Origin of the sequence: Brevibacterium album DSM 18261, assembly GCF_000426445.1 — a bacterium.
GTDB classification, from domain to species: Bacteria; Actinomycetota; Actinomycetes; order Actinomycetales; family Brevibacteriaceae; genus Brevibacterium; species Brevibacterium album.
The window spans coordinates 481,213-709,181 of sequence record NZ_KE384526.1 but is presented as its reverse complement, the minus strand read 5'-3'; the positions used below and the strand labels follow the sequence as shown (position 1 = coordinate 709,181).

Below are 227,969 nucleotides of genomic sequence, written 5' to 3'. Positions count from 1 at the left end.
CCGCCGACTACGGTGCGCTCGCGGACCGGCTCGTGCAGATCATCGCGGGCGAGCCCTTCGACCTCATCGAGGCCCTCGCCGGTGCGCTCGCGGATGCCTGCCTGGAGTTCGCCCCGGAGGCGGAGGTGACCGTCCACAAGCCCCAGGCGCCCATCGCGCACGAGTTCGCCGATGTGGCGGTGACGGTGCGCCGCAGGGCCGCGGAGGCGGGGTCTTCGGCAGAGGAGTATGAGGCGGTCATCGCCCTCGGCGCCAACCTCGGCGACGCCCGCGCAGCCCTGCAGGACGCCGCGCACGCGCTGTCCCTGCACCCGCGGATCGCGCTCGTTGCCGGCTCGTCGATCTTCGTGACCGCCCCGGTGGGCGGAGTGGAGCAGCCGGACTTCCACAATGCGGCGGTGCTGGTCCGGACCGCACTGCCGCCGCGCGAGCTGCTGTCCGTGTGCCAGGGCATCGAGGTCGCCGCCGGGCGCACGCGCGAGGTCCGCTGGGGTCCGCGCACCCTCGACCTCGACCTCATCAGCGCACGGCGCGCCGGCGGCGGTGGCGCGGAGGCGAGCGCGGGCGCGGTGACCGGTGCGGGTGAGGACGGCGTCGCCGGGACAGGCGCGGGTCGGGCCGGTGCGACAGGAGCCGTCGTGTGGGAGGACGAGGTGCTGAGCCTGCCGCATCCGCGCGCCGGCGAGCGCGCCTTCGTCCTGGCGCCGTGGGCACAGCTCCAGGCGGACGCTATCGTGGACACACCGGCAGGTCCGCGCACCGTCAGTCAGGCGTGCGAGGCCGCCGCCGACGCCAGCGGGATCCGCGACACCGCGGAGCCCGTGATCGCCCCCGAGACCGCATGACCGGCATCTGAGGAGCCCCGGAGCCCATGAACCGCACGCGCGTGAGCCAGCTGGCCCTGTGGGGTGCAGTGGGCCTCGTCGTCGGCATCGGCCTCCACACGCTCCTGGAGCGCACGGGAGCGGCGCTGCCGCAGGTGCCCTGGCCGGCGATCGTGGGCATGCTCGGACTGTCCGTGGTCCTGTTCCTGCTGGGCTGGCCCGTCCGGCAGTGGCGCGACGGGGACCGGGAGACGGAGATCGATCCGGTCCGGGCCGCACGCGTGGCGATGCTCGCGAAGGCCGCGGCGCTGGCCGGTTCCGTGCTGACCGGCTGGTACGCGGGCGCCGCCGTCTATCTCTTCGTCTCGGCCTCCGGCCTGCGGGCGGCCGAGGGCCTCGGCATGCTCGCGGCGGTGGGCGCGGCCGCCGTCCTCATGGCCACGGGCCTCCTCGTGGAGTCCTTCTGCTCCCTTCCGCCAGGCGGCCCGCGCTCGGGAGGCTCCCGCGATTCCCCGGGGCGCCGCGGCCCTCGCACCGATCCCCCGGAGGTTCCCGCATGAACAGTCCGCACCCCGATTCCCTACCCGAGGCCCAGCACTCGGCCGGACCTGCTGCCGCCGGAAGCGCACCGCGTGAGCACGGCAGCTCACCGGGTGGGCACAGCACGGGGCTCAACCCCGTGAGCCCGGCCTACGCCCGCGTGAAGCTGCTGGGCTCGGGGATCGGCTCCGGGCTCGTCGTGCTCGCGGCGGCCGGCGCCGGAGTGGCCGGCCTCGTCTTCGACCTCACCTGGCTCGTGTGGCTGGGGTTCGCCCTGGCAGTCCTGTTCCTGCTGTCGTTCGCCGTCGAGGCCGTCATCACGGTGCGGCAGGTGAGGGCCATCGGCTACCGGGAGCGGGAGAGTGATCTGCTCATCCAGCGCGGGATCCTGTTCCGCTCCACCACGGTGGTGCCCTACGGCCGTCTGCAGTTCGTCGAGGTCAGCGCCGGACCGCTCCTGCGCATGGCGGGACTGGCGAGCCTCGAGCTGCACACCGCCTCGGCGTCCACGGACGCGAGCCTGCCGGGGCTGCCCCGGGCGGAGGCGGAAGCGCTCCGCGACTCCCTCGCCGCCCGGGGCGGCTCGAAGCTGGCGGGGCTGTGAGCCCCGAGGACCCCGCTTCCGGGGGCGAGCCCGAGCGCCACAGCGGGCCCGAACAGCACGGCAGGCCCGAGTCGGAGTGGCGGCACGTCCATCCGCTGACGCCCGTGCTCAAGGGAGGCGCGGGGATCCTCGCGGCCTTCGGCGTGCTCTTCTACATCGCTCTGCAGAACATGCAGAACCTCCTCGAATCCTTCGTGCGGGGCGCGGTGGGAGCCGAGACCCGCAGTGAGGAGGACGGCGGCGACGGCGGCATCGTCGAGGGTCTCGAGATGCTGCGGGCGGCGATCCGGGAGCACCCCCTGCTCGTCCTCGCGGGGGTGGGCCTGCTGCTCCTCGCCCTCGCGCTGGTGGGTCTGGGCCTGTGGCTGAGCTGGCGTGCGACGCGCTACCGCATCGATGCCGAGGGCGTGCGCCTGCGCACGGGAGTGCTCGCGAAGAAGGAGCGCTCGGCCGCGCATGAGAGGGTGCAGTCGGTGGACATCTCCCTGCCGTTCCTGCCGCGTCTCCTGGGCCTCTCCTCCCTCGTGTTCGACGTGGCGGGGGGCAGCGGGTCGGACATCACCCTGGCCTATCTCAAGCGCGCCCGCGCGGAGGAACTGCGCGAGGAGATCCTCTCCCACCTGCGCGCCCTCCGCAGCGGTGCGGGCCGGGCGGAGCAGGAGACCCAGCACGGTCAGGCCGGTCAGCACAGTCCGGCGGGTCAGCCCGGCCCGGCGGGTCAGGCCGGCCGGTTCGCCGGGGAGGAGACTCCAGGCACCGCCGAGGAGCACCCCGGTGCTGCGGGGGGTCTCGGCCCGAGCGCAGCGCCGGGCACACCGGGCACACCGGGCACACCGGGCACACCGGGCATGCCGGGTATGTCCGGCGGTGCGGGCGCGCAGGATGTGCGGGCGGCCTCCGCCGCGGCGGCTCCGCTGGGCCAGCGCCTCGTGAGCAGGCAGCGGCTCCAGGGGCTGCAGCATCACGCCCAGGACGTCGCCGGCGACCTCTCCGCCTCGCTCACCGAGCTGCTCGCGCCCTACCGCCTGCACCCGCAGGCGGAATCGGAAGGGCGGCTCCTGCGGGTGCCCCTCCACCGGCTGGCGATGGGCGCGCTGCTCTCGACGGCGATGCTCATCAGCGCGCTCGCCCTCGTGGCCTTCGTCGTGCTGATCGTGGTGCTCTTCGTGTTCGCGCCTCCGGAGGCCGGGTTCTCCACGCTCTTCGGCCTGATCCCCGCCGTCTTCGCGATCGTGGGCGTGCTGCGCAGCGAGCTCTCGCTGGCGAACTTCACGGTCGCGATCACGCAGGACGGGCTGCGCGTGAGCCACGGCCTCACCTCGACGACGAACCGCATCATCCCCCTCGATCGGATCCAGGCGGTGAAGCTCACGCAGCCGCTCCTGTGGCGGATTCCAGGCTGGTGGCGGGCCACTTTCACGATGGCGTCCGAGGCCGGCAGCGACGACCACGCCCAGAGCGTCCTCCTGCCGGTGGGCTCGGCGGACGACGTCATGCTCATGCTCGGCCTCGCCATGCCGGATCCGCGCCCGGCGCCGGGAGTGAGCGCCCGCGCGCTCGTGCTCGCCGGCATGCTGGGGCCCGCACCGGCAGGCTCGGCGCAGGCAGGACCGGCGTCCGCGGAGCCGCAGCGGACGGGGCCCGCACACGCCGGCCCACAGCCCGCCGCGGACCAGCTCGCCGCGGACCAGCCCGCAGACTCACAGACCGCCGAGGCGCAGCTCGCCGAGGAGCAGTTCCTCGGCCGTCCGCGCTCCTCCCGGTGGCTCGACCCGCTCACGTGGAGGCGCAACGCCCACGCGCTCACCGGCTCCTTCGCGCTCATCCGCTCGGGCCGGCTGACCCGGGTGCTCGAGTTCGTCCCGCACGCGCGGGTGCAGTCGATGCGCCTGCACCAGGGCCCGCTGCAGCGGAGGCTGGCGCTGTCCAGCATCCAGCTGCACATCTCGCCGGGCCCCATCACGCCCTCCTTCTTCCACCTGCCCGCAGCCTCGGCGGCACGGCTCTTCGACGAGCATGCGCAGCGGACGCGGTCGGCCCGGGAGGAGCTCGACACGGAACTGCAGGGAGCACGCACATGAATCATGAGGACAGCACACGGCTGGGCGTCGGCGTCATCGGCGTGGGCAAGGTCGGTGCGGTCATGGGGGCCGCGCTGCGCGAGGCCGGACACCAGATCGTCGGCGTGACGGCGGGCTCCCAGGCCAGCCGGGACCGCGCCGACGCCATGCTGCCCGGCACCCCGGTCCTCGACGCCGACACTCTCGTCCAGCGGGCCGAGCTCGTGCTGCTCACGGTGCCCGACGACGAGATCGCGCCGCTGGTCTCCGGCCTCGCGGCACTGGGCCGGTTCAGTGCCGGGCAGATCGTCGTGCACTGCGCGGGCCGCCACGGCCTCGACGTGCTCGCCCCCGCCTCCGCGGCCGGGGCGATCCCCATCGCCCTCCACCCCTCCCTCGCCTTCACGGGTACGAGCATGGACCTGCCGCGGCTGCGCGAGACGACGATCGGGGTGACCGCGCCCAAGCCGGTGCTGCCGATCGGTCAGGCACTCGTCGTGGAGATCGGCGCGGAGCCGGTGGTGCTCCGCGAGGCGGACCGTGCGCTCTACCACGCGGCCATCGCGCATGCGGCCAATCACACCGCCGCGATCCTGTCGCAGGCGATGGACGTGCTGCGCGAGGTCGGGGTCGAGGACCCGGCGCGCGTGCTGAGCTCGCTCGTGCACGCGAGCGCCTCGAACATCCTGCAGTCCGGGCCGCGAGCGCTGACGGGGCCCGTGAGCCGCGGGGACGTCGGCACTGTGCGGGCCCATGTCGAGGCGCTCGCGGAGTACGCACTCACCGCCGGGGGCACCGAGGTGCGGGACTCCTACACCGCGCTCGGCCGGGCGACGACGGCACGGGCGCTGGCCAACGGGACAGTGGACCAGCAGCGCGCCGCCGCGCTCATGGACGTGCTCGGCGAGAGCGGTTGCGACTGAGGCCGGACAGCCGGGCCGCCGGAGTGCGGGAGCCGAGGCGCACCGGCGGGTGCGGCCACCGTCTCCGGCTGCCCCGCCTCGGCGGTTACCTCCCGGGCATCCCCGCGCGGTAGCCTTGGACCCATGCCGGAGAACGACCCCACACCTGTCGCCCACGACGATCCAGAACAGCTGCGGATCCGCAAGGAGAAGCGCTCCGCACTTCTCGAGGAGGGCAGGGAGCCCTATCCCGTGGGGGTCGGACGCACCCATACGCTCGCGCAGGTGCGCGCGGAGCACGCGGACCTCGAGCCGGGGGAGGAGACCGAGGACGTCGTGGGCGTCGCCGGTCGCGTCGTGTTCCAGCGCAACACGGGCAAGCTCTGCTTCGTCACGCTGCAGGCCGGCGACGGCACTCGCCTCCAGGGCATGCTCTCGCTCGCCGAGGTCGGCCGGGAGAGCCTCGAGGCCTACAAGCACGATGTCGACCTGGGCGATCACCTGTTCCTCCACGGCCGGGTGATCATGTCCAAGCGCGGCGAGCTGTCCGTCATGGCCGACGACTGGAAGATGGCGGCCAAGGCGCTGCGGCCGCTGCCCACCCTGCACACCGAGCTCACCGACGAGACGCGCATGCGCCAGCGCTACATCGACCTCATCACTCGGGAGCAGGCCCGTGAGAACGTCCGGGTGCGCGCGGAGGTCATGAAGTCCCTCCGCCGCACCTTCGACGGGCGTGGATACACGGAGATCGAGACGCCCATGCTGCAGACGATGCACGGCGGCGCCTCGGCCCGCCCCTTCACGACGCACATCAATGCCTATGACATGGATCTGTATCTCCGCATCGCGCCGGAGCTGTTCCTCAAACGCGCTCTTGTGGGCGGTCTGGACAATGTCTTCGAGATCAACCGGAACTTCCGCAACGAAGGTGCGGATTCCACGCACTCCCCGGAATTCGCGATGCTCGAGGCGTATGAGGCCTATGGCGACTGCCACAGCATCGCCGCACTCACCAAGGCGCTCGTGCAGAATGCGGCAATGGACGCATGCGGTTCGCATGTCGTGACGCTCGCCGATGGTACCGAATACGACTTCGGCGGCGAATGGCGCGTCATTCCCATGTACTCCTCCCTCTCCGAGCGCATCGGCGCGGTGATCACGCCGGAGACATCGGTGGAGGAGCTCGCCGCCCTCGCCGACCGGCACGGGATCGACCTCGAGGGAGTATTCGCGGGCCACGGCAAGTATGTCGAGGAGATGTGGGAGCACTTCTTCGCGGACGATCTGCACGAGCCCACGTTCGTCACGGATTTCCCGGTGGACACCTCGCCGCTCACCAAGGCCCACCGCTCCCGGCCGGGGGTCGTGGAGAAATGGGACCTGTACGTCCGCGGCTTCGAGCTCGCGACGGGGTATTCGGAGCTCAACGATCCCGTCGTGCAGCGAGAGCGCTTCGAAGCGCAGGCCCGCGACGCCGCGCGCGGTGACGCTGAGGCGATGCGGGTGGACGAGGAGTTCCTCATGGCGATGGAATACGGCATGCCGCCCGCCGGAGGAATGGGAATGGGGATCGACCGGCTGCTCATGGCCCTCACGGGTCTGGGCATCCGGGAGACGATCCTTTTCCCGCTCGTGAAGCCCGTCGGAACATGAAAAGGCCATTTCGGCTGTGAAATCGACTGACGACAAGGTAGTGTGATCGTGGAGTACATAAAGGTTCTGCTTCCCTCCATCTGCGTCGGCCTGCTGTTCTGGTACGTAATGCGGGGCATCCTCCGTTCGGATTCCACCGAACGGGATGAGATGGAGAAGTACTACCGGCAGCTCGACAGGCAGAAGGCTGAGGAAGAAGCCGAGGCGCATGGGAATGCGCCGGAAGAGCCTGTCCACCACGACGAACAGGAGAGTGCGCGCAATGGCACGCGAGATGAAGGTCGTCCTGACTGACGATATCGACGGCTCGGAAGCGGCGGAGACGGTCCGGTTCGGAATCGATCAGGGCACATACGAGATCGAGCTGTCCTCGGAGAATGCGGAGAAGCTGCGCGCGGCGCTGGCTCCCTACATCTCGAAGGGCCGCAGGGTCGCCGCGAGCAGCCGGCCCGCGCGCGCCCGTCGCAGCACTCCCTCGGCGGGCTCGAACAATGTGAATGCGAAGATCCGCGAATGGGCCAAGGAGAACGGCATCGAGGTCTCCGAGCGCGGCCGCATCGCGCAGAGCGTCATCGACGCCTACCACCAGGCGCACGCCTGAGAGCACCCGGTCGTCACGGCTGCGATGCCCCGGAGGGAGAGGATCCCTCCGGGGCATCGCCGTGTCCGGTCTCGGCCTCGGCGGCTGCGTGAATCCGCTCCTGGCGAACACGTTTCGGCTCACGGCGAACACTGCAATACACGCGCGGACCACGTGGTTACAGTGCTAGGAATCAGACCACGAGGAGGGCCACATGTTCGAAAGGTTCACCGACCGAGCCCGACGCGTCGTCGTGCTCGCACAGGAGGAGGCCAAGCTCCTCAAGCACAACTACATCGGCACGGAGCACATCCTGCTGGGACTCATCCACGAGGGTGAGGGCGTCGCCGCGAAGGCCCTCGAGGGCATGGGCGTGTCGCTGGACCAGGTGCGCGCGCAGGTCACGGAGATCATCGGCGAGGGCCAGCAGGCTCCGTCCGGGCACATCCCCTTCACCCCGCGCGCCAAGAAGGTCCTCGAGCTCAGCCTGCGCGAGGCGCTGCAGCTGGGCCACAGCTACATCGGCACCGAGCACATCCTGCTCGGCCTCATCCGCGAGGGCGAGGGCGTGGCCGCGCAGGTGCTCGTCAAGCTCGGTGCCGACCTGGCGCGCGTGCGGCAGGAGGTCATCAAGCTGCTCTCCGGCTACCAGGGCAAGGAGCCGGCATCGACGGGCGCCCGTGAGGAGGGCACGCCCTCGGGCTCGCTCGTCCTCGACCAGTTCGGGCGCAACCTCACCGCCGCCGCGCGCGAGGGCAAGCTCGATCCCGTCGTGGGCCGCGAGCTGCAGATGCAGCGCGTCATGCAGATCCTCTCGCGCCGGACCAAGAACAACCCCGTCCTCATCGGCGAGCCCGGTGTGGGCAAGACCAGCGTGGTCGAGGGGCTGGCACAGGCCATCGTCAACGGCGATGTGCCGGAGCCGCTGCAGGACAAGCAGCTCTACACCCTGGACCTCGGCTCGCTCGTGGCCGGTTCGCGCTACCGCGGCGATTTCGAGGAGCGCCTGAAGAAGGTGCTCAAGGAGATCCGCACGCGCGGCGACATCATCCTCTTCATCGACGAGATCCACACCCTCGTGGGCGCCGGTGCGGCGGAGGGCGCGATCGATGCGGCGAGCATCCTCAAGCCCATGCTGGCCCGCGGCGAGCTCCAGACGATCGGCGCCACGACGCTGGACGAGTACCGCAAGAACATCGAGAAGGACGCCGCACTCGAGCGCCGGTTCCAGCCCATCCAGGTGCCGGAGCCCACGCTCGCGGACGCGATCCTCATCATGAAGGGACTGCGCGACAAGTACGAATCGCACCACAGGGTGACGATCACGGACGGTGCGCTGGCCGCGGCGGTCAACCTCTCCGACCGCTACGTCAACGACCGCTTCCTCCCGGACAAGGCGATCGACCTGATCGACGAGGCCGGTGCGAAGCTGCGCATCACGCGGATGTCCGCCCCGCCGGAGCTCAAGGAGCTCGAGGACGAGATCCTCGCCGCGCGCCGCCGCAAGGAGGCCGCGATCGACGCGCAGGACTTCAGCCTCGCGCAGTCGGAGCGCGATGCGGAGATGGCTCTGAACAAGCAGAAGGAGGAGAAGGAGAAGCGCTGGAAGTCCGGCGACCGCGGTGCGGCCGTCGTGGACGAGGAGCTCATCGCCGAGGTGCTCGGCGATGCCACCGGCATCCCCGTCTTCAAGCTCACGGAGGAGGAGTCGGCCCGTCTGCTCCGCATGGAGGACGAGCTGCACAAGCGGATCATCGGCCAGGACGATGCGATCAAGTCCGTCTCCCGGGCGATCCGCCGTACGCGCGCCGGCCTCAAGGATCCCAAGCGGCCCTCGGGCTCGTTCATCTTCGCCGGCCCCACCGGCGTGGGCAAGACCGAGCTCGCGAAGGCTCTGGCGGAGTTCCTGTTCGGCGACGAGAACTCGCTCATCAGCCTGGACATGTCCGAGTACGCGGAGAAGCACACCGTCTCCCGCCTGTTCGGCTCGCCCCCGGGCTATGTGGGCTACGAGGAGGGCGGCCAGCTCACGGAGAAGGTCCGCCGCAAGCCGTTCTCCGTGGTCCTGTTCGACGAGGTGGAGAAGGCCCACCAGGACATCTTCAACTCGCTGCTGCAGATCCTCGAGGACGGGCGCCTCACGGATTCGCAGGGTCGTGAGGTGGACTTCAAGAACACCATCATCATCATGACCACGAACCTGGGCACCAAGGACATCGCCAAGGGGCAGCAGATCGGCTTCCAGGTCGAGGGCGATCCCACGACGGACTATTCGCGGATGAAGGCGCGCGTGAACGAGGAGCTCAAGCAGCACTTCCGCCCCGAGTTCCTCAACCGCGTGGACGACACCATCGTGTTCCCGCAGCTGGACAAGAACGAGATCCTCCAGATCGTCGATCTCTTCATCGCCCGTCTCGACAAGCGCCTGGCGGACCAGGGCATGAGCGTCGAGCTCACCCAGGCGGCCAAGGATCTGCTCGCGGAGCGCGGCTACGACCCGGTGCTGGGTGCGCGTCCGCTGCGCCGGACCATCCAGCATGAGATCGAGGACCAGCTCTCCGAGCGGATCCTGTTCGACGAGCTGCACTCCGGCCAGAGGGTCTACGTGGACGTCGAGGGCGAGGGGCTGGACCAGACCTTCACCTTCCGCGGCGAGGAGGACCCGCGCGGGCTGGCGCGCATGAGCGAAGGCGACGGCGAGGACTCCGAGGGCGGCACGGGCGCGTTCCCGGAAGCCAGCGGTGCCAACGCCGTGGCGAGCGCACCCGTGGGCGGACCCGGTGGAGCTGAGGCTCACGCCGTCGCGGAGGCCACCGAGTCGGAGTGAGGCTGAGGGCCCGGGTGCGGCGTGAGGCCGGCTCGGCCCCGCAGTCCAGACTGGCGCGGCCGGGAGTCGGCGCGCTCCCCGCATGAGCGGGGATCACCCCAGCGACACGTCAGCCCTGCCGAGGGGCGGAGCCCGGGTGGGCGAGGAGCATTCCTCGCCCACCCGGGCTCTCGTCGTCTGCGCGCGCTCATGTGCCTGCCCCTCAGCGCCGCACGCGCACCTGCGCTCCGTTCCTCTGCGCTGTGGTCTGCCGTGCGAACGCGTAAGCGGCGATTTCGCGTTCGCACGGCAGACCACAGCGGGGGCGGCAGACGACGATGCGCGCACGGCAGGCCACAGCGGCCGGTTCGCACTCGCTTTCGCGCAGGAGAACGTGCGGGTGTTGAATGGGGGAATGCCCTTCGCAGACGAACTGATCAGCGCCCAGTACCGTTCCCACGAGCTTCCCGGCGGTCTCGTGCTGCGCCGCGCGCGTGCGACCGACGTCCCCGCGCTCGTCGAGCTTCTGGCGCCGATGGTCGAGCAGCGCATCCTGGTCGCGAAGGAGCGGGTGGACTACTACGAGGCGATCCACGAGTTCTGGCTCGTCGTCGAACCGCAGTCCGACGGCACCGAGGTGCTGGCCGGCTGTGCTGCCTGCCACGTCATCTGGGCCGACACCGCCGAGGCCCGCACCATCGCGACGAATCAGGCCTACCGGGGCCGGGGGATCGGACGGATCCTCGTCGAGCAGGTGCTCGCGGACGCACGTGCGCAGGGCGTGCAGCAGGTCTTCTGCCTCACCTTCGAGACGGACTTCTTCACCGCTCTGGGCTTCGAGGTCATCGACGGCACCCCCGTCTCGCAGGAGGCCTACTCCGAGATCCTGCGCTCACGCGACGAGGGCACGGCGGAGTTCCTGGACCTCTCCAGGGTCAAGCCCAACACCCTGGGCAACACCCGCATGCTCCGGCGGCTGTGACCGGGCGCCGTGACCAGGAGGCGGTAGCCCTGCGGCACCGACGCCGAGGTTGTGACCTGAGCAGCTCTGACCTGCGGTTTCATGCCCTGCGGTCTTGACAGGAAGTGAGAGGCATCACAGGATGGGGGTAGTCGGCAGCGACTGATCAGGCGTTCGACCAGGAGCGTGCGCTGCCCGGTACCCCGAAGGAGAGCCGACGATGACGTCGAGAGCCGTGCACTTCCTTGCCGCCGCAGCACCCCTCATGCTGCTGCTGTCCGCCTGCGGAGGCAGCGTGGGCGGAGCCGGAGGGGGCGGGAGCGAGGACGCCGGGTTCGCGTTCGGCGCCGCGCAGGAGGAGGTCGATGCCGCTGTCGCAGACCTCGATCCGGTCACCCTGACCATCCAGCCGTACGCGGCCTCGCCGGATGCGGCCGCCGCAGTGGCGGAGAAGTCCTTCATGGAGGCTGTCGAGGAGCGGTCGGGCGGGAAGATCAGCTTCGACGTGGCATGGGGCCAGTCGATCGCGGGGTACCCGGAAGTCGACGATGCGCTCGCCGACGGACGCCTCGACATCGCCTACACCGTTCCTGTGTACTTCGTCGCCGAGTATCCGCGGCTGGACGCCTACAACAAGCTGAGCCAGTACGTTCCCGCCGGCCCGCTGACCGGTGAGGCTGCGATCCAGGCGCAGATGAGCGAGGCCGGCTGGAACGACCCGGCGCTGCTCGAGGAGTACTCCTCGAAGGGCCTGGTCCCGCTCAACCCCCTCGTCACCTCGGGCAACTACTGGACGGCATGCGGCAGTGAGGGCACGGCGCTGTCGGACTGGAGCGGGCGGCAGATCAGGATCGGCGGTTCGGTGCAGACGCCCATCTCGCAGAGCCTGGGTGCGAGCCCGGTCTCGATGGAATACGGCGAGGCGTTCGAGGCGCTGCAGCGCAGCACGGTCGACTGCATCTTCGTGCAGGGCATGGTGGCCGGATCGACGGGGCTGCTGGAGGCCGCGCCACAGGTGTCGACGCTGGGCGAGGAGCGCTTCACGGGGGCCGTCACGGCCGGGCACGTGGCCGGCTCGAGCTTCGCCTCGCTGCCCCTGGCCTATCAGCAGATCATCTTCGATGCGGCGGGCATCGACTGGATGCACGGGGTGACCTCCGCGATCCTCGGCTCGAGCGCCGATGCGGTGGCCGATGTGCGAGCTGCCGGGGGTGAGTTCACGGAGATGGATCCCGAGGCCGCCGAGGCGATCCTCACCACCCAGCAGGAGATCGCGGACCAGCTCGTCGCGGACGGCACGGTCGAGGAGGATGTGCGGGAGGGCCTGGTGGAGAGCGGCGTGCGCTGGAGCGAGCGTGTGCTGGAACTCGGGTACGAGGACGGAGGAGACCTCGCCGCGCTCGACGAGTGGTACGAGGCCGACGGAGTCGATTTCCGCCCGCTCACGGAGGAGGCCTTCAGAGCGGGAGCGCTTGCGCACCGCCCGGAGTGAGCGGAGGCCCCGGGGCGCGGCTGAGTTGGCCGCTTTCGGCGTGAGCTCGCCGCTCAGGCTCCTTCCTCCGCGCTGACGCGGCCGTTCTCGAGGGTGATCCGGCGGTCGCACTGTGCGGCCTCCTGCATGTAGTGCGTCGTGACGAGCACGCCCGCACCGGCGGCTGCATGGCCGTGGATCCGCTCCCACAGGCGCGCCCGGGCGAGCGGGTCCATGCCCGAGGTCGGCTCGTCGAGGATCAGCAGTTCGGGTGCGTGGACAGTTGCGGTGAGGTAGGCGAGTGTCCGCTGCGCGCCCAGGGGAAGATCGCGCACGGGACGCGTGCCCCACGCGCGTGCCTGTTCCAGGGCCTCGGCGGTCGGTCTGCATCGGTGGACCGAGGCGACGAAGTCGATGTTCTCCGCGGCCGAGAGCGAGGGATAGAGGCCGAGCCCTTGGGCGACGTAGCCGATCCGCCTCCGGGTCTCGGTCGAGGGCGTCTCCCCGAAGGTCTCGCAGGATCCCGCGCTGGGCTGCTCCACTCCGAGGATCTGACGGATCAGTGTGGTCTTGCCTGCACCGTTCCCGCCCAGCAGCCCCACGATCTCGCCGGCACCCAACTCGAGTGAGACGCCGTCGAGGGCAGTCACACCCCCGTAGTGCTTCACGACGTCACGTGCGCGTACGAGGGGGCGCGCGCTGACGCGCATTCCGAGTCCCGCCGACGCGGTGTCACCGTGGCTGCCTGCGCTGGCCGCGCCGGTATGGCTGTCGGCGCCGGTGCGGCTGTCTGCTCCGGTGTCCCCACCCGTTTCGCCGAGGTGACGCTCCTCCGCGAGCAGCAGCACGATGCTCGCGTTCTCGAGATCGGGACGACTGGGCGCGAACCCTGGAGGCGGAGCCGCGTCTGCCTCGGACGACCAGGCATAGCGGGTGTGTGCGCGCCGCCAGCTGATCATGTCCACTGTGCCGCGCCCGGCCTGCTCCGTGCCCTGTGTCCGGTCTGCTCCGCGGGTTCGCCTTCCGCGGCCCGCTGGGCCGGGGGCGTGATCCCGGCCTGCGCCATCTGTTGGGCCTGCGCCATCTGTTGGGCCTGCGGGATCGGCAAGGCCCGCTTCCCCGCTGCAGGGTGCCTCCCAGAGGACTCCGGGGATATCGGCGGCGACCCGCTCCGGCGGCCCGGAGGCCAGCAGTCTGCCTCCGCCCAGCAGGAACACCTGGTGCGCGCGAGCGGCCTCATCCAGATAGGTGGTCGCGAGCACGACCGTCGCACCCTCCTCCGCCGCGTCCGCGATCATGGCCCAGAGCTCTTCGCGGCTGTGGGGGTCGACGCCGGTGGTCGGCTCGTCGAGGAGCACGAGGGAGGGCCGGTGGAGAGTCGCGAGCACGAAGCCGAGCTTCCTGCGCATCCCGCCGGACAGGCGCGAGGCGATACGGCCTCGGGCGCGGTCCAGACCGGCCCGGGCCAGCAGCTCCTCTCTGCGAGAACGTGCGCTGCGATGGTCGAGGCCGTAGACCCGGGCGATGAACGCGAGATTCTCGTCCACGGAGAGGTTTCCCCAGACGCCGCCCGAGGCGGGCTGCCAGCCGATCTCGCGCGGAGCGGGCAGGGCGGTGCCGAGGGAGCCGGGCAGGGGAGTGCGCTGTCCGGGCGCGGTCGCCTCCGTGGCCCGGGTTCCCTCGCCGGTCCGCTTTCCGGCCCCCTCGACGGTGATTCGTCCGTGCCGCAGACCCACACGGCCGGCGAGCGCGCGCAGCAGCGTCGACTTCCCGGCGCCGTCGCCTCCTGCGAGGGCGGAGATCTGACCGGGGGCGAAGCTCCCGGTGAAGCCGTCGAGGGCGGTGTGCGAGCCGAAGCGCACGCTCGCGCTCTGCACGATGAGCATCAGCGCGCACCTCCCCGGGTGAGCGAGAGCCGCATGCGGAGGGTCGCGAGGCCGAAGATGAGCACGGCCATGACGGCGAGGACGCCGAACGGCAGCCACAGCGCCTCGAGGGGCGCATCGCGGAGCATGATGCCGCGGGCGATGTCGGTGAACCAGGTGAGCGGCAGGATGTAGCCGATCCAGCGCACCCCCGCGGCCATCGACTCCAACGGGAAGATCAGTCCGCTCAGCAGCACCTGGGGCAGCAGGAGCATGATCGCCATCTGGATCGCCTGACCGGTGTTCTGCGAGACGGAGGAGACGAGGACTCCCATGCCCAGCACCACGAAGAGGAACACGAACGCGGCGAGGGCGAAGACCCAGACGCTCCCGGCGAACGGCACGCCGAACAGCCAGACGCCCAGCAGCGTCACGATCACCATGTCGAGCAGCGCCAGGAGGAAATACGGCGCGATCTTGCCCAGGATGATCGAGCTGGGGGCCAGGGGCATGACCGCGAGCTGTTCGAGGGTGCCGGTCTCGCGCTCGCGGACGAGGCCGATGCTCGTGATGATCATCCCGATGAAGGTGAGGATCAGGCCGATGAGGCCGGGCACCATCACCCAGGAGGTCTCGAGGTCGGGGTTGAAGAGGACTGTGACGAACTCCTCGGGATCGAGGTCGGTCTCCGGGGCCAGCTCGGCGAGATCGGGGAGAGCGGCGGGGCCGGGCGCGTTCCCCGTGTCCGAGGCGCGCTCACCCTCCGGCCCCGGAGCCGCCTCGGCGTGGGCCTGCAGGGCGTCGATCACGGAGGCGCGGACCTGTTCGGCGCGCTGCCGCCCCTCTTCGCCTGCCAGCTGGGCGAAGGTCCGCTGTGCGGCCTGCGCGGTGAACAGGCTGCTGCCGTCCAGATAGACGTGCATCCGGTCGGTGAGGGGTGCAGGAGCGTCCGGCTCTGTGCCCGCACCGGCGCCGCTGTCTGAGCTGCCGCTGCTGCCGCCCGCCCCATCGCCGCCCGACCCATCGGCTCCCGCGGCGGGCCCGGTGCTCACCACGAGGGCCTGCACCTCGCCCTCGCGCAGCAGCCGCTCGCCGTCGGACCGGTCGAGGCCGGCATCGACCATGGCGAGGTCGAGCCCGTCCTCGGCGGCCTCGTGATCTGAGAGCTCCGCGGCCAGCGCCTCGGCCTCGGGCCCGACCACCGCCGTCTGCACGCGGTCCACGGAGAAGTTCGCGGCGTAGCCGAAGATCGTGAGCAGCAGGACGGGGAGCAGGATCAGCATCGCGAGGGTCCGCTTGTCGCGGGCGAGCTCGCGGAACTCCTTGGTGATGAGGGCTCGCATGTCTCCTCCGGGTGCGCGGAAGTGCGGAACAGGAATTCACTGTGTGATGAAATCCAGGCTAGCACGGCTTTTCATCGAGCGGTGAAATTTTCTGGGATTGCTACTCTGGGAGTCGGAGGAAAGGGGTCCCGGTGACGGAACGAGGTGCTGAGCGCACTGCTGCGGAGGCGGCGCCTCCTCCCCGGCAGGGGCGCCGGCCGGGGGAGAGCACGGCGCGGGAGGAGATCCTGCGGGCGGCCCGCGGCGAGTTCGCGGAGAAGGGCTACCCTCATGCGACGATTCGGGGGATCGCCAGGGCCGCGGGGGTCAACACCAAGCTCGTCCACTACTACTTCGGCACCAAGCAGGACCTGTTCGCGGTCTCGGTCGCGGAGGCGTTCCGGACCGAGGGCTTCCTCGAGGCCTTCGGGCGGCTCGGGTCGCCTGACCCGGGCGCCTCCCCGGGCACGGAACTCGTCCGGCGAGTGCTCACGACACTGGAGAAGACGGATCTGGGAGCTTCGTTCCTGGGGCTCGTGCGCAACATCGGCACCCACGAGGAATCGCGGCAGCTGTTCCGCCGGGTGGTCGCGGGCGAGGTCATCGGCAAGCTCGCCCCGCAGCTGTCCGGAGCCCGGCCCGAGGCGCGGGTGGCGCTGTGCGGATCGCAGGTGCTGGGGCTCGTGATGGCCCGGTACGTGCTGCAGCTTCCGCCCCTGGCCGAGCTCGCGATCGAGGACGTCGCAGAGACCGTGGGCCCCTCGCTCGACCGCTACCTCTTCGCCGATTTCTCCTGGACGGCGGGATGACGGGCGGAACCCGTGCATCGCCGGCGACGGAAGTCTCCCGGGAATCGGCACCGTTGTCACCGCCCTGCGATCGGCATAGCCTGAGGCCGCGGGAGCTGTCAGCGGTCGAAGGGGGCCAACCATGGGAGAACTCGTCGTCTGGAACGTCATGACGCTCGACGGGCGGTTCGAGGGGCCAGAGAAGTGGGACCTGGCCTTCCACGAGCACATCTGGGGAGAGGACCTGCGCCAGCTGAGCCTGGGCTTCGGTGAGAGCCTGGGCCTGCTGGTCTTCGGCCGCGTCACGTATGAGGGCATGGCCGCGCACTGGTCTTCGGACGAGGACGACCCGGAGATCGCCGCCTACATGAACGGCGCCCCCAAGCTCGTTGCCTCACGCACGCTCACCTCCGCCGCGTGGGAGAACACCGAGGTGACCGCGGACATCGTCGGCGAGCTGCGCCGGCGCAAGCGGGAGCTGGACCGGCCGATCTACGTCTTCGGCAGCGCCGCGCTCACGGAATCCCTGCTCGCCGCGGGGCTCGTGGATGAGCTGCTCGTGGGCATCGCCCCGGCGCTCATGGGGGAGGGGACACCGCTGTTCAGTTCCGCCGGAGGCCTCAGACCGCTCACGCTGCGGGAGTGCCGTGCGCTCGACAGCGGCGGGGTGCTGCTGCGCTACGGCGTGCCGTGGGCAGAGAGGGAATGAGGTGCTGACCGCTCCGCTCAGAACTCGCGGCGGATGCGGTGGACGATCATGTCGAGGGCCACGGTGTTGTGCCCGCCCTCCGGGACGATGAGGTCCGCGCGGCGCTTGGACGGCTCCACGTAGAGCTCGTGCATCGGCTTGACGGTCTCGAGGTACTGGGCCTCGACCGATTCCAGGGAGCGGCCGCGCTCCACGACGTCGCGGCGGATGCGGCGGAGGATGCGCACATCGGCGTCCGTATCGACGAAGAGGCGGATGTCGAGCAGCTCGCACAGCCTCGGCTCCGCGAAGAGCAGGATCCCCTCGACGACGATCACCGGCGCGGGAGACACGGTGAGCGTCTCCTCGGCCCGGTTGTGCTGGGTGAAGTCGTAGACGGGGCAGTCGATGGGCACCCCGGCCTTGAGCTGCCGGACCTGCTCGACCATGAGGTCGATGTCGAAGGCCTCAGGTGCGTCGTAGTTGAGCCGCTCGCGCTCGGAGAAGGCCAGATGGTCATTGCGCCTGTAGTAGTTGTCCTGGAACAGGACGGTGGCCCCGTTCCCGAACTCCTCCAGCAGCGCCCGCGTCAGCGTCGTCTTCCCGCTGCCGGAACCGCCGGCCACCCCTACCGCAAGAGCTCCCACATCGTCCTCCGTGCACCTCGCCTGCTCCGCCGTCGCCCCATCCTAGTGGGCCGCGCCCCGAGTCCTCAGCGCTCGGACCGCAGGCGGGATCGGGCGCGGAGTGCCGGCTCACACCGGCAGGTGCAGTGCGCCGTCCGTCCGCTGTGCGAGGCCGTCGGCGACCAGGTCCGCGATGAGGCGCGAGGTGCGCTCGCCCCCGGCATCGAGCTCGCGGACCGCAAGCACCGCCGCGCGCACCGGTGCGGGGAGAGCGTCGAGGAATTCGGCCTCGGCGGCGGAGAGGGCCGAGGCGGGGGATTCGAGCAGGCGGACGGGCACCGCCGCGGCTCCGCTGCCGCCCGCGTGCTCGGAGGACGCCTCCGCTGCCACGGCCGAGGCTGCAACCGCGCCCGAGGCGGCGCTCGCCTCCCGCAGGCTGCGCATGATCGCGCCCCGCAGCTGCCGATCCGTGCCCGCCCAGGCCTGCGTCCGCTTCACCGAGGTGGGATGGGCCGGCTTCCCCGCACTCCGCCACGCGCACATCTGGGCGAGCGGGCATTCCTCGCACGAGGGATTCCGGGCTGTGCACACGAGCGCGCCCAGCTCCATGAGCCCGGCGTTCCACTCGACGTGCTCGCGGGCGGGGACGAGGGTCTCGGCCCATGCGCGCTCCCGCTTGGAGACGGACGAAGGACGGTGCTCGAGTCCCGCAACGGCACGACCCAGCACTCTGCGGACGTTCACGTCCAGCACCGTCGTGCGCTGCCGGTGCGCGAAGCTCGTGACGGCGGCCGCGGTGTAGTCGCCCACGCCGGGCAGCGCCCTGAGCTCCTCCTCGGTCTCCGGCACGCGATCGCCGTGGCGCTCCGCGATGGCCCGGGCCGTCTCCTGGAGGCGCAGTGCGCGCCGCGGGTAGCCGAGCGTGTCCCAGGCGATGAGCACGTCCGCGGAGGGCGCCTCGGCGAGATCGGAGGGGCGGGGCCAGCGGCCCATCCATTCCCGCCAGCGCGGCAGCACCCGCACGACGGGCGTCTGCTGGCTCATCACCTCGCACACGAGGATCGACCAGGGAGAGGCCTCGGGCTCCCGCCACGGCAGAGCGCGGGCGCTGTCCCGGTACCAGCCGATGACTGCCGCGTGCATGTGCGCCAGCTGTCCGGGGCGGACGGGCGGGAACGGCTCGGAGGCTTCGGTGCGGTGTGTCATCCGGTCCTTCTCGTACGGTGCCGCGTAGGCTCGTGTGCGATGAGCAGCGACAGACGTGGTAACCCCCGACAGGTGGCGAAAGGGCGAGGGCCCGCGCCGTCTCCGCATGCCCGGGGACCGCAGTATTCTACCGCTGCCTCCCGCGATGCGGCCCGCCGGGCGATGTACCGCAGACGCCGGATCACGGTGCTCGTCCTCGCGCTGGTGGTGATCGTCCTGCTGGTGGTCGGCATCACGCTGATGGTGAAGGCGGTCGGCAAGGTCCGGGCGGAAGCCGCCCAGCCCGATCCCGTCGAGGAGGTCGCCGAGCCCCAGGCACCGGGACCCGAGGGCGATGCGGCCTCCGGCAGCTGCCCCGCGGGCGGTGTGGCGCTCAAGGGCGATGTGAACGCCGAGGAGTATCCCAAGGGCGAGCAGCCCGAATTCACCATCGAGGTGCAGAACACGCACTCGGCCGACTGCCTCATCGACGTGGGCACCGAGCAGCAGGAGTTCCTGGTCCGCCACGAGGGGGACACTGTGTGGTCCTCCCGCTACTGCCGGAACGAGGAGGGCGACAGGGAGACGGCGGAGAACCGCATCGTCTTCCCCGCCCAGGAGTCCAAGAAGACCACCCTCGTCTGGAACCGCATCCCCGTGGACGACTCCTGCCACCAGGCGGGGGAGGACTTCGCGGCAGGGGAGTACGAGCTGGTCGTGAAGCTCGGCGACATCGAGAGCGATCCGGTGCCGTTCACCCTCAGGGCCGGCGAGGACGAGGCCGAGGAGACGGGGGAGCCCACCGAGGATCCCAGCGAACAGGCCCAGTCGCCCACCGAGGAGCCGACCGGCTCAGGCGAGTGAGCGGCTCGCATCATGCGCTCGGCACGGTGTCGTCTGACACGGCACCGCCTGGCACGGTGCCTTAGGCCGGCATCACGTCCCGGGGGCTGAGCGTTTCGGGGGCTCAGCGTCCCGGACCGTCAGGGGCCTGCTCGCTCGGGGGAGCCGAACGCACCTCCCACGGCTCGATCCCTCCGGGGACCACGGTGAACAGGGGGTGCGGACGCAGGGCGGGCTCACAGGTGTCCGTGCTGTTGCCCGCCGTCCCGCCCGCGTCCTCGACGGGTATGGGCAGCCGGGGGAGCCAGTCGGGGGCTCGCCGTTCGACCTTGGCGCGCAGGTGCGCGAGTTCGTGCTCCAGCTGCCCCTGCTTCACGGTCATCCCCTCCGCATCCTCCGGCTCGCAGGGATGCAGGACGAGGGTGGTGTCGAACCTGTAGCCGCGCGAGGTCGCCTCCCGTCGCAGGCCCGTGAGATAGGCGCCGACGGCACTGAGCGGCACGGGGTGCGCACGGAAGCGCACGAGCTGCGGGTGCCGGGTGTAGCCGCGAGTGCCCCCGTTCAGGACCTTCTGGGCCAGCAGCGTCTCCCGCCAGCAGGCCACGAGGGCGGCGCGGTCGAGGATCGCTGGGTCAAGGCTCCACAGGCGCATGAGCCGATGATCGCACAGCGGCGACCCGGCCGATCACTCCCCGCTCTCCTCCTCCTTCTTCACCGCGATCGGCAGGCCGGCCGTCTCCACGGCCTCGAGCAGGGTCTCCACCTCCCTCACGCGCATCCCGGGTGGGGCGGGCACGGTGTCGAGCGAACCGCGGGCGACGATGGCGTTCGTGATGCCCTGCCGTGCGGCCTCCGCCAGCCGCTGGCTCACCCCCGGCACCTGCCTGATCTCACCGGAGAGGCTGATCTCGCCCACCGCGACGAGGCGGGAGTACAGGGGCTTGTGCACGACCGCCGAGGCCGTCGCGAGTGCGATCGCGAGATCGGAGGCAGGTTCGGAGATGCGCATGCCGCCCACCGTCGCGGCGAACACGTCCACCTCGCCCGTCCGATACAGGGGAGAGAGCACCGCCAAGAGCATCGCGACGCGGTTGGAGTCGAGATCGCTCACGGTGCGGCGCGGATTGCCGTTGGCCTTGTCCACGAGCGCCTGCACCTCGATGAGCATGGGCCGCCTGCCCTCCAGGGCGACGGTGAGGCAGGAGCCCGGCGCCTTGGTGGTCGAGCGGGAGAGGAACAGGCCGGAGGGGTCCGGCAGGGACTCGATGCCCTGCTCCGTCATGTCGAAGCAGCCCACCTCATCCGTGGGGCCGTAGCGGTTCTTCACGGCGCGCAGCATGCGCAGGCGGGAATGGCGCTCGCCCTCGAACGAGCACACCACGTCCACGAGGTGCTCGAGCAGCCGGGGGCCGGCCACCGAACCGTCCTTCGTCACATGGCCCACCAGCACGGTGGGGATGGCATGGTCCTTGGCGGCGCGGATGACGGCGGCGGCGACCTCGCGCACCTGGGCCACCCCGCCCGGGGCACCGTCCACGTCGGCAGAGGCCAAGGTCTGGACCGAGTCGATGATGAGCAGGTCCGGCTTCACCTGGTCGATGGTGCCGAGCACGATCCCCAGGTCCGTCTCCGCGGTGAGGTAGAGGGTGTCGCAGAGGGCGTCGACGCGCTCCGCCCGCAGCCGCACCTGCGCGGCCGATTCCTCGCCCGTGACGTAGAGGACGGTCGCCCCCTGTCGCGCGGTCCAGGAGCCCACTTCGATGAGGAGGGTCGACTTGCCCACGCCCGGCTCACCGGCCAGGAGCACGACCGCACCCGGCACCAGACCGCCGCCGAGCACCCGGTCGAACTCCGGGATGTGAGTGGAGCGGGCCTCGGCCAGCGTCCTGTCGACCTCGGTGATGGGGGTGGCCCCCGTGCCCTGGGCCGCGGGCTTGGCCTGCGTGCGCACGGTCCGGTGCGCGGGCACGGACTCCTCGATGGTGCCCCACTCCCGGCACTGCGGGCAGCGGCCCAGCCATTTGGCCGTCCTGTAGCCGCATGACGTGCACTCGTACTGCATGGTCGACATGGGCTCAGTCTGGCACGGGGCACGGACACAGCGGTTCCGGACGCTGTGCCCCTTGTTCCTGCAGCGAGATCCGCCGCGCCGCTACGCTGGGGACATGGCAGAGAACACGAACGGGTCCGCGGGCGTGCCGGAGCGGGCGCGGGCCATCGAGACGGCCACCGGGCTGCCGTGGCGGACCCTCGTCGAGGCGTTCGAGGCCGCGGGCGGCGAAGCGCTCACGCACGGCGAGCTCGCGGAGGCGATCCACCCGGTCATCGCAGGGCACATCGACAACGCCGGCTGGTGGGCGCAGGGAGCGACGGTCGCCTACGAGCAGCAGATCGGCCGCCGCGTCGTGGGCCAGTCCAGCCGCGGGGACTTCCAGGTGAGCGTCTCCCGGACGCTGCCCGTGGGCGCCTCGGGCAGGCCTGGCCTGCGCGAAGCCGCGGGCGAGGCGGTGACGGCGGCGGGGAGCTTCGGCGGAATCGCGCTGGAGGGCGAGCCGCGGACCTCGGACACCCCCAAGCGCCTGTACTGGCGCTGCGGCCTGGCGGACGGAGCGAAGCTGCAGGTCTCCGCCGAGGCGAAGACGGGCCCCGGGGAGGAACGCACACTCGTGACGCTGACGGTGACCGGCCTGATCTCGGAAGAGCAGCGGGAGGCCGTGCGCGCGGACCTCAAGGCGGTGCTGACCGGGCTCTGAGCGGCAGCGCCACGCCGTGAAAGCGTGGCGCTGCCGTCCTGGAAGCTCGACGCGCCGCCGCAGTCGCGCCGCCGCGCCGAGCTTTCACGACCGGTGGAGGCCGACCCCCAGCCCCACCTCACACAGTGCCCGCCTTCAGCTGTTCGACGAGGTGATCGGCCTGCCGCATCGCGAGCGCCACGATGGTGAGCGTGGGGTTCGCCGCGGCGCCCGTGGTGAACTGCGAGCCGTCGGAGACGAACAGATTGGGCACATCGTGCGCGCGGCCGAACCTGTCGACCACCCCGTCCTCGGGCCTCTCGCTCATACGGCACGTGCCGAGGTTGTGCGTCGAGGGATAGGGCCGCGTGCGGTGCGTGGACAGTGCGCCCACCGCGTTGTACACAGCCTCGCCCCGGGAATACGCGTAGTCGCGCATCGTCATGTCATTGGCGTGGTCGTCGAAGTGGACGTTGGGCACCGGCAGCCCGTTGACATCCTGCGCGGAGGAGTTGAGCGTCACCCGGTTGGACGACTGCGGCATGTCCTCGCCCACGATCCACATGCCCGCCGTCCGAGCGTAGGCATCGAGTCTGTCCGTGAATGACTTCCCCCATTCGCCCGGCTCCACGAAGCTTGCGAGGAACGCCGGTCCCAGCGAGATCGTCTCCATGTAGAAGCCGCCGGAGAAGCCGCGCGAGGGATCGTGGACGGATTCGTCGGCGATGAGCCCGGCCATCGTCTCGCCGCGGTACATGCGCACGGGCTGCTCGAACTGCGCGTACACGGAGCCGGTGAGGTGGCGCATGTAGTTGCGACCCACCTGGCCCGAGGAGTTCGCGAGCCCGTTGGGGAACTGCGAGGTCGCGCTCAGCAGCAGGAGGCGCGGAGTCTCGATCGAGTTGCCCGCCACGCACACCACCGCTGCCGCCTGCCGGTGCATGCTCCCCTCCGCGTCGAGGTAGATGACCCCGTCGGCCCGGCCGGCGCTGTCGTGGGTGATCTGCACGGCAGTGGACTCCGGGCGCAGGTCCAGCAGCCCGGTCTCCAGCGCCCGCGGGATCTCCCGGACCATGGTGGACCACTTGGAGCCGTGCTTGTCCCCCTGGAAGTTGAAGCCGTCCTGGATGGAGGCGGGCCTGCCGTCGTAGGGCTCCGCGTTCGTGGCGTAGGGGCCCGTGGCGTAGTGCCGGTAGCCCACCCGTTCAGCGCCGCCCGCGAACACCTTGTAGTTGTTGTTCGCCGGCAGCGGCGGCCTGCCGTGGCGGTGGGTGGAGCCCATCGCCCTCTCCGCCCGGTCGTAGTAGGGTTCGAGCTCCTCCAGGGTGAGCGGCCAGTCCAGCAGGCTCGCCCCGTCGATGTGGCCGTAGGCGGACCGCGCCTTGAATTCGTGGGCCTTGAAGCGCGGCGTGGCCCCGGACCAGTGGGTGGTGGTGCCGCCCACGGCCTTGACGATCCAGGCGGGCAGATTGGGGAAGTCCCGGGCGATCTCCCAGGAGCCCGAGGTGGTCCGCGGGTCCAGCCAGGCCATCTGGTTGAACGCCTCCCACTCGAGGTTCATGTAGTCCTCGTTGCGGAGATAGGGACCCGCCTCGAGGACGACGACGGGGATGCCCTTCTTCGTGAGCTCGTGGGCGAGCGTGCCTCCGCCGGCTCCCGAACCGATGATGACGACGCTGGGCTCATTGCGGTCGATGCTCTTCATGGCGTGCTCCTCAGCGTCCGCTCTCGGAATCGGCGGGCGGGGTCGTACCCGCCTGCGATGTCGTGTCCGTGGGGTCCGGGACCGGTGCCGAACGGGCCGTGCCCGCGGCCTCGCTCGCCGCCTCGGACTCGGCCGCCGTGCTCGGGGCCGCGCCCCTGGGCCCTGCCGCGACCGGCCCGGCGCTTCCCACGATGTCCGGCAGGGGGTCCCCGTCGTACTCCTCGATGCGCGGCTCCGGCAGCCAGTCGAGGTCGTCGAAGCCCCGTTCGATGTAGCCGCCCCTGTCATAGGAGGGCCCCTCATAGCCCAGTGCCTCCCAGACCTCCTCGTCCTCGTACATCTCGAGCACGGTGGTGCGGCGGATGTAGTCGAAGAAGTCGGTGTGCTGGACCTGTTTGAGCGCGGCGAGGGCGGCGCTCCCCTCCAGCGCGGTGAAGTCTCCGCCGGCGGAGGTGTTGAGCGTCTCGACGCCCTGCAGCAGCCGGATGCGGAACCAGGTGGCGTCATCGGCCATCGTGATGAGCTTGTCCGCCATCCGCTCGTAGGGGCCGTCCGGCACCGTCTCGTGGGGGAAGGCGACCTTGATGATCCGGACGAGCACCCTCCGCGCGTGCTCGGTGAACTCCATCTGGTTGAGCTGGGGGTACTTGGACGGGAGCGGCCTGAAGTCCGACATCGTCCCTCCTTCGCGTCGTCATCGACAGCGGTCGTCGCTGACCGTGTGGGGCCAGGCTAAGGAGGGGAGCGTCAGCAGGGTAAGGGGCGCGTATCGGCCAGTGAGAACGGCGCCTCAGTCGCGGCCGAGGCGGTAGATGCGCCCGGCCCTGCTCGCCGCCGAGCGGACGAGGTGCTCGATGTGCCGCTCCTGTCCGCGGTACGCCGTCATCGGTGCCGAGACGGCCACGGAGCCCAGCAGCGTCCCGGAGGCGGAGCTGAAGGGGGCGGCCACGCAGGCCGTCCCCGCCTGGAACTCCTCCCGCTCCCAGGCGAGCCCGGCCTCGGCGACGGTCTGCAGTTCCGCCGCCAGTGCGCGTGGGTCGGTGACCGTGTGCGGGGTGAGCGCGCGGAGGGTCATCGCCTCCAGCGTGTCCTCCCGGCCGGCTGCGCAGGCCGCGGCGAGACCGAGCTTGCCGAACGCCGTCGCGTGCGGATTCTCCCGGAAGCCGAACCGCATGGGCCGCAGCCGTGGAGCCTGCGGGGAGTCGACCACGTGGACGAGGACGAAGTCCGCGCCGCGGTGCAGAGCGAGGTAGGAGGCCATGCCCGTCTGGGTGTGGAGGTTGGCGATCTCGCGGCGCACCTGCGGGTCCAGGCCCAGGTCCTCGTGGAGGCGCACGGCCAGCCGGTGGAGCTGATAGCCGAGGGCGAAGCGGCTCTCCTCGCGCAGGTGCACGAGGTACTCCACCTCGCACAGCTCACGGGTGATCCGGTAGACGGTGGGCAGTGGGAGGCCGGTTGCGGCCGCGATCCCCCGCGCGGTGGAGCTGCCCTCTGCGACGGCGTCGATGACGGCCACGGCTCGCTGGAGGGTTCCGGGGGTGCTCGCGCTCATGGGTGGATTGTGGCACAGCCCCGGCCTCTCACTGATCGAGAGACCGGGCATGACAGGGTGAGCGGGGTGTGGTGGAGTGGAGACGTCCAGGTCCTGGACGGGAGCGGAGAATTCCGGCCGGGGCGCAGATCGTGTCACAAGCGTGTCGTTGCCGGGTGTCTGCACTCGTGATCCGCGCGAATACAGGGAAGGAACCCCCATGTACTTCATCGTCGTCAAGTACCAGGTCAAGCCGGAGTCCGTGGACGCCTGGCCGGAGATCGTCCGCGAGTTCACCGAGGCCACGCGCGCGGAGCCGGGCAACCTCTTCTTCGAGTGGTCGAAGAGCCTCGAGGCGGAGGACGAGTACGTGCTCGTCGAGGCCTTCACGGACGAGGGCGCGGAGCCGCACGTCACGAGCGATCACTTCGCCAAGGGCCTCGAGGCGATGCGTCCGCACCTCGTGCGCACCCCGCAGATCGTCTCCCGCCAGGTGGACGGCGAGGGCTGGGACGCGATGGGCGAGCTGCAGATCGACTGAGCGCAGGGGCGCACAGAACGCCGCTTTGAAGACATGACGCCCACTTCTTCCGCAGACACCCGGGTATCGGTCGAAATGCTTGGGTGTTCATGGGAGAAGTGGGCGTCCTGTCGAGCGAACTGGGCGTCTGCGTGAGAAGTGGGTGTCTTCGCGCATCCGCTCCCGTCTCATGTGAGGATGAGCCGCCAGGCCCCCGCGACCACCGCTGCTCCGATGGAGAGCGCGCTGAAGACGCACGCACCGGCCACCAGCCAGGCATCGCGGGCGTGGAACCGGGAGATCCGCGACCACGTCCGTGCCCGCGTGCCGAACCCGCGGCCCTCCATCGCCATCGCCAGCCGTGTGCCCCGGCGGATCGCCTGCACGAGCAGCGCGAACGCGAGCGGCACCAGCGCCCGGACCCGGCCGAGCGGCGAATCCGCGCCGATGCCCCGCGTGCGGCGGGCCAGCACGAGCGTCTTCCACTCCTCGACGAACAGGGTCACGAGGCGTGCGGCGGCGAGCGCGGAGAGGACGAAGCGCTCGGGGAGGCGCAGGTGCTGGACGAGGGCATCGGCGAGGTCCGTGGGGTCCGTCGTCGCCGCGACGCACACGCCTGGAAGTGCGAGCGCGAGGGCACGCAGGGTGATCGCCGCCCCCGCGGACAGTGAGTCCGTGGTGACCAGATACGGTCCCAGGTCGAGGAGCACCGCACCGGTCTTCTCCGCCATGATCGCCGTCGCCCAGCCCGCGAGGAGGGCGGCCACCGGCAGGAACCACAGCCTGCGGATCAGCGCGCCCACGTCCAGTCCGCTCGCCGGCACCGCGATGACCGCGAGCAGCGCGAACATGACCCCGGCGGAGACCAGGTCGATGCTCAGCAGCACGCCCAGCATGAGGACGACGACGGCGGCGAGCTTCGCGACCGGATTCGCCCGCGAGACCGGGGTCTGCCGCCGCAGCGGCACGAGCAGGTCCTGGACGGGTGCGGCGGCCTCCCCGGAGAAGCTGCGCGCGCGTCCCGCCGATCCCGCCGAGTGCGTGAGCGCCTCAGACATGCGGTGTCCCCTCGTTCCGTGCGGCGGTCCCGCCGCGGGCGGAGCCGTCCTGTGCCGAGCCGTCCTGTGCCGAGCGGTCCCCCGCGCAGCCCCGGCCGCATGCGCTGAACTCGAGCCGGTCAGCCCCCAGCGCGGTCGCGAACGCCTCATCGTGCGTGACCGCGACGACCGCCCGGCCCCCGTCCAGCTCCTCCGCGAACATCGCTGCGAGCTCCCGCCACGTGAGGGCGTCCTGTCCGAAGGTCGGCTCGTCCACCACCAGCACCTGCGGGGCCGCCGCGAGCATGCACGCGACGGACAGCCTGCGCTTCTCCCCGCCGGAGAGCGTCTGCGGATGGGCCTGCGCCAGCTCCGTGAGCCGCAGCCGCGTGAGCAGCTCCTCCACCCGCTCGGCGATGCGGCTCTTCGCCCATCCCGCCCGGTGCGGCCCGAACCCCAGTTCGTCCGCGACGGTGTGCCGCAGGAACTGGTGCTCGGCCTCCTGGAAGACCATCCCGATCCGGGTGACGAGCGCCCGCGACCTCCACCGGGAGGGCTGGGCCGAACGCGGACGGCGGGGACCGGCCAGCAGGGACTCGGAAGCGCGCGCCGCGCCCGAGGCCTCGGGCAGCAGCCCGGCCAGCGTCAGGGCGGCCGTGGACTTCCCCGCTCCGTTGGGCCCGGTGAGCGCGAGTGCGCGTCCCGAGCGCACCTCGGCGGAGACGACGGCGACGGGCGGGCCGCCGGTGCGGGCGACGGCGACCTCCTCGGCGGTCAGCAGCACCTCGCCGGGGGAGGGGAGCCCGCCCGCACCGGAGCCGGGCACAGCCCTACCGGACACGGCGGGAGCACCGCCGGACCCCGAGGCGCGTCCCGCCCCTGTGCGCAGGCACGGGACCGCAGTGCCCGGCAGCCAGAGCCCCGCGCCTTCGAGGAGCGAGCGCAGCGCGGCATCCCCGAGCACCGTCTCCGGCGCGCCGTCGGCGACCACTCCGTCCGTGCCCAGCACGATCATCCGGTCCACATGGTCGGCCCAGATCTCGAGCCGGTGCTCGACGACCACCATCGTGGCACCCGAGCGCGCCTGTGCCGCCAGCACTGCGTCCCGGACCGCGGGCACGGCGGCGGGGTCGAGGTTCGCGGTGGGCTCGTCGAGGACGATGACGCCGGGATCCATCGCGAGCACGCCCGCGATCGCCAGCCGCTGCTTCTGCCCGCCCGAGAGCGCACGGGTGGGATGTGCCGCGTCCACCGGCAGTCCCACGGTCTCGAGCGCCTCGCGCACCCGGCCCGGGATCCTGTCCGCGGGCACGCCCAGGTTCTCCATGCCGAAGGCGACGTCATCGCCCACCCGGGCGAGGATCACCTGCGAATCGGGGTCCTGCAGCACGAGCCCCGCGACCCCGCGCGCGGCCGCGGGCGGCGCATCGCCCACGAGGAGCGAGCCGCGGCTGTCGCCGGATTCCTCCGGCAGCACCCCGGCGATCGCGTGGAGGAGTGTGGACTTCCCCGCGCCCGAGGCCCCGGCCAGGAGCACGCGCTCGCCGGCCTCGATGCGCAGGTCCAGTCCGGACAGCGCCGGGCGCGCCCGGCCCGAATGCGTCCACCCGAAACCGCGGGCGGTGATGGGCAGCGCCGTCATGCGGTCGCGCTTCCGGGTGCGTACCTGCCCGAGGCGAAGGCGGACAGCGCGCCGGTGGGCAGGAGCGCGCGGTAGATGAGCCAGGAGAGGCCGCCGGCCAGCACGATGCCGCTGATCCAGCCGAGGACGGCGTAGACGAGCATCTGGTCGAGCGACCACGCCGCGTTGAAGATGATGTTGTCCCCGATCGACATCGCGACCCCGGCACCCAGACCGGCCGCGAGCGTCGTCCACAGCGTGTGTCCGGAGGCCGCGGGCTTGCCCTGACGGAGCCGGCGACGGCGCAGCCACCAGAAGACCACCTCGGCGCCGAGGCCCTGGAGGGCGCCGGTGAGGAGGATGACCATGCCGAACCGCGAACCGGCCGCGGCCTCCGTGGCCGCGGCGATCATCTCGCAGAACAGCGCGGCGCCCGGCTTGCGGATGAGCAGACCGCCGAGGGGCGCGGCGAGCACCCACATGCCCGCGATGAGCCCGCGCAGCGGCGGGTAGGCGGCGAACCACGCGTCGAACACCGGTGAGAGCACGGACCAGCCCAGGAACACCACGCCCACCGCGACGCCGAGAATCGCGGTGACGACGATGTCGACGACCCGCCAGCGGGTGCCCGCGCTCCCGGGGGAGGGGGCACGGCCGGAGGGGCTGTCGGCGGCGGGGTGCGGAGTCATGTCTGCGACACCTGGTCCTTCTTGTCTGGGGGCGGTGTGCCCGGTGGGCGGAGGCGGATCGGACAGGGTGAGGGTGCATCGGGCGGGGCGGCGGGTCGGGCGGTGCTGTGAGCGGTGCGGCGGACCTGCCCCTCATTGACGCTCCGACACAGCGAACTGTGCTGGTACAAGTGTGGGGCAGGCGGCACTGCTGCCGGAGGCAGGGGCACGGGACGATGCATGAGCGACGCCGCTCCGAGGCCGTGTCCCCGCGCCTCGGCGTGAGTACCGGGAGACCGCTGGGGCGCTAGATTCTGCGCGCCGTGCGACCGGAGGAGAGCGAGGCCAGCGCGCCGGTGCGGGCCAGGGCGCGCATGAGCAGCCAGGAGCCGAGTCCTGCGATCACGACGGAGCTCGCGATCCCGAGCACGGCGTAGACGGCCTGGAATGCGGGCGCCCACGCCGCGTAGTACATGACGATCTCGCCCGCTGTGAGCCCCACGCCCGCGAGCGCTCCGGACAGCAGCGCGGTGGGCAGGCCGAACCGGCGGTAGCGCAGGAGGGCGAAGGCGAGTTCGGCGCCCAGGCCCTGCAGCAGGCCCGAGATGATGACCGTCGCCCCGAAGTGCGAGCCCAGGACGGCCTCGGTGACGGCGGCGAGCAGCTCGCAGACGAGCGCCGCGCCCGGCCTGCGGACGATGAGGGCGGCGAGCGGCCCCGCGAGCACCCACACGCCTCCGAACAGCCCCATGAGCGGCGGGAACGCCATCGTCCAGAGCTCGAAGACGGACCATGCCGCGGCCCAGGCCCAGAACACGAGGCCGACCGCGAAGCCCAGGACGGCGGTGACGACGATGTCGACGATCCGCCAGCGGCTCGCCGGGGTGCGCGGTGCGCTCGCCTCGGCTGCGCTCGCCTCGGCTGCGGCCGGAACGGTGCGGGCTGCGGCCGAGGGCGCTGGCGATGCGGTCTCCGCCGCGCTTGCCGAGGCCGCCTGGGCGGATGCGCCGGTGGGTGCACCCGTGGGGGTGCGGGAAGGATCGGACGCGGTGTTCCGCATGTGTGTGCCTCCTGAAACGTGACAGGAGGGGATGAAGAGTCTCGACTTCCTTCGGCGGTACTAGCCGCATCAGGTTCGAGGGTCTGCGATGCTCGCACTCTCAGCGCCCCTGTACGGCGCTCCCCTGTCGTGTGCTCACGAGTATAGCCGCATCGCACTTGCGCGCCGCGGTGCCCCCGCGGGCGAGGTCGTCAGGGGAGGAGGCCGAGATGCGCGAGCGCGGCGCGGACGATGTGCTCCTGCCCGTGCATCATCTCGGCGACGACGTCGTGGCGCACGGCCTCGGCGGGTGTGAGCCAGTCGAGGCTGAGCGCGTCCCGGCGGGGTTCGCACACCCCCATCACCGGCAGGACGTAGCACAGCGCGACGGCGTGCTGGCGGGGATCGACGTAGCGCGATTCGCCCTCCGTGGGGAAGTACTCCGCGACGTGGAAGGGGGTGAGCGCGACCGGCAGCGTGGGCAGTGCCAGTGTGCCGAGATCCTTCTCCGCGTGCCGCAGCAGCGCCGAGCGCAGGGGCTCGTGGTAGCGCACGCGCCCGCCGACGATCTCGCGCCCGATCGTCCCGTCCGGCAGCGTCCGCAGCAGCAGTCCGATCCGCGCCGCCGCACCGTCGTCGTCCAGCTGCACCGGCACGCCGTGCACATAGGGCAGCGGCATGCGCCTGCGGATCAGGGCGATCTCGTCCGGTTCGAGCCAGTTCTCGTCGAAGTCGAGGGCAGTGCGGGTCATGGCATCAATCGTGCCACAACGAGACGGTCTGCCGTGACGTGCGGCACATCGACACGGGCCCCGAGGCGGCCGCGGGAAGACGAGGCCCGTGTCTGCAGTGGGGCTGCCGGTCCCGCAGCGACCTCCGGGCGACTGGGTCTCAAGCGGCTCAGCCCGGATCGGCGATCCCGCGCCGACCCTCAGCGGCCCGCGCCGACCTCTGCGCCGAGGCCCGCGACGGCACGCACCGCTCCCGAGACGGCCTCGGCGACGGCGGGCAGATCCGCATCCGTGAGATCGGGGCCGAAGCTCATGCGCACGGCGCTGCGGGCCGCGTCCGGGCTCAGACCCATCGCGAGGAGGACGTGGCTGGGCTCCGTGGAGCCGGCATGGCAGGCCGAACCGGAGGAGCACAGCACTCCCCGCTCCTCGAGCTCCATGAGCAGGGTCTCGCCGCCGAGGCCGGGGAAGGCGAACGAGGCGATGTGCGGCGAGCGCCGGGCGGGATCGCTCGGCCCGGTGGCTCGGGCGCGTCCGCCGGCGGCAGCGAGCACCGTCGCCTCGAGCCGCTCCCGCAGCCGGTGCTGTTCGCACAGCGGGCCGTGCTCGCTCTGCGCACGCGGAGAGCGCCGCTCGTCTGGTTCGGCGTGCGCGGTGCCTCCGCGCGATTCCTGCAGCTCTGCTGCCTGAGTGCGCACAGCCTGCCCGAGCGCGTCCTGCAGCGCTGCTGCCGTGCCCAGTGCGTTCGCGACCCCGGGTGTGCCCGCGCGCCTTCCGCTCTCCTGCGCCCCGGGCATGAGCGGGACGAAGGGCGTGCCGGGGGCGAGGCGGAGCACCCCCGCCCCCTGCGGGCCGCCGAACTTGTGCGCCGAGAGCGTGAGCGCATCCGCCAGCCGGGCGAGCTCCTCGAGGTCCGTCGCGCCCACGGCGGCGACGGCGTCCGTGAGCAGCCGCGCTCCCGCGGCATGGGCGAGGGCCGCGACCTCCGCGAGAGGCTGGATCGTCCCCACCTCGTTGTTCACGGCCTGCACCGCGACGAGGGCGCACGTGCGGGCGGGGGAGGAGGAGCCCGTTGGCGGCAACGCCGGGCCGGGCGAGGGCAGAGCTGTGGTTTCGTCCCCTTCTCCTCCGTGGTCGTTCCCGGTGCCGCCCGGCCCAGGTCCGGGCGGCAGTGATCCGCCCGCTCCAGGCAGTCCCAGCTCCCGGGCGAGCACCGCGAGGTCCACGGCCCCCTCGCGGTCCACCGGCAGCGTCACCAGCTCGAAGCCCTCGCGCTCGGCCAGTTGCGCGGCAGGGGCGAGCACCGAGGAGTGTTCCACGGCGCTCACGAGCAGGCGCGTGCGGCGGGGATCGCGGTCACGGGCGGCGCGGGCCATGCCCATCACGGCCGCGGCATTGGCCTCCGAGCCGCCCGAGGTGAACATGATCTCCTCGGCGCGCACCCGGAAGGTGCTTGTCGCAGTGCCGGTGGTGCCGCCTCCGAAGTCACCGGCGTCGTGCTCCCCGGCGCGCCCCTGGGTCTCAGCGCTCCCGTCCGTGCTCAGAACCTCCGCCACGAGCGCACGCGCAGCCTCCAGCGCGTCCGCCATCTGCCTTCCGGCCGCGTGGACGCTTGCGGGATTGCCCAGGCCGCCGGTCAGCCACGGGTGCATGGCATCGAGTGCGGCCTGGGACAGCGGCGCCGAGGCCGCGTGATCGAGGTAGAGCATCAGCCGCCTCCGTGGTCCGCCGGGACCGTGTCGAGACCCAGGTCGAGGTTCCGCACCGAATGCGTGAGGGCCCCCACGGAGATGACGTCCACACCCGCCTCCGCGAGGGCCCGCACCGTCTCCAGGCTGACGCCGCCGCTGGCCTCGACGAGCGCGCGCCCGGCGATCACCCCGATGCCGGTGACCAGCTCGGCGGGAGTGAAATTGTCCAGCATGATGGTGTCCACGCCCGCCGCGGCGACCGCCTCGATCTGCTCGAGCCGGTCCACTTCGACCTCCACATGCGTCGTGTGGCCCAGCCTCGCCCGGCCGGCCCGCAGCGCCGCCGTGAGCTGCGCGCCCTCGCCCAGCAGCGCCACGTGGTTGTCCTTGAGCATGACCGCATCGGAGAGGCCGTCACGGTGGTTGGCACCCCCGCCGCAGCGCACGGCGTACCGTTCCAGCGCGCGCAGGCCGGGTGTGGTCTTGCGGGTGTCCGTGATCCGCACGGGCGCGCCCGTGGCCGCCGAGGCGCATCCGGCCACCGCTTCCATGTACCGGCGTGTGAGAGCGGCGATGGCGCACATGCGCTGCAGCAGGTTGAGCGCGGTGCGCTCGGCCAGCAGCACGGTGTGCGCCGGACCTTCCACGGTGAGGAGCGTGTCCCCTGCGGAGAAGGGGGCGGCCTCGGGGACGGTCTGCTCGACGCGGCACTCACCGGTGCCGCCGTGCTCCGCGGCGGCCGCCGCGACTGCGGCGAACATCACTCCTCCGGCCATGATCCCCGCCTCGCGGGCGATGACCGCCGTGCAGGTCCACAGGTCTGCGGGCACGAAGGCCTGCGCCGTCACATCACCGCGCGGTGCATCCTCGGCCAGCGCCTCGCGTGCCACTCGCTGAACCACCTCGGCCGGAGGCGGGGGCACAGGCCACGTGCCCGCCGAGTGAGCGCTTTCTGTGGCTTTCAGCCCCGGATTCCGACAGGAAGTGCTCACTTGCGAGGGCGAGGGCGAGGGAGGGAGAGGGGCGGTGCTCATCTCGGCACCGCTTCCAGCATGCGGTCGAGGGCGAGGCGGGCTTCGGCGGCCTCGGCCTCGGGCACCGTGATCCGGTTGACCACCTCGCCGCGCACCAGGGATTCGAGCACCCAGGCGAGATAGGCGGGGTGGATGCGGTACATCGTGGAGCAGGGGCAGACCACGGGATCGAGGCAGAAGATCGTGTGCTCGGGGTGCTCCGCGGCGAGTCTGCCCACCATCGTGATCTCCGTGCCGATGGCGAAGGTCGAACCGGGCGGCGCGGATTCCACGGCGCGGCGGATGTGGTCGGTGGAGCCGGACTCGTCGGCGGCGTCGACCACCTCCATGGGGCACTCGGGGTGGACGATCACCCGCACATCGGGGTGCTGGGCGCGGGCGGCTGAGATCTGGTCCACCGTGAAGCGCTTGTGCACGGAGCAGAAGCCGTGCCAGAGGATCACCTGCGAGTCCTCCAGCGAGGCGACGGTGTTCCCGTTCCCTCCGTACGGCCGGCCCGGCGACCACAGGGGCATCCGCTCCAGCCCGATCCCCATCGCCCGGGCGGTGTTCCTGCCCAGGTGCTGATCGGGGAAGAACAGGACGCGGTGGGCCTTCTCGAATGCCCTCTCCAGCACGACCGCGGCATTGGAGGACGTGCACACGATCCCGCCGTGCCGGCCCACGAAGGCCTTGAGCGCGGCCGAGCAGTTCATGTACGTGATGGGCATGACCGGCACCTTCCCGGTCTCGTCCGGGGCATCGAGATCGCCCAGGACCTCCGTGAGCTGCGCCCAGCAGTCCTCCACCCCGGCGACATCGGCCATGTCCGCCATCGAGCAGCCGGCGGCGAGATTGGGCAGGATGACGGCCTGGTCGTCGCGGGAGAGGACATCGGCGGTCTCGGCCATGAAGTGGACGCCGCAGAAGACGATGTACTCGGCCTCCTCGCGGCTGAGCGCCGCCCGCGCCAGCTGGAAGGAATCTCCCAGGAAGTCCGCGTGGGCCACGATCTCATCGCGCTGGTAGAAGTGGCCCAGCACCACCACGCGCTCGCCCAGCTCCTCACGCGCGGCGGTGATGCGCGCGTGCAGCGTGGCGTCGTCGAGCTCCCGGTACTCCTCGGGGATGGGTCCCTGGACCGGCGCCGAGGCCGGGGCCCGGTCCGCCTGTGAGGCGCCGGGGCCATAGGCAGGGCCCCGGCGGTCCACCGTCCACGGGTCCGCGGCGAGGTCCGGACTGCACGAGGAAGAGGCAGCTGCGGTGCCGCGGGCCGCGGCAGTGGGGCGGGCGTGCAGTGTCGGCATGGGCAGAGAGGTCGTCATCGGCGCTCCTGGGGGCTGGATATGCGGTGAGGGTGCGGAGGATCGGGCCGGGCATCCGGCTGGGCATCGGTGCGGGCACTGGAGAGGGGGCGGAGTGCGCGGGGCAGGCGCGGATCAGAGGGGGCGGACAGGAGCTGCCGGAGCGGCGACGTCGGGCCGCCTTCCGCGCCCGCCGGAGCGGGCTCGCAGCGGCGGCACTGTACGGTCATCTCGGCGGCGATCCGGCCTCGGGCACGGCCGAGCGGTAGAGGCGGGGCGGTCTGTGCCGGCCGCCGGTGAGGAACTCCTCGGTCGCGACGATGTGCGGGTCTGCCTTCGCCTGCCGCTGGAAGTTCCCCGGATCGAGCTGGTGGCCCGCGATGCACTCGCCCACTTCGCGCAGCTGCGCGAGGGTGAAGCGCTCACCGAGGACGTCGTGGGCCAGTCGCCCCCAGGTCGTGCCGGTGCGCAGACGCTCGCGGGCGAAGCCGATGATCTCGGCATGGTCGAATGCGAGTGCCGGCAGGTCGTCCGCTGAGAACCAGGCCACGTTCTCGAGCTCCTGCGTGCGAGCCAGTGCTGCGGGGGCGGCCGCCAGCGGGAGCGCCGCCCAGTACACGATGGAGACCACGCGGAGACCGGGGGAGCGGTCGAGCCCGCCGAAGGCCTGCAGCTGCTCGATGGACGACGGCTCCAGACCGGTGAGCGTGCGCAGGTGGTGCCCGGCTGCCTCCTCGAGGGATTCGCGCATGCGCAGGGGCCCGCCGGGCAGCGCCCACAGGCCCAGGAAGGGGTCGCGGATGCGGCGGACCAGGGGGAGCATAAGCCGCAGCCGAGGCGCCGGCCCGTCGCCCGCGCTCGAGACGGCCCCGGGCGCCTCGCCGGGAGGAGGAGCCTCCCCGGGAGAGGGGGCTTCGTCGCGAGAGGGGTCCTTTCCGGGAGGGGTGCACTCGCCGGCGGAAGAGGCCCCCTCGGCGCGAGGGGCGGCTGTGCCGCCCGCGCCTTCCGCGAGCGCGAAGACGACGGTGGAGACGGCGAGCTCCGGGGAGGCGAGCGCGCGCTCGCTCACGTTCGCATGACCCAGGAGTGCATGTGGACGCGCGACTGGGCGGGCTGCGGGCTGCGTGAGCGACCGCGTGCTGTCCATGGATGCCCCTCTCCTCTGCGAGATGTCCCGGTGCGCTGATATTGTGCACACGACAATAACAGACGGCCAGGGCACTGGACAGGCCGCATCGGTGTGACCGAGGGTGAGGCTGTTGCTCACGCCGGGGCGGCATCGGGGACCGGCGAGTGCGCTGACTGCTGCTGATCGGAGACGCGTGCGCCGGTCTCGGGCTCGTCCGAGACCGGCGCAGGGGCCTTCCGCGTGGGACGGTGCCGCTGCGCGGTTCAGCCCGGCGCTGCCGCACAGAGGCTCAGCCCGCCGCTCGGCTCAGCCCTCCGCCGCACCGCTCAATCCGGTGCCGCCCAGGGGACCAGCCCGGCTTCCATGCCGTGTTCGTCGATGAGGTGGCCCATCCGCTTGTGCGTGTGGAGGATGAGGCTGCGGTGCAGCACCCGGACGTCGTGGGCTCCCGTGATCCTGGCCTCCACCTCGACGGCCTCGTCGATGTGGTGCATCCACACCATGGCATACAGGTTGTGCTGGCCGCCTGCCACTGCGGCGCACACCCGTGTGCCGGGCTGCGCGGAGATCGCCGCGGCGATCTCCGTGAGCCGGGTGGCGGGTGCCGCCATGCGCAGTGCGAGGATGTGGGGCCATTCGGAAGCGCCCGGGGCCATGTCCACCCGCTGGGTGAGGAACTTCTGGCGCAGCAGCGCCTTCACGTATCTGCGTGCATGCGTCTCGCTCACGTCCAGGGCCTTGGCCAGGCGTGCGGGCGAGGCTCTGCCGTCCCGTTCGAGCTCCCGCAGGGCCGTGAGCATGCGCGCGGTGCGGAGCGGATCCCCGGGTGCGGCGTCCTCGGGTCCGTGCGCCGGGCGGCGCGGGAGCGCCCCGGTCCGCCAGCGGGAGGCCTCGCGGAACACCTTGGTCCCGGTGCTCGAGCGCACACGGGCCACGCCGGGCACCTGTGCCACCGCGTGGAGGACGGCGCGCAGCTGGGCGACATCGAGTGCGACCACCTCGAGCAGGACGTCGACGTCCCCGTTCGTCTCGTAGACGTTCATGGCGGCCGGCTGCTGCCGCACCTCCGCGCAGACATCGGGGACGGCGCCCACCGCGCACTCGATCTCGATGAGGGAGAGCGTCGCGCCGGACGCCTTGCTCAGATGCGTGGCGATCCAGGCCGCACCGCGCTCGTTCAGCTGCCGCCAGCGGCGGCGCGCGGTCGTCGGGGACACCCCCATGCGCGTGCCGATCTCCGTCCAGGCCCCGCGGGGGTTCTCCTGCATCGCATCGAACAGCTCGAGGTCCGATTCGGTGAATCCGAGGGCGTGCGGGCCTGCGCCGGTGTCTGTTCTCGGCATATGCGACTCCGTTGATGGATGAATCGTGCATCTGCGGGCGCGCCGCGAATGGGTGAATAGGCTCACAACTGTAGAGGAAGCAGGGATGACGATCCGCCGATGCGCACTGCCGCAGGCGGGACGCATCATGGGACCTGCGTCACATATAATCTGAACGACTGATCGATCAGGACACCGCGGCCTGGCCTGCCGATTCAGCTCCCCCGCACTGCCGCGGGGGCCGCATCGGCTTGGCGCAGACCGCTCACCAGGAGGAATCATGACCACCACTCCCACCGCGGCACCGCCGCGCAGAAGCTTGCCGGGCAGACGCCGGGCCGCCGGGATCGCGGCTGCCCCCGTGGCCCTCGCCCTCCTGGCCTCCGGCTGCACGACGGGCGGCGGAGGCTCCGGCGCGGGCGGGGACGGCGAGTACTCGACCGACACCATCCGGACGGCGATGATCGCGGACCCCAACAGCTTCAGCCCGCTCAACGCCTCGGGTGTGAGCGCCTACAACGTCTCCTCCATGCTGTACGGGACGCTCCTCTACCAGGACGAGGACAACACCACGACCGGCGGCCTCGCGAGCGAGTACGAGCTCGACCCGAACGGCGGCACCCTCACCATCCGGGAGGGCGCGACCTGTGCCGACGGCACGGAGATCACGCCCACGGTCGTCGCGGACTCCCTGCAGGCCTTCGTCGAGAACTCGCGGCAGAAGGAGATCGTCTTCGGCCCCGGAGCTCCGAGCTTCACCCCCGATGACGCCGCGGGCACGCTGAGCATCGAGCTCGAGCAGCCGTGGGCGGACATGGAGCGGGGCCTCACGCTGTCGGAGACCGGGATCGTCTGCCCGGCGGGCCTCGAGGACCTCGAGGCGACCGCGGCCGGCGAGGTCGAGGGCGCCTTCTCCGGCGCCTACACGCTGGCGAACAACCAGCCCGGCGTCTCGATCGACTTCGAGCTCCGCGAGGAGGGCTTCACCTTCCCCGAGTACAGCACGCCGGCCGAGGGCGCGCCGGCCAAGAACGTGAACTTCGCGATCATCGCCGACTACAACGCGATGGCCAACGGCCTGCTCACGGACACTCTGGACTACGCCACGCTCGTGGGCGAGTCGATGCACCGCGTGGCCGGCGAGGAGGGCTTCGAGACCTCGATCTACCCCGCGACGGCGATGTTCGTGATGTTCAACGAGCGCGAGGGCATGCCGCTGGCCGATCCGGAGAAGCGCCGGGCCGTGGCCCAGGCGATCAGCCGTGAGGCCTTCAACGACGCCGCCACGGACGGCGACGGCGAGGTGCTGTCCAGCTACGTGCCCACCGAGGTCGCGTGCGCCTACACCGGCGATCTCCCCATCCAGCAGGACGCCGAGGCCGCGGCCGAGGTCCTCGAGGGCGAGTCGCTGAAGATGATCGGCACGCAGGCGACCGGCCCGAACGGCGCGGGCAACTCCTACATCTCGCAGGCGCTCGGCGAGGCGGGCGCGGAGGTCGACCTCCGCAACGTGGACAACACCACGTGGGCCACCGAGCTCGATTCCAAGCCCGAGGGCTGGGACCTCACGATCATGAACCTGCTCAACCTGTCGCGGACGCAGTACGGAGGGCTGAGCCAGTTCACGGGCTCCGCTCCCGAGGACGGCGGTCGCAACTCGACCGGTGCGCAGCGCGCCGAGGTCATCGAGAAGGTGAACGAGGCGATGGCGGAGCCGGACGAGGCCGCCCGGTGCGCGATCTACGAGGAGATCCAGACCGGGCTCCTCGAGGACGCCGCGATCGTCCCGCTGTCCACGCTGCCGGCCCAGCCCACCACCGCGGAGGGCTTCAGCATCCGTCAGTTCAACGGCACGGTGTCCCTCATGTCCATGCGGATCACCGCCTGATGCCCTGTGAGCGCGGAGGCGGGCGGCGCGCCCGCCTCCGCGCTCGTCCGTCCTCGACGCCGAAGGGAAGCGAGGCCCCATGACCCTGGTGAATTCTGCGGCGACGCAGGTGCCGCACCGCGTGTCGTTCAAAGCCCCCAACAGACTCGTGCACCACCCCTGGGCGCGCTTCGCCCTGCGCCGCGGAGGCGGCTTCCTCCTGTCGTTCGCGATCCTCGTGGTCGTGACGTTCCTCATCGTCCCGCTCCTGCCCGGCGACCCCGCCGTCGTGGCGGCGGGCGAGGGCGCGACCCAGGAGCAGATCGCCCAGACCCGCGAGGCGCTGGGCCTCGAGCAGCCCCTGCTCGTCCAGTTCTGGCAGTACCTCGTCGGCATCTTCACGCTGGACATGGGCTACTCCTTCGCCTCGGGCACCACCGTCACCGCGGCGGTGTTCTCCCGGCTGCCGTTCACGGCGGAGATCGCACTCCTCGCGGTCGCGGCGATGCTCGTGGTGAGCATCCCGCTGGGCATGGGGGTCGCGATCGTCACCCGCGGCGGCCGCAACGCCTGGGTCGACCATGTGTTCAATGCGCTCACGAGCCTCGTCTACGCGGTTCCCAACTATGTGCTCGCGACGCTCATGATCTACGTCCTCGCGATCAGGCTGGGCTGGTTCCCCGCGGGCGGAGCGGCGACGCTCGACGCCCTCGTGCTGCCCACGGTCGCGATCATGCTCGGCCCCGCCTGCGTGATCGCGCGGGTGGTGCGGCGCGAGGCGGTGACCATCCTCGAGCAGGACTACGTGCGGACCGCCCGCGGCTGGCGGCTGAGCCCCTGGCGCGTGAACCTGCGCTACGTGTTCCCCAACCTGCTCACCACCACGCTCACGCTCTCCGGCCTCATCCTCGCGGGCATGCTGGGCGGTGCCGTCGTCATCGAGACCGTGTTCGGCTGGCCGGGCCTGGGCAAGGGCGTCGTGGATGCGATCATCATGCGCGACTATCCGGTCATCAGGGGCATCGTGCTCCTGCTGGGCGTGCTCGCGACCCTGCTCATCATCGTCGTCGACGTCATCCTCGCGATCGTCGATCCCCGGAATCTCGGAGGGAGCGCCCATGACTGAGGCACGCCGACCGCTGCTGCGCCCGGGTCTGCTGATCGGGCTCATCCTCTTCGCCGTCGCCGTCGCGACCGCGATCATCGCCCCGCCCCTCGTGGCGGACGCCGCGAACACCCTCACCGACAACCGGCACCAGCCGCCCTCGGGCGGGTCCTGGCTCGGGACGAACGCCTTCGGCCAGGACAATGTGGCCCGCGTCCTCGTCGCGACCAGGCTCACGCTCATCATGACGGTCATCGCCTCCGCGATCTCCGTGGTGCTGGGCGTCGTCGTCGGCGTGTCCATCTGGCTCGCACCCGGCCGGGTGCGCGAGTGGTGCCTGCGCATCCTCGAGTCGGCCGTCGCCTATCCCACGCTCATCACGGCGCTCATCATCGCCGCGGTGCTCCTGCCCGGTGCCACGACCGCCGTCATCGCGATGGGCGTGGCGGGCATCCCGGGATTCGCCCGGGTGACGGCGAACCTCGCCCAGCAGGTGTCCAACAGCGACTACTTCATCACCGCACGGTTCCTCGGCGTGCCCGCGCGGAGGCTCGCCACCCGCCACATGATCCCGGCGATGGCCGAGCCGCTGCTCATCCTCTCGACCACGGTCTTCGCCACGACGCTCGTCGAGATCTCGGCGCTGTCCTTCGTCGGCCTCGGCGTCCAGGTGCCTCAGTACGACCTGGGCTCGCTGCTCAACGACAGCCTCGATGCGCTCTACACCCAGCCCATCGAGGCCGTGGGACCGGCGATCATGATCGTCCTCATGTCCGTGGCCGCGATGTTCGTCGGCGACGGACTGGCGGCGAATGCGAATCCGCGCGCGGCGCGCGCCTGGGTGCCGCGCAGGCCCCAGGCGCAGGCTGCTGCGGCCCTCGCGACCGGTGACGAGGCTCTCGTCCGGGTGCGCGATCTCCGCGTGGCCGGCTCCAAGGACGGTGAGCGGCTCGAACTGGTCCACGGCATCGACCTGCACATCGACCGCGCCGAGATCCTGGGCATCGTCGGCGAATCGGGCTCCGGCAAATCGCTCACCGCCATGTCGATCGCCGGGCTCGCCGCCGATGACCTCGATGTGCAGGGGGCAGAGCTGCGTGTCGGCACGATGAACATGCTCGGCACCCCGGCGCCGGCGGAGCTCGCGCAGACGATCAGCATCATCTACCAGGACCCCGGCACCACCTTCAGCCCCTCGCTGAAGATGGGCGCACAGCTCACGGAGGTGCTCCGCACCCATATGGGCAGGGGCAGGGCCGAGGCGCGCAGGATCATGGTCGGGGCGCTCGCGAGCGTGGGCGTGACGCTGCCGGAGAAGCGCATGCGGCAGTACCCCTACGAGCTCTCCGGCGGCATGCGCCAGCGCGCCATGATCGCCAGCGCGGTCGTGACCGAACCCGCGCTCATGATCGCGGACGAGCCCACGACCGCCCTCGACGTCACCGTCCAGGTCGATGTGCTCCGGCAGTTCCGCCGGCTGCGCGATGAGAACGGAACGGCGATCCTGTTCATCTCCCACGACATCGGCGTGGTGCAGGAGCTCTGCGACCGCGTCCTGGTCATGCGCAGGGGCGAGGTGGTCGAGGAGCTGCGACCGGAGCAGATCCGCAGCCGCGAGGTGAGCCATCCCTACACCCGCAGCCTGCTGGACGCGGTTCCGGTGCTCAGCGCGGCTGGAGCCGCGCACGTGAGAGAGGAGGACTGAGATGACAGCAGGGACAGCCGCCGCCGAGGCGGTGGGCACAGCCGTCGTCAGCTGCCGGGACGTCGTGGTGGAGTTCGGGGCGGCCCGGGTGCTCCACGGAGTGTCTGCGGAGGTTCGGCAGGGACGGGTGGTGGGCCTCGTCGGCGAGTCCGGCTCCGGGAAGTCGACGCTCGCGAAGGCCATCGTGGGCATGAACAGAATCGCCTCCGGCGAGCTCTGGATCGACGGGGAGGAGGTGTCCCGGGCCTCGCGCTCGCAGCGTCACCGGCTCTACCGGAAGGTCCAGTATGTGCCGCAGGACCCCTACTCCTCGCTCAACCCCCGGCGCACCATCGGACAGACGCTGGCGGAGGCGATCGACCCCGTGGGCGGGACGCCGCGCCGGCACACCGAACGGATCGCCGAGGCGCTCGAGGCGATGTGGCTCGACCCCTCGGACGCGCGGAAGTACCCGCACGAGTTCTCCGGCGGTCAGCGCCAGCGGATCGCGATCGCGAGGGCGCTCCTCGTGGACCCCTCGCTCATCGTCGCGGACGAGATCACCTCCGCCCTGGACGTCTCCGTGCAGGCCGAGGTCATCCGCGTGCTGCAGGAGCTCAAGCAGGACGGAGAGCGCTCGATGCTCTTCATCACCCACAACCTGGCGGTGGCGCAGGAGGTGTGCGATGACGTGGTCGTCATGCTCCACGGGGAGATCGTGGAGAACGGGCCCACCGAGCGGGTGTTCCGCAGTCCTGAGAGCGAATACACGCAGAAGCTCCTCGACTCCGTTCCCGGCGGCCCGGGATTCTCCCTGTGAGATGAGTGCGCATCCATGACGCGAATGTTCGCCGGGGCATGAATGTGCCGACGAATTCTCCTGTGGGGATCGCTTATGTCCGGAATGCGGGAGGTGTCGTGTCGATTCTGAATGCACGCTGTGATTCGCAGGCGTGCTGTGAATGCGAGAGACCCTGACGCGAATGTGAGGGGCACAGACAGATTCTCTCTGCCTGTGCCCCTCGCACACGTCTCCGCGCCGATGCGGCTGCTTCAGTGTGCGCGGCCCTCGCCGTTCAGCGCTGGGCCGTGAGCGAGTTCCACGCGAGTGCGGCCAGGGCGGCCGCCTGTTCGCCCAGGAGGCCGTCGTCGAACTGCACCTTGGGGGAGTGGTTGCTCGCCGCGCCGGGCTCGATGCCTTCGGGCACCGCACCCAGGAAGACGAAGGTCCCGGGCACCTCCTGGAGCACGTAGGAGAAGTCCTCCGAGCCCATGCGCGGCTGCTCCATGAGACGCACCCGCGCCTCGCCGAACATCCCGGTGAGGACCCGCAGCGACTCCTCCGTCTCCTCGGCGGTGTTCACGGTGGGCGGGTAGAGGTCCGCGAAGTCCACCTCGGCCGTGCAGCCGTGGGTGGCGGCGACGCCCTTTGCGACCTCGGCGCTGCGGGTCCGCACCCGGTCGAGCGACTCCCGGGACAGGGTGCGGATCGAGGCGCCCACCTCGGCCGTCTCCGGGATGACGTTGATGGCGGCGGAGCCGCGCAGCTGGGTGACGGAGAGGACCACGGGGTCGAAGATGTCGAACTCCCGCGTGACCAGCACGTTCAGTGCGGACACGAGTTCCGCGGCGGCGGGCACGGGGTCCACGTTCAGATGCGGCGCGGAGCTGTGGCCGCCGCGTCCGCGGATGGTCACCCGCAGTTCCGCGACCCCGGCCATGATCGGCCCGGGACGGGTGGCGAAGACCCCGCGCTCGCTGGACACCACATGGATGGCATAGGCCGCGGCCGGCCTCTCGCCCGTGAGCTCGAGGAGGCCCTCCTCGATCATCGGCTCCGCTCCGCCCCCGGCCTCCTCGGCCGGCTGGAACATGAAGACGATGCTGCCGGGCAGCTCTGCGCGATGGGCGTGGAGGAGGCGTGCCGCGCCCACGAGCCCGGCGGTGTGCATGTCGTGGCCGCAGGCGTGCATGTTCCCGTTGGCCGAGGCGTACTCGAGCCCGGTCTCCTCTGCGACGGGCAGACCGTCCATGTCTCCGCGCAGCAGCACGGTGGGGCCGGGCCTGCCGCCTCTCAGGACCGCGGCGACCGAGGTCAGCGAGGTGCCTGTCGTGATCTCGAGGTCCAGCCCCGCAAGAGCGTCGAGCACCTGCTGCTGGGTGCGGGGCAGGTGGCGGCCCAGTTCGGGGTCGGCGTGCAGCCGGCGTCGCAGCGCCACGAGGTCGGAGAGGTGGGAGGCGGATTCGGTGAGGAAATCGGGCGTCATCGCTCCTGCTTTTCGAAGAGGGGCTCCCCGCGCGGACGGCGCGGTGAGTGTGCATTCGCATCCTCGCACGGAGAATGTCGACGATCAATGCTCGGATGCCTGCGGAAAACGGCGCAGGAATGCGTATGCTTGAATGGTGGGTTTCGCTCGCGCAATTCTGTCAGGAAGGAATCGAATCAGGTGAAGGGGCGCATGACGACGGATACGGCCGAAGAAGTGGAAGCGGCGGTCGCAGAGCTGCGCGCGGTGCATCTGCCGCAGGTGCGCAGCACCCTCGAGGAGGTCGCCGCAGACCTGCATGCGAGGCCGGAGATCCGCTTCGAGGAGCGCTTCGCCGCACAGCGTCTGACGGGGGAGCTCGAGGCCGCGGGATTCGCCGTCGAGCGCGGCACCGCCGGCCTGGAGACCGCCTTCGTCGGACGCTGGTCCACCCGCGGCGCCGGAGACTCCACCCCCACGATCGCCGTCTTCTGCGAATTCGACGCGCTCGAGGGCATCGGGCACGCCTGCGGGCACAATCTGATCGCCGCGTGCGGCCTCGGCGCCGGCCTGCTCCTCACCCGTGCCCTGTCCGCGCAGGGCGCGCCCGAGGCCCACGTCGTGGTGATCGGCTCGCCGGGCGAGGAGGGTGCGGCGGGCAAGGTCCCGATGATCGAGGCGGGAGTGCTCGACGGCGTGGACCTCGCGATCATGATCCACCCCGCCGGCGGGAACGCGGTGGGCGGGACCAGCCTGTCCCGGGTCGCGCTCGATGTGGACTTCCGCGGGCGGGCCAGCCACGCCGCAGGTGCTCCGGAGCGCGGCATCAACGCGCTGGACGCCTCCACCCTCTCCCTCACCGCGATCGGCCTGCTCCGCCAGCAGCTGCCCGACGATGTGCGCGTCCACGCGATCGTCACGGACGGCGGGCAGGCGCCCAACATCATCCCCGAGCACACGGCGCTGAGGTGCTTCGTCCGAGCCGCGGACAATGCGGTCCTCCTCGACGACGTGGTCCCGCGGGTGCAGCGCTGCTTCGAGGGGGCGGCCCATGCGACCGGATGCGAGGTGGAGATCGCCCAGAACACGCCTCCCTATCTCTCCCTGGTCTCGAACCCCACCCTCACCGGGCTCAGCCGGCGCGCGTTCCTCGCGACGGGGCGCACCCTCGCAGGCGGGGACGCGGGTTCGGGTTCGACGGACATGGGCAACGTGAGCCAGGTCGTGCCTGCCGTCCACCCCATGATCTGCCTGGCGGAGGGGGTCTCCCCGCACACGCGGGAGTTCGCCTCCGCTGCCGGGGAGGCGGAGACTGCGTCGCCGGTGATCGCGGACGGCGCCGTCATCCTCGCCGCGATCGCGCTCACGGTGTTCGGGGATCCGGCGCTCGCGGAGCAGGCGCAGGCGGAGTTCGCGGCGGGGTGAGGGCGAGGCGCGCGCCGGAGCTCCCGGGCTGGTCCGGCCTCGGGCGAGCGACCGCCGCGGGGCTCCCAGGCAGGGGCGTCCTCGCCCGGATCGCGGACCGGAGCAGAAATTATCTCGACGTCAAGATATGATGGTGACCGATACCACCGCGGGTCGGTGCTGCCGATCGCAGAGGATCGACCCTGACTTGAAGGAGAGCAGTCGATGATCGACCACGAAGTCCGGACGCACAAGAGCTCGGAGAACCTCGCCCGCGAGGACCAGCTCGCCTGGAAGATCGCCGAGGTTGCAGCCGACGATGTCGCCGTCGTCCCCGAGGTCGAGGACATGGTCATCAACCGTGTCATCGACAACGCCTCGGTCGCAGCGGCCTCGGTCCGCCGTTCCGCCCCCACCCACGCCCGTGAGCAGGCGCAGACGCACCCCATGAAGCCGGGCGCGCCCGTCTTCGGCCTCTCCCTGGACGAGACGGTCTCGCCGGAATGGGCCGCCTGGGCCAACGGCGTGGCTGTGCGCGAGCTCGACTTCCACGACACCTTCCTCGCGAAGGAGTACTCGCACCCCGGCGACAACATCCCGCCGATCCTCGCCGTCGCCCAGCACAAGGGCATCGGCGGCGCCGAGCTGGTCCGCGGCATCGCGACCGGCTACGAGATCCAGGTCGACCTCGTCAAGGGCATCTGCCTCCACGAGCACAAGATCGATCACGTCGCGCACCTCGGGCCCTCGGCCGCAGCCGGCATCGGCACGCTGCTGCACCTGCCCACCGAGGTCATCTTCCAGGCCGTGCAGCAGGCCCTCCACGTGACGACGGCCACCCGCCAGTCCCGCAAGGGCGAGATCTCCTCCTGGAAGGCCCACGCACCGGCGTTCGCCGGCAAGATGGCCGTGGAGTCCGTGGACCGCGCGATGCGCGGCGAGGGCGCGCCCAACCCCATCTACGAAGGCGAGGACGGGGTCATCGCCTGGCTGCTCTCCGGCCCCGAGGCCCGCTACACCGTGCCGCTGCCGGCCAAGGGCGAGGCCAAGAGGGCCATCCTCGACACGTACACCAAGGAGCACTCCGCGGAGTACCAGGCGCAGGCGCTCATCGATCTGGCCCGGAAGATCGGCGCGCAGATCGAGGACTTCTCGAAGATCCGCAAGGTCACCATCCACACCTCGCACCACACGCACAACGTGATCGGCACCGGTGCGAACGACCCGCAGAAGATGGACCCCAAGGCCTCGCGCGAGACCCTGGACCACTCGATCATGTACATCTTCGCGGTCGCCATGGAGGACCAGGCCTGGCACCACGAGCGCTCCTACGCGCCGGAGCGCGCCGGCCGTCCGGAGACCATCGAGCTCTGGCACAGGATCGAGACCCGCGAGGATCCGGAGTGGACCCGTCGCTACCACTCGACGGACCCGGACGAGATGGCCTTCGGCGGCAGTGTGGAGATCGAGTTCGAGGACGGGACCACGCTCGTCGACGAGCTCGCGGTCGCGGATGCGCACCCGGCAGGCGCCCGGCCCTTCGTCCGCGAGAACTACATCGAGAAGTTCCGCACCCTGGCCGAGGGCATCGTGAGCGAGGCGGAGCAGAACCGCTTCCTCGACCTCGCGCAGAACCTCTCCAGCCTCTCCGGTGAGGAAGTCCGCCAGCTCTCGTTCGTCGTCGACGGCCTCGCGCACACCGGCTCGAAGGGCATCTTCTGATGCTGGGCGCCATCACACCGGCCCACGATCGCCGCAGGCGATTCCGCGAGCTGCTGGCGGGCGAGGAGATCGTCCAGTTCCCCGGCGCGATCAACCCGCTCAACGCCCAGCTCATCGAGCAGTCCGGGTTCGAGGGCGTCTACATCTCCGGCGGTGCGTTCTCCGCCGCGCAGGGGCTGCCGGACATCGGGCTGACGACGCTCACGGAGGTCGTCGACCACGGCCGGAACATCTCCCGCGTGACCAATCTGCCCACGTTCATCGATGCGGACACCGGCTGGGGCGAGGCGATGAACGTCGCCCGCACCGTACAGGAGTTCGAGGACGCGGGGCTCTCCGGCCTCCACCTCGAGGACCAGGTCAACCCCAAGCGGTGCGGCCACCTCGACGGCAAGGAGGTCGTGTCCACGGCGGAGATGGTCAAGCGGATCTCCGCCGCCGCGAAGGGCCGCCGTGACGAGAACTTCGTCATCTGCGCCCGCACGGACGCCCGCGCGGGCGAGGGCCTGGACGCGGCGATCGAGCGGGCCAAGGCCTACATCGACGCCGGCGCGGACATGATCTTCCCCGAGGCCATGCGCGACCTCGGTGAGTTCGAGACCTTCGCCGAGGCCGTGGACGCGCCGATCCTCGCCAACATGACCGAGTTCGGCAAGAGCGAGCTGTTCACCACCGAGCAGCTGAAGAGCGCGGGCGTGCGCCTCGTCATCTACCCTGTCACTACGCTCCGGCTGGCGATGGGTGCGATCAGGGACGGTCTGCAGGCCATCCGCGCCGAGGGCACACAGGCCTCCGTCGTGGATCGCATGCAGACCCGCGCGGACCTGTACGAGACGATCGACTACGGGGCGTACAACGAGTTCGACGCCGACGTCTTCAACTTCTCCCAGGAGGGACACAAGTGACTGAGCAGGAGATCAAGAAGGGCCTGGCCGGTGTCGTCGTCGACACCACCCGGGTCTCGAAGGTGGTCCAGGAGACCAACTCCCTGACCTACCGCGGCTATCCCGTGCAGGAGCTCGCGGCGAACTGCAGCTTCGAGGAGGTCGCCTACCTCATCTGGAACGGCGAGCTGCCCACGCAGGAGCAGCTGGGCGAGTTCACGGCCCGCGAGCGCGGCCAGCGGGCGATCTCGCAGGAGCTCGTCGACCTCATCCTCACGCTGCCGCAGGACACCCACCCCATGCACGTGGTGCAGACGGCCGTGGCGTACCTGGGCGCGGTGGACCCCGAGGCCGAGGAGGAGGGCGAGGAGGCCAACCGCCGCAAGGCCGAGCGCCTCTACGCCCAGCTGCCGACCGTCGTCGCCATCGACCACCGGCGCCGCCACGGACTCGAGCCCATCGCCCCGAGCGCGGAGCTGAGCTATGCGGAGAACTTCTTCCACATGGTCTTCGGCGAGGTGCCGGAGCCGGAGGTCGTGCGCTGCTTCGACATCTCGCTCATCCTCTACGCCGAGCACTCCTTCAACGCCTCCACGTTCACCGCCCGCGTCATCACCTCGACGACCTCGGACATGTACTCGGCGGTCGCCGGTGCGGTGGGGGCGCTCAAGGGCGCGCTGCACGGCGGTGCGAACGAAGCGGTCATGGCGATGCTCGAGGAGGTGGGCACCGCGGATGCGGCGAGCGCCTGGATCGACGACGCGCTGGCGAAGAAGGCCAAGATCATGGGCTTCGGCCACCGCGTCTACAAGAACGGCGACTCGCGTGTGCCGACCATGCGCAAGGCGTTCGAGGAGATGGTGAAGGTCAAGGGCGCCGACGACCTGCTCGCGCTGTACAACGCGTTCGAGGAGGACTTCGTGGGCCGGAAGGGGATCTACCCCAACCTGGACTACCCCTCGGGTCCGGCCTACCACCTCATGGGCTTCGACACCCCGCAGTTCACGCCCATCTTCGTGATGAGCCGCATCACCGGCTGGACGGCGCACATCATGGAGCAGCAGGCCTCCAATGCGCTCATCCGCCCGCTCTCGGCCTACGACGGCGCCGAGCAGCGTTCGGTCCCGACCGAGCGCTGACCGCCGCCTCAGTTCAGAGCGTCGCGAAAGCTCGCAGCAGCCGTGCGATTGCGTGGCGATCCTGAGCTCTCGCGGCACGACTCCGGCCGGTGCACCCCATGCGGGTGTCCCGGCCGGAGGCGTCTCCGGGCGCCGTTCGTTCCCGCGCAGTCGCTCTGTGCTCGCGCACCCCTGCCTGCCGTCCCGCCCCTCATTCGGAAGGACTCGCCTCCATGACCACGCCCACTCCCGCCTCCGCGCAGCCCGGCCCGGCGCAGCCCGGCCCGGACCTGCCCCTCGTCGAGGGCCTCCGCTTCGCGCTCGAGGACGGCATCGGCACGCTCACCCTCGACCGGAACGCCAAGCTCAACGCGCTGTCCCGTCCCATGTGGCAGGCGCTGCCGGCGATCGTCGCCGCGATCGACGCCGCGCCGGAGGTCCGCGTGCTGATCCTGCGCGGCAGCGGCGGGAACTTCTCCGCGGGCTCGGACATCGGGGATCTCGATGTCCCCCTGGAGGAGTTCTGGGCGGTGAACTCCGCCGCCGAGGCCGCTCTGGCCGAATGCGATGTGCCCACCATCGCGGCCGTCGAAGGGGTGTGCGTGGGCGGCGGCACCGAACTCGCCGCGGCCTGCGATGTGCGGATCGCCGCACCCGGCTCGCGGTTCGGGATCACGGCGGCGAAGCTGGGGCTCGTCTACCCGCCGGGGCCCACACGGCGCTTCGCGGCCGCGATCGGGGAGTCATGGGCGCGGTACCTCCTGCTCACGGCCTCGCTCATCGGCACGGAGAAGGCCGAGCAGCTCGGCTTCCTGCACGAGGTCGCGGACGATCCGTACGCGGCGGCGAGGGCGACGGCCCGGCGGATCGCAGGCCGCTCCGCGTTCAGCCAGACGGGCCTCCTGCGGATCCTGCGGGGCGAGGAGCCGGATCCGGCGGGCTGGCTGGGCGAGACCTATCCGACAGAGCTGGGCGAGGGGCAGGAGGCGTTCTTCGGCAAGCGCGCTCCGGAGTTCGGCTTCTCCCGGCAGGACTGGCGGGGCTGAGGAGGAGCCGCGCCCGCGGGCGCGCAGCCGGGCGGACCCGTGGGCCCGCGCGCGGACGGCGGAGCAGAGCGGGGCACCCACTACGATGTCACTGCGGCCGGAGCGTGCGAGACCCGTGCGCACCGGCCGGACGGCGCACCCGCAACAGCGAGTGCGCCTCGGGCTCCGCGCCCCACGAGACCCCGGCAATGCGAAGGACACCCCATGACCCAGGCCTACCACGCGGACTCCAGCGAGCTCGAGGACAAGGAGATCCTGACCTGGGAGCGGTTCGGCTCCGCCTCCCGTGAGCTCGCACAGACGATCGCGGACTCCGACTTCGAGCCGGAGATCGTCATCGCGATCGCCCGCGGCGGCCTCCTGCCCGCAGGCTCGCTCGCATACGCGCTGGGCCTGAAGCTCTCCGACGCCATCAACGTGGAGTTCTACACCGACGTCCACCAGACCCTGCCGGACCCCGTCCTGCTGGCGCCCATGCTGGACACCGAGTCCATCAGGGACAGAAAGCTGCTCGTCGTGGACGATGTCGCGGACTCCGGCCGCACGCTCGCCCTCGTCCTCGATCTGCTGGCGGACCACGGCGCACAGGCCCGCTCCGCCGTCATCTACGCGAAGTCCGCCTCGGTCGTCGAGCCGGACTTCGTGTGGCGGCGCACGGACGAGTGGATCGTCTTCCCCTGGTCCGCCGAGGAACCGGTCACCCCCTCGCGATGAGGAGCGCAGACCAGCGTCTCGCGGAAGGGCCCGCGAGCCTCGCGGAGAGCCGGGCGGCGGCGACGGACCTGCCCTACGCGGCGGTGCTCTTCGACTGCGACGGCGTTCTCGTGGACTCCGAGTCCCTCACCCAGTCGGTCCTCCGCGACATGCTCGAGGAGCTCGGCTGGCGTCTCACGCACGAGGAGTGCATCAGCCGCTTCGTGGGCAGGGCCCTCAAGGACGAATGGCGGGTCATCGAGGAGCACACCGGCGTCCGCATCGACGAGGCGTGGCTCGCGGGCTTCCGCCGGCGCCGCGACGACGCCCTTCGTGCCGGTCTCACCGCGATCCCCGGCATCGAGGCGGTGCTGGCCTCGGTGGTCGGGGCCTACGGGGAGCGCACCGCCGTCGCGACCGGCGCCGACCGCGCCAAGTGCGAGCTGCAGCTGAGCCTCACCGGCCTCGGGCGCTTCTTCTCCGGCCGGGTCTTCTCCGGGATGGAGACCCCCCGCTCCAAACCGGCCCCCGATGTGTACCTGGCGGCCGCGGCCGCGCTCGGGATCGATCCGCACCGGACCGCGGTGGTCGAGGACACCGCGACCGGGGTGAGGGCCGGTGTCGCGGCGGGGGCGCGCGTGTTCGCCTATTCCGCGGGCCTGCCGGCGAGCACGCCGCCGGAGGCGCTGCTGGCCGCGGGAGCCGCCGAGGTCTTCTCGGACATGCGCGAGCTGCCCGCGCTGCTGGGGGTCTGAGCCGAGCCGGTTAGGCCCTCCGCGCTGTGCGCCGCATGCGCATTCCGTGTGCGTCCCGTGCGCTGGTCGGGCGCTTCCCGGACTACACTGGCGGTGTGCGCCTCGCAGTCCTCGACATCGGTTCCAACAGCGTCCACCTCCTGGTGGTCGATGCTCATGTGGGCGCTCCGCCGCTGCCCGCCACCAGCCACAAGGAGGTGCTGCGGCTCGCGGAGTACCTCAAGGACGACGGTTCGATCTCGACCTACGGGCAGAACCGGCTCGTGGACTTCGTGCGCGAGGCGATCACCATCGCGGAGAACCAGGGCTCGGAGCAGATCCTCGCGTTCGCCACGTCCGCCATCCGCTCCGCGCCCAACGGCGAGGAGACGATCCAGCTCATCAACGAGCAGACCGGAGTCGCCCTCAACGTCATGAGCGGCGAGGCCGAGGCCCGCATCACCTTCCTCGCCGTCCGCCGCTGGTTCGGCTGGTCCGCCGGCGGCATCCTCCTCCTCGACATCGGCGGCGGCTCGCTGGAGATCGCGGCCGGGCGCGACGAGTACCCGGACGCCGCGCTGTCCGTGCCCCTCGGGGCCGGCCGGATGCACCGGGACTTCCTCGCCGGCGACATGCCGGACCTCGCGGACGTCGACCGCCTCCGCCGGCACGCGCGCTACACCGTCGGCCGGATCGCCGGCCAGATCAACCGGGTGGGCCGCCGCGACAAGGTCGTGGGCTCGTCCAAGACCTTCCGCTCGCTGGCCCGGATCGCGGGCGCGGCCCCCAGCAACGCCGGCATCTTCGTCCCGCGCACGCTCAAGCGGCGGGATCTGCCCGGCATCATCGACGAGCTCATCCAGCGCACGCCCGAGGAGCGCGCGCAGCTGCCGGGCGTCTCGGAGGCGCGGGCCGGCCAGGTGCTCGCAGGTGCCATCGTCGCAGAGGCCGCCATGACGGTGTTCGACGTCTCCACCATGCACATCTCCCCGTGGGCGCTGCGCGAGGGCATCATCATGCGCCGCCTCGACCTCCTCGACTCCTCGGAGACGGTCTCGCCGACCCGGGGCGAGCTGCCGGGCGCGCTCGGCGGCGCGCATGCGGACGCGGCGGCCCGCCTCCCGACCACCGCGGTGTCCGCAGCCGCGACACACAGCTCTGCCGCGACGCACAGTCCCGCCGTCCCGACCGCCGGATCCGGTGCCGTCCTCCTGTGAGTGATCCCCGATGAGCCGCCCCCGCCACAGACGCAGACCCTTCACGGTCCCCAACTCCGCGCGGGCGAACTCCCTGCGCCACCGGGAGGTCCTCGACCTCCAGAACGTCCCGGCGGCCGATGAGCATCGCTCCGTGCACCCCATCCGGATCGGACTCTCCACCTCCTCCGTCTACCCCATGACGGTGCGTGAGTGCTTCGACGCCGCCGCCCGCCTCGGCTACGACGGCGTCGAGGTGATGATCACGAACAGCGAGGACACGCAGAATCCGGAGCTCATGCGCCTGCTCGTGCGCTCCACCGGTCTGCCGATCATGGCGATCCACGCCCCCACGCTCCTCTTCCTGCCCCGCGTCATGCACCGCGACCACTGGGAGAAGCTGCGGCTGACCGCACAGCTGGCCAAGGACGTGGGCGCGGAGACCGTGGTGCTCCATCCGCCGTTCCGCTGGCAGGGCGACTACGCGCGGCGGTTCGTCCCCGGGGTCCGCGAGATCGCGCAGGAGACGGGCGTCGCACTCGCGGTGGAGAACATGTATCCGTGGCGCGCGGGCATCCGCGAGGTGCTCGTCTACTCGCCGGACTGGGACAACACCCACCAGGACTACGACGACGTGACCTTCGACTTCTCCCACGCCTCGACCGCGGGCGTGGACGCGCTGGCCGCCGTGCGGACGCTGTTCCCCAAGCTGCGGCACGTGCACCTCACCGACGGCTCCGGCTCCCTCTCGGACGAGCACCTCGTGCCGGGCCGGGGGCGGATGCCGGTCGCGGAGACGCTCCAGTACCTCGCCAAGCACGACTGGGCCGGCGATGTGGTCGTCGAGGTCAACACCCGCTTCACCGCGCGGCGGTCCACGCGCAATGCGATGCTCGCGGAGTCCCTGGCCTTCGCGCGCAGGCACCTGGGGCTCGCGAGCGTGTAGCCTCGACGCCATGACGATCGCGTTCATCGGCACAGGCAATATGGGCGGCGCGCTGCTGCGCGGGATCCTCGCGGGAGGACAGCCCCCCGGCGAGGTCATCGCCACCACCCGCTCGGCCGCCTCGGCGGAGGCCCTGGAGGCGGAGACCGGGGTCCGCGCGCTGGCACTCGAGGCGGACCCGGACGCCAACCGCACGGCGGTCGCGGGGGCGAAGTTGGTCTTCGCGGGAGTGAAGCCCTGGCTGCTCTCGGAGACGCTCGCCGGGGTTGCGGACGTGCTGGCCCCCGGCGCCGTCATCGTCTCTATGGCCGCGGGCGTGGACAGCGGGACGATCCGGCGCGCGGTGCCGGACCACCCGGTCGTCCGCATCATGCCGAACACGCCGTCGGCGGTGGGCCACGGAGTCATCTCGCTGGCCCCGGACGCGGACGCCTCCGCCGAGAGCGTCGCGGCACTCACCGTCCTGCTGGAACCGGTGGGCCTCGTGGTGCCGGTCGAGGAGGCACAGCTGCCGCTGCTCACGGCGATCTCCGGCTCCGGGGTCGCCTACTTCTTCCTGCTGGCCGAGCACCTGGTCACTGCGGCGGTGGAGCGCGGGCTCGACCCCGAGGTCGCCGCTCGCACCGTCGCCGCCACGGCCGAGGGAGCGGGCCGCCTGCTCGCGGACACGCCCGATCCCGCCGCCCTGCGCAGGGCCGTCACCAGCAAGGGCGGGACGACCGCGGCGGCGCTGGACTCCTTCGCCGCCGAGGGGCTCTCGGGGCTGGTCGCACGCGCGGTGCAGGCCGCCGAGGACCGCTCTCTGGAGATGGAGGAGGAGAACCGTGCCGCTGTGGGGCGCTGAGCGGAAGCGGCGCCGGTCCCGGCCCACACAGGACGACGAGCACTCGGCGGTCCTCGTGGTGGGCCTGGGGAGATTCGGCTCGTCCACCGCGCGGACGCTGCTGCGGCTGGGGCGCGAGGTCATGGCGATCGAGCGCAGCCCCGAGCTCGTGCAGGAGTTCTCCGGCACGCTCACCCATGTGGTGGAGGCCGACGCGACGAACATCAGCGCGCTCAAGCAGATCGGGGCGGGGGACTTCTCCACGGCAGTCGTGGGGATCGGCTCCTCCGTCGAGGCGAGCGTGCTCACCACCGCGAACCTCATCGACCTGGGCGTGGAGCAGATCTGGGCGAAGGCGATCTCGGCCGCGCACGGGAAGATCCTGCGGCGGATCGGCGCGGAGCACGTTCTGTACCCCGAGACCGAGGCCGGCGACCGGGTGGCCCACCTCGTGAGCTCCCGGATGCTCGACTACATCGAGTTCGACGGCGGTCACTTCGCGGTCGTGAAGATGCGCGCGCCCAAGGAGATTCACGGCCTGACGTTGGGGGAGTCCGGCATCCGCGCCAAGTACGGGGTGACGGTCGTGGGCATCAAGTCCCCGGGGAAGGACTTCACATATGCCGCGCCGGAAACGCGGGTGAGCAGCCAGGACGTGCTCATCGTGGCGGGCAACGTCCAGCAGCTGGGGGCTTTCGACGCCCGGCCGTAGAGCGTTCTGCCCATCCCCGTTGTCGTCTGCCGACTCCGTGCTGGGTCGCCCGCTCAGTCCGCCGCCCATCTCCGTTGTCGTCTGCCCTGCGAACGCGGAATCCGGCGTTTCGCGTTGGCAAGGCAGACGAAGATCCCGAAGCGCTGGCGCTGGCGCTGGCGCGGGGAGGCGGGTGCGGCGTGCGCAGGGTGCCGCCCGCCTCCCTGCGGCGCTCAGGCCGGAGGGGTGATGGTCGCTGCGACACCGCGGTCCGCGAGCGCACGGGCGATCAGGCTCACAGCCTGCGCGTCCGAGGTCGTCTTCGTAATGCGGATGTACGTCCATCCCAGCGAGACGAACTCCCGTTCGCGGCGGATGTCGTGCTCCCACTGCCAAGGGTCCGTGCGGTGGTGCTCGCCCTCGTACTCGATCGCGATCTTGAGCTCGGGGTATGCGAGGTCCGGGTGGTACACCGCGCTGCCCACATCGACGGGAGGGGAGACGACGGGCTCGGGCAGGCCCACCTCGGTGATCGTGAGCCGGAGGTGCGTCTCCCGGGGCGAGCCCACTCCCGCCCGGGCATGCTGCAGCGCCTCTCCCAGCGCGGTCCTTCCCTTGAATCGGCGCCACTCCGGCAGCTTCCGTCCGAGCTCCTCGGGCGTCGTGTAGGCGGCGGAGTGCCAGGGACCGCAGAGGCAGTCGAGGACCTCGACGAGCTGCTTGCGGGTGAGCGCCCGGGAGATCTGCCGCAGGGTCTGCCCCGGTGCGGTGACCGCGATGCCGTACAGACGCCAGGTCTCGAGCTCCCTCCTCACATGGTGGACGCGGAACCCGGGCAGGCGGCTGTGGGACCGCATGGGCGTGATGTCGATCCTCTCGTCCGCCGAGGCGGGCACCGGCCAGCCGCAGAAGCGCGCGGCGGAGAGGTGCGAGAGCACCAGACCGGGGTTCCGGAGCTGAAGTGCCGCGACGCGGGTGCGCATCTCCTCCCAGTCGTCCTCCTCCCAGAGGGGCACCGCCATCAGGGCTGTGGCCGTGGGATGGGCGAACACGCCCCGGACCACCGGACGTCTGCGCGGACGCGACTGCACCGCCGAGGGCGGGAGGCCGTGTGCGGCCGCAGTGCGCGGTGTGACGAGGACGGGCACCCGGATCTGCTTCTCCCGACAGCTCCATGTCCCCAGACTGGGGTGCCGGGCCGAGCGCGGACGCGGGGCCTCGGGGTGCTCCGGCACCGGCTGCGGCCGCCCGCCTGCGTGGACCTGTGAAGCGCCGGTCGGAGGTGTCCCGGACAGAGGGGTGCCGGGGTGCTCGACGGGGTGTGCGGGGGCGTGGCCGTGAGGCGGGGACTCTGCGTACGGAGATCGAGTGCTCATGGCGGTCAGCCAAGGGAAGCGGTGCCGCTGTGTCCAGGGCACCATTCCTCCTGTGGAGAGCTGCGCGACGGTCCACAGGTGCAGTGACGCATCTCGACCCGGTTCCTGCCCTGCCGTGTGACGCACGGCGAAACCGTCGCGCTGCCGGCGTCCGCGTGCGGTTCCCACGCCGCTGAGGGGTGGTGCGGCTCCGGGACCTGGCGGCTCGGGGACCTGGCAGCTCGGGAGACCTGGTGGCCCGGGACCTCAGCCGACGATGGGGCGCTCCTCGGGGTAGCGGTACAGGCGGGTGCGCGAATAGCGCGAGAGCGCCGTCGCCAGCGTGATCGTCCCCAGGCGGCCCACCAGCATGAGCACGGAGAGCACGTAGAGGGCGGAGTCCGGCGCCTCCGCGGTCACCCCCGAGGTCAGCCCGCACGTGGCGAAGGCGCTGATGACCTCGAAGAGCACGAGGTCGAGCGGATGCTCCGTGAGGGTCAGCATGACGATGGTGCCCACGAAGACCACCGAGGCGCCGGCGAGCAGGACGGACACCGCCAGGCGCACGGAGGTGGGGGCGATGCGGCGGCCGAAAGCCGTTGCGTCCGTCGTCCCGCGGGCCTCCGCGACGGCGGCGAGCACGAGAACCGCGAGCGTGGTCACCTTGATCCCGCCGGCGGTCGAGGACGAGCCTCCGCCGATGAACATCAGCACATCGAAGACGAGGTGCGAGGCCTGGGTCATCTCCGCCATCTCCATCGTCGCGAAGCCGCCGGAGCGGGGCATGATCGCCATGAACAGGGCCTCGAGGCCGGTCTGCGCCCAGTCCTTGCCGCCCAGGGTGCGCGGGTTGCCGGCCTCGAAGACCAGCTGGAGCACGAACGCCGCGAGCACGAGGATCGCCGAGGTCGTGAGCGTGAGCTTCGTGTGGAGGTCCCAGCGCCGGGGGCGGTTCCAGTACACGGCGATGATGAAGATGACGGGGAAGCCCAGCGAACCCACGAAGACGCTCGCCGCGATGACCAGGAGGATCCAGGGGTCGTCGGCGAAGTGCTCCATGCCGCCGGGGTGGATGGTGAAGCCGGCATTGTTGAACGACGAGATCGCATAGAAGACCGCGTGCCACAGGGCGTCCGGCCAGGACTCCCCGCGCATGAGGAAGCGCGGCAGCAGCAGGAGGACGATGACGGCCTCGACCGAGAGGACGGTGATGAACACCGCGCGGAGCAGCGTGCCCACGCGACCGAGCGAGGACGTGCCGGTGGCCTGGGCGGCGATCATGCGCTGGCGCACGCCGAGCCGCTTCGACATCGCCATGCCGAGGAGGGAGGCCAGGGTGAGGATGCCGAGGCCGCCCACCTGGATGCCCAGGATGATGACGCCGACGCCGAAGTCGGACCAGTAGTCCTGGGTCTCGACGGGAGTCAGGCCTGTGACGGAGACGGCGGAGACGGCGACGAAGACCGCGTTCGGCAGCGAGCGCTCCTCCGGGTCCTCATAGGACACGGGCAGGGAGAGCAGGACCACGAACACGAGGACGACGAGGCAGAACGCCCCGATCGCGAGGCGCGCGGGACTGGTCCCCGCGAGGTCGTCGACGAAGTCCCGCAGACCCCTGATCAGCCGCCGCAGGCGGGTTCCCTTGGGATTCACGTGGCCCATCGTAGCCGCGACAGGAATGCCGAGGACGCGAATGCACTCGGCCGGCGCTCGCGTCCTGGATTCTGCCGGGTGACCAGCCAGCAGGAGGGCTGAGCCCGGGATGCGAGTGCAGGGGCGCCGCGTTCGCCTCCTCAGGCAGGCCGAGCCGGGCCGGCCGTGTGCGGTTAGAGTGGGGGCCATGAGCAGCCGTGATCTCGATCTCTTCGTGGCCTGGGGAGACGCCTTCACCGAGTACGACTTCGGTCCGAGCCACCCCATGCACCCGATGCGGCTCGATCTCACGGCCAAGCTCGCCGGTGAGTACGGACTGTTCGACCACCCGCGGATCACGGTCTCGGACATCCCGGACGTGGACGAGGACTTCCTGCGGCGCATCCACACCGGGGACTTCATCGCTGCGGTCAGGCACGCGGGCACCACCGCCTCGCTCGACGAGGAGTTCCAGCGGGAGTGGGGCCTGGGCACCGAGGACGTTCCCCGCTTCGAGCGGATCCACGAGGCCTCGGGCAGGATCTTCCAGGCGGGCGTCGAGGTGGGCCGGGCGGTGGCGAGCGGGCGCTACCTGCGCGCAGTGAACTTCTGCGGCGGGATGCACCATGCGATGAGCGACCGGGCGGCAGGGTTCTGCGTCTACAACGACGTCGCCGCCACCGTCACGACGCTGCTGGACGCCGGGTATCACCGGATCGCCTACGTGGACTTCGACGCGCACCACGGCGACGGTGTGGAGACTCTCTTCTGGGACGACCCGCGCGTCCTCACCGTCTCGTTCCACGAGAACGGCCGCTTCCTCTTCCCGGGGACGGGCTTCGCCAATGACATCGGGGGCATGCAGGCGGCGGCCTCGGCCGTGAACGTCGCCCTGCCTCCGCGCACCGACGACCCGGACTGGCTGCGCGCGATCGACGCCGTCCTCCCGCAGGTGCTGCGCGGCTTCGAGCCGCAGATCCTCGTCACCCAGCACGGCTGCGACGGGCACCGGAGCGATCCGCTCACGCACCTGCGTCTCAGCGTCGATGCGATGCGGGAGTCCGCGCTGCTGGCCCGGAGCTTCTCCGAGGAGCTGTGCGACGGCCGCTGGATCGCCACCGGGGGAGGGGGGTACTCGATCCTCGACGTGGTGCCGCGGGCGTGGACCCAGCTCATCGCGATCGCCGCGGGCGCGGACATCGATCCGCTCTCCGAGCTGCCCTCGCGCTGGCGGAAGTACGCCGAATCGCTCGTGGGGCGCGACTCCCCGCTCGTGATGACAGACGGCTTCGACGGCTCCTTCCGCTCCTGGTCGCACGGCTACGATCCCGAGGCGGACATCGACCGCGCCGTCATGGCGACCCGTAAGAGCATCTTCCCCTTCTTCGGGTTAGATGCGTACTACGACTGATGAGGCGCGTGCTGGGAGCCGGTGACGCGGCTGCCCGCGACTACGATTGACGCTGTATAGACGAGGCGCGCGCTGGTAGCCGGTGACGCGGCTGCCCGCGCCTGTGACTGGTGCGGCACATGTTTTTGCCCTCCCGCGCTCTGCGGCGATATGATTGACCGGCTATGTTCCGCCGGTGTCGCGCTCGCGTTCACCGGAACTTCGAGTCCGTGAGGTTTGCCTGTGGGTTCCGTCATCAAGAAGCGTCGCAAGCGTATGTCGAAGAAGAAGCACCGCAAGCTGCTTCGCAAGACCCGCCACCAGCGTCGCAACAAGAAGTAAGACTTCTTGACCAAGCAGACCCCGTTCGGCACATCGCGTCGGCGGGGGTTTGTTTTGGGAGGGCCCTGTGAGCTGTGAGATCACGGTGGTGACGCGCGCCGAATGCGGTCTGTGCGAGGCCGCCGAGGCCGTCGTCGCCCAGGTGGCGGCCGCGCGGCCGGTCACCGTCACGACGGTGGACGTGGACGCGGACCCGGAGCTGAGGGCCAAGTACGACTGGGACGTTCCGGTCGTGCTGGTCGACGGCAGGCAGGTGGGCTTCCATCGGATCGACAGGGCGCGGCTGGAACGGGCAGTCGACGCGCGGCTGGCCGCGGCCTCCGGCTGAGGCGCTCGCGACCGGGAGTGCGCACCGCGTGCAGACTCCGCGCGGCCCGTAGGGGCAGCGGCGTCCACCGGTGCGATCGCTGAGTGAGACGGTCGCGCACGGCTTCCGGACAGCCCGCGGCGACGCGGTGCGCTTCGGGTAGCTTGTGCGGAGCCCGCACGGACCTGCCGCAGCCCGAGGGTTCGAGTCTGAGGGTGCGGTGTCGAGGAGAGGAGAGCGAGCAGCGGTGGCACAGTCCCTGCCGAGTCTTCCGGCATCCGTCGGTGCGCACCGCACCGCGCCGCTGCCGGCCGTGACCCGCATGCCGGTGTACCTCGCCGCACTCGAGTCCCTGCTCGCGGAGCACCGCGGCACCGTCTCCTCCGAGGCGCTGGCCGCGGCCTGCGGTGTGGGCGCCTCCATCGTCCGCCGCGATCTCACGCACATCGCCCCCGCGGGCCGCCGAGGCGTGGGCTACGACACCGCCGAGCTCGCCTCGGCGATCCGGACCTTCCTGGGCGTGGACCGTGCCCGCCCCCTGGGGATCGTCGGCGCGGGACGCCTGGGCACGGCACTGGCCCACTACCTCTCGGATCCGCGCCACGGCTTCGAGCTCCGCGCGATCTTCGACGCGGACCCGGCGCGCGTGGGCCAGCGGGTGGGCGAGCTGGAGGTCTCCGCGGAGACGGACTTCCCGACCGTCGCCCGCGCGCTCTCCCTCGAGCTGCTCGTCATCGCGGTGCCGGGGGCGGCCGCGCAGGCGGTGACGGACCTCGTCTCCGGCACATCGGTGACGGGGCTGCTCAACTTCGCGCCGGTGCCGGTGCGCGCCCCCCTCGGCGTGACGGTGCGTCATGTCGACCTCGCCACGGAGCTGCAGGTGCTCTCGCACTTCGCTCCGTCGAACACGAAGACTGGAGTCTGAGAAGTGACCGATCTCGTCCTGGGCGTCTCGCATCGCTCCGCGCCCATGGCCCTGCTGGATGCGCTCGCGCTGTCAGGCGAGGGCGTGGACAGGCTGACCGGGCTGGCCCTGGCCGGCGACTACGTCGACGGTGCAATGGTCCTCTCGACCTGCAACCGGCTCGAGATCATCGCCGATGTGAAGTCGTTCCACGGCGGCCTCGCGGATCTGGGCTCGGCGCTCGTCGAGGTCACCGGCATCGACTGGCAGGATCTCGCGCACCACGTCTTCGTCCTCTTCGACGACGGCGCGACCGAGCACCTGCTCACACTCGCCGCCGGACTGGACTCCATGGCCGTGGGCGAGGCGCAGATCCTGGGCCAGCTCCGCCAGACGTACTCGCGCGCGCAGGAGGCCGGACACCTCACGGGCGCCCTGAGCGGCACGGTGCAGGAGGCGCTGCGCGTGGGCAAGCGCGCACACGCGGAGACGGAACTGGACTCCGTCGCGGGCTCCCTGCTGGACACCGCGCTCGTGCGCGCGGCCGAGCACATCGGTCCCATCGAGACGGCGGACGTGCTCATCGTGGGCGCAGGCGCCATGTCCGGTCTCGTCGCAGCCACCCTGGCCCGTGCCGGCGCCGGGTCCATCACGATCCTCAACCGGACCCTCGAGCGGGCCGAGCGCCTGGCGGCCTCCGTGGACGGCCGCGCCGTCGAGTTCACGCCCGAGGCGCTGCCCGCGGAGATCGCGAAGGCCGATCTCGTGGTCTCCGTGATCGGCGCTCGCGGAACCGTCATCGACGCGGACACGATCACCGCCTCGCTCGCGCACCTCGAGGACCCGGAGGACCCCGCGCACACCTTCCTCATCGACCTCGCGCTGCCCTTCGACGTCGACCCGAACGTCGAGGAGCATCCCTTCGTGCGGATGATCGGCCTCGAAGGGCTCTCCTCGATGTTCGCGGACACGGACTACACCGCCTCCTCCGGAGTCGTGGACGTCATCAGCCGGGTGCGCACCATCATCCGCGAGGAGATGGCCGCGCTCTCGGCCGGCAAGCGCGCCCGCACGATCGCGCCCACCGTCACCGCGCTGCGCAAGCAGGCCGGGGCGGTCGTCTCGCGGGAGATCGAGAAGCTCGAGAAGCGGCTCGGCGACCGCGTGGCCGAGGACGACATGAAGGCGATCAGGCGCTCACTGCGCCAGGTCGCGACCACGCTGCTCCACACGCCCACCGTCAAGGTCAAGGAGCTCGCCGCCGACGAACACGAGAAGATCGACTACGCCGCCGCGCTCACGATGCTCTTCGACCTCCAGCGCACCCCGACGGCCGCCGCGGGCAGTGCTGCGGGCAGCGCCGAGGCGGGGATGCTGTCCGGCGCTGGTACGTCCGCCGCCGTGCCGGTCCCGGCCGCAGCGGGTGTGCGGGCGATGCCGGGGACAGCGGCAGCGCCGGGGACAGCGGCCGGGGCGCGCGCCGCCGAGGCCGGAGCAGGAGGCCTGCTGGCACAGGTGCCGCAGCCGGCAGGCCGCGGCACGGGCGACCAGGGCCGTCCCGTGGGTCCGCCTGCCTCGGACGCCCGGCCAGCTCCGGACGCCCGGCCCCTCCCGGACCGCCAGCCGTCCGTGCGGACCGCCTCGGTCCCGGGCAGCCACTACGTCGCGGCCGCCGGGGAGAGCCCCGTCGCCTCGCACACGCTCGACGTCGTCGAGCCCGCGCGTCCCAGCGGCCGGACGATCCGGCTGGGCACCCGCCGCTCGCAGCTGGCCCGTTCGCAGTCCACCGCTGTCGCCCAGCAGCTCGCCGCGCAGACCGGTCTGCGCGTGGAGATCGTCGAGGTCGTCACCGAGGGCGATGTCAACATGACGCCGCTCGCAAGCTTCGGCGGGGCGGGTGTGTTCGTCTCCTCCGTGCGCTCGGCGCTGCTCGACGGCAGGGTCGACATCGCAGTGCACTCGCTCAAGGACCTGCCCACGGCCGCGGCTCCGGGCATCAGCCTCGCGGCCGTGCCCCCGCGCGTGGACCCCTCGGACGTCCTCATCACCCGCGACGGCCTCACGCTCGCGCAGCTGCCGGCCGGTGCGGTCATCGGCACGGGCTCCCCGCGCCGCGCCGCCCAGCTGCGCGCTGCCCGGCCGGACATCGAGGTCACCGGCGTGCGCGGCAATGTGGACACCCGCATCCGCCACGTCACGGAGGGTCGCCTCGACGCCGTCGTGCTCGCCGCGGCCGGTGTGCGCCGCCTCGGCCGCCTGGGCGAGGTCACCGAGGTCCTGGACTCCTCCGTCATGCTGCCGGCGCCGGGGCAGGGGGCGCTGGCCGTCGAGTGCCGGGATGCCGACGCCGAACTCACGGAGTTCGACGCGGAGCTGCGGTCCGCTCTCTCCGGCCTGCACGACGAGGCCTCGATGCTCGCGGTGCTGTGCGAGCGGGCCATCCTCGCGCGCGCCGAGGCGGGCTGCTCGGCTCCCATCGGCGCCATCGCCCACCTCGAGGGGCACTCGCTGGAGGTCTCCGGCGTGCTCGCGGACGAGGCCGGGACGCTGCTGCGCGTCACCCGCAGGAGCCCGCTGCCCCGCCGCAGCGCGGACACGGACCCCGCGGAGGTGCGGCACGCGGCCGAGGCGCTCGGTGCGCAGGTCGCCGAGGAGCTGCTGAGCGGGCTCGGCCTGGATCCCGCCCGCTCCATCGGCGCCAATGCGCCCGGGACGCACCTCGCACCCGCCGAGGCCGCTCAATCCGCCGAGGCCGCTCAGACCGCCCAACCCGCCCAGGCCGCGGAGACCCATGCGGAACCGGAACTCGGCACGGCGGGCGAGCCCGGTACGCCCGCACAGCAGGACCGACAGGACGCAGACGAAGGAGGCGGCGCGCATGGTGCCGGACGCTGAGGCAGGGCAGGGCGCGCTCGCCGTGCCCACCGTCTACTTCCTGGGCGCGGGGCCGGGCGATCCCGCGCTCGTGACCTATCGCGGCACCAAGCTGCTGCAGAAGGCCGCGCTCATCGTCTCCGACGAGCCGCGCCACGCCGCGATCGTCGACGAGTTCGTCCCGGAGGCCACTCCGCGGATGAACGCGGAGGAGCTGGGCCAGGCGGCCACGACCCGCGGTCGCAAGCTCGCGGGCCTGGCGCGCGAGCACGGCATGGTCGTCCGGATCGTGCCGCACGACGGCGTGCTCTTCTCCACCACGACGGACGAGGCCGCGGCGGTCCGCCGCCAGGGAGTCGACTTCGAGATCGTGCCCGGGGTGGGCGTCGCCGCGACCGCGACGGCGTTCACGGGAGCGCCCGTCACGACCAACCGCGTCCGCTCGGTGCGCTTCGTCGAGGCCGGCGAGCAGTCGCATGTGGACGTCTCGAAGCACAGGAACACGGGGCACGTGCTCACGGGCGCGCGCGAGGACATCGAGTCCGCCCTGGGCTCCCTGCTGGGAGACGGGTGGGACGAGGCCACACCGGTGCTGCTGAGCTCCGACCTCTCGACCATCGCGCAGCAGACCATCGAGTCGACCTTCGGTGCGGCGGTCGAGCGCCTGCGCGAGACGTTCGACGAGGGCACACAGGTCACGATGCTCTTCGGCCAGGGGATCGCACAGCACGCGGAGCTCGACTGGTTCGAGACGCGGCCGCTGTTCGGCTGGAGCGTGCTCATCCCGCGGACCAAGGAACAGGGCAGCCACACCGCGCGGGCGCTCGCAGAGCTCGGCGCGACCGGGACGATCGTCCCGACCATCGCCATCCAGCCCCCGCGCACGCCCACGCAGATGGAGCGTGCGATCCAGGGCCTCGTCAACGGCGACTACCAGTGGGTGGGGCTCACGAGCGTCAACGCCGTGCGGGCCGTGCGCGAATGGTTCGACGACCTCGGGCTGGACGCCCGGGCGCTCGCCGGCGTGCGGGTGGCGGCGGTGGGCGGGCCCACGGCGCACGCGCTCGAGGACTGGGGCGTGACCCCGGACCTCGTGCCCAGCGGCGAGCACTCCGCGCGCGGCCTCGTCGAGGACTGGCCGGACCGGGACCCGCTCGTCGATCCCGTGGGCCGCGTGCTCCTGCCGCGGGCGGACATCGCCACCGAGGTGCTCGTCGAGGGGCTCACCGCAGGCGGCTGGGACGTGCACGACGTGACGGCCTACCGGACCGTCCGGGCGGCGCCGCCGCCGGCGCCCATCCGGGAGTCCATCAAGGCCGGGGACTTCGACGCGGTGCTGTTCACCTCGTCCTCGACCGTGCGCAACCTCGTGGGCATCGCGGGCAAGCCGCCGGCGAGCACCGTCGTCGCGTGCATCGGCCCCGCGACCGCGCAGACCGCCGAGGACCACGGCCTCGCGGTCGACGTGCTGGCCGCCGAGGCGAACATGGGTTCGCTCATCGCCGGCCTCGTCGACCATGCTGTCCACCGGCGGTCGGAGGACCTGGCCGCAGGCCGCGCCCCGCTGCGTCCCTCGCAGCGGCCCAGGAGAAGGTGAGTGAGATGACGTCAGCCCCTGCCCGTCGCACCGCAGGCCGCGAGGCGCCGGCCTACCAGCTCGCGCACGGAGCCGTGCGGCCCCGCCGCCTGCGCCGCACCCCGGCCATCCGCCGGATGGTCGCGGAGACCCGCCTGCACCCCGCTGAGCTCATCCTCCCCATGTTCGTCAAGGAGGGGCTGAGCGAGCCCGCGCCCCTGAGCTCCATGCCCGGGGTCGTCCAGCACACCCTCGACTCGCTCGCCGAGGCCGCGAAGGAGGCCGTCGATGCCGGTGTGGGCGGGATCATGCTCTTCGGCATCCCGGAGGTGCGGGACGCGATCGGCTCGGCCGGCGACGATCCCGAGGGCATCCTCAACCGCGCGATCCGCCGCCTGCGCGAGGAGGTGGGCGAGGACACCGTCATCATGGCCGACCTCTGCCTCGACGAGTTCACCTCGCACGGCCACTGCGGCGTGCTCGATGAGACCGGTGCGGTGGACAACGACGCGACGCTCGACCGCTACGCCGCGATGGCGCTCGCACAGGCCGAGGCCGGTGCGGACGTGCTGGGGCCCTCGGGCATGATGGACGGCCAGATCGCGGCGATCCGCCACGCCCTGGACGCCGCCGGTCACACGGACGTCATCCTGCTCGCATACTCCGCCAAGTACTCCTCCGCCTTCTACGGCCCCTTCCGCGAGGCCGTGGACTCCCAGCTGTCCGGCGACCGCCGCACGTACCAGCAGGATCCGGGCAACGGGCGCGAGGCGCTGCGCGAACTCGAGCTCGACCTCGCCGAGGGCGCGGACATCGTCATGATCAAGCCCGGTCTGCCCTACCTCGACGTGCTCGCCGAGGCGGTCGCGGCGTCCCCCGTGCCGGTCTGGGCGTACCAGATCTCCGGCGAGTACGCGATGATCGAGTTCGCGGCCGCGGCCGGCGCCATCGACCGGATGCCCGCGATCCTCGAGAGCCTCACCGCCTTCAAGCGCGCGGGCGCGGACTCGGTGCTCACCTACTGGGCCGCCGAGGTCGCCCGGGAGCTCCGCCGGGAGCCGGCGTGACCCCGAGCTGCGGACCTGCGGACGCAGGTGAGGCGGCCGCGGGTGAGAGGGTGCGCTGGCTGGACGCCGGGGAGCAGGCCGCCTGGCGCTCCTTCCTCGACGCGCACCAGCTCCTCATGACGAAGCTCGACAGCGAGCTCCGCGAAGCCTCCCCGCTGGGCCTCACGGAGTACACCGTGCTCGTGCGGCTGTCCGAGGCCGAGGACCGCACGCTGCGCATGGCGACGCTCGCCGCGGACACCGGTCTGTCACGTTCGCGCCTCACGCACATCGTCTCCCGCCTCGAGGAGCGCGGGATCGTCTGCCGCGACAAATCGGTCGACGACAGGCGCGGCGTGCAGTGCCGGCTCACCGAGGAGGGGTTCGGCCTGCTGGAGCGCACCGCACCCGTCCACGTCGCGGGCGTGCGCGAGCACCTCATCGACCTGCTCGGGCGGGAGCAGATCGCGCAGATGGCCGGCATCTTCGACACCGTGCTCGCGCACATGCGCGCACTGCCCTCCCGCACCACCCGCTCCTGATCGCATGCCCGAAGAGACCGCACGTTCCTTGCCAAGGGAGAGACCATGACACAGGCACAGCACCCGCAGTCCGCCTCGCACGCAGCGCCGCATCCGGCTGCCTCCGCGGCCCGCTCGCAGGAGCTCTTCGACCGCGCCCGCGCGCTCATCCCGGGCGGGGTCAACTCCCCCGTGCGCGCCTTCGGGGCCGTGGGCGGCACGCCGCGCTTCATCGACCACGCGCAGGGCGCGCACCTCGTCGACGTGGACGGCAACGAGTTCGTCGACCTCATCGGCTCCTGGGGGCCGATGATCCTCGGCCACGCCCATCCGGAGGTCGTCGAGGCCGTGCGGGCGGCGGCGGCCAAGGGGTTCAGCTTCGGCACCCCGTCCGCCGCCGAGGTCGAACTCGCCCAGGCGATCGCGGACCGCGTGGACCCCGTCGACGAGGTGCGGCTGGTCAACTCCGGCACGGAGGCGACGATGTCCGCCATCCGGCTGGCCCGCGGGGTGACGGGGCGGTCGAAGATCGTGAAGTTCGCCGGCTGCTACCACGGCCACGTCGACGCGCTGCTGGCCGCGGCGGGCTCGGGGCTCGCGACGTTCTCGCTGCCGGACACGCCCGGCGTGACGGGAGCCTCGGCCGCGGACACGATCGTGCTGCCCTACAACGACCAGCAGGCCCTGGCCGCGGCCTTCGCCGAGCACGGCGCGGACATCGCCTGCGTCATCACCGAGGCGAGCCCCGGCAACATGGGCGTGGTCCCGCCGCGCGACGGCTTCACGAACGCGATCCGCCGGATCACGGCCGAGCACGGGGCGCTCATGGTCTCCGACGAGGTGATGACGGGGTTCCGCGTCTCCGCCGCCGGCTGGTACGGCTGGGAGGTCGAGCGCGAGGGCTACCCGCACGGACCCGCCGACCTGTTCACGTTCGGCAAGGTGATGGGCGGAGGCTTCCCGGCCGCGGCCTTCGGCGGACGCCGCGAGGTCATGGAGCACCTCGCCCCGGCCGGGCCCGTCTACCAGGCGGGCACGCTCTCGGGCAATCCCGTGGCCTCGGCGGCGGGGCTCGCGACCCTGCGGCTGACGACGGAGCTGGACGTGTACTCGCACCTGGAGCGCGCCGCCGACGTGCTTCGCGGCGAGGTCGCGCAGGCGCTCACGGCCGCCTCCGTGCCCCACACGATCCAGAGCGCGAACTCCATGTTCTCCGTCTTCTTCACCGAGGACGAGGTGCGCGACTACGAGGACGCGAGGGCGCAGGACACCGCCGCGCACGCGGCCTTCTTCACCTCGATGCTGGAGTCCGGGATCCACCTGCCGCCCTCGGCCTTCGAGGCGTGGTTCCTGTCCTACGCCCACACCGACGAGGTGCTCGAGCGGATCGCGGCCGCGCTGCCCGCGGCGGCGGCCGCGGCGGCAGCGGCGGGCACCGGCGAGCCGTCCCGCGGCTGAGCGGCGCGGCAGAGACCAGGGCAGAGACCAGGGCAGAGACCAGGAGCGAGACATGGCGAACCTGCGCATCCACCTCGTGCGCCACGGCGAGGTGCACAACCCCGGAGGCATCCTCTACGGGCGGATGCCCGGCTACCACCTGTCCGAGCGCGGCTTCGAGATGGCCGAGCGCGTGGCCGAGGCGCTGCCCGTCCGCGATCCGCACATCGCGGAGGTGGTGTCCTCCCCGCTCCTGCGCGCGCAGCAGACGGCCGCGCCGCTGGCCGGCCGGCTGGGGCTGGAGCTCGGGACGGAGGAGCGCGTGATCGAGGCCGGCAACGACTTCGAGGGCAACCACGTCACGCCCGAGGGCCTCCTGCGCCGGCCCGACTGGCTGTTCCTCGCGCGCAACCCCCTGCGCCCCTCATGGGGCGAGCCCTATCTCGCGCAGGCCCTGCGCGTGCGGGCGGCCATGATGTCGATGCGCGCGCGGCTGGCCTCCCGGGCCCGCGCGGAGGGCCTGGAGGAGGCCTCGGGCGTGATCGTCACCCACCAGCTCCCGATCTGGTCCACGCGCCTCTTCACGCTCGGCAGGCCCCTGGCACACGATCCGCGGAGGCGCCAGTGCGCACTCGCCTCTGTCACGACCTTCTCAGACGGATCCGGCACACTGGACGACGTGGTTTACGAGGACATCGCGGCGGACATGCCCCTCACCCAGCCGGGAACCGGCGCATGAGCGGCGAGGACCGGCACAGGCGCACAGCAGGGCTCTTCCTGCCGCGCGAAGGCTCCTTCCACGGACCGCTGAGCACGCGCCGCGGGGCACTCGGCCTCCTGGGCCTGGCGGGCCTCGCGCTCGCGGGCTGCTCCGGCTCCGGCGGCGGGGAGAATCTCGCGGAGCAGGCGAGCTCGGGCGAGGACAAGGGCTACATCTCCGGCGAGGGCGTCATCACCGAGCTCGCCGCGGCCGACCGCGGTGAGCCGCTCGACCTCGCCTTCACGACGCTCACGGGCGAGGAGGCCTCGCTCGCGGAATGGCGTCCCAAGGTGGTCGCGATCAACCTCTGGTACGCCGCCTGCCCGCCCTGCCGGGTCGAGGCGCCGGACCTCAACGAGGTGTACCGGGAGTACGCCGACGAGGTCGAGTTCCTGGGCGCGAACGTGCGCGACGAGGCGCCCACCGCGGAGTCGTTCGTGCGCACCTTCGACGTGCCCTATCCGATCATGATCGACGCGCGCGGCGAGATGGTGTCCCTGCTCTCGACGATCCTGCCGCCGCAGGCCACCCCGTCCACCGTGATCCTCGACGCTCAGGGGCGGGCCGCAGCCCGCGTCGTGGGCGCGGCGTCCAGCTCGACGCTGCGAGGGCTCATCGAGGGCGCTCTGGCGGGATGAGCATCACCGCACACACAGCTCTGACCGCGTCCGCCCACACGACCTCCCTCGCAGAACCGGCACTCCTCGCCGCAGGAGTGGGGGAGGCCTTCGCCCAGACGGTGCTCTCGGGACCGCTCGTGCTGGCGGTGCTCGTGGCCGCGGCCGCGGGCATGGTGTCCTTCGCCTCGCCGTGCGTGCTGCCGCTCGTGCCGGGCTACGTCGGCTACGTGACGGGTCTCAGCGGGACCTCGCTCGAGGACCGGAAGACCTCGCGCGTCGTGCTGGGCGTGACCCTCTTCGTGCTCGGCTTCGCAGTGGTGTTCGTGGTGCTCGGCGCGGCGTTCTCGACCATCGGGCTGTTCTTCGCCCAGTGGACGGACATCGTCATCCGGGTGCTCGGCCTCGTCGTGATCCTCGCCGGGGTCGTGTTCATGGGCGGCATCCCGTTCCTGCAGAGGAACGCGCAGACGATCCGGCGGCCCAGGGCAGGGCTCGCCGGCGCGCCCGTCCTGGGCGCCGTGTTCGCCCTGAGCTGGGCGCCGTGCATGGGCCCCACGCTCGCGGCGGTGCTCGCGCTGTCCACGAGCTTCGGCACGGACGGCTCGGTCGCCCGGGGGACGTTGCTCACCTTCGTGTACTGCCTGGGCCTCGGCATCCCGTTCATCGTGGTCTCGATCCTCATCCACAAGGGGATGGGGCGCCTCGAATGGGTGCGCAGGCATCAGCAGGCGATCATGCGCGCCGGCGGGATCATGCTGATCCTCCTGGGTCTGCTGCTGCTCAGCGGCCTGTGGACGCAGTGGATCGGCAGCCTGCAGGGCACCATCGCCGGCTTCGAAGTGGTGATCTGAGTGAGTGCGGAGGACGCAGTGGGCCGGGAGGACACGGGGGCCAAGGCTGCACCGGCGGACATCGGGTTCGTCGGGATGCTGCGCTGGGCGTGGCGGCAGCTCACGACGATGCGCGCGGCCCTCATCCTGCTGCTCGTGCTCGCGCTCGCGGCGATCCCGGGCTCGCTCCTGCCGCAGCGCATCCAGGACCCGGGCACGGTGGCGCGCTTCATCGAGGAGAACGGCGCGCTGGGCGAGTTCCTCGATGCGGTGCAGCTGTTCGACGTGTACTCGTCGTTCTGGTTCTCCGCCGTCTACATCCTGCTCATGGTCTCGCTCGTGGGCTGCATCATCCCGCGCACCCGGCAGCACTGGAAGGCGATGCGGCAGCGGCCGCCCCGGGCGCCTCGGCGGCTCTCCCGGATGCCCGTGCACACGACCCTGCCGCTGTCCGGCGAGGGTGCTCCCCGGACGCGCGAGGAACTGCTGGACCGGGCGGAGAAGGTCCTGCGCAGGTCCGGCTACCGCGTGGCGCGGGCGGAGGACCATGTGGCCGCCGAGCGCGGCCATCTGCGGGAGACGGGCAACCTCACCTTCCACGTCTCCATCCTCGCCGTCGTCATCGTCATGGCGCTCGGCGGCCTGCTCGGCTACTCCGGTCAGCGTGTGCTCGTGGAGGGGGAGACGTTCAGCAACTCGCTGGTCTCCTACGACTCGTTCGAGCCGGGCACGTACTTCGACGCCGATTCGCTCGCGGACTACCGGCTCACCCTCGACCACTTCGAGACCCGCTGGGACGATCAGGCGCCGGGCGTGCAGTTCGGTCAGCCCCGGCAGTTCGATGCGACCGTCACGCTGTCCCGGGACGGGGAGTCGCGGCAGATGCTGCTCCGGCCCAACGAACCGGTGCGGGTGGACGGCTCCCGCGTGTACCTGCTGGGCAACGGCTACGCCCCCGTCATCACGGTGCGCGATGCCGCAGGCGAGGTCACGTTCTCCGGTCCCGTCGTGTTCCTGCCGCAGGACGGTGCGAACACCTCGCGGGGCGTGGTGAAGGTGCCGGACTCCGGCGGTCCGGAGCAGCTGGGCTTCGTGGGCATCTTCCTGCCCACGGCAGCGCAGAACGAGGACGGCGAGCTGTACTCGGAGTTCGCGGAGCTGCGGAACCCGCTGCTCGTCATGAGCGCGTACGAGGGCGATCTGGGCCTCGACTCCGGCGTGCCGCAGTCCGTCTACGAACTCGACGCGGATGAGATGACGGAGCTGGCAGAGCCGGACGGCGCGCCGCTGCAGCTCGTGCTCCAGCCGGGCGAGACCGTGGAGCTGCCGGGTGAGCGCGGCAGCGTCACGCTCGACGAGGTGCGCAAGTACGTGGGCCTCGACATCCGCCACGATCCCGTGCAGGTGTGGATGCTGCCGTTCACGCTCGCGCTCTTCCTGGGCCTGGCGCTGTCCCTGTTCGTGCCCCGGCGACGCGTGTGGGTGCGGGTGAGCGGCGACGAGGTCGAGGTCGCCGGACTCGCCCGCGGAGAGGATCCGCGCGTCGAGGTCGCGGTCCGGGAGATCGCGGAGAAGCTGGACGCGGCACGGGAGCGGGCGTGAGCGGGATCGCCCGCACGGGAGACTCCGTGCACTGGAAACCGACCGCCCGCAGGTTCTACCCTGTGTAGAACGCTGCTGAGCGGCCCGCCGGCCGCGCTCCATCCGCGTCCCATCCGCGCGGGCACATTCCGTGAGGGCACATCGTGAGGAAGAAGCGCCAATGAACGTCAACACCCTGCTGGCCGAATGGTCGGATCTGCTGATCTACTCGGCCATCGCGGTCTACGCGATCGCCTTCATCATGTACGCCTTCGATCTGTTCGGTCCGGGTTTCGTGGGGCAGATCCGCTCCGAGGAGGCCGGTGCTCGCGGGTCCGCCGGTGCCGTCGAGGCCCGTGCCGCCGAGGCCCAGGGCGCGGAGCGCGGGGCGGATGCCCGCAGTGCGGCGGGTGCTGCCTCGGGAGCTGCGACTGCCGTGCTCGACACCGCCGAGGCGGGCTCGGGCGCGGGTGATGCGGACGGCGAGAGCCCCTCGGTGCGGGCGCTGCGGCGCTGGGCGCGGGTGGGCACGGCGCTCACCGTGATCGCGGTGGTCCTGCACCTGGCAGCGATCGTGCTGCGGGTCGCGGCGGTCATGCGCGTGCCCTGGTCCAACCTCATGGAGTACGCGCTCATCGCCTCGGCGTTCGTGGCCGTGGGCTACGTCGTGCTGCTGCTCATCCGGGACGTCCGCTTCCTCGGCACACTCGTGACGGGTGCGGTGCTGCTGACGCTGGGCCTGTGCATCACGGTGTTCTACACGCCGGCCGCCGGCATCATCCCGGCGCTGGACAACTACTGGATCTGGATCCACGTGCCGATCGCGATCCTCTCGACCGTGCTCCTGTCCCTGTCCGCGTGCATGGCGGTGGTGCAGATCGTCAAGGCGTGGAGCGAGGGACGCGAGACCGTGCCTGGCCCGCTGCGCTTCGTGCGGGCGCTGCCGTCGTCGACGGACCTCGAGAAGACCTCCTACCGCATGGCCGCGGTGGGCTTCGTGACCTGGACCTTCACGCTCGTGGCCGGTGCGTTCTGGGCCGAGATCGCATGGGGCCGCTACTGGGGCTGGGACGCGAAGGAGATCTGGACCTTCGTCGTGTGGGTCGTCTACGCGGCCTATCTGCACGCACGCGCCACCCGCGGCTGGACCGCGACCCGCGTGGCCGTGCTCAACCTCATCGGCGTCGCGACGATCATCTTCAACGCCACGATCGTCAACACCTACTTCGACGGACTGCACTCCTACGCGGGGGTGTGAGCGCGCCGCGCGGTGCGCAGCGGACGCGCAGTGGAGTGCGGCATCTGCTCCGGCGCGTCCACGAGGTGTGCGGCTACGGCAGGGTGCGGTTCTTCTGCGAGCCGGCTCGCTCCCGTGCGAACCAGGCAGTGGAGCGCGGCATGAAGGCACAGACGAGGCTCGCGGCGCCCACGAGGAGGAAGCACCCTGAGAGCACGGGGCTCAGGGGCGTGACGAAGAAGAACGCGAGGACCATGGCCGCGAGGGCGATCCACCGGGCTCGGCCGCGACCGGTCAGCACCCGCCAGACGTAGACGGCGAAGGCCGCGATCACCAGCACGCCCGCAGCGATGCCGAGCCCGACGAGGAGATTCGCCAGGCCGGTGGAGACCTCGCCGGTGGCGGTGATCGCCTCGGCCTCGGCGGCGGAGCCGGCACGCTGGAGCATGAACCCGAGGATCCGCAGGGAGCGGCCGCCCGAGACGGCCAGGGTCACCACCGCGATGACGATGAAGACCGGCGCGATGAGCCCGAGGACGGCTGCCGCCCGCACCTCCCAGGGGCGCACTGCGCGACCGTGGGCGTCGACGGGGACGGACACCGCCGATGCATAGGCGGTGCTGCCGCGCTCCCACGCCTGCGCGGACTGTGCCGAGGCCGTGCCGATCACCGCATCCGCCGCTGCGGCTCCGGAACCGGCCCAGTGGCTCATCCGGTCGGCGGCCTGCCTGCGGAGGTCTACGCGCTGCTGCCAGCCCTCTCGGGCCGCCCCTGCCGTGCGCCCGGCCGCGTCCGTGAGCGCCTCACCCGAACGGCGCGCGAGGCGCGTGCCCTCGGCCGCGGCGGAGCGTCCCCGCTCCAGCAGGGCCGCACCGCGCTCACGCCAGCCTTCGGACGTGGGCGGCTGAGGGGGTGGTGCGTGCGGTGACCCCTGTCCGGGGTGCGCGAACGGGGCCGGGGCGTCCGGATGTGCGTACGGTGGGTACGGGGGCTCAGGCGGCGCGGGAGGCCGCTGGGAGGGATCGTCTGCGGGCTCCTGCATCATGTGCCCCGGCCTTCCTCTGAGACTCCGTTGTCCGTTCGTGGTAGTCCGGTCGTGTGGGAAGCGGGCTCAGTCCAGCTCGCCGCGCTCGCGACGTTCGCGGCGCTGCTGCTGTTCCACGTCCTCTGCGATGCGGCGCAGGAAGTCCGGATCGTCGTCCGGGGCGATGGGGCCGGTCTGCCGGCGCGGAACACCGCCGCCTCCGCCTCCGGGCGTCCTGCGACCGAGGAAGAACCACAGGCCTGCGCCGATGAGGGGGAAGATCAGGATGGCGAGGATCCACGCCCATTTGGGCAGCGCTGCGATCCGATCGCGCGGCCGCAGCGCGCAGTCGAAGACGCTGTACAGCGTGATGGCCACGATGACGACGATGGCCACGATGAGTCCTCTTGCCATGTCTCAAGGATAATCGACGCGCCTGGACGCGAAGTGAGGGAGGGGCGTGCATGAGACGGGTCGTTCCGCCGTGCCGCCGAGGCTTGCGGCCGAGGCTTGCGGCCGAGGCCCTGCGCCGTGTCATGGGGGTCACTTCGTCGTGCCGTGCGGGCCCTGAGCCCGGCGCAGAGCCGCCCCCACTAGACTTGCACCCTATGCGCTCGTTCCTCGTCTACAACCTCGCACGGCTGGCCCTGCTGATCGCCTGCGTCCTCGTCATCTGGGCGATCTGGAAGCCGTCTCTCATCGGGACGGTCGCCGGCGTCGTCATCTCCTCGCTCCTGAGCTTCGCCGTGCTCGCCCCGCTGCGGAACGAATCGGCGCAGGACCTCCTCGCCCGGGCCCAGCGGCGCAGGGAGGAGAAGGCCCAGCGCGCCGTCAAGCCGCGCCGCGACGACGCCGAGGAGGACCGCAGCATCGACGATGCGTGAGGGTGTGCTGCGCTCTCACTCCCGACGGCCCGCATATTCCTTTTCGCACCACGCCGCGGCATGGTGCGAAAAGGAATATGCGGGCCGTTTCGGTCAGAGGGCCGTGCCGATCCCCAGGAGGAACGCATAGGCGAGCGCGGCCAGAGAGGTGGACTTGATGGTCGGGATGAGTGCGGCGCCGCTCGCGCCCGAGAGCACGATCTTCACGGGCTGCACGACGACCACGAGGGAGAGGACCGCGAGGACCGCCTGCGGGTGCCCGTCGAGGATCGCGCCCATGAGGAACACGTACGGCAGGGCGACGAGCAGGGTGTACACGGCCCGCGACAGCTGATCGCCCATGACGACGGCGAGCGTGTTCTTGCCGACCTCGCGGTCGCTGGGGATGTCGCGGATGTTGTTCGCCATGAGCACGGCGCAGGCGAACAGGCCGATTCCGATCGCGCCGCTCACCGCAGCCAGCGTGACGGCACCGGAGATGGCGGCGGCGGTGCCCAGTGTGGCGACGAGGCCGAAGAACACGAAGACGAACACCTCGCCGAGCGCCATGTACCCGTAGGGCCTCTTGCCCCCCGTGTAGTACCAGGCCGCGAGCACCGCGAGGACGCCCACCGGGATGAGCCACCACTGCCGGGACGCGAGGACGAGGGCGACGCCCGCCGCGGCCGCGACGCCGAAGCTGATGAACGCCGCGCGTCGGACGGCTTCCGGTGCCGCAGCTCCGGAGGCGGTCAGGCGCATGGGCCCCACCCGCTCGTCGTCGGTGCCGCGGATGCCGTCGGAGTAGTCGTTGGCGTAGTTCGAGCCGATCTGCAGCCCGAGGGCGACGATGAGTGCGAGGAGGCTGCGCAGGAGCACCGCGCCCACGTCCAGACCCGCGCTCTGCCCCGGGCCCACGGAGCCGAGGATGATGACGGAGAAGCCGCCGAGCGCGCCGAGACCGGCCCCGGTGCCGATGAGGACGGGGGCAAGCGCGAGCGGAAGGGTGCGCAGCCGTGCACCGGAGACCCATTCGCCGAACGTCGCCATCCCACGCCCTTTCTGCTCAGCCGGACCTCCGTATCGTATCGGCCCGTGCCGTGTGGTCTGCGCCCGGCACGCACGCTCCGCTCAGGGTGAGACGACCACCACTGTCTTCGCGGCACGGTCCTGCCAGGAGCGGTAGCGGGGCGCGCCGTCGAAGAGCAGGCTGAGGTCGACGAGGATCTGATAGATCCAGCCGACGAAGGGGAGGACGCCGGGCACGAACTGCACGAGCGCACGGCTGAAGTACGCGCTGCCCTCGGGGCGGCCGCCGTCCGCGGCGCGGACGATCCTGATCCCCATGAGCTTCTTGCCGGGAGTGCGCCCGGCAGTGAGGTTGCAGATCATCTCCAGCGACACCATGAGCACGACCCCGACGATGGGGCCGATGATCAGACCGACGACGGGGATCAGCGCGATGAGGAAGACCACGACGAAGAGCAGGAACCAGTCGACGATGCGGGCGACGAGGCGCTGGCCCGGGCTCGCGAATCGCGCGGGCCCGGCAGCGCCCGGCCGGGCCTGCGGCACGGGGACAGGGGGCTGGGCGTAGGAGTGGGCGGCATCCCCCGGATGCGTCTGCGGTGCCGAGACGGGGACCGGGCCCGAACCGAACTGCGGCTGCGAGCCGAATTGCGGCTGCGAGCCGTACTGCAGCTGCGGAGTGCCGGAGCTCGGCGGGGGCGGTGCGGCAGGAGGCGGGGGTGTGGTCATGTGAAGCTCCCTTTCCGGTCAGACCTCGTCCTCGAGGGCGATCATCCGGAAAACCTAGCAGACCCGAAGTGCTGTGAGACACATCGCTGGGTGAGTTCGCGAGCCGCCCGGCGGTCGGGCTTGCCGATGCCGCGCGATGGGATCTCCTCCACCGCGTATGCGGCACGGGGCAGCTGCGCCGGGCTCATCCCGAGTGCGCGCAGGCCGCCCTGCAGGGTGCGCTGGACGGAGGGCGGGAGGAGCGCGGGCACCGAGGCCCCATCGGGGCGGACCTCGTGATCGGCGTCGGGTACGAGCAGGGCAACGAGCACCTGCCCCCACTCCTCGTCCGGCACCGAGGTCACGAGGGCCTCCCGGAAGCCGAGCGGCTCCGCGACCCGCAGCAGATGCGCCTCGACTTCGTGCGGCGACACGTTCTCGCCGCCGGTGATGATGATGTCGTCGGCCCGTCCCAGGATCGCCAGCCGCCCCCCGCCTCCACCTGCAGCTCCCTGCGAGGGCGACGGCGCCTCCTCCCACCGCCCGAGGTCGCTCGTGACGAGGAGGCGCGCGGCGCCTTCGCCCCAGAACCCCGGTGCGACCGCGTCCGTAGCACCGTCCGGAATCGCACCGCCCAGATCGGCTGTGCCGCGGGGTCCGCCCGCCCCCGGCAGGATCCCATTGGGCACGGCGGTGAGCAGGGGCCCGTCCGGCTCCGCAGCCTCCGGCACCTCTGTCGCGCCCGGCGCTCCCATCGCGTGCCGCGTTCCCGATGCTGAGCCCACCGTCGCGCCGAGCCCGCTCGCTCCCGGGCCTCCGTCCTCGCGCACGCGGAGATACCCGTCGGCGAGGACGGGCCCGGCCAGGACGACGCGGCCGTGGGCATCGAGGCGCACGCGCACATCGGGGAACGGCCGCCCGTCGTACACGCATCCGCCCGCAGTCTCGCTCATCCCGTAGGTGCGCACGAGGGGGATCCCCGCCTCCTGCGCGCGCTCCAGCAGGCGCGGGGAGAGCGCGGCCCCGCCCACCAGGACGGCCGCGCAGCGGGCGGCGGCCGAGGCGGCCTCGGGCACCGCAAGCACCCTCACCAGCTGTGTGGGGACGAGGGAGGTGTAGACCGGTGCCGCACCCGCGCGTGCGTGCAGTGCGGTGAGCTCCGCGGCGAAGGACCGGGCATCGAAGGGGCCCGGCGATGCGAGGGAGGGCGTGTGCCCGGCGAGGAGGGAGCGGAACACCACTTGGAAACCGGCGATGTGGTTCGCCGGCAGGCACAGGTGCCAGAGGCCGGGGCCGGCGAGCAGGCGTTCGGTCTCGCGGGCGGAGGCGGTCAGCGCATCGAGGCTCAGCCCCACGCCCTTGGGCGTCCCGGTGGAGCCCGAGGTGAACAGCACGAGCGCGGGCGCGCTCCGGCCCGTGTCCGCCGGGTCGAACTGCCCGGCGCGGAACTCGGTCACCTCACCGCTGCGGTCCCGCGGAAGGATGAGGCCGGTCTCTCCCGCCAGCATCCGGGAGACCTGGTCGACGATCATGCGGGCCTCCTCATGGCATCGAAGTCCTCCTGCACTCAGTAGTACCAGGGGAAGGACTTCCAATCGGGGTCGCGCTTCTGGAGGAAGGCGTCGCGGCCCTCGACGGCCTCGTCGGTCATGTACCCCAGGCGCGTGGCCTCGCCCGCGAACACCTGCTGGCCCATGAGCCCGTCGTCCACGAGGTTGAACGCGAACTTGAGCATGCGCTGGGCGTTGGGGGACTTGCCGAGGATCTCGCCCGCCACCTCGAGCGCGGTGGACTCGAGCTCCGCATGGTCGGCGACGATGTTGACCGCACCGGCTCGCTCCATGTCCTCGGCCGAGTACGTGCGGCCCAGGAAGAAGATCTCCCGCGCCTTCTTCTGGCCCACCATCTTCGCGAGGTACGCGGAGCCGTAGCCGGCGTCGTAGGAGCCCACGTCCGCATCCGTCTGCTTGAACCGAGCGTGCTCGCGGCTCGCGATGGTGAGATCGCACACCACGTGGAGAGAGTGGCCGCCGCCGGCTGCCCAGCCCGGCACCACGGCGATGACGACCTTGGGCATGGTGCGGATGAGGCGCTGGACCTCGAGGATGTGCAGGCGGCCGGCGCGGGCCGGGTCCACCGTCTCCGCGGTCTCGCCGTCGGCGTACTGGTAGCCGGAGCGGCCGCGGATGCGCTGATCGCCGCCCGAGCAGAACGCCCAGCCGCCGTCCTTGGGGCTGGGCCCGTTGCCGGTGAGGAGGACGGCGCCCACATCCGGGGTCTGCCGGGCGTGGTCGAGGGCGCGGTAGAGCTCGTCGACGGTGTGCGGGCGGAAGGCGTTGCGCACCTCCGGCCGGTCGAAGGCGATGCGCACGCAGCCCAGGTCGCGTCCGTCCGCGTCCACTGCCCGGTGGTACGTGATGTCCGTGAAGTCGAAGCCTCTCACGGCGCGCCAGCGGGTGGGATCGAAGATGTCGGAGACCTGTGCGCGCTCAGCGCTGCCGGAGTTGTCGCTCATGCCAGTCAGCATATCCGCGCGCTTCTCCGCTCTTCGTCCCGCCCGGGCAGGTGCGCCTCCGCTCGGGGCTGGGCAGCACGTGCCGCATGCGGCCTCTCCCACGTGCCCGGCCGCGTCCTATCCTGTGGGGATGCTCATCCCCGCTGAGGTCCGCGCCGTCCTCGCCAGCGCCGCAGGCCCGTCCGATGTCTTCGACCGCGTGGTACCCGTGTCCCTGCCCATGCGGACCCGGTTCCGCGGGCTCACGGTCAGGGAGACCTGCCTCGTGCACGGTCCCGCCGGGTGGGCGGAGTTCGCGCCCTTCGTCGAGTACGCCGCGCCCGAGGCCGCCCACTGGCTCGCGGCCGCTGTCGAGTCCGCGGTGCTCGGCTTCCCTGCGCCGCTCAGGGGCGCGGTGCCGGTGAACGCGACGATCCCCGCGGTCCCGGCCGAACGTGTGCCGGACCTGGCCGCGCGTTTCGAGGGAGCGACCGCGGTGAAGGTGAAGATCGCCGAACACGGCATGGCCTCCCTCGAGGAGGACCTCGCGCGCGTCGCCGCCGTGCGCAGAGCCCTTCCCGAGGCCGCCCTCCGCTGCGATGCGAATGCCGCCTACAGCCCTGCTGAGGCCCGGACTGCGCTCGCCGCCCTCGCCGGGAGCGGGCCGCTGCAGTACGTCGAGCAGCCGGTCGCCGCGGTCGAGGAGCTGGCCGAGCTGCGCGCCTGGGTCGCCGCCGAGGGGCTGCCCGTGCCGCTCGCCGCCGATGAGTCGATCCGGAAGGCCGAGGATCCGCTGCGCGTCGCCGCACTGGGGGCGGCGGACGTCATCGTCGTCAAGGTGCAGCCGCTGGGGGGCATCCGCGCCGCGGCGCGGATCGTCGAGGAGGCGGGCCTGCCGGCGGTGGTGTCCTCCGCGCTCGAATCCAGCGTGGGGCTGGCCGCAGGGGCCGCGCTCGCCGCCTCGCTGCCGGCCTCGGCGCTGCCTGCCGTCCCGGCCGCGGGACTGGGCACGGCGGCCCTGTTCGCAGCGGACGTCTGCGATCCGCCCCTGCTGCCGGCCGGCGGTGCGCTGCCCGTGGGGCGGGCGGCCCCGGACGAGGCGCTGCTGCGCGCACACGCGGCAAGCCCCGAGCGCGTCCGATTCTGGACCGAACGGCTCGGGGCCTGCTGGGATGTGCTCGCCCGTCAGCTCTGAGGCTGAGAGGTCGCGTGGGCGCTGCGGCCCGTGCGTGAGCGGGAGCGCCGCGCACGGGCGGCGCGGGATCAGGGGAGCTCGGCGACGACGCTCGCGGCGGTCTCCGCGAGGGAGTCCATGTCCGCACCCTCCGCACCGGGAGCGGCGACACCGGTGAGGGTCACGAGTGCCGAGCCCTTCTGCACGACGAGGTTGCGCGTCGTCATCTCCTGGCCGGAGAGGTCCATGGTCGCCTCGGTGGCGAAGACGGCGTCCGCGCCCTCCACGTCCGCGGAGACCTCGGTGGTCGAGCTGGAGACCTCCATGCCCTGCATTGTCACCGTGACCTCGCTGCACGAGCCGAGGGACTCCTGGTTGGCGGAGAGGGGGGAGGCGGCCTCGTCGGCGGAGCCGTAGGCCATGCCGACGACGGTGGGCTCGGTCGTGGGATCGGCGGGCATGCCCACGACCAGCGAGGCGTCCGAGCCCTCGGCGGCGGCCATACCGGCGTTCATGACGGCCTCGCACTCGGCCGGCTCGACGGAGATGTCGCCCATCGCGCTCTGCATCTCTCCCAGCTGCGAGGCGTCCGTCGCCTGCGCCGTGTAGCCGAGCGCCTCGATCGCGGCGGTGAGGTCCTCGGCGGTGGCCGCGGGAGCCTCGGCGGCCTCCTCCTGTGCGGCGGCCTCCTGGCCGCCCTCCTCCTGAGCCGCGCCCTCCTCGGCCGGGGCGGCGTCGTCCGAACCGCATGCGGAGAGGATGAGGCCGGCGCCCAGCACGAGGCCGGTCAGCGCGGTGCGGGTCCTGAAAGCGGCGGCGGTGGTCTTCATGGGTTGCTCCTCGGCAGGGCCTGGGCCGGATGCCCCAGGACGGATGCGCTCTCGCCCGAAGGCGGCGGCGCTGGTGTTGACACGACTACGGTAATGGAGGCGGGGAGCGCGGAAGCACCGCCGCATGTGCCAGCTTGGACACACCGTCGCGGACGCAGCGGCGCGGGCACACCTCTGCGAGGCACCGCGCGCTCCGCTGGACGAGGATGCGGTGCGCTCGGGCGGGCTCGTGGGATCGGCCGGGGGGCGCTCCCGACCCGGTGGGAGGTCAGGCGGGGCGCGCACCGCGTGGAAGAATCGTGCGGGTGAACGTCTCGACCGCTTCAGCTCAGGCACTCGTGCGCGGACTCGTCCGGGCGGGGGTGAGGGACTTCGTGGTGTGCCCGGGCTCCCGCTCCGCCCCGCTCACATATGCGATCGCCGTCCTGGCCCGGGCGGGGAGCGTGCGGGCGCACGTGCGCATCGACGAGCGGGATGCGGCCTTCACCGCCCTCGGCCTCGCACGCGCGGGACGTCTGGCGGGCGCCGAGCGCCCCACCGCGGTCGTGACGACCTCGGGCTCGGCGGTGGGAAATCTCCACCCCGCCGTGATGGAGGCGGCCCACTCGCACGTGCCGCTCATCGTGCTCAGCGCCGACAGGCCCGCCCGACTGCGCGGGACCGGTGCCAACCAGACGCTCGACGCCCAGCACCTCGCGCTGCCGGAGACGGTCGTGAGCTGGGATCTCGGCGTGCGCGGGGGAGAGGCCTGGCTCCGCCACGACGAGCAGCTGGTGATCGAGGCGGCGCACACCGCCCTGGGGACCCGCCACGCTCCCGGATGCGGTGCGGCGGACCCCGCCTGGGCCGCCCAGGCCGAGGCCCTGGGGGCGGACCCCCGCGCGTACGGGGGCCGGCGCCTGCCCGATGCCCTGCCGGGTCCCGTGCAGCTCAACGTCCAGTTCGACGTGCCGCTCGTGCCGGAGGCCGGCGATCTCGCCGCCTCCTTCGCGGACGGGCCCGCCGAGACGTTCTCCCCGCACCCGGGAGCGCACGCGGAGCTGCATGAGCGGATCCGAGCCTTCGCCTCGGATCCCGAGGCGCGCGGCGTGCTCGTGGCCGGCGACGATCTGGGGTTCGCCTCGCAGACGGCGGCCGCACTCGCCTCGGCGTGCGGGATGCCCGTGTTCGCGGAGCCGTCCTCGGCGCTCGCCTCGCATCCGCACGTGGTCCCCGCCCATGCACAGGTGCTCGCCGATGCCGGAACGGCCGGCCTGCGAGAGGCCGTCACCCACGTGGTGGTCAGCGGCAGGCCCACGCTCTCCCGGCCCGTCGCGAAGCTGCTCGGCCGGGACGACGTGGTGCGCATCGACCTGCCCTACGACCTGGACGGGACGGGCGCCCGGCAGGATGATGGCTCTCCCTCCCGAGTGAGCGGTTTCTGTCGGATTTCGGCGGTGGAATCGACAGAAAGTGCTCACTCTGGGGATTGGACGGTGGGAGACGGGAGAAGTGCGGGAGTTCTGGGGCGGGAGGAGTGGCTGAGCGCCTGGGCCGTCGCCGGGCGCGCTGTCGTCGAGGGTGCAGCGGACGATGCCTCCCCCAGTTCTCCCTCCCGAGTGAGCGGTTTCTGTCGGGTTTCAGCGGTGGAAACGACAGAAAGTGCTCACTCGGCAGATCGAGTGGGCGGAGGCGAGGCCGATGCGGCCTTCGACGGTGCGGCCGCGGTCCGCATGCTGCTCGAACGACCGGGCGTGCTGTTCGCCGCGAGCTCGAACGCGATCCGCCTGCTCGCCGCCGAGCAGCTGCCGCACCACCCCGCCCGGGTGCTCGCCTCCCGGGGACTCGCGGGCATAGACGGGCTGATCGCGACCGCCTCGGGCCTCGCGCTCGGGCTCGAGGACGCCGGGCGTGAGCAGGCGGCGGGGCCGGTGCGCCTGCTGGTGGGCGATCTCGCGGCCCTGCACGACCTCGGCGGGCTCGTGGTGCCCTCGCACGAGCGCCGGCCCCGGCTGCAGATCATCGTGCTCAATGACGACGGCGGTGCGATCTTCTCGGGTCTCGAGCACTCCGCGGCGCATCTCGAGCCGTACTTCGCGCGCTTCTTCGGCACTCCGCACGGCCTCGGCCTCGCCGCCGCCGCCGAGGCCCTGGGCTGGCCGGCACTTACGGTCGATGCGGGTGAACGCTCTGCGGGGGCGCAGGCGCTCGCCGCCTTCCTCGACTCGGGCGAGCCGGGGCTGTGCGAGATCAGGCTGCCCTGAGCCCTGAGCCCTGAGCTCTGACCAGTGGGCGGCCGTCTCAGCGCGGTGAGCGCTCCACCCCGAGCGCTGCGCGCATGGGGGAGAGCTTCGCGTCCGTCTCGCGCCGCTCCGAGACCGGGTCGGAGTCCGGCATGATGCCGGCGCCCGCGAAGATGCGGATGCGGTCGCGCTCCTCGAGCTGCCCGCAGCGCAGTGCGATGCCGAACTGCCCGTTGCCGTACCCGTCCACCCAGCCCACCGGCCCGGCATAGCGGCCCCGGTCCATCCCCTCGAGCTCGGCGATGAGCTCGAACGCCCGCTCCCGCGGGGTCCCGCCCACGGCCGCGGTCGGATGGACGGCCTCGGCGACGCGGAACGGGCTGATGGGGCGGCCGTCGGTCCCCGCGCGCAGGGTGCCGTGGGCGTCGGAGGCCAGGTGGATGACATTGGCGAGCTGCAGCAGATGGGGCTCCCGGTCGACGTGGAGCTCGTCCGTGACGGAGCCGAGCGTCGCCGCCAGCGAGTCGATCGCGTAGGAGTGCTCGATCGAGTCCTTGTGCCCGCTGAGCTGGGCGCGGGCGGCTGCGAGCTCCTCCGCGGGATCCCGTTCGACGCGGTACGTGCCCGCCAGCACCCGCGAGTGCACCGTGCCGTTCTCCACCCCGATCAGGAGCTCCGGCGTGGCGCCCACGAGGCCGCCCACATTGAACGTCCAGGTGTTCGGGAAGGCCTGGTTGAGACGGCCCACGACTGCGCGGACGTCGATGTCGCCGTCGGTCGTGATCACCTCGTCGCGGGCGAGGACCACCTTGCGCTCGCCTGCCCGGGGGCTCCGCAGCCGCGCTGAGGCGCGTGCGACCATCTCCTCGTACCGTTCGGGGGAGACGTCGCCCGGCTCCGAGCTGAGGACGGGGGGCTCGCGCAGCGGCCGCGGGGTGAGGCGGAAGTCCAGTCCGGGGGCCGTGCCTGCGCCGCCGCTCGCGTGCGCGTCGCCGGCCGCTCCAGGAACAGAGTCCGAGCCCGAGGCCGCGCCCGTCTCCGAGGCCGCTCCCGCGCCGGTGCCGGGCACCTCGGCGATGTGGGTGAGCCACACCCGTCCGTCCCTCCGGCCCAGGACGAATTCGGGCACATCGATGATCGAGGACACCGCCGAGGAGTCCGCGAACGCGACGGCGCTGAAGCCCACGAGACCGGAGCCCAGGAGCTCCACCCTGTCGTCGACCTCGGCGCCGTCGGCCAGCGCCGTCCACTTCTGCTCGAGCTCGCGGAACCGGCGCGGACCCTGCGCGGACAGCCGCAGTCTGCGCCCGAAGCCCACGATCCCCGAACGGCCCCGCACCCAGCAGGAGAAGCGGTCCTCCGGCAGCTGCTCGAGGAAGTCGAGGGAGCGGCTGGGGATGCTCGCGGCGAAGGGCGCGGGAGCGGACGGGGTCACCCCGTCGACGAACCAGGAGCGGACAGTGAGGCGCGGAAGGCATGCCGCCTCGTCCTGATGGGGAAGCGAGCCGGAAGGGGCCGCAGAGACGGCCGGCGCCGGAGCATCGGCGGGTGCCGTGGTGCCGAGGGAGGCGGGGCCGGAGTCTGCGCTTTCGGAGGCGGGGTCGGTCATGCGTCCACGATACTGACCCGCCGCCGCACCGCGTGGCGGGAGTGCCTGTGCGCGCGGCGGGCCGTCAGTCCGCGTCCCTCCCCGGACGGTCCACCCGTCCGAGCACGACCGCGACGCCGAAGCACAGGAGGTAGACGACCGCGAGCGCGATCCAGCCCGGCGTGTAGGCCCCGGTGAGGTCGATGCCGAGCCCCACGACCGCCGGCCCCGCTGCGAAGCCGAGGTTCATGCCGGCGGCGACGAGCCCGGAGGCGACGCCGATCCGGCCCGGGGGTGCCGCCGCGACCACACCGGAGTTGATGACGACGTTCGCCGCGAGCGGGAAGAAGGCGTGGAGTGCGACGCCCACCCACATGAGCGCTTCCAGGTGCGTGTGCTCGGTCGCGATGAGCCCTCCCGCCGTGAGGATGCCGCCCAGGCTCATGACCTGGATGAGTGCCGCGGGTCGGCTCAGGCGCCCCGCGATCCGCCCCCAGACGTTGCGGGCGACGATGCCGAGCACGCCGATGATCGCGAGCATCGTGCCCGCGAGCTCTATGGGGTAGTCGACGGTCTGGACCGCGAAGAGCGAGGCGTACGCATTGACGCCCTGCGTGCCCACCGCATTGAGGAAGGAGCAGATCGCGAGCAGCCAGACGGCGAGGGAGAGCTTCGAGGCGCCGGATGCGGGCCCGGTCTCCGGAGCGGGCCCCGGACCGGACTCCGCCGGGGCCGTCTCAGCGGGCGGGGAGTCCGCCTCGGGCTCGGTGCCCACCGTCTCGCGGGTGTCGCGGGAGCCGGGCAGCCGGGAGATGACGAGCCAGCCGAGCACGAGCAGCACGCCGAGGAGGCACACGCACATGAGGGCCACCCCGGTCCACCCGGCCAGCCCGCCCACGAAGGGCACCGTGACACCGGCGAACAGCAGTCCGAACTGCACGCCGGACTGCTTCCACCCCATCCACGCACCGCGCTTGGCGAGGGGGACGTGCGCGGCGATGATCCGGTTGGTGGCCGGGTTCGCGAACGCCTGCGCCGGCCCCGCGATGACGGCGGCCGCCACGAGGGCGGCGTAGGTGGGCGCGGTGATGCTCACGAGGAAGCCCGCGATCAGGAGTCCGAAGATCAAGGCGATCTGCACGCGGACGGGTATCCGGTCGGCGAGGTCGCCCAGCAGGACGGAGCTGATCCCCGCCAGGAGGAACACGGTCGTGATGATGAACCCGTACTGGCCCTCGGTGATGCCGTAGTCGGCGGTGACCTGCGAGCTCAGGGCGGCGAGGGCGAAGTTGAGCAGCGGGCCCGCGCCCATCGCGGCGACGAGGACGAGCAGCAGGGTCCCCGGGGCGCGATTCGCTTTCGTCACCGGTTCAGGGTATCTCCGGGGCCGGCGGGGAGGACCCCGGGGGCGCTCCTGCCCGACCGGGGCCGGCGGGGAGGACCCCGGGGGCGCTCCTGCCCGACCGGGACCGCTGCGCTGGTCAGCAGGTTCGCGGCAGTCCGCGTGCGCCGGCGCACGGTCCCGGGGACCTCGGACCGCCGGATTCGCCCGGATGCGGTGGGACGGGGGAGAATCGGGGCATGAATCGCGCCCGGCTGGACAAGGATCCCGGCGACGTCGCCTCGATGTTCGACGACGTCGCCGCCCGTTACGACCTCATGAACGACGTGCTCTCGCTGGGGCAGACCCGCCGGTGGCGGAAGGTCATCACGCGGGCCGTCGCCCCGCAGCCGGGCGAGCGCATCCTCGATCTCGCCGCGGGCACCGGAACGAGTTCGGTGCCCTTCGCCGAGGCCGGTGCGCGCGTGGTCGCCGGGGACATCTCCGAGGGCATGCTCGCGGTGGGCCGCGAGCGCCAGGCGGGGCACGACATCGAATTCGTCCATGCCGATGCGCTCGACCTCCCGTTCGAGGACGGGTCCTTCGACGCCGTCGCGATCAGCTTCGGCTTCCGCAACGTGGCCGAGCCCGATGCGGCCCTGGGGGAGATGCTGCGCGTGCTGCGGCCCGGCGGCCGCCTCGTCATCGCCGAGTTCTCCCGTCCGGTGTTCGGCCCCTTCGACACCATCTACCGCGAATACCTCATGCGCGCCTTCCCGCCCGTCGCCCGGCTGCTCAGCTCGAACCCCGAGTCCTACGAGTACCTCGCGGAGTCGATCCGCGCCTGGCCCGGCCAGGACGAGCTCGCCCGGCGCATCGCGGACTCCGGCTTCGATCGGGTGCAGTACCGCAACCTCTCCGGCGGGATCGTCGCGATCCATCGGGGCCTCCGGCCCGTCGCACGCTGATGGCGGGGACTGTCACCGCAGTGCCCGGGGCCGCCGCCGGCCCTGCGTCCACCGCTTCGGTCGCCGCCGCGGGGCCGTCCGGTCCGCTCGAGGCGGACACCGCCGCCGATGTCGTGATCGTCGGCGCGGGCCCGGGCGGGTCTGCGGCCGCGGCGCACCTCGCCGGTGCGGGCCTCGACGTCGTGCTGCTGGAGAAGGCCGCCTTCCCCCGCGACAAGGTCTGCGGCGATGCCCTGACCCCGCGCGCCGTGAGGGAGCTCGGCCTGCTCGGCGTGCCCACTCCGGCAGAGGAGGGCTGGCACCGCAATCGGGGTCTGCGCCTCATCGGCGGCGGGCACCGTGTCGAGATCGACTGGCCCGGCGGCACCTTCCCGGACTACGGCCTCACGAAGGCCCGCACGGGGCTCGACGAGACGCTCGCCCGCTTCGCACAGTCCCGCGGCGCGCGCCTGCACGAGCGGACGATGGCGGGTGAGCTCCTCACGGGGGCGGACGGCTGGGTCACGGGCGTGCGTACGGCCGCCAGGGACGCCCGCGGCCGTCGCACGGGCGCCGAGGCCCGCGTCACCGCGCCCCTCGTCCTCGCCTGCGACGGCGTCTCCTCCCGCATGGGGGTCGCAGCCGGCCGGGAGAAGCGCGACGACCGGCCGATGGGCGTGGCGGTGCGGACGTACCACTCCTCACCGCGCCATGCCGACCCCTATCTCGAGAGCTGGGTGGAGCTGCGCTCGCCCGCGGACGGCGGCCTCGGCGGTGAGACCCTGCCCGGCTACGGCTGGCTCTTCCCGATGGGCGACGGCACCGTGAACGTGGGGCTCGGCATCCTCGACACCTCCCCGCAGTTCGGCGCGGTGGACTACCGGCAGGTGCTCCGGGAATGGCTGGCCGCGATGGGCACCGAATGGGGGATGGACGAGTCGACGCAGCTTGCGCAGGTGAGGTCCGCGGCGCTGCCGATGGGCTTCAACCGGACCCCGCACTTCGCGGACGGGCTCATGCTCGCCGGCGACAGCGCGGGCATGGTGAGCCCGTTCAACGGCGAGGGCATCGACTATGCGCTCGAGAGCGCCCGCATCGCCGCCGAGGTCATCGCGACGCACTGGAACAAGCCGCACGCGGCATGGCGGCGCGCGCTGGGGGAGTACCCGCGGATCGTGCGGGAGGTGCTGGGCGGCTACGTCACCCTGGGGAGGGGCTTCGCCTCGCTCATCGGCCGGCCGGAGCTCATGGGGCTTGCGATCAAGTACGGTATGAGTGTCGACGCGCTCATGGCCTTCGCGGTCAGACTCATGGGGAACATCCATCAGGACGGGCGCGACGCCGATCTCGCAGACCGTGTGATCTCAGCCCTCGTCCGTGCAGTCCCGAAGACGACGAACGAATGAGCACTCCCGCGGTGACGGAACACCCGTAAGGATGATGGACGACCCGATGACGCACGCACGCGCGCCCCAGCTCTCCGACGCCGCCGGTGAGCGCTCCGAGACCGCACCGGCGGAGAACGCCGGAGGACGCGCGCAGACGGATGCGCCCGCTCAGGCCGGTCCCTTCGCACCGGAGGGCTCGGCGCTCGCGCAGTCCATGATCGCTCGCCTGGCGGAGATCGAGGAGCGCCTCGAGGCCGCCGCGGCGCAGACGCGGACGCTGCCGGACGAGGCCGCCCACCACCTCATGCGCGCCGGCGGCAAGCGCGTGCGGCCCATGCTCGTGCTGCTCGCGGCGGAGCTCGGCGACCCCGCGCGCCCGGAGATCCTCGACGCGGCCGCCGCCGTGGAGCTCATCCATCTCGCGACCCTCTACCACGACGACGTCATGGACGACGCCCCCGTGCGCCGCGGCGCGCCCAGCGCCCACGAGGTGTGGGGCAACTCCGTCGCGATCCTCACCGGCGACCTCCTCTTCGCCCGGGCCTCGCTGCTCTCTGCGCGGCTGGGCCCCGAGGCCGTCCGGCTCGAGGCGGAGACCTTCGAGCGCCTGGTCCTCGGCCAGCTCGCGGAGTTCTCCGGTCCCGAGGCCGGAGCCGATCCCATCGCCCACTACATCCAGGTGCTCGCTGACAAGACGGGTTCGCTCATCGCGGCCTCGGGCGAGTTCGGGGTGCGCTACTCCGGTGCGGACGAGGCGTTCGTGGCGCCGATCCGCGAGTTCGGGGAGAAGGTGGGCGTGGCCTTCCAGCTCGCCGATGACATCATCGACCTCACCTCCTCGGCCGCAGACTCCGGCAAGACCCCGGGCACGGACCTGCGCGAGGGCGTGCCGACGCTGCCCGTGCTCTACGTCCGGGCCGCCGCCGATGCCGGGGACAGGGCCGCCGCCGAGGTCGTGGCCCTGCTCGATGCCGACCTCACCTCGGATGCGGCCCTCGAGGCGGCCCGCGCGGCACTCGCCGCCCATCCCGTCACGGCGCGGGCCCGGGCCGAGGCCCGGCGCTGGTCGGACGAGGCGGTCGAGGCGCTGGAGGCCCTGCCCGCGGGCGAGGTGCGCACGGGTCTCGAGGCCTTCGCGCGGCAGGTGGTCGAACGCGCCGGCTGAGCCGGGAGCGCTCAGCGGGGCGGCTCGATCCGGGCGGACGCGCCCCGGGCGCCGTTCAGCGCCTGCGCGAGCTGCGCACCATGTCCGCGACGAGCACGAGGCAGGCCGCCCAGATGAGGCCGAAGCCCGCCCATCTCGCCGGGTCCATGTGCTCGCCCAGGAGGAGGACGCCGGTGAGGAACTGCATGGTGGGCGTGACGTACTGGAGCATGCCCACCCAGCTGAGCGGGATGCGCCGCGTCGCCGAGCCGAAGAGGAGGAGCGGCAGCGCGGTGGCCGGGCCCAGCAGGAGCATGAGCACGAGGTGGCCGGTGCCCTCGCCGGTGAAGGTGGCGGTGCCGGCGAGATAGGTCCAGCCGATCCAGCCCGCGGCGAAGGGCGTGAGGACGATCGACTCGACCGTGAGGCCGGAGAGCGCGCCCACCTTCGCGCCCACCTTGTTCTTCACGAGGCCGTAGGCGGCGAAGGACACGGCGACGGCGAGGCCGAACCACGGGACCGCGCCGTAGCCCACGGCGATGACGAGGACGGCCGCCGCCGCGATGCCGATCGCGGTCCACTGCAGGGGGCGCAGCCGCTCGCGGAGGACGATGACGCCCAGCAGGATCGAGAGCAGGGGGTTGATGTAGTAGCCCAGCGAGACCTCGACGACGTTGCCGGTCTGCACTCCGATGAGGAAGACGAGCCAGTTCGCGCACACGAGCACCGCGGCCAGGCTCAGCGTGAGGAACACGCGCCTGTCGGTCAGCGCGGCGCGCAGCTGGGAGAAGCCGCCGGTGCAGGCGAGCAGGACGAGGCAGAACAGCGTGCACCACACGATCCGGTGGGCGAGGACCTCGAGGCTGTCGGCTGGGGCCAGGGCGGTGAAGTAGAGGGGCAGGAGCCCCCACAGGAGGTAGGCGCCGGCCCCGCTCATGAGCCCTGCCCGACGCCGGGCCTGTTCGTCCTCGGGCAGTCCTGCCGGTTCGCTGGGGTGAGTCACCCTCGCAGTCTAGTGAGAACCTGTGAGCTTGCGCAGAAGGGCGGCCCGGGCGAGACGGGTGTGAGCCGGATCGCGGCGCGAACAGGTGAGGCGGCACTAAGATCGTGGGTTGGACTTCGCAACGACCGGACCTGGCGGAGGGCGCAGACGGCCGTCCGCACAGTTTGAGGGTCCACCCGAACGGTGGGGCAGGCAAGCGCTGCCCGTGAAAGGTGTGTGCACTGTGGGAAGAGCTCTTCGTGTGGCGATCGTCGGGGCCGGCCCGGCGGGCATCTATGCGGCTGATCTGCTCACCAAGGCCGAAAGGGACTTCGAGCTCTCGATCGACCTGTTCGAACGCCTCCCGGTGCCGTTCGGCCTCGTCCGCTACGGCGTCGCACCCGACCACCCGCGGATCAAGGGGATCCAGAACGCGCTCATCAAGGTCCTGGACCGGGGCGATGTGCGGCTCCTCGGCAACGTCGACTTCGGCACGGACATCACGCTCGACGACCTCCGCGCCCACTACGACGCCGTGATCTTCTCGACCGGCTCCTTCGACGACGCCGCGCTGGACGTCCCGGGGATCGGCCTCCCGCGCTCCTACGGCGCCGCGGACTTCGTCAACTGGTACGACGCGCACCCAGACGTCCCGCAGGAGTGGCCGCTGGACCAGGAGAAGGTCGCGGTCCTCGGCAATGGGAACGTGGCCCTCGATGTGGCCCGCGTGCTCGCGAAGCAGGCCGATGACATGCTCTCCACAGAGATCCCCCCGCACGTGTACGAGGGCCTGCGGAGCTCGAAGGTGACCGATGTGCACGTGTTCGGCCGCCGAGGTCCGGCGCAGGCCAAGTTCACGCCGCTGGAGCTGCGCGAGCTCGGCCACGTCAAGGACGTCGACATCATCGTGTACCCGGAGGACTACGAGTTCGACGAGGCCTCGATGGCTCAGATCCACTCGAACAACCAGACCAAGCAGGTCACCAAGACGCTCACGGACTTCACCCTGCGCGAGGAGACGGGCGCCCCCCGGCGGCTGCACCTGCACTTCCTCCATGCCCCGGCCGAGGTGCTCGGCGATGAGTCCACGGGCGTGACCGGCCTGCGCACGGAGCGCCAGCAGCTCGACGGCAACGGGGGCGTGACCGGCACCGGCACGTTCCACGACTGGGAGGTGGGCGCGGTCTACCGGGCCGTGGGCTACTTCGGCTCGCCGCTTGAGGACCTGCCCTTCGATGCGCGCCGGGGCGTCATCACGAACGTGGGCGGGCGCGTGCACGCCGGGTCCTCGCAGGAGACCGCGGCCGAGGCCCCGCGCGTGCCCGGCGTCTACGCGACCGGCTGGATCAAGCGCGGACCGGTGGGGCTGATCGGCCACACCAAGGGCGATGCGCTGGAGACGATCACCCACCTCATCGAGGATCACGCGGCCGGCGGTCTGCTCAGCCCCGAGCACCCGGAGGAGGATGCGATCCTCGCGCTGCTGGAGGCCCGCGGCGTCGACTACGCGGACTGGGACGGCTTCCACCGGCTCGAGGCCGCGGAGAAGGCCCTCGGCGAGGCCGAGGGCCGTGAGCGGGTGAAGATCCCCACGCGCGAGGGCATGCTCGCCCACTCGCGCAGCGAGGGGATGCGGATCGCACAGGCGGTCTGAGCCGGCTGAGTCTTCGGCGACAGGCCCGCAGAACTGCTCGGACCTCCGTCCGCACACATGCAGTGTGCGGACGGAGGTCCGAGACGTCTCAGTGCTTCCGCGCTGTGGGGATGCGCAGGCCCGCCGGCAGGGACGCCTGCGCTCAGGCCTCCGTGACGAGCGGGTACACGCCGTTCTCGTCGTGGACCTCGCGGCCGGTCACCGGCGGATTGAAGGTGCAGATGAGCCGCAGCTCCTCCTCGGCGCGAACGGTGTGCCTGTCATGTTCGTCCAGCAGGTACAGGGTGCCGTCGCGCAGCTCCCACGACTCGCCCGTCTCCTCGCTCGTGAGCGTGCCCCTGCCGGCCACGCAGTAGACCGCCTCGTAGTGGTTCTGGTAGTGGAACGTGGAGGTGGTTCCGGCGTAGATGGTGGTCTCGTGGAACGAGAAGCCCACGCCCTCCTTCGCGAGGACCATGCGGCGGCTGCGCCACGTCTCGGACCTCACATCGCGGTCGGTGCCGTCGAGATCGTCGATGTTGACGACGTACATGCGGTGTCTCCTTGTGCTGTGGGGGTGGGTGACGGGGCGCCTCAGGCGCCGGCGAGCTCGGGCGCCGGCACGACTGCGCTCACGGCCTCGGTGATGATGTCGAGGCCCCTGTTCAGCTCGTCGGGCGTGACGGTCAGCGGCGGCAGGAGCTTCACGACCTCGTCCTTGGGACCCGAGGTCTCCACCAGCAGGCCGTTGCGGTAGGCCTCGGCGGCGACCTTCCCGGCGAGCTCGGCCTCTGCGAAGACGAGGCCTGCGAACATGCCGCGGCCGCGCACGCCGAGACCGGGCGCGGCCAGGGCGATCTTCGTGAGCCGCGTCTGCAGCAGCTCGATCCGCTCGGCGAGCTCGCGCTGGAACGAGTCGTCGGCCCAGTACGCCTCGAGTGCCGCCGTCGCGGTGACGAACGCGGGGTTGTTGCCGCGGAAGGTGCCGTTGTGCTCGCCGGGGGACCAGATGTCGAGCTCGGGGCGGAAGAGGGTGAGCGCCAGGGGCAGGCCTGAGCCGGAGATCGACTTCGAGAGGCAGACGATGTCCGGCACGATGCCGGCCTCCTCGAAGCTGAAGAAGGTGCCCGTGCGGCCGCAGCCGGCCTGGACGTCGTCGACGATGAGCAGGATCTCGTGGCGTCGGCAGAGCTCTGCGAGCCCGCGGAGCCATTCGGCGCGGGCGGCGCGCACGCCGCCTTCGCCCTGGACGGTCTCGACGATGATAGCGGCGGGCTTGTCGACGCCGGAGCCGGAGTCCTCGAGGACGCGCTCCAGCCACAGGAAGTCCGGCGTCTCACCGTCGAAGTAGTCGTCGTAGGGGATCTTCGAGGAGTTGGTGAGCGGGATTCCCGCGCCCTCGCGCTTCATCGAGTTGCCCGTGACGGACAGCGAGCCCAGCGTCATGCCGTGGAACGCGTTCGTGAAGGAGAGCACGTGCTGGCGGCCGGTGTACTTGCGCGCCAGCTTGAGGGCGGCCTCGACGGTGTTGGTGCCCGTGGGCCCGGGGAACATCACCTTGTAGTTGAGGTCACGGGGTTCGAGGATGTGCTTCTTGAATGTCTCGAGGAACCTCCGCTTGGCCGGGGTCTTCATGTCCATCGAGTGCAGCACCTGTCCGGACTGGAGGTACTCGATGAGGGGCTGCATGACCACGGGGTTGTTGTGGCCGTAGTTGAGCGCGCCCGCGCCGGCGAAGAAGTCGAGGTACTCCGTGCCGTCAGCGGCGGTCTGGGTGGCGCCCGAGGCCTTCACGAACTCGGCGGGCCAGCTGCGGGAGTAGCTGCGGACCTCGGACTCGAGGGTGTAGTAGATCTCGGTCATGGCAGGTTTCTACCTTCCTTCGTGAGTTCGACCACCCGGGTGCCGGCTCTCGGCAGCTGCGGCGGATGGTCAGGACGTCCGGCTGTCGCACCGGGACGCCCCGAGGATCGGTGAGGCTTGGCCTCCGGCGCCGGTGTGCGGCGGCGCAGGCGAGTGACCGTGCAGGGGCCGGGCGGGTTCAGGCCCGGGAGCGCAGCGGTCCGATCTCGTAGAGGAACTCGGTCTCGTGTCCGTCCGGGTAGTCCTCGGGGACGAACAGGGGCGAGGTGGTCAGCGGGGCCGCATGCGCCTCGGCGAATGCCGTGAAGAGGCGGATCGAGGCGGCGTTGTCCTCCGTGATGGTGGTCTCGAGGCGGTCCGCGGCAGTGCGTGCGGCGAGATGCTCGAGCATGGCGGCGGCGATACCGTGCCCCCGGAAGCGGGAATCGACGGCCACCTGCCAGATCATGAGGGTGCCGGGCGCGTCGGGGCGCAGATAGCCGGTGACGAAGCCGGCGGGCTCTCCGGCCACCTCGGCGATGACCGAGGTGGCGGCGAAGTCCCGGCACCAGAGCAGGTAGGAGTAGGAGGAGTTGAGGTCGAGGACCCGGCTGTCGCGGGCGAGGGTCCACATGTGCCCGCCGTCGGCCGGAGCCGGGGCGCGGAAGAGGGTGGGCGCGGTCTCCTGGTGGGCTCCGGCGGGTGCGCCGGAACCGGGGTGGGGGACGGTGGTCATGGGCTCTGCATGTGCATGAGTCACGCCATTCAACCTAGCGAGCTGAGCGCTGAGATCAACCGCACATTCGCTGAAACCGACCCGGAATCCCGGGGCGCGGGGTCCGGCGGACGCTGTGGCCCGGCCCCTGATATCCCACAAGGAGACTGGCCGAGCGGGGGTTGCGGGCGGTGGCGTGGGCCACCCTCCCGCATCGTTATCGTCTCGTTATATTCGGGTGCCCGAGGTGCGGGGTGGTCGAGGCCGGCTGGGTGTTCGGTGCCGGCCGGGTGCGTGAGGACGTCCGGGCGTGCGCGGACGGCTGAATGGACGAGGCGGCCCGGAGGAGGAGATCTCCTCCGGGCCGCCTCGCACCCGCCGTCTGCGGTCCGGTCCGCGCCTCAGCGGTAGTTCGTGAACTGGAGGTCCAGGTCGAGGTCCTTGCCCTTGAGGAGCGCGATGACCTCCTGGAGGTCATCGCGCTTCTTCGAGGTCACGCGCAGCTCATCGCCCTGGATCTGCGGCTTGACGCCCTTGGGGCCCTCATCGCGGATGATCTTGGAGATCTTCTTCGCGTTCTCCTGGTCGATGCCCTCCTTGAGGCTCGCATCGATCCGGTACTCCTTGCCCGACTGGTAGGGCTCGCCGGCATCGAGCGACTTCAGGGAGATGCCGCGCCGCACGAGCTTCGACTGGAAGACGTCGAGGACGGCGGTGACCCGGTCCTCGGCGACGGCGCGCATCTGGATGCCCTCGCCCTTCCACTCGATCGAGGCGTCCGTGCCCTTGAAGTCGTAGCGGGAGCTGATCTCCTTGGCGGCCTGGTTGAGCGCGTTGTCCGCCTCCTGGCGATCGACCTTGCTGACGATGTCGAAGCTGGAATCCGCTGCCATGTCTGCCTCCTTGGGGCTGTGGGTGCGCCGCGTCCGCGGCCTGCTGTCAGTTCCCGGTGCGGCCGGCCGTGAGGGCGGGCGGCCGCAGCCCCCTCATGCTATCCGGGCGGGAGCCGCGCTCGATTTTGCGTGCGCCGAGGCGGGCGTGTATTGTTCTACGAGTGCTCAGCGAGCACGACGGCAGGTTGCCCGAGCGGCCAAAGGGAGCTGACTGTAAATCAGCCGGCATTGCCTTCATAGGTTCGAATCCTATACCTGCCACCCTTGTGGGTGAGAAGACCCCTTCACCGGCGGAACAGCTGGTGAAGGGGTCTTCTTCGCATTCATCCCGTCGCCTCCTCCGTGCCATTCGCCCTTCGGCTGTGCCGCCCGCGCCGGAGTAGGGTGGCACGCATGCGCTCACCGGTCCAGACGTATCTGCACGATCTGCATGCCCGCGTGCGCAGAGCGGACCTTCTCGCCGCGCATCCGACCCCGGGTTCGCGCACGGCCGCGGCACAGAGCCCGGAGGGCGGGCTCGCCGTCCTCTATGGAGGGCGGAGGGACCACCTCGGCATCGCGATGACGACGGCCGACGGCTTCACCTACCAGGTGGGCGATGCCCGGCAGGAGTTCTCCATCCAATCCATCTCGAAGGTGTTCGTCTACGCGCTCGCGCTCATGGACGCGGGCTTCGAGCGAGTGGACGAGAAGATCGACGTGGAGCCCTCCGGCAGCGCGTACAACGACCTGTCCTCGGAGGCCGGCAGCGGCCGGCCCAAGAACGCACTCATCAACATCGGCGCCATCGCGGCGACCTCGCTCGTGCGGCCCGCGCGCGGGGAATCGGCCTTCGAGCGCATCCTCTCCGTGTTCTCCGCCTGCGCCGGACGTCGGCTGAGCCTCGACGAGGATGTCCTGCAGACGGACTACGACACCGGTGCGCACAACCGCGGCCTGGCCTGGTTCCTCTCTTCGTGGGGGATCATCGAGGGCGACCCCAATCCGGCCTTCGACGACTACACCAAGCAGTGCGCGATCGCGGTGACCGCCGCGGACCTCGCGATGATGGCGGCGACGCTCGCCAACCTGGGGACGAATCCCCTCACACAGGAGCGGGTCTTCCCCGAGGCCGTCGTGGAGCGGGTGCTCTCGGTCATGCTCACATGCGGCATGTACGACGACTCGGGGGACTGGGCGACGACCGTGGGCCTGCCCGCCAAGAGCGGTGTCGGCGGAGGGATCATCGCCGTGCTGCCGGGCCAGCTGGGCCTTGCGACCTTCTCCCCGCCGCTCGACCGGCACGGCAACAGCGCCAAGGGCATCGTGGCCTGCGAGCAGATGTCGGCGGACCTGGGGCTGCACATCGTGCGCGCGGCGAAGCCGGGCAGATCCGTGATCCGCTCGCACACCACCGCCGACAGGGACCACTCCTCGCTGCGCCGGAGTCCCGCGGCCGAGGCGGTGCTGGAGGCCCACGGCTCGCGCGCCCATGTCGTGGAGCTGGTGGGGGAGGTGCACTTCAGCGGCTTCGAGGCGGTCTCGCGCCTGGTGGAGGGCCTTGACGACCCCCTGTGCCTCGTCTTCGACATCGGCCGGGTGGACGGACTCGCCCCGCCGGCGCTCAGGAGCCTCGCGCGTCTGGCAGCGAGTCTCGCCGATGACGGCGTCGCGATGGCCGCGGCGGACCCCGACGGGCTGCTGGGCGCGCATGCCGACGATCTCGTCGTCGAGGTCTTCACCTCCCGTCACGGTGCGCTCGTCTGGGCCGAGGAGGAGGTGCTGCGGCACTGCGGCGCCGATCTGCCCGCACTGCCGGACCCGAGCCCCGAGGGGCCCGTGCTGGCGGGCCTCGGCCCTGCCGACGCCGCGGCGGTGCGGAGCCTGCTCGTGCGGGAGACGGTCGAGGCCGGAACGGTCGTCCGCCGTCCCGGGGACGAGTTCGACGGGATCCGGTTCGTCCGCGCGGGGGAGGTGCGCAGCGTGGCGCCGGACGGGGAGCTGGTCGCGGTGCTGCGGGCCGGTGCGACGTTCGGCGAGTACGCGCTGGGCGCCGGTGCGGGGCATCCCTTCGCGGTGCTGGCGGCGAAGCGCTCGGAGTTCACCCTGCTGTCCGCCGAGGCGCTCGCCCGGCTGGAGGAGGAGTCGCCCCGCGCGGCCGCGGCGCTGTGGCGGAGCATCGCGAACGACGGATACGGGCGGCTGGTGCAGGCCGTCCGAGGAGAGGAGAGGGCCGAATGAGCGAGGTGCGGGGAGCGTGACAGGGGAGCGGATCCGGCATGCGCGCTTCATGCGCGAGGGGGTCGACGAGGTGCCCGGCGGTGAGAGGAGGCCCTGGGTGATCGCGCATCGGGGGTACTCCGAGGCGGTGCCGGAGAACACCATGGCCGCGGTGGACGCGGCACGGCTCGTGGGGTCCGACTGGATCGAGGTGGACCTGCACGTGACGGCCGACGGCACACCCGTGGTCATGCACGATCCCACGGTGGACCGGACGACCAACGGCGGCGGCCAGGTCGGCCGCTTCGACGACGACGCGCTCTCACGTCTGGATGCGGGTCTGTGGGCGGGCTTCGGCTTCGCGGGTCAGCGCGTCCCCCGGCTCGAGACCGTGCTGCGCGAGACCGGGGACTTCGGCGGGCGGCTGCTGCTCGAGCTCAAGGGGGACTGGTCGGCAGGTGCGGTGGCCGCAGTGGCGGGACTCGTGGTGGAGCACGGGCTGGCGGACCGGGTGATGGTGCAGAGCTTCTCGGTGCCCACGCTCGGCCTGCTGCAGAGCATCGCGCCCATGCTGGAGCGCTGCCTGCTGCGGACCATGCCCCGGGAGGAGGATCTGCAGCACCTCGACGGCCTCGAGCTGATGGCTTACAACCCCTCGCACCGGGGCCTGCTCATGCGGCGGGGGGTCGTCGATTCGTTCCTGGGTGCGGGCGCGGGTGTGTTCGTCTGGACACCGGACGAGCCGGCGGAATGGGAGATGCTCCTGGGCACCGGTGTGCACGGGATCATCACCAACCGGCCGGGGCGCCTCCTGGGGTACCTCGATGCCCGGTTCGAGGCGGTCTGAGTCGTCTGTCACAAACGCGGGACGGAGCTTTGCATCCGCTCCGGGAGCTGTGTAGAGTTACATCCCGTTCGCCCCAATAGCTCAGTCGGCAGAGCGTTTCCATGGTAAGGAAAAGGTCAAGGGTTCGATTCCCTTTTGGGGCTCTGGTGAATCTCAGGTTCGCCTAGGCCGAGGAGACTCGCCTGTGGCGGGGTAGCTCAGCTGGTTAGAGCGCACGACTCATAATCGTGAGGTCGGGGGATCGAGCCCCCCTCCCGCTACGTCAGAGCCCCCATCCGTTCGCGGATGGGGGCTCTTCCCGTTCGCGGAGCCGCCGTCCGCGAGTGCCGAGGAAGGGGCCGCTTGACGCCAATAGGAGCATCGTGAGGCACCACGGGAGGGCAGCGACACGCTTCACGAGGAGACGGCTGCTGAGGCGGACGCTCCCACCGTGGTCCTCTCCCAGAGTCGCGAGAGGTAGCCGCCGAGGGCGACTCCCGTGCCGATGCCGAGGCTGACCGCTCCGGCTGTGATGAATGACGGCAGGCCCGCAGCCCCTCCCATCTGCTGGACGATGCCGAAGAACACAGGGATTCCCGGAAGCAGTGCGCCCGTCACCCCCATGAGAGCCAGCACCTGGCTCGGGTAGCCGGTGCGAGCGGCGATGCGGGCGCTGAGGAGGCCGAGCAGTGCTGCGGCGAGCGAAGCCGCCCACACCGGGGGAAGGCCCGCCCACAGCAGCAGTGCCTGATTCACCGCCCCCGTGGCGATGCCGAGGAAGGCGGCGGGGGCCACGAGATCCAGACGGCCGCCGTTGGCGAACGAGTTCGCCACCGCCCCGAGCGCTGAGAAGACCAGCACCAGGTACCAGGGCATCGCCGGCAGCGCTTCGATCCGGGGGTGCTCCATCCCCAGGGCTTCGCCGAGGGCGAACGTGAGCGTCCCCCCGATGACGATTCCGAACGCTGCGACTGCAACGCTCGCGACGCGAGTGGCGGCCGAGAGGTGATCACCGTCGATCGCATCCGTCACCGCGCCGATCACCTGGGGGAGAGGCAGCAGGAGCAGCCAGTTCACCGCGATCGCCGCGGCCGCGCCGACCGGGCCGACGAACTGTCCCTGTACGAGGAGCGTCGCGACCACTCCGGCACCGGTGCTCTGCAGGGCGATCGCGAACAGCCTCGGCATGAGCAGCCTGCTCGTGCCGAGCCCCAGCAGCGAGGACGCGGCCTGCACCAGAGCGGCGGTCACCCACGCCTGCCATGACACGCCGACCTGCATGCAGATGAAGAACGCCAGCATCGTCATTCCCGCCGCAACGATCCACCACGGTGTGGCGGTGTCCCGCAGCCGGTCGGCGACCTGACGCGCGATGGCCAGGTGCTCCCGCCCGCTCGCGCCCGGACGGTGCGCGGCCTCGGCCTGCACCGTCAGCCGGGCGAGGCGCCCGAGTTCGCGCGAGCGGGTGCAGTCGATGGCATCGAGGCTTCTCGCCGCGCCGGACGAGGACACGGTCGCGCCCTCTCCGGTGGATGCCTCCAGGATCAGCATCCGCCCGAAAGCCGAGATGGAGAGATCCTCCATCCGCAGCCGGCGGCCGCAGTCCGTGAGCGCGCGCTCGGCCTGCCCGTTCGTGAGGCCGGACTCGAGCAGCCCGTGCCCGACCGTGCTGAGGAACTCCAGCCGCGATCGCACATCGGTCATCGACAGGCCTGCCGCGGGCTCGGAGACTCCGCCGCCTGAATCTGGGGGGTGCATTCCATGATCCTAAATGCGGACCGCGGCTGTGCCGCGGACCTCTGTCGGTCACGCCGTTCGAGGACGACACCGGTGCGGCGAGGAGATGCCTCGCACCGGGAGGCGACGTCCGGTCCGGCTGGCCCGTGAGACGACGGGCGTCGCCGGGATCAGGTGTGCGTCCGCCTCCTGCACCGTGTACAGTGTCTTCCTGTTGCCCCAATAGCTCAGTCGGCAGAGCGTTTCCATGGTAAGGAAAAGGTCAAGGGTTCGATTCCCTTTTGGGGCTCCGACAGGCCTCCGTCTCAGGACGGGGGCCTTTTCGCCTCCAGTGCGGCCCGTGCCGCGGCACCCCGTCCCGTAGACTGCAGTGACCCGCCCGGTTTCTGCGAGAGGAGATGCGGCCGTGCTCACGACGATCTGGCTCATGGCGCAGTTCCTCGTGTTCGCCCTCGCCCAGGTCATGGGCGCCTACCCGCAGGCGGATCTTCCGGGCGCGATGCTCCTTGCCGTCGTCGGGATCCTCGCGGTCACGGCCTTCACTCCCTTCGCGGTGCGCGCCGTCGTGCGCCTCCTCGGACTCGTGCCGGCCGCGCCCCTGCGGCAGGCAGACGCCGACGCAGTGCTCCTCCCCGCCCGGCCCTGCGCGCCCGGGACCCGGGGCACGGTGCGGACCCGCGCTCCTGCGCCGGGACTACGCGTGAGCATCTGAGACCCGGCCGCACTGCTCTGGGGCCCCTCGCGGCAGCCCCCTGTGCGACGCCGTCCCGCAGCTCACGCACACGGCATCCCGTGCCCGCAGGGCACCCGACACGCCGTCGCATCTGCTTCCGCTGACGCCGGAGGGCTCTCCGCTCGCGCTGCGCAGGTGCGGACTGCGCCCGAGCCGGAGGACTCCGCACATGAACATCTATGCCTTCCCGCCCATCGCCTTCCTCATCCGGATCGCAGAGTGGTCGCTGACCCACCTGAGTGATCTGCTCGCGCCGTCGGTCGGTGACGTGAGCACCGCTCTCGCCGTCGTGCTGCTGACCGTGCTGGTCAGGCTTCTCCTCGTCCCCGTGGGCGTTTCGCAGATGAGGGCTGCGCTGACCCGAGAGCGCCTCGCCCCGCGTCTTGGCGAACTCCAGAGGCGCTACGGCGGGCAGCGTGAGGTGCTGCAGCGGAAGACGCTGGAGCTCTACTCCGAGGAGGGGGCATCCCCGGCCGCCGGGTGCCTGCCGGCTCTCGCCCAGATGCCGGTGCTCATGGCGATCTACGGCCTGTTCGTCGTGCCTTCGATCGACGGCGTGCCCAATCCCCTGCTGACGCAGACCTTCATGGGCGTCGAACTGGGCACGGGCTTCGCCGGGATCCTCGGCGGCGGAGGGCTGACTGCGACGACGGTCCTGGCCTATCTGGTCATCGTCGCGGTCATCGTCGTCGTCGCGCACTTCTCACGCCGGGTGCTCATGCCGCAGCTCGAACAGGCCGGGGACGTCCGGCCGCAGGCAGATCCCCGGACCGGGGGCTCCGGGCCCGCAGTCCCGGACATGCGCGGTCTCATGCGGGCGATGAGCTTCATGCCCTTCATGACCGCCGTCATCGCCCTGTTCGTCCCGCTCGCAGCCGCCCTCTACCTCATGACGTCCACGGCGTGGACCCTGGGGGAGCGCATCCTCCTGCGGCGGCTGATGGCGCCGCAGGAGGGGTAGTCGGGCCGGGCCGGCTCTGCTCTCTCCAGGTTCGCTCCGCCTCCGCTCACCGCGGTGTCTCCGCTCAGCGCGGCGCTCACTGCGGCGCTCTCCTCCGGCGGTCCGCCGCGAGGAGGTTCATCACGGCCTGCGGGGCCTCCTCGCGCGTGACGAGGCGGACCTCTCCCCACCTTTCGTGCGCCGAGGGCGGGAGACCCGCGGCCAGGCGTGTGCGCAGCGCCTCCCAGCGCCGCCAGTGCCGCGCGAAGGCCCGGGGCCGCACGAGGCGCCGGCGGGCCCGCTGACCGGCGAGCGCCTCGGCCCTGCCCGCGTCGATGAAGACCGCCGCCGTCCGCAGCCCGCGGAGTGCGGCTGCGCAGAGGAACAGGCGCCTCGACCAGGTGCGGGTGCCGGTGTCGTGGACGACGAGCGGCGATGATCCCGCTCTCAGGAGCTGCGCGCTCGCCGCGATGTGCGCGAGGGCGTGGAGCACTGGCCTCCACGCCCTGTACGGCAGGCCGGGGACGTGCGCGGCGATCCTCGTCCTCAGCGGCTCGGGATCCGCGATGCGCACATCCGGGCGCATGGCTGCGACGGTCCTGGCCGTGTGGGTCTTGCCGGCTCCGGGCACGCCTGCGAGCAGCACCACGTCCGCGGCTGTGTCCGGCATGGCAGGATTCTCGTCCACGCATCCGAGCCTCCGGTGCGGGAAGGCCCGGAGTTCGCCGTGAGACCCGGACGGGCAGATGCGGAGACGGCGGGCGCGGGCCCACCGGATGCGGTGGCTGCGCGTGCGGACTCGGAGCGAACAGCCGGCGGGGAGCCTCGAGCTGCGCGCATGAGGGGCGGCGCCCGGTCAGGGCGAACAGGGCGGTCGGAGGCACCGAACGACTGAGGCCGGCGCTCTCGCGATATTCCACTTATAAAGGGCAGTGTAGAGAGGTCCTCCGCGGTGATACTTCCCCGGTGAGCGAAGTGGACGGGGCCGCAGCCTGGACTGCGGAGGAGGCGCGCGTCCTCGGCGCGGCCATCCGCACCCGGCGCCGTGCCGCGGGGCTGTCGCAGGAGGATCTCGCCCACGCCTCGGGTCTCACCCGCAACCACCTCGCCCTCATCGAGTCCGGTCGCTCCTCGGCGCGCGATGCGCAGCGGCCGGCGAACCCGCGCGTGTCGACGCTGGCTGCGATCGCCGCCGCTCTCGACGTGCCCGTCGTCGATCTGGTCCCGGCCTTCGAGGGGCCGCCGAAGCCCGTCGTGGTGGAGTTCGCCCGCTCCATGCTCCGCGGCAGGGCGCCGCGCTGAGCGTCCTCGCGCCGCGCCTTCGCGCTGTGTCCGGGTCCGTCGATACACTGTCCGGGCACACGAGAAACCGGTGTCGGACGCACCCCAGGAGGCGCACACATGGCCGTGAATACCGAACTGCAGGGAGCCTCGTACTCCCTGCCCCAGCCCTATGAGGTGAGCCGCGAGGCGATCGCGGAGTTCGCCCGGGCGGTGGGTGCCGAGAACCCCGCGCACTTCGACGCCGAGGCCGCGCGGGGACTGGGCTACGCGGACGTCGTCGCGCCCGCCACCTTCCCCGTCATCCCCTCGCAGCGCTGCGAGGGGATCTACATCTCCAGCCCGGAGGCCGGCATCGACTACTCGCGCGTGGTCCACGGGCAGGAGCAGTTCGAGTACGTGCGCCCCGTCGTCGCCGGAGACCGCCTGGCCGCCACCACGCACGTGGACGGCCTCCGGGAGGCGGGCGGCAACGCCATGATCACGACCCGCACGGAGCTCTCCGATGCGGAGTCCGGCGACCTCGTCGTCACCGTCACATCGACCATCGTCGTCCGCGGCGAGAAGTGAGGGAGCAGACCATGACCGCTGAGCACGCAGCACGTCCCGCCCTCGCGGACCTGGAGGTGGGGGAGCGCGTCATCGAGACCGCGGTGCCCGTCTCCCGCGCGGACCTCATCGCCTATGCGGCCGCCTCGGGCGACCACAACCACATCCACTGGAACGAGCGCTACGCCCGGGAGGTGGGCCTGCCCGACGTCATCGCCCACGGCATGCTCACGATGGGCTCGGTGCTGGCGAAGGTGACGGACTGGGCCGGCGACCCGGGCGCGATCGCGGACGCCCGCACGCGCTTCACCTCGATGGTCGTCGTGCCGGATGCGGAGTCCGGGCCGCCGAGCGCGCCCACCGCGCAGCTGGACCTCACGGCCGCCGTCGGCGCGATCGACGCAGACGCCGGCATCGTCCGCCTCGACCTCGAGGTCGCCTCGGCGGGAGAGAAGGTCCTCGGCCGCACGCAGGTCAAGGTCCGCCTGCGGTGACCCCGGCCGAACGGCCGGACCTGGCCGCGCTCACGACGTTCCGGGTGGGCGGTCCCGCGGAGAGCCTCACGGAGGCCGCCACAGAGGCCGAGCTCATCGAATTCGCGCGCGCGCACCCGCTGTCCTCGCCCGGGCCGCGGAGCGAGGAGCCGGACTCCCTGTTCGTCGCGGGTGGCTCCAATCTGCTCATCGGCGACGAGGGCTTCCCTGGTCCGGCGTGCCTCATCCGCACGCGCGGTCTCGCCTGGCGCACGGACGAGGCGGACCCCGGGTGCGTGCTCGTCACCGCACAGGCCGGGCACGTCTGGGACGACCTCGTGGCCGAATCCGTCGAGCGCGGCCTCTCCGGCCTGGAGGCCCTCTCCGGCATCCCCGGCTCCGTGGGCGCCTCGCCCGTGCAGAACGTGGGGGCCTACGGCGCCGAGGTGGCGGACACGCTCGTCTCGCTCCGCGCCTTCGATCGCCTCACGGGCCGCGAGCGCGAGTTCCTGCCCGCGGAGCTCGGCTTCGGCTACCGGACGTCCCTGCTCAAGCGCTCGGCCGCCGAACTCGGACTCGTCCGCTACGTCGTGCTCTCGGTGACGTTCGCACTGCGCGGCGGCGCCGGGGCAGCGGCGTCCGTGCGCTACGGACAGCTCGCCGCGGCCCTCGGGGCGGAGCTCGGCGACAGGGTGCCCGTGGCGCAGGTGCGGGAGGCCGTCATCGCCCTCCGCGCCTCGAAGGGCATGGTGCTCGATCCCGCGGACCACGACACGTGGTCCGCCGGCAGCTTCTTCACGAATCCCATCCTGCCGCTGCCGGCGGATGGGAGCGGTGTCCGTCCAGCCCCTGAGAGCGTGCTGCCGGAGGGAGCCCCGGCGTATCCGGTGCGCGATCCACACACGGGAGAGGCCGATCCGGGGCTCGTGAAGACCTCGGCGGCCTGGCTCATCGAGCACGCCGGCTTCGGCCGCGGATTCGCCCTGGACGGGGGACGTGCGGGGCTGTCGACGAAGCACACGCTCGCGCTCACCAATCGCGGCACCGCCCGCGCCGCGGACATCGTCCGGCTCGCCGCGCACATCCGCGACGGCGTCGAGCGGACCTTCGGCATACGGATGGAGCCCGAGCCCAACCTCGTGGGTCTGACCCTATGACCCCAGGCCGGAGCGGCAGCCGGCGAACGGCGCACGTGCTCACCACGCGGGCGCCGGAGCCGTCCGGACGATTCCGCGGGGAGCCCGGAGGCACCCGTGCCCGGAGGACGCGCCTGCGCGCCTGGGCCGGGTGGGCTCTGGCCCTGCTCCTCTGCCTCCTCATCGCGCTGCCGGCGGCGGTGCTCACGGCGCGTGCGGAATCGACCTTCGGCCCCCACGAGGCCGTGTACTCGGTGACCACGGACGGAGCGCTGGAGGCGGACTTCGGCCCGCTCGGCTCGCTCGTGCTGCCGGCGGGAGAGCTGCTGCCCGGACGGTTCGGCGTGCACATCGCAGTGGGCGAGATCCCCGCCGAATACGGCATGGAGGACTCCACCGTCGACGCCCTCGGCGGAGACGCCGCCGCCTACGCCGCGCTCTTCGCCGATCCGGAGGCGCAGGCGCGTGCGGTCGTCCGGGCCCTCCTCGAGGACGTCGCGCTGCGTACGGTCCTCCTCGGCGGCGGACTGTTCCTGGCGGGTGGTGCGGTGCGCATCCTGTTCGGGGGCCCGCGGCGCCACGGGCTCCTCGCCGTCGTGCCCTCCGCGAGTGACGGCCCTCTCACCGCCCGGCTGGTGCAGGTGCCGCCGCACGTGCGGCTCGGCGCCTCGGCGGTGGTCGCGGCGATGGTGCTGGGTGCCGCCGCCGTGCCCGTCGACCGGGACCGGATCGTGCGCGCCGATCCCGTGTTCGAGGGCACCCCCCTGGCCGGGGCGCAGGTGACCGGGAGGCTCTCCGGTGTCGTGGACGAAGCCGCGCAGACGGTGGCGGACATGCTCGCTGACACGGACGAGTTCTACAGCGGCGTGCGGGCGGAACTGGCGGCAGCCTGGCCCGAGCGCCCGCTCAGCCCCCGCTGGCGCAGCGGGGAGTCGGGCCTGCTGGGTCCCGGCCCCGGCGAGGTGCCTGCCCTAGCGCCCGAGGCCGGGGAGGCCGATCCCCCGGCGCCGGACGGGGCGGGCGCCGATGGGGCCGATCCCGCGCCTGAGGAACAGGCGGACACCGGTCCCGGAAGCGGCGCCGGAGCCGGTGAGGCCGATCCCGGGGAACCCGATGGCGCAGGCGGCGCCGCGGCCGGTCCCGCCGGTGCCGGTGGTGCCCGCGCCGACGATCGCGACGCGGCGGACGAGCCCGCAGCGGAGGCGGAGCCCGAGGACATCGCGACCCTCGTGTGGACGAGCGACATCCACTGCCAGACCGGCATGTCGCGGACCATCGGCGACCTCATCGCGTGGACGGGCGCGGACCTGCACGTGGACGGCGGGGACATCACCATGACCGGCACGGAGGCGGAGAACGTCTGCGTCGACTCCCTCGCCCGGGCGGTGCCCGAAGGGGTGCCCACGGTGTTCGTCAAGGGCAACCACGATTCCGAGGACACGGCGCAGCGCGCGCGGGAGGTGGGCTGGACGGTGCTCGAGGGCGAACCGGTCGAGGCGGCCGGGCTCACGCTCCTCGGCGATGCCGATCCCCGCCGCACGGTCTTCCCCAGCGGCGACGTCCTCGAACGCGGGGAGACGGGTGAGGAGTTCGCCGCGCGAGTGGCCCGCGAGGCCTGTGCCGCGGACGAGGACCTGCTCGTCATCCACGACGCCCGCCATGCGGAGCCGGCCCTGAGCCAGGGCTGCTCCGACTACGCCTTCCACGGCCACTGGCACCGCAGGGTGGAGCCGGAGCAGTGGGGTCGCGGCGTCCGCACGGTCGGCTCGACGACGGGCGGGGCGCTCGCGGACGCGCTCACCCCGGGACCGCTCAAGATGCAGGCGGAGATGTCCGTCATCCGCGTGGACCGCCGCACGGGTGCGCCCATCGACGTCCAGTACGTGACGGTGGGCATGGATCAGAGCGTCGAGTTCTCAGAGTGGCTGCCGTTCCCGCAGCCGCGCCCCCTCGTCGAGGTGGAGCCCGAGCAGGGCGGCGCCGAGTAGGGGGAGCGCGGGCGGATCGGGCCGGCGGGAGCCTCTGCGGCCCCTCCCCGAGCGCGGTCCGAGCTCGGTTCGACGTGAGCCGCGCGGACCGTGTATGCTCTTTCCTCGGCGGCGATCACTCGCCGCTGAAGGGGTGTGGCGCAATTGGTAGCGCAACGGTCTCCAAAACCGTAGGTTGCAGGTTCGAGTCCTGTCACCCCTGCTCGTTCACCCGGGCCACGCAGGTCAGGGTGGGAAGCCGAGGAGTGAGTGAGGTTGCGTGGCTGAGTCCTCCGCCCCTGCTGAGGGCAAGAAGATCGGTGTCTTCGGCCGGTTCCTCCGCTACATCCGCGAGATCATCGCGGAGCTGAAGAAGGTCATCACCCCGACGCGCAAGGAGCTCGTCAACTACACGCTCGTGGTCCTCGCCTTCGTGGCGATCATGATGCTCCTCGTGACGGGCCTCGACTTCGCCTTCGGCAGGCTGGCCGGGTGGGTCTTCGCGGGGACGCCGCTCTTCTGATCCGGCGGCGGAGCCCCCACCGCTCACGCATCCGTCCCAGCGCATCGCATCAATCGCAAGAGGAGACCACGTGTCCGAATCCACCCCGGAAGAGCTGAACTCGGAGTTCGAGGAGGCGCTCGACTCGTCGGCCCCCGTCGACTCCCCGGCCGCTGAGGCCGAAGCTCCCGAGGCAGAGGCCGCAGGCGGCGTGGACGCTCCCGCCGAGGCCCCCCAGGATGACTCCGAGGTCTCCGCGGACGAGGTCTCCGAGATCGATCCCGCCGAGGCCGCTGCGGAGGACTTCAAGTCCGAGCTGCGGATGCAGGAGGGCGATTGGTACGTCATCCACTCCTACGCCGGCTACGAGAACCGCGTGAAGGCCAACATCGAGTCGCGTGCGGTGAGCCTCAACATGGAGGAGTTCGTCTTCGAGGTCCAGGTCCCGATGGAGGACGTGGTCGAGATCAAGAACGGACAGCGCAAGCAGGTCCGCCGCGTGCGCATCCCCGGCTACGTCCTCGTGCGCATGGAGCTCACCGACGAGAGCTGGGGCCTCGTGCGCCACACGCCCGGAGTCACGGGGTTCGTGGGCAACGCCTACGATCCTGTGCCGCTCACGGTCGACGAGGTCTTCCAGATGCTGCAGCCGGTCTTCGAGGAGAAGCAGGCCGAGGCTGCGGCGGAGAAGGGCCGCACCGAGTCCGGCTCCGGCGAGCAGGCCGAGTACGTCGTGGAATGGGAGGTCGGCGAGTCCGTCCTCGTCAAGGAGGGCTCCTTCGAGGGGCACCCCGCGACCATCCAGGAGATCCGCCCGGAGACCCAGAAGCTCACGGTGCTCCTGTCGATCTTCGAGCGCGATGTGCCCGTCGAACTGGGCTTCGACCAGGTCGCGAAGATCTGAGTCCCCGCGGCCTCCGGCCGCTCCCCGGGGCGCAGCGCCCCCTACGGACCATCCAGTCCGCGTGCAGAGCACCTGGTGCGGTTCCTCACAGGATTCGCGACCGGGTGCTCTTCCGTGGAATACTGGTGGGGTTTGGTTCGGCTCCGCATCGGAGGGGTCGGACCGGACCCGTCCCGCGCGAGATGCGTGCGGGTCACGGCAACACGGAAGAAAAGGACCGAACATGCCTCCCAAGAAGAAGGTCTCCGGTCTGATCAAGCTGCAGATCCAGGCAGGCGCCGCCAACCCGGCTCCTCCGATCGGCCCGGCGCTTGGTCAGCACGGCGTCAACATCATGGAGTTCTGCAAGGCGTACAACGCCGCGACGGAGTCGCAGCGGGGGAACGTCATCCCCGTGGAGATCACCGTCTACGAGGACCGCTCCTTCACCTTCATCACGAAGACCCCGCCGGCGGCTGAGCTCATCAAGAAGGCCGCAGGCGTGAAGTCCGGCTCGGCGACGCCGCACACCGCGAAGGTCGGACACCTGTCCGCGGACCAGGTGCGCGAGATCGCGGAGATGAAGCAGCCCGACCTCAACGCGAACAGCATCGAGGCCGCGACCAAGATCATCGCGGGCACCGCTCGCTCGATGGGCATCACCACCGACGTCGAGGCCTGAGCCCCGCTCACCTCACCCACTGTGGCAGGGTCTGCGCGACCCGCACCACTACTGCTAGGAGAAGAAGCAGATGGCAAAGCGCTCAAAGGCCTACAGGGCCGCTGCCGAGAAGATCGCGGCAGACACGCACTACGAGCCGGCACAGGCGATCACCCTGGCCAAGGACACCTCCGTGGCGAAGTTCGACGCCACCGTCGAGGTGGCCCTGCGCCTGGGCGTCGACCCCCGCAAGGCCGACCAGATGGTGCGCGGCACCGTCAACCTCCCCAACGGCACCGGCAAGACGGCCACGGTCCTCGTCTTCGCCGCCGGTGACAAGGCGGAGGCCGCTCGCGAGGCAGGTGCCGACTACGTCGGCTCCGATGACCTGCTGGAGAAGGTGGCCGGCGGCTTCACCGATTTCGATGCAGCCGTCGCGACCCCGGACATGATGGGCAAGGTCGGCCGTCTGGGCAAGGTGCTGGGTCCCCGCGGCCTCATGCCCAACCCCAAGACCGGCACCGTCACCATGGACGTGGCCAAGGCCGTGTCCGACATCAAGGGCGGCAAGATCGAGTTCCGCGTCGACAAGCACTCGAACCTGCACTTCATCATCGGGAAGACCTCCTTCTCCGCTGAGCAGCTGCAGCAGAACTTCGACGCCGCCCTGGAAGAGGTCAACCGCCTCAAGCCGTCCTCGTCGAAGGGCCGCTACATCACCAAGGCGACCGTCACGACCACGAACGGCCCCGGCGTCCCCCTGGACGTCGCCGCTCTGCGCGCGTGATCGCAGCCGGCTGAGCAGCAGCTCGGCCCGCACCGGCCCCCTCCGCCCCACAGCGGAGGGGGCCGGTGTCGTCTCCGGCGAGGGCCGTCGGCCGTGTGCCGGAGCTGACACCCGTGTGCGCCTCGGGCGCTGTCCCGCTCTGGGATACTGACGTGCATGACCGCGCCCTCACCGCAGGCCTCCTATGCGCCTCCCGCCGAGGACGGCTCCCTCGACCCCGCGCGCACGCAGGCCGCCGCGGCGGCGCTGCTCGAGCTCTACGGCGCTGATCTGCGCCGCACCGGCCTCGCCGTGGACCCGGGACTGGCAGCATGGCTCCCCGCCGGCTTCGCCGCGAAGGTGCGGGCGGCGGCGGAGACCGCCTCCGTGCCCGTCGCCGTGCTCGTGCACTACGGGCTCCCGGCGCCTGCGACGGGGCAGAACGTCACCTACCCCGTCGACGTCATGCAGCGCGCGGCCGCGGAGCTGTTCGCGGACGGCGAGGGCGTGCTCGCGGCCTTCGCCGCCGACGGCGCCACCCCTGATCCCGCGGTGCACGCGGTCGGTGCGCGCGGTGTGAGCGACCGGCTGTTCCGCCTGGGGGAGGCGCTCGAGATCGAGGCCGATTTCAGGGTGCGCCCCGAGCCCTATGTCGAGTATGCGGCGGCCGCGGGGCAGGCCTGGCTGCGGAGCGCGGACCCGCCCAGCCTCGGCGACTACGTGTCCCGGCGGATCGAGGCCGGCACGGGCCGCTATTTCGAGACCCACACGCCCGGCGGCGCCGACGGCCTCGTGGCCAGCACGGTGGCGGTGGGCGGCGCCGCGGCGGTCGCTTGGGCGATCGCCCGGAGAAGCAGGGCGGAGCGGGGGGGCCCTGGCCGCCGAGGACGCGGTCGTGCCCAGCACGCTCGGCAGCGGGCAGGCGAAGCGGCTGATGTCCGCCCTGCACGCATCGCCGCAGCTGCCCGATCCGGCGGAGGCGGGGAACCCGGAGGACCTCGGCCGCGCGCGTGCACAGCTCGTCGCCCGCATCCTGGCGGCGGCCCCGTCCCTGGCTGACCCGCAGCTGAGCCCGGCAGAGGCGCAGCAGGCGTGCGCGGAGCATGTGCCGGTCACCGAGGCCGCGGCCCTCCGCGCACTGGATGCACAGCTGGCCGAACAGCGCAGGGCGGGGGCGCAGCCGGTGCTCTCGCCGCTGTGCTTCTTCGACCCCTTCCACGGCAGGGCGGTCGGGACGGTGCGGCTCGATGCACGGGGCCGCGGCACCGGGGCCTTCGACGTGCCCGCCTGCCGGGACTGCCGGCGGCGGGATGCCGCAGGCGAGCCTCCGCGCGCCCTCATGGTGCCCGGCCGGCGCAGAGGGGCGGGTGCGCCCGTCCCGTACTGGGAGCTCGACGACGCCTATGCCCGCTGCGGCCTCGGTACGCTGTCATCCCTGAGCGAGGTCGTCGCCGCCCAGCCGTCCGGAGGCGGAGCCGCACCGGCAGGTGTCGCGGCGCTCACCGCCGGAGCGCGGCGGTCCTCCCATGCGACCGCCGGAGCCGATCCGGCGGGCGTGCACGGAATGGGGAGGGGAGAGGCGCTCTTCCGCGGCCTCGCGGCCGGGATCCTCATCGTCCTCTCCGCGGTGCTGGGCGGTGCCGCGTCCGTCGTCATCCACGAGTACGAGGAGCCGCGCCTGTTCGAGCCTCAGCAGGGGCCGGAGACGCAGGCCGACTACGACCGGACCCGTCCGCAGGAGATCGCGGAGCAGCTGGACGAGACCGGATTCCACGTGGACCCGCTGCTGGAGCCGGCGCTGGACCAGGGGCAGCTCGCGGCCCTCGCGGAGGCCGCAGGGGAGGCCGAGCACGTGTCCGTCGCGGTGCTGCAGTCCTCGGACACGGACGGCTCCGCTTCCCCCGAGGTCTTCACCGCCCGCATCGCGGCCGAGCTCGCCGAACCCGGCGCGGTGATCGCCGTCTACGAGACGGAGAACGCCACGGCGGCCTCGGGCATGGCCCTGCCCGAGTACGCGGACTCGTGGAGGCCGTGGGACGAGTACCGCTACGACATGCGCGAGAACGGCGCCCGCAGCGACCCCGGCTGGTCGACGACGGGCGAGCACACGGGTCTGCGGGACGCACAGCGGGAGGTCGCGGACCTCGACGCCCGGCTGGCCCCGGACCCGGCGGCCGCCCCCGTGACCCACGAGGACCGGGGGAGCGCGGAGGAGCCGCCGCTCGGTCCCACCGTCATGGGCTATCCCGTGGGCAACTGGGCGAAGGGCGCGCTCATCGGGGCCCTCGGCGCGGTGACGGTCGGCGGGATCGCCGGTGCCCTCATCCGCGGTGTGCGCCATGCCAGGAGCGAGAAGGGGAAGCAGTCATGACACCGCTGGAGTACGCCGGTGAGATCGCGGCCGGGCTGGAGAGCGGCCAGGTGTGGATCGATCCCGAGGCGGAGTACCTCGTGCCGCAGGCCGCCCGCGAGGAGCTCGAGGCGAAGGCCGCGGCCGTCGACTGGCCCGTGTACGCGATCGTCACGGGCAGGGACCAGCGCGACCTCGACCTTGCCACCCTCGTGCACGGTCAGCTGGGCGCGGAGGAGGGCGTCTACCTCATCGTCGAGCCGGGCAGCTCCTTCGTCACGAGCAAGGTGGAGCTCGACGACGCGGAGCTCAGCCGCGAGGTGCACCAGCGCATCGAGGCCGGCGACCGGGGTTCGGGCACGGGCAATGAGGGCGTGAGCCGGCTGCAGGGCGTGCTGGACTCGCTCGCGGACGAGGACTTCGAGGTGACCGAGCACAGCACGGGCCTGGAGCACGCCCCGGCACCGGCCCCGCGCACGGAGTACGTCGGCCTGGGCACGGACCTCGTCTACGCCCTCGTGATGGTGCCGCTCGTGCTCGCGGTCGCGATCGCCGTCGCTTTCGGGGTGCGCCGCCGGCGGCGGAAGCCGGTGCCCCGGTACGAGCTGCCCGCCTCCCTCCTCCGCAGCGCCTCGCGGGTCAGGCGCGAGGAGATGCGCCGGGAGCTCTCGGCGGACAGCCTCGACATCGCGCGCCGGCTGTCCGAGCTCGACACCGTGAGCCTCGCCCCGGAGCTGTCCGCCCGGGTGACCCACGGGCTCGACGCATACGCGCTCGCGGGCCGGATCGTCGACGACCCGGCTGCGAGCCGTGCGGACCTCTCGGGTGCGCTCGTGCTGCTGCGCACCGCGGCGCACGACATCGCCGAGGTCGAGGCGACGGGCGGGAGGCGGGCGCTCGGCAGCGGCCGCCGGAGGGCCGAGGATCCGGCCCGGCTGTGCGTGGTCGATCCCGGCCACGGCCGGTCGGCGTCCGTGGCCGATGCACCCGTGGAGGGACACCGCGGCGCGCGCATCCCGGTGTGCGCCGACTGCGCCGCCGATCTGCGCGCGGGACGGGAGCCGGCATGGCTGCTCGAGGACGGGGTCCCGTACGTCCAGGGGGACAGCGTGTGGGCGCGCACGCTGTTCGGCGCGGTGGGCGGCGACCTCGTCGAGCTCATCGGCACCGACAGGGGCGAGCAGGCGCGCTGAAAGCCTCGGCGGGGGCCTGCTCAGCGACTGTGGACCAGCCGTTCGCTGAGGCGGGAGAGGAGCGGACTGAGCAGGAGCGAGCCGCCGATCGCGATGCCCACGGCGGCCCACATGGGCAGCGGCAGCCAGCGGGCAGACAGCCACCCGAACGCCGCCGAGTACGCCGTCCAGATCGCGCCGGCAGTGAGCGTGAGCCGGAACCAGCGGTCGAGCTCCATGGACTCCCCGCCTGCGAGGAGCGAGATGAGCGTGCGGCCCAGCGGGATGAAGCGCGAGACGATGCTGATGAGCACGCCTCCTTCCGCGAGGCGGGTGGAGAGCGCGTCGAGGCGCCGCGCGCTCGACTCGGAGCGGACGACGGGCCAGCGGCGGAAGTCGCGGCGCTGTCCCAGCAGGTAGAGGACGTGGTCGCCGAGGACGGAGCCCGCGGTGCCGCAGAGCAGGACGAGCAGGAAGTCCGGGTTCCCGGTGTGCGCGTTGACGGCGCCCAGGGCCACGATGAGCGCGCTGGACGGGACCGGCGGGATCACCGCGGAGACGGCGATGGCGCAGGCGAAGACGGGATAGAGCCAGGGGGAGCCCACCAGACTGAGGACGAGGTCCTGGACTTCGTGCATCGCACCAGCCTAGCGGTGAGGCGTGGGACCGCGGACCGGTGCCGCGAGGCCGGCGCGGCCGCTCGGGGGCGGCCTCGCGCTGTGACGCAGGCCTCGCGGGCCAGACTTTGCGCTGGGGTGCCGGTGCGCGTACAGTGGGTGACTGCCCAAGACCGTCGGTCTCTGCGGATGCCCTGCTCCTCGAGGAGGGTGCCTGCGGACGAAGACTCATGAGAGTGGCCCGCGCAGGTGATGACCTTTCTGTCGGTGCGAGAGCACTGCGAACCCAGTGAGCGTCTCATGCCTGTGCGTGAGGCGCTTTTCTCATGCGTCCGGGGCGCCGACACAGACGAAAGGAATGCCATGGCGAGGCCTGACAAGGCAGCCGCGGTCGCGGAGATCAAGCAGGAGCTTGAGTCCTCCGACGCCGCCGTGCTGACCGAGTACCGCGGGCTCACCGTTGCGCAGATGAAGAATCTGCGCAGCGCTCTGGGCGAGAACGCGACCTACGCCGTGGTGAAGAACACGCTGACCGCCATCGCTGCCAAGGAAGCAGGGATCGACGCCTTCGACGGACACCTCAATGGCCCCACCGCCATTGCGTACGTCAAGGGCGAGCCCTCCGAGGCCGCGAAGGCTCTGCGTGACTTCGCCAAGGCGAATCCTCAGCTCATCATCAAGGCCGGTGTCTTCGAAGGCTCCGCCCTGTCCGCTGAGGACATCAACAAGCTCGCCGATCTTGAGTCCCGCGAGGTGCTGCTTGCCAAGGCAGCCGGCGCCATGAAGGCAAGCCTCTACCAGGCTGCCTACATGTTCACCGCCCCGCTGGTCAAGGCCGTGCGAACCGTCGATGCTCTGCGCGAGAAGAACGGCGGCGCCGACGAGGCGCCGGCGTCCGACGCCTGAGCCTGACACCCCATACCCCCTCAGGCCGCGCTGACTGAGCGCGACCACTAACGGAAGGACAGCCACTATGGCTAAGCTCACCCCGGCAGAGCTCATCGAGGCTTTCAAGGAGCTCTCGCTCATCGAGCTCTCCGACTTCGTCAAGCAGTTCGAGGAGACCTTCGAGGTCGAGGCCGCTGCCCCCGTCGCAGCTGTCGCCGCTCCCGCCGCCGGCGGTGCCGGTGAGGCCGCTGCCGAGGAGCAGACCGAGTTCGACGTCGTCCTCGAGTCGGCCGGCGAGAAGAAGGTCCCGGTCATCAAGGAGGTCCGCGGACTGACCTCGCTCGGCCTCAAGGAGGCCAAGGACCTCGTCGACAGCGCTCCGGCAGCCGTCCTCGAGGGCGTCGCCAAGGACGCAGCGGAGAAGGCCAAGGAGGCCCTCGAGGGCGCCGGCGCCACCGTCACCCTCAAGTGATCTCCGCTGCGGGCGGCGTGCGCCCGGCCCCTCGGGGCTGAATCGCGCGCCGCACCGCAGAGGCGCTTCGCTCACGAAGGCCCTCGTCCCGAACGGGACGGGGGCCTTCGTCGATTCCGGGAAGGTCGTCCCGCGCATGTCGGCGGCACACGGCTGCCAGGGCCCGTGATCGCCACGGTGCGCCCCTGTCAGACCACCCGCGTGATGCGAACCCCGAATGACGTCCGGCCGCTCGCCCCGCCCTCCGCGTGCCCGGGTGCCTCGCCGTGCGGCGGGTCAGCCGCGAACCGCGCCGGCAGTTCGGTCTCTTCGGTCTCGTCCGCGGCGAAGGCGGCGAGGTCGGTGAGCTGCGTCTGCACGAAGGCCCTGCCGACGGGCCGGCCGTGTCCGGGCACGAAGACATCGGCCCCCGGCAGCGCCAGCAGGCGCGCGAGCGAGCGCGTCCAGGCGACGGGGGTCGCCTCGGCGCCGATCGCCGGGGGAGCGCCCTCCTCCAGAAGGTCGCCCGTGATGACGACCGGCCCGACGCGCACGGCGAGGTCCGTGTCCGTGTGCCCGGAGAGGACGAGGAACTCCGCCTCGCCCCCGCCCAGATCGAGCGTGTCGCCGTCCTGCACGGCCGTCATGTCCACGAGCAGGTGCTCCGGGGCGGGCAGTGCGAGCTCGTACTCGGAGGCCTCTGCGTGCTGGAGCCAGGCGGAGCCGGCGCAGTCCCGGACGAATGCCGGCGAGGCGAGGAACTCCGTGACCCCTGACTCCGCGAAGAGGGCGTTGCCGAAGAAGTGGTCCCAGTGGTCGTGCGTGTTGGCGACGATGAGGGGGAGGTCCGTGAGCGTCCGGACGGCCGCCAGGATGCGCGCGGCGTGTGCGGGACCGGCGCCCGTGTCGATCAGCAGGGCGGTCTCGGCCCCGGTCACGAGGGTCGAGTTGAGGCGCACGGGGTCGGAGGAGAGGACGTGGACGGAGGGGTGCGGGGCGGCGGGCATGGGGCCATTCTCGCACTGCCGCCGTTCGGGGCCTCTGCCGACCCGGCGCTGCGCGGCCGTCGCCGAAGCCCGGGCGGTCTGTCCTCGCAGCTCGTGCCCCGCTACGCTCGGACCATGACGCAACCGGCACTGCGCTTCCTCCGCTCCGCCGATCTGCCCGGCGATGACGCCTCGGGGGAGAGGCTCCTGCCCGAGGAGGAGGCCGCGCACGCGACGTTCCACGAGGCCCTCGCAGCACTCGACCGCGCCACCTGTGCGGCGGAGCTCGGCACACCCGATCTGGCGGAGCCCGCGCAGACGCGGCGTCGGCGCTGGGCCGCGGACGCGAACCAGCACAGAGAAGCCGCCCTCGTCCGGGCCGGCGGCGAGGAGGCGCCCGTAGGCGCCTGGATGCTGCACATGCCTCTGCTCGACAACCTGGAGCTCGCCGAGATCGAGGTGCTGGTGCCGCCGCGAGGCGCGCATCCCGCCACCGGCGGCCCGGGCGATGAGGAGTTCGACACGGTGCTCCACGGAGCCGTGCTCGCAGATGCCCGCGCCCGTGCCCGCGAGCTGGGCCGCCCCCTGCACTGCGTGTTCGCCCCGCAGCCGCTGTTCTCGGCCGCGGGACTCGGGCCGGCGCTCGCAGGCTCGGGGGAGCGGGCCGATGCGGAGGCGCACGGGCCGTCCCGGAGGAGCCCGGAGCGCCTCGGGCCCGGTCCGCGATACCGGCTGCTGACCGAGGCCGAGGCGGAGGCCGGCGAACTCCTTCCCGTCGCCTCCGGAACCGGCTCCGTGCCCGCCGATGATCCCCAGGTGCGGCTCATGCGCGAGGCGGGCTTCCGCGCGGTCCAGATGGAGAGGTTCTCCGTGATGGAACTGGCCGCGGTCCCCGCGCAGCTCCCGCCGGTGCCGGCGGGCTGCGACTTCGTGCAGTGGCACGGTGAGACGCCGCCGGAGCACAGGGCCCAGATGGCGGACCTCCGCACCGTCTTCTCGGCCACCCAGCCGCTGGGCGGTGCCGCCTTCACGCCCGCGGTCTGGGACGAGGAGCGCGTGCGGCGGACGGATGAGGGAGTGCGCGCTGCCGGCATCGAGGCGATCGTCACCGCGCTCGCGGACCGGGAGGACGGGCGTCTGCTGGGGTTCACCGTGTTCGAGCACACGGCGGGGGTCCCGCTGGCGCACCAGGAGATCACGGTCGTCCGCCCGGAGGCCCGGGGGCGGGGCTTCGCGACCGCGCTCAAGCGCGCGAACGCCGCGCAGCTGCGCCGGCTGCGTCCCGAGATATCCGCGGTCTGCACCTGGAACGCGGTCGAGAACCTGCCGATGCTCGCGGTGAACCGGGCGGCGGGGTTCGTCCCCCGCGCCTTCACCGTGGTGTGGGAAGCGGACGGCAGGGAATGAGCGCTCCGCCGCGGCGCATGGCTTCTGACCTGGGCGTTTCCGGGAAGTGAGCGAGCTTACCACAGCCGGCTTGCACGCCTTGCGACACGCCGGTACAGTAGACATTTGCATTGCTCTGCCTTCGTGGTGCCTTCATATAGCGGTGGGCGTCGACGGAGCTCCTCCCAGTCCGGGGACGCCCGGGGATGGTTCGGGCGCAGTCCGGGCTGGACCCGGCGCCATGGTCCAGCCTCGACGATTCCGCACGATCCGATGACACGCACCGGCCGCACGCGCCGGTGCCCGCCCTCCGGGTCGGCGTCGGCTCGGTTCGGACGGCGGAGGGGCGGGCAGCCGTGCCGGAGACAATTAGGTGATACCGGAAGGATCCAATTGGCCGCCGCCAACGAGAACATGAAGACCGCTAATCCGCCGGAGCGCATCTCCTTCGCGAAGATCCGTGAGCCCCTCGAGGTCCCGGACCTCCTGGGGCTCCAGACCGCCAGCTTCGACTGGCTCGTGGGCAACGAGCGCTGGCAGGACCGCGTCATCGAGGCCACGGAGCGGGGCGACGACTCGGTCGCCACCACTGCCGGGCTCGAGGACGTGTTCGAGGAGATCTCCCCGATCGAGGACTTCGCCGGTGCGATGTCCCTCTCCTTCCGCGAGCACCGCTTCGAGATGCCCAAGTACTCGATCGACGAGTGCAAGGAGCGGGACATGACCTACTCCGCTCCGCTGTACGTCACAGCGGAGTTCATGAACAACACCACGGGCGAGATCAAGTCCCAGACCGTGTTCATGGGCGATTTCCCGCTCATGACCCCGCAGGGCACCTTCGTCATCAACGGCACGGAGCGCGTCGTCGTCTCCCAGCTCGTCCGCTCGCCCGGCGCCTATTTCGAGTCGGCTCCGGACCGGACCTCGGACAAGGACATCTTCACGGCGAAGATCATCCCCTCCCGCGGTGCGTGGCTCGAGTTCGAGATCGACAAGCGCGATCAGGTGGGCGTGCGCCTCGACCGCAAGCGCAAGCAGTCGGTCACGGTGCTGCTCAAGGCCCTCGGCTGGTCCGAGTCGAAGATCCTCGAGGAGTTCGGCGAGTACGAGTCGATCCGCGAGACGCTCGCCAAGGACACCGTCGAGACCCAGGACGAGGCCCTGCTCGACATCTACCGCAAGCTGCGCCCGGCGGAGCCGGCGACCACCGAGGCCGCCCGCACGCTGCTCAACAACCTGTACTTCAACCCCAAGCGGTACAACCTGGACAAGGTCGGCCGGTACAAGATCAACCGGAAGCTGGGCCTCGACGCCCCGCTGGCGGACTCGGTCCTCTCCACCGAGGACATCGTCGCGACGATCCGCTACATCGTGGCGCTGCACGCGGGCACGGAGACCCTGCCCGGCGTGCGCGAGGGCGAGCCCTTCGAGGTCCGCGTGGCCGTCGACGACATCGACCACTTCGGCAACCGGCGCATCCGCGCGGTCGGCGAGCTGATCGAGAACCAGGTCCGCACCGGCATGTCCCGCATGGAGCGCGTCGTCCGCGAGCGCATGACCACGCAGGACGTCGAGGCGATCACGCCGCAGTCGCTCATCAACATCCGCCCGGTCACGGCTGCGATCAAGGAGTTCTTCGGCACCAGCCAGCTCTCGCAGTTCATGGACCAGAACAACCCGCTGGCAGGTCTGACGCACAAGCGCCGCCTGTCCGCGCTGGGCCCGGGCGGCCTGTCCCGCGACCGCGCGGGCATGGAGGTCCGCGACGTCCATCCCTCGCACTACGGCCGCATGTGCCCCATCGAGACCCCCGAGGGCCCCAACATCGGCCTCATCGGCTCGCTGGCCTCGTACGCGCGGATCAACCCGTTCGGCTTCATCGAGACGCCCTACCGCAAGGTGGTCGACGGGGTCGTCACGGACGAGACCGAGTACCTGCACGCCGACGACGAGCTCGACTACAACATCGCGCAGGCCAACGCGCCGCTCGACGACAGCGGCCGCTTCGTCGAGGACCTCGTGCTGGCCCGTCCCAAGGGCGGCGGCGGTGAGGCGGAGCTCATCCCCGTCTCCGACATCGATTTCATGGACGTCTCCGCGCGCCAGATGGTCTCCGTCGCGACGGCGCTCATCCCGTTCCTCGAGCACGACGACGCCAACCGCGCGCTCATGGGCGCGAACATGCAGCGGCAGGCCGTGCCGCTCGTCATGAGCGAGTCCCCCTATGTGGGCACCGGCATGGAGTACCGCGCGGCGGTGGACGCCGGCGACGTCATCGTGGCCGAGAAGCCCGGTGCGGTCACCGAGGTCTCCGCCGACTACGTCACCGTCATGAACGACGACGGCACGCAGCAGGTCTACAAGGCGGAGAAGTTCCGCCGCTCCAACCACGGCACCTCGTACAACCAGCGCATCACGGTGAACGAGGGCGACCGCGTCGAGGTCGGCAGCGTGCTCGGCGACGGCCCCGCCACGGAGAACGGCGAGATGGCGCTGGGCAAGAACCTGCTCGTGGCCTTCATGTCCTGGGAGGGCTACAACTTCGAGGACGCCATCATCCTCTCCCAGCGCATGGTCCAGGACGACACCCTCTCCTCGATCCACATCGAGGAGCACGAGGTCGACGCCCGCGACACCAAGCTGGGCGCCGAGGAGATCACCCGCGACATCCCGAACATCGCCCCGGACGCGCTCGCGGACCTGGACGAGCGCGGCATCATCCGCATCGGCGCCGAGGTGACCGACGGCGACATCCTCGTCGGCAAGGTCACGCCCAAGGGCGAGACGGAGCTGACCCCGGAGGAGCGCCTGCTCCGCGCGATCTTCGGCGAGAAGTCGCGCGAGGTGCGCGACACCTCGCTCAAGGTCCCGCACGGCGAGTACGGCACCGTCATCTCGGTCAAGGTCTTCGACCGCGAGGACGACGACGAGCTCTCGCCCGGCGTCAACCAGATGGTGCGCGTCTACATCGCCCAGCGCCGCAAGATCACGGTGGGCGACAAGATGGCCGGCCGCCACGGCAACAAGGGCGTCATCTCCCGGATCCTGCCGGTGGAGGACATGCCGTTCCTCGAGGACGGCACCCCTGTCGACATCATCCTCAACCCCCATGGCGTGCCCCGCCGCATGAACATCGGCCAGGTCATGGAGACCCACCTCGGGTGGATCGCCAAGCAGGGCTGGAACCTCGACGGGCTGCCGGAGTGGGCGGAGAAGATGCACGGCTTCCGCACGGACGTCGAGCCGGGCACCAAGGTGGCGACGCCGGTGTTCGACGGCGCCCACTGGGAAGAGCTGCGCACGCTCATGGACAGCACCAAGCCCAACCGCGACGGCGATCGCCTCATCGACGCGTCGGGCAAGGCGCGGCTGTTCGACGGCCGCTCCGGCGAGCCGTTCCCGTACCCCATCTCGGTGGGCTACATCTACATGCTCAAGCTCCACCACCTGGTCGACGACAAGATCCACGCCCGCTCGACCGGCCCGTACTCGATGATCACGCAGCAGCCGCTCGGCGGAAAGGCCCAGTTCGGCGGCCAGCGGTTCGGCGAGATGGAGGTCTGGGCGCTGGAGGCGTACGGCGCCGCCTACACCCTCCAGGAGCTGCTGACCATCAAGTCGGACGACATCCCCGGCCGCGTCAAGGTCTACGAAGCGGTCGTCAAGGGCGAGAACCTGCCCGACCCCGGCATCCCGGAGTCGTTCAAGGTGCTCATCAAGGAGATGCAGTCCCTGTGCCTGGACGTCGAGGTCCTCTCCTCCGACGGCATGCAGATCGAGATGCGCGATTCCGATGAGGAAGTGTTCCGCGCGGCCGAGGAGCTCGGCATCAATCTGTCCCGCCACGAGGCGAACACCGTCGAGGAAGTCTGACCCACCGAGAGAGTTTTTGTCACGGCCTGCGGGCCGTCACGAACACAGATAAGGAATCACGTGCCTGACGTCAATTTCTTTGATGAGCTGCGCATCGGCCTCGCCACTGCGGACGACATCCGCCGCTGGTCCCACGGTGAGGTCAAGAAGCCGGAGACGATCAACTACCGCACCCTCAAGCCGGAGAAGGACGGCCTCTTCTGCGAGCGCATCTTCGGTCCCACCCGGGACTGGGAGTGCGCCTGCGGCAAGTACAAGCGCGTCCGCTTCAAGGGCATCATCTGCGAGCGCTGCGGCGTCGAGGTGACCCGCGCCAAGGTGCGCCGCGAGCGCATGGGCCACATCGAGCTCGCCGCTCCGGTGACCCACATCTGGTACTTCAAGGGCGTGCCCTCGCGCCTGGGATACCTGCTCGACCTCGCGCCGAAGGACCTCGAGAAGGTCATCTACTTCGCGGCCTACATGATCACGTGGGTCGACGAGGAGTCGCGCCACCGGGATCTGCCCACCCTGCAGAACCAGATCGACGTGGAGCGGAAGCAGATCGAGAACCGCCGCGACGCGGACATCGACCGCCGCGCCAAGAAGCTCGAGGAGGACCTGAAGTCCCTCGAGGCCGAGGGCGCGACCGCCGCCGCGAAGCGGAAGCTCGAGACCCAGGCCGAGAAGGAGATGGGCAACCTCCGCAAGGCCGCGGACCGCGAGATGGACCGCCTCGACAAGGTGTGGGACCGGTTCAAGTCGCTCAAGGTCTCGGACCTCGAGGGCGATGAGTCGCTCTACCGCGACATGGTGGCCCGCTTCGGCCTCTACTTCGCGGGCTCGATGGGCGCCCAGGCGATCCAGCAGCGTCTGCGGGACTTCGACCTCGAGTCCGAGGCGGACACGCTCCGCGAGCTGATCAAGACCGGCAAGGGACAGCGCAAGACCCGGGCCCTCAAGCGCCTCAAGGTCGTCAACGACTTCATGACCACGGACAACTCGCCCGAGGGCATGGTGCTCGACGCCGTCCCGGTCATCCCGCCGGACCTGCGCCCCATGGTGCAGCTCGACGGGGGCCGGTTCGCGACCTCCGATCTCAACGACCTCTACCGTCGTGTGATCAACCGCAACAACCGCCTCAAGCGGCTCCTCGACCTCGGCGCCCCCGAGATCATCGTGAACAACGAGAAGAGGATGCTGCAGGAGTCCGTCGACTCCCTGTTCGACAACGGCCGCCGCGGCCGTCCGGTCACAGGGCCGGGCAACCGTCCGCTCAAGTCGCTGTCCGACATGCTCAAGGGCAAGCAGGGCCGGTTCCGCCAGAACCTGCTCGGCAAGCGCGTCGACTACTCCGGCCGCTCCGTCATCGTGGTGGGCCCCACGCTCTCGCTGCACCAGTGCGGCCTGCCCAAGACGATGGCGCTCGAGCTGTTCAAGCCCTTCGTCATGAAGCGCCTGGTCGACCTCAACCACGCGCAGAACATCAAGTCGGCCAAGCGCATGGTCGAGCGGCAGCACGGCCAGGTCTGGGACGTCCTCGAAGAGGTCATCACCGAGCACCCGGTGCTGCTCAACCGCGCGCCCACGCTGCACCGGCTGGGCATCCAGGCGTTCGAGCCGCAGCTGGTCGAGGGCAAGGCCATCCAGATCCACCCGCTCGTGTGCTCCGCGTTCAACGCGGACTTCGACGGCGATCAGATGGCCGTGCACCTGCCGCTGTCCACCGAGGCCCAGGCCGAGGCCCGCGTGCTGATGCTGTCCTCGAACAACATCCTCAAGCCCTCCGACGGCAAGCCCGTGACCATGCCCAGCCAGGACATGATCATCGGCATCTACCACCTCACGAGCGAGCGGACCGGCGCGGCCGGCGAGGGCCGCGAGTTCGCGTCGATGGGTGAGGCGCAGATGGCCTTCGACCTCGGCGAGCTCGACCTCGGCGCGAAGATCCGGCTGCGTCTGGACGGGCTCGTGCCGGGCGCGGACCTCGTGCTGCCCGAGGGCTGGGAGCAGGGGACGCCCGCGATCGTCGAGACGACCCTCGGCCGGGCGCTCTTCAACGAGACCCTGCCGGAGGCGTTCGAGTACGTGAACCGCACGGTGGACAAGAAGGGCCTGTCCGGGATCGTCAACCACCTCGCGGACAACTACCCCAAGGTCGAGACCGCGCAGACCCTGGACAACTTCAAGGCTGCCGGCTTCTACTGGGCGACCCGGTCCGGAGTCACCGTCTCGATGAGCGACATCGTGGCGCCGGAGTCCAAGAAGGAGCTGCTGGACGCGGCTGAGGACCTCGCGGCGAAGGTCGAGGAACAGTACGAGATCGGTGCGCTCACCGACGACGAGCGCCGCGCGGAGCTCGTCAAGGTGTGGGACGCGGCGACGGACCAGGTGTCCAAGGCGATGGAGGCGAACTTCCCCGAGGAGAACTCCGTCCTCCGGCTCGTCAACTCGGGGGCCTCCGGCAACTGGATGCAGGTGCGCCAGCTCGCCGGTATGCGCGGTCTCGTGACGAACCCCAAGGGCGAGATCATCCCGCGTCCCATCAAGTCGAACTACCGCGAGGGCCTCTCCGTCCTCGAGTACTTCATCGCCAGCCACGGCGCCCGCAAGGGTCTCGCGGACACTGCGCTGAGGACCGCGGACTCCGGCTACCTCACCCGCCGCCTCGTGGACGTCTCACAGGACGTCATCGTGCGCGCGGAGGAGACGGACTCGAAGAAGGGCATCACCCTGCCTGTGGCGCAGAGGGCCGCCGACGGCACCCTCGAGCCGCACGAGCACGTGGAGACCAGCGTGTACGGCCGCCTCACGGTCGCCGATGTGGTCGGCGCCGACGGCGAGGTGATCGTCCCGGCGAAGACGGACGTCACGGGCGAGGTCATCGACCTGCTGGTGGCGAACGGGATCGAGGAGCTCAAGGTCCACTCCGTCCTCACGGCGGATTCGGACGTGCAGATCTCGAGCATGCACTACGGCCGTTCGATGGCCACAGGCAAGCTCGTGGACATCGGCGAGGCGATCGGCACGGTCGCGGCGCAGTCCATCGGCGAGCCCGGCACGCAGCTGACGATGCGGACGTTCCACACCGGCGGTGTGGCCGCCGGCGGCGGTGACATCACGCAGGGTCTGCCCCGTGTGACGGAGCTCTTCGAAGCCCGCACGCCCAAGGGCTTCGCACCCATCGCGGAGGCATCGGGCCGGGTCAAGGTCGACGACTCGCGCAAGACCCGCTACGTCATCGTCGTCCCGGACGACGGCGGTGAGGAGATCGAGCACGCGGTGGGCCGCCGCACCCGCCTCCTCGTGGAGGACGGGCAGCGGATCGAGGCCGGCGCGCAGCTCGTCGAGGGTGCCATCGACCCCAAGCAGGTGCTCCGCATCCGCGGCCGCCGGGAGGCCGAGCGCTTCCTCGTGGACGAGGTGCAGAAGGTGTACCGCGCGCAGGGCGTGGGCATCCACGACAAGCACATCGAGGTCATCGTGCGCCAGATGCTGCGTCGCGTCACCGTGATCGACTCCGGCGATACGAAGCTGCTGCCGGGCGATCTCGTGGACCGCGGCCGGTACCAGGAGGAGAACAAGCGCGTCGTGGCGGAGGGCGGTCAGCCCGCGTCTGCCCGTGATGAGCTCATGGGCATCACGAAGGCGTCGCTCGCGACTGAGTCCTGGCTGTCCGCGGCCTCCTTCCAGGAGACGACGCGCGTCCTCACGCAGGCAGCGCTCGAGGGCAAGACGGATCCGCTCCTGGGCCTGAAGGAGAACGTCATCCTCGGCAAGCTGATCCCGGCCGGCACGGGTATGCACAAGTTCCGCGACATGGTCGTGGAGCCCACCGAGGAGGCCAAGCAGGAGATGTTCGCCAACTCCTACGGCGACTTCTACCCGCCGCTGGGCGCAGACACCGGAGCGGCCATCCCGCTCGAGGACTACGACTTCGGCACCTTCAGCTGAGGTCCGGCTGAGCCGGTCTCGCGGGGCTGAGCGAGCCGGTCGACGGAGGAGCGGCCCGTGTGCATGAGCACGCGGGCCGCTCCTTCGCATTCACAGCCGGTTGCAAACCCCGACCGCCACCGCCTCCGCAGTGGCAGTCAGCCTCCGGAACGGCAGCCAGCCTCCGCTTCTCCTTCGTCGCCCGCCGGAACAACACGCTCCAGCGTGTCGTTCCGGCGAAAGCCGCTGCGCGTGCCGTGCGCACACAGGCCCCGCTGCCGCGCGTACCGCCGCCGCGTGTGCGCTGCCGCGCGTGCCGTGCACACACGCCCCGTTGCCGCTGCCGCGTCCGCGCGCCACCCCCGCGGCGGCGTCAGATGTGCAGCCCCTGTGCCGCAAGCGCGAGTCGCAGGCGCTGCGCGTCGACGACATCGCGCCACAGCAGACGGATGACCTTGCATCCTGCGTTCTCGATCGCCTGCTGGCGCAGCTTCTCCCGGACGAGCACCTCGCCGTCCCGGGCGAAGCCGCCGGCGCTCTCCGCGCGGTACTTCACGAGCCCGTCCATCTCGAGCACGATGCCGTGCTCGCGCAGGAGGACGTCGACACGGACGGTCATCGGGGGCGACGCGGAACGGAGCTCGACCTGCTGCTCGAAGTCGGTGAGGCCGAGGATCCGCAGATGCACGACGAGGAGGCTCTCGCCGGGGCTCTCTGCGAGTCCGTTCGACCAGTCGAGCACCGTCCTCACCCGCCGGCTGGCGGCGAGCAGCGCATCGGCCTCGGCGTACTCGCGAAGCCGCCGCCGGCCTTCTTCCGCAGCTCCGCTTCTCCGCAGGAGCGCGTCTGCGGCGATCACGCCGCCAGTGACGGAGTCGTGGCCCAGGTCCAGGACCGTGCGGCCCGGGGACGTCACCTCGAGCCCGCCCCATTGCGTCACCTGCTCCCTGCTGAGGGGCCTGCGCCGTCGGACGATCCCAGGTGTGGTCCGGCTCTCGGTGGGATGGAGCACCTCTGCTGTGCACTCGGGCACCGACAGCAGCGGCAGGTCGTGCACGAGCGCTGCCGAGCGCAGCGCGATGACATCGTCCGGCCGGAGCGCACCGCAGTTGAGGAGATAGCCGAGGTGCCGGCCGCCCAGGTGCCTGGCGCGCAGCGTCGTGTCCCCGGGCGAGGCTCTGAGCGCATCGCCGAGCTCGAGGTGCTCCGCATCGTCGAGGAACATCGCGAACGCCGGATGTCTCGCGCATCTGAGCTCCACGAAGTAGACCCCGCGGGCGGGGCGCGAGAGGCAGCACGTGCGCGCGGTCCTCAGCTGCCGGTCGGAGATGCCTGCCCGTGCGGCCTTGGCGGCGGTGAAGCAGTTGTACATGCGTCCACCCTGGGGCCGGGGGCTGTGCTCCGCGAGCCCCGCGACAGACCTGTGGACGCGGCGTCTGCGCTCCACAGACGTCCGTGCGCATCCCCGAGGGGCCCTGGCGCACCCTGTGACCTCCGGTGCGCCCCGCGGAGGAAGAGCGCGGCTGCGCATCACGGGAGGGACGCTGCGGTCGCGTGGCGGGCCGGGCCCGAGCACACCGCTGCAGTGTCCGGACGTTCGGGCCCGGTCTGTCCACAGCGCGAAGTGCGCATGGGCGAGGCTGTCCGCGACCCCTTTCTCCGCGTTCCACCGCTCCAGCGCGCTGTTGCGGAGGCGCACAGCCGCGAGGCGGAGGTTTGCTACGGTTCCGTCGGTTCACTGCCGTTCCGGCGGCGCGCTTCCGGCCGCCGCCCGGCGTCAGCGCGCGCTGACGCCCGGTGCGCGCACCCCGCCGGCGGCCGGCTCACCCCAGGAGGACCTGCATCTCCTCCCAGCGCTCGAGGGGCACGCGCTTGAGGCGGTCCACCGCGTCGGCCACGCGGACGCGGACGATCTCGGTGCCGGCCAGCGAGGCCATCTGCCCCCACGCGCGCTCCACCGCCATATCGGCCGCGGCCATGCCGAGGCGCGTGGACAGCACGCGGTCGTAGGCGGTGGGAGCGCCACCGCGCTGCAGGTGCCCCAGCACGGCGGACCTGGTCTCGATGCCGGTGCGCTCCTCGATGAGCGGCGCCAGCTCGTCGGCGATCCCGCCGAGCCTGGGTCTGCCGTCGGCCGCTGTGCCGCGGACCGCCACGGCCTCGTCGCGGTCCTCCGGCACGAAGCCCTCGGCGACCACCACGATCGGCGCCCGTCCGCGGTCGCGGGCCGAGCGCACCCACGCGCACACCTGCTCCGTGGAGACCGGGAACTCGGGGATGAGGACGGCGTGCGCGCCCGCCGCCATGCCCGCGTGGAGGGCGATCCAGCCCACATTGCGCCCCATGACCTCGACGACCATGCACCGATGGTGCGATTCCGCCGTGGTGCGCAGGCGGTCGATGGACTCCGTCGCGACGGCGGCGGCGCTGTCGAAGCCGAAGGTGAAGTCCGTCCCGTCGAGATCGTTGTCGATGGTCTTGGGCACGCCGACGACGGGCAGGCCCTCGTCGTCGGCGAGCCGCGCAGCGCCGGCGAGCGTGCCCTCGCCCCCGACGGCGATGACGGCGTCGATCCCGCGCGCCGCCATGACCTCGCGCATCCGCGCGGGTCCGCCGCCGGAGTACGGGTGCGTGCGCGAGGTTCCGATGATCGTGCCCCCGCGCCCGGAGATGCCGCGCACCGCGGTGGTGGGCAGCGGCACGAGGTCGTCCTCGAGGAGCCCCCGCCAGCCGTCGCGGATCCCGAGGAACTCGGCTCCGTGCACTCGCACGCCCTTGCGCACTGCCCCGCGGATGACCGCATTGAGCCCCGGCCCGTCACCACCCGAGGTCATGATCCCGATCCGCATGCCCGTTCCTCCCTCTCGCGTGCCCCCGGCCCCGGCGCCCCGGCGGCCTCAGCGCTCCAGCTGCGGCGGCGTCCAGTCGGGGTCGAGGAGCACCTCGTTGCCCGCCATCAGACTGAACCCGCGGAGCACGAGGACGCCGTTGGAGCCGTCCCCGCGGGCGCTCTTCCCGATGTCGTTGCCGGCCATGATGTTGACGGTCTCGTCGACGACCTTGACGCCCGGCGGCACGTAGATCTCGTTGCCCGCCCACATCGCATACGTCTCGACGACCACCTGCACGCCGGGGCCGAGCACATCGGAGAGGCGGATCTCGCTGCCGCCCATGAGCGCGAAGCTGCGCACGAGGGGCGTGCCCTGCTCGACATAGACCTCGGAGCCGCCCATGATGGCGACGGTCGTGCGCTCGGCTCCGCCGCCCGGCGCGGCGGGGAGGATCTCGCCCCGCGGGGAGGACCCGCCCAGTCTCCCCGCGGGTGCGAGGGCGGCGCCGGGGGAGGGGCGCGCGGGCGGGGCCGTGCCCGAGGCCGCGTCGGCCTGCGCCTCGAGCACGGCCGCGAGCTCCGCGCCCTCGGGCAGATCGTCGATGTGCTCGGGCAGCTCGTCGACGAACTTGGCCCTGAGGATCGCGTTCTGCCGTTCGTCGACCTCATCGGCGTCCAGCCGACCCGCGGCGTGCGCGCGGCTGATCACCTCGAGCACCCCCTCCCGCTCGCTGTCGCCGGCGCGCAGGCGGCGGCGACGCGCGGGGACGGGTGCGGCGCCGTCCGCACCCTCCGGCGGCTCACCGGCTGAACCGGGCTGGATCTCGCTCATGGCACCACCCTACCGAGTGCGCGCGCCGGCCCCGCGCCGCGCACGGTGTGAGCGGTGCGCCACATCGCTTTGACCGCACGGCTTGCACCGCGATAATCTCTATCCGACTGTCTCGTGCGGACAGTCGTGCCCGCGTCTCGCGCGCGACCGCCACGGACCCGGCCCTGCGCTCCCTCCCGGAGCGCGGAACCGGAGGACGTCTCCGAGCCCCGCACGCTCGGGAAGCGGCGGTGACCGTGGAGAACGGGGCGCACCACCGCTCGCAAGGGCGGACTGTGCGCGGTTCGCAGAATCCGACACACCCGACCTCGGGTGGAGTGGGGCCATGCGGACACCGGCATCAGGCGGCAGCTTCACCTGGTGACGGAGGGACATGCTCGGGCAGGGCGGCGTCCGCCTCGTGCGCGACGGCCCGGGATTAGCAACAGCGAGAAGCATCGGAGAACATCTCAGTGCCCACTATTCAGCAGCTCGTCCGCAAGGGACGGCAGGACAAGGCCGCGAAGAACGCGACGCCTGCCCTCAAGGGCAGCCCGCAGCGGCGCGGCGTGTGCACCCGCGTGTACACGACCACCCCCAAGAAGCCCAACTCGGCGCTCCGCAAGGTCGCCCGCGTGAAGCTCTCGAGCCAGATCGAGGTCACGGCCTACATCCCCGGTGAGGGCCACAACCTCCAGGAGCACTCGATCGTGCTCGTCCGCGGCGGTCGTGTGAAGGACCTCCCCGGCGTCCGCTACAAGATCGTGCGCGGCTCGCTGGACACCCAGGGAGTCAAGGGCCGTCAGCAGGCCCGCAGCCGCTACGGAGCCAAGAGGGAGAAGAAGTAATGCCGCGCAAGGGCCCCGCACCCAAGCGACCGGTCGTCATCGACCCGGTCTACAGCTCGCCGCTCGTCACGCAGCTCATCAACAAGGTGCTGCTGGACGGAAAGCGGTCCACCGCCGAGCGCATCGTCTACGCGGCCCTCGAGGGCACGCGTGAGAAGCTCAACGGTCAGGACCCGGTCGTCACGCTCAAGAAGGCGCTCGACAACATCCGCCCCTCGCTCGAGGTCCGCTCCCGCCGCGTCGGCGGCGCGACCTACCAGGTGCCGGTCGAGGTGCGCGCGAACCGCTCCACCACGCTCGCTCTGCGCTGGCTCGTGGGCTACTCCCGGCAGCGTCGCGAGAAGACCATGACCGACCGGCTCCAGAACGAGATCATGGATGCCGCCAACGGCCTCGGTGCCGCTGTGAAGCGCCGCGAGGACACCCACAAGATGGCCGAGTCCAACAAGGCCTTCGCACACTACCGCTGGTGAACCAGCCGTGGTCCTCCGCAGCGGGCCACCGCCCGCTGCGGAGGGGCGCGATCGACGCGATCGACACGAGAGAGAGACACCGTGGCACTTGACGTGCTCAGCGACCTCAAGAAGGTCCGCAACATCGGCATCATGGCCCACATCGATGCCGGCAAGACGACGACGACGGAACGCATCCTCTACTACACCGGTGTGAACTACAAGCTCGGCGAGACGCACGACGGCGCCTCGACGATGGACTGGATGGAGCAGGAGCAGGAGCGCGGCATCACGATCACGTCCGCCGCGACGACGTGCTACTGGGAAGACAACCAGATCAACATCATCGACACCCCGGGCCACGTCGACTTCACGGTCGAGGTCGAGCGCTCCCTGCGCGTGCTCGACGGTGCCGTCGCCGTCTTCGACGGCAAGGAGGGCGTGGAGCCCCAGTCGGAGACCGTCTGGCGTCAGGCCGACAAGTACGACGTGCCCCGCGTCTGCTTCGTCAACAAGATGGACAAGCTCGGTGCGGACTTCTACTACACCGTCGACACCATCAAGAACCGCCTCGGTGCCAAGCCCCTCGTGATCCAGCTGCCGATCGGCGCGGAGAACGACTTCGCCGGCGTCGTCGACCTCATCGAGGAAGTGGCCTACATCTGGCCCGACGAGTCCAAGAAGGGCCAGGACATGACCACCGTGGAGATCCCCGAGGATCTCCGCGAGCGTGCCGCGGAGTACCGCGCACAGCTCATCGAGGACGTCGCCGAGGCCAGCGACGAGCTCACGGAGAAGTACCTCGAGGAGGGCGAGCTCACCAAGGACGAGATCAAGGCGGGCATCCGCCAGCTCGTGATCGACTCCGCGGCGTTCCCCGTCATGTGCGGTTCCGCGTTCAAGAACAAGGGCGTCCAGCCCATGCTCAACGCGGTCATCGACTACCTGCCCTCGCCGCTCGACGTCCCCGCCGTCGAGGGCCACGTCCCCGGCAAGGAGGACGAGGTCATCACGCGCGAGCCCCGCAAGGACGGCCCGTTCGCGGCGCTGGCGTTCAAGGTCGCGACGCATCCGTTCTTCGGCTCGCTCACCTATGTGCGCGTGTACTCGGGCACGGTGAAGACCGGCGACCAGCTGGTCAACACGACGAACGGGAAGAAGGAGCGCGTCGGGAAGCTCTTCCAGATGCACTCCAACAAGGAGAACCCCGTCGATGAGGCCTTCGCCGGCCACATCTACGCATTCATCGGGCTCAAGGAGACCACGACCGGCGATACGCTGTGCGACCCGCAGCAGCCGATCGTGCTCGAGTCGATGTCGTTCCCCGAGCCCGTCATCTTCGTCTCGATCGAACCCAAGACCAAGGGCGACCAGGAGAAGCTCGGCACCGCCATCCAGAAGCTGGTGAAGGAGGATCCCACCTTCACGGTCAACCTCAACGAGGAGACCGGGCAGACGGAGATCGGCGGCATGGGCGAGCTGCACCTGGACGTCTTCGTGGACCGCATGAAGCGCGAGTTCAAGGTCGAGGCGAACATCGGCAAGCCGCAGGTCGCCTACCGCGAAACGATCCGTCGCGCGGTCGAGAAGGTGGACTACACCCACAAGAAGCAGACCGGCGGCTCCGGTCAGTTCGCGAAGGTCCAGGTCTCCATCGAGCCGATGGAGGTCGAGGGCGACAAGATCTACGAGTTCCACGATGCCGTCACCGGCGGCCGTGTTCCGCGCGAGTACATCCCCAGCGTCGATGCGGGCATCCAGGATGCCATGCAGCTGGGCGTGCTGGCCGGGTACCCGCTCGTGGGAATCAAGGCCACGCTGCTCGACGGCCAGTACCACGACGTGGACTCGTCGGAGATGGCGTTCAAGATCGCAGGCTCGATGGTGCTGAAGGAGGCTGTGCCGAAGGCCAGCCCCGTGCTCCTCGAGCCCGTGATGGACGTCGAGGTGCGCACGCCCGAGGAGTACATGGGCGATGTGATCGGCGATCTGAACTCGCGTCGCGGGCAGATCCAGTCGATGGAGGATGCGACGGGCATCAAGGTCGTCAAGGCCGATGTGCCCCTCTCGGAGATGTTCGGATACATCGGCGACCTGCGCTCCAAGACGCAGGGCCGCGCCGTGTACTCGATGGTCTTCAAGAGCTACGGCGAGGTTCCCAAGAACGTCGCCGACGAGATCATCCAGAAGACCCGCGGCGGAGAGTGACGCTCTCCCGTCCGTGACGGCGGCGGGTGAAACTCCTCACAGGGGCGCTGCCCGCCGTCGTCGACAAACCACCCAAGTCAGGTTCTAGGATATGAACGGCATATCCTGCAACCACTCATCAGGAGGAACCCAGTGGCAAAGGCCGAATTCGACAGGACCAAGCCTCACGTCAACATCGGCACCATCGGTCACGTCGACCACGGTAAGACGACCCTTACCGCGGCGATCACCAAGGTGCTGGCGGACAAGTACCCGGATCTCAACGAGGCGAAGGCCTTCGACCAGGTGGACAACGCACCTGAGGAGAAGCAGCGCGGCATCACGATCAACGTCTCGCACGTCGAGTACCAGACCGAGAAGCGCCACTACGCGCACGTCGACGCTCCGGGTCACGCCGACTACATCAAGAACATGATCACCGGTGCGGCGCAGATGGACGGCGCGATCCTCGTGGTCGCCGCCACCGACGGCCCCATGCCGCAGACGCGCGAGCACGTGCTGCTCGCTCGCCAGGTGGGCGTGCCCTACATCGTCGTGGCTCTCAACAAGTCCGACATGGTCGAGGACGAGGAGCTGCTCGAGCTCGTCGAGTTCGAGGTGCGCGATCTGCTCTCCTCGCAGGACTTCGACGGCGACAACGCTCCCGTCGTCCAGGTCTCCGCTCTCAAGGCGCTCGAGGGCGACGAGAAGTGGGTCAAGTCCGTCGAGGACCTCATGGAGGCCGTCGACGAGAACGTTCCCGAGCCGGAGCGCGACATCGACAAGCCGTTCCTCATGCCCGTCGAGGACGTCTTCACCATCACCGGCCGCGGCACCGTCGTGACCGGTCGTGTGGAGCGCGGCGTGCTGCTCCCCAACGAGGAGATCGAGATCGTCGGCATCAAGGAGACCTCCTCCAAGACGACCGTCACCGCGATCGAGATGTTCCGCAAGACCCTCCCCGACGCGCGCGCCGGTGAGAACGTCGGCCTCCTCCTCCGCGGCACCAAGCGCGACGAGGTCGAGCGCGGCCAGGTCATCGTGAAGCCGGGTTCGATCACCCCGCACAAGAAGTTCGAGGGCCAGGTCTACATCCTGTCCAAGGACGAGGGCGGCCGTCACAACCCGTTCTACTCGAACTACCGTCCGCAGTTCTACTTCCGCACGACGGACGTCACCGGCGTCATCACGCTGCCCGAGGGCACCGAGATGGTCATGCCCGGCGACAACACCGACATGTCGGTCGAGCTCATCCAGCCGATCGCCATGGAGGACGGCCTCAAGTTCGCCATCCGCGAGGGTGGACGCACGGTGGGCGCCGGCCGCGTGACGAAGATCATCGAGTGATCTGACATCACAGTGCGCGATGCGCGACTGCTTCGCTGAGCAGCCCTGCTGATCAGTGAGGACATCATGAGGGCCCCGGGATCCGTCCCGGGGCCCTCTGCTGTCGCCGGACCGGCCCGCGCTCCGCGCGTGGTCGGCGTCACCGTCGCGGCGAGGCGCCGGTCACCTTCCGGCTCGGGGGAGGCCTCCGGGTTTGCGGGCCGCGCGCGGCCTGTGCCAAGATAGTCAAGTTGCGTTCCGGGGCCACTGCCCCTGCACTGCGGTCCTTACGGCCGCGAACGGCTCCGGGACATCACCGGCCGTTGAATCTGGGCTCAGCCTGCGCTGGGCGGAACCGGGTTCGGCCGGGCAGCCGTTGCACGAGTGTGCCCGCGCCGAGAAGCAAGGGCGACACGCCCGACCTCGGGGGCGGTCACGTCAAGCCGGCACAGACGCTCATCCGTCACAGGAGTGCGTTGATGGCCGGGAAGAACGAAAGGAAGAGACGACGCCATGGCGGGACAGAAGATCCGCATCCGGCTCAAGTCGTACGACCACGCTGTCATCGACAGCGCTGCGCGCAAGATCGTGGACACGGTCACGCGCGCGGGTGCCACGGTCGTGGGACCGGTGCCGCTGCCGACGGAGAAGAACGTGTACTGCGTCATCCGTTCGCCGCACAAGTACAAGGACAGCCGCGAGCACTTCGAGATGCGCACGCACAAGCGCCTCATCGACATCGTGGACCCGACGCCGAAGGCCGTCGACTCGCTCATGCGACTCGACCTCGCCGACGACGTCAACATCGAGATCAAGCTCTGAGGGGGAGGACATGGCGAACACACGCTCCAAGGCACTCCCCACCACCCGCAGCGTCAAGGGCATCCTGGGCACCAAGCTCGGCATGACCCAGGTGTGGGACGAGAACAGCAACTTCGTCCCGGTCACCGTGGTGCAGGCCGCACCGAACGTCGTGACGCAGATCCGCACCGAGGAGGTCGACGGCTACACCGCCGTGCAGATCGGCTTCGGTGAGATCGACCCGCGCAAGGTCAACAAGCCCTCCGCCGGCCACTTCGAGAAGGCCGGGGTCGCCCCGCGCCGTCACCTCGTCGAGCTCCGCACCGCCGATGCGGGCGAGTACGAGCTCGGCCAGGAGATCACCGCTGAGGTGTTCTCCGCCGGCGCCAAGGTCGATGCGACCGCGAAGACCAAGGGCAAGGGCACCGCCGGCGTCATGAAGCGCCACGGCTTCAAGGGCGTGGGCGCCTCGCACGGCCAGCACCGCAATCACCGCAAGCCCGGCTCCATCGGAGGCGCTGCGACCCCCGGTCGCGTGTTCAAGGGCATGCGGATGGCCGGTCGCATGGGTGCTGTCAAGCACACGACCCAGAACCTCACGGTTCACGCTGTCGACGCCGAGAACGGCCTGCTGCTCATCAAGGGCGCCGTTCCCGGTCCTAAGGGCGGAGTCGTTCTCGTTCGCTCCGCAGCGAAGGAGGCCTGATCATGGCTGACACCAAGACCATCGACGTCGTGGACGCGGCCGGCGCCAAGACCGGCACCGCCGAGCTCCCCGGCTCCGTGTTCGATGTGCCGACCAATGTGCCGCTCATCCACCAGGTCGTCGTCGCGCAGCTCGCGGCCGCGCGCCAGGGCACGCACAAGACGAAGACCCGCGCAGAGGTGTCCGGCGGCGGCAGGAAGCCGTACCGCCAGAAGGGCACGGGCAACGCCCGCCAGGGCTCGATCCGCGCCCCGCAGTACGCGGGCGGCGGCATCGTGCACGGCCCGGTTCCGCGCGACTACTCGCAGCGCACCCCCAAGAAGATGAAGGCCGCCGCTCTCCGCGGTGCCCTGTCCGATCGCGCGCGCCTCGACCGCGTCCACGTCGTGACCACCCTGGTCGAGGGCGAGAAGCCCTCCACCAAGGCGGCCGGCGCCGCGCTCAGCGCGCTCAGCGATCGGAAGAACAAGCTCGTCGTGCTCACCCGCGAGGACGACGTGAACTACCTGAGCGTGCGCAACCTCCCGCGCGTCCACGTCCTCAACGTCGAGTCCCTCAACACGTACGACGTGCTGATGTCCGACGACGTGGTCTTCACGGCTGCAGCGCTCGAAGCCTTCCTCGCCCGCACCGCCGGTGCGGCTGCGGCGAGCTCTGAGGAGGACGCGAAGTGAGCACTGTCACCATCAAGGACCCGCGCGACATCATCATCGCTCCCGTGGTGTCCGAGAAGACCTACGCCCTCATGGACGAGGGGAAGTACACCTTCCTCGTCGATCCCCGTGCGAACAAGACGGAGATCAAGTACGCGATCGAGTCGATCTTCTCCGTGAAGGTCGCGAAGGTGAACACCCTCAACCGTCAGGGCAAGACTCGCCGGACCCGCTTCGGCATCGGCAAGCGCATCGACACGAAGCGTGCGATCGTCAGCCTCAAGGAAGGCGACATCGACATCTTCGGCGGCGGCGCTCTCTGAGTCGCCCGAGCGAACGTAAGGATTGAAAGAGAATGGGAATCCGTAAGCACAAGCCGACGACACCGGGGCGCCGCGGCGCCTCCGTCGCCGACTTCGTCGAAGTGACCCGCTCCACCCCGGAGAAGTCGCTTCTTCGTCCCCTCCCGAAAAAAGGCGGACGCAACTCAGCCGGTCGTGTGACGACCCGCCACCAGGGCGGCGGTCACAAGCGCCAGTACCGCGTCATCGACTTCCGTCGCCATGACAAGGACGGCATCGAGGCCCGCGTCGCGCACATCGAGTACGACCCGAACCGGACCGCCCGCATCGCGCTCCTGCACTACGCGGACGGAGCGAAGCGCTACATCATCGCTCCGAACAAGCTCAGGCAGGGCGATCGGATCGAAGCCGGTCCCGAGGCCGACATCAAGCCCGGCAACAGCCTGCAGCTGAGGAACATCCCCGTCGGCACCGTCGTGCACGCCGTGGAGCTCCGCCCCGGCGGCGGCGCGAAGATCGCCCGGTCCGCCGGCGCCTCCGTGCAGCTGGTGGCGAAGGACGGCCCTTACGCGCAGCTGCGCATGCCGTCCGGCGAGATCCGCAACGTCGACGCGCGCTGCCGTGCCACGGTCGGCGAGGTCGGCAACGCCGAGCAGTCGAACATCAACTGGGGCAAGGCCGGCCGCATGCGCTGGAAGGGCAAGCGCCCCACGGTGCGCGGCGTCGTGATGAACCCGATCGACCACCCGCACGGCGGTGGCGAGGGACGCACGTCCGGCGGTCGTCACCCGGTCAGCCCCTGGGGCCAGCCGGAGGGCCGCACGCGCCGTCCGAACAAGGAAAGCGACAAGTACATCGTGCGTCGCCGTCGCACCGGCAAGAAGCGCTGATAGGGAGCCTGAACTATGCCTCGCAGTCTCAAGAAGGGCCCCTTCGTCGACGAGCACCTCTACAAGAAGGTTGCTGCTCAGAACGAGAAGGGCACCAAGAACGTCATCAAGACCTGGTCCCGCCGCTCGATGATCGTCCCGGACTTCCTGGGTCACACGATCGCCGTGCACGACGGACGCAAGCATGTGCCGGTGTTCGTCACCGAGTCCATGGTCGGGCACAAGCTCGGCGAATTCGCACCGACGCGGACGTTCCGCGGCCACGACAAGGACGACCGCAAGGGCCGCCGCCGCTGAGGCGGAGGACCTGCGCAGTCTCCTCATCAGAAGGAAGAAGGAAACGATGGAAGCCAAGGCGAAGGCACGCTACCTGCGTGTGACGCCCCAGAAGGCTCGCCGTGTCGTCGACCTCGTTCGTGGTCAGCAGGCAACGGAAGCCCTCGCAGTGCTCAAGTTCGCGGAGCAGTCCGCATCCGAGCCGCTCTACAAGCTCGTCGCCTCCGGCATCGCCAATGCGCGGCAGCAGGCGGAGAAGCTCGGCGAGTCGTTCGACGAGGACGAACTGGTCATCACCCAGGCATTCGTGGACGAGGGACCGACCATGCGCCGGTTCCGTCCCCGTGCCCAGGGACGCGCCGGACGTATCAACAAGCGCACCAGCCACATCACGGTGGTGCTCGGCTCCGGCGACGACATCCCGGCCGGCCGGAAGGGGAACCGCTGATGGGTCAGAAGATCAACCCGAACGGATTCCGTCTCGGAATCACGACGGATCACCGCTCGAAGTGGTTCGCTGACTCCAACAAGGAGGGTCAGCGCTACAAGGACTACCTGGGCGAGGACATCAAGATCCGCCAGCTGCTGAGCACGGGCCTTGAGCGCGCGGGCATCTCCCGCGTGAACATCGAGCGCACCCGTGACCGCGTGCGCGTCGACATCCACACCGCCCGTCCGGGCATCGTGATCGGCCGCCGCGGCGCCGAGGCCGACCGCATCCGCGGTCAGCTCGAGAAGCTCACCGGCAAGCAGATCCAGCTGAATATCCTCGAGGTCAAGAACCCCGAGGTCGACGCCCAGCTCGTCGCACAGGGCGTCGCCGAGCAGCTCGCGTCCCGCGTGGCCTTCCGCCGCGCGATGCGCAAGGCCATCCAGAGCGCGCAGCGCGCAGGTGCCAAGGGCATCCGCGTGCAGTGCGCCGGCCGCCTCGGCGGTGCTGAGATGAGCCGTTCCGAGTTCTACCGCGAGGGCCGCGTGCCGCTGCACACCCTCCGTGCGAACATCGACTACGGCTTCTTCGAGGCGCACACCACCTTCGGCCGGATCGGCGTGAAGGTGTGGATCTACAAGGGCGACCTCACCGACAAGGAGCTCGCGGCGCAGGAGGCGGCACAGCCGTCCGGCCGCGGTCCCCGCGGCGGTGGCGGCGCAGCCCGTGGACGCGGCCGCGGCGGACGCGGACGCGGACGCGGCGAGGGCGCGCCCAAGAACACTGAGAACGCAGCCGAGGCCGCTCCCGCGGCCGCGGCAGGATCGGAGGGCTGACGCATGCTCATCCCACGCCGTGTCAAGCACCGCAAGCAGCACCACCCCAAGCGCCGGGGTATGGCGAAGGGCGGCACCGAGGTCACGTTCGGTGAGTGGGGCATCCAGGCCCTCGCACCGGCATACGTGACGAACCGCCAGATCGAGGCGGCTCGTATCGCCATGACGCGCCACATCAAGCGCGGCGGCAAGGTCTGGATCAACATCTACCCGGACCGTCCGCTGACCAAGAAGCCCGCCGAGACCCGCATGGGCTCCGGCAAGGGCTCGCCGGAGTGGTGGGTCGCGAACGTCAAGCCCGGCCGAGTGATGTTCGAGCTCGCCGGTGTGTCCGAGGAAGTCGCACGCGAGGCCCTGCGCCTGGCGATCCACAAGCTTCCGCTCAAGGCCCGCATCGTGCGGCGCGAAGGTGGTGAATGAGAATGGCGATCGGTTCCAAGGACCTCTCGATGGACGCCCTCGACGGCTTCGACAACGAACGCCTCGTCGAGGAGCTGAAGAAGGCTAAGGCCGAGCTGTTCAACCTCCGGTTCCAGACGGCGACCGGCCAGCTGGAGAACCACGGCCGGCTCAAGGCCGTCCGCCGCGATATCGCACGGATCTACACGGTGCTGAACGAGCGCAAGCTCGCGATCCGCCAGGATCCGTCCGCAGCGAAGGAAGAGGAGAACTGATGTCCGACCAGGCTCAGACACCGGTCGAGCGCGCGACTCGCAAGAGCGCCCGCGGCTACGTCGTCTCTGACAAGATGGACAAGACCATCGTCGTCGAGATCGAGGACCGCAAGAAGCACCGCCTGTACGGCAAGGTTCTGCGCACGTCCAGCAAGATCAAGGTCCACGACGAGGAGAACACAGCCGGCATCGGCGACCTCGTGAGTGTGTCCGAGACTCGTCCGCTCTCGGCGTCGAAGCGCTGGCGGCTCGTGGAGATCATCGAGCGCGCCAAGTGATCGGCGCCGCATAAGCCCCGGTCCCTCCCGGTCCCGCTCTCTCCGAAGGCGGCCACCGGGAACCCGGGGTCAGCGGTGCGAATCAAGCCCATATCCGTTCCGTCAGGCTCGCCCCGGCGGCCCCGCGTCGCCGGGGCGAGAACCGACGTGACGACAGGAGAGAAGAAGTGATCCAGCAGGAGTCGCGACTGAAGATCGCCGACAACACGGGTGCCAAGGAGATCCTGGCCATCCGTATCCTCGGCGGCTCCGGTCGACGCTACGCCGGCATCGGCGACACGATCGTGGCAACGGTCAAGGACGCCATCCCCGGCGGCAACGTGAAGAAGGGCGATGTGGTCAAGGCCGTCATCGTCCGCACCAAGAAGGAGCGCCGTCGTCCCGACGGCTCCTACATCCGCTTCGACGAGAACGCAGCGGTCATCCTCAAGAACGACGGCGAGCCCCGCGGCACGCGCATCTTCGGGCCCGTGGGCCGCGAGCTGCGCGACAAGAAGTTCATGAGGATCGTCTCGCTGGCACCGGAGGTGATCTGATCATGGCGAAGCTCAAGATCAAGAAGGGCGACCTCGTCCAGGTGATCGCCGGAGCACGTGCCTCGCGCGGCGGCGACCGCGGCAAGCAGGGCAAGGTCCTCGAGGTCTACCCCGAGCGGAACCGCGTCCTCGTCGAGGGCGTCAACCGCGTGTCGAAGCACCGCAAGCCCAGCCAGACCGCCTCCGGCGCGACCGCCGGCGGCATCGAGATCCACGAGGCCCCCATCCACATCTCGAATGTGATGCTCGTGGACCCGAAGGACAACAAGCCGACCCGCGTGGGCTACCGTGAGGAGACCGTCGAGCGCGACGGCCGCACTCGCAAGGTCCGCGTGCGCGTCTCGCGCCGTACCGGGGAGGACATCTGATGACCGAGAGCACCCAGACCCGCCCGGCACCCCGCCTCAAGGCGGTCTACCGCGATGAGATCGTCGGCAAGCTGCAGGAGGAGTTCGCCTACGCGAATCCCATGCAGATCCCCGGTCTGACCAAGGTCGTCGTGAACATGGGCGTGGGTGACGCGGCGCGTGACTCCAAGCTCATCGAGGGCGCCATCCGCGACCTCACCCTCATCACGGGCCAGAAGCCCGTCGTCACCAAGGCCCGGAAGTCCATCGCGCAGTTCAAGCTGCGCGAGGGGCAGCCGATCGGCGCACACGTGACGATGCGCGGAGCCCGGATGTGGGAGTTCCTCGACCGCGTCATCTCGCTGGCGCTGCCCCGCATCCGCGATTTCCGCGGACTGTCGGACCGCCAGTTCGACGGCAACGGGAACTACACGTTCGGTCTGACCGAGCAGTCGATGTTCCACGAGATCGATCAGGATTCCATCGACCGCGTCCGCGGCATGGACATCACGATCGTGACAAGCGCGAAGACGGACGACGAGGGACGCGCCCTGCTGCGCCACCTCGGCTTCCCCTTCAAGACCAACTGATACCTCTACGTCGCAGGTCCGCCCCGCCCCCGCGCAAGCGGGGGCGGGGGACGGAAACCGCGACGAGGAAGGGCTAGTGCCCAATGACTATGACCGACCCCGTCGCAGACATGCTCACGCGTCTGCGCAACGCGAACTCGGCCTACCACGAGGAGGTGAGCATGCCCTACAGCAAGCTCAAGTCCTCCATCGCCGAGATCCTCAAGAGCGAGGGCTACATCGCCGACTGGCGCGTCTCCGACGCCGAGGTGGGCAAGAAGCTCGAGCTCGACCTGAAGTTCGGACCCAACCGCGAGCGTTCGATCGCCGGCATCCGCCGCGTGTCGAAGCCGGGCCTGCGCGTCTACGCGAAGTCGAACAGCCTTCCCAAGGTGCTCGGCGGCCTCGGCATCGCCATCATCTCGAGCTCCTCGGGTCTGCTCACCGACAAGCAAGCGGCCAAGAAGGGCGTGGGCGGAGAAGTCCTCGCCTACGTCTGGTAAGGGAAGGAGAAGACACTATGTCACGCATCGGCAAGCTGCCCGTCTCCGTCCCTGCCGGCGTCGATGTCACCATCGACGGTCAGAACGTGAAGGTCAAGGGCCCCAAGGGCGAGCTCTCGGTCGAGGTCCGGGAGCCGATCTCGGTCGCGCTCGAGGAGGGCCAGGTGCTCGTCACCCGTCCCGACGACGCCCGTGAGTCCCGCGCCCTGCACGGTCTCTCCCGTACGCTCGTCAACAACATGGTCATCGGCGTGACCGAGGGGTACTCGAAGTCCCTCGAGATCGTCGGCACCGGCTACCGCGTGCAGGCCAAGGGCCAGAGCCTCGAGTTCGCCCTCGGCTACAGCCACTCGATCACCGTCGACCCGCCGGCCGGGATCTCGTTCTCGGTCGAGGGCCAGACGAAGGTGACCGTGAGCGGCATCGACAAGCAGCAGGTGGGCGAGGTCGCCGCGAACATCCGCAAGCTGCGGAAGCCCGAGCCCTACAAGGGCAAGGGCGTGCGCTACGCCGGCGAGAACGTCCGCCGCAAGGTCGGAAAGGCTGGTAAGTGACCATGGCAGGAGCAATCAAGCAGAGCCGCGGCAAGGGCAAGGCGGCTGCGCGCGCACGTCGCCACCACCGCCTGCGCAAGCACATCTCCGGCACCGCAGAGCGTCCCCGCCTCGTCGTGTCGCGTTCGAGCCGCCACGTCTTCGTGCAGGTCATCGACGACACCGTCGGCCGCACGCTGGCTTCGGCCTCGACCATGGAAGCGGACCTCCGGGCCGCTTCCGAGGACAAGACAGCCAAGGCTCGCCGGGTGGGCGAGCTCGTCGCCGAGCGGGCCAAGGCAGCCGGCGTGGAGGCCGTGGTGTTCGACCGCGGCGGCAACGCCTACCACGGCCGAGTGGCCGCTGTCGCCGACGGCGCTCGTGAAGGAGGACTCGCACTGTGAGCACCGAAGAGAACAAGGACGCCCAGGTCCAGACCGAGGCTCAGGGCGAGTCGCAGACCGGCACCGAGAGCGGTGACCGCGGCCGTGGCCGCGGTCGCGGCCGCGGTGAGGGCGGCGGCCGTCGCGGCAACCGTCAGGACCGGGACGAGAAGAACCAGTTCATCGAGCACGTCATCACCATCAACCGCGTGTCGAAGGTCGTGAAGGGCGGACGTCGGTTCTCCTTCACCGCCCTCGTGGTCGTGGGCGACGGTGAGGGCCTGGTCGGCATGGGCTACGGCAAGGCCAAGGAAGTTCCCGCGGCCATCGCCAAGGGCGTCGAGGAGGCGAAGAAGAACTTCTTCCGCGTCCCGCGCATCCAGAAGACCATCCCGCACCCCATCCAGGGTGAGGACGCGGCGGGCGTCGTCCTGCTCCGTCCGGCCTCGCCGGGAACCGGTGTGATCGCCGGCGGTCCGGTCCGTGCGGTCCTCGACTGCGCGGGCATCCACGACATCCTCTCGAAGTCGCTGGGCTCCTCGAACGCGATCAACATCGTGCACGCCACGATCACCGCGCTCAAGGGCCTCGAGCGTCCCGAGGAGGTCGCTGCGCGCCGCGGTCTGCCCGTCGACCAGGTTGCGCCGGCGGCGCTCCTGCGAGCAGCGGAAAGCGGGGCGAAGGCCTGATGGCGAAGCTCAAGATCACTCAGCTCAAGTCTGAAATCGGTGGCAAGAAGAATCAGCGCGAGACCCTGCGCACGCTGGGCCTCAAGCGGATCAACGACGTCGTGGTGAAGGATGACCGTCCTGAGATCCGCGGGATGATCAACGTCGTGAGCCACCTCGTCACCTGGGAAGAGGTGGACTGACATGGCAGACGAGAACAACGCGCTCAAGCTGCACCACCTGCGTCCGGCACCCGGCGCCAAGACCGCGAAGACCCGCGTGGGTCGCGGTGAGGGCGGCAAGGGCGGCAAGACCGCCGGCCGCGGAACCAAGGGCACGAAGGCCCGCTACCAGGTTCCGCACGGCTTCGAGGGCGGGCAGACGCCGCTGCACATGCGTCTGCCCAAGCTGCGCGGGTTCAAGAACCCGAACAAGGTGACCTACCAGGTCGTCAACCTCGACAAGCTGTCGGCGCTGTTCCCCGAAGGCGGAGACGTCACCGTCGCCGACCTCGTGGCCAAGGGCGCCGTCCGCGCGAACCAGCCCGTCAAGGTGCTGGGAACCGGCGAGATCACCGTCGCGGTCAACGTGACCGCCGACAAGGTCTCCGGCTCCGCGGAGCAGAAGATCACGGCTGCGGGGGGCTCGGTCACCACGACCGCCTGACCACCGCACATCGTGCCCGCACAGGGGCGCCGTCCACAGGGACGGCGCCCCTGTCGCGTATCCCGCGGTCGCGTGCAGGGTGCGCGCCCGCAGGACGGATGCGCTCCCGATGATTCGGTGGGCCTGTGCCCGGCTGGTAGAGTGCACGAGGAAATTCATCGTGTCGTCGTCCTTTCGTTCGGCGAGAAATCTGCAGGAGGACGAGTGCTCGGAGCTGTAGGGCGTGCGTTCAGGACGCCTGATCTGCGCAACAAGCTGCTCTTCACCCTCGGCATCGTGGTGCTGTACCGCTTGGGGGTGTCGATCCCGTCCCCGGGCATCGACTATCCGCAGGTCCAGGAGTGCGTGGCCTCGCCGGCGCTCACGCAGGGCGGATTCGGACTCATGAATCTGTTCTCGGGCGGGGCGCTGTTCCAGCTCTCGATCTTCGCGCTGGGCATCATGCCGTACATCACCGCGAGCATCATCACGCAGCTGCTGCGCGTGGTGATCCCGCGGTTCGAGGCCCTCCACAAGGAGGGCGCCTCCGGGCAGGCGACGCTGACGCAGTACACGCGCTACATGACCCTGGGCCTGGCGGTGCTGAACGCCACGACCCTCGTCTCGACGGTGCGCACCGGCGCGCTGTTCGGCGATGTGGAGGGCTGCCAGAACCTGCTCGTCAACGACACCTGGTGGGGCGTGGCGATCATCATCGTGACGATGACCGCGGGCACCGGCCTCATCATGTGGATGGGCGAGCAGATCACCGAGCGCGGCGTCGGCAACGGCATGTCGCTCATGATCTTCACCTCGATCGCCGCAGGCTTCCCCGCCTCCTTCGGCTCGATCCTCACCTCCCAGGGCATCGACATCTTCATCATCGTCATCCTGGTGGGCCTCGTCATCATGACGCTCGTCGTCTTCGTCGAGCAGTCGCAGCGCCGCATCCCGGTGCAGTACGCGAAGCGGATGGTCGGCCGCCGCATGTTCGGCGGCACCTCGACCTACATCCCGATCAAGGTGAACCAGGCTGGCGTCATCCCCGTGATCTTCTCGTCCTCGGTGCTGTACCTGCCCTCGCTCGTCGCGCAGTTCGGCTCGCCAGAGGACCGCTGGGTCGAGGTCATCAACCGCTACTTCACCGCCGGCGACCATCCCGTCTACATGGTGATCTACTTCGTGCTCACGATCTTCTTCACGTTCTTCTACGTGTCGATCACCTTCAACCCGGACGAGGTGGCGGACAACATGAAGCGCTACGGCGGCTTCATCCCCGGCATCCGCGCGGGCCGTCCCACGGCCACCTACCTGAGCTACGTGCTCAACCGGATCACGGTGCCGGGCTCCCTGTACCTGGGCCTCGTCGCGCTCATCCCGCTGGTGGCCCTCGTTCTCATCAACGCGAACCAGGACTTCCCCTTCGGCGGCACCTCGCTGCTGATCATGGTGGGCGTCGGTCTTGAGACCGTCAAGCAGATCAACTCGCAGATGCAGCAGCGTCACTACGAGGGCCTGCTCCGCTGAGCAGCGCGGTGCATGCGCCGCGAGGCAACCGCGAGGTCGCTGGGGGTCTCGCTCGCGCAAACCGCGGATCGGTCGCCGGTCCCGGTACGGAATCAGAAGAGGAAAGGAACCTCATGAGCAGTCGCATCATCCTCATCGGCCCCCCCGGGGCGGGCAAGGGCACGCAGGCCGCACGCCTGAGCGAGGCGCTGGGCGTGCCGGCGATCTCCACCGGGGACATCTTCCGGGCCAATGTGGCGGGGGAGACGGAGCTGGGCAGGACTGCCAAGCGCTACATGGACGCCGGTGAGTACGTGCCGGACGAGGTCACCAACTCGATGGTGGCCGACAGGCTCGCGCAGGAGGACGCCGCCGAGGGGTTCCTGCTCGACGGCTACCCGCGCACCGCGGCGCAGGTGACGGAGCTCGACTCCATGCTCGAAGCCCGTTCGCATTCGCTCGACCACGTCGTCGAGCTCACCGCGGACACGGACGAGGTCGTGGGCAGGCTGCTGGCACGTGCCTCCCTGCAGGGGCGCTCGGACGACACGGAGGACGTCATCCGCCACCGCCTCGACGTCTACGCGGAGCAGACGCAGCCGCTCACGGACCTCTACGCGGAGCGCGGTCTGCTGCGCCGGGTCGACGGCCTCGGCGAGGTCGAGGAGATCACGGCGCGGATCCTCGCGGCGATCGGCCGCTGATGGCGTCTGCGGTCGAGTACAAGACCGATGACCAGATCCGCACCATGCGCCGTGCGGGACTGGTGACGCGGGCGGCCCTCGAGGCCGCCCGCGCGGCATGTGTGCCGGGCGCCACCACTGCTGAGGTGGACGCGGCGGGTGCGAAGGTCATCGCGGAGATGGGTGCGAAGTCGAACTTCCTGGGCTATCACGGATATCCTGCCACCCTGTGCGTGTCCGTGAACGAGGTCGTGGTGCACGGCATCCCCGGCGAGCGCGTGCTCGAGCCCGGCGACATGGTGTCGATCGACGGGGGAGCGATCGTCGACGGCCTGCACGGGGACTCGGCGATCACGGTGTTCGTGGGCGGACGCGAGGCGGCCGATCCCGCGCACCTGCGCCTCTCGGACACCACTGAGGAGATCATGTGGGCGGGCATCGCACGCATGGCGACGGCGAAGAAGGTGGGGGAGATCGGCGAGGCGATCGAGGAGCGCGCCGTCGAGCTCGCCCCCGATCTCGGTCTCATCGAGGAGTTCACCGGGCACGGCATCGGCTCGCAGATGCACATGGAGCCGGAGGTCCTCAACTACCGCGCGCGCAGGATGGGCCCGCGGATGAGGCCGGGCATGTGCCTGTGCATCGAGCCCATGCTCGTCACGGGCGGGACCGAGACCCGCACCCTCGACGACGACTGGACGGTCGTGACCGAGGACGGCGGCCGTGCGAGCCATTGGGAGCACTCCGTGGCGCGGCATGCAGGCGGCATCTGGGTGCTGACGGCCCCGGACGGCGGCGCCGAGCGGCTGCGTCCCTACGGTGTGACACCGGTTCCGCTGGACTGAGAGCGCATCCGGCTCCGGGCCGGCACGGGCGGCCTCCGGGTGCCGGCGTCTGTGGGAATCGTCAGGGATCTGGTCTAGCGTGGAGACGTCCGCCGGCGGCAGCACGGCTCGTCGGCGCCTGATACGGCGACGAACAGCGGGAGGAACCATGACACGCCTGAGCCTGAAGCGCGCGCCCCTGCTCCTGGCGGTTGCGGCTGCCGCCGCCGCGCTCGCAGGATGCGGGGGCGGGACAGTGAGCCCGGCCGAGACCGGGGAAGGGCCCCGGTTCGAGGGGAAGTGGGTGGCCGAGGACCCGGAGGGGGCCTTCCTCGAGTTCGCCGAGCCGGATGAGGAGGGCACCGGTCACGTGAGCGGCTCCGACGGCTGCAACGGGCTCCAGGGGGAGTTCACCATCGACGGTGACACCGCAGTCATCGAGCGCGGCTTCGGCACGCTGAAGGGCTGCCCGGGGACGGACACCTGGATGGCGGACACCGCGAGCGTGGTCGTGAGCGGCGACGAGCTCTCGGTGCTCGACGGTGAGGGTGAGGAGATCGGAACGCTGTCCCGCGAGTCCTGAGCGCTGCGGAGACGAGGGCTGCGGGCCCGGACGCCTGAGGGTGTCCGGGCCTTTCTGCGTTGTAGGGGACTTCGGGCGGACTCCGTGCGCAGGACCCGGCGGGAAGACCGAAAGTGAAAGTCTTCGAGGTTTCAGGGTTGGCAAAGGCGAACTGTGCGAATGTGATCTTTCCGTGACCACAACGAACACAAATGTTATGCGTCTGTGACGAATGACAGAGTGTGGCGAGGGCACGGTGCCGCCGAGCTGCGGCGCCTGCCGTCATCCGACCAGACATTGTGAGGAAGCACCTATGGGTAACCCGATCAAGGGCAATCGCTTCGTGGCTCTGAGCGCGGCAGTCGCGCTCGGCTTCGGAACCGTTGCGCTCACCGCTCCCGCCGCCACGGCGGCCGACACGGCGCCCGAGGGCGCGAGCGCCGCTCCGGCGAAGGCCGGCGGACCGCAGGCGCTCGCGCCGGTCGCGGCGAAGGCGTTCAACGCGAGCGACGAGATCGCCGCGATCGGCTACGGCAAGGACGGCCAGGTGGTCGCCCAGGTCGTGAAGAAGTCGGTCGAGGGCGAGGAGGCCACGGGCAAGGCGGGCGAGGCGCTCGAGGCGGTCGCGACCTTCGCGCAGGAGACGACCAAGAAGGATCTGGTCGTCGAGCCCGTCGCCGGCACCTATAAGGCGACCGCGGCCGACACCGACCTCGTGGGCGGCGCCGGCTACATCACGCTCGACGGGCAGGGCAGCCCCCAGGGCCTGTGCTCCTTCGGCTTCCCCGCGACCGGACCGAACGGTGAGGAAGCGGTCATCTCCGCCGGCCACTGCGGTGATGAGGGCACGCAGACCGCCGTGGAGAAGCCCTCGGCGTCCAATGCAGGCACCGGCGACATCCACGGCGAGGCCAAGACCGACTTCCTGCACCCCGGGCAGGCTCTGGGTGAGATGACCTACTCGGAGTTCGGTCCTGCGATGTACGAGCCCGGGGACGACCTGAGCCAGTACACGCCGGAGAACTCCCAGGACTTCTCCGTCATCACCGTCGACGAGGGCAGCGACTACACGGGCAAGGGCGAGGTCACCGACTGGACGACCTCCGACTCCGATGTGCTCGCCGAGTCCACGGTCGACGTGACCGGCGTCGTCGACGTGACCGAGGACCACATCGGTCAGACCGCTGTGCGCTCCGGCCGCACCTCCGGTGTGCAGGAGGGCCCCATCAACATGGAGGCCAACAACGCCACCGCGATCGTCGACGGCTTCGCGCCGATCGGCGACGAGACCGGTGCGTACATGGTCTACGGCTTCGCCGTCAACACTCTCGGCATCCCGGGCGACTCCGGCGGCGCCGTGACGATCGACGGCCAGGCTGCCGGCATCGTCTCCGGCTCGAACTACAACCCGGCCACCCAGGAGGGCGACTTCGTCTGGGCCGCCGAGCTGTACCAGGGCCTGCAGAACGAGGGCCTGAGCGGCTACGAGATCAAGACCGCGGGCGACGAGGAGCCGACCGAGGAGCCCACCGAGGATCCGACTGAGGACCCCACTGAGGAGCCCACCGAGGATCCGACTGAGGACCCCACGGACGATCCCACTGAGGACCCGACCGACGATCCCACTGAGGACCCCACGGACGACCCGACCGAGGACCCGACCGAGGACCCGACCGACGATCCCACGCAGGAGCCCGAGGCCCTCGCGCTGAGCGCCGAGGAGATCGAGGCCTCGCAGTTCGTCGCCGACGGTGAGGAGCAGGCGGAGGCCGAGGACCGCGGCGTCCAGTACACCGTCACCGGGGCGGAGCCGGGTGAAGAGGTCACCTTCGACACCTACGCGGACATCGACTCCGCGGCTGCGAACGCAGGTTCCGAGGCGGCTCCCGCCGCCGATGAGGACCGGGGCGAGCCCGCGAAGTCCGTCACCGTCACCGCGAACGAGAACGGCGTCGCCTCCTCCCGCATCTGGGGCATGACGACCGCTGACGCCTCTGCCTACGTGGGCGAGTACGACGTCGTCGCCACGAGCGACGAGGACGTGCACGAGGCCACCTTCACCGTCGTCGATGACTCGGACGGCGGCAACGGCGGCGAGGACGACGGCAACGGCGAGGACGACGGCAACGATCTGCCGCGCACCGGTTCCACCACCGGTCCGCTGCTCGCCGGCGCCGCCGGACTCGTGGCAGTCGGAGGTGCGCTCGTCTACATCGCGCGCCGCCGCCACACCGCCGCAGAGTGATCTGAGGCGATTGCACACGGCTGAGCGCTGAGGGCAACGGCCCGGCGACTCAGGAGGGGCGCCCGCACTGTGCGGGCGCCCCTCAGCTGTGCCCGCACCTCGGACATCCCGATCTGCGTCTTGTCAAGTTCGAGACTTTTCCGTGACCAAAACGTTCTTTATCCGGCGTGCCGAGCGTCGTTCGGGCAGGATGTCCAGGGTGAGTCAGGAGTCCGCCCTTCAGCGGTGAGGCCCGGCCCCCGTTCATGCGAACTGACACGAAGGAACTGAACAATGGCACGACCCATGATGGGTAAGCGCGCCGTCGCCCTGAGCGCCGCGGTGGCGCTGGGCTTCGGCGGCGCACTGGTCGCGGCCCCGGTCGCCCTCGCGACGCCGACGGCGGATGAGGCCCCGGAGTCCTACGAAGTGGCTGCGCTGACCGCGCTCAAGCACGCGGACACGATCGCCGCGGTGGGCAAGGGCGAGGGCGGCCAGCTCGTCGTGCAGACCACCGATGCCACCGTGGACGAGGAGTCGACCGAGGTCGAGAGCGTCGTCGAGTTCGCCGAGGCGGACAACGGCACCCCCGATGAGATCGTGGTCGAGCACATCGACGAGGGCTACTCGGCCGTCGCCGCCAATGACACCGATGTGGTCAACGGCGCCGGCTACCGCGTCAGCATGGGCGGCGGCTTTGGTCTGTGCTCCATCGGCTTCAACGCCGTGGGCCCGGACGGCAAGGACGCGATCATCACCGCGGGTCACTGCGGTGACGGGATGATCGGCAACGACGTCCACCTCGAGGCACCGTCGACCTCGAACGTCGCGACCGACAGCTACAACACCTCGGAGCAGCTGGGCGACAAGCGACTGGGCGAGTTCACGCACACCCAGTACGGTCCGGCCACGGCTGTCACCGATGACCTCGACCCCGCGGACGCGCAGGACTTCGGCATCATCGAGGTCGATGAGGCCTCGGGCTTCAACATGCCCGGCGAGGTCACGCAGTGGACCGAGGCCGCATACCAGGCCGACGACCTCGCCTCCGATGCACAGCCCGTCAACGGCGTGCTCGATGTCGAGCAGGGTCACATCGGTCAGACCGTCTACCACTCGGGCCGCACCACCGGCAAGACCGAGGGCGTCATCGACTTCGTCGACGGCTACGCGAACGTCCGGGACGATGCGGGCAACCCCCACATCGTCTACGGCTTCGGCTCCACGGCCGAGGTCGCGGGCGGTGACTCCGGCGGCGCCGTCATGCTCGGCGACCAGGCTGTGGGTGTGGTCTCCGGCGGCGGTCCGGGCGTCCTCTGGACCGCTGAGCTCCACGAGGGCCTCAAGCACCTCCCCGGTGACTACACCGTGAAGACGGCGGGCGACGAGCCCAGCCCGACCCCGACCGACACGGAGACACCCAGCCCGACGCCTTCCGAGACGGAGACGGCTGAGCCCACCGAGACCCCGGATCCGACCCCCTCGGAGACCGAGACGGCCGAGCCCACGCAGACGGCCACCCCCACGGATGAGCCGACCCAGACGGCGACTCCCACCGAGGAGCCGGAGGAGCTGCGCCTGAGCGAGACCGAGGTCGAGGCCTCGAAGTTCGTGGCCGACGGCGAGGAGCAGGCAGAGGCCGAGGACCGCGGTGTGGTCTACACGGTCACGGGTGCCGAGCCCGGCTCCGAGGTGACGTTCGAGACCTTCATGGACGGTCAGGCAGCGGCCGCGAAGTCCGTCACGGTGACCGTGGACGAGAACGGTGTGGCCGGCTCGCGGATCTGGGGCCTGACCACCGCCGCACCCGAGGCCTACATCGGTGAGTACGACGTCGTCGCCACCACGAGCGAGGACGTGCACGAGGCCGGGTTCTCCGTGGTCGCGGACTCCGACGGCGGCAACGGCGGCGAGGACGACAACGGCAACGGCGACGATCTGCCGCGCACCGGTTCCACCACCGGTCCGCTCGTCGCAGGTGCGGCCGGCCTGCTGGCCGTCGGCGGTGCACTGGTCTACATCGCACGCCGCCGCAACGTCTGATCGAGAAGCGTTCAGCCGATCACGGTGAGGAGCCTCCGGCCTCCACGGGGCCGGGAGCTCACCGGGATCGGAACTCGAGGAGGACGCCCGCAGGGGCGCCCGCCTGAGCAGACGCGGTGAATGGGGCACTCGCACACAGCGGGTGCCCCATTCGGCGTCCCCGGGGTGGGAGGATCGACCCAGCGGTGGGCGGGATGCGCCGCCGCACGGAGAGCACGGCAGCTGCGCGTGCAGCAGGGGAGGGCGAGATGACCGAGCAGGATCACCCGGAGCGAGGGGAAGGTTCGGGCGCGGGGGTACCGGGCAGGGGGACGCCGGCGTTCGGTGCGACGGGCGAGGCCTCCGGTCCCGCCTCCGCGCTCCTGGGCACATGGCGGGCCGAGGACCCGGCCTCGGCGTTCCTGGAGTTCCACGCGCCCGGGACGGACGGCACGAGGCGCATGACCGGTTCGGACGGCTGCAACGGAGTCCACGGCGAGTACACGCTCGAAGGGAGCACCGCGACCATCCGCCGCGGCCTGAGCACCCTCAAGGCCTGCCTGGGCGTCGACGCCTGGTTGGCCGGCGCCGTCGCGGTCACGCTCGACGGCGATGTGCTGCGCGTGTTCGACCGGCAGGGACGGGAGATCGGCACCCTCACCCGCGAGCGCTGAGCGCCGCGACCGGGAGCCGCGAGCGCCGCGACCGAGGACCGGGAGCGCCGCGACCGGGGACCGGGAGCGCCGCGACCGAGGACCGGGAGCGTGCGAGCCGCGCTTCAGCGCAGACGGGGTCCAACGTTCACGCTGATGAAGGCCCGCCGGAGCTGGCGCGCGGAGAGGTAGAGGTCCTTCCTGCGCACGACGGACTCACCCATGCCGCGCGAGGAGGGTGCGGGAGGATCGGCGGGGCCCACGGGGTTGCGGAGATGCACCCGGAGCGGGGCACCGGCCACGGCTCGGCCGTCCTCATCGCTGTGCCCCACCCCGTGCACTGCGTAGACGTGCCCGTCCATGACGGCGACGCGCCGGCCTGGGTCGTCCTCGCGGGCCAGGGTGAAGGAACCGCCGGGGCGGATGAGCGTCGAGGCGACCACGGGCCGTCCCTGGGCGAGCCAGCGCTCCATCGTCTCCAGCCGCCTCGGGACGGGGCGCGCGGGAGCCCACCTGCCCGTGACGAGCACGAAGGCGATGCCCGCGAAATCCCGCGCCAGGCGACGGTAGGAGCCCTGCGCCCACAGGCAGACGGCCGCCTTCTCCGCGAGTGAGGCGGCATTGGGTGCCAGCGTGCGGCTGCCTGCCCTGCGGTCGCGGGGGACGGCGGTGCTCAGCCGCACCTCCCGCGGACGGAGGGGGAGTCCGGGGATGCGGCGCAGCAGCGGGAGCGCCAGCGCGGGGGAGTGGAGGCGCACTGTCGCAAAGCGCGGGTCTGCGTCGGGCCGGATGAGCTCGCGGAGGAATCCGGGCCGGATCGCCTCGCAGGCATCGAGCACGGCGATCAGCCAGCAGTCGCCCAGCCGTCCCTGCCGCACCGCCACGCTGGGCCCGGGTGCGCGCAGCAGGCGGAGGGGCACCTGCTGCAGTCGTGGAGCACCGGCCGGCAGGGGCTCGAGCCCGGGTGCGAGTGCGAGTGCGCGGGCAGCCTCGGCGGCTGGGCCCGAGGCGAGGAGCCGGGCGAGGAGGCGCTGTCCGGGAGCCGGCCGGAGAAGCCTGCGGACGCGGTGGCCGAGTGCGCGGTGGAGGGGGAGCGTGCTCAGCGCGGTGGTCTGCGCGCGGTCGAGGACGCGAGCCGCCGCCCGCTGCTCCGCCGGGCCCGAGGCCGGGTCGAGGAGCCGGCCCAGTGCGTGCGTGAGTGCGTCCCCGCTTCCGCGCACCGGCGTGTCCGTGTTGCGCCCGGGGCGGCTTTTGCCGTAATGATGCGCCGTCATGTACAGTTACCTATTGGCCTGTGACCACGGGGTGTTCTGTGTCCGATGGCATCGCGTCCGGCACTCCGCCGGTATGCGGGAGTCCTCGGGTGCGCGCCCGGTGCGATCTGAGGCGTTCGACCCGGATTCGGCTCGGACCCCTCTGACGCGGCGCACGCGGTGAGTATATCGCCGTCCGCGCCCCGGATCCACGGACAGCCGCGGATCCGGAGCCGGCTGCAGGCCATCGGTCCACGCGGAGTCCGCTCCGCCTGAACGAAACGCGACACGACGTCGCGGGAAGACGAGGTTACGGACGATATGGCCAAAAAAGAAGGGGTCATCGAGATCGAGGGATCCGTGGTCGAGGCGCTGCCGAACGCTACATTCCGCGTCGAGCTGACCAACGGCCATAAGGTTCTCGCCCACATCTCCGGCAAGATGCGCCAGCACTACATCCGCATCCTGCCCGAGGACCGTGTGGTCGTGGAGCTGTCGCCGTACGATCTCTCGCGCGGTCGCATCGTGTACCGGTACAAGTAAGCAGAAGATCGCTTCGACGAGTTCGCGCTGTACTGCCCCGGGGAGTACCTCGGGGCATTCGCGGTGGGAAGAAGGAACAGCTATGAAGGTGAAGCCAAGCGTCAAGCCGATCTGCGAGAGCTGCAAGGTCATCCGTCGTCACTCCCGTGTGATGGTGATCTGCTCGAACCCGCGCCACAAGCAGCGCCAGGGCTGAGCGAGCCGCATCCGCAGATCTGGCGTCGACCCGGAGCGCAAGCGCCCGGGATCGAGCCGCACACCCGCGCAGACCTCGCCCCCTCACCTCCCGCCCCGCCCGGGCGCGGAAGATGAGGACGACACCCCCAGTCGGAGGCTGGGGACCCGCCGGCCCGCAGGGCTGGACGGGATCAGGACTGCACCAGCACCTCCGAAACAACCAGAAGGAAAGAACTGATGGCACGTCTTGCCGGAGTCGACATCCCTCGCGAGAAGCGCGTGGAAGTCGCCCTGACATACATCTACGGTGTGGGCCGCACTCGTGCGCGCCAGACCCTGACGGACACCGGGATCAGCCCGGACACCCGCGTCAAAGACCTGACCGATGCTGAGCTCGTCCAGCTGCGTGACTACATCGAGGGCACGTTCAAGGTGGAGGGCGACCTCCGCCGCGAGGTCGCCGCTGACATCCGCCGCAAGGTGGAGATCGGCTCCTACGAGGGCCTCCGCCACCGCCGCGGTCTGCCCGTCCGCGGTCAGCGGACGAAGACGAATGCGCGCACCCGCAAGGGCCCCAAGCGCACCGTGGCCGGTAAGAAGAAGTAAGCAGCAGCCTTACCCAGCATCGATCAGGAGATCCCAGGAATATGCCTCCCAAGTCACGCACAGCAGCGCGCAAGCCTCGCCGCGGGCAGAAGAAGAACATCGTCGCCGGTCAGGCGCACATCAAGTCCACCTTCAACAACACGATCGTCTCCATCACGGATCCCTCCGGCGCCGTGATCTCGTGGGCGTCCTCGGGTGAGGTGGGCTTCAAGGGCTCGCGCAAGTCGACGCCCTACGCCGCGCAGATGGCCGCCGAGTCCGCAGCGCGCCGCGCACAGGAGCACGGCCTGAAGAAGGTCGACGTCTTCGTCAAGGGCCCCGGCTCCGGCCGTGAGACCGCGATCCGCTCGCTCCAGGCCGCAGGCCTCGAGCTGGGCACGATCCAGGACGTCACGCCCACCCCGCACAACGGCTGCCGTCCGCCCAAGCGTCGTCGCGGCTGACCATCCGCCGCCCGGGGACGATTCGGCGGCCGGGAGCGCATCCGCAAGCGGACTGCGCGCCCGGAACCGGGTCTGATCCGGACCGTCTGCCGCCAGCGTTCCGAGCCGGGTCTCATCAGCCCGGCTCACAACTTCGCGGACGTCATATAGCGGATGTCCGCTGAAAGGAAGCCCACGTGCTCATTGCACAGCGCCCCACGCTCACGGAAGAGGTCGTCTCCGATCGCCGCTCCAGGTTCACCTTCGAACCGCTGGAGCCGGGATTCGGATACACCCTCGGCAACTCGCTGCGACGCACCCTGCTCTCGTCCATCCCCGGCGCCTCGGTCACGAGCGTCCGGATCGACGGAGTGCTCCATGAGTTCTCGACGGTTCCGGGGGTGAAGGAGGACGTCACCGAGTTCCTCCTCAACCTCAAGTCCCTCGTCGTCTCCTCGGAGTTCGACGAGCCGGTCGTCGCCTACCTGCGCAAGCAGGGCCCGGACACCGTCACCGCTGAGGACATCTCCGCTCCTGCAGGAGTGGAGATCCACAACCCTGAGCTGTACATCGCCAGCCTCAACGACACCGGACGCCTCGACATCGAGCTCACGATCGAGCGCGGGCGCGGCTACGTCTCCTCCACGCAGAACAAGAACGTGGACGCAGAGATCGGCCGCATCCCCGTCGACTCGATCTACTCGCCCGTGCTCAAGGTGACCTACAAGGTGGAGGCCACCCGCGTCGAGCAGCGCACCGACTTCGACCGCCTCATCGTCGACGTCGAGACCAAGCCGTCGATCACCCCGCGCGATGCCCTGGCATCTGCGGGCAAGACGCTGGTCGAGCTGTTCGGACTCGCCCGTGAGCTCAACGTCGAGGCCGAGGGCATCGAGATCGGCCCCTCGCCGGTCGATGCCGCGATGGCCGCAGACCTCGCGCTCGCGATCGAGGACCTCGATCTCACCGTCCGCTCCTACAACTGCCTCAAGCGCGAGGGCATCCACACGGTGGGTGAGCTCGTCGCACGCAGCGAGGCAGACCTCATGGACATCCGCAACTTCGGTTCGAAGTCCATCGACGAGGTGCGCCAGAAGCTCGGTGAGCTGGGCCTGAACCTCAAGGACAGCCCTGCCGGCTACGGCGAGAACGCCGAGGCCGACGAGGAGTCCTTCGTCGAGGACGAGCAGTACTGAGCGGTACTTCAGCGGTACACAGGAATTTCTCAAGGAGACTGAACAATGCCCACCCCCACCAAGGGTCCCCGCCTCGGAGGCTCGCCGGCGCACGAGCGCATCATGCTCAACAACCTCGCCGCGCAGCTGTTCGAGCACAAGTCCATCAAGACGACCGTGACGAAGGCCAAGCGCCTGCGTCCCGTCGCCGAGCGCCTCGTCACCTTCGCCAAGCGCGGTGACCTGGCGGCCCGCCGTCGCGTGCTCCAGCAGATCACGGACAAGGGAATCGTCCACGAGCTCTTCACCTCGATCGCCCCTGCGGTCGCGGAGCGTCCGGGCGGCTACACCCGGATCACGAAGATCGGCCCCCGCAAGGGCGACAACGCCCCCATGGCCGTGATCGAGCTCGTGCTCGAGCCGTACTCGCCCAAGCAGGCTGCGGTCAAGGAGGCGGAGGTCGCAACCGCGGCTGCCGCCGAGGAGGCCCCGGCTGCCGAGGCCCCGGTCGAGGAAGCGCCCGCCGACGTCGAGTCCGGCGCGCAGGTCGACGAGGCTCAGGCCGCCGCCGAGGACAAGTGATCTGAGCCGGTTCCCCTCGCGCGAGCGGCGGGACCGGCACAGCCCGAAGGGGCCGCCCCAGCAGGGGCGGCCCCTTCTGCGATCCCGGGGCGGCCGGAAGGCTCAGGCTGCGGCGACTGAGCGGAGCCGACGCCGAGCGGAGTGCCTCCCCGACGACGTGTCGGGTCAGTCGCCGGAGGGCTCCAGCGCCGCCGCGATGCGATCCCATGCGAGAACGCTCCACGCGGCTTCAGTCAGCAGCGATTCGACGGCATCGGCGAGGCGGCCGTGGGGGACGGCGGGGTCGATCCGGTCCACGAACACGATGGCCTGGGGCCGAGCGAGGCCGCCCAGTTCGGTGCGCACGGTGCTGGCCAGTTCGTGTGCGGTCGTCCCGCCGGGTTCACCGGTGGTCACCACACATGCCACGATCCGGTTGCCGTACTCGTCGTGCCTGAGCCGCAGGGCGGCGGCGTCGGCGACGTACGGGTGCTCTCGCAGCGCCCGGGCGACCGCTTCGAGGGAGACCAGCTGCCCGGAGACGGAGACGACGGCGTCGACTCTGCCGTGGAAGCGGAAGCCGCCGTCCGCTGCGACCTCGACGATGTCACCGGTCGGCACGACCCGGCCGGCGGCGGTGAACGGCTCGAGAGACGAAGCTCCCTCGATCCGTCCGGGAAGGGGACGGGTGAGGACCAGCTGCCCGCTCCGTCCGGCGGGGACGCGCTCGCCGTCCGCGCCGACGGCGACGGCGCCGCCCGGGTTGAAGTCGACGCCGGGTCCCTTCGCATAGACGATCCCGCCGAGCTCGATCTGGCCCCAGGCATCGGAGACGGTGCATTCTCCCCGGGTGAAGGCCTCCTGCATCCAGGTCCGGAGCGCGGGCTCGACCGGTTCGCCGGCGGTCACCACGTGGCGGAGGGCGGTCGGGCGGGCATGCAGCTCCGTCTCGATCCTCCACGACCGGAGCGTTCTCATCACGGCCGGATTGGTGACGAGGGTGGAGACCCCGTACTTCTCCACGATCTCGAGGAGTCTGCTGTGATCCGGGATGTCGAGCGTTCCCTCGTAGACGACCACGGTGTCTCCCGCGAGCAGAGGCCCCAGCAGCCCGTGCCAGGTGGACACGGCCCATGAGACGTCCCCTGCGCACCAGAAGGTCTCACCTCTGCGCGCCGTGGCGTGGAAGGCCGCCGCGTTCGCGAGGACGCCCGCGAGGGAGTGCTCCAGGTACTGCGCGGCCGAGCTGTGGGAGGCCAGCTGGCGCACGCAGAGCAGGGAGTCCTGCGGAGCTCCGGTGCCGGGGCCGCCGGGTCCGGCAGCGGGCCGGGGGCGACGTGCGATGAGATCGCTGAACCACATGTCGCCGTGGAACCACTGCACATCGATGCCGGTGCGGCGGACGACGACGGTGTGCTCGACGCTGTCCGCGCTCGCGAGCGCCTCGTCCGCCCGGCTCTTCAGGGGCAGCACGGAGCCCCGCCGCCAGGCTCCGTCCTGGGTGAGGACGAGCTTGGGGGAGAGCTCGGCGATGCGGGTGCTCAGCGCCTCTGCGGGGATGGAGACTGGAACCGTGGCCCAGGGGGCGCCGAGGCGATTGCAGGCGAGCATGGTGATGACGGTCTCCGGCAGCCAGCTGGCGTGGATCGCCACCACGTCGCCGGCGGCCAGGCCCAGCTCTCGCAGCGCCGACGCCATCGCCTCGACCTCGACGGAGAGCTCCGCGTAGGTGAGCGAACGGCTGTCGCCCGGCTCTCCCTCCCAGTGCACGGCGGTGCGGGCGCCCTGTGCGGCGGCGTGACGGTGGACCAGGTTCCAGACGGCGTCGAGCCGGCCGCCGGGGAACCATCCCGCGGCAGAGGCCCCGCCCGAGGCGCCGGCCGACGATGAGGCGGCGTCCTCGCCGGAGGGGAACGCAACCGATCGGGGATCGGCATGCTCGGCGCCGGCGGGCGTCCACACCGCAGCAGGCTCCTGCGACCAGTCGAAGGACGCTGCGATGTCCGCCCACTCCGGGGCTGCGCCGTGGGGCAGCGAAGCGTCCTCGGCACCGGCGGAAGGCCTCGGCGGATGCTCAGGCATGGGCGATGCTCCTTCCTCCGGAGGCGGCGGTGCGGGTGAGCAGCGAGACGATCCGTGCGAGATCAGCGTCCGGACGGAGGTCTGCGCTCAGCGCAGCGACGACGCTCCCATCGGCGGCGCGGACGGGGACAGCCACTTCGTCGGAGGCACCAGGGTCCGCCGAGCTGTGCGTGAGATGGTCGCTCCTGCGCCAGTCCTCCCTGTGGCTCTGGGCCTCTGCCTCGTCCTCGGTCCCCGAGCCGGTGAGGATGCGATTCCAGGCCTCGTCCGGCTGATGCGCAGCGAGAAGTCTGCCCGCGGCCGTGGACAGGGCGGGCACGGCGCGCAGCGGCCGGCGGAAGGGTCCTCGGTCCGCGGCGTCCACCTGGTCGATGCAGACGGCCTCGCCGCTGATGAGCACATGCACGGCGATGGTCGCGGAGAGTTCGTCGCGGAGAGAGGCGAGGAAGGGGTTGAGAGCGCTGAGCACGGGGCTGTTGGAGAGTTGCCGGACCGCCAGACGCGTGATCGCGCGGCCCAGGCCGTAGCGGGAGGTGGCGGGGTCCTGTTCTGCGTACTCCGCGTGCACGAGCGATCTGAGGAGGCGGTGGACGGTGGGCACCGTCATGCCGGAACGCTGCGCGAGGTCCGAGAGCTGGTGCAGGTGGGGCGGCTGCGCGAGGAGGTCCATGAGCACCGTCGCGTTCCTGATCGTGCCGAGCCCGCCCTTGGGGGTGCTCCCGTTCCTGGGTGCGCTGCCGTCGGCTGGCATTCGGTCTCCTCGCTCTGGCGGGTGCGGGCCAGGGGGCGTCACATCCTCCGGCGGCCTCTGGAACCCAAGGATACGAGCCGGTAGAGGCTGTCGCAATATGATTACGATTCTCTTATTAGGGTATTGCATTCAGCATAGTGGAATTCTATTCTGAGGAGAGTTCGGTGATGCCGGTCACAGATCCGTTGTCCCTCAGGTCTCCGCCTGAGACGGGGAGCGCCGGCCGGCAGCACGTCAGTCCTGATCCAGCACCGCAGCGGAGCAGCAAGGAGCCTCAGTGCGAACTCGTGCGTATCGTCATCCACTCAACGGCAGCTCGATGCCGCCGGGGCGGCCCCTGCTCCGGGTGTCGGACCTGACCCTGAGGTTCGGCGGAGTCACCGCCCTGGCCGAGGTGGGTATGAGCGTGGACTCCGGCCGGATCCACGCCATCATCGGCCCCAACGGAGCAGGCAAGTCCTCGCTCCTCAACTGCATCTCCGGCCTCTACCGGCCCACCGGCGGCGAGGTCGTCCTGCACACGGACAGCGGGCAGGAGCGCCGTCTCACCAGCCTGCCGCCCAACCGGGTCGCCCGTCTGGGCGTGGCGCGGAGCTTCCAGAATATCGAGCTGTTCGAGCATCTCACCGTGCTGGAGAACATGATGCTGGGCCGTCACATCCACATGAGGCAGAACGTGCTCTCCGCCATGCTGTGGCTGGGTCCGGCGCGGCGCCAGGAGATCACCCACCGCGAGGTGGTGGAGGAGGTCATCGACCTGCTCAAGCTCCAGGCCTATCGGCAGAAGCCCGTGGGCACGCTGGCCTACGGCATCCAGAAGCGCGTGGAGCTGGGCCGGGCGCTCGCCATGCAGCCCGCACTCCTGCTCCTCGACGAGCCGATGGCGGGCATGAACGCGGAGGAGAAGGAGGACATGGCGCGCTACATCCTGGACGTCCATGAGCTCGCGGGCGTCTCCATCGTGCTGATCGAGCACGACATGAACGTGGTCATGGACATCTCCGACCGGGTGACGGTCCTCGACTTCGGCCGGGTGATCGGCGACGGCACACCGGCCGAGGTCATGGAGAATCCGCGGGTCGTCGAGGCCTATCTGGGAGCGGGGGCCGCCTCATGAACGCCGGCGGGCAGGTGCAGGCGCGCGAGGATGCGGCGTTCGCCGCGGACCGGCCGGCGCACGGCATCGACCGCACGATGCCCCAGCTGCTCGACGGCCTCGCGGCTTCCCGCCCCCGGCAGGCGGCCATGCAGGAGAAGCGCTACGGCATCTGGCAGCCCACCACCTGGGCGCTCTACCGGGAGCGGGTGCGGGACTTCGCCCACGGCCTGGCCCAGCTGGGCGTGCGCCGCGGCGAGGTCGTGGCCGTGCTGGGCGACAACCGGCCGGAGTGGCTGATCGCCGAACTCGCGGCGCAGTCGCTGGGTGCCGGCGTGGTGGGCATCTACCCCACGTCGATCGGTGCCGAGCTCACCCACATCCTCTCCGTCTCCCGCGCCCGGATCGTGGTCGCGGAGGACCAGGAACAGGTGGACAAGCTCCTGGCGCTGGACGCCGGCATCGAGAGGATCATCTACTACGATCCCCACGGGCTGGAGAAGTACACCCAGGACGTGCTCCTGGACTTCACCCAGGTGGAGGACTCCGGGCGGGAATGGGCCGAGAGCAGGCCGGGGTGGCTGGACGAGCAGATCGCCGCCGGGAGTCCGGACGACCTCGCGATCATCTGCACCACCTCGGGAACCACCTCCAAGCCCAAGCTGGCCGAGCTCTCCCACGCCAATCTGCTCTCGATGGCCGCCCGGCTCACGGAGGTCGATCCCATCGACGCCTCCTACCGCTACGTCTCCACGCTGCCGTTCGCCTGGATCGGCGAGCAGATGCTCGCCGTCGCCTGCGGTCTGCACGCTGGCATCACCGTCTCCTTCCCGGAGGACGCCTCCACGCAGAAGGCGGACCTGCGCGAGATCGGCCCGGACGTCATGTTCGCCCCGCCGCGCATCTGGGAGTCCATGCTCTCCGAGGTGCAGGTGCGGATCGACGAGGCCGGCGCGCTCAAGCGCGGAGTGTTCGGCTGGGGCTACTCCGTCATGGACAGGGCGGCGCGTGCGCGGGTCTCCGGCGGCACGCCCTCGCTGGGGCTGCGCCTGGCCTCGGTCGTCGCGGATCTCGCAGCGGCTCGCCCCATCCGCGAACAGCTGGGCCTGACCCGGATCAAGCGCTGCTACACCGGCGGCGCACCGCTGGGTCCGGACGTCTTCCAGTTCTTCCACGCCATCGGCGTCAACCTCAAGCAGATCTACGGGCAGACGGAGATCTGCGGGATCGCGGTGGTGCACAGGGACGACGCCATCTCCTTCACCTCGGTGGGAGAGCCGCTGCCCGGGACGGAGCTGCAGTTCGGTGAGAGGCAGGAGATCATGCTCCGCTCCTCGGCTGTGTTCCGCGGCTACCATCGCAATGCCGAGGCCACCGCAGAGGCCGTCACTCCGCAGGGGTGGCTGCACACGGGGGACGCGGGCTACCTCGACGAGTCCGGTCAGCTCGTGGTGGTCGACCGCCTCAAGGACGTGGTCTTCGCCTCCGACGGGACCATGTACTCGCACGCCTTCATCGAGAACAAGCTGAAGTTCTCGCCGTACGTGGAGGAGGCCGTGGTGTTCTCCGGCGAGGGTCTGGAACCCGGCGGGGACGCCGGCGATGCCGCCACGGGATCCGGCGGCACCATGTGCGCGATCATCACGGTCGATCCGGCCACGGTGGGCGCATGGGCCGAGCACGAGCGGCTCTCCTTCACCACGTACACGGACCTGGCCTCCAAACCGGAGGTGTACGAGCTCCTCGCGGAGGAGGTCGCCCAGGCGAACGAGGACCTCATGGAGCGGATCCGCATAGGCCGGTTCGTGCTGCTGCACAAGCAGTTCGATCCCGATGACGACGAGATCACGCGCACCAGGAAGGTGCGGCGCACCGTGATCGGCGACCGCTACGGGCAGATCATCGCAGCGCTCGCCGCCGGAGAGGGGTCCGTGACGATCAGTTCGTCGATCACCTATCAGGACGGCACGGTCGCCGAGCGCTCGCTGCCGCTTCGCATATTCGACCTCGCCGGCCACCGCCTCCCCGCGGACCGCGCGCGCAGACAGGTTTGGAGTGGTCGCAAGTGAGCACATTCGTCACACTGCTGGTCATCGGCCTCTCCGAGGGGGCGATCCTCGCGCTCGCCGCACTGGGCTTCGTCCTCATCTACAAGGCCACCGGGGTCATCAACTTCGCTCAGGGCGAGTTCCTGCTGATCGGGGCCTACACCTTCTACACCGTGTTCGTGGTGCTGCAGATGCCGGTCGTGGTCTCACTGCTGGTGGGTGTGCTGGTCGCGGTCATCGTGGGCGTGGTGGTGGAGAGATTCATCCTCCGGCCCATGGTGGGGCAGAGCCACATCTCCATCATCATGGTGACGATCGGCCTGGCGGGTCTGCTGGGCGCCGTCGTGCAGATGTTCTTCGGCACCCAGCCGCGCTCCATGCCCCCTGTCCTGCCCACCGAGTCCGTGAGCATCCTGGGCGGATCCGTGCCCGCCAACCGCCTGTGGGCCATCGTGGTCTGCGGTGTGGTGCTGGGCCTGCTCACCTGGTTCTTCCAGAAGTCCCGGCACGGGGTGGCGATGCGGGCCGTCGCCGATGACCAGCAGGCCGCCATGACGGTGGGTATCTCCGTGCGCCGCGTGTTCGCCATGTCGTGGGCGCTGGCGGCGGTCTCCGCCCTGGTCGCCGGTGTGCTGCTGGCCGACATCACCACGGTGGAGATGAACATCGTGAACTTCGGTCTGCTGGTGTTCCCCGTGGTGATCATGGGCGGGCTCGACTCCGTCCCCGGCACCATCGTGGGCGGTCTCACCATCGGCCTGCTCACCCAGTTCGTCTCCGGCTACATGGACCCGGGCCTCGCCGAGGTCATCCCGTACATCGTGCTCGTCCTCGTCCTCCTGGTGAGGCCCTACGGCGTGTTCGGCGAGAAGCGAATCGAAAGGGTCTGAAGACATGCCCGCTGTTGAAACCGGCCGTCACCACACCTCCTACCGCTCGGAGCAGCGGCTGTGGCACACCCGCCCGCAGATCGTGCGGATGGCGCTGCTGGCCGTCGCGGCCGCCGTCCTCCCCTTCGTGCTCGACAACTACTGGCTCGCGATCGCCAACACCGCGCTCATCGCGGCGATCGGAGCAATCGGGCTGAACATCCTCGTGGGCTACACCGGGCAGATCTCGCTCGGCCAGGGCGGATTCCTGGCCGTGGGCGCGTTCACCACCGCGATCCTGACCGATCGCGCCGGAGTGCCGGCGCCGCTGTCGATCCTGGCGGCCGTGGTGCTCACCGCAGCGGTCGGCGTGATCGTGGGTCTGCCGGCGCTGCGCCTCAAGGGGCTCTACCTGGCGATCGCCACCCTGGCCTCGCAGATGGTCATCATCTTCATCGTCCGCCGCTGGGGCTTCCTCACGGAGGGACAGGGGTTCGTGGACGTGAGCAGGCTGGAGGTGTTCGGGTTCCGGATCGAGCGCACCACCTTCGAACAGCAGTGGTACGTGATCCTGCTGGTCATCACGATCCTGGTGGCGCTCACTGCCACCAACCTCTTCCGCACCTCGGTGGGCCGGTCCTTCATGGCCGTGCGCGACCAGGACATCGCGGCCTCGGCGATGGGGGTGAACCTCACCCGGACCAAGCTCACCGCCTTCGCGCTCTCCAATGCCTATGTGGGCCTGGCCGGAGCGCTGCTGGCGCACTACACGGAGATCATCTCCTGGGAGAAGTTCACCATCGACGTCTCCATCACCTACCTCGCGATGATCATCGTGGGCGGCATGGGATCCGTCGCCGGAGCGGTCTACGGGGCGGTGTTCATCACGCTGCTGCCGGTGGTGGTGCGCATGCTCGCAGACGTCCTGGGCGGCGTGGCCCCCGTGCTCTCCCGCCAGCTGCCGGCCTTCGAGCACGCGGCCTTCGGCCTGGTCATCATCGTCTTCCTCATCTTCGAACCACGAGGACTCAACCGGATATGGCAGCGCATCAAGGACTACTTCGGCTTCTGGCCGTTCCGGTACTGAGCTCGCCCACGACCCTCACCTGCCACGGAAAACCACCACAGGAGAAGCAATGACGCACTCACAGAAGTCGACACGCAGGCACTCGCGGCTCATCGCCTCGGCGGCTCTCGCCTCGGCCTCGCTCATGGTTCTGAGCGCCTGCGGCAGCGGGGACGCGAGCAGCGCGGACTCGGACGAGCCCATCCCCATCGGCATCATCGCCGACCGTTCCGGCGCCACCGGCGACGTGGGCGCACCCTACAACGACGGCATGCTCGCCTACATCGAACAGCTCAACGCGGCCGGCGGCATCGAGGGCCGGGAGATCGAGGCGCATTCCAACGACTACGCCTACGAGATCCCGCAGGCCGAGGAGCTCTACCGGCGCTATGTCAACGACGGCGTCGTCGCAATCATGGGCTGGGGGACCGGTGACACCGAGGCGCTGCGCACCCGCGTGGCCAACGACGAGCTGCCGTTCATGTCCGGCTCCTTCTCGGAAGAGCTCACCGTTCCCGAGGAGTCGCCCTACAACTTCCTCGTCGCCCCCACCTATTCGGATCAGATGCGGGTGGCGCTCAACTGGATCGCCCAGGACGCCGGCGGAGAAACGGGTGTGGCCGTGCTGCACAACGACTCGCCGTTCGGCACCTCGCCCGTGGCCGATGGTGAGGCCTGGGTCGAGGAGCAGGGGCTGGACATCGACTACGTCTCGCACGCCATGCCCGCCGGCACCACCAATTTCGCCGGTGTGCTCAGCCAGGTGGACTCCGCGGGGGCGGAGTACATCGTGGTGCAGAACGTCGCGAGTCCCGCCGCACAGCTGGCCCGGGACCTGGCCGCACAGGGCGGTGAGCAGAAGATCATCTGCCTCAACTGGTGCGGCAACGAGCTGTTCATCACCTCGGCCGGGGACGCGGCCGAGGGCCACCTCATGGTTCAGCCGATCGCCCCCATATCCGCCGAGAAGCCCGGACACGAGGCGATCGCCGCCTACCTCGAGGAACAGGGGCAGGACTCCGAGTCCGCTGGGGTGAGCTATGTGCAGGGCTGGTACACCATGCACGTCATGGCCGAGGGCATCCGCCACACCCTGGAAGCGGGGGAGGACCTCACGGGCGCTGCGATCCGAGAGTCGCTGGAGACCATGGGAGCGGTCGACACCGGTGAGGTGATCGGGGGCGGGCCGGTCGAGTTCTCACCCGAATCGCATCGCGGGTCCGTGGCCTCGAACGTCTACGAGGTGCAGGACGGCCGGATGGTCGAGGTGGAAGCGGGGGCGACTCCGTGAGCGCGCCCGCACCCGCCCCGAGCCCGGGGGCGCGCGGGCCGGACACCGCCGCCGCACTGCTGCGCGTTAACAACATCGAGGTGATCTACGACGAGGTGATCCTAGTGCTCCGCGGGCTCTCGCTCGAAGTGCCCGAGGGGTCGATCGTGGCGCTGCTGGGATCCAACGGGGCGGGGAAGTCGACCACGCTCAAGGCGATCTCGGGCCTGCTGCCCAGTGAGCAGGGGGAGGTGACGAGCGGTTCGGTCGTGTTCGAGGGGCAGGACATCACCCGCATGGACGCCCCGGAGCGGGTGCGCAGGGGACTGAGCCTGTGCATGGAGGGGCGCCATGTGTTCCCGCACCTCTCGGTGGCGGACAACCTGCTGGCCGGCGGCTACACGCGGCCTCGGGAGGCGGGGGAGACCCTGGGCTTCGTCTACGAGTTCTTCCCCAAGCTGGCAGAGATGCGGGGGCGGACGGCCGGGTTCCTCTCCGGCGGTGAGCAGCAGATGCTGGCGATCGGCCGCGCCCTGATGGCCGGCCCCAAGCTGCTCATGCTGGACGAGCCCTCGCTGGGCCTGGCCCCGCTGCTGGTGGAGGAGATCTTCGAGACGATCTCCAGGCTCAACGCGGAGACGGGGCTGACGGTGCTCGTGATCGAGCAGAACGCGAGGACGGCGCTCTCGGTGGCCCACCACGGCTACATCATGGAGCAGGGCCGCATCATGCTCGAGGACTCCGCCGGGGCCCTGGCGGACAATCCGGACGTCAAGGAGTTCTACCTGGGCATCGGCGGGGGCGATTCCGAGAAGAAGAGCTATCGGGACGTGAAGCACTACAAGCGCCGCAAGCGGTGGCTGTGAGAGGGGCCGGGATGCATACCGACTCAGACAGGGAGACGGAGACCGCTGCGGACATCGGCGGGAGGCTCGCCGCGGCGGCCGCGGCCGATCCCGCCCTGCGTGCCCGACTGGAGGGCGCAGGGGTGCGCTGCGAAGACGTCACGAGCCCTGCCGACCTCGCCGCTGTGCCGGTCCAGAGCAAGGACGAGCGCGTGGCCGAGCGCGCACACGTCCTGACCGGCGCCGCACCCAAGCGGATCTTCCAGTCGCCGGGCCCCATCTACGAGGCGCAGCCCGCGGGCGAGGACCCCTGGCGCTGGGGCGAGGCCCTGACCTCGGCGGGTCTGCGCCCGGGGGACGTCGTCCTCAACTGCTTCGGCTACCACCTCTCCCCGGCCGGTGCGATGTTCGACGAGGCGATCATCACCGCCGGGGGCACCGTCGTCCCGGCGGGGATCGGGAACCAGCAGCTGCAGGTCGACGCGATCCGGGACCTCGGCGCCCGCGGCTATGTGGGCCTGCCCAGCTACCTCAAGGCGCTCATCGACCTCCACCTGGAGACAGGAGGCACGGCCGAGGACTTCCCGGTCGCGTATGCGCTCGTCACCGCGGAGCCGCTGCCGGACAGCCTCCGGGCCGAGCTGGAGCGGTGCGTGCCCGCTGTGCGCATGGCCTACGGTTCGGCCGAGGCCGGGCTCATCGCGTATGAGGACGGCACCGGCCCGGGCATGGTCACGGGCACCGGGATCGACGTCTCCGTGTGTGACCTCGGAACGGGGGAGCCCCGGGACGCGGGGGAGGGTGAGGTGGTCGTGACGCTCGTGCGGGAGACGGCGCCGCTCGTGCGGTTCGGCACGGGCGACCTCTCGGCCTGGGTCACGGACGCCGGCGGTGCGCCGGTGACGACCCCGGACGGTCGTCGCAGGCTCGCGGGGGTGCTGGGGCGGACGGGGCAGGCGGTGAAGGTGAGGGGCATGTTCCTGCATCCGGCCCAGATCCGTTCGCTGCTGGAGGCCGTCGCCGAGGTCCAGGCGCTGCGCTTCGTCATCGACCGGGCCGAGCACCGTGACACCGTGGTCTGCGAAGCGGTGCCGGCGGTCCGGGACACGGGTGAGCAGGGGGCAGGGGACGATGCGGTGCGCAGCGCGCTCGCCGAGCACATCCGCTCCCGGCTGCGCTTCCGGGCGGAGGTCCGGATCGTGACGGAACTCGCCGGGGAGGAGCTCATCTGCGATCTGCGGACATGGGACTGAGCCTGAAGGGGCCGCTCCTGAGGGGGAGGCCCCTTCGCCATCTCTGCGGTGCAATCCGAGGGAGCGCCCGCGCACCTTCCCGCACGCAGGTGGGGAAAACCCCCGTCTCCTGTCTGGGCGCCTCCAGTGAGCCGGCGGTGCGCTTCCTCATAGCGTGAGGCCATGACCGCAGCAGCCGACCTCCCCGTCACCGCGCGCCGTGCGAACCCTGAGCGGCACACCTCGAATCAGCACCGGCGCGGCACGGCTGCGGCGCTGCTCCTCGCACTTGCGGCTGCGGCCGGACTCGCGGCCGTCTGCCTGGGCTTCGTGCTCGCGGACGCGCCGGTTCCCGCCGGCGCGGTGCTCATGGGCCGCTGGATCCCCTCGCTCGCCTCGCTCGCCCTGCTTCTCCTCCTGCCGCCCCTCGCCGGGGAGCCGGAGAGGCTGAGCCGGCGGATCGCGCACTGGTGGGCGCTGCTGCCCGGCGGCCCGCGCCCGGTCCTGCGGATCGTCACCGGCAGCGCGCTCGCGATGATCCTGCTCACCGGCGTGTACCTCATGGCCGCCGGGCTCGCCCACTCCCTCGGCGCGATCGAGATGCAGCCCGCCCGGGTCCTCGTGCCCGCCCTGCTCTCGATGATCCCCATCGCGGTGGTCTTCTCCGTGAGCACCGTGGGGGAGGAGGTGGTGTGGCGAGGCCATCTGCCGGCTCTGCTCGCACCGCTGGGGTTCTGGGGGTCCTCCGCGGTGATCGCGCTCGCCTGGACGGTCTTCCACCTTCCCCTGCATGCGGCCTATGTCTGGGAGGGTTCGATCTCCGTCGCGACCGCGGGCATGCTCACGGCCGGGCTCGTGCCGCTGAGCCTGTTCCTCTCCGCAGCGGCCGCACGGTGGGGCACGGTCTGGCCGGCAGTCTTCGCCCATGCGCTGCCCTTCACTGCGGTGAGCCTTGCAGCGGGCGGGGCGGAACTCGCTCCCGAGGCGCTCGGCGCCGTCACCGGGATCACCGCGGTCCTGCTGGTCAGCGCCGCTCTGGTGCTCGCGCCGGTGCGCGCTCCGCGGGCCGTGTGAGCCGGTGCGAGCGCGGCACGGGCCCCGTCGATCTGCCCACCGAGAACACCGCGAAGGGCACGGGCGCCTCGCCGCGGGTGTGTGCCCGGGACCGGGGTGCTCCCGCATCGACGCCGCGCTCTCCCAGCAGCCCCGCGAGGAGGGCCGCCGAGGCCGGCGAGTCCTTGAGCTCGGACTGCACGCTGACCTTCAGCCCATGACGGGCGAGGACGAGCCACAGCCTCAGCAGCGATCTGCCGAGCACCACCCAGTCCTGAGCGGAGACTCCCGCCGCGCTGTCTGAGGCACGGGTTCCGAGGACCAGCCGCGCGGGCGCGCTGCGCGGCCCCGGGAGCCTCTGCCGCAGGCCGCCGAGCACCCGGGCCAGAGGAGGCTGCCAGTGCTCAGCGCCCCCGGTGAGTTCGCGGCCGAGGCCGGATTCCAGCAGGCGGCGCAGCATCGCCGCCTCCCACCGGGGCAGGCGCAGGCAGTCCGCCGTGAGGCCGTCCTCGGCCCAGCGCGGATCGGCCGGGTCCAGGCGCAGCCAGTCCAGGGTCTCACGGAGCATGGCCGGGGTCTGCGCGATGTGCAGGGCGGCTCGGCCGTTCAGCCGCGCCCACAGGGGTTCGGGAATCTGTGCGAGCAGGACCGCGGGCGGCACCGGACTGCTCCGGTCCTCAGCCGGCCGGGGGACCGCGGGCAGGGGTGCGGAGAGCTCCGTGAGCGCGGAGAACTCCGCGAGGGCGTCTGCCAGCGCGGTGTCGTCGGGCTCCAGCCTCCCGCGATCCACCTGGCGGGCATGGACCTCCGCGGATCTGAACGCTGCTGAGCCGGAGACTGCGGCCTCGCGGTCGGAGCTTTCACGGACGGCACGCCCAGGGTCCGCGGCCCCTGTGTCCGTGACCTCGAGCGTGAGCACCGTCTGCGGCCCGGCGCCCGTGACCGCGGTGAGCCGTGCTCTCGCGCCCGCCTCGGCGCATGCGATGGAGAAGGCCTCGGTCCAGCAGCCCATTCCCAGCAGGGTGTCCATGTGGAGCGGGTCGGCCAGCGGCAGGGTCCTGGCCGGATCGACGGCAACCCGCACGGTGAGCGGTGACAGGCGCACGACAGCAGGCCGCCAGGGCTGGGTGTTGTGCGCCGAGGGCGCCCGGGCGGCGACCCGGAAGGCCCGCTCGGCGATCGGATTCAGCCGGGACTCATCCATGCGCGGCCTCCGGGCTGCCTGCGAGGGCCGGTCCGTCGAGGCGCTCGCTGGCTGTGTCGCCGGTGCCGCGTGCGCCGGTGGCGAGGTCGCGGGTGAAGAAGCACAGCCCGTGCAGCCTCCTGCCGCCGGCCCGTGCGAACACCGCCGCCGAGGCCGGGTTGTCCTCGGCGATGAATGTCACCCGCAGACGGTCGTAGCCACCCGCGTGCAGCGCCGCGTAGAGCCTGCGCACACACAGGCTCAGGAGGCCGCGGCCCTGGTGCTCCGGGCGCGTGCCCTGCACGATGAGGACCGCAGTGCGCGAGGCGCCCCGTGCGGATCGCAGCAGATCCAGAGCGGCCCGCGGTCCCAGCCTCCCGTCGTGAGCGCGCAGGACGTCGACGGGATCGGGGAGCACGAGCGCGAAGGAGACGAGGTACTCCGGGCGGGCGGACCGATCCGTGAACCGGTGTGCGAGCCGATCAGCGAGCCGTGCGCGAGGCGGCCGCCCGTCTGCCGTCACCGGCCCGCCTGCATCTTCCCGCGGTCCTGCGTCCTCCACGGCCAGGACGACGAGCCGCGGGTCCATGAGCAGCTCCACCCCACTGGTCTGTGCGCGCATCTGCGCCCCGCCGATCTCCGTGAAATAGGGCAGCTGCGCGAAGGAGGCGTTGAGCGCGGGCCGGAGCATATGGGCGAGCCAGCCGGGACGACGCCGGGGCCGCAGGAAGCGCACCCCCGCCTGCTCGAGTTCGTACGCGGTGGGCGGTCGGCGCAGCGCGGCCGGCACCTCGGCGATATCGACCTCCCAGGTGTGGGCCGCGCCCCAGCGCGAGAGTCCCTCCGCCTCGAGCGCCTGCGCGAGGAAGGGCGGGGTCCACACGGTGTCGAAGAAGCCGGGGTGCGCGAAGCCGTCCGTCATGACCCCGCCGGTGACATTGGGCAGCGGCGAGACCGGACCGAACAGCCGGGTGCGGCCCCGCTCGCGGCCGTGTGCCTCCGCCTCCCCGATGAGCGCACGGACGACGTCCGCGTCCTCGGCCTCGAGCGCTCCGAACAGCTGGGTCCGGGCCCCGAGCCGCGCGTCGAGGGAATCGGCATGGTGCACGATCATCCGCCCGACCGGCTCCCCAGCGGCAGTGCGGGCGAGCAGGCCGGTGATCGCCTCGGGGAACCACCCCCGTCCCGTGAGCCAGCCGCTCACCTCCGTGCGCAGGAGCGGCACGTGATGGCCGTGGGTACCCGCCGCGGAGTGCAGGCGCCCCGGCAGGTCGAGGAAGTCCCCCCGATCTGCGCGGCTGACCACGGGGGAGACGAGGAGGTCTGCGTTCACTCCCGGCCCCGCTCCGGCTGCCGGTCGTCTCCCGGTCGGTCACCGGCTCGCGGCCGCCCGCTGTCTCCCGGCTGTCCGTCGCTCGGCCGGCCCCCGGCTCCCGGTCGCCCGTGCTCACCCGCTGTGCGAGTGCGCAGACGCCGTTCGGCCCAGGCGCGGAGGCTGGGGAGAGCGCTGCCGGCAGGCGCGGCCGTGGACAGCCCCGCGGTCGGGGCGGGCCGCCCGGCGGCCGGTCCGGCCGTCCTCGGCCCGTCCGCCCCCGGTCCGGCTGTCCCGCTGTCGCCCGTCTCCGCACCCGCCCCTCCCACCTCCTCGTCCGAGAGCGGGGTGAAGGCCTCGATGAGCTCCGTTCGCCCGTCCTCGGCCCGGAACTCGCCGTTGGTGTAGCCCCATTCCTCCGCGCCGAGGATGCGGATGAAGCCTCCGCGGGCCGGTGCCTTCGCCCCACCGCCCACGAGCCACTTCATGATCTCGTGGTGCTCGGGGGTGCGGGCGAAGGCGAGCAGGGAATCGCGGTCGGCGAACGCGACCATGAGCCCGATCCCGTCGGGGAGCTCGAGGTAGCTGCGGTGCCACAGGTAGCCCGGATGCCGCTTCAGCGCCCGCGCGACGGCTGACCATCGCCGCACCTGCCGGAGCATCGCCGCCGGGGAACGGTACCTGTTCATCCCGAGGAAGAAGGCCTCCGCCCTCGCCTGGGGCGGTCCCGCGGAGAAGTCGTTCGATCTCATGCGCGCTCGCCCCTCATGAGGTAGACGTTCTTGATCTTCTCCGGCCCGCCGGCGAAGGGGCCGCTGCGGTGGTCGTGGACGACGACGCCCACCTCGGCCGCGGAGGGATCCTCCTCGAGCGAGGCGCGGAAGTCCCGGGAGACCTGCGCCAGGTGCGCGACGACCCCCGCCGCGGTCGCCTCTGCCATCTCCGCGCGCTCGGACTCGCTGAGCGCGGCCTCGGGGACCGTCGCCGGATCCCGCAGCTCGATGTGGAGCACGGGTCGCACCTCGAGCCCGCCCACCTCCACGAGCTCGGTGCGGAAGGACTCGATGAGGCGGGCGCGGGGGTTGTCGCGGTAGAGGCCGTTCTCCACGTCGAGCGGGTAGATGTTCGCGCCCATGTAGCTGATGGTCGAGTCCGAGCGGCCGAAGAGCAGCACGAACGGCAGCCGCATGCGCTGGCTGCGGAAGGCGCGCGAGCACGCCTCGGCGAGCTCGGGGAAGGGGCGGGTGAGCTCGACCATGTCGGGGAAGTCGATGAGCCGGGCCTCGTCGCCGATATTGTAGCGCAGGCGCGGGCTCATGACGGAGGCGGAGTTGATGGTGACGACGAGCTCGTCCTCGGCCGTCGTCTCGAGGTAGGTCTCGAGCGGGTTGTACTGGAACACCATGGGCGTGCGCGCCTCGTCCTCGCCCAGCACCGCGGCGCGGAAGCCGGGATGCGAGTCCAGCGCCCGGCGGAGGACGACGGAGAGATCGGACTCCCCGGCCATCCCGATCGTGAGGTCGCTGGCGCCGTAGCCGGAGTACACGCGCTCCAGGCGGGCCTCGAGGTAGTCGCGCAGTCCCTCCGTCATCGCCTCGCCGCCCACGAAGCCGCTGATCGCGTAGCCGGCCCAGCGCTCGGGCTCCTGGTCCATGCGGTCCACGAGGTGCTTGAGGAACGGCGGATAGGCGCTCACGAGGTAGGTGAAGCCCGGACCGAAGTGCGCGAGGGTGTCGAGGATCTTCTCGAGGTCCGGTCCGGTGTTCTTCACGGCGGCGACCTGCGCCATCGCGAGCCCCGTGTTGGTGCCGGTGGCCCATGCGCCCATCGAGAATGCGTTGATGCAGAACAGGTTCTGCGAGCCGAAGAGCAGGGTCACGTAACCGGCAACGTTCTTGTGGACGGTGCGCAGCTCGCGCTTGGAGCGCATCCAGTTGAAGGGCGTGCCGGAGGAGCCGGAGGACTCGTCGATCACGGTCCCGGCGAGCTCGATCTCCCCGTTCCAGCAGCGCTGGTCCTCCGTGTACCTGCGCACATAGGAGTCCTTCGATGTCAGCGGATAGTTCTCCAGGTCCCACCAGCGGAAGGAGTAGCCGTGCTCGGCCAGGTGGTCCTGATAGGCGGGCACGTCGAGCGAGGCCTGCTGGCAGATCATCCAGGCGTTGAGCCTCGCGAAGCGCGCGAGGGCCGGATGGTAGTTCCGAGCGGTGGCCCGCCACACTGCGGGGTGGACCCGGTAGGCGCCGTAGGCGGCCGTGAGCCCCACGTTCGCGAAGCGGAGGAAGGCCTGGCGCGCGAGGTTCACGGGACCGGCGGGGATCGGGAGGCGGCGCAGCCGGCCGTGCGGCTTCTTCGACGTCATGCCCATGAACCTAGTGGGCGTCCGGGGCCGTGAGAAGGGCGCGACGCAACGAAACTGACACGGTGCGCGGACGGGATGCCGGGAAAACTGCCCGAACAACTGATATATCAGATCGGAAAGCTGTTAATCTGAGCACAGGCGGAGAACCGGCCGCCGCGCTCACCCGATTTCACTGCCCACCTCAGGAGAGTCCTCACATGTCCGACGCCACGGCTGCGTTCAACGCAGGCCTCGCAGACATCGATCCAGAGATCGCCCAGGTCCTCGACCAGGAGCTGTCCCGTCAGCGCGGGACCCTCGAGATGATCGCCTCGGAGAACTTCGTGCCGCGCGCGGTCCTGCAGACGCAGGGCTCCGTGCTCACCAACAAGTACGCGGAGGGCTACCCCGGCCGCCGCTACTACGGCGGCTGCGAGTTCGTCGATGTCGCGGAGAACCTCGCGATCGAGCGGGCGAAGAGCCTGTTCGGCGCGGCCTATGCGAACGTGCAGCCCCACTCCGGCGCCTCGGCGAATGCCGCCGTCATGCACGCCTTCGCCCGCTCCGGGGACAAGATGCTGGGCCTGGACCTGGCCCACGGCGGCCACCTCACCCACGGCATGAAGATCAACTTCTCCGGCCGCCTCTACGATGTCGCCTCCTACGAGGTCGATCCCGCCACGCACCGCATCGACATGGACGTCGTGCGCAAGCGCGCGCTCGAGCACCGCCCCAAGGTGATCGTCGCGGGCTGGTCAGCCTACCCCCGTCAGCTCGACTTCGACGCCTTCCGCGAGATCGCCGACGAGGTCGAGGCGACGCTGTGGGTGGACATGGCCCACTTCGCCGGGCTCGTCGCCGCGGGCCTCCACCCGAACCCCGTCCCGGTCGCCGATGTCGTCTCCTCGACGGTGCACAAGACGATCGGCGGTCCGCGCTCGGGCTTCATCCTCTCGCGCGATGAGGCGCACGCGAAGAAGCTCAACTCCGCCGTGTTCCCCGGTCAGCAGGGCGGCCCGCTCATGCACGTGGTCGCGGCCAAGGCCGTGGCCTTCAAGCTCGCCGCCGAGGCCGAGTTCCGGACCAAGCAGGAGCGCACCCTCGAGGGCGCGCAGATCCTCGCCGACCGCCTGCAGGAGGCCGATGTCGCCGAGGCCGGGGTCCAGGTGCTCACGGGCGGCACCGATGTGCACCTCGTCCTCGTCGACCTGCGGAACTCGCCGCTCAACGGCCAGGAGGCCGAGGACCTGCTCCACAGCGTGGGCATCACCGTCAATCGCAACGCGGTGCCCTTCGACCCGCGGCCCCCGATGGTCACCTCGGGCCTGCGGATCGGCACCCCGGCGCTCGCCTCCCGCGGGTTCGGTGCGGAGGAGTTCACCGAGGTCGCCGACATCATCGCCCAGGCGCTCAAGCCCGGCGCCGATGCCGATGCGCTGCGGGCCCGGGTCCTGCGCCTCACCGACGGCTTCCCGCTCTACGAAGGTCTGGAGCAGTACTGATGACGCAGCAGACGGCAGAGACCCAGGGCGCTGTGAAGCTCGACGGCAAGGCGACCGCGGCCGCCATCAAGTCCGAGCTCTCCGAGCGGGTGGCCGCACTGGGCGAGAATGGCGTGCGAGCCGGTCTGGGCACGCTCCTCGTGGGCGAGGACCCCGGCTCCCAGTGGTATGTGGCGGGCAAGCACCGCGACTGTGCTGAGATCGGGATCGCCTCCATTCGCGAGGACCTGCCCGAGACCGCCACGCAGGCCGAGATCGAGGCGGCAGTGCAGCGCCTCAACGAGAACCCGGAGTGCACGGGCTACATCGTCCAGCTGCCGCTGCCGGCGGGCATCGACGAGAACCGCGTGCTCAGCCTCATCGACCCGGCCAAGGACGCCGACGGGCTGCACCCGCAGAACCTGGGCAACCTGGTGCTGCGGGTCCGCGAGGAGATCGACACGCCGCTGCCGTGCACCCCGCACGGCATCGTGGAGCTCCTGAGCCGTCACGGCGTGGAGCTGAACGGCAAGCACGTGGTGGTGCTGGGGCGCGGTGTGACGGTGGGCAGGCCCATCGGCCTGCTGCTCACGCGCAAGGACGTGAATGCGACCGTCACCCTCACCCACACGGGGACGCAGGACCTCGCCTCGCTCGTGTCCCAGGCCGATGTCATCGTCGCGGCGGCGGGGCAGGCGGGGATCGTCACGGCGGACATGGTCAGGCCCGGCGCCGTGCTCGTGGACGTGGGCGTCTCCCGGGAGACGGACGCAGAGACCGGCAAGTCCCGCGTGGTGGGCGACATCGACGCCGCCGCCCGTGAGCAGGCCGCGTACTACACCCCCAACCCCGGGGGCGTGGGGCCGATGACGCGTGCGATGCTGCTTGTCAACGTCGTCGAGATCGCCGAACGGCAGGCAGCCGCAGGCTGAGCACCGGGGCTGCCCGGCTCTCGGTCGTGCAGGGGGCGGAGCTGAGGACCCGTACGGGTCCTCAGCTCCGCCCCTCTTGTGTGCCTGCCGCCGGAACAGCACCCGCCCTCCGGCTTCCCGCACTCAATCTCCGCACTGCGGCGCTGCAGCGTGTGAAAGCGGAGACGCCGCGTGCGGAATCGCCGGGAGCCCTCGCGTGCACAACCACGGCGATCCGCCCGCGGTGGGTGCGTCAGTACGAGCGGGGCAGGCCCAGCACCTTGGTGCCCAGGTAGTTGAGCACCATCTCCTGGCTCACCGGCGCGATCTTCATGAGCCGGACCTCGCGGAGGTAGCGGCCCACGTGGTACTCCTCGGAGTAGCCCATGCCGCCGTGCACCTGGAGCGCGCGGTCGGCGGCATCCACCCCGGCCTCGGCACAGAGGTACTTCGCGGTGTTGGCCTCGCGTCCGCTGGGCAGCCCCTGGTCGTAGGTCCACGTGGCCTTGCGCAGGGCGAGCTCCGCGGCGTCGAGCTTCGCGAGCGAGTCCGCGAGCGGGAACTGGAGGCCCTGATTCATGCCGATGGGGCGGTCGAAGACCACCCGCTCCTTCGCATATGCCGTGGCCTTCGCCAGCGCGGCACGCCCGATCCCCAGGGCCTCGGCGGCGATGAGCATGCGCTCGGGGTTGAGGCCGTCGAGGATGTACGTGAAGCCCTTGCCCTCCTCGCCCACGCGGTGCGCGGCCGGGATCACGAGGTCGTCGATGACGAGCTCATTGGAGGTCACCGCGTTGCGCCCGATCTTGCGGATGGGCCGCACGTCCACGTGCCTGCGGTCGAGGTCCGTGAAGAAGAGGGTGAGGCCGTCCGTGGGCCGTTCGACGTCCTCGCGAGGGGTGGTGCGGGTCAGCAGCAGGATCTTCTCCGACTCGACGGCCTTGGAGATCCACACCTTGCGGCCGCTGACCACGTAGTCCTCCCCACGGCGACGGGCGAAGGTGGTGATCCGCGTGGTGTCGAGACCGGCATCCGGCTCCGTCACCCCGAAGCACACGTGGAGATCCCCCGAGGCCACCCGGGGGAGGTTCTCGCGGCGGAGCTCCTCGGAGCCGTGGACGATGACGGGGTGCATGCCGAAGATCGTCATGTGCACGGCGCTCGCGGCATTCATCGCCCCGCCCCCGGCGGCGATCGCCTCCAGCAGGAGGGTGGCCTCCGTGATCCCCATGCCCCCGCCGCCGTACTCCTCCGGAGTGGTGATGCCCAGCCAGCCGTGCGCGGCGAGATGATCGTAGAACTCCCGGGGGAACTCCTTGGATGCGTCCTTCTCGGACCAGTACTCGTCGTCGAAGGGAGCGACGATCTCCCGTGCGGCCTGGGCGATCTCCTCCTGCGCCTCGGTGAGTCCGAATCCCACGTGTCCTCCTCATAGTGCGTGCCATTCGGCTTTAAGGTACTACCATTGAGTGCGAATGTGAAGGAGGGCGCATGGGCGGGAGCGGGACCGCGCGCGTGGCCGGGCGGCTGCGGGAGGCGATCACGGGCGGGGAGTGCGCGGTGGGCTCGGCCCTGCCGCCCGAGCGCTCGCTGGCCGAGGCCCACGGTGTCAGCCGGACGACGGTGCGGGCCGCGCTGGCCGCGCTCGCGGCGGAGGGGCTGGTGGAGCGGCGCGTCGGCAGGGGCGGCGGCACCTTCGTGTCCGCACCCGGCCCCGGTCCCGTGACCGCCGCCCTGCGGCAGGCGGTCGGCCGCGCGGGCTTCCCCGCGGCGGATCTGGCCGAGGCCCGCCTCGAACTCGAGCCCCGGTGCGCCGCGCTCGCGGCCGACCGGATCTCCGCCGAGGCGCGGGGTGAGCTCGCGGGGCTCCAGCGGGCGATGGTGCGGGCCCGGACGCGCTCGGAGTTCTTCGAGGCCAATGCCCGCTTCCACTCCCTCATCGCGCACAGCAGCGGCAATGCCGTGCTCGCCGCGGTCGTGGAGGGGCTGCACGGGCCCATCCGCGAGCTCACCGACGACCCGCTGCGCATCCGGGAGCCGGAGCTGCGGGAGACGGTGCGGGCCCATGAGCGGATCCTCGCGGCGTTCTCCGACGGGGACGCCGTCGCTGCCGAGGCGGCGATGCGGGATCACCTCAGGGCGCATGCGGAGATCGTGGCGGGGCCGGTGGGAGGCCTTGCCCCCGAGTGGTCTCGGCAGTAGCATCGTTCGTGTTACCGAACTCAGGTTCGCAAATGCCAATGGAGGTATTCCGGTGCCGGAGCACGACGACGTTCCGCCGGCGCGGCGGAGCACACGGACAGCGCGGGGCTCACTGAGAGCGCGGGGCTCACGGACGGCGCGGAGCACGCGCAGGGCCCGACGCGGTCTCTGCGGGATCGTCCTGGCGGCGGCGCTGGCGCTCGCCGGCTGCGCGGCGCCGGAGACGGAGGCGCCGGTGCTCAAGCTCGCCGACAGCTATTCGACGACGCACATGTTCGCCCGCCACGGGGTCGAGGGCTTCCTCGGAGATGTCGCCGCACCGGGGGAAGGATCCCTCGAGGTCGAGTACTACCCCTCGGGGCAGCTGGGCAGCCCCCGTGACATCGCCGACCTCACGCAGGCGGGCACGATCGACATCGCTCCCGCAGCGGCCGCCTACCTGTCCGACCAGCTGCCGCTGTCCAGCGTGACGGACCTGCCGGGGCTCGCGGAGGACCCGTGCCAGGCCTCGGCCGCGCTCCTCGACCTCCTGGACGAGGACGGGGTGCTCTACCGCGAGGAGTACGAGCCGCGGGGGCTGCGGCCGCTGTGGGTCGCGGTGCTCCCGGGCTACGAGATCATGACCGCGAACCGTCCGGTTCGGGAGCCCGCCGACCTCGCGGGGCTGACGATCCGCTCCTCCGGCGGTGCGATGGACGCGAATGTGGACGCCCTCGGCGCCGCGCCCGTGAGCATGCCGGCCGCGGATGCCTACGAGGCCCTGTCCCGGCACACCGTGGACGGCATCTCCTTCCCCTATGCGAGCGTGACCCCGTACCGGCTCGAGGAGGTCCTCCGATACTCCACGAAGGGCCTCAACGCCGGCAGCTTCGCGATCCCCTATGTGATCGCCGAGGACGTCTGGCAGGAGCTGACCGCCGCCGAGCGGGAGCGGATCAGCAGTGCCGCCGATGCCGCCTCCGCCCGGCTGTGCGCGGGCATCACGGAGGAGAACCCCGCGGCCGAGGCGGTGATGCGGGAGGCCGGAGTGGTCTTCACCGAGTTCGAGGGTGCGCAGAAGGAGGAGTTCGCCGCGCTCCTCGATCCCGTGCGGCAGGAGTGGGCCGAGTCCTATGACGCCGCTGGTCTCCCCGGAACTCGAGTGCTGAAAGCCTATGAGGACGCCCTCACCGCGCACGCGCCCGAGTCCCAGGAGGGCTGAGCCCATGACCGAGCAGAACACGAACGAGCAGACCGTCACCGAGGGGGAAGCGGCAGGTGCGGGCATGCACCCCCTCGTCCGGGGCCTGGGCACCGGCAGCGCCGTGCTCGCCTCCCTCGCCCTCGCCCTCCTGCTTCTCATCATGCTGGCCGAGACGGCGGCCCGCTACGCCCTGTCCGCGCCGCTCGGGTGGAACGTGAGCGCCGTCGAGCGGATCCTCATGCCCGGCGCGGTGTTCCTCGCGCTGCCGTGGATGTACGTGTGCGCGGGTCATGTGAGTGCGGGCCTCGTCTACTCACGGCTGTCGCCCCGCGCCCGCGCGTGTGCCCGGGTCGTCGCGCTGGCGGCGGTGCTGGCCTCGGCCGCTCTTCTCTGCGCGGCGGGCGTGAGCGGAGCGGTCTCCGCCTTCCAGCTCGGCGACGCCCCGCCGCCCGGCTCCTCCGACATCGCCGTGCCGACCTGGATGTGGCTGTCGCTGCAGCCGATCGGCGCCGGGGCGCTGCTGCTGACCGCGCTCGTCGACGCGCCGCGCTTCCTGCACCGCGGGGAGGCCGGATCATGATCGTCATCGCAGTCACGCTCCTCCTGCTGGTCCTCATCCTCCTGCGCGTGCCCGTCGCCTTCGCGATCCTCGCCGCGGGCACTGTGGGCCTCGTGGCCGTCGACGGCTTCGCCTCGGCGTTCGCGGTGTTCCAGGTCGTCCCGATGTCCGCGGCAGGGAAGTTCTCCCTCTCCGCGATCCCCCTGTTCATCCTCATGGCGCACTTCGTGCTCGCCAGCGGCGCCCTGAACTCGCTGTTCGAGAGCGCGCGCGTGCTGGTGGGCCGGGTGCGCGGCGGGACGGGGATCGCCGCGGTCCTGGCCGGTGCGGGATTCGCCTCCGTGTCCGGCTCCTCGACGGCGGCGGCCGCCACCCTCGCCCACACCTCGACGGGCGAGATGGTGAGGCAGGGCTACTCGAAGGGCCTCGCGACGGGTTCGGTCGCGAGCGCGGGCACCCTCGCGGCGATGATCCCGCCCTCCATCCTGCTGATCTTCTACGCCATCACGGCGGAGACGAGCGTGGGCCAGACTCTGCTCGCGGGACTCGTGCCCGGTGTGCTCATGGCGCTCGCGCTGTGCGCCGTCGTCTACGTGCAGGCGCTGCGCGGGCAGGCGCCGGCCGCGAACGCGACGAGCTGGGGTGAGAAGGCGCGCTCGCTCGCGGGCCTCGTGCCGGTGGGCGTGCTGTTCCTGCTCGTGGTGGGCACCGTGTTCTTCGGGATCGCGACGGCGACCGAGGCGGCGGCGGTCGGGGCCCTCGGCGGCCTCGGTCTCATGGCCCTGAACCGGAGGATGAGCTGGAAGGCCGTCCGCGAGGCCTTCGTGGGCACCGTGACGAGCAGCGCGATGATCATGGTCATCATCGTGGCGGCCCATGTCTTCGGGCACTTCCTCGCCGAGACGCGGGTGACGCCCGCCGTGGTCGCCGCTGTGGGCGCATGGGAGGTGCCGCCCGTGGTCATCATGCTCGGCATGGTCCTCGTCTACCTGGTGCTCGGGTTCTTCATGGACCAGATGGCGATCATCGCGCTCACGGTGCCGGTCACCCTGCCGCTCGTGGAGGCGCTCGGCTTCGATCCCATCTGGTTCGGCATCGTCGTCATCCTGGTCGCGGAGATCGGGCTCGTGACGCCTCCGCTGGGGCTCAACGCCTTCGTCACGGCGCGCGCGAGCCGGATCCCGCTGGAGACGGTCTTCGCAGGCTCCGTGCCCTTCATCCTCGGCATGCTCGCGGTGGTGGCGCTCGTGTTCGCCTTCCCGTCCCTCGCACTGTTCGTGCCCGAGCTGATGCAGCGATGACGGGCGGACAGGGCGGCGGCGGTCCGCTGGCAGGGGTGAGGGTGCTCGAGGTGGGGTCGGTCATCATGGCCCCCTATGCCGGCAAGATGCTCAGGGACCTGGGCGCGACGGTGGTGAAGGCCGAACCCCCCGGCGGGGACATCGGCCGGAGGATCGGCCCGCTCGGGGAGGCGGGCACGAGCGCACTCGCGATGAACCTCAACGCGGGGAAGAAGAGCATCGTCGTCGATGCGAGTGCGCCGCGGGGAGAAGCGGAGATGCGCGGGCTCATCGCCTGGGCCGATGTCATCGTCACCAACATGCTGCCGCGGCGGCGTGCGAGGTTCGGGCTGGCCTGGGAGCAGGTCGAGGCGGTCAACCCCCAGGCGATCCTCGTGACCGGTCAGGGCTTCGCCAGCAGTTCCGACAGGGGGGACGCACCCGCCTACGACGATGTCGTGCAGGCCGCCTCGGGCCTCGCCGACGCCTACCGGCTGCGGGACGGGGCCCCGCGCTACTCGCCGTACGTGGTGGCGGACAAGGTCTGCGGAATGTCGATGGCGCAGGCCGCGCTCGCGGCCCTCCATCGGCGCCACGTGACAGGGCACGGCTGCTGGGCGGACGTCCCGATGGTCGACACCATGGCCGCGTTCACGCTGGTCGAGCACATGGGCGGTGAGACCTTCGAGCCCGCGCAGGGGACGGTGGGCTGGTCGCGGGTCCTCGCTCCGGAGCACCGGCCCCACCGCACCCGGGACGGCTGGGTGTGCGTCATGCCGTACACGGATGCGAACTGGGAGCGGTTCTGCGAGCTCCTCGGCCGCCCCGAGCTCCTCAATCATCCGCAGCTGGCCAGCAACCGCGCGCGCAGCGCCGATCCGCAGATGTACGAGGAGGTGCTCGCGGAGTACGCGGCGGAGCGGACGTGTGCACAGATCGAGGAGGAATGCGGGGCCCGGGACATCCCCGCACACCGCGTGACGCGCATCGACGGGATCCGGGACGACCCCTATCTGGGCGGCCGTCCGATGCTCACGACTGCCGAGCACGGGCGGGAGGGCGGCTACGTCCACGTGGGCTCACCCGTGGAGTTCGGCGGAATCCCCCGCCCGAAGCCCGCCGACTGCACGCCTCCGGACGCGGACAGGGCCGAGGTGCTCGCGATGATCGGCGCGGTGCCCGCGGGCTCGGAGCCGGAGTGAGAGCGCGGAGTGAGATCATCGGAGAATGACCGCCGAACACCGCACCGTCTCCCGCATCATCGCGATCCTGGAGACGGTGGCCGCAGCCGATGCCCCGGTCCCGCTGCATGCGCTCGCCGGCGCCGCGGACGCCCCCAAGAGCAGCGTGCACGGCTTCGTCCGGGGTCTGGTCCACAGCGGCTACCTCGTCGATGAGGGGCGCGGGTACGTGCTGGGCGCAGGGGTCCATGCGCTGCTCGGCCCCACCGGGACGACCCTGCCCCTCCTCCTGGGGGAGACGTGCGAGGAGATCGCGGTGCGGTCCGGTGAGACCGTGACCGTCGCTCTCCGCGTGGGGGAGGACTCCGTGGTCTACGTCCACACGGAGCCCTCGGCCTATGAGGTCTGCTACTCCCCGCGGCTGCGTCAGCGCCGCCCGCTGCTGCCCACCAGCTCGGGGAAGGTGTTCCTCGCCCTCGCGGACGAGGCGGACCGGGTGCGTGCGCTGGAGAGCGCCGAACCCGCCGCGGCCCGGACCTTCCTCGGCGAGCTGGCGGCGATCAGGGAATCGGGCCTCGCATTCAACCGGGGGGAGACGGTTCCGGATGTGGGCGCGGTCGCGGCGGGGGTGCACCATGCGGGAGCGCTCATCGCCGCCGTCACGGTGGCCGGCCCCCTCAGCCGCGTGGAGCCCCGTCTCGACCGCTTCGGTGCGCTCGCGCGCGAGGTGCTGGGCGCCAACGGCTTCGCCGGATCCGTCGGGACCGCTGACTGAGCGCGCGCTCGGCGGCCGGCACGCGAAGACCCCGGTCGCGCCCAGGGGGGGCGGAACCGGGGTCTTGCGGACCACACGCTCGTGAGTCCGGCTGTCAGCAGCTCAGTCGTCGTTGAGTCGGAGGGTGAAGAAGACGCGGTCCTCACCGGGGCCCGCGTAGTCCTCGATGCGCGCACCCTCGAAGCCCAGGGAGGTGTGGAAGGCGATCGCGTTCGCATTGTCGGGCAGCGCCGTCGCCTGCACCTCGCTCTCGGCGTTCGCCCGTGCCCGGGCGATGAATGCCTGGTACAGGCGGCGGCCGATGCCCAGATGGCGGTAGTCCTGCCGCGCGGACACGAGGTGGATGTAGGACGGGCCCTCCTTGGGGAAGACGCCGAGCAGATAGCCCACGATCTCATTGCGATAGCGGGCGATCAGGCCTCCCGCGGAGAACTGTCGGAACCAATAGGGCTCGTGGTGCTGGCTGAGGTCGCGCTCGCCCCAGAACCTTTCCTGCGCACCGAGGATCTCCTCGCGGAGTTCGAGCGGATCGAGCTCATCGAGAGGGCTGATGATGAGGCTGTCCGCCTCGAAGTTCTGGTTCTCGGTCATGGCCTTCTCCTCTTGTCGGTATGGGCCCAAGCATACGCGCGGACCCAGCCGCACCTGCAGTGACATCGTCACACACGTTCAGGAGCCGCAGCTCACAGTGCATTCATTCTGACACGGAAACCACGCGCCAGGAATCGGGTTCTCCCCACTTCGACGAGGCGGTGCGCGTGGGCGGATGAGGCCCTCCTCGGCCCGGAACTCTGCGAGAATGCGGTACATGCTGCGAATCGCCACTGTGAACGTCAACGGAATCCGCGCCGCGCTGCGCAAGGGCATCGGCCCGTGGATGGAAGCCGTCCAGCCGGACCTCCTCACCCTGCAGGAGGTGCGGGCCGCCAATGACATCGTGTTCGACGTGCTCGCCGACTGCGGCTACCAGGTGCAGAGCGCGGACGCCGAGGCGAAGGGCCGCGCCGGTGTCGCGGTCCTCTCGAAGACCGCGCCCGAGGCCGTCCGCGTGGGCAACGGCGACGGCTACTTCGATGCCGCCGGCCGCTGGCTCGAGACGGATCATCGCCTCGCCGACGGATCCCTGCTCACCGTCGTGAGCGCCTATGTGCACTCGGGCGAGGTGGGCACTCCGCGCCAGGACGACAAGTACCGGTTCCTCGACCAGATGCTGGTCCGCCTCCCGGAGCTCGCCGCGCACGCCGACCACGCGCTCGTCACCGGTGACATGAACGTGGGGCACACGGAGCTGGACATCAGGAACTGGAAGGGCAACCGCAAGAACGCGGGCTTCCTCCCCGAGGAGCGGGCGTACTTCGACCGCTTCTTCGGCGAGAGCGGGTTCGTGGACGTCGCACGCAGCCTCGCCGGCCCCGTCGAGGGTCCCTACACCTGGTGGTCCATGCGCGGGAAGGCCTTCGACAACGACACCGGCTGGCGCATCGACTACCACATGGCGACCCCGGGCCTGGCCGCCGCCGCGAAGGAGGCGAAGGTGCACCGGGCGGAGACCTACGCCGAGCGCTGGTCCGATCACGCCCCCCTCGTCGTCGAGTACGACCTCCCCGCGCTGGTCGCGGGCCCGGTGGCAGAATGATGGGCATGACTGAACCCGCTGCGCACCGTCCCCGCTCCCTCTCCGGCATCCAGGCCACCTCGGACTCCCTCCACCTGGGCAACTACATCGGGGCGCTGCAGCAGTTCGTGGAGCAGCAGGAGACGCACGACGCCTTCTTCTTCATCGCCAACCAGCACGCGATCACCGTCGAGCACGATCCGGCCGCGCTGCGGGAGCGCACCCTGCGCACGGCCGCGCAGTTCATCGGGGCGGGCCTGGACCCGGAGCGGTCCACCATCTTCGTGCAGTCGCACATCCCCGCCCACAACCAGCTGGGCTGGGTCCTCGAGTGCACCACGGGACTGGGCGAGGCGCAGCGGATGACCCAGTTCAAGGACAAGTCCGCGAAGAACGAGCACGTCTCCCTGGGCCTGCTCAGCTATCCGGCGCTCATGGCCGCGGACATCCTGCTCTACCAGACGGACCTCGTGCCGGTGGGCGAGGACCAGCGTCAGCACCTCGAGCTCACCCGCAACCTGGCCGAGCGGTTCAACCACCGCTACGGGAAGGCCTTCACGGTCCCCGAGCCCCATATCCTCAAGGCCACCGCCAAGATCTACGATCTGCAGGAGCCCACGGCCAAGATGTCGAAGTCCGCGAAGACGCCCGCAGGCCTCATCAACATCCTCGATGAGCCCAAGGCGATCGCGAAGAAGATCAGGTCGGCCGTCACGGATGCGGGCACCGAGATCGCCTACGACCCCGAGGCCAAGCCGGGCGTGTCCAATCTGCTGACCATCTACTCCTCCCTCTCCGGGCGGCCGGTCGAGGAGATCGTGGCGGAGTTCGAGGGGAAGATGTACGGCCATCTCAAGGTCGCACTGGCTGACGTCGCGGTCGAGGCGCTGAGCCCGCTGCGCGAGCGCACGCTCGAGCTCATGGACGATCCCGCGGAGCTCGAGCGCATGCTGCTGCGGGGTGCGGATGCCGCCGAGGCCATCGCGGACGCCACCGTCGCCGATGTCTACGACCGCGTGGGCTTCCTGCGCCGCTGAGCGCACAGGGCCCGCCCCCGACGAGGAGCAGCGTGATGCGCAGCAGACGACGACCCGGCAGGAGCAGCAGGGCTGCGGCCCCCGCGCCGCTCAATCTCGCGCCCGAGGTGCGGCACACGGCGGCCCGGATGGAGGACTCCTTCAACGCGTGGCTGCGCGAGAAGGCGGAGGGCCATGGCTGGAAGCGGACCGCCATCTGCTACGACTCCTACGGCACGGAGACGAGCCTGCGCGTGCTCGCCCGCCTCGTGCTCACCCGGACCGGGCAGCCGGCGGCCGATCTCCGGCAGAGCATCCGCGGCTTCCGCTCCTTCGGGGCCGTCCCGCTGGCCGATGAGACCGCCTGGGTGCGGGTGGGCGACCAGGAGCACATGGTCGAGTGCGACCGCGGGGGAGTGGTCGACGCCGTCATCCCGGGCACGTTCGAGCCCGGGACCGTGGAGATCGAGATCTGGACGGGGAACTCCCTCGTGGACCGGTCGCGGGTGACGATCATCGGCCGGGACCAGACCTTCGGGATCATCTCGGACATCGACGACACCGTGATGGTCACGGCCCTGCCCCGGCCCTTCCTCGCCGCCTGGAACACCTTCGTCCTCGACGAGCACGCGCGCACGCCGGTGTCCGGCATGGCCGTCCTGTACGACCGGCTCACCTATCTGCGGCCCCATTCGCCCATCATCTATCTGTCCACCGGCGCCTGGAACGTGGCGCCCACCCTCAAGCGCTTCCTCTCCCGCAACCTCTACCCGGACGGTCCGCTGCTGCTGACGGACTGGGGACCCACCGCAACGCGGGCCTTCCGCAGCGGCGTGGAGCACAAGCGCAATTCGCTGGAGCGCCTGGCGCGCGAGTTCCCGCGCATGCGCTGGCTCCTCGTGGGCGACGACGGGCAGCACGACGAGGAGATCTACGGCGAGTTCGTCGACAACCACCCGGACAACGTCGCTGCGGTCGCGATCCGCCAGCTCACTGCGGGCGAGGCCGTGTGGGCGGGCGGACGATCCCGGCACACCGGGCGCGGGCAGGGGGTGCCCTGGATCTACGCCTCGGACGGGGCCGGGCTGGCCTCGAAGCTCACGGAGCGCGGCATCCTCTCCGGCTTCTGAGGCTCCTTCGGGTGGACCCGGCCGGGGAAGGCGCGGGGAGGAGCAGGTCCGAGCGCAGCCGGCGCCCGAGCCTCAGCGGCGGAGCCGTCTCGGTGACGGTCCCGCCTCGGTGAAAGCCCTGGCTGAGCAGCAGTCTCGCCTCGGTGACGGTCCCGCCTCAGTGACGGGGTGCGCGGGACCTGCCCCGGAGACCCCGGAGCAGTGCCGCGAGCACGACGAGGACCAGGACGGCCCCGCCGATGCCGAGCAGGCCCAGCCAGGCGGGCGCGGTGAGCGGGAGACGTGCCTCCGCGGCCTCCTCCGCCGCAGGACTCTCCTGTGCCGCTGCCTCCTCGGCCTCCCGCGCCGAGGCTTCCTCGGCCCTGGCCTCCTCCTCGGCTTCCGCGGGAGTGCGGAGATCGAGGCGGCTCACGGGTGCGGGCGAGGACTGGGCGAAGCCCCATTCGATGAGGTCCACGGCCCCGTCCCGCGTGTGCGTCTGCGCACCGAGGACCGCCGAGGCCAGCCGCGTGCCGTCACGCTCGACGACGGCCACGAAGGAGCCCCCGGCCTTCCGCGTGAAGCCGTTCTTCAGCCCGAGGCCGCCGTCCACCTCGCCGACGACGCGGGTGTGGTTCGCGATCGGATAGCCGGGGTTCTCCTCGTCCGTGTCCGGGTTGACCGCGCCGGGGAAGTCGTACTCGGTCGTCCCGATGACCTCCATGAGGTAGTCATCGGCGAGGACCGCGTTGCCGATGCGCACGAGGTCCGTGACCGTCGTGTGCTGCTCCGTGTCGTTGAGACCGGCGGTGTCGCGGGCCAGCGTGCCGGTGAGGCCGAGCTCCGCGGCCTTGGCGTTCATGAGCTCGACGGCGCGCTCCTGGCCGCCCACCGCCTCACCGAGGGAATGGGCGGCGTCGTTGGCGCTGGACATGAGCATGGCGTGGAAGAGGTCCCCGATCGTGTAGTCGTTCTGCTGCACGATGCCGACCTTGGTCCCGTCGACGGCCATGTCCTCGAAGACGGCCTCCTGCTCCGCCTCCGGATCGTCGAGCTCCTCGACGAGCGCGAGGCCGGTGAGGAGCTTGATGGTCGAGGCCGGCGGGTGCGGGAGCTCGGGCTCGTGCGCGGCGAGCACATCGCCGGTGTTGAGATCGACGAGGATCCACGCCTCGGCGGGCAGCTCCGGGGGTGCGGACCCGTCTGTGAGCGGCCCCGGATCGTACACGGGCGGCTCCGTGGGCGAGGCCTGGGCCTGCGGTGCGGTGTAAGCCTGTGGCGCGGTGTGAGCAGTGGGAGGGGCCGGCTGCGGAAGGGTCTGCGCTGCGGCGGGGGCGGCCGACGGCGCGAGGAGGGCGAGGCAGACTGCGAGGACGGCGACGATTCTGGCGGACACGCCGTCACCCTACCTGCAGTCGCTTCCGGATTGCGCCGCTGCAGCACGGTGGAGCGGAGGTCCGGTGCGCAAACACGGAGGCAGGCTGCGAACCCGGAGGACGCACACATGCACGAGGGCCCCGCTGCGCACGAGGGATCGTGCGCAGCGGGGCCCTGCGGCGACGGCGAGCGGTCAGGCCAGGGTGCGTGTGAGCAGCGCCTGCTTGACCTCCGCGATCGCCTTCGTCACCTGGATGCCGCGGGGGCAGGCATCGGTGCAGTTGAAGGTGGTGCGGCAGCGCCACACGCCCTCGCGGTCGTTGAGGACCTCGAGGCGCATGTCCCCGCCCTCGTCGCGGCTGTCGAAGATGAAGCGGTGGGCGTTCACGATCGCGGCCGGGCCGAAGTACTGGCCGTCCGTCCAGAACACCGGGCACGAGGTCGTGCAGGAGGCGCACAGGATGCACTTGGTGGTGTCATCGAAGATCGCGCGGTCGGCCTGCGACTGGACGCGCTCCTTCGTGGGCTCCTGGCCGGAGGTGATGAGGAACGGCATGATCTCGCGGTACGACTGGAAGAACGGCTCCATGTCGACGATGAGGTCCTTCTCCAGCGGAAGGCCCTTGATCGCCTCGACGGTGATCTCCACCGGATCGGTGGGGTTCTTCTGGAAGTCCTTGAGCAGGGACTTGCACGCGAGGCGGTTGCGGCCGTTGATGCGCATGGCATCGGAGCCGCACACGCCGTGCGCGCACGAGCGGCGGAAGGACAGCGAGCCGTCGATCTCCCACTTGATCTTGTGGAGGACGTCGAGCACGCGGTCGGTGCCGTGCATCTCGACGCGGTACTCCTCCCAGTGCGGCTCGGAATCGCGCTCCGGGTCGAAGCGGGCGATCTTCGCGGTCACCTGGAAGGAGGGGATTCCCCCCGCTTCGCCGCCGACGCTCGCCGGCAGGTCGATCTTGGAAGCCGGCTCTGCGGCCTGAGTGTTCTCTGCCATCAGTACTTGCGCTCCATCGGCTGGTAACGGGTGATGACCACCGGCTTCCATTCGAGCCGCATGCCGGGGATGCCCTCGGTCTCCGACTCCGGGTCGCGGTAGGTCATCGTGTGCTGCATGAAGTTCTCGTCATCGCGGTCCGGGAAGTCCTCGCGGAAGTGACCGCCGCGCGACTCCTTGCGATGGATGGCCGCGACGGTGACGACCTCGGCGATCTCGAGAAGGAAGCCCAGCTCCACGGCCTCGAGGAGGTCGAGGTTGAAGCGCTTGCCGCGGTCCTGGATGCCGATGTTCTTGTAGCGCTCCCGCAGGGCCTCGATGTCGTTGAGTGCCTGGCGCATCGTCTCGTCGGTGCGGAACACCTGGACGTTGGCGTCCATCGTCTCCTGCAGATCGCGGCGGATCGCGGCGATGCGCTCGGGTCCGTCGGAGGTGCGCAGCCGCTCGATCTCGCCGGCGACGAAGGTCTCGGGGTTCTCCGGCAGCTCGGGCATGGCCGCTGTCTGCGCGTACTCCGCCGCGGCGATGCCCGCGCGCTTGCCGAACACGTTGATGTCCAGCAGCGAGTTGGTGCCCAGGCGGTTGGAGCCGTGGACGGACACGCAGGCGCACTCACCGGCGGCGTAGAGCCCGGGGACCACATCGGTGTTGTTCCGCAGCACCTCGGAGTCGACGTTCGTGGGGATGCCGCCCATGCCGTAGTGGGCGGTGGGGAACACCGGCACGGGCTCCGTGTAGGGCTCCACGCCCAGGTACGTGCGGGCGAACTCCGTGATGTCCGGCAGCTTCTCGTCGATGTGCGCCGGCTCGAGGTGGGTGAGGTCCAGGAGGACGTAGTCCTTGTTGGGACCGCAGCCGCGGCCCTCGCGCACCTCATTGGCCATCGAGCGGGCCACGATGTCGCGGGGCGCGAGGTCCTTGATGGTGGGCGCGTAGCGCTCCATGAACCGCTCGCCGTCCGCATTGCGGAGGATGCCGCCCTCGCCGCGGGCGGCCTCGGAGAGGAGGATGCCGAGGCCTGCGAGGCCCGTGGGGTGGAACTGGAAGAACTCCATGTCCTCGAGGGGGAGGCCGCGGCGGTAGGTGACCGCGACGCCGTCGCCGGTGAGGGTGTGGGCGTTCGAGGTGGTCTTGAAGACCTTGCCGAACCCGCCGGTGGCGAAGACGACGGCCTTGGACCGGAACACGTGGATCTCGCCGGTGGCGAGCTCGTACGCGACGACGCCCGCGGGCTGCTCCTTGCCGTCGACCTCGGTCATGACGAGGTCGAGGACGTAGAACTCGTTGAAGAACTCGACGCCGTGCTTGACGCAGTTCTGGTAGAGCGTCTGGAGGATCATGTGCCCGGTGCGGTCGGCGGCGTAGCAGGCGCGGCGGACCGGCGCCTTGCCGTGATCGCGGGTGTGGCCGCCGAAGCGGCGCTGGTCGATCCGGCCCTCGGGCGTGCGGTTGAACGGCAGGCCCATCTTCTCGAGGTCGAGGACCGCGTCGATGGCCTCCTTCGCCATGACCTCGGCGGCGTCCTGGTCGACCAGGTAGTCGCCGCCCTTGATCGTGTCGAAGGTGTGCCACTCCCAGTTGTCCTCCTCGACGTTGGCGAGGGCCGCGCACATGCCGCCCTGCGCCGCGCCGGTGTGGGAGCGGGTGGGGTAGATCTTGGTCAGCACGGCGGTGCGCGCACGCTGGCCGGACTCGATCGCCGCGCGCATGCCGGCGCCGCCCGCGCCGACGATCACGACGTCGTACTCATGTACCTGCATAGGTGTCTGTTCTCCTTAGGAGCCGGGCTCAGGCCGGGCAGAACTGGAAGTCGGCGCCGGCGATGCACGGATCGAACGTGAAGATCACGAGCGTGCCCAGGACCACGACGACGAGGGATGCGATGTAGAGGACCACCTGCAGCGTCATGCGGGTCGCAGGGCGCTCGGCGTAGTCGAGGATGACGGTGCGGACACCGTTGGTGCCGTGCAGCATCGCCAGCCACAGCATGAGCAGGTCCCAGATCTGCCAGAAGGGGCTCGCCCACTTGCCGGCCACGAAGGCGAAGTCGATCTGGTGCACACCGTCGCCCAGCCACATGTTCACGATGAGGTGGCCGAAGATGAGGATGACGAGCAGGACACCGGACAGGCGCATGAACAGCCAGGCCGCGAGCTCGAAGTTCGAGCCCTTCGCCGTGGAGCGCTGGTAGCCGGTGCGCGGCGCGGGGATGGTGGGGGCGCTCATCAGAATGCTCCTCCCAGCGAGTTGGGGATGTGCCTCCACAGGAAGGCGACCATGATGACGAGCCACAGGACCATGGCCCCCCAGAAGAGCTTCTTCTGGTTCGCGGGGCCGCCCTTGAAGAAGTCGACGGCGATGACGCGGAGGCCGTTGAATGCGTGGAAGGCGATCGCGGCAACGAGAATCACCTCACCGAACGCCATGAAGGGCGTCTTGTAGGTGTCGATGACTGCGTTGTACGCCTCTGGCGAGACGCGGACGAGTGCGGTGTCGAGCACGTGCACGAGCAGGAAGAAGAAGATGCCGACGCCGGTCACACGATGGGCGACCCACGACCACATGCCTTCCCTTCCGCGGTACAGAGTGCCGGTTGAGGCCTTGGCCACGGGGCATCCTCCATAGGGGGAACGAGCAGATGTGTACCTGTGAAAAGTACGCCCGGAGCGGACACGACGCCAATCTGCGGCCCACCGCGGGTGCCCCCATCCTCCCTGTTCCCTGTGAAAAGGCACAATCCTCGTCCCATACGGCGAGAGGATCCGTATCAGCCGGAAATTAGGGAAGAGGCGGGTGACGAAAATGCGGGATGCCGGGCGGTCGCAGCGAGGCCTGCGCGGCGGTGAGGCTCCCGCGGGTCGCCGGATGCGGACGGTGCCCGATCCGGAATAATGGGGCGGATGATCGAGAACTTCCATGCCGTCATCCCCGCGGGCGGCTCCGGCACCCGGCTGTGGCCCGTCTCACGCGCCTCGAGCCCCAAATTCCTCCACGATGTGCTCGGCACGGGATCGACCCTGCTGCAGGCCACATGGGAGCGCGCCGCGCAGCTCGCCGATCCCGCGCACACCTGGGTGGTGACGGGTCAGGCGCACGCCGAGGCCGTCGCCGCACAGCTGCCCCGGCTGCGTGCGGACCGGATCGTGGCCGAGCCCTCGCCCAAGGACTCCGCCGCTGCGATCGGGCTCGCGGCGATGCTCATCAGCGACCGCGATCCGGATGCTGTGATCGGCTCGTTCTCCGCCGACCACTCGATCACGAACGTGGGCGAGTTCCTCGCCGTCGTGGAGCAGGCGGCAGCGGCGGCGGCGAGCACCGGCGACATCGTCACGATCGGCATCACGCCCACGTACCCCGCGACGGCCTACGGCTACATCGAGACGGGCGGCCTCCTGGGGATACCGGGGGCGCCCACCGCCCGCCGCGCGGCCGCTTTCGTCGAGAAGCCGGATGCCGTCACCGCCCGGCAGTACGCGTACTCCGGCGGCTATCGCTGGAACGCAGGGATGTTCATCATGCGCGCGGCGTCCCTGCTCGAGCTCATCGAGCAGGAGGCCCCTGACCTCCACGCAGGCCTCCGCCGCATCGCCGACACCGCGGGGACGCCCGGGTGGGACGAGGCCATGCGGCGCGAGTGGCCGCAGCTGGAGAAGAAGGCCATCGACTATGTGGTCGCCGAGCCGGCCGCCGCGGCGGGCAGGGTCATCGTGGTCCCGGGCGACTTCGGCTGGGACGACGTGGGCGACTTCGACTCGGTCGCCAAGCTGCGGCAGCCGGTGCCGGGCGAGAGCACCGCGGTCTCGGTGGTGGGTGAGGCCGAGGTGATCGACATCGCCTCGCGCGGGGTCGTCGTCTCCGAGACCGGCCGCACGGTCGCGCTCGTGGGTGTGCAGGACATGGTGGTCGTGGACACCGAGGACGTCGTGCTCGTGACCTCGCGCGCGCAGGCCCAGCTCGTGAAGAAGGCCGTCGCCGAGGCCGAGGCCCGCGGCCGCACCGACCTCCTCTGAGGACTGTCTTCTCCGAGGACGGCCTCCTCCGGGGAGAGCGGCCGGGCGCCCGGCGCCGGGCATCGGGGCGGTGCCGGGCGGCCGGGCACTAGAATCGGATGCCGCAGCCGGCGCGGTGAGACGGAGCCGGCACGGACGACAGGGAAGAGGCGCACGTGGCAGCTGAGGAGACCGGGGCAGAACAGGGCCCCACCCGCATCGGCGGGGTGCTGGAGCGGTTCCACGACGAGCTCCTGGAGTTCCGCCGCGACATCCACGCGCACCCGGAGCTGTCCTTCGCCGAGCACCGGACGACGGCGGCGATCGCGGACCGGCTGCGGGCTGCGGGGCTGGCGCCGCGTCTGCTCGAGGGCACCGGGCTCGTGTGCGATGTGGGTGAGGGGCCTGCGCTCACCGCGCTCCGCGCAGACATCGACGCGCTGCCGCTGGCCGACACGACCGGGCTGCCCTGGGCCTCGACGGTTCCCGACGTCGCCCACGCGTGCGGCCACGACGTCCACCTCACGAGCCTGCTCGGCGCCGGCCTCGTGCTCGAGAGCCTGCATCGTTCGACCCCCGGCGGCCTGGGCGGGACGATCCGGCTGATCTTCCAGCCCGCTGAGGAGGTCACGCCCGGCGGTGCGCTCACGACGATCGCCCAGGGGGCCCTCGACGGGGTGGAGCGGGCGTTCGCACTGCACTGCGATCCCAATGTGGACGTGGGGCGCGTGGGCTCGCGCATCGGCCCCATCACAGCGGCCGGGGACACCGTCGTCATCCGGCTGTCCGGGCACGGCGGGCACACCTCGCGACCGCACCTCACGGAGGATCTCGTCTACGCCCTCGGCCGGCTGGCGACGGATCTGCCGGCCACGCTGAGCCGGCTCATCGACCCGCGTCATGCGATCTCGCTCGTATGGGGCCACATCGAGGCCGGGCACGCGCCCAACGCCATCCCGGGCGAGGGGCTGCTCACCGGCACCCTGCGCTGCCTCGACGTGGACGGCTGGAACCAGGTGGCGGACGTGCTGCCCGATCTCGTCGACCGCATCGCCGGACCGTACGGGGTGGAGGTCGACCTCGACCACCGCAGGGGCGTCCCGCCCGTCGTGAACACCGAGGAGGAGGTCACGCTCGCCGAGGCCGCGATCCGCGAGGAGCTGGGTGCGGACACCGTGCAGCTGACCCCGCAGTCGATGGGCGGCGAGGACTTCGCCTGGTACCTCACCTCCCGGCCGGGCGCGCTCGTCCGGCTGGGCACGCGCACACCGGGAGGTCGCACCTACGACCTGCACCAGGGCGATTTCACGGTCGACGAGCGGGCGCTCGCGGCGGGTGTGCGGGTGTTCTGCGCGATCGCGCTGCGCAGCCTTGCCCTCGACGCGGCGGGAGGCTGAGCCCGATGCGCCGCCTCCCCGATCGCACAGGCGCCCGGGCCGGAGCGCGCCTCGGCGCCCGCATCGGCACCCGGGCCTCGGCGCTCGTGCTCACGGGCGTGCTGGCGGGTGTGCTCGCCGCCTGCGGGAGCACGGGGCCGGGGGAGCGCGAGGACCTCGTGCGGACGTCCGTGTGCGCGGTCTCCGCGCCCGCCGGATTCAGCGACTTCAGCGTGGGCCAGGAGGTGTTCTCGCAGATCCGGACGGCGGTGGGCGAGGGCGTGGTGGACTCGACGAGTTCGCAGCGGGTGAGCACGGCGGCGCAGACCCGGGCGGCGCTCGAGCGCTACACGGCGGATGCGTGCACGCTCACGGTGGCGGTGGGGCCGGGCGGCGGCGAGGCGCTGGCCGAGGTCGCAGGCGCAGCGTCCTCGCAGGCCTTCCTCGCGGTGGGCGCCGCGGGAGAGGCGCAGCTGCCGGAGAATGTGCTCACCATCGACTTCGACCTCGCGGAACCGGCCTATCTCGCTGGATTCGCGGCGGCCTCGGCGACGGAGAGCGGGACGGTCGCGGTGTCCGTCTCACAGGGCTTCCCGGACGGCGGTGAAGTGCTCGAGGCCTTCGACGCGGGCGCGCGCGAGTACGCCTCCCAGCACGGGGAGGAGATCGTGGTGCTCGGCGAGGGAAGTGCTGCGGAGCGGACGCTGAGCGACACCGCGGAGGCGGGCGCGGACTGGGCCCGCGGGGCCTCCGAGGCGGGTGCGGACGTGCTCGCCCCCTTCGGCTCCGCCGCGCCGCAGGGGGTGCTGGAGCACCTCGAGGGGCTGGCCGCCGAGGCTGCCGAGGCCGGAACCGGCGGGGAGGCCCCCGCGGAGGGCGAGGAAGCCGGCTCCGCGGGAGAGGAGGCCGGCACCGGCGAGGGGCCTGAGGAAGAGGCCGACGCCGAGGCGAGCCTGCCCTCGCTCATCTGGTACGGCGCGGACGGCGCGAAGGTCCTGCCCCGCTCCGTCCGGGAGCAGGTCGTGCTGTCCGTCGTCCCGGAGCCCGGTCTGGGGATGAGGGCGCTGCTCGCGAGCTGGCCGGGCGAGGGCGGGGAGCCCACGGCGCTCGTGCCCGAGCCGGACGCGGAGGCCGGCGCTCAGCCCGCGGAGCCGCAGCTCGTGGCCGGGCTGGAGGTGCGCTCGCGGCGCGCCGTCGGCACGCTCGGGAACGAGGGCGTCACGGTGGTGCCGAGCGACGGGCTCCTCTCCTCCGTCACAGGCCTGGGGCGCGAGCTCGCGGATGAGCGCAGGCGCATGGAGGACGAGGGCGGGGAGGGCTAGGCTGGGCGTGTGGATGCACAACTCTTCCCGACTCCCGCTGGAGTCCGCTCAGACGACCCGATCCTCGCCCTGCCCAAGGTGTCGCTGCACGACCACCTGGACGGGGGGCTGAGGCCGCAGACCATCGTGGAGCTCGCGGCGGAGGCCGGCCACGCGCTCCCCGTCGCCGATCCAGAGGGGCTCCGCGCCTGGTTCTCGGAATCGGCCGATTCCGGTGACCTGGTCCGCTATCTGCAGACCTTCGACCAGACGCTCGCCGTCATGCAGACGGCGCCCGCGCTCACCCGAGTGGCCCGCGAATGGGTGCTCGACCAGGTGGCCGACGGCGTCGTCGTGGCCGAGGCGCGCTGGGCGCCCGAACAGCACCTCGCCGGCGGTCTGACGCTGGACGAGGCCGTCGAGGCCGTGCAGGCCGGCATCGAGGAGGGCATCGCGCTGGCGGCCCGGGAGGGCCGTTCGATCCGCGCCGGCCAGATCATCACCGCGATGCGCCATGCCGACCGTGCGACAGAGATTGCGCAGCTCGCGCTGCGGCACCGGGACGCCGGGGTCGTGGGCTTCGACATCGCCGGCGCTGAGGACGGCTTCCCGCCGGAGAACCACCTCGAGGCCTTCGACCTGCTCCACCGTGCGAGCTTCCCCGTCACGATCCACGCCGGCGAGGCGGCCGGGGCGGAGTCCATCCGCTCGGCCGTGCACGTGTGCCATGCGCAGCGGATCGGCCACGGCGTGCGCATCACGGAGGACATCGCAGGCTGGGCGGAGGCCGCGGAGGTCCGCGGCGTCATGGGCGATGCCGACGGCGACGGCGTGGAGACCGCCCCGGAGTACGGTCGCCTCGCCGCCTGGGTGCTCGACCAGCAGGTGCCGCTCGAGGTCTGTCCCTCCTCGAACCTCCAGACCGGTGCGGCGGAGTCCATCGCGGGCCATCCCGTCACGCGGCTCAAGGAGCTGGGCTTCGCCGTCACGGTGAACCCGGACAACAGGCTCATGTCGGACACGAGCGTGACGAAGGAGATGCGCCGGCTCGTGGACGAGGCGGGCTGGACGCTCGACGACCTCGAATGGGTGACGGTGACGGCGCTCGGCTGCGCCTTCCTGCCCTACAGCGTGCGGGAGTCCATCATCGACGAGCAGCTGGTCCCCGGCTTCGCCCGGGCGACGCTCTGAGCGGCATGGGAGCCCAGGGCCGCAGGGAAGCCGCTCCCGAGGCGCTGCCGCCGAGGCCGCGGGGCATCGTGGTGGCCGCGGGCATCGTGTGGCTCGAATCGGCGGCGCTGCTCGTCGCGGCGGTCGCCTTCATCGCGGTGGGCGCGGGCAGCAGCACGGTCTCCCTCATCGCGCTGGCCGCGATGTTCGTGGTGCTGGCGCTGGGCCTGTTCGCGGTGGCGCTGGCGATCTGGCGGATGCACCGGTGGGGCCGTCCCGCCGCGATCGCGTGGCAGATCCTGCAGGCGCTGTTCGGCGTCTCGATGCTCACGGCACCCCCTGTCGACTTCTGGGGTGCGGCCGGTGCGATCGTGCCGGCCGCGATCTTCCTGGCGGCGATCTTCCTGCCGGCCTCGCTGCGGGCCTATGAGCTGGCCGCCGAGTACTACGCCGCTCACCCCTCTGAGCCGGCGCCTCCGCCCAAGCGCTGGTGACGGACGTGGACCCCCTGCTGGGATTTCTGCACGAGACGAGCCTCGTCGAGGCCGAGCTGCTGCTCGCGTCCTTCGTGCTGTGCTCCCTGCTGGGGCTGGAGCGGCAGCTGCGGCAGAAGAGCGCGGGGTACCGCACGCACGTGCTGGTGGGCATGGGCTCGTGCGCCTTCACCCTGGTCTCGGCCTACGGGTTCGCCACCGTCCTGGCCGACGACGTCATGCTGGATCCCTCCCGCATCGCCGCGCAGGTGGTGACCGGGATCGGGTTCCTGGGCGCCGGGGTGATCTTCAAGGGGCGCACCATGGTGCGAGGGCTCACCACCGCAGCCACGGTCTGGGTCTCCGCGGCCGTGGGCATGGCGTGCGGAGCGGGCATGCTCTCGCTCGCCGTGATGCTCACCGTCCTCACCCTCGTGACCCTGTTCGTGGTGGCGCCGCTCATCCGGCGGATCCCCGATGCCGACCGCAGGCGCCTCGTGCGGGTGACGTATCGCGACGGCGCCGGTGTGCTGCGCGACCTGCTGGCGGTGGCGACGACGATGGGCTTCGCCGGTCAGGTGGTGGGCAGCCGCAGGCTCACCGCAGACGACGGCGCCGCGCTGGTGCGCATGGACATCCGCTTCCTGGGCCGGAGGCCGGTGCACCAGCTGGTGCCCGAGCTCACGGACCTGCCCGGCGTGGAGAGCGTGAGCCTGCGCGAGGACGAAGCGCACGGGGTGGACGCCGACGGCGACAGCATCTGAGCCGCTCAGTCCTCCAGGTGCGGTGCGCAGGCCTCGAGGAGGAAGTCGCCGGCAGACTCCTGATCCGATGCCGCGAGGTCGATCGCGGTCCGCTGGATGCCCCACCACACCGCGGGTGCCGCGGCCCACTGGAGCCGGAGCTCCTCGCGGGCGGCGGCATCGTCCTCGACCAGTGCGGTCGCGAGGTTCTGCGAAGCCGCCTGGATGCGCTCGTTGCCGTCCTCGGCGGTGCAGCGGGCCGCATCGTCCGGTCCCTGGGGGTGCAGCTCCTCGTGGGCCTCGGTGTCCTCGCCGGTGAGCACGAAGGCGCTCGTGCCGATCTGCTCGACCGCGAACGTGCCCTCGATGAGCTTCATGGCCGGGTCGTCCTCGCTGACCGTGACGGCCTCGACGGGGACCGTGAGGCTCACGCTGTCGGGGAACTCGGGGGTGAGCGCGGTCTCGCCGTCCTCGGGGAGCTCCGCGGAGGTGCGGATCCAGGCGTGGAGGTAGGCCTCGCGCTCCTGCTCGACGGCCGCGGCCAGGCCCTGCCAGACGAAATCGGTGTCCTCCGCCCCGCCGGGACTCACGTCGACGATCGGCACCTGCGAGAAGTCCTCGGGGGTGGGCACGGGGGTGATGGTCTCCGGTGAGACCGAGGGCACCTCATCGGGACGTTCGGAGTCGACGACGGCGCAGCCGCCGAACAGGAGCGCCGCGGCTGCGGTGAGGGCGGGCAGGGCGATGCGGCGGCGGGCGGTGACGGTCATGGGTGTCCTCCTTGCGACAGGGGGGCGGTGCGGTCGTCATCCTCGGGAGAGGGCTCGCCCACGGCCTCGACGCAGGCGAGCAGATGGCGGAGGGAGCCGGCGAGGGCGGCGCGCTCGGCGTCGGCGAGCTCCTCGAGCAGGCGGGACTCGAGCTCGACGAAGTCCGCGAGGGCGCCGTCGACCTTGCCGCGTCCGGCGTCGGTGAGCCGGACGAGGACGCCTCGGCGGTCGGTGGGCGTGCGATGGCGGGAGACCCAGCCGGCGGTGGTGAGCCGGTCGATGCGGTTGGTCATGGTGCCGGAGGTGACGAGCATCTCCTCCGTGAGGGCGGTGGGGGAGAGCTCATAGGGCTCGCCCGCCCGGCGGAGCGCGGAGAGCACGTCGAAGGCCCAGATCTCGAGGCCGTGGGAGGAGAAGACGGCCTTGCGCTTGCGGTCGAGCTGGCGGGACAGCCGGGTCACGCGGGAGAGGATCTCCATCGGGGTGACGTCGATGTCCGGCCGCGCGCTGCGCCAGGCGGCGACGATGCGGTCCACTTCGTCGCGTTCCCGGGCGGTGTGCTCGGGAGCGGCGAACTCCGCGGCGGATGTCGTCTCTGCGCTCATGGACCCGATTTTACCTTCAGATCAAGAATCTCGGCGGCAAAGGCATCATGCCGGTGTGTCAATCCGCACATAGAGGGCGCTCCCGTATGCGGATTAGACTGACGGCGGTTGAGTCCCTCGACGTCAATCCGAACGGGGCGCTTCACCGGCGCGGAGTCCGCGTGCCGGGCGGTGCCAACAACACACGAAGGAAGACACGTGGATCTTTTCGAGTATCAGGCGCGTGACCTTTTCGAGGAGTACGGAGTTCCCGTCCTCGCCGCGAAGGTCGCTGACACCCCCGAAGACGCGAAGAAGGGCGCTGAGGCCCTGGGCGGCGGCACCGTGGTGGTGAAGTCACAGGTGAAGATCGGCGGCCGCGGCAAGGCCGGCGGTGTGAAGCTGGCTCACAACCCTGACGAGGCCGCCGAGCGGGCGGGTGAGATCCTCGGTCTCGACATCAAGGGGCACGTCACCAAGCGCGTCATGATCGCCGAGGGCGCAGACATCGCCGAGGAGTACTACTTCTCCATCCTGCTCGACCGTGCCAACCGCACGTTCCTCGCCATGTGCTCGCGTGAGGGCGGCATGGACATCGAGCAGCTCGCCGTGGAGCGTCCGGAGGCGCTGGCCAAGGTCGACGTCAACGCGATCACCGGCATCGACGAGGCGAAGGCGCGCGAGATCGCCGAGGCCGCGGGCTTCGACGCGGAGACCACCGAGAAGCTGGTGCCCGTCTTCCAGAAGCTGTGGGAGACCTTCAAGGGCGAGGACGCCTCGCTCGTCGAGGTCAACCCCCTCGTGAAGACCGGTGCGGGCGAGATCATCGCCCTCGACGGCAAGGTCTCGCTCGACGAGAACGCCTCCTTCCGCCACGCGAACCACGAGGACCTGCGCGACCTCGACGCGGAGAACCCGCTCGAGCTCAAGGCCAAGCAGCTCGACCTCAACTACGTGAAGCTCGACGGTGAGGTCGGCATCATCGGCAACGGCGCGGGGCTGGTCATGTCCACCCTCGACGTCGTCGCGTACGCCGGTGAGAACCACTCCGGTGTGAAGCCGGCGAACTTCCTCGACATCGGCGGCGGCGCCTCTGCCGAGGTCATGGCCAACGGCCTCAGCGTCATCCTGGGCGACGAACAGGTGAAGAGCGTGTTCGTCAACGTCTTCGGCGGCATCACCGCATGCGATGCGGTGGCCAACGGCATCGTGAAGGCGCTGGAGATCCTCGGCGACGCCGCCACCAAGCCGCTCGTCGTGCGTCTGGACGGCAATGCGGTCGAGGAGGGGCGTGCGATCCTCGCCGAGGCGAAGCACCCGCTCGTGACGCTCGTCGACACGATGGACGGCGGGGCCGACAAGGCCGCCGAACTGGCCGCAGCGAACTGATCTCTCGCGAACTGATCTCTGAAGAAGGACATACAGAACAATGTCGATTTTCCTGAACAAGGATTCGAAGGTCATCGTCCAGGGCATCACGGGCGGCGAGGGCACCAAGCACACCGCGCGCATGCTCGCGGCCGGCACCAATGTGGTGGGCGGCGTGAACGCGCGCAAGGCGGGCACGACCGTGGCCCACAAGGACGTCGCGGGCAACGATGTCGAGCTCCCCGTCTTCGCCTCGGTGGGCGAGGCGATGGAGGCCACGGGCGCTGACGTCTCCGTCGCGTTCGTGCCGCCGGCGTTCTCCAAGGACGCCGCGTTCGAGGCGATCGATGCGGGCATCGGACTGCTCGTCATCATCACCGAGGGCATCCCGGTGCAGGACTCCGCGGCGGTGTGGGCGCACGCCTGCGAGCTGGGCAACAAGACCCGCATCATCGGGCCCAACTGCCCCGGCATCATCACCCCGGGCGAGTCGCTGGCCGGCATCATCCCTGCGACGATCACGGAGTCCGGCCCCATCGGCCTCGTCTCCAAGTCCGGCACGCTCACCTACCAGATGATGTACGAGCTGCGGGACCTGGGCTTCTCCACCGCGATCGGCATCGGCGGCGACCCCGTCATCGGCACGACGCACATCGATGCGCTCGAGGCGTTCGAGGCGGATCCGGAGACCGAGGCGATCGTGATGATCGGCGAGATCGGCGGCGACGCCGAGGAGCGCGCGGCCGAGTACATCCGCCACAACGTCTCGAAGCCCGTCGTGGGCTACGTCGCGGGCTTCACGGCACCGGAGGGCAAGACCATGGGCCACGCCGGTGCCATCGTCTCCGGCTCCTCGGGCACGGCCCAGGCGAAGAAGGAGGCCCTCGAGGCCGCCGGCGTCAAGGTGGGCAAGACCCCCACCGAGACGGCGGAGCTGCTGCGCACGCTGCTCGGCCGATGAATCGCTGAGCGGGTGGCCGCGCGCGCTGGTGAGTCGCTGGGTTGGTGACTTCCTGGCCTGGTGACTCGCTGGGCGGAGCGGCCGCCGCCCGTGGTGCCGCGATCACTCATCCTTTCCGCGCAATTGCACGGAGACGGTGAGTGATCGCGGCTTTCGCGTTCTCGACGTCGCAAAAGCTCGGGTCGCACGTGCGATTGCACGTGCGACCCGAGCTTCTGTGTACGGGGCTGTCTGTGGCCGAGCCGAGGTCAGGGCTTGACGGAGACGACGGGCACCTCGGCGCCGAGGATGACGCGCTGGGCGGTGGAGCCCATGATGAGCTTGCCGACGGCGGAGCGCTTGCGGGAGCCGAGGACGATCATGCTGATGCTGTCGTCCTCCTGTTCGAGGGCGAGGAGCTCCTCTGCGGAGTCGTTGCCTCGCAGGCTCTGGCGGAGCTCGAACTCGACACCGGACTCCTCGAGGGAGGTGCGGAGAGCATCGAGCTCGCCCTTCTTGGCGATGCCCGGTTCCTCGATGACCTGCTGCCCGAGGCCGGCGTTGACGACGAGGAGCTTCTCGCCGCGGAGCTTCGCCTCCTGCACGGCGAAGGCCACTGCAGCATGGCCCTGGGGCTTGGGGGTGAAGCCTACGAGAATGGTCATTCTGCTCTCCTGTGGATCTGAGGGATCTCCGGGCACAACCCTATCCGTACGGGTGCGCGTTCTCATAGGCGGGGCCGGGCTGCCTGACGCGGGAGGGCGCGGGTGGTTCCCGCGTACGGGTGGGGCGGTGGTGAGCGTATGCGGAAAGGCGTCCGGCGCCTCGTAGACTCGTGGGCATGCCTGCTTCGCTGCTGCCCACAGGATCGCCCGTCGTCGAGGCCGGTGCGGACGGTGTGCGGCAGCGGTGCGCGGACGCGGCTGCGAGTCTGAGCGCCGCGTGCGCGCGGTTGGAGGCCGTGTTCCCCGGGTGGTCCGAGGGGCGGCCGACCGCCCGGCTCCTGCAGGAGTACCTGGTGGGCCGGGGCGCCGGTGCCCTCGATCTGTCCGGCAGGGTGCGGGCGGAGAGCGAGGTGTCCGGCGCGGCAACCGGAGGGTGCAAGGTGCCTGGCGAGGTTCGTGCGGAAGTCGAGGTCCCGGATGCGGTCGAGGAGGAGCGTGGCGCGTGCGGTGCGTTCCAGGTGGAGGGCCGGCGTGGTGCGGGAGCGGTCCCGTCCGTGACGCTCGTCCTGGACGATGCTGACGGTGCGCTGACCCTGGTGAGTGAGTCCGCGGTGGGCGGTCCGCATGTTGTGTGGTGCGATGAGGCATCCGCGGCGGAGCGGGTGGAGGCCGCGGTCGCGAGCGCGGCGGTTGCTGATACGGCGGCGGAGGGTCTCGCCGGACGCGGCGAACGTGCCGGATCTGCGCGGGGTGGCAGCGGTGCCGAGATCGTTGTCGATGACGATCCTGTGGGGCTTTCTGGGTGCGAGCGCGGACCCTTCGAGCAGGTGCGTGCGCGAGTGAGGGACATGCTGGCCGAGGACGGTGGTCGCCGCGGCGAGGCCAGCCTTCGCGGAGGGGCATCCGCCGAAGGGGATGCTTCTGCACAGGGGGAGGGCTCTGTCCGGGGTGAATCGTCTGTCCAGGGGAAGCCATCTGTCCAGGGGGAGGGCGCTTCTCCTGAGCAGAGGGTGCTGCGCGTGGTGCTCGCCGCTCCCAAACAGGTGGAGGCGCTGAGGGATGTGCTCGGTCTCATCGGGGCGATCGTCTCGGAGCTGGGAGGGTCCGACGGTGAGGGCATCTTGCCGGGGGCGGAGGCAGCAGGGGCTGCGGCGGCCGAGGCTGGAGGAGTCGAGGTCGAGCTGGTGCTTGCCGGGCGCGAGAAGCACATGACGCGGGCGTTCAATGCCGAGCTTGCGCGATGCTTCTCGCGCGTGGACGTCTCGCCGGGGGTGGCGAAGTCACGGCTGCTGATCGGCTCGGGCTGGATCAGTGACGGCGCGGGGGAGGCTAGTGCAGAGGGCTCGCCCGTGGCGGCCGTGCTGTCCGGCCCTCGGGTGAAGGACGGGGTTTCGGCCTATGGCGCCTGCTATGGCGGTGTCCGTGTCGACGGGGGAGCCCGGCTTCTCGCGGAGTCGGTGGCGAAGTGGCGTGCCGGGATCTTGGGGTCCTTCGACGAGGATCGTGCGCTGAGGATCGTGGACCTGGGCTGCGGGAACGGGTGGCTGCTGAGGGAGCTCGGGCGGGTGTTTCCTCATGCGGCGCTGGCGGGTGTGGATGACTCCTGGGCGGGTGCGGCCTCGGCGAGGCTGACGCTTGCCGGTGCCGGTGCCGGTGCCGGTGCCGGTGCCGGTGGTGACGGTGATGGTGGAGCGCGCGCTGGAGTCGGCGCTGGTGGTAGGGGTGCTGGCTCTGGTGATTCTGGTCGAGGTGCACCCGTGATTCTGCACGCCGATGGCACGGCACCGCTTCCGTGGGCGGACGGGTTCGATGAGAGCAGCTTCGATGTGGTGACGCTGAATCCGCCGTTCCACGATGGGACGGCGGTGACGACGGAGATCGCGCACGAGCTCATCAATGCTGCGCATGCACTTCTGCGTCCCGGCGGTCTGCTGGTGCTCGTGCAGAACTCGCATCTGCGGTATCGCAGTCACCTCTCGCACAGGTTCGCGCGGGTGGAGCAGTGGGCGCGCGACCGTCGCTTCACCGTGCTCGCAGCCTGGAAGGGGTGAGGGGCTGAGTGCGCTCGAGCATACGGGGAGCGTGACGTCTTCCGGAGCGATCTCGAGTCGCACGACGGATCACCCCCGCTTGTGCGGGGAGCGCACGCAGACCCTAGAAATGGGTGTCGACATCAGCGGATCATCCCCACCTACGCGGGGAGCACGATTGGTTACAGCGTGCGCAGATCACCCTGAGAGGATCACCCCCGCCTACGCGGGGAGCACGGTTGCGCCTATAGAGGCTTCAGGGTCATCCCTGCATATGCGGGGAAGATGGGCGCTTGACTGAGTCTAGGCCGAAGTGGGACTGGCCGTCTCTGTTACTGAGGAGAGCATGACCGAGTTCGAAGCAAAAGATGTCCGTGGAGGATCATCCCCGCTTATGTGAGGAGTACTTGACGTCGGTACTGTATGTCGACGTGCTGCTGGAGTCGCCCTGCTTGCGGAGGGAAGGTGGCGAGGCCGCGTGCTCTGAAGGACGCAGCCAACGATCGAGAATCTTCATTGTATGAAGCATCTATAGCCATACTTGCGCAACGCTACAATGGGCAGTCAGATGTTGTCCATTCGTCGTGATGGACAGGAGATGCAGAGGGGCTGACGATGGGGTGTCACGATGAAGTCAGATGGCTCGCTGGTCACGTATTCGGACGGTTAGCCCGATTCATGCGCAACAGAGTCGTTGCTTTGCAGCGTCGACGGGTGACCAGGGCGCAGTATCAGTGTGGCTCTGTTTGTGTCCCGCGTATCAGCAGGCACTGTGTGAGAGCGCGCGAGAGACGATGCGTGCTGCGGCGATCACCTCCTCCTCGGAGACATCGGCGCAGTTGAGCACCAGACCGTGGGACGTCTCAATGGGGAACGCAGCGGTCGGAGACATCGGTGCGGAAGACGCCAAGCCATCAACCCCCACGCCCCAGTACCCGCCGAGGTCTCCCACGCGCACGCCCTGGGCGAGGCACGCCTCGGCGACGGCTCCGGCCTGCTCCGCATCTGCCAGCCGCACCACGGCGTGCGCCCCGGAGACCATCTCGACGTCCCACTCGGACAGCGCCTCGAGCAGCTGCCGGCGCCTCCGCACCAGCTCGCGGCGACGGCGGGTGATGCTGCGGCGCAGGCCGCCCGAGGACAGATAGCGCGCCACCGCGCGCTGCGCGATGACCGAGGCCCCGGAGCCCAGGTCCTCACGTGCCTCGGAGAGTGCAGGTACGAGGGCCGGCGGCGCGATCACGTACCCCACTGCGGCCTCGGGGGTCAGCACCTGCGTGAACGTGCCCAGGTGCACCACGGACTCCGGAGCCAGGTCCCAGAGCGTGGGCAGGGGCGCGCCGACATGCCGGTAGTCGCTGTCGAAATCGTCCTCGATGACGAGCTGACCGCGTTCGGCGGCGAGCCGCAGGACCTCGATGCGGCGAGGAGCGGGCATCGCGGCGCCGGAGGGGAAGAGGTGGTTGGGCGTGAGGAGGAGTGCGTCGGCCGAGGCCGGGAGCTGTGACGTGATCACCCCTTCCGCATCCGTGGGCGCCGCCAGAGTGGGCATCTCCAGCCTCCGCAGCACTCGGCGCAGCCCCGGATAGCCGGGCTCCTCGACGGCGACGGGTGCCAGGGACTCCCGCAGAGCCGCCAGGGTCAGCACCAGTCCGTCGCGAGCTCCCGCCGTGATGACCAGATGCGCCGGGTCGACGGGCATCGAGCGCATGAGGCGCAGGTGCTCGGCCACCGCGTGCCGCAGCTCGGGCAGGCCCTGCACGGAGGACGAGCGGTGCTCTGTCGCCATGTGAGCACCAGAGGATGTGCGGCGAGGCCTGGTGGTCATGTCCGGTCCATCGGGCGCTGTCGCCGCGCTCCGCCAGGCCTCCCGCCATGAGGGATCGTCCATCCGCGGCGCAGTGCGGCGGTGCGGGCTGAGGTCGATGCGGGCCTCGTCGTCTGCCGGCCGGGGGAGTGCCGGCGCCGAGGCCGCCTCGCCTGCTCCCCTCCCGGCCGGACCCTGTGTGGCCGGGATGTCCACGACCGGGGCGTCCGGGCTCGTCCCGCCCCGGTGGACCGTCAACGAGCTCCGTCGCAGCCCGCCCGCCTCCGGATGCACCCGTGTGGTGCCGCCCGGGCGGCTGACCAGGTAGCTCTCCGAGATCAGCTGATCGTAGGCGGCGACGACGGTTCCACGGGAAACCCTCAGTGCGGCCGCGAGAGCGCGTGTCGAGGGGACCGCCTGGTCCGGGCCCAGAGCGCCCGAGCTCACCAGCCCGCGGACGCCCGCGGCGATCTGCGAGGACAGCGGAGTCGCGGCGGAGCGGTCGAGGACCAGGGGGAGGGCGGCGCTCATACGCGGAAGTCTATGGACGCACATTCCAACTGGTCCACTCAAAATGCCTGTGACTGGACCTTCTGCCGGACCACTTGGAGCGCGCATGCTGGTTCCGGCATATCGTCCCCAACCTCCAGGAGCACTCATGACCACCACCGCTGCAGACTCCCTCACCGTGTCCGACCTCGACACGGGCGAGCGCCTCAACACCGGCCTCGCGCGCATGCTCAAGGGCGGCGTCATCATGGACGTCGTGACCCCGGAGCAGGCGCGGATCGCCGAGGACTCCGGTGCCGTCGCAGTCATGGCCCTCGAGCGGGTGCCCGCGGACATCCGAGCGCAGGGCGGCGTGGCGCGCATGAGCGACCCGGACCTCATCGAGGGCATCATCGGCGCGGTCTCGATCCCGGTCATGGCCAAGGCGCGCATCGGCCACTTCGTGGAGGCGCAGGTGCTCCAGTCGCTCGGTGTGGACTACATCGACGAGTCCGAGGTGCTGTCGCCGGCCGACTACGTTCATCACATCGACAAGAGCGGCTTCGAGGTGCCCTTCGTCTGCGGTGCGACGAATCTGGGTGAGGCCCTCCGCCGCATCACGGAGGGCGCATCCATGATCCGATCCAAGGGCGAGGCCGGCACCGGCGACGTCTCCGAGGCGATGCGGCACATCCGCACCATCCGTGCGGAGATCGCCCGTCTCTCCGCGCTCCCCGCGGATGAGCTGTACGTGGCGGCGAAGGAGCTGCAGGCCCCGTACGCGCTCGTCGCCCAGGTGGCGCGCGAGGGTCGCCTGCCCGTCGTCACCTTCGTCGCCGGGGGAGTGGCGACACCGGCGGATGCGGCGATGATGATGCAGCTCGGGGCGGATGGCGTCTTCGTGGGCTCGGGGATCTTCAAGTCCGGCGACCCGGCCGCACGCGCGCGTGCCATCGTCCACGCCACCACCCACTACGAGGATCCGGCGGAGATCGCCCGGGTCTCGCGGGGCCTGGGAGAGGCGATGGTGGGCATCAACGTCGCCGATCTGGCGGCGCCCCACCGACTCGCAGAGCGTGGCTGGTGACCGCTCCGCCCATGGGCGAGGCCCCTGCCGAGGCGGCTCCGGCCGCGGCAGCCGGCCTGCGCCTCGGCGTCCTCGCACTTCAGGGAGCAGTGACCGAGCATGTGGACCTGCTGCGGGGACTGGGTGCCGACGTGATCCAGGTGCGTCGTCCCGAGCAGCTCCCAGGCCTCGCCGGCCTCGTGGTGCCCGGCGGCGAGAGCACTGCGATCGGGCGCCTCGCCGCTCCGCTGGGCCTGCTCGCGACGGTGCGCGCTCGCATTGCCGAGGGCATGGCCGTGCTGGGGACCTGTGCGGGGCTGATCCTCCTGAGCGAGGCGCTGGAGGCCGAGTCGCCCGATCGGTTCGCGGGTCTCGAGCGGATCGGCGGACTCGATGTCACGGTGCGGCGCAATGGCTACGGGCCGCAGACTGCGTCATTTGAGGCGGAACTCGAGACCGGCCTCGGCGACGGCTCTTCGCTGCGGGCCGCCTTCATCCGAGCGCCTCTCATCGTCGAGGTGGGCCGGCGCGCCGAGGTGGTGGCCCGCCTCGGCGACCGCCCTGTTGCGGTGAGGCAGGGGCGGGTGCTGGCCGCGACGTTCCACCCGGAGATCACGGGGGAGGACCGGCTGCATCGGGAATTCGTGCGGCTTGCGGCCGAGGCGGCGCATGAGCTTCCGGGAATGGCGCTCCGATGAGCGAGGCGCCGGGCATCGCGAGTGCGGTGCCCGGCGCCTGTCTGTGCGCGTGGGGGGACTCGAACCCCCACGTCCGCAGACACTGGAACCTAAATCCAGCGCGTCTACCGATTCCGCCACACGCGCGCGGCGGCCAGTCTATCGAAGCGGGGGTCAGGCCTCGTCGATGCCCAGATCCTTGCGCAGGCGGGCGACGTGGCCCTTGGCGCGGACGTTGTACTTCGCGAGCTCCACGGTGCCCTCGGGGTCGACGACGACGGTGGAGCGGATCACGCCCTGGACGACCTTCCCGTAGTTCTTCTTCTCGCCGAAGGCGCCCCAGGCGGTCATCATCTCCCTGCTCGGGTCCGAGAGCAGGGGGAAGGTGAGGCCGTCGCGCTCGGCGAACTTCTTCAGCTTCTCCGGGGAGTCCGGGGAGATCCCGAGGACCTGGATGCCGTGGGCGGTGAGGGCCTCGAGCGAATCGCGGAAGTCGCAGGCCTGGGTGGTGCACCCCGGTGTCATCGCGGCGGGGTAGAAGTACACGACCACGCTCCTCCCGCGGAAATCGGAGAGTGAGACGGGGCTCCCGTCCTGGTCGTTCAGGGTGAAGTCCGGTGCTGCGTCGCCGGGTTCGAAGCGCGTCATGCGTGTCCTCGCTGTTCCTGCTGGGGTCCGGGGTGCCGGGGCGGTGCGGCCCGCGGTCGTTCCCAGCCTATCGGCGCACGTGGGAAGATCGCGCGCGGGCTGGGGCTTCGCGGTAGGCTCAGTGGCGAGCGGTGCGAGGGCACCGGCAGAGACGGATCCACGCCATAGGAAGTGAGCGCATGTCCAGCAATGTGTACACCTCGGACGTTACGGTCGACACCGCGACGCGCGAGCAGCTCGTCGAGTCCATCCGCCTGCGCGAGCAGCGTCTTGCCGCCAATGTGGATGAGCTCGTAGGCCGCCTGCACCCCAAGGCGCTGGCCGCGCGGGCTGCGGACTCCGCCAGGTCGCTCGTCGTCGCCGAGGACGGATCGCCTCGCGTCGACCGGATCGCAGCGGTGGGCGGTGCGGTGCTCGCGGCGGCTGGTGTGATCGGCTTCTTCGCCTTCCGGGGCCGCCGTGGCTGAGCAGGGCCCTCATATCCGCATGCTTCACGACCGGATCCTGGCGGAGCCGGCGAAGGAGGGCGGGGAGCGCAAATCGTCTGCGGGCATCCTCATCCCGGCGACGGCCTCGGTGGGCAAGCGCCTCGCCTGGGGCTCGGTCGCGGCGGCGGGGCCGCTCGTCCGGCAGGTCGAGCTGGGTGACTCGGTGCTCTTCGATCCCGAGGACCTCGCCGAGGTGGAGATCGAAGGGGTTGCGTACGTGTTGCTGCGTGAGCGCGACGTCCATGCGATCGCCGAGGCCGATGCGGATGAGGCGACCGGCCTCTATCTGTGAGGACGGCGTTGGTGTTCTCCGGGGCTTTGCCGGCTGGCCTCTGCGGCTGGCCTCTGCGGCTGTTCTCGGCCGGGAGAACTGCTTGATTCTGCGTCGGAGGTCTGAGCTCGGAGGGTGGCGCTGAGCTCGTACGGCGCTTGATGGAAGATCCCCCGCCTGTGCTGAGGCGCAGGCGGGGGATCTTCGTGCTTGCAGGGCTGGGAACGGCGGTGCGGGCAGGGTGCATTGGGGCCGATGTGGGCTGAGCGGAGAGCTTTGCTGCGGGCGGGGAGTGCGACGGCTTCGCGCAGGGAGTGCGACGAAAGTGAATGTAGAATCGCAGGTGAGCGGATAAACCTGCTGGTCAGGAAGTGTGCTCCCCGCGGACGCGGGGGTGATCCGGTGCCCGATCCTGATTTCCGCTGGCAGGGCATGTGCTCCCCGCGGACGCGGGGGTGATCCTGGATGTAGGTCGCGAACTTGCTCGACGCGGTGGTGCTCCCCGCGGACGCGGGGGTGATCCCGCCGAGACCATCATCTCCGGACTGCGCGAGACGTGCTCCCCGCGGACGCGGGGGTGATCCCGGACTGGTCGCTCCAGAACTTTCGCTCATCCGTGCTCCCCGCGGACGCGGGGGTGATCCTCACGCCACCACGGTTGCATATGCAACCGTGGTGTGCTCCCCGCGGACGCGGGGGTGATCCTTCCCGCTGGGGCGAATGTCGTGCCCCGGCGAAGTGCTCCCCGCGGACGCGGGGGTGATCCCGGCGGTTTCCGCGCCTGGCCTTTGCTGACGGAGTGCTCCCCGCGGACGCGGGGGTGATCCCGGATGGACCGCCTCTACCTGCGCTGGATCGAGGTGCTCCCCGCGGACGCGGGGGTGATCCCAACATCAACAACGACCCGAAGGTGGATGCCGCGTGCTCCCCGCGGACGCGGGGGTGATCCGGTCGCGCCTCGCGCAATCGTGCTGAAGCAGTGGTGCTCCCCGCGGACGCGGGGGTGATCCGTACGACAGGGTCACCCCCGCCGGTGCAGGGAAGTGCTCCCCGCGGACGCGGGGGTGATCCGGGCCTCGTGGATGAACTGCACGCCAACGAGACGTGCTCCCCGCGGACGCGGGGAGCACACCTTCCGGGGCTCGCGAGTGCGGCCCCGGGAGGGATCACCCCCGCGTCCGCGGGGAGCACAACGCCGCCAACGCGAACTCGGTGCTCAAGCAGGGATCACCCCCGCGTCCGCGGGGGTGATCCGCATCCGCCTTGTCCACGTTCGCGAGTTCGGCCGTGCTCCCCGCGGACGCGGGGGTGATCCGCGTGCGTGGATGTGTCGGGCTTGGTGGGCGAGGTGCTCCCCGCGGACGCGGGGGTGATCCGAACGTCAGCCCGGGCGCATGGGAGAAAGCCGGGTGCTCCCCGCGGACGCGGGGGTGATCCGTCGGTGACGGTCATGCCGAGACGCTCTTCGAGGTGCTCCCCGCGGACGCGGGGGTGATCCGTACAGATGCTGGGCCGGGGGTGTGAGGCTCCGGTGCTCCCCGCGGACGCGGGGGTGATCCGGTGGGGATGGGACTACCCGCACGATCCTGACGGTGCTCCCCGCGGACGCGGGGGTGATCCCACCCAAGGCGGATTCCCACTCCTCACCAGCATGTGCTCCCCGCGGACGCGGGGGTGATCCCGGTGGTTTCACGCCCGCGCCTCCCTCACGGGTGTGCTCCCCGCGGACGAGGGGGTGATCCCTCGTGCGCCTGCCCAGGCCACAAGGCCGGTACGGTGCTCCCCGCGGACGCGGGGGTGATCCGAGTACTACTCGTGCCTGCACGCCGAGCCCACAGTGCTCCCCGCGGACGCGGGGGTGATCCGTCGCACCCTGCGATGCGGACTTGGCGCGGTCGGTGCTCCCCGCGGACGCGGGGGTGATCCGGTGAAGGCGCTGGAGGCGAAGGTCGCGGAGGAGTGCTCCCCGCGGACGCGGGGGTGATCCTTCACGACTCGCGAGGGCCAGCAGGTGCGCACAGTGCTCCCCGCGGACGCGGGGGTGATCCGCACGGGAGCTCCGAGTAATGCTTGCCGTACCAGTGCTCCCCGCGGACGCGGGGGTGATCCTCCGCGAACGGCGACGAGCGCGTCGAGAAGGAGGTGCTCCCCGCGGACGCGGGGGTGATCCGGAGCGCCGGGCCGCGCACCTCACCGCAGAGGAGTGCTCCCCGCGGACGCGGGGGTGATCCGGAGGCCCGGGCTCGTATGCTCGACGCCGAAGCGTGCTCCCCGCGGACGCGGGGGTGATCCCTCCCGGGGCCGCACTCGCGAGCCCCGGAAGGTGTGCTCCCCGCGGACGCGGGGGTGATCCCTGCTTGAGCACCGAGTTCGCGTTGGCGGCGTTGTGCTCCCCGCGGACGCGGGGGTGATCCTCCCGCGTCGAGGGCGAGCCTGTGCGCCCGATAGTGCTCCCCGCGGACGCGGGGGTGATCCCCATCCGCCAAGATGATTCCGTGGGCAACGCCGGTGCTCCCCGCGGACGCGGGGGTGATCCGGCGGCTGACCGCCCCATTCGCTCCGCCCATTCGTGCTCCCCGCGGACGCGGGGGTGATCCGTACGCGCCGGGCAGGCTCGCAGTGACGCGCTGGTGCTCCCCGCGGACGCGGGGGTGATCCGGCGGCTGACCGCCCCATTCGCTCCGCCCATTCGTGCTCCCCGCGGACGCGGGGGTGATCCGTACGCGCCGGGCAGGCTCGCAGTGACGCGCTGGTGCTCCCCGCGGACGCGGGGGTGATCCGGCGGCTGACCGCCCCATTCGCTCCGCCCATTCGTGCTCCCCGCGGACGCGGGGGTGATCCGTACGCGCCGGGCAGGCTCGCAGTGACGCGCTGGTGCTCCCCGCGGACGCGGGGGTGATCCGGCGTCACGGAGCTGCAGCTGGGGTTCGTCTCTGTGCTCCCCGCGGACGCGGGGGTGATCCGCCCTGGTTGAGTACGCCGGTGGTGTTGAGGATGTGCTCCCCGCGGACGCGGGGGTGATCCCCCCGCCGTTGCGCGGGACGAACGTGAACGGGAGGTGCTCCCCGCGGACGCGGGGGTGATCCGGTGGAGTGGCGCGGCGTCGTCCAGGGAACCGTGTGCTCCCCGCGGACGCGGGGGTGATCCCAGGCATGGCCGACGCCGCTTCGGGACACAGGCGTGCTCCCCGCGGACGCGGAGGTGATCCCCTGCCGAACTACGTGGGAGAGCTCTTCTCCGCGTGCTCCCCGCGGACGCGGGGGTGATCCGGAGCCGACCGTCCCGCCCACCCTGTCTTGGATGTGTTCCCCGCGGACGCGGGGTGATCCCTGAATGTGAGGGTCGTGACGGTGCCGTCGTCCGTGCTCCCCGAGGATACGGGGATGGTCCGGCTGCGTGCTGGCGTGAGCTGGGTGGCTCGCGTTCTCTGTGGGGTGTGGTGGATGTCTCGGTGGTGGGGGTGGGGTTTGGTTTTCTTTGTGTGGGGTGGGTGTGTAGACTTTCTTCTCGTTGCGCACCTCTAGCTCAATTGGTAGAGCAACTGACTCTTAATCAGTGGGTTCCGGGTTCGAGTCCCGGGGGGTGTACCGGTGGAGGTCCTTCATCAGGCGTGGTGCTTGGTGGGGGACCTTCGTGCATCTCGGGCGTGACTGGGTGTGTTGTAAGTGAATGTAAAGTTGTGGGTCGTCGGATAAACTTGCTGGTCAGGAAGGGGTGCTCCCCGCGTAGACGGGGATGATCCGAAATCCGACTGCGGATACTGAGAACGCAATCCGTGCTCCCCGCGTAGACGGGGATGATCCCCCGCCGCAGGCACCGCACGCCGCCTCCGCCACGTGCTCCCCGCGTAGACGGGGATGATCCGGTGTTGCGCAAGACGGTTGCCACGACGCTCGGGTGCTCCCCGCGTAGACGGGGATGATCCGATGTGGGCGATGCGCACTGGCGTTGACCTGCAGTGCTCCCCGCGTAGACGGGGATGATCCCGCCCGCCAGGACGCCATCGGCGGGGTCTACGCGTGCTCCCCGCGTAGACGGGGATGATCCGGCCCAGGGCAACGGCGAGCAGGACCGTCGTCAGTGCTCCCCGCGTAGACGGGGATGATCCGACGCGCATGGACGTGGTCTTGCCGGTCTCGGCGTGCTCCCCGTCTACGCAGGGAGTACGCCTGCTGCTACGGCTGAGGATTGACCGGCGGGGGATCATTCCCGTCTACGCGGGGAGCACAACACCAGCCTGCCGGCCCTGCCGGAGGGCTACGGATCATCCCCGCCTACGCGGGGAGCACGTGATACCGATGGACTTTGCGTCGGCAAGCAAGGGATCATCCCTGCCTACGCGGGGAGCACCGGGCTTGCGCCGAGAGGCTCTTCCCTGCCGCCGGATCATCCCCGTCTACGCGGGGAGTGCCGGGGGAGCATCGCCTACGACTACTACCAGCGGGGATTATCCCCGTCTACGCGGGGAGTGCGCCGGGTGGTGAGAACGCGACGGAGAAGCGGTTCGGATCATCCCCGTCTACGCGGGGAGCGCAATCTGTATGTGGGAGCCACCCCCGCCATCCGCGGACCATCCCCACCTACGCGGGGAGCACATCCATGAAATGAGGTGAAGGTCCTCTCAGTGCGGATCATCCCCGCCTACGCGGGGAGCACTCATCGGATATTCACCCCCTGTTTCGATAAACGGGATCATCCCCGCCTACGCGGGGAGCACTTGCGCACGCCAGAACCCTCGCCCGGGTCGGTGGGATCATCCCCGCCTACGCGGGGAGCACTCATCGGATATTCACCCCCTGTTTCGATAAACGGGATCATCCCCGCCTACGCGGGGAGCACTTGCGCACGCCAGAACCCTCGCCCGGGTCGGTGGGATCATCCCCGCCTACGCGGGGAGCACACTTCCTGACCAGTAGGTTTATCCGCCGGTACGCGAGTTTGCATTCACTTTCGATGCATCTGCCCGCACCTGAGCCGCCGAGGATCGTCCCCGCGCCTGCGGGGAGCGGACATCCAGTGCAAAGGCAGTGCGGATCACCCCTGGATTCCGGGAGCAGCCTCTGCGTTACACGACTGGTTATGTCCGTGCCTGATCGTACCCTCGGGGTATGTGTAAGCGGAACGAGACCGTAGTTGTCCCGAGCTTCTGCAACTGCGCAAATTTTTTTCAAAGACAGTGGTAGATTTCGACCCCTCCACCCGCTACGCTTCGACTATCGTGCCAGTGATCCAGTGTCCCCGGCAACGCAGCCAGGAGGTGAAGCAGTGAACTTCGATGGTGAGTTCGCCAACCAGCTCTGGGCCAAGACGGGCAAGGACGAGGTCGGCGAGATCGACTCATGGCTGCCCCTTCCCGTGCATTTGAGGGACACCGCGGAAATCGCACGCCTGCTTGCGCGGCACCGTTTGTCGCGACAGCAGCGAGCGACCATCGAACCGACGCTGCCCGCTGACACCGCACTGGAAACCCTCGCGTGGCTGCTGGGCGCCCTCCATGACATCGGCAAAGCCGGTCCCAACTTCCAGGCTCAGTGTCGACCGCTTGCCGCCGAGCTCTTCCAGCGCACTTTCGAACTCACCGGGGACGCAGCTCACACGCTCAACGTCGAAGATGCCGACGAGATCAGCAGTCAGTCTGAGTTCCCCCACTCCGCGGCCTCCGGAGTCATCACCGCCCGTGTCCTCGCAGAGGAGTACGGCCTGCGCACCGCACCGAGGCCCGCCAGCGGCACGGGAATGACGAAGAGGCCGGCCAGCCCGGGCCGCCCCTTCCCCGCAGTCCTCCAGCTCGCAAGCATCGTCGGCGCCCACCACGGGATCACCGCACCAGAAGGCACCGCGAGGGACTACATCCTCGGCGGAGACCGGTGGCCGCTGCGGCTGGGCACGTGCGAATCGCCCTGGCACCGCGTTCAGCGCCACCTCGCTCGCACCCTCATCGACGAGTCGGAGCTGGACCTGGACGGCTGGCGTGACCCTGACCTCCACCTTGAGGCTCCCGTGCTCTCCCTCCTGACCGGACTTGTCATCCAGGCGGACTGGATCGCATCAAACCAGGAGCTCTTCCCGCTGATCGGCCTTGACGAGGACATCACCGCCTGTGCCCCCTCATCGCAACGTGCTGCCGCCGCATGGAAGGCACTCAGTCTGCCGCCTCGCAGTTGGACCCCCGTACCCGAGGCGGACCCCGCCTTCGCTCTCCGCTCACGTTTCAGCCTCCCCGCGGGAACCCTGCCCCGTCCCGGCCAGCTGGCCGCCCATGCCGCCACCATCGGACTCCTCGAACCGGCCCTCCTCATCCTCGAGGACGAGACAGGGGCAGGGAAGACGGAAGCCGCACTGCTCGCCGCGGAGAACCTCGCCGCTCTCACCGGCGCCTCGGGCGTGTACATCGGCCTCCCCACGCAGGCGACCGCCAATGCCATGTTCCCCCGTGCCCAGGCGTGGGTCGCGCACATGCGGGCGGAGGAGGACGAGGCGGCCGCGGTGATGGGCCTTGCGCACGGCAAGACCGCGCAGAACCGCGAGTACCAGAATCTGCGCCGACGCACCGGCCAAGCCCGCCGGGCAGAGCAGGCGCACGGTGGGCGGGAGCATGACCAGCTCGGCCGGGGTATAGACGCAGACGGTTCGCCGGTCGTCCCCCTCAGGGATGATCGCACCCTGCCCGACGAGGCGAGCGTGGACGACGGCAACAGTCCAACCGCAGCCGCTCCACGTCCTGCACGGATCCTCCGCCCCACCGTTCACTCCTGGCTCGCCGGCAGGAAGAAACAGCTGCTGTCCGATTTCGTCATCGGTACCATCGATCAGCTGCTCATGGCCGCACTGAAGTCCAGGCACCTCATGCTCCGGCACAGCGGCCTCGCGGACAAGGTCGTCATCCTCGACGAGGCCCACGCGGCAGACACCACGATGCAGGTCTTCATGCGGAGCGCCCTTGTCTGGCTCGGATACTGGGGAGTGCCCACCATCGTGCTCACCGCCACGCTGCCGCCCGCACAGCGCACCGCCCTCATCGAGGCATACCAGCGGGGCCGTGCGGCCGACCCCCGCCGAGTCCTCAGTGCCAACCAGCAGTCCTCCTCTGCCCCGCACCCGGGCCAAGCCTCGCACTCGGACGAGGCGATCTACCCCGCACTCACTCTCGCGACCGCCTCCGAGGTGAAGGTCGTCCCGGTGGAGGGCCGCCCGCCCCGCCGCGTGCGACTGCAGGAACTCGACGACGATCCGGCCGTGCTGCTCGACACTGTGCGCGCACTGAGCCGCGACGGCGGATGCATCGCAATCATCCGCAATTCGGTGCGACGCGTGCAGGAGACGGCCGGCCTGCTGCGCGAGGAGTTCGGCGAAGACGCCGTGACGGTCGCGCATGCCGGCTTCACCGCTACCGACCGAGCCGAACGGGATCGCATGCTACTCGAGCTCTTCGGCCGGGACAGCGCGCACCGACCGGCGTTCTCGCTGGTAGTGGCATCACAGGTGATAGAGCAGAGCCTCGATGTCGACTTCGATGCGGTCATCACGGACATGTGCCCCGCAGACCTCCTCATCCAGCGGCTCGGCCGCGTGCACCGTCACGGAGGACGGTCCCGGCCTGCACCGCTGCGTGAGCCCGTCTGCTACCTCACCGGCATACCCGACTGGTCCGCGCGGCCGCCGATGCCCGACCCCGGCTGGAAGCGGGTCTACGGCGCACACCTCATCCTCCGCTCCATCGCCGCCGTTCGCGAGGTGTGCGGGCAGAACGGCGTACTCACGACCCCGGATGACGTACCGGCGCTCGTCCACCGCGTCTATGGAGAGCACCCCCTTGGACCCGCAGACTGGCAGCCCGCTCTGGAGAAGGCGCGCAAAGAGCACCTGGAGAAGCAAGCGTGCGCCGAGCGCCTGGCTGACCAGTGGGTGACCGTGCCCACCGGATCCGAGACCACCGGTGAGCAGGGACTCGACGGCTGGCTCAACGTCGGCGTCGGCGAGGCCGAAGATCCCTATGGCAGACAGTACGGACAGGTGCGAGACGGCAGTGAGTCCATCGAGGTGCTCCTCGTTCTCACCGACGGCACGGACTGGCGCACGCTCGACTGGCTGCCGCGCACCGCCGGTGCGCCCATTCCCTCCGGTGACGTGCCGCGGCACATCGCCGAGGCAGTGGCCAGCAGCGCCGTCCGGCTCCCCTTCCGCATGGCGTCGGGCGACGACGGGAGCGCCGTCATCACCGCACTCGAGAAGCTGGGCCGTGCGGAATTCCAGCGCTCGCCCCTGCTGCGCGGCCAGCTGATCCTGCCGCTGGAGGAGACCTCAGGCGACGACGAGACCGTGCAGTACACCGCCAGAGTGGGGAAGTGGATCGTGACCTATGATCTCGCCGACGGCCTGTCAGCCTCGGATTCGACCGACGTGACCAGCCCAGGGAAGGGGACCCGATGATGAGCCTGAGCACAGCAGTCACTCCAGTCGAGGAAGGCGCGGACAATACGCCGGTGGAACCGTACTTCAACCTCGTGGACGAGCCGTGGATTCCGGTTCTCCGCACGGACGGTTCTGCCGGTGAAGCATCCCTGCTCGAGGTGTTCGAACAGGCCGAGAGCATCCGTCAGCTCCACGGCGAGCTCCCCACCATGCGACCGGCGGTGCTGCGCATCCTCGTGGTGATCCTCGCCCGGGCTGTGGGCTTGCCGCGCAATCCCGAGGACTGGGAGGAGAAGTACGATCGCGGTTGGGCCCCCGTTGTCGAGGCCGTGCGTGAGTACCTGAGTCGCCACCGGGATCGGTTCTGGCTCCGGCACCCTCACGAGCCCTTCTTCCAGGTCGCGGACCTCGGACCTGAGAACGGTGCGACCAAGGGCCTCGGGGCGATCGTCGCGGACTTCCCCACGAACGTCGCGGCCTTCACCCAGCGCGGCCCGGCGAGCCTGGAAAGGATGAGCCCCGCGGAGGCGGCGCGCTGGCTCGTGCATACGCAGGCGTATGACACCTCGGGCATCAAGACGCCGGACCGCAGGGACCCCCGCCAGCAGAAGGGCAAGGTCTACCCGCAGGGCACCGCCTGGCTGGGCAAGGGTGAGGTGCTGGTGGTCGGCTACAAGACCCTCATGGACGCTCTCCGTCTCAACTGCGTGGCCCCCGACTACGCCGAGGTGATCACAGGCCCCGCCGATCTCCCGCCGTGGGAGCGCACGCACCCCGGCCCCTGCGCGGAGTTCGAGACGCCCGCACAGCCGGAGGGCTTCCTCCAGGTCTACAGCTGGCAGGCACGCAGGGTGAGGCTGGTCTTCGAGGATGAGGACGTGACTCAGGTGGTCCTCTGCTACGGCGATCCGCTCGCGGAGCAGAGTCGACAGAAGTTCGACCCGATGATGACGTGGCGCTACAGCAAGCCGCAGAGCGCGAAGTTCAAGGCCGACGTCTTCATGCCCGGCATCGTCGACCCATCCAAGGACGTCTGGCGCAGCTTCGCCGCCTGGCTGCCCACACGTGCCCAGAAGGCGGCGAGCGATGGCCCCCCGCCCTTCCTGGAGCCGGGAGTGCTGCGCTGGGTGGGCGCGCTCGCCGCGGCGGACAAGCTTCCGCTGGAGTTCATGCCGGACATCGGCCTCTATGGCGTGCAGTACGGCCCGCAGAGCGCGACCTTCGCAGACCTCGTGGACGAATCCCTCGAGGTTCCACCGTTCCTGCTCGATCCCGAGGCCAGGGACTCTGCCCGAACGGTCCTCGACGCGATCAAGGATGCGGACACGGTGGCATGGTATCTGGGCACCTTCGCCGTCAACCTGGCCCGGTCGCGTGGGGTGGATGAGGCCGTGACCCCGCGGACGGAGGCCAGGGAGCGTGCGTACCAGGAGTTCGGTGCGGCGTTCTCCAGTTGGTTGAAGAAGCTCAAGGCGAATACGGAATGGACGAGGGCGCGCAGAGCCTGGCAGCAGAAGCTGCGTTCGGAGACGCGCGCTCTCGCACAGGAGCTCGCGGACGAATCCGGTGAAGAGGCATACATCGGCCGCATGGTCGACCAGGAGAACGGCGCATGGATGAACGTGCAGATCGCAGAGGGGTACCTGTACCGAGGACTGCAGAAGACCCTCACGCTGGCTTTCAAGGAGGACAACGATGACCACCGTCGCTGAGACGCCGCAGACACCTGCACCCCGCAAACGGTCACGGTCACGGCCGCTGGGCCGGGCCGGTCGGTTCGTCGAGGATCGCGTGCCCGGACTTCAGAAGGAGTATCGCGATAATGAGCCCAAGGCACGGGCAGTGCTGGCACGCCTGCGCCATGCTATCGACACGGAGCCGGGCATGGCCTGGGAGGTGAGTGAGCATCTCATCCCGGGCGACGATTTCTTCACAGAGGACGAGTGGCAAGGTGATGCGCCCACCAAGCAGGAAGTTGCCATCCATATCGCCATGACCACCTATGCGCTGCACCAGCAGTCCAAACAGGAGCGGCGCATGCACAAGAAGGATGTATCGCTGGCCGCGGCGGCGCGGGCCCTCGCGGAGGACCCGGACGAGCCGATGGATCGCACCCGGGTGTGGGAGCGCTTCGCCAAGCTTGCCCAGGCGGAATCGGTCTCCGGGCTGCTTTGGCAGCTGCGCGGCCTCATCACCCTGCTGCGTCGCAGGAACATCCCCCTCGACTACGCCGTGCTCGCCGATGACCTGGTGGACTGGCAGGATCGCGGTCGCCGCATCCGGGTCCAGCGCCGGTGGAGCCGTGACTTCTTCCGCGCACGCAGGCACTCGAACGACGGTCTCGGCGAGGAGCTGGAGAGCCCTGAGGACACGGCACCGTCCGCTGAAGACTGAACCCGAGCCGCATCGACGCACGCACCCGCGCACTCACACAGAAGGAGACTCCCATGAGCAAGGCATTCCTCGACATCCACATCATCCAGCCCGTGCCGCCCAGCAATGTCAATCGTGATGACACGGGCGCACCCAAGACCGCCTTCTACGGCGGCGTCCGCCGTGCACGCGTCTCGTCCCAGGCGTGGAAGCGCGCGACGCGCAGTGCGTTCCACGGCCTCGTCGACAAATCCCGTCTGGGCGTGCGCACGCAGCGGGTGATCGAGCAGATCGCGGAGAAGATCGCAGAGATCGACCCGGCGCTGAAGGGCGAGTCGGAAGCGCTGGCCGCAGAAGTCATCAAGACGGTGGGCATCACCACGGAGAAGCCCAAGCCCAAGAAGGACGAAGCAGGCCAAGACGTCGTGAAGGCGGAGGAATCGGCCTACCTCGTCTTCTTCAGCAGCCTCCAGATCGAGAAGGCCGCGCGGAGGGCCGTCGAGGACCAGCATGCGGGCATCAAGCCGAACAAGAAGATCTACAAGGCGATCCTGCAGCAGGACAACTCCCTCGACATCGCGCTGTTCGGCCGCATGATCGCGGATCTCACGGACCTGGGTGTGGACGCATCCGCGCAGGTGGCCCATGCCCTCTCCGTGCACGCGGTGGAGAGCGAATCGGACTTCTACACTGCGGTGGACGACTGGAAGCGCAACGACCCTGACCGCGATGCCGGGGCGGGCATGCTCGGCACCATCGAGTTCAACTCGTCCACCCTGTACCGCTATGCGACGGTGAGCCTGCAGCAGCTCCACGAGAACCTCGGCTCCGCCGAGGCCGTGCGCGAGGCTCTCACCGCATTCGCACAGGGCTTCGTCGAGTCGATGCCTACCGGCAAGGCCAATACCTTCGCGAACCAGACGCTGCCCGCCGCGGTGGTGTTCGCAGTGCGCACCGATCGCCCGGTGAGCCTCGTCGGTGCCTTCGAGAGGCCGGTGACGCAGGACGGCGGGTTCACGGCCCCGGCGGTGAAGGAGCTTGTGAAGCACGCGAAGGACCTCGCGGGAACCTACGATGCGCCGGTGGGCTACTGGACTGCGGGAGCCGGGGAGCTCGCACAGCCCCTCGACGAGCTCGCTGAGCGCGCCTCCCTCCGCACCGCCGCCGAGGCCGCCGCGAGCGCGGCGCTCGAGAAGGCGGGACTTGCCGGCACCGGGGGGAGCCAGTGAGCACCCTGCTGCTCCGCCTGGCAGGCCCCATGCAGTCCTGGGGAGTGAAAGGACGCTTCACCCGCAGGCCCACGGAGCTGCATCCCACCAAGAGCGGGATCGTGGGACTGCTCGCGGCGGCAGAAGGCCGACGGCGCACGGATCCCATCGAGGACCTCGTGAAACTGCGGATGGGAGTGCGGGTCGAACAGCCCGGCAAGCTCATGCGGGACTTCCAGACCGCGAGCCGTCCGGGCGTCACTGCGCCGCTCTCGTACCGCTACTACCTCAGCGATGCGGTGTTTCTCGCTGGGGTCGAGGGCCCGCGGGAGGTGCTGGAGGGGCTGGACAAGGCGCTGGCCTCGCCGACATTCCCGCTCTACCTGGGCAGGCGGGCATTCCCGCCCGAGGGGCGGCTCAGCCTCGGAATCGAGGGCGACTCGCTCTCTGATGTTCTGGAGCAGCGCCCCTGGGATGCGAGCCCCATGGTGATGGAGGAACGGCGGAGCAGGGTCGTACGGCTGCGCATCGTTCGCGATGTCGAACCGGGGGAGGACCCGACGGCGACGCTGGAGGACGCACCGGTGAGCTTCGACCCGGATCGCAGACTGTTCTCCTCGCGGGCGGTGAGGGACTACGAGATCGAACAGCCCAATCCCAAGGCTCCTGCGGGCGCGCCCGGCCACAGTGACCATGATCCCTTCGGCTACCTGGGAGAGATGAGTGTTTCTCAGCAGATGTGAACTCAATTCGGCCCGGCGGGGGACCTGGCGGCTGCTGAGCTCTCCGCAGATGATGCACGCGGCCGTCGAGGCCTCGTTCCCGAGCGCTGATGTGGTTTCCGGGGCCTCCGGCGCACCGGAGGGCGCTCGGGTGCTGTGGCGTGTGGACAAGGGCGAACACCATCCGCTCCTCTACGTGGTGAGCCCGCAGCAGCCGGACTTCACGCACATCGTGGAACAGGCCGGCTGGCCCACGCAGCCACGCTGGGGCGTGGCGGAGTACGGCCGGCTGCTGGACGATCTGCGGGAGGGCCAGCTGTGGCAGTTCCGTCTGGCGGCGAATCCGGTGAAGCATGCTCCTGGTGCCAAGGGCCAGCGCGGGAAGCGCACGGCTCTGCTGACCAGGAACGACCAGGAGGTGTGGCTGCTGAGGAGGGCACAGAGGATCGGCCTCTCCTTCGACATGTCTGTCGAGGAGAGCGGTGAGAAGCCCGAGGCGGTGGTGCACGGGCCGGTGTCGTTCCGTGTCGAGGAGCGGGTGACGCTGAACTTCAAGCGAAAGGGCAGTCCTGTGACGGTGAGCAGGGCGCGTTTCGACGGAGTGCTGCGAGTCGCGGATCCGGACGCTCTGCGGGCGGCCTTGACACACGGCGTGGGGCCGGCCAAGGGCTACGGCTGCGGTCTGATGACGCTGGCACCCGTGCCGGGTGGCGCCTCGGCGGCGGGCTCTTCCTCCGGTGAGCCTCCGGGGGAGTGAGCGGAGTGCAGGGATCCCGGCCGCTCGAGCGGTACGAACTCACGCGGATCAGGGACCGGGCCTCGTTCCTGTACGTGGAGAAGGCGACGATCGCCCGTGATCGCAATGCGCTGACGATCCGGGCCGAGGAGGGCGTCACCTATGTGCCCGGGGCCGGTCTGGCGTGTCTCATGGCTGGCCCTGGCACGCGGATCACCCACCAGGGGATGAGCCTGCTGGGGGAGTGCGGGGTCTCGACGGTGTGGGTGGGGGAGCAGGGAATCCGCTACTACGCGCACGGGCGTTCGCTGGCGGCCTCGACGCGGTATCTGGTGAAACAGGCCGAGCTGGTGTCGAATCCGCGTTCGCGGGTGGCGGTGGCGCGGGCGATGTATGCGATGCGCTTTCCCCAGGAGGACGTCTCCGGGCTCACGATGCAGCAGTTGCGGGGGCGTGAGGGCGCGCGAGTGCGGAAGATCTATCGGGAGGAGTCCGAGCGGACCGGGGTCGAGTGGAATCGGCGGGACTTCGATGCGGAGGATTTCGACGCGTCGGATGAGATCAACAAGGCTCTCAGCGCGGCGCACACGTGTCTGTACGGGCTGGTGCATGCGGTGATCGCGGCGCTGGGTGCCTCCCCCGGACTGGGCTTTGTGCATCACGGACACGAACGGGCGTTCGTCTACGACGTAGCCGACCTCTACAAGGCCGAGGTGACGATTCCCACGGCGTTTGAGGTGACGGCGGAGAACCCGCCGGACATCGGCTCGGCGGTGCGATACCGGGTGCGCGACTCGATCAGCACGGGCAGGGTGATCGAGTCGATCATCCGGGATGTCACGCAGCTGTTCTTCTCTGCGGACGAGGTGGATGCCGCGCTCGACTCGCTGGCCGGTGACAATGTCATCAGTCTGTGGGACCCCAAGGGTGCGGTGGCCGGCGGTACGAACTACGAGGACTTCTGATGGTGGTGATCGTCGTTGCGGCATGCCCTGCGGGTCTTCGCGGGGAACTTACTCGCTGGCTCTTGGAGGTTTCGCCGGGTGTGTTCGTCGGAAAGCTCTCGGCGAGGGTGCGGGAGCGAGTGTGGCAGCGGGTGCTGGACGGCGTCGGCACGGGGCGAGCGTCGATGGTGTGGTCTGCCCGGAACGAGCAGGGGCTTGAGTTCGAGACCCACGGTGAAACCTGGGCGGTCGAGGATTTCGACGGGCTGAAGCTCATCACGCGGCCTGCACCGGAGCAGACTCGCATCCGGCAGCGAGGCGAGCGGCTCGACCAGTCCGAGCAGGGCGGCCTGCAACAGGGGTGGAGCATGGCGGCGCGGCACCGGAGAAGGTGAAGGGTGTCGGGAATCGGGGGAGCTGTTCGCGTTGGCGCAGGTCGATGGTGTCGTCCTCGCATGTGGGATGGGCCCGGCCTGTTTGTCGTTGGGGCCAGAACCTGCCCGGTGTACGCAGGGCGGATCCGCATGCGACGCTGCGGTCGTTGATGGTGAGCGTGCCCTGCACACGCAGGCGGGAAGGTCGGGGGCGGGACAGGCCGCGAGCACGTCGAAAGTGAATGCAAACCAGCGAATCGTCGGATAAACTCGCTGGTCAGGAAGTGTGCTCCCCGCGTAGGCGGGGATGACCCCATGGCCACGGTGAGGAAGACCGGGCCGAAGAGGTGCTCCCCGCGTAGGCGGGGATGACCCTCGCCGCGAGCATTGACG

Annotated in this window: 211 protein-coding genes, 7 tRNA genes, 3 CRISPR repeat arrays and 1 riboswitch (1 of these 222 running past the window's edge); of the genes, 155 read left to right on the top strand and 63 right to left on the bottom strand. The window is 70.6% G+C overall.

Translation table 11 applies throughout. The features are described from left to right. The 11 genes from folK to K318_RS0116835 form a co-directional block, all read left to right on the top strand. Positions 1-845, top strand: the 3' portion of a protein-coding gene (folK, locus tag K318_RS0116885; protein ID WP_029090358.1) for a 2-amino-4-hydroxy-6-hydroxymethyldihydropteridine diphosphokinase. It extends 154 nt beyond the left edge of the window; 845 of the gene's 999 nt are visible here — the last part of the coding sequence; its start codon lies beyond the left edge, outside the window; its stop codon occupies positions 843-845. A 26-nt stretch (positions 846-871) separates the two neighbouring features. Then, complete coding sequence (locus K318_RS0116880; RefSeq protein ID WP_029090357.1) at positions 872-1,384, top strand: DUF3180 domain-containing protein; 513 nt, start codon at positions 872-874, stop codon at positions 1,382-1,384. Then, positions 1,381-1,968: a PH domain-containing protein gene (locus K318_RS0116875; protein ID WP_084500360.1), complete on the top strand. Its 588-nt coding sequence runs from the start codon at positions 1,381-1,383 to the stop codon at positions 1,966-1,968. Before K318_RS0116880 ends, K318_RS0116875 begins: the two co-directional genes overlap by 4 nt. Further along, positions 1,965-4,049, top strand: a complete 2,085-nt coding sequence (locus tag K318_RS24000; protein WP_029090355.1) for a PH domain-containing protein — start codon at positions 1,965-1,967, stop codon at positions 4,047-4,049. The genes K318_RS0116875 and K318_RS24000 overlap by 4 nt, the downstream gene beginning before the upstream one ends. Continuing rightward, positions 4,046-4,951, top strand: a complete 906-nt coding sequence (locus K318_RS0116865; RefSeq protein WP_029090354.1) for a Rossmann-like and DUF2520 domain-containing protein — start codon at positions 4,046-4,048, stop codon at positions 4,949-4,951. Before K318_RS24000 ends, K318_RS0116865 begins: the two co-directional genes overlap by 4 nt. 123 nt (positions 4,952-5,074) lie before the next feature. Then, a complete protein-coding gene (gene lysS, locus K318_RS0116860; protein WP_029090353.1) occupies positions 5,075-6,586 on the top strand; it encodes a lysine--tRNA ligase in 1,512 nt (503 codons plus the stop codon). A 42-nt stretch (positions 6,587-6,628) separates the two neighbouring features. Continuing rightward, positions 6,629-6,880 (top strand): hypothetical protein, encoded by a 252-nt coding sequence (locus K318_RS0116855; RefSeq protein WP_029090352.1) that lies wholly within the window; start codon positions 6,629-6,631, stop codon positions 6,878-6,880. After that, positions 6,849-7,187, top strand: a complete 339-nt coding sequence (locus K318_RS0116850; RefSeq protein WP_029090351.1) for a histone-like nucleoid-structuring protein Lsr2 — start codon at positions 6,849-6,851, stop codon at positions 7,185-7,187. The genes K318_RS0116855 and K318_RS0116850 overlap by 32 nt, the downstream gene beginning before the upstream one ends. 193 nt (positions 7,188-7,380) lie before the next feature. Then, the gene (locus K318_RS0116845) at positions 7,381-9,993 is read left to right on the top strand and encodes an ATP-dependent Clp protease ATP-binding subunit (RefSeq protein WP_029090350.1); all 2,613 of its coding nucleotides are present in this window, start codon (positions 7,381-7,383) and stop codon (positions 9,991-9,993) included. A 394-nt stretch (positions 9,994-10,387) separates the two neighbouring features. Further along, positions 10,388-10,954 (top strand): amino-acid N-acetyltransferase, encoded by a 567-nt coding sequence (locus K318_RS0116840; RefSeq protein ID WP_084500359.1) that lies wholly within the window; start codon positions 10,388-10,390, stop codon positions 10,952-10,954. A gap of 199 nt (positions 10,955-11,153) precedes the next feature. After that, positions 11,154-12,425, top strand: a complete 1,272-nt coding sequence (locus K318_RS0116835) for a type 2 periplasmic-binding domain-containing protein (protein WP_029090348.1) — start codon at positions 11,154-11,156, stop codon at positions 12,423-12,425. A 53-nt stretch (positions 12,426-12,478) separates the two neighbouring features. On the opposite strand, the gene K318_RS23995 is transcribed toward K318_RS0116835, so the two are convergent. Then, complete coding sequence (locus tag K318_RS23995; RefSeq protein ID WP_051298144.1) at positions 12,479-14,290, bottom strand: ATP-binding cassette domain-containing protein; 1,812 nt, start codon at positions 14,288-14,290, stop codon at positions 12,479-12,481. Continuing rightward, positions 14,290-15,612 carry an ABC transporter permease gene (locus tag K318_RS0116825; RefSeq protein WP_029090347.1) on the bottom strand — a complete coding sequence of 441 codons (1,323 nt, stop codon included), beginning with the start codon at positions 15,610-15,612 and terminating at the stop codon, positions 14,290-14,292. The genes K318_RS23995 and K318_RS0116825 overlap by 1 nt, the downstream gene beginning before the upstream one ends. 131 nt (positions 15,613-15,743) lie before the next feature. On the opposite strand from K318_RS0116825, the gene K318_RS0116820 reads away from it, so the two are divergent. Then, positions 15,744-16,400: a TetR/AcrR family transcriptional regulator gene (locus K318_RS0116820; protein WP_029090346.1), complete on the top strand. Its 657-nt coding sequence runs from the start codon at positions 15,744-15,746 to the stop codon at positions 16,398-16,400. 121 nt (positions 16,401-16,521) lie between these two features. Beyond that, a complete protein-coding gene (locus K318_RS0116815) occupies positions 16,522-17,088 on the top strand; it encodes a dihydrofolate reductase family protein (RefSeq protein ID WP_029090345.1) in 567 nt (188 codons plus the stop codon). 17 nt (positions 17,089-17,105) lie between these two features. Here the strand turns inward: K318_RS0116815 and udk are convergent, their stop codons facing one another. Both udk and K318_RS0116805 read right to left on the bottom strand, forming a co-directional pair. Next, the gene (gene udk / locus K318_RS0116810; RefSeq protein WP_029090344.1) at positions 17,106-17,714 is read right to left on the bottom strand and encodes a uridine kinase; all 609 of its coding nucleotides are present in this window, start codon (positions 17,712-17,714) and stop codon (positions 17,106-17,108) included. A gap of 108 nt (positions 17,715-17,822) precedes the next feature. Further along, positions 17,823-18,899 carry an HhH-GPD family protein gene (locus tag K318_RS0116805; RefSeq protein ID WP_029090343.1) on the bottom strand — a complete coding sequence of 359 codons (1,077 nt, stop codon included), beginning with the start codon at positions 18,897-18,899 and terminating at the stop codon, positions 17,823-17,825. A gap of 162 nt (positions 18,900-19,061) precedes the next feature. Between K318_RS0116805 and K318_RS0116800 the strand changes: the two genes are divergently transcribed. Then, the gene (locus tag K318_RS0116800) at positions 19,062-19,742 is read left to right on the top strand and encodes a hypothetical protein (RefSeq protein WP_029090342.1); all 681 of its coding nucleotides are present in this window, start codon (positions 19,062-19,064) and stop codon (positions 19,740-19,742) included. 103 nt (positions 19,743-19,845) lie between these two features. On the opposite strand, the gene K318_RS22780 is transcribed toward K318_RS0116800, so the two are convergent. Next, positions 19,846-20,373, bottom strand: a complete 528-nt coding sequence (locus tag K318_RS22780; RefSeq protein WP_051298143.1) for a pyrimidine dimer DNA glycosylase/endonuclease V — start codon at positions 20,371-20,373, stop codon at positions 19,846-19,848. Positions 20,374-20,406: 33 nt separating this feature from the next. Next, positions 20,407-21,783 carry a DNA repair protein RadA gene (gene radA / locus K318_RS22775; RefSeq protein ID WP_051298238.1) on the bottom strand — a complete coding sequence of 459 codons (1,377 nt, stop codon included), beginning with the start codon at positions 21,781-21,783 and terminating at the stop codon, positions 20,407-20,409. Positions 21,784-21,886: 103 nt separating this feature from the next. Here radA and K318_RS0116785 point away from each other — a divergent pair, with 103 nt between their 5' ends. Continuing rightward, on the top strand, positions 21,887-22,474 hold the full coding sequence (locus K318_RS0116785; RefSeq protein WP_051298142.1) for a hypothetical protein: 588 nt from the start codon (positions 21,887-21,889) through the stop codon (positions 22,472-22,474). A gap of 118 nt (positions 22,475-22,592) precedes the next feature. Here K318_RS0116785 and K318_RS0116780 read toward each other — a convergent pair whose 3' ends face one another. From K318_RS0116780 to K318_RS0116770, 3 genes are all read right to left on the bottom strand, one after another. Next, positions 22,593-24,158: a GMC family oxidoreductase gene (locus K318_RS0116780; protein WP_029090340.1), complete on the bottom strand. Its 1,566-nt coding sequence runs from the start codon at positions 24,156-24,158 to the stop codon at positions 22,593-22,595. 10 nt (positions 24,159-24,168) lie between these two features. Continuing rightward, complete coding sequence (locus K318_RS22770) at positions 24,169-24,834, bottom strand: hypothetical protein (RefSeq protein WP_211233349.1); 666 nt, start codon at positions 24,832-24,834, stop codon at positions 24,169-24,171. A gap of 114 nt (positions 24,835-24,948) precedes the next feature. Then, on the bottom strand, positions 24,949-25,710 hold the full coding sequence (locus tag K318_RS0116770) for an IclR family transcriptional regulator (protein ID WP_029090339.1): 762 nt from the start codon (positions 25,708-25,710) through the stop codon (positions 24,949-24,951). Between the two features lie 199 nt (positions 25,711-25,909). On the opposite strand from K318_RS0116770, the gene K318_RS0116765 reads away from it, so the two are divergent. Continuing rightward, positions 25,910-26,230 (top strand): putative quinol monooxygenase, encoded by a 321-nt coding sequence (locus tag K318_RS0116765; protein ID WP_029090338.1) that lies wholly within the window; start codon positions 25,910-25,912, stop codon positions 26,228-26,230. Between the two features lie 167 nt (positions 26,231-26,397). Here the strand turns inward: K318_RS0116765 and K318_RS0116760 are convergent, their stop codons facing one another. The 10 genes from K318_RS0116760 to K318_RS24880 all read right to left on the bottom strand — a co-directional run bounded on the left by K318_RS0116760 (position 26,398) and on the right by K318_RS24880 (position 37,785). Further along, positions 26,398-27,267 (bottom strand): energy-coupling factor transporter transmembrane component T family protein, encoded by an 870-nt coding sequence (locus tag K318_RS0116760; RefSeq protein WP_084500358.1) that lies wholly within the window; start codon positions 27,265-27,267, stop codon positions 26,398-26,400. Continuing rightward, positions 27,260-28,888, bottom strand: coding sequence for an ABC transporter ATP-binding protein (locus K318_RS22765; protein WP_084500357.1), 1,629 nt, complete (start codon positions 28,886-28,888; stop codon positions 27,260-27,262). The genes K318_RS0116760 and K318_RS22765 overlap by 8 nt, the downstream gene beginning before the upstream one ends. Next, positions 28,885-29,556: an ECF transporter S component gene (locus K318_RS0116750; protein WP_029090336.1), complete on the bottom strand. Its 672-nt coding sequence runs from the start codon at positions 29,554-29,556 to the stop codon at positions 28,885-28,887. The genes K318_RS22765 and K318_RS0116750 overlap by 4 nt, the downstream gene beginning before the upstream one ends. A gap of 286 nt (positions 29,557-29,842) precedes the next feature. Beyond that, on the bottom strand, positions 29,843-30,595 hold the full coding sequence (locus K318_RS22760; protein WP_084500356.1) for an ECF transporter S component: 753 nt from the start codon (positions 30,593-30,595) through the stop codon (positions 29,843-29,845). A 29-nt stretch (positions 30,596-30,624) separates the two neighbouring features. Further along, positions 30,625-30,731, bottom strand: a riboswitch (TPP riboswitch). Between the two features lie 55 nt (positions 30,732-30,786). Next, positions 30,787-31,326 (bottom strand): DUF4916 domain-containing protein, encoded by a 540-nt coding sequence (locus tag K318_RS0116740; protein WP_029090335.1) that lies wholly within the window; start codon positions 31,324-31,326, stop codon positions 30,787-30,789. Positions 31,327-31,505: 179 nt separating this feature from the next. Further along, positions 31,506-33,014, bottom strand: a complete 1,509-nt coding sequence (locus K318_RS22755) for a cysteine desulfurase family protein (RefSeq protein WP_051298141.1) — start codon at positions 33,012-33,014, stop codon at positions 31,506-31,508. Further along, on the bottom strand, positions 33,014-33,886 hold the full coding sequence (gene nadC / locus K318_RS0116730; RefSeq protein WP_245579932.1) for a carboxylating nicotinate-nucleotide diphosphorylase: 873 nt from the start codon (positions 33,884-33,886) through the stop codon (positions 33,014-33,016). Before nadC ends, K318_RS22755 begins: the two co-directional genes overlap by 1 nt. Positions 33,887-34,026: 140 nt before the next feature. Continuing rightward, positions 34,027-35,334: a quinolinate synthase NadA gene (gene nadA, locus K318_RS0116725; protein ID WP_029090333.1), complete on the bottom strand. Its 1,308-nt coding sequence runs from the start codon at positions 35,332-35,334 to the stop codon at positions 34,027-34,029. A 205-nt stretch (positions 35,335-35,539) separates the two neighbouring features. Continuing rightward, the gene (locus tag K318_RS25650; RefSeq protein ID WP_051298140.1) at positions 35,540-36,460 is read right to left on the bottom strand and encodes an NUDIX hydrolase; all 921 of its coding nucleotides are present in this window, start codon (positions 36,458-36,460) and stop codon (positions 35,540-35,542) included. Positions 36,461-36,768: 308 nt separating this feature from the next. Next, the gene (locus K318_RS24880) at positions 36,769-37,785 is read right to left on the bottom strand and encodes an Lrp/AsnC family transcriptional regulator (RefSeq protein WP_029090331.1); all 1,017 of its coding nucleotides are present in this window, start codon (positions 37,783-37,785) and stop codon (positions 36,769-36,771) included. Between the two features lie 259 nt (positions 37,786-38,044). Between K318_RS24880 and K318_RS0116705 the strand changes: the two genes are divergently transcribed. The 4 genes from K318_RS0116705 (at position 38,045) to K318_RS0116690 (ending at position 43,240) form a co-directional block, all read left to right on the top strand. Further along, positions 38,045-39,652, top strand: a complete 1,608-nt coding sequence (locus K318_RS0116705; RefSeq protein WP_029090330.1) for an ABC transporter substrate-binding protein — start codon at positions 38,045-38,047, stop codon at positions 39,650-39,652. A 79-nt stretch (positions 39,653-39,731) separates the two neighbouring features. Next, on the top strand, positions 39,732-40,757 hold the full coding sequence (locus tag K318_RS0116700; protein ID WP_029090329.1) for an ABC transporter permease: 1,026 nt from the start codon (positions 39,732-39,734) through the stop codon (positions 40,755-40,757). Next, a complete protein-coding gene (locus K318_RS22745) occupies positions 40,750-42,441 on the top strand; it encodes a dipeptide/oligopeptide/nickel ABC transporter permease/ATP-binding protein (protein WP_051298139.1) in 1,692 nt (563 codons plus the stop codon). Before K318_RS0116700 ends, K318_RS22745 begins: the two co-directional genes overlap by 8 nt. A 1-nt stretch (position 42,442) precedes the next feature. Next, the gene (locus K318_RS0116690; RefSeq protein WP_029090328.1) at positions 42,443-43,240 is read left to right on the top strand and encodes an ABC transporter ATP-binding protein; all 798 of its coding nucleotides are present in this window, start codon (positions 42,443-42,445) and stop codon (positions 43,238-43,240) included. 256 nt (positions 43,241-43,496) lie between these two features. On the opposite strand, the gene K318_RS0116685 is transcribed toward K318_RS0116690, so the two are convergent. Then, a complete protein-coding gene (locus K318_RS0116685) occupies positions 43,497-44,687 on the bottom strand; it encodes a M20 metallopeptidase family protein (RefSeq protein WP_029090327.1) in 1,191 nt (396 codons plus the stop codon). 192 nt (positions 44,688-44,879) lie between these two features. Here K318_RS0116685 and K318_RS0116680 point away from each other — a divergent pair, with 192 nt between their 5' ends. From K318_RS0116680 to K318_RS0116630, 11 genes are all read left to right on the top strand, one after another. After that, a complete protein-coding gene (locus K318_RS0116680; RefSeq protein WP_029090326.1) occupies positions 44,880-46,091 on the top strand; it encodes a M20 family metallopeptidase in 1,212 nt (403 codons plus the stop codon). A 204-nt stretch (positions 46,092-46,295) separates the two neighbouring features. Then, positions 46,296-47,792, top strand: coding sequence for an MmgE/PrpD family protein (locus K318_RS0116675; protein WP_029090325.1), 1,497 nt, complete (start codon positions 46,296-46,298; stop codon positions 47,790-47,792). Further along, the gene (prpB, locus tag K318_RS0116670; protein WP_029090324.1) at positions 47,792-48,697 is read left to right on the top strand and encodes a methylisocitrate lyase; all 906 of its coding nucleotides are present in this window, start codon (positions 47,792-47,794) and stop codon (positions 48,695-48,697) included. The genes K318_RS0116675 and prpB overlap by 1 nt, the downstream gene beginning before the upstream one ends. Next, complete coding sequence (locus K318_RS0116665) at positions 48,694-49,815, top strand: bifunctional 2-methylcitrate synthase/citrate synthase (protein WP_029090323.1); 1,122 nt, start codon at positions 48,694-48,696, stop codon at positions 49,813-49,815. The genes prpB and K318_RS0116665 overlap by 4 nt, the downstream gene beginning before the upstream one ends. A gap of 212 nt (positions 49,816-50,027) precedes the next feature. Next, positions 50,028-50,840, top strand: coding sequence for an enoyl-CoA hydratase/isomerase family protein (locus K318_RS0116660; RefSeq protein ID WP_029090322.1), 813 nt, complete (start codon positions 50,028-50,030; stop codon positions 50,838-50,840). 204 nt (positions 50,841-51,044) lie between these two features. Next, positions 51,045-51,554, top strand: coding sequence for a phosphoribosyltransferase (locus tag K318_RS0116655; RefSeq protein WP_029090321.1), 510 nt, complete (start codon positions 51,045-51,047; stop codon positions 51,552-51,554). Next, positions 51,551-52,288 (top strand): HAD family hydrolase, encoded by a 738-nt coding sequence (locus tag K318_RS0116650; RefSeq protein ID WP_084500352.1) that lies wholly within the window; start codon positions 51,551-51,553, stop codon positions 52,286-52,288. Before K318_RS0116655 ends, K318_RS0116650 begins: the two co-directional genes overlap by 4 nt. A 95-nt stretch (positions 52,289-52,383) precedes the next feature. Next, positions 52,384-53,484 (top strand): Ppx/GppA phosphatase family protein, encoded by a 1,101-nt coding sequence (locus tag K318_RS22740; protein ID WP_084500351.1) that lies wholly within the window; start codon positions 52,384-52,386, stop codon positions 53,482-53,484. A 10-nt stretch (positions 53,485-53,494) separates the two neighbouring features. Then, the gene (locus tag K318_RS0116640) at positions 53,495-54,409 is read left to right on the top strand and encodes a sugar phosphate isomerase/epimerase family protein (protein WP_029090319.1); all 915 of its coding nucleotides are present in this window, start codon (positions 53,495-53,497) and stop codon (positions 54,407-54,409) included. Positions 54,410-54,419: 10 nt separating this feature from the next. Then, on the top strand, positions 54,420-55,253 hold the full coding sequence (proC, locus tag K318_RS0116635) for a pyrroline-5-carboxylate reductase (RefSeq protein WP_029090318.1): 834 nt from the start codon (positions 54,420-54,422) through the stop codon (positions 55,251-55,253). Continuing rightward, positions 55,240-55,944 carry a potassium channel family protein gene (locus tag K318_RS0116630; RefSeq protein ID WP_051298234.1) on the top strand — a complete coding sequence of 235 codons (705 nt, stop codon included), beginning with the start codon at positions 55,240-55,242 and terminating at the stop codon, positions 55,942-55,944. Before proC ends, K318_RS0116630 begins: the two co-directional genes overlap by 14 nt. 212 nt (positions 55,945-56,156) lie before the next feature. Here K318_RS0116630 and K318_RS23990 read toward each other — a convergent pair whose 3' ends face one another. Together K318_RS23990 and K318_RS0116620 are read right to left on the bottom strand one after the other, a co-directional pair. Continuing rightward, a complete protein-coding gene (locus K318_RS23990; RefSeq protein WP_156914084.1) occupies positions 56,157-57,299 on the bottom strand; it encodes an endonuclease domain-containing protein in 1,143 nt (380 codons plus the stop codon). A 246-nt stretch (positions 57,300-57,545) separates the two neighbouring features. After that, positions 57,546-58,931, bottom strand: a complete 1,386-nt coding sequence (locus K318_RS0116620; RefSeq protein ID WP_245579930.1) for a TrkH family potassium uptake protein — start codon at positions 58,929-58,931, stop codon at positions 57,546-57,548. Between the two features lie 187 nt (positions 58,932-59,118). Here K318_RS0116620 and K318_RS0116615 point away from each other — a divergent pair, with 187 nt between their 5' ends. The 14 genes from K318_RS0116615 (at position 59,119) to ccsB (ending at position 74,356) form a co-directional block, all read left to right on the top strand. Next, complete coding sequence (locus tag K318_RS0116615) at positions 59,119-60,321, top strand: acetoin utilization protein AcuC (RefSeq protein WP_029090315.1); 1,203 nt, start codon at positions 59,119-59,121, stop codon at positions 60,319-60,321. A 222-nt stretch (positions 60,322-60,543) separates the two neighbouring features. Further along, positions 60,544-60,642, top strand: a complete 99-nt coding sequence (locus K318_RS24450; protein WP_005504750.1) for a 30S ribosomal protein bS22 — start codon at positions 60,544-60,546, stop codon at positions 60,640-60,642. Positions 60,643-60,709: 67 nt separating this feature from the next. Further along, complete coding sequence (locus tag K318_RS0116610) at positions 60,710-60,970, top strand: glutaredoxin family protein (RefSeq protein ID WP_029090314.1); 261 nt, start codon at positions 60,710-60,712, stop codon at positions 60,968-60,970. 226 nt (positions 60,971-61,196) lie between these two features. Further along, entirely contained in the window at positions 61,197-61,874 is a 678-nt protein-coding gene (locus K318_RS0116605) for a redox-sensing transcriptional repressor Rex (RefSeq protein ID WP_035282208.1), read from the top strand. 3 nt (positions 61,875-61,877) lie between these two features. Then, a complete protein-coding gene (hemA, locus tag K318_RS23985) occupies positions 61,878-64,748 on the top strand; it encodes a glutamyl-tRNA reductase (RefSeq protein WP_084500350.1) in 2,871 nt (956 codons plus the stop codon). Next, entirely contained in the window at positions 64,732-66,324 is a 1,593-nt protein-coding gene (locus tag K318_RS0116595) for a uroporphyrinogen-III synthase (protein WP_029090312.1), read from the top strand. Before hemA ends, K318_RS0116595 begins: the two co-directional genes overlap by 17 nt. Before the next feature lie 5 nt (positions 66,325-66,329). Continuing rightward, positions 66,330-67,370, top strand: coding sequence for a porphobilinogen synthase (gene hemB, locus K318_RS0116590; protein WP_084500349.1), 1,041 nt, complete (start codon positions 66,330-66,332; stop codon positions 67,368-67,370). Continuing rightward, positions 67,367-67,891 carry a MarR family winged helix-turn-helix transcriptional regulator gene (locus tag K318_RS0116585; RefSeq protein ID WP_245579929.1) on the top strand — a complete coding sequence of 175 codons (525 nt, stop codon included), beginning with the start codon at positions 67,367-67,369 and terminating at the stop codon, positions 67,889-67,891. The genes hemB and K318_RS0116585 overlap by 4 nt, the downstream gene beginning before the upstream one ends. Before the next feature lie 45 nt (positions 67,892-67,936). Then, complete coding sequence (hemL, locus tag K318_RS22720) at positions 67,937-69,328, top strand: glutamate-1-semialdehyde 2,1-aminomutase (protein WP_035282203.1); 1,392 nt, start codon at positions 67,937-67,939, stop codon at positions 69,326-69,328. 52 nt (positions 69,329-69,380) lie between these two features. Beyond that, positions 69,381-70,046, top strand: a complete 666-nt coding sequence (locus tag K318_RS0116575; protein ID WP_029090309.1) for a histidine phosphatase family protein — start codon at positions 69,381-69,383, stop codon at positions 70,044-70,046. Then, a complete protein-coding gene (locus K318_RS0116570) occupies positions 70,043-70,705 on the top strand; it encodes a TlpA family protein disulfide reductase (RefSeq protein WP_084500348.1) in 663 nt (220 codons plus the stop codon). Before K318_RS0116575 ends, K318_RS0116570 begins: the two co-directional genes overlap by 4 nt. Continuing rightward, positions 70,702-71,538: a cytochrome c biogenesis CcdA family protein gene (locus K318_RS0116565; protein ID WP_084500347.1), complete on the top strand. Its 837-nt coding sequence runs from the start codon at positions 70,702-70,704 to the stop codon at positions 71,536-71,538. Before K318_RS0116570 ends, K318_RS0116565 begins: the two co-directional genes overlap by 4 nt. Further along, entirely contained in the window at positions 71,539-73,119 is a 1,581-nt protein-coding gene (gene resB, locus K318_RS22715) for a cytochrome c biogenesis protein ResB (protein WP_245579928.1), read from the top strand. 160 nt (positions 73,120-73,279) lie between these two features. Continuing rightward, complete coding sequence (gene ccsB / locus K318_RS0116555; RefSeq protein ID WP_029090306.1) at positions 73,280-74,356, top strand: c-type cytochrome biogenesis protein CcsB; 1,077 nt, start codon at positions 73,280-73,282, stop codon at positions 74,354-74,356. Positions 74,357-74,429: 73 nt separating this feature from the next. Here the strand turns inward: ccsB and K318_RS0116550 are convergent, their stop codons facing one another. Then, positions 74,430-75,380, bottom strand: coding sequence for an ABC transporter permease family protein (locus K318_RS0116550; protein ID WP_029090305.1), 951 nt, complete (start codon positions 75,378-75,380; stop codon positions 74,430-74,432). 66 nt (positions 75,381-75,446) lie between these two features. Beyond that, the gene (locus K318_RS22710; protein ID WP_035282197.1) at positions 75,447-75,773 is read right to left on the bottom strand and encodes a PLD nuclease N-terminal domain-containing protein; all 327 of its coding nucleotides are present in this window, start codon (positions 75,771-75,773) and stop codon (positions 75,447-75,449) included. Between the two features lie 194 nt (positions 75,774-75,967). Between K318_RS22710 and K318_RS0116540 the strand changes: the two genes are divergently transcribed. Beyond that, positions 75,968-76,243, top strand: a complete 276-nt coding sequence (locus K318_RS0116540; protein WP_029090304.1) for a DUF4229 domain-containing protein — start codon at positions 75,968-75,970, stop codon at positions 76,241-76,243. A gap of 93 nt (positions 76,244-76,336) precedes the next feature. Here K318_RS0116540 and K318_RS0116535 read toward each other — a convergent pair whose 3' ends face one another. The 4 genes from K318_RS0116535 to K318_RS0116520 all read right to left on the bottom strand — a co-directional run bounded on the left by K318_RS0116535 (position 76,337) and on the right by K318_RS0116520 (position 80,474). Further along, complete coding sequence (locus K318_RS0116535) at positions 76,337-77,272, bottom strand: 1,4-dihydroxy-2-naphthoate polyprenyltransferase (RefSeq protein WP_029090303.1); 936 nt, start codon at positions 77,270-77,272, stop codon at positions 76,337-76,339. 81 nt (positions 77,273-77,353) lie between these two features. Further along, entirely contained in the window at positions 77,354-77,980 is a 627-nt protein-coding gene (locus K318_RS0116530; protein WP_029090302.1) for an RDD family protein, read from the bottom strand. A gap of 41 nt (positions 77,981-78,021) precedes the next feature. Further along, positions 78,022-79,491, bottom strand: coding sequence for an AMP-binding protein (locus tag K318_RS25300; protein ID WP_051298135.1), 1,470 nt, complete (start codon positions 79,489-79,491; stop codon positions 78,022-78,024). A 35-nt stretch (positions 79,492-79,526) separates the two neighbouring features. Further along, a complete protein-coding gene (locus tag K318_RS0116520; protein WP_051298231.1) occupies positions 79,527-80,474 on the bottom strand; it encodes a 1,4-dihydroxy-2-naphthoyl-CoA synthase in 948 nt (315 codons plus the stop codon). A gap of 130 nt (positions 80,475-80,604) precedes the next feature. Between K318_RS0116520 and K318_RS0116515 the strand changes: the two genes are divergently transcribed. Further along, complete coding sequence (locus K318_RS0116515) at positions 80,605-81,648, top strand: o-succinylbenzoate synthase (RefSeq protein WP_029090300.1); 1,044 nt, start codon at positions 80,605-80,607, stop codon at positions 81,646-81,648. 68 nt (positions 81,649-81,716) lie between these two features. Here K318_RS0116515 and K318_RS0116510 read toward each other — a convergent pair whose 3' ends face one another. After that, entirely contained in the window at positions 81,717-82,457 is a 741-nt protein-coding gene (locus tag K318_RS0116510; protein ID WP_029090299.1) for a hypothetical protein, read from the bottom strand. Between the two features lie 206 nt (positions 82,458-82,663). Here K318_RS0116510 and K318_RS25645 point away from each other — a divergent pair, with 206 nt between their 5' ends. Continuing rightward, on the top strand, positions 82,664-84,700 hold the full coding sequence (locus K318_RS25645) for a thiamine pyrophosphate-binding protein (RefSeq protein WP_084500345.1): 2,037 nt from the start codon (positions 82,664-82,666) through the stop codon (positions 84,698-84,700). Positions 84,701-84,737: 37 nt separating this feature from the next. On the opposite strand, the gene K318_RS22700 is transcribed toward K318_RS25645, so the two are convergent. Both K318_RS22700 and K318_RS0116495 read right to left on the bottom strand, forming a co-directional pair. Further along, on the bottom strand, positions 84,738-86,288 hold the full coding sequence (locus K318_RS22700) for an isochorismate synthase (protein ID WP_084500344.1): 1,551 nt from the start codon (positions 86,286-86,288) through the stop codon (positions 84,738-84,740). 64 nt (positions 86,289-86,352) lie between these two features. Continuing rightward, the gene (locus K318_RS0116495) at positions 86,353-87,633 is read right to left on the bottom strand and encodes an MFS transporter (protein WP_029090297.1); all 1,281 of its coding nucleotides are present in this window, start codon (positions 87,631-87,633) and stop codon (positions 86,353-86,355) included. Between the two features lie 215 nt (positions 87,634-87,848). On the opposite strand from K318_RS0116495, the gene K318_RS0116490 reads away from it, so the two are divergent. The 3 genes from K318_RS0116490 to K318_RS22695 are packed head-to-tail and all read left to right on the top strand — an operon-like array spanning position 87,849 to position 91,088. After that, a complete protein-coding gene (locus K318_RS0116490) occupies positions 87,849-88,556 on the top strand; it encodes a demethylmenaquinone methyltransferase (RefSeq protein ID WP_029090296.1) in 708 nt (235 codons plus the stop codon). Beyond that, entirely contained in the window at positions 88,556-89,941 is a 1,386-nt protein-coding gene (locus K318_RS0116485) for a geranylgeranyl reductase family protein (RefSeq protein ID WP_084500343.1), read from the top strand. The genes K318_RS0116490 and K318_RS0116485 overlap by 1 nt, the downstream gene beginning before the upstream one ends. 46 nt (positions 89,942-89,987) lie before the next feature. Then, positions 89,988-91,088 (top strand): polyprenyl synthetase family protein, encoded by a 1,101-nt coding sequence (locus K318_RS22695; protein ID WP_084500416.1) that lies wholly within the window; start codon positions 89,988-89,990, stop codon positions 91,086-91,088. 55 nt (positions 91,089-91,143) lie between these two features. Here the strand turns inward: K318_RS22695 and rarD are convergent, their stop codons facing one another. Next, positions 91,144-92,070: an EamA family transporter RarD gene (gene rarD, locus K318_RS0116475; protein WP_029090294.1), complete on the bottom strand. Its 927-nt coding sequence runs from the start codon at positions 92,068-92,070 to the stop codon at positions 91,144-91,146. Between the two features lie 241 nt (positions 92,071-92,311). Here rarD and K318_RS0116470 point away from each other — a divergent pair, with 241 nt between their 5' ends. Next, the gene (locus K318_RS0116470; protein WP_035282195.1) at positions 92,312-93,703 is read left to right on the top strand and encodes an FAD-dependent oxidoreductase; all 1,392 of its coding nucleotides are present in this window, start codon (positions 92,312-92,314) and stop codon (positions 93,701-93,703) included. A gap of 142 nt (positions 93,704-93,845) precedes the next feature. On the opposite strand, the gene K318_RS0116465 is transcribed toward K318_RS0116470, so the two are convergent. The 4 genes from K318_RS0116465 to K318_RS0116450 form a co-directional block, all read right to left on the bottom strand. After that, positions 93,846-94,235, bottom strand: a complete 390-nt coding sequence (locus K318_RS0116465) for an ectoine synthase (RefSeq protein ID WP_029090292.1) — start codon at positions 94,233-94,235, stop codon at positions 93,846-93,848. A 41-nt stretch (positions 94,236-94,276) separates the two neighbouring features. Then, on the bottom strand, positions 94,277-95,545 hold the full coding sequence (gene ectB / locus K318_RS0116460; protein ID WP_029090291.1) for a diaminobutyrate--2-oxoglutarate transaminase: 1,269 nt from the start codon (positions 95,543-95,545) through the stop codon (positions 94,277-94,279). Between the two features lie 178 nt (positions 95,546-95,723). Then, entirely contained in the window at positions 95,724-96,284 is a 561-nt protein-coding gene (gene ectA, locus K318_RS22690) for a diaminobutyrate acetyltransferase (protein ID WP_245579927.1), read from the bottom strand. A 356-nt stretch (positions 96,285-96,640) separates the two neighbouring features. Next, the gene (locus K318_RS0116450; RefSeq protein WP_029090290.1) at positions 96,641-97,132 is read right to left on the bottom strand and encodes a YajQ family cyclic di-GMP-binding protein; all 492 of its coding nucleotides are present in this window, start codon (positions 97,130-97,132) and stop codon (positions 96,641-96,643) included. Between the two features lie 179 nt (positions 97,133-97,311). Between K318_RS0116450 and K318_RS0116445 the strand changes: the two genes are divergently transcribed. The 5 genes from K318_RS0116445 to K318_RS0116425 all read left to right on the top strand — a co-directional run bounded on the left by K318_RS0116445 (position 97,312) and on the right by K318_RS0116425 (position 100,438). Further along, positions 97,312-97,393 (top strand) — tRNA-Tyr (locus K318_RS0116445). A 132-nt stretch (positions 97,394-97,525) separates the two neighbouring features. Continuing rightward, positions 97,526-99,352, top strand: coding sequence for a glutaminase A (glsA, locus tag K318_RS22685; protein ID WP_035282618.1), 1,827 nt, complete (start codon positions 97,526-97,528; stop codon positions 99,350-99,352). Between the two features lie 16 nt (positions 99,353-99,368). Further along, entirely contained in the window at positions 99,369-100,178 is an 810-nt protein-coding gene (locus K318_RS0116435) for a glycerophosphodiester phosphodiesterase (protein WP_245579926.1), read from the top strand. A gap of 70 nt (positions 100,179-100,248) precedes the next feature. Then, positions 100,249-100,321, top strand: a tRNA-Thr gene (locus K318_RS0116430). Positions 100,322-100,364: 43 nt separating this feature from the next. After that, positions 100,365-100,438: transfer RNA gene (locus K318_RS0116425), tRNA-Met, on the top strand. Positions 100,439-100,571: 133 nt separating this feature from the next. Here the strand turns inward: K318_RS0116425 and K318_RS0116420 are convergent. Continuing rightward, the gene (locus K318_RS0116420) at positions 100,572-101,915 is read right to left on the bottom strand and encodes a threonine/serine exporter family protein (RefSeq protein WP_084500341.1); all 1,344 of its coding nucleotides are present in this window, start codon (positions 101,913-101,915) and stop codon (positions 100,572-100,574) included. A 195-nt stretch (positions 101,916-102,110) separates the two neighbouring features. Here K318_RS0116420 and K318_RS0116415 point away from each other — a divergent pair. The 3 genes from K318_RS0116415 to K318_RS0116405 all read left to right on the top strand — a co-directional run bounded on the left by K318_RS0116415 (position 102,111) and on the right by K318_RS0116405 (position 103,588). Continuing rightward, positions 102,111-102,183, top strand: a tRNA-Thr gene (locus K318_RS0116415). Between the two features lie 117 nt (positions 102,184-102,300). Continuing rightward, positions 102,301-102,606 carry a hypothetical protein gene (locus tag K318_RS0116410; protein ID WP_029090287.1) on the top strand — a complete coding sequence of 102 codons (306 nt, stop codon included), beginning with the start codon at positions 102,301-102,303 and terminating at the stop codon, positions 102,604-102,606. Between the two features lie 190 nt (positions 102,607-102,796). After that, positions 102,797-103,588 (top strand): YidC/Oxa1 family membrane protein insertase, encoded by a 792-nt coding sequence (locus K318_RS0116405; protein WP_029090286.1) that lies wholly within the window; start codon positions 102,797-102,799, stop codon positions 103,586-103,588. A 76-nt stretch (positions 103,589-103,664) separates the two neighbouring features. Here K318_RS0116405 and K318_RS22680 read toward each other — a convergent pair whose 3' ends face one another. Then, a complete protein-coding gene (locus K318_RS22680; RefSeq protein WP_156914083.1) occupies positions 103,665-104,237 on the bottom strand; it encodes an AAA family ATPase in 573 nt (190 codons plus the stop codon). Positions 104,238-104,533: 296 nt separating this feature from the next. On the opposite strand from K318_RS22680, the gene K318_RS25085 reads away from it, so the two are divergent. The 12 genes from K318_RS25085 (at position 104,534) to K318_RS23975 (ending at position 115,328) form a co-directional block, all read left to right on the top strand. After that, positions 104,534-104,869 (top strand): helix-turn-helix transcriptional regulator, encoded by a 336-nt coding sequence (locus K318_RS25085; RefSeq protein ID WP_035282192.1) that lies wholly within the window; start codon positions 104,534-104,536, stop codon positions 104,867-104,869. 99 nt (positions 104,870-104,968) lie between these two features. Beyond that, a complete protein-coding gene (locus K318_RS0116390; protein WP_029090285.1) occupies positions 104,969-105,418 on the top strand; it encodes an FAS1-like dehydratase domain-containing protein in 450 nt (149 codons plus the stop codon). 11 nt (positions 105,419-105,429) lie between these two features. Continuing rightward, positions 105,430-105,891: a MaoC/PaaZ C-terminal domain-containing protein gene (locus K318_RS0116385; protein ID WP_029090284.1), complete on the top strand. Its 462-nt coding sequence runs from the start codon at positions 105,430-105,432 to the stop codon at positions 105,889-105,891. Beyond that, positions 105,888-107,027 carry a UDP-N-acetylmuramate dehydrogenase gene (locus K318_RS0116380; protein ID WP_029090283.1) on the top strand — a complete coding sequence of 380 codons (1,140 nt, stop codon included), beginning with the start codon at positions 105,888-105,890 and terminating at the stop codon, positions 107,025-107,027. The genes K318_RS0116385 and K318_RS0116380 overlap by 4 nt, the downstream gene beginning before the upstream one ends. Before the next feature lie 35 nt (positions 107,028-107,062). Continuing rightward, positions 107,063-108,994, top strand: a complete 1,932-nt coding sequence (locus K318_RS23980; RefSeq protein ID WP_051298129.1) for a metallophosphoesterase family protein — start codon at positions 107,063-107,065, stop codon at positions 108,992-108,994. 129 nt (positions 108,995-109,123) lie between these two features. Beyond that, positions 109,124-109,196 (top strand) — tRNA-Trp (locus K318_RS0116370). 57 nt (positions 109,197-109,253) lie between these two features. Next, positions 109,254-109,496, top strand: coding sequence for a preprotein translocase subunit SecE (gene secE / locus K318_RS0116365; protein ID WP_029090282.1), 243 nt, complete (start codon positions 109,254-109,256; stop codon positions 109,494-109,496). Positions 109,497-109,566: 70 nt separating this feature from the next. Beyond that, entirely contained in the window at positions 109,567-110,379 is an 813-nt protein-coding gene (nusG, locus tag K318_RS0116360; RefSeq protein ID WP_035282190.1) for a transcription termination/antitermination protein NusG, read from the top strand. A 223-nt stretch (positions 110,380-110,602) separates the two neighbouring features. Next, positions 110,603-111,040, top strand: coding sequence for a 50S ribosomal protein L11 (gene rplK, locus K318_RS0116355; protein ID WP_029090280.1), 438 nt, complete (start codon positions 110,603-110,605; stop codon positions 111,038-111,040). A 70-nt stretch (positions 111,041-111,110) separates the two neighbouring features. Further along, positions 111,111-111,806: a 50S ribosomal protein L1 gene (rplA, locus tag K318_RS0116350; protein ID WP_029090279.1), complete on the top strand. Its 696-nt coding sequence runs from the start codon at positions 111,111-111,113 to the stop codon at positions 111,804-111,806. An 874-nt stretch (positions 111,807-112,680) separates the two neighbouring features. Beyond that, positions 112,681-114,156, top strand: coding sequence for a hypothetical protein (locus tag K318_RS0116340; protein WP_169721485.1), 1,476 nt, complete (start codon positions 112,681-112,683; stop codon positions 114,154-114,156). Then, positions 114,153-115,328: a hypothetical protein gene (locus K318_RS23975; protein ID WP_051298128.1), complete on the top strand. Its 1,176-nt coding sequence runs from the start codon at positions 114,153-114,155 to the stop codon at positions 115,326-115,328. Before K318_RS0116340 ends, K318_RS23975 begins: the two co-directional genes overlap by 4 nt. 20 nt (positions 115,329-115,348) lie before the next feature. Here K318_RS23975 and K318_RS0116330 read toward each other — a convergent pair whose 3' ends face one another. After that, positions 115,349-115,945, bottom strand: a complete 597-nt coding sequence (locus K318_RS0116330; RefSeq protein ID WP_029090276.1) for a DedA family protein — start codon at positions 115,943-115,945, stop codon at positions 115,349-115,351. A gap of 342 nt (positions 115,946-116,287) precedes the next feature. Here K318_RS0116330 and rplJ point away from each other — a divergent pair, with 342 nt between their 5' ends. Both rplJ and rplL read left to right on the top strand, forming a co-directional pair. Further along, positions 116,288-116,830: a 50S ribosomal protein L10 gene (gene rplJ / locus K318_RS0116325; protein WP_029090275.1), complete on the top strand. Its 543-nt coding sequence runs from the start codon at positions 116,288-116,290 to the stop codon at positions 116,828-116,830. Between the two features lie 67 nt (positions 116,831-116,897). Then, a complete protein-coding gene (gene rplL / locus K318_RS0116320; protein ID WP_029090274.1) occupies positions 116,898-117,284 on the top strand; it encodes a 50S ribosomal protein L7/L12 in 387 nt (128 codons plus the stop codon). A 188-nt stretch (positions 117,285-117,472) separates the two neighbouring features. Here the strand turns inward: rplL and K318_RS25080 are convergent, their stop codons facing one another. After that, entirely contained in the window at positions 117,473-118,270 is a 798-nt protein-coding gene (locus K318_RS25080) for an MBL fold metallo-hydrolase (RefSeq protein WP_051298127.1), read from the bottom strand. A gap of 114 nt (positions 118,271-118,384) precedes the next feature. Between K318_RS25080 and K318_RS23970 the strand changes: the two genes are divergently transcribed. The 3 genes from K318_RS23970 (at position 118,385) to K318_RS0116300 (ending at position 127,441) form a co-directional block, all read left to right on the top strand. Next, complete coding sequence (locus K318_RS23970) at positions 118,385-119,656, top strand: GNAT family N-acetyltransferase (RefSeq protein ID WP_029090273.1); 1,272 nt, start codon at positions 118,385-118,387, stop codon at positions 119,654-119,656. Between the two features lie 393 nt (positions 119,657-120,049). Beyond that, on the top strand, positions 120,050-123,508 hold the full coding sequence (rpoB, locus tag K318_RS0116305; RefSeq protein ID WP_084500414.1) for a DNA-directed RNA polymerase subunit beta: 3,459 nt from the start codon (positions 120,050-120,052) through the stop codon (positions 123,506-123,508). A gap of 60 nt (positions 123,509-123,568) precedes the next feature. Continuing rightward, complete coding sequence (locus K318_RS0116300; protein ID WP_029090271.1) at positions 123,569-127,441, top strand: DNA-directed RNA polymerase subunit beta'; 3,873 nt, start codon at positions 123,569-123,571, stop codon at positions 127,439-127,441. 352 nt (positions 127,442-127,793) lie between these two features. Here the strand turns inward: K318_RS0116300 and K318_RS0116290 are convergent, their stop codons facing one another. The 3 genes from K318_RS0116290 to K318_RS22640 form a co-directional block, all read right to left on the bottom strand. Further along, the gene (locus K318_RS0116290; RefSeq protein WP_029090270.1) at positions 127,794-128,792 is read right to left on the bottom strand and encodes a hypothetical protein; all 999 of its coding nucleotides are present in this window, start codon (positions 128,790-128,792) and stop codon (positions 127,794-127,796) included. Between the two features lie 451 nt (positions 128,793-129,243). Then, a complete protein-coding gene (locus K318_RS0116285) occupies positions 129,244-130,269 on the bottom strand; it encodes a 6-phosphofructokinase (protein ID WP_029090269.1) in 1,026 nt (341 codons plus the stop codon). Positions 130,270-130,317: 48 nt separating this feature from the next. Continuing rightward, the gene (locus K318_RS22640; protein WP_084500340.1) at positions 130,318-131,082 is read right to left on the bottom strand and encodes a DUF1707 SHOCT-like domain-containing protein; all 765 of its coding nucleotides are present in this window, start codon (positions 131,080-131,082) and stop codon (positions 130,318-130,320) included. Between the two features lie 452 nt (positions 131,083-131,534). Here K318_RS22640 and rpsL point away from each other — a divergent pair, with 452 nt between their 5' ends. From rpsL to K318_RS23960, 31 genes are all read left to right on the top strand, one after another. Further along, positions 131,535-131,909, top strand: coding sequence for a 30S ribosomal protein S12 (rpsL, locus tag K318_RS0116275; protein ID WP_029090268.1), 375 nt, complete (start codon positions 131,535-131,537; stop codon positions 131,907-131,909). After that, on the top strand, positions 131,909-132,382 hold the full coding sequence (gene rpsG, locus K318_RS0116270; protein ID WP_029090267.1) for a 30S ribosomal protein S7: 474 nt from the start codon (positions 131,909-131,911) through the stop codon (positions 132,380-132,382). The genes rpsL and rpsG overlap by 1 nt, the downstream gene beginning before the upstream one ends. Before the next feature lie 81 nt (positions 132,383-132,463). Further along, entirely contained in the window at positions 132,464-134,569 is a 2,106-nt protein-coding gene (gene fusA / locus K318_RS0116265; protein ID WP_029090266.1) for an elongation factor G, read from the top strand. Between the two features lie 132 nt (positions 134,570-134,701). Next, positions 134,702-135,895, top strand: coding sequence for an elongation factor Tu (gene tuf / locus K318_RS0116260; protein WP_029090265.1), 1,194 nt, complete (start codon positions 134,702-134,704; stop codon positions 135,893-135,895). Positions 135,896-136,387: 492 nt separating this feature from the next. Beyond that, positions 136,388-136,696: a 30S ribosomal protein S10 gene (gene rpsJ / locus K318_RS0116255; RefSeq protein ID WP_009379191.1), complete on the top strand. Its 309-nt coding sequence runs from the start codon at positions 136,388-136,390 to the stop codon at positions 136,694-136,696. 10 nt (positions 136,697-136,706) lie between these two features. After that, positions 136,707-137,381 (top strand): 50S ribosomal protein L3, encoded by a 675-nt coding sequence (gene rplC, locus K318_RS0116250; RefSeq protein WP_035282184.1) that lies wholly within the window; start codon positions 136,707-136,709, stop codon positions 137,379-137,381. A 2-nt stretch (positions 137,382-137,383) separates the two neighbouring features. After that, the gene (rplD, locus tag K318_RS0116245) at positions 137,384-138,055 is read left to right on the top strand and encodes a 50S ribosomal protein L4 (protein WP_029090263.1); all 672 of its coding nucleotides are present in this window, start codon (positions 137,384-137,386) and stop codon (positions 138,053-138,055) included. Then, a complete protein-coding gene (gene rplW / locus K318_RS0116240; protein ID WP_029090262.1) occupies positions 138,052-138,357 on the top strand; it encodes a 50S ribosomal protein L23 in 306 nt (101 codons plus the stop codon). Before rplD ends, rplW begins: the two co-directional genes overlap by 4 nt. Before the next feature lie 32 nt (positions 138,358-138,389). Continuing rightward, complete coding sequence (gene rplB / locus K318_RS0116235; RefSeq protein WP_029090261.1) at positions 138,390-139,226, top strand: 50S ribosomal protein L2; 837 nt, start codon at positions 138,390-138,392, stop codon at positions 139,224-139,226. Positions 139,227-139,241: 15 nt separating this feature from the next. Beyond that, positions 139,242-139,523, top strand: coding sequence for a 30S ribosomal protein S19 (gene rpsS, locus K318_RS0116230; protein WP_029090260.1), 282 nt, complete (start codon positions 139,242-139,244; stop codon positions 139,521-139,523). 46 nt (positions 139,524-139,569) lie between these two features. Next, positions 139,570-139,950, top strand: coding sequence for a 50S ribosomal protein L22 (rplV, locus tag K318_RS0116225; RefSeq protein ID WP_029090259.1), 381 nt, complete (start codon positions 139,570-139,572; stop codon positions 139,948-139,950). Continuing rightward, on the top strand, positions 139,950-140,768 hold the full coding sequence (gene rpsC / locus K318_RS0116220; protein WP_029090258.1) for a 30S ribosomal protein S3: 819 nt from the start codon (positions 139,950-139,952) through the stop codon (positions 140,766-140,768). The genes rplV and rpsC overlap by 1 nt, the downstream gene beginning before the upstream one ends. Before the next feature lie 3 nt (positions 140,769-140,771). Next, the gene (rplP, locus tag K318_RS0116215; protein WP_029090257.1) at positions 140,772-141,188 is read left to right on the top strand and encodes a 50S ribosomal protein L16; all 417 of its coding nucleotides are present in this window, start codon (positions 140,772-140,774) and stop codon (positions 141,186-141,188) included. A 2-nt stretch (positions 141,189-141,190) separates the two neighbouring features. Next, positions 141,191-141,442: a 50S ribosomal protein L29 gene (gene rpmC, locus K318_RS0116210; protein WP_029090256.1), complete on the top strand. Its 252-nt coding sequence runs from the start codon at positions 141,191-141,193 to the stop codon at positions 141,440-141,442. Next, positions 141,442-141,720: a 30S ribosomal protein S17 gene (rpsQ, locus tag K318_RS0116205; protein WP_029090255.1), complete on the top strand. Its 279-nt coding sequence runs from the start codon at positions 141,442-141,444 to the stop codon at positions 141,718-141,720. Before rpmC ends, rpsQ begins: the two co-directional genes overlap by 1 nt. A gap of 167 nt (positions 141,721-141,887) precedes the next feature. Further along, on the top strand, positions 141,888-142,256 hold the full coding sequence (gene rplN / locus K318_RS0116200; RefSeq protein WP_029090254.1) for a 50S ribosomal protein L14: 369 nt from the start codon (positions 141,888-141,890) through the stop codon (positions 142,254-142,256). A 2-nt stretch (positions 142,257-142,258) separates the two neighbouring features. Further along, entirely contained in the window at positions 142,259-142,624 is a 366-nt protein-coding gene (gene rplX, locus K318_RS0116195; protein ID WP_029090253.1) for a 50S ribosomal protein L24, read from the top strand. Continuing rightward, positions 142,624-143,193, top strand: a complete 570-nt coding sequence (gene rplE / locus K318_RS0116190) for a 50S ribosomal protein L5 (protein WP_029090252.1) — start codon at positions 142,624-142,626, stop codon at positions 143,191-143,193. The genes rplX and rplE overlap by 1 nt, the downstream gene beginning before the upstream one ends. An 83-nt stretch (positions 143,194-143,276) precedes the next feature. Next, on the top strand, positions 143,277-143,675 hold the full coding sequence (gene rpsH / locus K318_RS0116185; protein ID WP_029090251.1) for a 30S ribosomal protein S8: 399 nt from the start codon (positions 143,277-143,279) through the stop codon (positions 143,673-143,675). A 17-nt stretch (positions 143,676-143,692) separates the two neighbouring features. Further along, positions 143,693-144,229 carry a 50S ribosomal protein L6 gene (rplF, locus tag K318_RS0116180; RefSeq protein ID WP_029090250.1) on the top strand — a complete coding sequence of 179 codons (537 nt, stop codon included), beginning with the start codon at positions 143,693-143,695 and terminating at the stop codon, positions 144,227-144,229. 2 nt (positions 144,230-144,231) lie between these two features. Next, positions 144,232-144,612, top strand: a complete 381-nt coding sequence (gene rplR / locus K318_RS0116175; RefSeq protein ID WP_029090249.1) for a 50S ribosomal protein L18 — start codon at positions 144,232-144,234, stop codon at positions 144,610-144,612. Continuing rightward, positions 144,609-145,280 carry a 30S ribosomal protein S5 gene (gene rpsE, locus K318_RS0116170; RefSeq protein ID WP_029090248.1) on the top strand — a complete coding sequence of 224 codons (672 nt, stop codon included), beginning with the start codon at positions 144,609-144,611 and terminating at the stop codon, positions 145,278-145,280. The genes rplR and rpsE overlap by 4 nt, the downstream gene beginning before the upstream one ends. Beyond that, positions 145,280-145,462: a 50S ribosomal protein L30 gene (gene rpmD, locus K318_RS0116165; RefSeq protein ID WP_029090247.1), complete on the top strand. Its 183-nt coding sequence runs from the start codon at positions 145,280-145,282 to the stop codon at positions 145,460-145,462. Before rpsE ends, rpmD begins: the two co-directional genes overlap by 1 nt. Before the next feature lies 1 nt (position 145,463). Beyond that, complete coding sequence (rplO, locus tag K318_RS0116160) at positions 145,464-145,925, top strand: 50S ribosomal protein L15 (protein WP_029090246.1); 462 nt, start codon at positions 145,464-145,466, stop codon at positions 145,923-145,925. Positions 145,926-146,129: 204 nt separating this feature from the next. Further along, positions 146,130-147,431, top strand: a complete 1,302-nt coding sequence (secY, locus tag K318_RS0116155; protein WP_029090245.1) for a preprotein translocase subunit SecY — start codon at positions 146,130-146,132, stop codon at positions 147,429-147,431. 113 nt (positions 147,432-147,544) lie between these two features. Then, complete coding sequence (locus tag K318_RS0116150; RefSeq protein WP_029090244.1) at positions 147,545-148,114, top strand: adenylate kinase; 570 nt, start codon at positions 147,545-147,547, stop codon at positions 148,112-148,114. Beyond that, complete coding sequence (map, locus tag K318_RS0116145) at positions 148,114-148,938, top strand: type I methionyl aminopeptidase (protein WP_029090243.1); 825 nt, start codon at positions 148,114-148,116, stop codon at positions 148,936-148,938. The genes K318_RS0116150 and map overlap by 1 nt, the downstream gene beginning before the upstream one ends. 148 nt (positions 148,939-149,086) lie before the next feature. Further along, positions 149,087-149,500 carry an META domain-containing protein gene (locus K318_RS23965; RefSeq protein WP_051298126.1) on the top strand — a complete coding sequence of 138 codons (414 nt, stop codon included), beginning with the start codon at positions 149,087-149,089 and terminating at the stop codon, positions 149,498-149,500. 292 nt (positions 149,501-149,792) lie between these two features. Beyond that, positions 149,793-151,724, top strand: a complete 1,932-nt coding sequence (locus K318_RS24865; protein WP_029090242.1) for an LPXTG cell wall anchor domain-containing protein — start codon at positions 149,793-149,795, stop codon at positions 151,722-151,724. Between the two features lie 273 nt (positions 151,725-151,997). Beyond that, a complete protein-coding gene (locus K318_RS0116130) occupies positions 151,998-153,746 on the top strand; it encodes a trypsin-like serine protease (protein WP_156914079.1) in 1,749 nt (582 codons plus the stop codon). A 248-nt stretch (positions 153,747-153,994) separates the two neighbouring features. Then, a complete protein-coding gene (locus tag K318_RS23960) occupies positions 153,995-154,399 on the top strand; it encodes an META domain-containing protein (RefSeq protein WP_156914078.1) in 405 nt (134 codons plus the stop codon). A gap of 104 nt (positions 154,400-154,503) precedes the next feature. Here the strand turns inward: K318_RS23960 and K318_RS0116120 are convergent, their stop codons facing one another. Next, a complete protein-coding gene (locus K318_RS0116120) occupies positions 154,504-155,652 on the bottom strand; it encodes a calpain family cysteine peptidase (protein ID WP_156914077.1) in 1,149 nt (382 codons plus the stop codon). Positions 155,653-155,952: 300 nt separating this feature from the next. Here K318_RS0116120 and infA point away from each other — a divergent pair, with 300 nt between their 5' ends. From infA to rplQ, 6 genes are all read left to right on the top strand, one after another. Further along, positions 155,953-156,174, top strand: coding sequence for a translation initiation factor IF-1 (gene infA / locus K318_RS0116115; protein ID WP_029090239.1), 222 nt, complete (start codon positions 155,953-155,955; stop codon positions 156,172-156,174). An 82-nt stretch (positions 156,175-156,256) separates the two neighbouring features. Beyond that, positions 156,257-156,370 (top strand): 50S ribosomal protein L36, encoded by a 114-nt coding sequence (gene rpmJ, locus K318_RS0116110; protein WP_029090238.1) that lies wholly within the window; start codon positions 156,257-156,259, stop codon positions 156,368-156,370. Between the two features lie 218 nt (positions 156,371-156,588). Next, the gene (gene rpsM, locus K318_RS0116105; protein ID WP_029090237.1) at positions 156,589-156,957 is read left to right on the top strand and encodes a 30S ribosomal protein S13; all 369 of its coding nucleotides are present in this window, start codon (positions 156,589-156,591) and stop codon (positions 156,955-156,957) included. A 41-nt stretch (positions 156,958-156,998) separates the two neighbouring features. Further along, entirely contained in the window at positions 156,999-157,400 is a 402-nt protein-coding gene (gene rpsK / locus K318_RS0116100) for a 30S ribosomal protein S11 (RefSeq protein WP_029090236.1), read from the top strand. A gap of 176 nt (positions 157,401-157,576) precedes the next feature. After that, positions 157,577-158,575, top strand: coding sequence for a DNA-directed RNA polymerase subunit alpha (locus K318_RS0116095; RefSeq protein WP_029090235.1), 999 nt, complete (start codon positions 157,577-157,579; stop codon positions 158,573-158,575). Positions 158,576-158,620: 45 nt separating this feature from the next. Beyond that, positions 158,621-159,136 carry a 50S ribosomal protein L17 gene (gene rplQ / locus K318_RS0116090; RefSeq protein WP_029090234.1) on the top strand — a complete coding sequence of 172 codons (516 nt, stop codon included), beginning with the start codon at positions 158,621-158,623 and terminating at the stop codon, positions 159,134-159,136. A gap of 165 nt (positions 159,137-159,301) precedes the next feature. On the opposite strand, the gene K318_RS0116085 is transcribed toward rplQ, so the two are convergent. Next, positions 159,302-161,197: an acetate--CoA ligase gene (locus K318_RS0116085; protein WP_029090233.1), complete on the bottom strand. Its 1,896-nt coding sequence runs from the start codon at positions 161,195-161,197 to the stop codon at positions 159,302-159,304. Continuing rightward, on the bottom strand, positions 161,190-161,948 hold the full coding sequence (locus tag K318_RS0116080) for an IclR family transcriptional regulator (protein WP_029090232.1): 759 nt from the start codon (positions 161,946-161,948) through the stop codon (positions 161,190-161,192). Before K318_RS0116080 ends, K318_RS0116085 begins: the two co-directional genes overlap by 8 nt. 319 nt (positions 161,949-162,267) lie before the next feature. Here K318_RS0116080 and K318_RS0116075 point away from each other — a divergent pair, with 319 nt between their 5' ends. The 8 genes from K318_RS0116075 (at position 162,268) to K318_RS0116040 (ending at position 171,448) form a co-directional block, all read left to right on the top strand. Next, positions 162,268-163,065: an ABC transporter ATP-binding protein gene (locus tag K318_RS0116075; RefSeq protein WP_029090231.1), complete on the top strand. Its 798-nt coding sequence runs from the start codon at positions 162,268-162,270 to the stop codon at positions 163,063-163,065. Further along, on the top strand, positions 163,062-165,113 hold the full coding sequence (locus K318_RS22625; RefSeq protein WP_051298124.1) for an AMP-binding protein: 2,052 nt from the start codon (positions 163,062-163,064) through the stop codon (positions 165,111-165,113). The genes K318_RS0116075 and K318_RS22625 overlap by 4 nt, the downstream gene beginning before the upstream one ends. Continuing rightward, a complete protein-coding gene (locus tag K318_RS0116065) occupies positions 165,110-165,982 on the top strand; it encodes a branched-chain amino acid ABC transporter permease (protein ID WP_029090230.1) in 873 nt (290 codons plus the stop codon). The genes K318_RS22625 and K318_RS0116065 overlap by 4 nt, the downstream gene beginning before the upstream one ends. Before the next feature lie 4 nt (positions 165,983-165,986). After that, entirely contained in the window at positions 165,987-167,048 is a 1,062-nt protein-coding gene (locus K318_RS0116060; RefSeq protein WP_029090229.1) for a branched-chain amino acid ABC transporter permease, read from the top strand. Positions 167,049-167,097: 49 nt separating this feature from the next. Continuing rightward, the gene (locus tag K318_RS0116055; RefSeq protein ID WP_029090228.1) at positions 167,098-168,318 is read left to right on the top strand and encodes an ABC transporter substrate-binding protein; all 1,221 of its coding nucleotides are present in this window, start codon (positions 167,098-167,100) and stop codon (positions 168,316-168,318) included. Then, entirely contained in the window at positions 168,315-169,163 is an 849-nt protein-coding gene (locus K318_RS0116050; RefSeq protein WP_051298123.1) for an ABC transporter ATP-binding protein, read from the top strand. The genes K318_RS0116055 and K318_RS0116050 overlap by 4 nt, the downstream gene beginning before the upstream one ends. 11 nt (positions 169,164-169,174) lie before the next feature. Continuing rightward, positions 169,175-170,395: a phenylacetate--CoA ligase family protein gene (locus K318_RS22620; RefSeq protein WP_051298122.1), complete on the top strand. Its 1,221-nt coding sequence runs from the start codon at positions 169,175-169,177 to the stop codon at positions 170,393-170,395. Between the two features lie 162 nt (positions 170,396-170,557). Beyond that, positions 170,558-171,448, top strand: a complete 891-nt coding sequence (locus K318_RS0116040) for a CPBP family intramembrane glutamic endopeptidase (protein WP_029090226.1) — start codon at positions 170,558-170,560, stop codon at positions 171,446-171,448. On the opposite strand, the gene K318_RS0116035 is transcribed toward K318_RS0116040, so the two are convergent. From K318_RS0116035 to K318_RS0116020, 4 genes are read right to left on the bottom strand one after another with little or no spacing between them, the layout of a single operon-like run. Beyond that, positions 171,399-172,631 carry a hypothetical protein gene (locus tag K318_RS0116035; RefSeq protein WP_029090225.1) on the bottom strand — a complete coding sequence of 411 codons (1,233 nt, stop codon included), beginning with the start codon at positions 172,629-172,631 and terminating at the stop codon, positions 171,399-171,401. The genes K318_RS0116040 and K318_RS0116035 overlap by 50 nt on opposite strands. After that, positions 172,624-173,943 (bottom strand): GNAT family N-acetyltransferase, encoded by a 1,320-nt coding sequence (locus K318_RS22615; RefSeq protein ID WP_051298121.1) that lies wholly within the window; start codon positions 173,941-173,943, stop codon positions 172,624-172,626. Before K318_RS22615 ends, K318_RS0116035 begins: the two co-directional genes overlap by 8 nt. Further along, positions 173,940-174,674: an antibiotic biosynthesis monooxygenase family protein gene (locus K318_RS25295; protein WP_211233347.1), complete on the bottom strand. Its 735-nt coding sequence runs from the start codon at positions 174,672-174,674 to the stop codon at positions 173,940-173,942. Before K318_RS25295 ends, K318_RS22615 begins: the two co-directional genes overlap by 4 nt. Further along, a complete protein-coding gene (locus K318_RS0116020; RefSeq protein ID WP_029090224.1) occupies positions 174,671-176,284 on the bottom strand; it encodes a phenylacetate--CoA ligase family protein in 1,614 nt (537 codons plus the stop codon). The genes K318_RS25295 and K318_RS0116020 overlap by 4 nt, the downstream gene beginning before the upstream one ends. Positions 176,285-176,481: 197 nt before the next feature. Between K318_RS0116020 and glyA the strand changes: the two genes are divergently transcribed. Together glyA and K318_RS0116010 are read left to right on the top strand one after the other, a co-directional pair. Then, positions 176,482-177,765, top strand: a complete 1,284-nt coding sequence (gene glyA, locus K318_RS0116015) for a serine hydroxymethyltransferase (RefSeq protein ID WP_029090223.1) — start codon at positions 176,482-176,484, stop codon at positions 177,763-177,765. After that, a complete protein-coding gene (locus K318_RS0116010) occupies positions 177,765-178,676 on the top strand; it encodes a bifunctional methylenetetrahydrofolate dehydrogenase/methenyltetrahydrofolate cyclohydrolase (RefSeq protein ID WP_051298120.1) in 912 nt (303 codons plus the stop codon). Before glyA ends, K318_RS0116010 begins: the two co-directional genes overlap by 1 nt. Positions 178,677-178,908: 232 nt before the next feature. On the opposite strand, the gene K318_RS0116005 is transcribed toward K318_RS0116010, so the two are convergent. After that, positions 178,909-180,075 (bottom strand): acyl-CoA dehydrogenase family protein, encoded by a 1,167-nt coding sequence (locus K318_RS0116005; RefSeq protein WP_029090221.1) that lies wholly within the window; start codon positions 180,073-180,075, stop codon positions 178,909-178,911. Positions 180,076-180,146: 71 nt separating this feature from the next. Between K318_RS0116005 and K318_RS23955 the strand changes: the two genes are divergently transcribed. From K318_RS23955 to K318_RS22590, 6 genes are all read left to right on the top strand, one after another. After that, positions 180,147-180,857: a FadR/GntR family transcriptional regulator gene (locus K318_RS23955; RefSeq protein WP_051298119.1), complete on the top strand. Its 711-nt coding sequence runs from the start codon at positions 180,147-180,149 to the stop codon at positions 180,855-180,857. 235 nt (positions 180,858-181,092) lie between these two features. Beyond that, a complete protein-coding gene (locus K318_RS0115995) occupies positions 181,093-182,058 on the top strand; it encodes a TRAP transporter substrate-binding protein (protein ID WP_051298228.1) in 966 nt (321 codons plus the stop codon). Positions 182,059-182,062: 4 nt separating this feature from the next. Then, positions 182,063-182,620 (top strand): TRAP transporter small permease subunit, encoded by a 558-nt coding sequence (locus K318_RS22600; protein ID WP_051298118.1) that lies wholly within the window; start codon positions 182,063-182,065, stop codon positions 182,618-182,620. Continuing rightward, entirely contained in the window at positions 182,617-183,900 is a 1,284-nt protein-coding gene (locus K318_RS0115985) for a TRAP transporter large permease (RefSeq protein WP_029090219.1), read from the top strand. The genes K318_RS22600 and K318_RS0115985 overlap by 4 nt, the downstream gene beginning before the upstream one ends. After that, positions 183,897-185,081: a CaiB/BaiF CoA transferase family protein gene (locus K318_RS22595; protein ID WP_051298117.1), complete on the top strand. Its 1,185-nt coding sequence runs from the start codon at positions 183,897-183,899 to the stop codon at positions 185,079-185,081. The genes K318_RS0115985 and K318_RS22595 overlap by 4 nt, the downstream gene beginning before the upstream one ends. A 25-nt stretch (positions 185,082-185,106) precedes the next feature. Continuing rightward, positions 185,107-185,835, top strand: coding sequence for an IclR family transcriptional regulator (locus K318_RS22590; RefSeq protein WP_051298116.1), 729 nt, complete (start codon positions 185,107-185,109; stop codon positions 185,833-185,835). Positions 185,836-185,937: 102 nt separating this feature from the next. On the opposite strand, the gene K318_RS0115970 is transcribed toward K318_RS22590, so the two are convergent. Further along, on the bottom strand, positions 185,938-186,426 hold the full coding sequence (locus tag K318_RS0115970; RefSeq protein WP_029090217.1) for a GNAT family N-acetyltransferase: 489 nt from the start codon (positions 186,424-186,426) through the stop codon (positions 185,938-185,940). Positions 186,427-186,643: 217 nt separating this feature from the next. Here K318_RS0115970 and K318_RS0115965 point away from each other — a divergent pair, with 217 nt between their 5' ends. The 3 genes from K318_RS0115965 to K318_RS22585 are packed head-to-tail and all read left to right on the top strand — an operon-like array spanning position 186,644 to position 189,596. Continuing rightward, positions 186,644-187,471, top strand: coding sequence for an exodeoxyribonuclease III (locus K318_RS0115965; protein WP_029090216.1), 828 nt, complete (start codon positions 186,644-186,646; stop codon positions 187,469-187,471). 5 nt (positions 187,472-187,476) lie between these two features. Beyond that, entirely contained in the window at positions 187,477-188,487 is a 1,011-nt protein-coding gene (gene trpS, locus K318_RS0115960) for a tryptophan--tRNA ligase (protein WP_245579924.1), read from the top strand. 35 nt (positions 188,488-188,522) lie between these two features. After that, positions 188,523-189,596: an App1 family protein phosphatidate phosphatase gene (locus K318_RS22585; RefSeq protein ID WP_084500338.1), complete on the top strand. Its 1,074-nt coding sequence runs from the start codon at positions 188,523-188,525 to the stop codon at positions 189,594-189,596. A 157-nt stretch (positions 189,597-189,753) separates the two neighbouring features. Here the strand turns inward: K318_RS22585 and K318_RS22580 are convergent, their stop codons facing one another. From K318_RS22580 to sdhC, 5 genes are all read right to left on the bottom strand, one after another. Further along, positions 189,754-190,971 (bottom strand): D-alanyl-D-alanine carboxypeptidase family protein, encoded by a 1,218-nt coding sequence (locus K318_RS22580; RefSeq protein ID WP_084500337.1) that lies wholly within the window; start codon positions 190,969-190,971, stop codon positions 189,754-189,756. 174 nt (positions 190,972-191,145) lie between these two features. Next, on the bottom strand, positions 191,146-191,952 hold the full coding sequence (locus K318_RS0115945; protein ID WP_029090214.1) for a succinate dehydrogenase iron-sulfur subunit: 807 nt from the start codon (positions 191,950-191,952) through the stop codon (positions 191,146-191,148). Further along, positions 191,952-193,712, bottom strand: a complete 1,761-nt coding sequence (gene sdhA, locus K318_RS0115940; protein WP_029090213.1) for a succinate dehydrogenase flavoprotein subunit — start codon at positions 193,710-193,712, stop codon at positions 191,952-191,954. Before sdhA ends, K318_RS0115945 begins: the two co-directional genes overlap by 1 nt. A gap of 28 nt (positions 193,713-193,740) precedes the next feature. Continuing rightward, a complete protein-coding gene (locus tag K318_RS0115935; RefSeq protein ID WP_029090212.1) occupies positions 193,741-194,178 on the bottom strand; it encodes a succinate dehydrogenase hydrophobic membrane anchor subunit in 438 nt (145 codons plus the stop codon). After that, positions 194,178-194,561 carry a succinate dehydrogenase, cytochrome b556 subunit gene (gene sdhC, locus K318_RS0115930; RefSeq protein WP_084500336.1) on the bottom strand — a complete coding sequence of 128 codons (384 nt, stop codon included), beginning with the start codon at positions 194,559-194,561 and terminating at the stop codon, positions 194,178-194,180. Before sdhC ends, K318_RS0115935 begins: the two co-directional genes overlap by 1 nt. Before the next feature lie 291 nt (positions 194,562-194,852). Here sdhC and K318_RS0115925 point away from each other — a divergent pair, with 291 nt between their 5' ends. The 6 genes from K318_RS0115925 (at position 194,853) to K318_RS0115900 (ending at position 201,025) form a co-directional block, all read left to right on the top strand. Continuing rightward, positions 194,853-195,962 (top strand): mannose-1-phosphate guanylyltransferase, encoded by a 1,110-nt coding sequence (locus K318_RS0115925; protein WP_029090210.1) that lies wholly within the window; start codon positions 194,853-194,855, stop codon positions 195,960-195,962. A 197-nt stretch (positions 195,963-196,159) separates the two neighbouring features. Continuing rightward, entirely contained in the window at positions 196,160-197,338 is a 1,179-nt protein-coding gene (locus tag K318_RS0115920; protein ID WP_156914109.1) for an amidohydrolase, read from the top strand. A 5-nt stretch (positions 197,339-197,343) separates the two neighbouring features. Beyond that, complete coding sequence (locus tag K318_RS0115915) at positions 197,344-198,639, top strand: BMP family ABC transporter substrate-binding protein (RefSeq protein WP_029090208.1); 1,296 nt, start codon at positions 197,344-197,346, stop codon at positions 198,637-198,639. Positions 198,640-198,648: 9 nt separating this feature from the next. After that, positions 198,649-199,809, top strand: a complete 1,161-nt coding sequence (locus K318_RS0115910; protein ID WP_029090207.1) for an adenosine deaminase — start codon at positions 198,649-198,651, stop codon at positions 199,807-199,809. Positions 199,810-199,814: 5 nt separating this feature from the next. Next, the gene (locus K318_RS22575; protein WP_035282178.1) at positions 199,815-200,282 is read left to right on the top strand and encodes a hypothetical protein; all 468 of its coding nucleotides are present in this window, start codon (positions 199,815-199,817) and stop codon (positions 200,280-200,282) included. 5 nt (positions 200,283-200,287) lie between these two features. Then, the gene (locus K318_RS0115900) at positions 200,288-201,025 is read left to right on the top strand and encodes an MgtC/SapB family protein (RefSeq protein ID WP_029090206.1); all 738 of its coding nucleotides are present in this window, start codon (positions 200,288-200,290) and stop codon (positions 201,023-201,025) included. A gap of 5 nt (positions 201,026-201,030) precedes the next feature. Here K318_RS0115900 and K318_RS0115895 read toward each other — a convergent pair whose 3' ends face one another. After that, complete coding sequence (locus K318_RS0115895; RefSeq protein WP_029090205.1) at positions 201,031-201,774, bottom strand: hypothetical protein; 744 nt, start codon at positions 201,772-201,774, stop codon at positions 201,031-201,033. Then, on the bottom strand, positions 201,771-202,379 hold the full coding sequence (locus tag K318_RS22570; RefSeq protein ID WP_084500335.1) for a MarR family winged helix-turn-helix transcriptional regulator: 609 nt from the start codon (positions 202,377-202,379) through the stop codon (positions 201,771-201,773). Before K318_RS22570 ends, K318_RS0115895 begins: the two co-directional genes overlap by 4 nt. A 198-nt stretch (positions 202,380-202,577) precedes the next feature. On the opposite strand from K318_RS22570, the gene sucC reads away from it, so the two are divergent. Both sucC and sucD read left to right on the top strand, forming a co-directional pair. After that, positions 202,578-203,747, top strand: a complete 1,170-nt coding sequence (sucC, locus tag K318_RS0115885; RefSeq protein WP_029090204.1) for an ADP-forming succinate--CoA ligase subunit beta — start codon at positions 202,578-202,580, stop codon at positions 203,745-203,747. 40 nt (positions 203,748-203,787) lie between these two features. Then, positions 203,788-204,687, top strand: a complete 900-nt coding sequence (gene sucD / locus K318_RS0115880; RefSeq protein WP_029090203.1) for a succinate--CoA ligase subunit alpha — start codon at positions 203,788-203,790, stop codon at positions 204,685-204,687. 248 nt (positions 204,688-204,935) lie between these two features. Here the strand turns inward: sucD and K318_RS0115875 are convergent, their stop codons facing one another. Then, positions 204,936-205,331 carry a universal stress protein gene (locus K318_RS0115875; protein WP_029090202.1) on the bottom strand — a complete coding sequence of 132 codons (396 nt, stop codon included), beginning with the start codon at positions 205,329-205,331 and terminating at the stop codon, positions 204,936-204,938. A 176-nt stretch (positions 205,332-205,507) separates the two neighbouring features. On the opposite strand from K318_RS0115875, the gene K318_RS23950 reads away from it, so the two are divergent. Further along, on the top strand, positions 205,508-207,382 hold the full coding sequence (locus K318_RS23950) for a class I SAM-dependent methyltransferase (protein WP_029090201.1): 1,875 nt from the start codon (positions 205,508-205,510) through the stop codon (positions 207,380-207,382). A 739-nt stretch (positions 207,383-208,121) separates the two neighbouring features. Here the strand turns inward: K318_RS23950 and pdxR are convergent. Next, complete coding sequence (gene pdxR / locus K318_RS22550) at positions 208,122-209,699, bottom strand: MocR-like pyridoxine biosynthesis transcription factor PdxR (protein WP_051298114.1); 1,578 nt, start codon at positions 209,697-209,699, stop codon at positions 208,122-208,124. Positions 209,700-209,826: 127 nt separating this feature from the next. Here pdxR and pdxS point away from each other — a divergent pair, with 127 nt between their 5' ends. Together pdxS and pdxT are read left to right on the top strand one after the other, a co-directional pair. Next, positions 209,827-210,744, top strand: a complete 918-nt coding sequence (gene pdxS, locus K318_RS0115860) for a pyridoxal 5'-phosphate synthase lyase subunit PdxS (protein WP_051298113.1) — start codon at positions 209,827-209,829, stop codon at positions 210,742-210,744. Further along, a complete protein-coding gene (gene pdxT, locus K318_RS0115855; protein WP_425393461.1) occupies positions 210,741-211,421 on the top strand; it encodes a pyridoxal 5'-phosphate synthase glutaminase subunit PdxT in 681 nt (226 codons plus the stop codon). Before pdxS ends, pdxT begins: the two co-directional genes overlap by 4 nt. A gap of 44 nt (positions 211,422-211,465) precedes the next feature. Here pdxT and K318_RS0115850 read toward each other — a convergent pair. Both K318_RS0115850 and bcp read right to left on the bottom strand, forming a co-directional pair. Next, a tRNA-Leu gene (locus tag K318_RS0115850) sits at positions 211,466-211,547 on the bottom strand. Between the two features lie 27 nt (positions 211,548-211,574). Beyond that, entirely contained in the window at positions 211,575-212,048 is a 474-nt protein-coding gene (gene bcp, locus K318_RS0115845; RefSeq protein WP_029090198.1) for a thioredoxin-dependent thiol peroxidase, read from the bottom strand. A gap of 179 nt (positions 212,049-212,227) precedes the next feature. On the opposite strand from bcp, the gene K318_RS0115840 reads away from it, so the two are divergent. From K318_RS0115840 to cas2e, 11 genes are all read left to right on the top strand, one after another. Continuing rightward, the gene (locus K318_RS0115840) at positions 212,228-212,515 is read left to right on the top strand and encodes a DUF3618 domain-containing protein (protein ID WP_029090197.1); all 288 of its coding nucleotides are present in this window, start codon (positions 212,228-212,230) and stop codon (positions 212,513-212,515) included. Between the two features lie 19 nt (positions 212,516-212,534). Next, positions 212,535-212,828, top strand: coding sequence for a GroES family chaperonin (locus K318_RS0115835; RefSeq protein ID WP_051298111.1), 294 nt, complete (start codon positions 212,535-212,537; stop codon positions 212,826-212,828). A gap of 352 nt (positions 212,829-213,180) precedes the next feature. After that, positions 213,181-213,879: direct repeats of the CRISPR family, unit length 29 nt; unit sequence GTGCTCCCCGCGGACGCGGGGGTGATCCG. Positions 213,880-214,093: 214 nt separating this feature from the next. Beyond that, positions 214,094-216,077: a CRISPR direct-repeat array (repeat unit 29 nt; unit sequence GTGCTCCCCGCGGACGCGGGGGTGATCCG). Positions 216,078-216,321: 244 nt separating this feature from the next. Next, positions 216,322-216,394: transfer RNA gene (locus K318_RS0115830), tRNA-Lys, on the top strand. A 126-nt stretch (positions 216,395-216,520) separates the two neighbouring features. Continuing rightward, positions 216,521-216,916: a CRISPR direct-repeat array (repeat unit 29 nt). A gap of 1,156 nt (positions 216,917-218,072) precedes the next feature. Next, positions 218,073-221,237: a CRISPR-associated helicase/endonuclease Cas3 gene (locus K318_RS0115825; protein ID WP_029090195.1), complete on the top strand. Its 3,165-nt coding sequence runs from the start codon at positions 218,073-218,075 to the stop codon at positions 221,235-221,237. A 53-nt stretch (positions 221,238-221,290) separates the two neighbouring features. Further along, complete coding sequence (gene casA / locus K318_RS22545) at positions 221,291-222,931, top strand: type I-E CRISPR-associated protein Cse1/CasA (RefSeq protein WP_169721483.1); 1,641 nt, start codon at positions 221,291-221,293, stop codon at positions 222,929-222,931. Next, on the top strand, positions 222,915-223,613 hold the full coding sequence (gene casB, locus K318_RS22540) for a type I-E CRISPR-associated protein Cse2/CasB (RefSeq protein WP_084500332.1): 699 nt from the start codon (positions 222,915-222,917) through the stop codon (positions 223,611-223,613). Before casA ends, casB begins: the two co-directional genes overlap by 17 nt. 53 nt (positions 223,614-223,666) lie before the next feature. Continuing rightward, positions 223,667-224,821 (top strand): type I-E CRISPR-associated protein Cas7/Cse4/CasC, encoded by a 1,155-nt coding sequence (gene cas7e, locus K318_RS0115810; protein ID WP_029090194.1) that lies wholly within the window; start codon positions 223,667-223,669, stop codon positions 224,819-224,821. Continuing rightward, the gene (gene cas5e / locus K318_RS0115805; RefSeq protein ID WP_029090193.1) at positions 224,818-225,543 is read left to right on the top strand and encodes a type I-E CRISPR-associated protein Cas5/CasD; all 726 of its coding nucleotides are present in this window, start codon (positions 224,818-224,820) and stop codon (positions 225,541-225,543) included. Before cas7e ends, cas5e begins: the two co-directional genes overlap by 4 nt. Next, a complete protein-coding gene (gene cas6e / locus K318_RS22535) occupies positions 225,524-226,279 on the top strand; it encodes a type I-E CRISPR-associated protein Cas6/Cse3/CasE (protein WP_084500331.1) in 756 nt (251 codons plus the stop codon). Before cas5e ends, cas6e begins: the two co-directional genes overlap by 20 nt. Further along, positions 226,276-227,223: a type I-E CRISPR-associated endonuclease Cas1e gene (gene cas1e / locus K318_RS0115795; protein ID WP_156914075.1), complete on the top strand. Its 948-nt coding sequence runs from the start codon at positions 226,276-226,278 to the stop codon at positions 227,221-227,223. Before cas6e ends, cas1e begins: the two co-directional genes overlap by 4 nt. Further along, complete coding sequence (cas2e, locus tag K318_RS0115790; protein ID WP_029090191.1) at positions 227,223-227,597, top strand: type I-E CRISPR-associated endoribonuclease Cas2e; 375 nt, start codon at positions 227,223-227,225, stop codon at positions 227,595-227,597. The genes cas1e and cas2e overlap by 1 nt, the downstream gene beginning before the upstream one ends. Positions 227,598-227,969: the final 372 nt, after the last annotated feature.

Coding starts and splice junctions, on each gene's coding strand:
- K318_RS0116055 (WP_029090228.1), top strand. CDS start 167,098: ATGACGCACTCACAGAAGTCGACACGCAGGCACTCGCGGCTCATCGCC.
- rplL (WP_029090274.1), top strand. CDS start 116,898: ATGGCTAAGCTCACCCCGGCAGAGCTCATCGAGGCTTTCAAGGAGCTC.
- K318_RS0116450 (WP_029090290.1), bottom strand. CDS start 97,132: ATGGCAGCGGATTCCAGCTTCGACATCGTCAGCAAGGTCGATCGCCAG.
- K318_RS25650 (WP_051298140.1), bottom strand. CDS start 36,460: ATGGACAGCACGCGGTCGCTCACGCAGCCCGCAGCCCGCCCAGTCGCG.
- K318_RS22755 (WP_051298141.1), bottom strand. CDS start 33,014: ATGCTCTACCTCGATCACGCGGCCTCGGCGCCGCTGTCCCAGGCCGCA.
- K318_RS0116845 (WP_029090350.1), top strand. CDS start 7,381: ATGTTCGAAAGGTTCACCGACCGAGCCCGACGCGTCGTCGTGCTCGCA.
- K318_RS25080 (WP_051298127.1), bottom strand. CDS start 118,270: ATGCCCGCCGCCCCGCACCCCTCCGTCCACGTCCTCTCCTCCGACCCC.
- K318_RS0115895 (WP_029090205.1), bottom strand. CDS start 201,774: ATGACCGTCACCGCCCGCCGCCGCATCGCCCTGCCCGCCCTCACCGCA.
- rpsM (WP_029090237.1), top strand. CDS start 156,589: ATGGCACGTCTTGCCGGAGTCGACATCCCTCGCGAGAAGCGCGTGGAA.
- K318_RS0116010 (WP_051298120.1), top strand. CDS start 177,765: ATGACGCAGCAGACGGCAGAGACCCAGGGCGCTGTGAAGCTCGACGGC.
- pdxR (WP_051298114.1), bottom strand. CDS start 209,699: ATGAGCGCCGCCCTCCCCCTGGTCCTCGACCGCTCCGCCGCGACTCCG.
- K318_RS24865 (WP_029090242.1), top strand. CDS start 149,793: ATGGGTAACCCGATCAAGGGCAATCGCTTCGTGGCTCTGAGCGCGGCA.
- K318_RS0116850 (WP_029090351.1), top strand. CDS start 6,849: ATGGCACGCGAGATGAAGGTCGTCCTGACTGACGATATCGACGGCTCG.
- hemL (WP_035282203.1), top strand. CDS start 67,937: ATGACACAGGCACAGCACCCGCAGTCCGCCTCGCACGCAGCGCCGCAT.
- K318_RS22640 (WP_084500340.1), bottom strand. CDS start 131,082: ATGAGCGAGATCCAGCCCGGTTCAGCCGGTGAGCCGCCGGAGGGTGCG.
- K318_RS0115935 (WP_029090212.1), bottom strand. CDS start 194,178: ATGAGCGCCCCCACCATCCCCGCGCCGCGCACCGGCTACCAGCGCTCC.
- nadA (WP_029090333.1), bottom strand. CDS start 35,334: ATGACGACCTCTCTGCCCATGCCGACACTGCACGCCCGCCCCACTGCC.
- K318_RS0116290 (WP_029090270.1), bottom strand. CDS start 128,792: ATGTACAACTGCTTCACCGCCGCCAAGGCCGCACGGGCAGGCATCTCC.
- K318_RS0116840 (WP_084500359.1), top strand. CDS start 10,388: ATGCCCTTCGCAGACGAACTGATCAGCGCCCAGTACCGTTCCCACGAG.
- K318_RS0116420 (WP_084500341.1), bottom strand. CDS start 101,915: ATGCACCCCCCAGATTCAGGCGGCGGAGTCTCCGAGCCCGCGGCAGGC.
- rplX (WP_029090253.1), top strand. CDS start 142,259: ATGGCGAAGCTCAAGATCAAGAAGGGCGACCTCGTCCAGGTGATCGCC.
- K318_RS0116615 (WP_029090315.1), top strand. CDS start 59,119: ATGAGCAGCCGTGATCTCGATCTCTTCGTGGCCTGGGGAGACGCCTTC.
- K318_RS0116080 (WP_029090232.1), bottom strand. CDS start 161,948: ATGCCAGCCGACGGCAGCGCACCCAGGAACGGGAGCACCCCCAAGGGC.
- K318_RS0116330 (WP_029090276.1), bottom strand. CDS start 115,945: ATGCACGAAGTCCAGGACCTCGTCCTCAGTCTGGTGGGCTCCCCCTGG.
- K318_RS0116650 (WP_084500352.1), top strand. CDS start 51,551: ATGAGGAGCGCAGACCAGCGTCTCGCGGAAGGGCCCGCGAGCCTCGCG.
- K318_RS0116390 (WP_029090285.1), top strand. CDS start 104,969: ATGGCCGTGAATACCGAACTGCAGGGAGCCTCGTACTCCCTGCCCCAG.
- K318_RS0116685 (WP_029090327.1), bottom strand. CDS start 44,687: ATGACGCCCGATTTCCTCACCGAATCCGCCTCCCACCTCTCCGACCTC.
- rpmD (WP_029090247.1), top strand. CDS start 145,280: ATGGCGAAGCTCAAGATCACTCAGCTCAAGTCTGAAATCGGTGGCAAG.
- K318_RS22570 (WP_084500335.1), bottom strand. CDS start 202,379: ATGAGCGCAGAGACGACATCCGCCGCGGAGTTCGCCGCTCCCGAGCAC.
- map (WP_029090243.1), top strand. CDS start 148,114: ATGGCGTCTGCGGTCGAGTACAAGACCGATGACCAGATCCGCACCATG.
- K318_RS22700 (WP_084500344.1), bottom strand. CDS start 86,288: ATGACCGACCCCGCCTCCGAAAGCGCAGACTCCGGCCCCGCCTCCCTC.
- ccsB (WP_029090306.1), top strand. CDS start 73,280: ATGAACGTCAACACCCTGCTGGCCGAATGGTCGGATCTGCTGATCTAC.
- rpoB (WP_084500414.1), top strand. CDS start 120,050: ATGAAGACCGCTAATCCGCCGGAGCGCATCTCCTTCGCGAAGATCCGT.
- rplV (WP_029090259.1), top strand. CDS start 139,570: ATGGAAGCCAAGGCGAAGGCACGCTACCTGCGTGTGACGCCCCAGAAG.
- K318_RS22620 (WP_051298122.1), top strand. CDS start 169,175: ATGCATACCGACTCAGACAGGGAGACGGAGACCGCTGCGGACATCGGC.
- rpmC (WP_029090256.1), top strand. CDS start 141,191: ATGGCGATCGGTTCCAAGGACCTCTCGATGGACGCCCTCGACGGCTTC.
- rplP (WP_029090257.1), top strand. CDS start 140,772: ATGCTCATCCCACGCCGTGTCAAGCACCGCAAGCAGCACCACCCCAAG.
- rplB (WP_029090261.1), top strand. CDS start 138,390: ATGGGAATCCGTAAGCACAAGCCGACGACACCGGGGCGCCGCGGCGCC.
- K318_RS0115965 (WP_029090216.1), top strand. CDS start 186,644: ATGCTGCGAATCGCCACTGTGAACGTCAACGGAATCCGCGCCGCGCTG.
- rpsH (WP_029090251.1), top strand. CDS start 143,277: ATGACTATGACCGACCCCGTCGCAGACATGCTCACGCGTCTGCGCAAC.
- K318_RS22765 (WP_084500357.1), bottom strand. CDS start 28,888: ATGACGGCGCTGCCCATCACCGCCCGCGGTTTCGGGTGGACGCATTCG.
- K318_RS25295 (WP_211233347.1), bottom strand. CDS start 174,674: ATGAGATCGAACGACTTCTCCGCGGGACCGCCCCAGGCGAGGGCGGAG.
- pdxS (WP_051298113.1), top strand. CDS start 209,827: ATGACCACCACCGCTGCAGACTCCCTCACCGTGTCCGACCTCGACACG.
- K318_RS0116815 (WP_029090345.1), top strand. CDS start 16,522: ATGGGAGAACTCGTCGTCTGGAACGTCATGACGCTCGACGGGCGGTTC.
- K318_RS23990 (WP_156914084.1), bottom strand. CDS start 57,299: ATGAGCACTCGATCTCCGTACGCAGAGTCCCCGCCTCACGGCCACGCC.
- K318_RS23970 (WP_029090273.1), top strand. CDS start 118,385: ATGACGCAACCGGCACTGCGCTTCCTCCGCTCCGCCGATCTGCCCGGC.
- K318_RS0116690 (WP_029090328.1), top strand. CDS start 42,443: ATGACAGCAGGGACAGCCGCCGCCGAGGCGGTGGGCACAGCCGTCGTC.
- K318_RS0116640 (WP_029090319.1), top strand. CDS start 53,495: ATGAGCCGCCCCCGCCACAGACGCAGACCCTTCACGGTCCCCAACTCC.
- K318_RS22780 (WP_051298143.1), bottom strand. CDS start 20,373: ATGCGCCTGTGGAGCCTTGACCCAGCGATCCTCGACCGCGCCGCCCTC.
- cas7e (WP_029090194.1), top strand. CDS start 223,667: ATGAGCAAGGCATTCCTCGACATCCACATCATCCAGCCCGTGCCGCCC.
- K318_RS0116575 (WP_029090309.1), top strand. CDS start 69,381: ATGGCGAACCTGCGCATCCACCTCGTGCGCCACGGCGAGGTGCACAAC.
- K318_RS0116780 (WP_029090340.1), bottom strand. CDS start 24,158: ATGAAGAGCATCGACCGCAATGAGCCCAGCGTCGTCATCATCGGTTCG.
- rplQ (WP_029090234.1), top strand. CDS start 158,621: ATGCCCACCCCCACCAAGGGTCCCCGCCTCGGAGGCTCGCCGGCGCAC.
- K318_RS0116595 (WP_029090312.1), top strand. CDS start 64,732: ATGGTGCCGGACGCTGAGGCAGGGCAGGGCGCGCTCGCCGTGCCCACC.
- K318_RS0115970 (WP_029090217.1), bottom strand. CDS start 186,426: ATGACCGAGAACCAGAACTTCGAGGCGGACAGCCTCATCATCAGCCCT.
- sucD (WP_029090203.1), top strand. CDS start 203,788: ATGTCGATTTTCCTGAACAAGGATTCGAAGGTCATCGTCCAGGGCATC.
- rpsK (WP_029090236.1), top strand. CDS start 156,999: ATGCCTCCCAAGTCACGCACAGCAGCGCGCAAGCCTCGCCGCGGGCAG.
- K318_RS0116875 (WP_084500360.1), top strand. CDS start 1,381: ATGAACAGTCCGCACCCCGATTCCCTACCCGAGGCCCAGCACTCGGCC.
- rplF (WP_029090250.1), top strand. CDS start 143,693: ATGTCACGCATCGGCAAGCTGCCCGTCTCCGTCCCTGCCGGCGTCGAT.
- K318_RS22710 (WP_035282197.1), bottom strand. CDS start 75,773: ATGGCAAGAGGACTCATCGTGGCCATCGTCGTCATCGTGGCCATCACG.
- K318_RS0116465 (WP_029090292.1), bottom strand. CDS start 94,235: ATGTACGTCGTCAACATCGACGATCTCGACGGCACCGACCGCGATGTG.
- K318_RS0116740 (WP_029090335.1), bottom strand. CDS start 31,326: ATGACCCGCACTGCCCTCGACTTCGACGAGAACTGGCTCGAACCGGAC.
- rplR (WP_029090249.1), top strand. CDS start 144,232: ATGGCAGGAGCAATCAAGCAGAGCCGCGGCAAGGGCAAGGCGGCTGCG.
- infA (WP_029090239.1), top strand. CDS start 155,953: ATGGCCAAAAAAGAAGGGGTCATCGAGATCGAGGGATCCGTGGTCGAG.
- K318_RS0116405 (WP_029090286.1), top strand. CDS start 102,797: ATGAACATCTATGCCTTCCCGCCCATCGCCTTCCTCATCCGGATCGCA.
- K318_RS0116285 (WP_029090269.1), bottom strand. CDS start 130,269: ATGCGGATCGGGATCATGACCTCGGGTGGTGACGGGCCGGGGCTCAAT.
- K318_RS23950 (WP_029090201.1), top strand. CDS start 205,508: ATGCCTGCTTCGCTGCTGCCCACAGGATCGCCCGTCGTCGAGGCCGGT.
- K318_RS0116535 (WP_029090303.1), bottom strand. CDS start 77,272: ATGGCGACGTTCGGCGAATGGGTCTCCGGTGCACGGCTGCGCACCCTT.
- K318_RS0116865 (WP_029090354.1), top strand. CDS start 4,046: ATGAATCATGAGGACAGCACACGGCTGGGCGTCGGCGTCATCGGCGTG.
- rpmJ (WP_029090238.1), top strand. CDS start 156,257: ATGAAGGTGAAGCCAAGCGTCAAGCCGATCTGCGAGAGCTGCAAGGTC.
- K318_RS0116785 (WP_051298142.1), top strand. CDS start 21,887: ATGGCAGAGAACACGAACGGGTCCGCGGGCGTGCCGGAGCGGGCGCGG.
- K318_RS0115835 (WP_051298111.1), top strand. CDS start 212,535: ATGCTTCACGACCGGATCCTGGCGGAGCCGGCGAAGGAGGGCGGGGAG.
- K318_RS22595 (WP_051298117.1), top strand. CDS start 183,897: ATGACGGGCGGACAGGGCGGCGGCGGTCCGCTGGCAGGGGTGAGGGTG.
- K318_RS0116130 (WP_156914079.1), top strand. CDS start 151,998: ATGGCACGACCCATGATGGGTAAGCGCGCCGTCGCCCTGAGCGCCGCG.
- rpsC (WP_029090258.1), top strand. CDS start 139,950: ATGGGTCAGAAGATCAACCCGAACGGATTCCGTCTCGGAATCACGACG.
- radA (WP_051298238.1), bottom strand. CDS start 21,783: ATGCAGTACGAGTGCACGTCATGCGGCTACAGGACGGCCAAATGGCTG.
- K318_RS0116760 (WP_084500358.1), bottom strand. CDS start 27,267: ATGTCTGAGGCGCTCACGCACTCGGCGGGATCGGCGGGACGCGCGCGC.
- casB (WP_084500332.1), top strand. CDS start 222,915: ATGACCACCGTCGCTGAGACGCCGCAGACACCTGCACCCCGCAAACGG.
- K318_RS0116705 (WP_029090330.1), top strand. CDS start 38,045: ATGACCACCACTCCCACCGCGGCACCGCCGCGCAGAAGCTTGCCGGGC.
- K318_RS0116570 (WP_084500348.1), top strand. CDS start 70,043: ATGAGCGGCGAGGACCGGCACAGGCGCACAGCAGGGCTCTTCCTGCCG.
- K318_RS0116035 (WP_029090225.1), bottom strand. CDS start 172,631: ATGGATGAGTCCCGGCTGAATCCGATCGCCGAGCGGGCCTTCCGGGTC.
- rplD (WP_029090263.1), top strand. CDS start 137,384: ATGGCTGACACCAAGACCATCGACGTCGTGGACGCGGCCGGCGCCAAG.
- K318_RS0116765 (WP_029090338.1), top strand. CDS start 25,910: ATGTACTTCATCGTCGTCAAGTACCAGGTCAAGCCGGAGTCCGTGGAC.
- K318_RS0116540 (WP_029090304.1), top strand. CDS start 75,968: ATGCGCTCGTTCCTCGTCTACAACCTCGCACGGCTGGCCCTGCTGATC.
- K318_RS22590 (WP_051298116.1), top strand. CDS start 185,107: ATGACCGCCGAACACCGCACCGTCTCCCGCATCATCGCGATCCTGGAG.
- K318_RS0116825 (WP_029090347.1), bottom strand. CDS start 15,612: ATGCGAGCCCTCATCACCAAGGAGTTCCGCGAGCTCGCCCGCGACAAG.
- K318_RS0116770 (WP_029090339.1), bottom strand. CDS start 25,710: ATGAGCGCGAGCACCCCCGGAACCCTCCAGCGAGCCGTGGCCGTCATC.
- K318_RS0115945 (WP_029090214.1), bottom strand. CDS start 191,952: ATGGCAGAGAACACTCAGGCCGCAGAGCCGGCTTCCAAGATCGACCTG.
- K318_RS0116020 (WP_029090224.1), bottom strand. CDS start 176,284: ATGACGTCGAAGAAGCCGCACGGCCGGCTGCGCCGCCTCCCGATCCCC.
- K318_RS22600 (WP_051298118.1), top strand. CDS start 182,063: ATGACCGAGCAGAACACGAACGAGCAGACCGTCACCGAGGGGGAAGCG.
- K318_RS0116490 (WP_029090296.1), top strand. CDS start 87,849: ATGAATCGCGCCCGGCTGGACAAGGATCCCGGCGACGTCGCCTCGATG.
- K318_RS0116700 (WP_029090329.1), top strand. CDS start 39,732: ATGACCCTGGTGAATTCTGCGGCGACGCAGGTGCCGCACCGCGTGTCG.
- rpsQ (WP_029090255.1), top strand. CDS start 141,442: ATGTCCGACCAGGCTCAGACACCGGTCGAGCGCGCGACTCGCAAGAGC.
- K318_RS0116655 (WP_029090321.1), top strand. CDS start 51,045: ATGACCCAGGCCTACCACGCGGACTCCAGCGAGCTCGAGGACAAGGAG.
- K318_RS0116835 (WP_029090348.1), top strand. CDS start 11,154: ATGACGTCGAGAGCCGTGCACTTCCTTGCCGCCGCAGCACCCCTCATG.
- K318_RS0116385 (WP_029090284.1), top strand. CDS start 105,430: ATGACCGCTGAGCACGCAGCACGTCCCGCCCTCGCGGACCTGGAGGTG.
- glyA (WP_029090223.1), top strand. CDS start 176,482: ATGTCCGACGCCACGGCTGCGTTCAACGCAGGCCTCGCAGACATCGAT.
- bcp (WP_029090198.1), bottom strand. CDS start 212,048: ATGACGCGCTTCGAACCCGGCGACGCAGCACCGGACTTCACCCTGAAC.
- K318_RS0116510 (WP_029090299.1), bottom strand. CDS start 82,457: ATGAAGACCACCGCCGCCGCTTTCAGGACCCGCACCGCGCTGACCGGC.
- K318_RS0115840 (WP_029090197.1), top strand. CDS start 212,228: ATGTCCAGCAATGTGTACACCTCGGACGTTACGGTCGACACCGCGACG.
- lysS (WP_029090353.1), top strand. CDS start 5,075: ATGCCGGAGAACGACCCCACACCTGTCGCCCACGACGATCCAGAACAG.
- K318_RS22625 (WP_051298124.1), top strand. CDS start 163,062: ATGAACGCCGGCGGGCAGGTGCAGGCGCGCGAGGATGCGGCGTTCGCC.
- K318_RS0116675 (WP_029090325.1), top strand. CDS start 46,296: ATGATCGACCACGAAGTCCGGACGCACAAGAGCTCGGAGAACCTCGCC.
- K318_RS24880 (WP_029090331.1), bottom strand. CDS start 37,785: ATGCCGAGAACAGACACCGGCGCAGGCCCGCACGCCCTCGGATTCACC.
- K318_RS0115985 (WP_029090219.1), top strand. CDS start 182,617: ATGATCGTCATCGCAGTCACGCTCCTCCTGCTGGTCCTCATCCTCCTG.
- rpsS (WP_029090260.1), top strand. CDS start 139,242: ATGCCTCGCAGTCTCAAGAAGGGCCCCTTCGTCGACGAGCACCTCTAC.
- K318_RS0116075 (WP_029090231.1), top strand. CDS start 162,268: ATGCCGCCGGGGCGGCCCCTGCTCCGGGTGTCGGACCTGACCCTGAGG.
- K318_RS0115875 (WP_029090202.1), bottom strand. CDS start 205,331: ATGACCATTCTCGTAGGCTTCACCCCCAAGCCCCAGGGCCATGCTGCA.
- rpsG (WP_029090267.1), top strand. CDS start 131,909: ATGCCGCGCAAGGGCCCCGCACCCAAGCGACCGGTCGTCATCGACCCG.
- K318_RS22760 (WP_084500356.1), bottom strand. CDS start 30,595: ATGCGGAACACCGCGTCCGATCCTTCCCGCACCCCCACGGGTGCACCC.
- K318_RS0116120 (WP_156914077.1), bottom strand. CDS start 155,652: ATGACGGCGCATCATTACGGCAAAAGCCGCCCCGGGCGCAACACGGAC.
- K318_RS0116040 (WP_029090226.1), top strand. CDS start 170,558: ATGACCGCAGCAGCCGACCTCCCCGTCACCGCGCGCCGTGCGAACCCT.
- K318_RS0116485 (WP_084500343.1), top strand. CDS start 88,556: ATGGCGGGGACTGTCACCGCAGTGCCCGGGGCCGCCGCCGGCCCTGCG.
- hemB (WP_084500349.1), top strand. CDS start 66,330: ATGACGTCAGCCCCTGCCCGTCGCACCGCAGGCCGCGAGGCGCCGGCC.
- K318_RS0116680 (WP_029090326.1), top strand. CDS start 44,880: ATGACGACGGATACGGCCGAAGAAGTGGAAGCGGCGGTCGCAGAGCTG.
- cas2e (WP_029090191.1), top strand. CDS start 227,223: ATGGTGGTGATCGTCGTTGCGGCATGCCCTGCGGGTCTTCGCGGGGAA.
- K318_RS22770 (WP_211233349.1), bottom strand. CDS start 24,834: ATGTCGGACTTCAGGCCGCTCCCGTCCAAGTACCCCCAGCTCAACCAG.
- K318_RS23975 (WP_051298128.1), top strand. CDS start 114,153: ATGACACCGCTGGAGTACGCCGGTGAGATCGCGGCCGGGCTGGAGAGC.
- glsA (WP_035282618.1), top strand. CDS start 97,526: ATGCGCTCACCGGTCCAGACGTATCTGCACGATCTGCATGCCCGCGTG.
- K318_RS25645 (WP_084500345.1), top strand. CDS start 82,664: ATGCGGTGCGCTCGGGCGGGCTCGTGGGATCGGCCGGGGGGCGCTCCC.
- K318_RS23955 (WP_051298119.1), top strand. CDS start 180,147: ATGGGCGGGAGCGGGACCGCGCGCGTGGCCGGGCGGCTGCGGGAGGCG.
- K318_RS0116530 (WP_029090302.1), bottom strand. CDS start 77,980: ATGACCACACCCCCGCCTCCTGCCGCACCGCCCCCGCCGAGCTCCGGC.
- K318_RS22745 (WP_051298139.1), top strand. CDS start 40,750: ATGACTGAGGCACGCCGACCGCTGCTGCGCCCGGGTCTGCTGATCGGG.
- rplC (WP_035282184.1), top strand. CDS start 136,707: ATGGCGAACACACGCTCCAAGGCACTCCCCACCACCCGCAGCGTCAAG.
- proC (WP_029090318.1), top strand. CDS start 54,420: ATGACGATCGCGTTCATCGGCACAGGCAATATGGGCGGCGCGCTGCTG.
- K318_RS22575 (WP_035282178.1), top strand. CDS start 199,815: ATGGGAGCCCAGGGCCGCAGGGAAGCCGCTCCCGAGGCGCTGCCGCCG.
- K318_RS0116520 (WP_051298231.1), bottom strand. CDS start 80,474: ATGAGCGACAACTCCGGCAGCGCTGAGCGCGCACAGGTCTCCGACATC.
- K318_RS23995 (WP_051298144.1), bottom strand. CDS start 14,290: ATGCTCATCGTGCAGAGCGCGAGCGTGCGCTTCGGCTCGCACACCGCC.
- K318_RS22695 (WP_084500416.1), top strand. CDS start 89,988: ATGACGCACGCACGCGCGCCCCAGCTCTCCGACGCCGCCGGTGAGCGC.
- K318_RS0116550 (WP_029090305.1), bottom strand. CDS start 75,380: ATGATGCAGGAGCCCGCAGACGATCCCTCCCAGCGGCCTCCCGCGCCG.
- prpB (WP_029090324.1), top strand. CDS start 47,792: ATGCTGGGCGCCATCACACCGGCCCACGATCGCCGCAGGCGATTCCGC.
- K318_RS0116565 (WP_084500347.1), top strand. CDS start 70,702: ATGAGCATCACCGCACACACAGCTCTGACCGCGTCCGCCCACACGACC.
- K318_RS22680 (WP_156914083.1), bottom strand. CDS start 104,237: ATGCCGGACACAGCCGCGGACGTGGTGCTGCTCGCAGGCGTGCCCGGA.
- sdhA (WP_029090213.1), bottom strand. CDS start 193,712: ATGCAGGTACATGAGTACGACGTCGTGATCGTCGGCGCGGGCGGCGCC.
- K318_RS0116660 (WP_029090322.1), top strand. CDS start 50,028: ATGACCACGCCCACTCCCGCCTCCGCGCAGCCCGGCCCGGCGCAGCCC.
- rplO (WP_029090246.1), top strand. CDS start 145,464: ATGGCAGACGAGAACAACGCGCTCAAGCTGCACCACCTGCGTCCGGCA.
- rpsJ (WP_009379191.1), top strand. CDS start 136,388: ATGGCGGGACAGAAGATCCGCATCCGGCTCAAGTCGTACGACCACGCT.
- trpS (WP_245579924.1), top strand. CDS start 187,477: ATGACTGAACCCGCTGCGCACCGTCCCCGCTCCCTCTCCGGCATCCAG.
- rplK (WP_029090280.1), top strand. CDS start 110,603: ATGCCTCCCAAGAAGAAGGTCTCCGGTCTGATCAAGCTGCAGATCCAG.
- K318_RS0116805 (WP_029090343.1), bottom strand. CDS start 18,899: ATGACACACCGCACCGAAGCCTCCGAGCCGTTCCCGCCCGTCCGCCCC.
- ectB (WP_029090291.1), bottom strand. CDS start 95,545: ATGACCGAGATCTACTACACCCTCGAGTCCGAGGTCCGCAGCTACTCC.
- K318_RS0116880 (WP_029090357.1), top strand. CDS start 872: ATGAACCGCACGCGCGTGAGCCAGCTGGCCCTGTGGGGTGCAGTGGGC.
- K318_RS23965 (WP_051298126.1), top strand. CDS start 149,087: ATGACACGCCTGAGCCTGAAGCGCGCGCCCCTGCTCCTGGCGGTTGCG.
- rplJ (WP_029090275.1), top strand. CDS start 116,288: ATGGCGAGGCCTGACAAGGCAGCCGCGGTCGCGGAGATCAAGCAGGAG.
- K318_RS0116800 (WP_029090342.1), top strand. CDS start 19,062: ATGTACCGCAGACGCCGGATCACGGTGCTCGTCCTCGCGCTGGTGGTG.
- K318_RS0116060 (WP_029090229.1), top strand. CDS start 165,987: ATGCCCGCTGTTGAAACCGGCCGTCACCACACCTCCTACCGCTCGGAG.
- rplE (WP_029090252.1), top strand. CDS start 142,624: ATGACCGAGAGCACCCAGACCCGCCCGGCACCCCGCCTCAAGGCGGTC.
- K318_RS0115915 (WP_029090208.1), top strand. CDS start 197,344: ATGCGCCGCCTCCCCGATCGCACAGGCGCCCGGGCCGGAGCGCGCCTC.
- K318_RS25300 (WP_051298135.1), bottom strand. CDS start 79,491: ATGATCGTCGACCAGGTCTCCCGGATGCTGGCGGGAGAGACCGGCCTC.
- K318_RS0116750 (WP_029090336.1), bottom strand. CDS start 29,556: ATGACTCCGCACCCCGCCGCCGACAGCCCCTCCGGCCGTGCCCCCTCC.
- K318_RS0116085 (WP_029090233.1), bottom strand. CDS start 161,197: ATGCCTGAGCATCCGCCGAGGCCTTCCGCCGGTGCCGAGGACGCTTCG.
- K318_RS23960 (WP_156914078.1), top strand. CDS start 153,995: ATGACCGAGCAGGATCACCCGGAGCGAGGGGAAGGTTCGGGCGCGGGG.
- K318_RS0115925 (WP_029090210.1), top strand. CDS start 194,853: ATGATCGAGAACTTCCATGCCGTCATCCCCGCGGGCGGCTCCGGCACC.
- K318_RS0116150 (WP_029090244.1), top strand. CDS start 147,545: ATGAGCAGTCGCATCATCCTCATCGGCCCCCCCGGGGCGGGCAAGGGC.
- rplA (WP_029090279.1), top strand. CDS start 111,111: ATGGCAAAGCGCTCAAAGGCCTACAGGGCCGCTGCCGAGAAGATCGCG.
- K318_RS0116515 (WP_029090300.1), top strand. CDS start 80,605: ATGCTCATCCCCGCTGAGGTCCGCGCCGTCCTCGCCAGCGCCGCAGGC.
- K318_RS22585 (WP_084500338.1), top strand. CDS start 188,523: ATGCGCAGCAGACGACGACCCGGCAGGAGCAGCAGGGCTGCGGCCCCC.